A 230686-nucleotide genomic window follows, 5' to 3' on the forward strand; every position below is an offset into this window, starting at 1 on the left:
ATTGTTTCCGCGATAGTTTCTGAAGCGATAGCAGTCGATATGAAATGTTCCCAGAGCTTTTCGCGATCGATGCCGGAAGAATCGTTTTTGAAAACCATATCGTAAGTGAAAACACTGAGGGCGAGATTCCTCACCGTTTTAAAACCAAGGATCATCACTGCTTCGCTCAACGTGGTTATCTTTCTTGGAACACCATAATAAGCTGAGTTGGCTAGTTTCAACACTCTGGCACTCAAGCTTGCGTCCATCATGAGAGTGTTCGCTACTTCAGTCGAAGACGCATCCGGCTTCGAACAAACAGCGATTATCCTTTGAACAACAACATTTGGAGAGGGTAACTTGTCTATCTCTTCAATTATCTTGTCTATTATCTTCGCCGGCACGGTCTTTTGGGATCCACACAAAGAATCTGGATCCCTTCCCCACCTCACTTTCCACCCATATCCTGCCACTGTGAAGCTCCACGATCTCTTTTGTTATGGCAAGGCCGAGTCCCGTTCCAGGCACTTCGTAGGTCAACGAAGAATCCACCCTGTAAAACCGTTCAAATATCCTATTCTTTGCGTGATCCGGTATTCCTATACCGTTGTCCTCTACGATTATGAGAACACCGCCATCTTTCTCATTCAAGATCACCTTCACATACCTATCAGGTGCATCTTTCTTTGAGTACTTCACCCCGTTGTTGAGAAGATTCAAAAGCACCTGCTTGATCCTTGTCGGATCGACGTAAGCTTCCGCAGGACAAGGAACATTACTCTCAAAGGAAACCTTCACATTGTGAGATGAAGCGAATTCTTTAATCGCGTTCACCGCACTTTCTACGAGACAACAGAGATCAACTTTTTCCCTGTTTATTTGAAGGGATTTTCTTTCAAGCCTGGAGAAGTCCAGTAACTCGTTCAGGAGATTTTCAAGGTGGTTGCTTTGATCCATTATCACTTCGAGGAATTCCTTGAGGGTGCTGAAATCCAGTTCCTCCAGACTGTTGTAAATTGTCTCTGCATAGGCTTTTATGGCCGTTAAAGGTGTTCTGAGCTCGTGCGAGATGTTCGCTATGAATTCTGTTTTCATCCTGTCTATACGCTTCAGTCTCTCGAGTTCTTTTGACTCTGTCACGTTCTCAACAATCGTCAGCGCCTGGACTTCGCTGCCGAGGGTAAGAGGTATCGAGGTGATGGAAAAGAACTCTTCCTCCAATATTACTTCACCATCTCTTTGTGTTCGCAAAGATATTGCCTCTTCTGACAGAGAAACGGCCTTCTTCAGAACTTCGTCTGGAAAATTCTCCTCTTTGAACTTTTCATTCTGAAATTTTATTTCTCCATTCGAATAAACAAAGATCCCTTCTGGAAGACCATTGAGAATAACGTTCACGTAGTTGTAAGTTTCTTCTAATTCTCTGTACAGCTTTATATTTTCCAGAACGATCGCTGAAAGAAACGAAAGAACTTTGAAAATCTCCGTTTCTTCCATCGATGGCTGGTGGTTAAGGAGTACGATTAAACTCCCAAACATCCTGTCTTGTTTCACAACAGGAACTATTCCAACATAACCGTACCCATCTTCCACAAAGACAGGATTGGATTGTCTGATGGACCAGTCAATGAACTCTTCGAATCTTTTTATATCGACATCTCTTCCCCAGATTTTTCTCTTGTTTTCATCGACGAGGATCACTTCTTTAATATCAACCACTTTCTTTACAAGGTCCAAAAGACCCTGAAGAATATCATTTTCTGTTTTCGCGTTGGAAAACTCCATTATCATTATCGAAAGTAGTAAAAACAGACGGTTGTTTTGCTCTTTTATCTTTTCTTTTGTTTCCTCCAAAGAGAAGTCACCTCACGATTTCTGTTGCTGCTTTTCTCAATCGATTCATCACCGCAAACAAAATTCCTCGTTCTTCAAATCCCTCAACAATTATATACTCTTTTCCCTTTTTTTCGGCCTCACGCAGAGCAGAAAAAATGTTTTGGGCGATACTATAGAGGTTTTTCAAAGATCCTACAACGACTCTATCGTTGTACAGTTCCTTTCTCTCTTCAACACAGATGACCACGTGATCCGGATACTTTTTCAATACCTCCTCCATCTTTGTCAAATCCTCCACGAGTATCAGAGGCTTTAAAGGAGCGTAGTGCCGATATTTCATTCCCGGCGCAAGAGGTCTTCCCTTAAAATCCCCTTTTCGTACGAAATCAGGCACAACGAGTTCCGGGAAGAGCTCTTTCAATCGTTCAACTTCTACTGGCCCCGGCCTCAGAAGAACAGGCCTTTCTTTTGTGAGGTCCACAATGGTAGACTCCAGACCGAACGGGGTATCCCCTGCGTCGATTATCAGTTTAACTTTGCCCATGAAATCTTCTATGACGTGTTTCACGTTCGTGGCGCTGGGTCTCCCCGAAAGATTTGCGCTTGGAGCGGCTATAGGATTTTCAAAGAGTTCTATCAACTTCAGGGCCACTGGATGTGCCGGCATCCTCACAGCCACCGTTGAAAGACCAGCGGTCACCACGGGAGGTATCTTTTCGGATTTCTTTTGAAAAATAACTGTCAACGGCCCCGGCCAGAACTTTTTCAAAAAATCCAGATAAGGTTCATAACCCTCCGCGATTTCTTCCAGCTGTTCAAAGGAATGTATATGAACAATGAGAGGATTGTCAGCGGGTCTTCCCTTCAGCTTGAATATCTTTTTGCAGGCTTTTTCGTTGTACGCGTCCGCTCCTATTCCGTAAACGGTTTCAGTGGGAAAAATGATCACTTCTCCGTTTTGAAGAAGTTCGACTGCTTCTTTTAGAGCTTTCTTGTCGGGAAAGAGGGGATCCACCTTTAATACTCTGGTCACAGGTTTTCCCTCCTGATGTTATACAAAATAAAGGGGCTCTTCGGAGCCCCTTGTGGTGCCGAGGGCGGGACTTGAACCCGCACGGGGTCAACCCCCAGCTGATTTTGAGTCAGCCGCGTCTGCCATTCCGCCACCTCGGCTCTCTAGTATATATAGTACCAGTTTCTTCTTTCTAAAGTCAAGATCAGGGGATTTCACTTTCTTCTTGAATTCCTTTAAAATGTGTGCTAAACTATTATTAGCACTCAAAAGAAGGGAGTGCTAAATTGTGAGAAGACTCAACAGGAAGAACAGTGAAGCTTCGAAAAAATTGAACGATCGTCAGAGAAAAGTGCTTTACTGCATTGTGAGAGAGTACATAGAAAATAGAAAACCTGTGAGTTCACAGAGAGTTCTGGAAGTGAGCAATATAGATTTCAGCAGTGCCACTATAAGAAATGATATGAAAAAACTGGAGTACCTTGGATACATATACCAGCCCCACACATCGGCTGGAAGGATTCCAACCGACAAGGGGCTGAGATTTTACTACGAAGAGATGCTGAAGATCTCAAAAGAGACATCAGAAGCGGATCTCGCCGTGGAGACTTTCAAATCGATACCTCTCGCCGATCCAGAAAAAGTTCTCTTCCTCGCAGGAAGTCTCTTAGCTCGATTGACGGAGGGTTACGTCCTCATAGAAAGACCAAACACCAGAGATTTGAAAATACTCAGGGTGATACTTATCCCTGTTTCGGAGGACTACCTCATCTTTTCTATACTGACGGAGTTCGGGGTCTCCAGAGTTACCCCCATCAAAACTCAGGAACGACTGAACTGGGAAGAAATCGAAAGACAGATCAACTTCCTCCTCAGGGGCAGAACAATAGGAGAAGTGTTGATGGGTAGGATAGAAAGTCTGAAAGGAAGTGGATTTCTCAGGTTGATAGAATCCTTTATAGGCGAGACCATAGAAAGATATCTGGATGCGGGGCTTGAAAATCTTCTAAGGGATGAGACACTTACTCTGGAGGACATCAGAAACCTTCTCGAAGAAATCAAAGATCAGAAATTTCTTGAGAGCTTAGCTGAAGAAGGCATAACTGTCAGGATAGGAAGGGAAATCGGCAGAAAAAAGCTGGAAAAATTCGCTGTTTTTTCAGGAAAATACTTCAAAGGAGAATCTCCTATCGGCAGTGTGTACCTCTTCACGTCGAAGGTTACAAAGTACGATAGAAATCACAGGGTGTTTGAATACATTCTGAACCGTCTTTCAGAGTACTTTACTTCAACTTCCCGGAGGTGAAAAGATGAGTGAAAAAGACAAAAAGGAACTCACACAGGAATGTGAAGAACTGAAAGAAAAATACAAAGAACTGGAAGAATACGCAAAAAGACTGAAGGCTGAATACGAAAACTACCGTGAGGAAGTCGCCCGTGAAAAAAGAGAACTGATAAAGAACGCGAATGAATACCTCATATCAAAACTCATTCCCGTTCTCGATGATTTCGAAAGGGCTTTGAATCAGGGAGAAAAGAGGAACGCTTTCTACGAAGGTGTGAAGATGATATACAAAAAACTTCTGAACGTCTTGGAAAAAGAAGGACTTGCAAAGATCCACGTGGGAGAGAAATTCGATCCTTTTGAACACGAAGCAGTTGAAAGAGTAGAAACGGAAGACGTGGAAGAGTACACTATTCTTGAGGTAGTGGAGAGTGGCTACAAATTCCACGGTAAAGTCCTGAAACCCGCAAAAGTGAAGGTTGCAGTGAAACCACGAAAGAAGGAAGAAAGGAATGTTGAAGAACCTTCTGACAAGAAGGAGTGATGCATCATGAAACGTGAAAAAAAAGACTACTACGAAATTCTCGGTGTTCCAAGAAACGCCACACAGGAAGAAATAAAAAGGGCTTACAAAAGACTGGTGAAAGAGTGGCACCCGGATCGGCATCCGGAAAACAGAAAAGAAGCCGAACAGCGTTTTAAGGAAATTCAGGAGGCCTACGAGGTTCTCAGCGATCCACAGAAGAGGGCCATGTATGATCGTTTCGGGTACGTGGGAGAACAGCCTGTGTATCAGGAAACAGAATCCGGTGGCTTCTTCGACGATATATTCAGAGAGTTTGAAAACATCTTCAACAGGGACATATTCGACGTTTTCTTTGGCGAAAGACCTCACCAGGAAGAAAGAAGAGAATACACTCGAAGAGGCGAAGATATAAGGTACGAAATAGAAGTAACTCTCTCCGATTTGATCAACGGAGCGGAGATGCCCGTGGAATACGAAAGGTACGAAACCTGTCCAAGGTGTGGCGGAACCGGCGTGGAACCCGATACTGGGTACGTAAACTGTCTAAGTTGCGGTGGAACGGGAAGGATCAGAGAAGAACGAAGATCGTTCTTTGGATACTTCGTTAGTGAGAGAACCTGTGAGAGATGCGGTGGCACAGGGAAGATTCCACGGGAGTACTGCCACGAGTGCGGTGGAAGCGGCAGAGTTCTCAGAAAGGTCAGGAGAACGGTGAAAATACCGCCAAATGCGGAAGATGGAACCCAGCTTAGAATCACTGGCAGTGGAAATGCGGGATATTACGGTGGACCTTATGGTGATCTGATAATCATCGTTCGTGTGAAACCGGATCCCAGATTCAAAAAATCTGGTTCTGATCTCGTGTACGACGTCACAATAGACTACCTCCAGGCTATTTTGGGAGCAACCGTTGAAGTTCCTCTTCCAGAAGGCGGCACGACGATGTTGAAGATTCCTCCAGGAACTCAGCCAGAGACTGTCTTCAGGTTGAAGGGAAAAGGCCTTCCAAACAGATATGGAAGGCGCGGAGATCTCATCGTGAACTTGCACGTTGAGATACCAAAGAGTCTTTCCAGAGAGGAAAGAAAAGTCCTCGAAGAACTGGCGAAAAAACGCGGAGTCACGATCGGTTAGCGTTTGGGATTGACGAGTGCTTCTCTTATAACAAGCTTCACGTTATCAGGAACCGTGACTTCGACGGTGAAAGGACCTCTTCGGACACTCATCCATCCCAGTCCCGTCACTGCCAGTTCTTCACCTTCTTTCAGCGTGAAACTTTCTCTCTTCCAATTGAAGTTTTCAAATTCTGCTTTAGAACACGGAGGAATCAGCAGATCTCCCAGTCTGTTTCTCATAAGTTCATCTGCTCTTTCCCTCTTCGTTTCATGGAAGGTTACCTCTTTAGAGGCGAAAAGCAGAAAGATCGGTTTCTTCTCTGTTTCATAATGGATATCGAATCGGCACAGCCCTCCCATGAAGATGGTTCTTCCATTATCCGGTTTGAAGGTTTTCCTGGAGAGTTCTTCCCTTGGTAGAACTCTCTTTTGACACTCAGGATCCAGAAGATCGAGAATTCTATCGTTTGTCATGATACCTGGGGTATCGTAGAGATACAAATTCGCTTCCCTTACTTTTCTTCTGAGGATGCCCAGAGTTGTCCCTGGAAAAGGACTTATGGTGTCCTCATGGGTGCAGATTTTGTTCAGTAGTGAAGACTTTCCAACGTTCGTTACCCCCACCACCAGCGCCTTGTCGGTCAACCGCGAAAGATACTTCACAAGCGAAGTCAGGCCGAAATTCTTTTCAGCACTGACGATCCTTATATCATCTGCGTTCTTCACTTTTATCCTCTTCTTCACCCATTCTTTGATTTCCCTCACCGTAACTGCCTTTGGCAGAAGATCGATCTTGTTTATGGCGTAGACAACCTTCTTTCCTTCCAAAATTTCTGCTATATCCTCCCTGTAGGTTCCTTCAAAATCGAAAATATCGATCACCCAGACTACAACATCGAATCCTCCAAGGTACGATTTCAACTGATTTTTGAAATCCCAATCGAATTCAACTGGTTCCAATTTGCCGTAATGTTTCATTCGAAAGCATCTTTGACAGAGTATCTCTTTTCCTTCTTCGAGTCTTCTTTCGAAGACCTCGCGCGGGATGTACCCTGGTTTTTTCGGGTCATCGAATTGAATGGTCGCTCCGCATCCGGGACACCTCATCGAGTCTCACCTCATTTTATGTCGTCTTTCAAGCCTATTTCCTGAAGTATGATGAAGTCTTTTTCTCTCCACTTTTCTTTCACTTTGACATTCAGATCTAGATACACCTTTCTTCCCACGAGAAACTCCAGTTCTTCACGGGCAAGTGTCCCGATTTTCTTTATCATGCTACCGTTCTTTCCTATGATAATCCCCTTCTGAGAATCACGTTCCACGTATATGTTCGCACGTATGTAGAGAACACCGTTTGGTCTATCCTTTATTTCCTCAATCACCACGGCCGTGGAGTGAGGTACCTCCTGCCTTGTGAGATGAAAGATCTTCTCCCTTATGATTTCAGCGGCCATGAAGGAAAGAGGACGATCCGTTACCATGTCCTCGGGATAATACTGGGGCCCCTCCGGTAGTTCTTCCTTTATCTTCTCCAGAACTTCGAAGACACCTTCACCTTTCAGAGCGGATATGTAGTGAACAGACACGACGTTCTCTACCATACTTTTTGCAAGTTCTCCCACCGCTTTTGCCTTATCTTCGCCCGCCACATCGATCTTGTTCACAGCGATGATGGTCTTGATTCCGGATTCGTTCACGATCTCTGCAACGTGTTCGTCCATCTTTGTAAAACCATCCGCCGCGTCCAGTATGAAGAGTATGAGATCCACCCCTTTGAGAGCCTGAACAGCAGCCTTCACCATGTACTCTCCCAGTCTGTGAAGAGGCTTGTGGATACCGGGAGTATCCACAAATATGATCTGACTATCTTTGTCCGTGTAGATACAATTTACCCTGTTCCTGGTAGTTTGTGGTTTGTCTGAGACGATCACTACTTTTCTTCCCATAACAGTATTTATGAAAGTCGATTTCCCCACATTCGGTTTTCCTGCCAGAGCGACAAAACCCGATTTAATGTTCACCACCTCCCAGCCTGAACCCTCTTGGTAGAAGATCTTTCAATTTCACAACTTCGAAGTTTCCATCTTTATCTGCCATTATCACATCCAGATCATCGGAAAATTCGTAGAGAACCTGTCTGCAAGCACCGCAGGGAGTAGTCTTATCTGGAGAATCCGACGCTATCGCTATTGCCATGAACTCTCTTTCTCCTTCAGAAACGGCCTTAAAAACAGCTACTCTTTCAGCGCAGACTGTCAAGCCGTAAGAAGAATTCTCCACATTCACCCCCGTGTATATCTTTCCACCCTTTGTGAGCAAAGCGGCACCGACTCTGAAGCCTGAGTACTTAGCGTACGCCTTTTTCCTGGCTTCCAGAGCCATTTTCACCAGTTTCTCCGGATCCACCATTGATCTCTTCCCTCCCAAGTATCTTTATCATGACTTTCTCTATTCTGTTTTTCCCGACAGCGAGTATTTTGAAATACAGATTTCCGATCACCGCTTCTTCTCCAACGTTTGGGATTCTCTTGAAATGCTCGAGCAGATATCCTGCTATCGTTTCGTACTCCGTTTCTGGAAATTGAACACGCAACTCCATCTCGATGTCGTTTATCGGTGTGGTGCCATCTACCACAAAAGTCCTTTCATCGATTTTTCTTATACCGGAGATCTCATCGTAGTCGTACTCGTCCATTATGTTTCCAAAGAGTTCTTCTATGATGTCTTCGAGCGTTACGATACCGGCTGTTCCTCCATACTCATCCACAACGATCGCTATATGAATCTTCCTGGCTTTGAGGATCTTAAGGAGTTCATCTATGTTCATCGTCTCGGGAACGTACAGGGCTTCTCTCATGATATCTTTAACTTTCATACTTTTCACTTCTTCGCAATCTTTTGCCGCCAGAATCGAAAGTACATCCTTAGCGTAGCAGATACCCACGATGTTGTCTATGGTTTCTTTATAGACGGGTATTCTGGAGTATCCTTCGTCTTCAACCAGTTCGATGAGGTCTTTCACCGTTTGATTCTCCTCTATTGCCACTATGTCAACCCGCGGTGTCATGATTTCTTTCACGGCTATCTGCTTCATCTCGAAAGCGCGCTTTATGATCCTTTCTTCTTCTTCCTCTATGACACCCATTTCTCCTCCGACCTGAACAATGGAAACGATATCCTCTTCGGTTATGAACAGATCTTCGGAGACCTTTTTTCCATGCCTCAGAGAAATGATGCCATCTGCTATTTTCACGAGTAACCTTCCTATGGGATCCAGAACTCGGGTGAGAAATCTTATAGTTCCTATCGATCTGCGGAACACACGTTCTGGATCTGATCGGGCCAGGACCTTCGGTGTGATCTCACCGAAGATGAGAAGGATGGTGGTAATGAAGAGAGTAGATACGATTGCCACGAACTCTTCGCTCACGTTTCTGAGCAGATTCAAGAAGATGAGAGTGGAAATAGAAGATGCGAGGAGATTGACGAGATTGTTACTTATGAGAATCGTAGTGAGATACTTGTTGAACAGGTGTATGTAACTTGCTTTTTCAGAACTTTCCTCCTTTTCTTCCAGAAACTCTTTGATCTTGACCTTACTCATGAGGGTGAGTGCGGTCTCCGAAGAAGAGAAAAAGTTCGACAGATAGATCAGGATGACCAGCAACAGCGACTCCAGTCCAAGAGTCAAAGCATTACTGACAGGATCTTCCACTTCTGTTCCACCTCCATCAATAGTGATAGTTTTCACCATGGATTATTTTAAACGCTCTGAATATCTGCTCCAGTACTATCAAAACGGTCATTCCATGTGTAAAGGTCATCTTCGATAATGAAAAAACACGGTGGGCCTTCGCGAAAATTTCCTCACTCAACCCGTAAGGCCCACCTATCAGGATAGTTATATCCTTTCCTCTCATTTCCAAATCTTTGAGAAAATCAGAGAACTCTTCTGAAGAGACTTCTTCACCTTTCCTGTCCATGACCACTACAGAACTTCCAGGAAGAATCCTGTTTGCCAGATCTTCCGTTTCTTTCCTGACGATTTCTTCGATGCTTCCTCTGTGGATTCGCTTTATTTCGAGAACTTCCAGCCTGCAAAATCGTCTCAAGAACTTTTCGTAGTGCCCTATCCCTTCTCTGATAAAACCGTCCAGCTTTCCGATCACTGCTATTCTTACTCTCATTTCTCACTCTCTCTAACGAGTATTTCCAGAAGACTGGATTCTATGACCTTTTTAGCGTTGAGGTCCGTTCTCAGGTAGTAAGAAACCGTCTTCAACAAAGATTCGAGCGGGAAAAGTCCTACTATCTCCGATCCCAGAACCGGTACTCCGTATCTTTCGGCTTCCATCTTTATGAGTTCGAAAACTCGATAGAGAGGTGTTTTTTTGTGATCTGTTATGTTAATAGAGACCTGGACAACTCCCTTTCCTTTCAAATCAACGCCTATCGCTTTGACGTATCTAAGTCCTCCGCTGGAGAACCTGATTGCCCTGGCTATTTTTTCGGCTATTTTCACATCTCGTGTTCCGAGGTTCACGTTAAAAGCTATGAGAAACTCTCGTGCACCAACTGCTGTTACGCCCGCTGTGGGATGTACGCGGTCGGGACCAAAATCTGGCTTCCATAGAGGATCTTTTATCTTCTCGAAAAAACCTTCAAACTCTCCCCTTCTGATATCTGCAAGATTTTGTCTTTCAGGTCGTGTGGCAGATTTCTCGTAGAGATACACGGGGATTCCCAGTTCTTCTCCTATCCTGCGCCCGAGTATTTTCGAATACTCCACACACTCTTCCATGGTCATGTTGTAGAGGGGTACAAGAGGAATGACATCCGCTGCACCCATTCTGGGATGTTGACCCGTGTGATTTCTCAGATCGATGAGTTCGGCTGCCTTTTTCGTCATATCGAAGAGAGCGTTTATGAGGTTCTCCGGTTCTCCCACGAGTGTGACCACCGATCTGTTGTGGTCCGCATCCATTGACCAGTCGAGAACCCATACCCTGTCGTATTTTTTCGCCTCCGCGACAATCTTTTCAACTACTTCCTTTCTTCTCCCTTCGCTGAAGTTTGGCACCGATTCTATCAGTTTCAATTCTCATTCCCCCTCGGTTTCACCATTCTATCTTTCAGAGTTAAAATGATTTCCTCATAGGTTTTACCATCGTCCGGGTAACATACGTACGCGTAGCTGAAACGTTCGGAAAGTTTCTCTTTCATTCTCTTTGTAACGGCCTCTATTCCGTGTTTCCCCGTCAGGGTCAGTACAAACAGGTATTCGCTGGCAGAGATGGGAAATATGTAATCCGTTTCTCTGAAAAACTTCCCAATAGCCTCATAATCTCTCATGATATCTTCGAACTTAACGTACATGACGCAGAAGCGAGAACCCGTCCTGTTGGAACGTTTTATTTCTTTTCTCACAATATCTTCGAATTTAAAAGTGATCTCAAGATCCTCGATGTTTTTTCTGAGAGAAACAGTAAGTCTAGGTGCGGAAGAAATGATTTTTTTGACTCTTTCCAAGAGATAATCAAGCTTGAAGGGTTTGAGAATGTAGTCAACCGCACCCGCTCTCACCGAATTAATAATGAGATCTTTGTCAACGTATGCACTCAGAACCGCAATCTTTGTGTTGGGAAATTCCTCACGTATTCTTCTTATCAGGTTCAGGCTCTCTTCACCTTCGAACATATCTACAAATACGAGATCGATCTTTTCACGACGAAGGAGCGTGAACGCTTCCTGCTCATTCCTTGCCCAGATCACATTGAAACCGTCTTTTTCAAGGGCATTTTTGACAGCAAGAAAGGTGATTCTGGATTCATCCACTACCATAACCGTTGGAGTCACCGTGAACTCCTCCTTATTATCACTAATTTTAACATCGATCACTCTATTTTGTTCATGATGAATTTGAAGTATTCCTCTTCATCATCAAAAGTGATGGTTTTTACGATCGTCCTGTAGCCGGGTTTCACGATCGTGATCTCGTAGGTTCCTACCTGGACATATAGAGTGATGGGGGTTTCACCGTGGTAGTACCCGTTCAGGTATATTGCGGCTCTAGATGGATCAGTCTCTATTCTAACCTCTGAGAAGATTACTCTCTTCTCCAGTCTTCTGAAAATCTCTTTTTCTTCTCCTGGAGCAAGATTCACCGTGAAGCGATCTGTTTCGTATCCTTCTTTTTCCAGTTTTATCTCGTACGTTTCAGGATCGAGGATGAGATTCAAACCGTTCTGATCGGTCGTTCCCACGTATCTTCCGTTGATATAGACGTCGACCCCAGAAGGATCTGTTCTCAGTTTCAAAGAAGACTGCGATGGTTTCAGTGCGACGTACACGGATCTGGTTTCTCCCGCACTGAGCGTTATGTTCCGGGTTTCTTCGCGGTATCCCTCTTTTCTGAACGTGACAGTGTAATTTCCGGGAGAAAGGTTCAGCGTCAGAGGAGTCTTTCCCTGATAGACTCCGTTCAGATAGACACTCGCACCGCTCGGGCTTGAACTGAGAGAGAGCTGGGCGAGAGGCAGGGTGGCTGTCACCTTTACCGTCTTGTCTCTTTCCACATAGACTTCCTTGTAGAACGTATAGTTCTCGAAATACACCGTCACGTAGTGTGTTCCTTCGTCCACCGACACCGTGACCGGTGTCTTCCCCTTGTAAGAACCGTCGATATAGACTGTCATTCCAGGAGGGGTCGAGTCAACGATCAGCGTTCCAAAAGCGGGAGCCCTTCCCACATAGAAATAAGTGAGATCGGAGGCCCACTCACCACTGAGGAGAGGTTTCAACTTGTTTTGAACGTACTCTTCAACATTGTTAGATAGCGTCGGGAAGGTATGGACAGTTCCGAGCTCTTTCAGCTGGTTGAAAATCGGTATCGGCCGTGCGCTCGCGATCACCTGAATGTACTCTTTTCCATACGGCGGTGAAACTCTGAGAGAGTAGGTTGATTTCGAAGGGATCTTTTTTATCTCATTCGCCCTGACGAAGTTGTCGCTTTCATATTTGTTCGGGAAGATGAGAGTCACTTTACCCTGTGCGTTGATGTCGTAGACGAGTATGTAGGCATCTTTGGAAGATTTGACGAAGATCTCCATCCTCTCTCCAACTTCATAAACGGAGCCTTCCGGTTTGTTGAGCCACACATCCACCGTGAAGTAAGGTTTTTCGGGTACTATGATGATACTCTTTGCCTCGAAGGAGAAAGCTATCATTGAGACAAAAATCAGAAGAAGAAATACCCATTTCCTCATGAGTTACACCTCCTCATTATTTTATCCATCTGACTTCCGCACCGAGGATCTCTGTGTTTGATTCTAAGGTTAATCTGCTCGGATTTTCCTGAACAAAAGCGGCAAAACCGTCAACACCACTCATAGGTCCAAGGTGATAAACTCCACTGTTATCGAGGTATATTTCGTTCTCATCTTTTATATTCACAGTGATTATCACGTTTGTTGAAGGTTACCACAAAAAATTTCGTGATTTTAACATCCTTCGTCAAATCTTTGACCTTCGCCTGCCACTCTCCCTGATCTGCCTGCCACCAAACATCCACGTCGTAAATTGGATAGTAACTGCTCCAGATCGAATCCAAATCGCTCTTAAGATTTTCCACATTAACGATCTCACCGGCTGCGGCAACGAAGTCGTTGTTGTTTTGATAAAATGCTGCTCTTTCATTGCGAGCATTACTTTTAGCTGGATAGTGGAGTACAATCACAGGGTGTTCCTGAACAAGATAATCACCGTAGGATGGTTGATACCAATCCCTCACATTTCCAAGGTAATTATCTCCAACCACCTCGACTATGAACTCGTGTCTTTCTTCAAATGGAGGCAGACAGGCTGTCAAAATCAGAAAAATCAACCCCAGAAAAGGAAAAAATCTCTTCATTTTCTTCATTTTCCTCACCCCCTCGAATCTTAGACCTTCAAGTAAAGAAGAGAGTTCTCAGAGTTTCTTTTCCACTCTTGCCAGTGCAATTCCCTTGAGAATGAGTCCTATGAAAATGGAAAACACAAGTGTGGAGGTTCCTCCATAGCTGATAAAGGGAAGAGGAACACCTGTGACTGGAAGGAGTCCAAAGTTCATTGAGACGTTTTCGAAGACGTGAAACCATATCAATCCACACGCAGAAACCATCAGTATCTCCCAGTATTCATCCTTCACATTCAGGATCCATCGAGAAACCTCGAAGAACAGAAGACCAAAGAGTGAAAGCAAAAAGACTATCCCGATGAATCCAAACTCCTCACCGATCACTGATACGATGAAATCCGTGTACGAAACGGGAACGTACCCCATGAGGTTCGCCTTCCCTTTCATGTATCCCGTTCCAAAGAGTCCACCGGCTCCAATCGCGTGAATCGACTGCAGGACGTTGTAAGAGTAACTCTCACCGTACTCTTCCGGGTTGAGAAAAGAGAGTATCCTTGCTCTTTGATAGTCCTTCAACCCAAAGAAAAAGAAAACAGGGATAAACACAAGGACAAATATCAACAGAATCACAAGGGGCTTCTTATTCACATTCGAGGCCAGAACCGCAAACAACCAGATCAATCCCACGGAAAGCGTGGTGCCAAGATCAGGTTCAAGAAATATGAGAACAGCGGGGACAACCGTGAGGAAAAGACTTCTCCAGAACCACTTCTTCTCCAGAAGGTAAGGGAGCAGAACGATGAGAGAAAGCTTTGCAAAATCTGAAGGCTGGAAACTGAATCCCATGATTCTGAACCATCTCTTTGAACCACCGATGGGTGTCCCCTTTACAAGGAGAACTACCAGTAAAACGATGGAGAAAACGTAGAGAATGATCGAAAAATTTCTAATCGTTCTGTCTTTGATGAACAAAATCAGAAACATCAACGAGAAACCGGCTACATCCCACACAATCTGCCTTGTGAAGAGTTGCTCGTTTTCCCCATAAGTTGCGCTTCTCAAAGTGGTAAGCCCGAACAACATTAAGACAGCCACAAGAACAACTACGATCCAATCTATTCTTTTGTTTTCGTGTGGTATGGTCTCACCTCACTCTGAAACGACTATCTCCATTTCCTTCATCAGCCTGTCTTCTTCACTTTCTATCACAACGATGAGTTTGTAAGTTCCGGGAGTTTCGAGTTTTATGATATCGTAACTGGTCGTTTTAAAAATCTCTCTCGAAGAGTATCCATCTATCGTCATCCTGTATTCTTCGGGATAGGCATACGAAAACACAGGTTCTTTGTGTGTCAAAACGATCATGATGTTTCTCAAAATTATATACTTCCGTTTCCTTTCTTCATTCAGAAGTTTCACAGAGAAATCGTATCTTTCACCCGATCCCGTGAACCTTTTCCCTTCGATGACGAGAGTGAGTCCCTCCAAATTTTTCTGATCCTCCTGCGTCACGAAAAGAGGTATCGAGCTTTCTATCAAACCATCTTTTGTCTTCAATTTCAATTCAACGATGTAATCTCCAGATTCTTTTGGGACGGAAAAGCTCACTTCGTGGATCTGCTCGACCATCATTGGATTTACCATGAAGTCTTTTTCTATTGGAATATCTCTTTCAAAGACAGTCTCGTTCCCCTTAAGGATAATAAGGCTGATCGACTCCACGTGAATTTTTCGACTCTTCGAACTTATGTTTTCCAAATAGACGGAAAAATGCGCATCTTCGTAAGGGAAATAAAAATCCTTCAGGCCTTCAACCTCGATTTGCCATTTTTCAATCACCGAAACACTCTTACTGATAACCACCCTCTGGCCATTCAACTTGACAGAAACTGTGATCGTGTAATTTCCTCCAGGCAGATTTGACAGCTCTTCCTCCCTCAGGAGATCAAAGACCAGTACACTTTCAAAAGCTTCCATCTCTTTTTCCACACGCTGTGGAAAATGAAATCCGTACACTGTGTCATTTCCTCTTTTGATGGAAAATACGAAGTCTTCCAGCACAAGATTCTCTTTTTTTCTCTCTCTGTTGAACACTTTCACCCGCACATCGAGAAGATCACTTGGAAGGTAGGACTCCTCTGTTTCTATCACCAGCTGGAAGGGACCGATCACACCTTCCGGTTTGTTAGAAAAAAACGCTTTTGTGAAAAACATCAGGAAAACTACTATCACAAGATTCACAACAAGAATAAAATTCGCCCTGCGGCGAATTCTGTCTTTTCTGTTTCTGAACTCTCTTTCTCTTTCTTCGTCTCTTTTTTGCCACTCTTCAGGGCTCTTAGAAAAATACCTCATAGTGGTGTGGTCACCCTGAAAACTTCTTCGATACTCGTCTGCCCGAGAAGGACTTTCTCGAGGGCATCCTGGAACATAGTGCGCATACCTTTTTTCACAGCGAGCTTTGCAATCTCTGTTTCACTCACTCTGGAAGAGATCAGTTCTCTCAACTCTTCGTCCACAATTAAAACTTCTCCTATAGCCATTCTTCCTCTGTATCTCATTCCCCTACAGGCAGGACATCCCTCTTCTGAAGGATAGTAAATTTGATCCGGAACCTTTCCAAAGAATCGTTCGAAATGGGCTTTCATCTGTTCATCCCGGATTTCCCCGGGCACTTTACACTCATTACAGAGTTTTCTAACCAGCCTTTGACCTATGACTCCGATGAGAGAGGCTCCAAGAAGGTGAGGGTCTATTCCCATTTCTATGAGCCTTGAAACAGCACCGGCGGCGGTGTTGGTGTGAAGTGTACTCAAAACCAGGTGACCTGTAAGAGAGGCTTCCACCGCAAGTTGTGCGGTCTCTCTGTCTCGAATTTCTCCCACCATGATGATGTCGGGGTCCTGTCTGAGGAAAGCTCTCAAGTACCGAGCAAACGTGAGACCTATTTCCGGGAAAACCTGACACTGAGTAACCCCTTCGATGGTGTATTCCACCGGATCCTCAGCTGTTACTATGTTTACACTCTCATTCCTCAAATAATTTATCATGGCAACAAGTGTGGTAGATTTTCCACTTCCTGTTGGTCCGGTGACCAGGATGATACCGTATGGTTTTTCAAGTAATGATAGTATTCGTTTCAAGTTGTATTCACTGTACCCGAGTTCCTCAAGACGTCTGTTCGCATCGGATACCTTCAATATTCTCAGCACGACTTTCTCTCCGAAGGTGGAAGGCATGGTTGATACACGAAAGTCGTACTGCTCTCCACCTTTTATCGTGTAAAACTTTCCGTCCTGCGGGAGCCTTCTTTCCGACACATCAAGGCTGCTCATAATCTTGATGCGTGCCACAACGGAGTTGTGTTGAAGTTTTTGATACTCAAGAACCTTTCTCAAAACGCCATCTACTCTGAATCTCACTCTCACGGTTCTCTTCATCGGTTCTATGTGGATATCACTCGCTCCCATCTCTATGGCACGGTTTATGATGTTGTTGACGAGTCGGACGATGGGAGCTTCTTCTATTTCTCTTTCTTCTCCTGTCTCTTCCTCTTCTTCAACCTGATCCGCTGTTTCTTCTATGGCAACGTAGGGTTCTTCGAAAAGTTCGAGTGGTACACCGAGCACGTAGGTTTGGTATAGAACTGAAAAATCTCTACTCGTTACAAGATAAATCTCCGGATTTTTTCCCGTGAGAAAACGAATTTCCTGTTTGATCCTCGGAATGTTCGTCCCGTTATCCGTCACCACCACGAGAGTTCCGTCTTCCTTCTTTTCTATAGGAATGATGTGCAAAGATTCGATAATGTTCTTTGGAATAGAACCCACCACGTTGAGTGGTATGTTTTTTGGCAATTCTTTCAAGATTGGAACCCCGTACTGCTCACTCAAAGCCTCCAGCAGTTGATCTTCCGTGATGTACCCAGTCTCAATTAAAACTTCCCCGAGTGGCTTCTTTTCCTCTTTTTGAATTTCAAGAGCCCTCTCTAACTCTTCTCTGGTTATGAACCCTTTCTCCACAAGAATTTCTCCCAGCTTTCTGTATCTTCTCAGCATCAGAGAAGCCCCTCCAGGCCGTATCTGTAAATGGCCGGTATGTCGCCCTCTGGGAAGAGGATCTTTTCTTCATCTGGAAATCTCGTAGCTATGAAGATTACACGTATTTCGTCATCGGGTATCTCATCGTCGAAGATGAGGCCGAATTTAACATCCGCATCCTCACTGCTGTTCTGCCTTATGATCATGGCTGCCTCGTGTACTTCCTCCATTCTGATGTTACTGGGCGCAGTTATATTGAACACGATAGAACTCGCGTTTTCCACAGGATGCTCTATCAACTTGCTCTCCATGGCTTTCTTTGCGGCTTCTCTTGCTCTGTGTTCACCCTTTCCGACACCTATACCAAGGATCGCCGCACCGGCATCTTTCATCACCGATTCTATGTCTGCAAAGTCGAGATTTATGTAACCCCTCTTCGTTATCAGTTCCGAGATTCCCTTTACTCCTTGATGAAGAGTCTCGTCGGCCTTCAGAAAAGCATCTTTTATCTTGACATCCCTCGGCAGTTCTTCCATGAGTTTGTTGTTGGATATCTTTATGAGAGTATCCACATGTTTTCGAAGTTTTTTGAGCCCCTCTATCGCTTTTCTGAGCCTTTCCGGGCCTTCGAAATAGAAGGGAGTTGTCACTATGGCCACTGTCAAAATTCCCATTTCCTTGGCAATCCTTGCTATGACGGGAGAAGCTCCTGTTCCTGTTCCCCCACCAAACCCTGCAGTTATAAAGACCATGTGGGTGTCTTGGAGCACTTCTTTGATTTTTTCCTCGCTCTCGAGAGCGGCCTGCTCTCCTATATCGGGGCGTCCTCCCGCACCAAGGCCCCGTGTGATGTTCTCACCGATCTGAATCTTCACATCAGCATTGGAAGCTTCCAGTACCTGAAGATCGGTGTTCACCGCAACAAATTCGACACCGTGTATCCCAATCTCTATCATCCTGTTTATGGCATTGTTTCCGGCACCGCCGACTCCTATGACTTTTATTTTCAAATTGTTCGCCTGGGGGATGTTTCTATTTTCCCTTTTTTTCTCAACATCAAGGTCAAATCCCATACTTTTAACCTCCCGTTCACTCCATCAATTCTTTGAAGAGCCTGAAGATTCTCTTCAACGGATTTTCGTTTTTTACTGGAGTTTCCTCGTAAGGATTCTCTGAGACGGCAAAAACATTTCCAAACGCCGCAGCAAAGGAAGGATCACTGGCAACTTCATCCGCGTTGATAATGGACGGTCTGTCGGAATTTGCGTAACAACCTGTTCTCACCGGAGATTTAAACACCTCTGTGGCCAGTTCGTTTATTCGTGGAATTTTGGCCCCTCCCCCAGTGAGAACCACACCACCAGGTATCCCTATTTCCCCTTCCTCTATTATCTTCGCTTCAACTTCCCTGAAAAATTTCTTGGATTTGCTCATTATCTCTCTGAGACGTGCGTGTATAATGACAGAAAGTTTTTTCGCAGTGGTCGTTTTTATGGTGTTTCCGTCGAGTCCTCTGTACTGGATTTCCTCCTCTTTCAAATCGCTGTAAACAGCATTTCCATGTGTTATAATGAGTCTTTCCGACTCTTCAAAAGAGGTGTCAAGGACAGCGGAAACATCTTTTATAACATGTTTCATCCCCACGGGGACGTAGGATATCTTTATGGGAACACCGTTTTTGTACGCTATCAACCCGGTGAAGTTGTAACCCAGATTCACGACCACTACACCCCGATCTTTCTCGGGCGTGGTGAGAACTCCTTCGGCAGTTGAAACAAGAGAAGACTTCAACTGAAATGGGCTTTTAACGGTATCCTGCAAGAAATTGTAGAACATCTCATAAACTTTCAAAGGTACGACAATGGAGGTGTACTCGATGGTTATTTTTGAAGCCTTCATATCGAGGGGGTTGAAAACGATCCTTTCACCATCCAAGAGATATCTTTTCGAAAATATGTGGAGAGGAGTCTTCCCATTTTCTTTCAACCTTTCAAGGGCTTCCGATTGCATCTCACTTAAGATATCCAGAGTGATGGATCGTTTCTCCTCACCAAAGTCTCTTTCAATCACGGTATCTTCTCGTTCAAAGCTCACACTACTGAAAGATATTACAAAATCACTTCTCAGAGATTTTTGCAGCTGCTCTTCGAGCTCCTTGAGCAAGGTGTTCACAGATTCTTTGAAAGCGATAGCGTCTTTTATTTCACCCTCATCCAGCCCTCTCGATTTCACACTCGAAAAGGCAAGTGTCTCCCATTCCTGATCGCGTTTTCCAAGAACGAGTCCCTTTATGTATCTTGAACCTATATCGATCGAGGTATAATAGACGGTGCGTGACAAGTCAATCACCCCTTATCCACATCAATCTTCCATCTTCTGTCAGAAAATACTTTTCCTTTGCCTTCAATTTCTCAAATTGCTCCATTATTATTTGGAAATTTTCAACAAGATCCTTCCACTCTTCAAAAACAATTATGGCCCCCTTCAACAAAACGATCTCTTTTGACTCAAAAAAAACAGCAGATACCATAGAACTTCTCAGAACAGGAATCAATATATCCAGAATCTCACTGTCTCTCTTTGAAAGTCGAAGCCCTTCAAGCCTGACTTCTAAAAATAGTGGATAGAATTTAAACAACTCCTTCTTCGACAGTGAAACCACCAAACTTCCATCTTCAGCACACAGATAGTAATTCCCTTCATAGAAAACTATTCCTACGGTCTTTTTCGAATCTATTATAATACTTTTTGGAGAAATGTTAAAATTTTCTATCAAATATGAATACACTCTTTCCGGGACCCTCACGCGTTCTCTGCGATTCTGAAAAGTGAAATCCACAAAGAACAGAGTGTAAAGAACAATCATCGTGATGAGGAGAACTCTCAAGGATCTCATGGTCAGATATCCAGTTCTTTCACTTTCAGAGCGTGCCTTTCTATGAACTCCCTTCTGCTGGATGGATCGTTACCCATGAGGATTTCAAAGAGTCTATCCGCTTCTTCGGCATCTTCTATAGTTACCCTTATGATTTTCCTTGTTTCTGGATTCATCGTTGTTTCCCAGAGCTGCTCAGGATTCATCTCACCGAGTCCTTTGTATCGCTGAATTTCGATTTTCTTTCCCTGGAGTTTTTCCTTGTATTCCATCAGCTCAAGATCACTGTAAACGTAGAACTCTTCTTTTCCGGCTTTGATCCTGTAGAGAGGTGGAAGCGCTATGTATACCCTGCCCTGTTCGATGAGGGGTCTCATGTACCTGTAGAAGAGTGTCAGAAGGAGAGTTCTTATGTGTGCACCGTCTATATCGGCATCGGTCATAATGATGATTCTACCGTACCTGAGTTTACTCTCGTCGAAATCGTCTCCTATACTTGTTCCTACTGCTACTATTATGTCACTGATCTGCTCGTTTTTAAGCAATTTGTCGAGGGATGATTTTTCCACGTTCAAAATCTTTCCTCTTATGGGAAGAACCGCTTGAAATTCTCTGTCTCTGGCCTGTTTTGCAGATCCACCAGCAGAGTCACCTTCTACAATGAAGAGTTCCGTTTTCTCTCTATCTGTGGAACTGCAGTCCGCCAGTTTCCCCGGAAGTGCTGTGTTTTGAAGAACGTTTTTCCTCCTCACCATCTCTCGAGCTCTTTTTGCCGCTTCTCTTGCTTGTTTGGTACTCATGATCTTTGAAAGAATAGCTTTCACAAGATCGGAATTTGCGTCGAATATCTTTTTCAGTTCATCTCTCATAACTCTATTTATTGCTTCTTTAACCTCTTCGTTACCAAGTTTTGATTTCGTTTGGCCTTCAAATTCGGGGTTTTTCACGTAAACGCTCACAACCGCAGTGAGACCTTCTCTCACATCTTCACCCTGGAAGGAATCGTCTCCTTTGAGAAAGCCATGTTTTTTTCCGTACTCATTCATGAGTCTTGTGAGTGTGCTTTTAAAGGCTGTAACATGAGTTCCACCATCTACGGTTTTTATAGTGTTCGCAAAAGACATGATCTCTTCGGAATACGAATCAGTGTACTGAAAGGCAATTTCCACTATCACTTCATCTTCTCCGTTTTTCGTTTGCACTTTTTCGGTTCTTTTCATATATATCACATCGTGAAAAACCTTTTTTCCACGGTTCAGATACTTCACATACTCTACTATACCTCCATCAAATTTGAAGGTCTTCTTCTCTCCATTTATTCTGTCTTCGAACTCTATTTTGAGCCCCGGTACCAAAAAAGCTATCTCTCTCAACCTGTGTTCCAGTACGTCAGGATCGAATTCCGTTTCTGAGAATATGAGAGGGTCGGGTTTGAATCGAACGATCGTGCCGTGCTTATCGGTCTCTCCTATTACTTCCACAGGTGTGACCGGTTTACCTCTTTCATATCGCTGCCGGTAAATCTTCCCATCACGATGCACCCGCACCTCCAACCACTCTGAAAGAGCGTTCACCACCGATACACCAACACCATGCAAACCGCCACTTATCTTGTAAGAGTCTTTGGAGAACTTCCCTCCTGCATGAAGAACCGTGAAAACCACTTCCAGAGCACTTCTTCCTTCTTCGGGATGTATATCAACGGGTATTCCTCTCCCGTTATCCTCAACTTCTACACTTCCATCTTCATGAAGAGTCACTCGTATCCAGTCACAGTATCCTGCCAGTGCCTCGTCAACACTGTTGTCCACCACTTCGTACACGAGGTGATGCAATCCACGCTTTCCTGTGGATCCTACGTACATTCCGGGTCGCATTCGGACAGGTTCCAGCCCCTTCAAAACCTTTATACTTTCAGCGGAGTACTTTTCCATCTACTTTTCCCCTCCTGAATCTTATATCTTTGAACAGTTCTTTACCTGATTTTTCATTCAGAATTCTGAGCAAACGATCTTTCTGCATGGAAAGTTCGGTCATCCACAATGAATCATCGCAAACAACGTAAACTGTTCCGTTTTCCACTTTTTCCACCTTCGTGTGCTTTGCTATCACAGGTCCAACTATCTTGTCCCATTCAGAAAGGAGCATCTTTATCTTCAATTCAAAAAAAAGAGGTTGTCTAATGGAAAGTTCTTCGAACAGTTGTCTGAGAAGGATCATATTCCCACCCAGTTTTCTTCAAGGTTTAAGATAAAAGGCTCAAAGTTTTCCATCAAAGTCGCTGTCACAGGTCCTGGTTCTTCTTCGAAAAACAAGTGTTCGTTCAACCTTCTAACAGGAACCACTCCCACACTCGTGTGTGTGAGAAACATTTCATCCGCTTCGAACAGTTCCCAAACCCAAACCACTCTTTCTTCAATGGGTATCTCAAGATTTTTTGCAAGCTTTATAACATTTTCCCGCGTGATGCCATCCAGAATACCGCTGTCGAGCGAAGGTGTAACCAATTTGCCTTCTTTCACCAGAAACACGTTGCTGAAGCTTCCTTCACAAACCTGCCCGTTCAAACCAAGCAGAATTACATCGTAGCAGTCCACTATTTCCATTCTGGCGAGCACTATGTCGGTACGTCCAGTTATTTTGAGAGCCGGTGGGGTGGAGAGATCAGGTATTCTTCGAATACTCGAGATTTTCACGTCAACCCCTGACTCTACATCTGGCACATTGAGTGGTGAAAACACAAAGAGGGTCTCCCCGGAATCAGGAAAAAGATAGACTTTGATTCTCACTTCCTGTTTGAATTCCTGAGCACCTGTCTTCAGCACTTCTGAAAACTCATCAAAACCCAAAGAAAAGGGGATTTTGAAGAAATCGACAGATCTCTTCAATCTGGAATAATGTTTGTAAGCTGCAAACGGGATTCCATTGTAAGTTCTCAAGGTTTCGTACACTGCTCCCTGGAGTGATTTTTCAAACAGGGAGAAATCCAGCGAAATTTCATCCGCGCGCTGAAACTTTCCCCTCCACCATATCAACACGACAGGAAATCACTCCCTCTTCCGAAAGGGATTTCACTCTTACGCTATGAAATTCACCCACACTGTCCCCCACGAACTCGTGCTTCACGTAATACTCGTCATAACCAGAGAGAACACCCTTCATGACGTACCATTCGGCGAGAACTTTTCTTTCTTTCCCAATGATTCTCTTCCTGTATCTGATAGAAACATCTTTCGCTTTCTTCTTCAAAACTTCCAGACGTTCTTTCTTCTTCGATTCGGGAACGCTTCCAACGATTCTACTCGCTGGAGTTCCGGGGCGCGGTGAAAATCTGAAGATATGTATCCTGCTGAACTCCACTTTTTCAACCAGATCCAGAGTCCTCTGAAAATCGTCATCCGTCTCTCCAGGAAAACCGACGATTATATCCGTTGTTATCGAAAAATCTGGATCGATGCTTTTCAATTTTTCAACAACACGCATGAAATCAGAGATTCTGTATTTTCTTCCCATCTTTTTCAACACATCATCGGATCCATTCTGAACTGAAATATGAAGATGCGGACACAGTCTGGGATTTCTCTTGAAGGCCTCCACAATTTCGTCGTTTATGTCTTCCACATTTATAGAGCTGAGACGCACTCGATAATCCCCAGGAATCTTCTCGATACTTTTCAGAAGTTCGGCAAGTGAAGAACCCATGTCTTTACCGTACTTTCCAAGGTTGACCCCGGTTATCACGATCTCTTTGTAACCCTTTGCCACCATCTCGACAAATTCATCTTTGAATATTTCGAGCGGTTTGCTTCTGATTCTTGTGCCACGGGCCAATCTGATGGCACAGTAGGTACAGGTGTTATCACACCCGTCTTCAACCTTTATGTAAGAACGAGTTCTGTCTTCGAAACTTCCCTTCACTTTTTCATAAACGGGCCTGCCGGGTTCAGACACAACAACCTGTTGTTTTCCATTCAGGGAGTTAATATGATCCACTATGTGTTTTTTCTCATCGACTCCAAGAACCATGTTCACTGGAAGATTCTTTGCCTCGTCCGGAGAAAGCTGAGCAAAACAACCAGTAAGGATGATTTTTGCGTCCTTGTTCTTGTTTCTGATGCTCTTTATCAATCTCTTCACTTTCTTCTCGACTTCCTTGGTGACGGCACACGAGTTCACTATGTAGTAAGAGGCATCCCCATCGGGTAAAACCACATACCCGGCTTTTTCTAATTGCTCAGCCATGTATTCACTTTCGTACTGATTTACTTTACAACCAAAGGTCTCTATCCTCACAGTTTTCATATCTCCAGCTTTCCCTCCGAAACCACCCTCAGAATATCTATTCTTCTCACTATACCAACGAGTTGCATGTCTTCATCGACAACAGGGAGAGATTTAAACCCGTGTCTTATGAGATAATCCGCCGCTACGATCAGAGGATCGTCTTCTTTGACAACAACAGGAGGCTTGTTCATGAAATCAGATATAGGTCTGTCCTTTATTTTGACCACGTTCCTGATCAGTTGGTTGGTATCTGGAATGAAAGAAGCGGATCTCAAAAGCGAGAAATAACTGGGCACAAGGGCCTTTATGAGATCGCTCTCACTGACAAAACCAACCACTCTCATATCGTGGTCGACAACGGGAATTCCTGAGAGGTTCTGCCTGGAAAGAAGTTTTATCACTGTTTCAACCGTTTCATCCTCGAAAACAGCGGAAATATCATAGATGACGGCTTCCTTTACCCTCATTTACTTCACCCTCTCTACGGTGAAGTGATCGTACTCTTTCTTTATAACCTCGAGGTCGGGCATGTACTTCTCTTTTCTTCGAGTGGCAGCCAGTGCGGAGGCAAAACCAAACTTTGCCATTTCGAGGAAGTTGGCTCCGTGTTTGATAAAGTAATAGACCATACCAGCTACATATGCGTCTCCTGCACCCAGGAGATGTGATGTGTCTATTTCTTCTTTGGATTTTATAAGCCAGATCCCTTCTCTTGTCGCGACAATATCGTTCTTCACTTCATAAGACACCACGGAAACTTGTGATTTTTCGGCGAGTTTTTCGGCGAGTTTCACATAATCATCAAAGGTTTTCAATTCAACACCAAGAAAAGAAGCATGATTACCTCTCAAATCTGGTTTCACAACGTTGGGATACTCCGGTCCTTCATAGATTCTCTCAAGCAATCTGGGAGTCTGTTCGACGAAGACGAAGATTCCCTTTTCACGTGCGAGCCTCACCAGTTCATTGCATATTCCCTCGTTCACTCCCGGCGGAATACTTCCTGATATGACAACGCAATCGACTTTTGAAAGCGTCATCTTGTATCTTCTCAGAAAGTGTTTCACATCCATCTCTGTAACATTCGGACCGGGAAAATTTATAGCAGTTATCGTTTTATTCTTTTCGTCGATTATCTCTATGTTTTCCCTCGTTTCTCCTTCTACATAAACAAAATTCGTTGTGATCAGCTTTGAAATTTTTCTCAATTCCTCCACAAGAATCTTTCCCATGTATCCTCCCACGAATCCGGTGGCGACTGACGGTACCCCCAGTTTGGAAAGGGCTATAGAAACGTTTATCCCCTTTCCACCTGGAGACATTTGAGTTTTAGAAAGATCTCTTATTCTGTACAACCGGTTCACCCGAAAATCTTCTATAAAAATTTCCCTGTCTAAAGCAGGATTAAGGGTCACCGTCAGGACCATACAATCACCTCGAAATCAAAAGTGGGGAATCACATTTTTAAAACAAAATCCTTGGGACTCCCAACATAATTGATTTTACCATTATTCAGTATCACCAACAAATCGGCGATGTAGAGAAACCTCTGGAGGATACGAGTGGATATGATAAATGTTCGTTCCTCCTTTATTTTGAGGAACATGTCCATTATCTTCTCCAGATTTTCATCGTCAAGGTGATCCAGCAGACAATCCATCAAAATGATACGGGGTTTTTTCTGTTCGAGAATGAAAAGAAGGAGGGAAATCTTTTCGGCAGGTGAAAACATGGAAAGGGGTGTTTTTCGACCACGGACAAGCATTCTCAGTATTCCAAGATCATCGAGTTTCTCGGAAAAATCCTCCAGAGAAATTTTCCTTTTCAGGGTAAGCTTAAGAAACTCATCAAATGTGTAGTGATTCATCGTATCGATGAAACTGGTATCAAGGTACAGAGCGCTTTTCCTGAGATAGATGTCGTCAAGATCCCGCACGTTTTGATCGAACAAATAGACAGAACCGCCTCTGGAAATCTTGTTGAATATTTCAACGTTCAATTTGACAATAGATCTGAGGAGAAAAGATTTTCCGGATCCTCTTGGGCCGTAAAGGACGTTCATTCCTTCAACAAAGGAAACAGTTATATTCTCAAGTACGCTTTTACCATCCACAGATATGGAAAAATTTTCAAACCTTATCGGAAACTTTTCGCTTTTCATCGTTATCTCTTTCTTTCTTCTCGTCGAGCCCCAAACGTCTTTTTATCTCCCTGAGAGCACTTTCATCCCCATCAGTCATCATTTTGAGCAAATCTATTTGCGATAGAACACGAGGATTTTTGGATATTTTTTTCTCCAAGGGGCATCACCTCGTTTTTGATTCTAACCCCAAACCTTTAATTGGACTTGTATGGATCATTACAATTAGAACCAGGAAAATGTAATAAAACGTCTCCAGGGTTAAAATCTATCCTGGAGGTGATCGAATGCGAAATCCACCTTTCATCGTGGAATACGAACTGACACTGCGATGCAACTTCATATGTAGACACTGCTACTGCGAGGCTGGAAAACCCCATCCCGAAGAGTTGAGTTTTGAAGAAATAAAAGAACTGATACTCGACATGAAGGAACTGGGCACCTGGGCTCTCGATATTGTAGGTGGCGAACCTCTCCTCCATCCTCAAATACTGGATATTCTTGCCTTTGGAAAAGAGGTCGGACAGCGTCTTATGATCAACACCAACGGTTCGCTTGCCACCAGGGAAATGGTATGGAAAATAAAAAAAGCCAATCCCGATGTGCTCATTGGAGTTTCCCTCGAAGGACCAGATCCTGAGACAAACGATTTCGTGAGAGGAGTCGGAAACTTCGAAAGAGTAGTTCAAGGTATCAAAAACTTCGTAAGTGAAGGGCTTCAAATCACCATTTTAAATGTGATAAACAGGAGAAATTGGAGGAAATTCGAAAACATGGTAAAACTCGCACTGGAACTGGGAGTTAATGCTCTGTACGTAGATAGGTTCATACCAGTCGGAAGGGGCATGATCCATGCAAGAGAACTGGATATGAATCCAGAGGAATGGAAAGTAGCTATAAAACACGTTCTTGGAGTGATAGAAAACTACAAAGACTGCTTGACATTTTACGTGGAAGAATCCATATCGGGAAGGCCGTGTTCCGCAGGAATCACGCACGCGTCGGTTCTGGTCGATGGCACAGTTGTTCCCTGTGGTCACTTCAGATATAGAAAGGAATTCTACATGGGGAACGTGAAAGAAAAGAAATTCTCGGAAATCTGGAACGAGTACACTCCTATTCCTTCCCCAACTTCCTGTCAGCAGTGTCCTATCCTGAACGAATGTGGTGGTGGTTGCAAAGCTTACTATCTGCTGAGAGGACACGAAAAAGACGAAGCCCTCTGTTCTCTGAACAAAGATCGATACAACATAAAGTAACTTAAATGAAATCTGATTGTCACTCTGTGTGCATAGAATATTTTTACCGACCGGTAAGTAAAAAAATATGGAGGTGATTCAATGGCAGTAGGTGGAATCAAAGGAATGATCTATCACCAGGCGGGAAAACTCGTCGGTTCATTTGTCAGAAACGCCGAAGTGGAAACTCTCGAAAAGATTTTCGGTACTCTGAGTATGTTCACGAAAGAACCCGCGAAAAGCGGTCTCAGAAAGCTGGCTGATCTTGCCAAAGAAAGACATCCCATGGTGATGTCATGGGTGAACGTTTTCAAAAAAGCGAGCCCAAAATGTGTTGAAGGGGTTATAAACAACCTGATCATCAACGAATTCGCCCTTGGAGAACCCATCAGGCAGGAAAAGATGCACGAGTACAAAACGGTACTCCCAAAACTCCTCGTTCTGAGCCCCACATACGCCTGTAATCTGAACTGTGTTGGATGTTACGCGGGACTTTACGGTAGAAAATACGAACTCTCTCACGACGAAGTCAGAGACATCTTGAAACAGGCCAACGATCTGGGAATTTACTTCTTCATCATCACCGGTGGTGAACCCTTCTTCTGGCCTCACCTGATGGACATATTCGAAGAATTCAAGGACAGTTACTTCTTGGTCTACAGCAACGGAACTCTGATAAAAGAAGAAACCGCTAAGAAACTCTCAGAACTCGGAAATGTGACGGTTTCGATATCTGTGGAGGGTTTCGAAACTGACACAGACTGGAGAAGAGGAAGGGGAATATTCAAAAGAATCCTCGAAGCTTGGGAAAGACTCAGAAGACACGGTGTGATCTTTGGAGCTTCAGTGACAGCAACACGAATGAACCACGATACCATCATGAAGGATGATTTCTGGGATTTCCTCCAAGAACAGGGAGTCTCTTACGTGTGGATTTACCAGTTCATGCCCGTGGGAATGAATCCAACGATGGATCTTGTTCCCACACCGCAACAGAGATACGAAAGATTCCACAAACTTGAACAGCTCAGGCTCAGCGGAAGATTCGCCTTCGTTGCCGATTTCTGGAACCACGGATTCCTCACTAACGGCTGTCTCGCAGCGGGTGCCAAGTACCTCCACATAAACGCAAAGGGTTACGTGGAACCTTGCGTCTTCCAGCAGTTCGCGGTGGACAGCATCCGCGAGAAAAAACTCATCGACATTCTGAGATCACCGTTCTTCGAAGCTTACAAGAGGATGATCCCCTACAGTGACAATCTCTTCAGACCGTGTCCAATAATCGACAATCCGAAAGTCTTCAGAGCCATGGTGAGGGCGTTCAACGCAAAACCACAGCACGAGGGATCCGAAAGGGTCATCACAGATCTTGCACCCGAGTTGGACAAACTCGCGGCCGAATGGAAGAAATACGCCGACAAACTCTGGTACGAAGAAGGGTACTCTGAGATCTATCCAGCCAACAGGGGAGTTTACAGTTACGAAGTGAGAATGAGAAAGTACGCGGACAAAGAAAAGCTTCTCGCGGTGGACAAACGCTACAGGGACTGATGTGGAGGGATCGAATTGAGCTTCGAAACAAGAAAAAAAATCCTCGAAGCGGCGAGGAAAGCATTCTCAAAATACGGTTACGATGGAGTCAGCATGGAAGAAATCGCACGTGAAGCTGGTGTGAAAAAGGCTCTCATCTACTACTATTTTCCAAGCAAGGACAAACTTTTCGAAGAGATCTGGAGAGAAGCACTCGAGGAACTGGAGAGTCATCTTTTTTCCGTCACTGAAGAGACGAACTCCTACTTTGCGAAAATAAAAAAGTTTCTGAAGTCCTACGTCGACTTTGTTCTGAATAAGACCATTTTGAACGAAATCATCGAAAAAGAAAAATCGACCGTCAGATTCGAAAGAGAAAAGTGGTCGAAACTCAGAGAGCGTTATGAGAACTTCATAAAGCGAGTCGAAGAACTAATAGAAGAAGGGAAGAAGCAAAACTACGTTTACAAAGATCTCGATTCCCGGGCTGCCGCGGAGCTGATAGTCAACTCGTTCGGAGACGTTCCAAAGGATAAAAGACTGCTTCAGAACATCCAGGAAATGATACTCAGAGGATTGCTCAATGTGAAAACAGAAGAGGGGCGTTAGCCCCTCTTCATCTTAATCTCAGAATCTTCTTCTTATTCCAAACTCCTCTTCCGCTTTCTGTACCATCTCTTCGAAAATTCTGTTCACTTCTTCGTCGGTCAGAGTTCTTTCCGGGTGCCTGAACACCACATAGAATGTAACACTCACCATATCCTCCGGGATTCCTCTTCCTTCATAGACATCAAACACTCCCACTTCCTCCACCAGATCTCCTCCACTCTCTCTGAAAAGCTCGATGATCTTCACAGACTCGAATCCCTTCGGAAGCAGGAAGGAGATATCTCTTCTCACAGCAGGAAATTTTGGTGTGGGCCTGTAAGCAGGTCTCTTCGATGCACATTCTCTCAGAAGTTCCATGTCTATCTCGAAGAAGTAGGTGTCTTCTTTCACATCGTACTCATCGAGGAGCTTTGGATCAACCATTCCAATGAAACCGATCTCCCTGTTTTCCACGTAGATGCGAGCGGATCTGGTCGGGAACAATCCAGGTATCTCCGCGACTCTGTATTCGACGTTCACTCCGAGTCTGAAGAAGAGTTCATCGAGAATTCCTTTGGTCGTGTAGAAGGACACGTTTCTTTTATCGGTGTAGTCTCCCGGATTTTCCAAACCACAGCTCATCGCAGAGAGCGTCTCTATCTCCATGAAGTTTCCGTTCTCCTTGAAGTAAACCTTTCCAATTTCGAAGAGTTTCAGATCCCTGTTCTGCCTCTTGAAATTCTCAGCGAGCACCTGTATCAGGCTGTAAAATTGTGACGTTCTCATCACGTCCATATCTGAAACGATAGGATTGGAGAGAGTTATGGGTTCTCTACCCACCAGAGGCCATCTTTTAACCTTCTGGGAATCCACAAAAGAGAAAGTCACCACTTCATCGAAACCCATTCCTTTCATGAATTGAGAAATTTCCCTTCTGAAGAGCTGTTTCTCATCCCAGCCACGGTTTATTGCAGGAACGCTTATCACCTTCGATTCGACTTTCTCGTACCCGTAAATCCTTCCTATCTCTTCTATGAGGTCTATCTCCCTTTCAACGTCCGGTCTGAAGGTGGGAACAAGAACTTCGTAACTGTCTCCTCTGTCCTCCACCTGGAATTCAAGGCGTTTGAGAATATTGCCCGGCTCTTCAACTTTCGTTCCCAGTATCTTTTCGATTCTGGCTTTTCTGAGCATCACCTTTTTGGATTCTATCTTTCGAGGATAAACATCCCAGAATTTCCCAAGAACATGACCGCCGGCCAGCTTTTGAATCAATTCTGCAAGCCTCAAAGACACAAGTTCCACATCGTTCGGATCCACACCTCGTTCGAACCTGTAAGAAGACTCAGAACTGATTCCAAGCGCTTTGGATGCCTTTCTTATCCTCACAGGATCGAAGTAAGCCACTTCCAGCACCAGGTCTCTGGTGTCATCGTACACACCAGATTCCATTCCCCCCATGATTCCGCCAAGTGCGAGGACGTTCTCACCGTCCGTTATCAGGACTTCTCCGCCCTTCAGCTCGTACTCCCTTTCGTCGAGCAGCAGGACTCTTTCTCCACCCTTTGCAGCCTTCACGATAATTCTTTTGTTTTTTAGCCTGTTCAGGTCGAACGCGTGAACGGGATGCCCCAGTTCGAGCATCACGTAGTTCGTGGCATCGACCACGTTGTTCAAAGAACGAACCCCTGCCGCTACAAGCCTTGCTTTCATCCAGAGTGGCGAATCTTTCACGGTGACGCCTTTCATTATTCGAGCGGAGTATCTCGGGCAACCCTCCACGTCTTCTATCTCCACATCGAACTGAACATCTTCATCCACAAAAGAAACATCGGGTTGAGGCTTTTTCAAAGGCCTTCCGCTGAGGGCAGAGAGTTCTCTTGCAACACCAATGATCGAAAGACAATCGGGTCTGTTCGGAGTTATCTCTATGTCCAAGACCCTTTCGTTGAGTCCGTATTTCTCTATCACGTTCACACCGAGTTCCACGGGTTCAGGGAAACGATAAACCCGGTCGGATTTTTCCTCAAGACCCAGTTCTTCAAGTGAGCAAAGCATGCCCTCCGAGACGACTCCTTTGAATTCACGAGGCTCTATTTTGAGGCCGTTGTTCAGAGTGGCTCCTTCGAGAGCCAGTATGACGTAATCCCCCTCGTTCACAGTCTTATCGGCTGTGATGACCGTGTAGATCCTTTTTCCGGTGTCCACCTTGCACACGATGATCTTTTCTGAGGCGGGATGATCAAGCCGTTCTATCACCTTCGCTGTGATTATCTCTCCGGAGACACTGAACGGTCTCAGAATATCTTCCACACTCGTTCCAGAAAAAGTGAGTCTTTCCGCTATCTGCTCAATGTCCCAATCGAGATCTATGAATTCTCTGAGCCAGGATTCGGGAACTCTCACCTCATCACACCCCCATCAATAGCTGCTGAGAAATCTCACGTCGTTTCTGACGAACTCTCTTATGTCCGTTATGCCGTACTTCAACATGGCGATCCTTTCCACTCCCATTCCGAACGCGTAACCCGTCCATTCTTCCGGATCGTATCCTACGTTCAAAAAGACGTTTGGATCCACCATCCCCGCTCCCAAAATCTCCAACCATCCGTAACCAGAAAGATAGACATCCACTTCGAAACTCGGCTCTGTGAATGGGAAAAAGCTCGGTCTCAAACGAACTCTCGCGTTCTTGCCGAACATTCTTCGCGCGAACTCTTCGAGTGTGAATTTCAAATGAGCCACGCTGAGATCTCTATCCACATGCAATCCTTCCACCTGATGGAACATGGGAAGGTGCGTCGCATCGTAGTCTCTTCTGTAAACTTTTCCGGGCGATATGATAGCGATGGGGGGGTTTCTCTCGAGCATCGTTCTGATCTGGACAGGAGAAGTGTGGGTTCTGAGAAGGAGATCATCCGTTATGTAGAAAGAATCGTGTTCGTCCCTGGCTGGATGCCATTCCGGTGTGTTCAGCGCGTCGAAGTTGTGCCAGGTTGTTTCGATTTCCGGCCCCTCTACCACATCGAATCCCATCGATACAAAGATCCTCTCTATCTCTTCCATAACCTTCAAGACAGGGTGAGAATGTCCCAGTTTCCTCCTTGCTCCCGGTATCGTGACGTCTATTCTCATTTTTTCCATCTTTTCCTGTTCGAGAAGCTTTTGAATTTGCTGTTTCTTTTCCTCGAAGAGTTTTTCTATCTTCTCACGGAGTTCGTTCACTCTTTTACCGTAGGCGGGTCTTTCTTCAGGAGGGAGATTCTTGAGATTTTTCATCAATTCTGTGATCTTGCCCTTCTTTCCGAGAAATTCTATCCTGAAACTTTCCAGCTCCTGAACATTCGATATCTTTGATAATTTCTCGAGGGCTTCCTTCTCGACGACTTCTATCTCCATCTCTCATACCCCCTGTTATACAAAAAAATGGCGGAGGCGGTGGGACTCGAACCCACAAGGGCCTCACGGCCCACCGGTTTTCGAGACCGGCTCCTTAGCCAGTTCGGACACGCCTCCGCGTCCTTCCATCTTCATATTTTATTTCATTTCGCCGCTAATTTCAATATTTCACGAACGTCTTCTCTTTCGAGCACCATTATTCTTCCCAAACTCGCTCCCTTGGGTTTCAGATTCTTTTCCACAAGGAGCATGACGTTGTCCACGATCTTGTCTATATCTTCCTCTGGAATTCCCGCATCCCTGAGGGATACAGGAGCTCCCACCTTCTTCAGCCAGTTTTTGAAAGCCTCGATCCCTTTCAGAATCAGTTCCTCACCTTCACCTTCAAGTCCAAAGATCTTCCTTGCAAACCTTTCGAACTGCGCAGGATTCTCTCTGTACACGTACTTCATCCATGCCGGAAACACAATGGCGAGACCCGCTCCGTGTGCGATGTCGTAGAGAGCGCTGAGAGAGTGCTCGATCCTGTGGCAAGCCCACTCTCCGCCCCTTCTTCCAACCGCCATCGTTCCATTGAGAGCGATCGTTGCAGACCACGCGAGATTTGCCCTTGCTTCGTAGTCGTCTGGTTTCTCTATCAACCTTTCTGTCATTTTCATGATCGTTCTGATAGTACCTTCCGCTATTTCGTTGGAGATCTCAGGACTGCTCCCATCGAAATAGTACTCGAGAATGTGTGAGATCGCATCCACAGCACCATAAACTGTTTGTTCTTTTGGAAGAGTGAATTGAACAGATGGATCGATTATGGATACTTTTGGATAGAGAGCCTTTGAACTCACTCCATATTTTTCTTTCGTTTTCTCGTTCGTTATCACGGCGTTACCGTTCATCTCCGTTCCTGTTGCCGAAATTGTGAGTACATCGAAAACAGGAAGAGCTCTCTCGATCTGGTATTCACCAATGAAAGCATCCCATATGTCACCCTCGTAGAGAGCACCGGCTGCTACCGCTTTTGCAGAATCCACAACGCTTCCCCCACCGACTCCAAGAACGGCCTCCACCTTTTCTCTCTTTGCCACCTCAACAGCTTCATAGACCTTGGAGAGAACTGGATTCGGCTTGACACCAGATACTTCTATCCATTCTATTCCGTGCTTTTTCAGTGAATCGACAACCTGATCATAGACACCGTTTCTCTTTATCGATCCACCACCGTAGAGGAAAAGAATCTTTCTGATTCCTGCGCTTTTTATTTCTTCTCCTATTTTTGGAATCGTTCCTCTTCCAAAGACGATCTTCGTGGGATTGTGGAAGACGAAGTTCTCCATCGATTACCACCTCCTCATTTCGATTGTATCACGATAACTCAATCCCTATCTGGAAGGATCAGGTTCAGGAAGATGCCTACGAGGGCAGCAAGTCCTATTCCCTTCAATTCAACTCTACCTACCTTCAAAACCGCACCACCGATACCCACAGTGAGCATCAGGGCAGTGATCATGAGGTTTCTCGGTTTGGAAAAATCCACTTCCGCGTTCACCATGGTTCTCACACCAATAGAGGTGATCATACCGAAGAGAATGAGGCTCACTCCACCCATCACCGCCTGAGGAATCGTCTGGAGGATCGCGCCGAACTTCGACACAAAGGCAGCGAATATGGCCACAAGAGCGGCTCCTCTGAGAACGGAAGGATCGTACACTCTCGTGAGGGCCAGCACTCCCGTGTTTTCACTGTAAGTGGTGTTCGCAGGACCTCCAAGAAGACCGGCCACAGCCGTTGCAAGTCCATCACCGAGGAGTGTTCTATGAAGACCAGGTTTGTCGAAGAAATTCTTTCCGACAACCGCTCCGTTGGTAGTGATGTCTCCAAGATGTTCCATGAAGGTGGCAAGGGTCACCGGAACGACCATGAATATCGCTCCGTAATCGAACTTTGGGAGCATCACTTTCGGTACGCTGAAGAGAGGGGTGTTCAATATCGCACTGGTGTCGATCTTTCCCATGAAAAGCCCCGCGATGTATCCAACAACGACTCCTGTGATCACCGGAACCATGCTGAAGAATCCCCTCGTCATGGTTGAGACGAAAACGACAGTGGCTATGACGATGAGGGCGAGTGGCCAGTCACTCGATGCCATCTGGATGGCAACGGGGCTGAGTGTGAGTCCTATCACCATGATCATACTTCCGGTGACAACAGGAGGGAGAATCTTTTTCACCTTTTCTGGGCCAACTGCCTTCACTATAAGAGCGTACAGAGCATAGAACAGACCTGCCACGAAGATTCCGCCCGTCGCGTAGGCGAGATCTCCATAGATCTCTTTCACTGCCAATATTGGAGCGATGAAGGCAAAGCTCGACCCAAGAAAGACGGGCACAATTCCACCGGTCACAAAATGGAAGATGAGCGTGCCGACTCCCGCGGTGAGGAGCGCCACAAGAGGATCGAGCCCCGTGATGAGAGGAACCAACACAGTGGCACCGAACATGGCCACGAAGTGCTGAAGTGCCAGCAGGAACCATCTCCATCCACTGACCTTGGTAACCGCTCCTTCGAACTCCATGAGAACACCTCCTGACATTTAAAAATAAAGGCTCTTTGAAAAGAGCCTTCAGTTTCTGTTTTTCAATTTTTCTCTCAAAACGAAGAAGACGAACTTTGAAACCTGAACGGGAACTTTTCTTTTACTCAAAGGAGACTGGAAAAACCTGTAAAGCCACTCCAGGTTCATCCTCTGAACCCACTCCGGTGCGCGTTTCTTTTTGCCCGATACGACGTCTATGGATCCTCCAACTCCCATGGCGAGCTTCACGTTCAGCTGTGGAAAGTTCCTGTATATCCACTCTTCCTGACGGGGAACACCCATTCCGACGAAGAGAAGATCGGTCGAGTTTCTGTTTATGTCTTCAACGATCTTCGGTGATTCTTTTTCGAAGAAGAAGCCATCGTGACAGCCCACAACCTTCACTCCCGATTTCTCCAGCACTTCTTTTGCCTTTTCAACGATTTCCTTTTTCGTTCCAAGAAGATACACCTTCCAACCTTTTTCCTTTGATCTTTCACAGAGGTGCTTCATGATCTCTATTCCAGGCAGTCTCTCGGTCATCTCTCCCGTGAGGGTTTTCATGGCCCAGACAACACCAAAACCATCAGGTACAACGAGGTCTGCAGAGTTCACGATAGCCCTATATCCTGCATCTTCTATGGCCTGCAATAGAATCGAAGCGTTCATGGTAACAACAAAGGTTTTGATGTTCTTCTCTATTCTCTCTTCGATTGTGTTCAGAAATTCCCGTCTTGTCCCAGATAAAACCTTCGTTCCGAAAAGTTCGATCTCTTTCACCCCGTTTTCCTCCAAAAAAAAGCGGAGGGAAGACCTCCGCTTTCTGCTGGTGCCGAGGGCGGGACTTGAACCCGCACGGGGAAACCCCCACATGATCCTGAGTCATGCGCGTCTGCCAGTTCCGCCACCTCGGCACTCCTCTCCGTTCAGATAGTTTAGCACCTTCTTCCGCGAGCGTCAAGAGTTTTCCCTCTTTTCCAGTATCATAGGCTGGACGATCAGCGTGAAAACAGCCCCAACCCCTATCCCAAGCATCATGAGTAGAGATATGTTTTTAAAGAGTGCGAGTTCAGAGAAGAGAAGAACGGCGAATCCCGAGATCAATCCCAGCGCGTTTGTGAGAACAGATGGTCCCACGTTCTTGACCACAAGGTACGGATCTCTCAGCCTCTTCTCTTCCGAAGCAATGTGAATGGAATAATCTATCACAAGACCCATGAGAATACCGGAGGTGATCGATGTTGACACATCCAGACTGATCCCAAAGAGGGCCATGAACAGGAAGTTGAACACCGTCGTGAAAGCGATTGGAACCATCACACTGAGTGTGGTGAGCGGTCTTCGGAATATGATGAAGACCATGGCAAAGATCAGAACTGAAGCAATGACGATGCTCTGTATCTGTGATTTCATGATGCTTTCGTTGATATCGTCCCAGATCAGAACGGATCCCGCCACATAGTGTGACCAGCCCGTTTCGCTCATCACTTTGTTGATCAGATCTACCACTTTTTTCACATGTTCGTATCCTTCCGGTGTGAGATTGACGATCAACCTTATCCTGTTTCTATCTCCGATGAAGGTCTTGAGAAACGGGTTCGTTCTGGAGAGCGCGTACATTATCGGAACGGGAATATCCACAGGAAACACCACACTGGAGACGTACTCGCTCTTTTCTATCTTTTCGATTAGCTCTTTCAAGGTCTTGGAATCCGTCCCAACGAATGGAACAGTTTTCTCCAGCACCAGATAGATCGGCTCTCTCGTGTTGAACTTTTCCACGATGAGGTCGTAAGCTTTTCTGAGTTCGGAATCCCTGTCGAAATAAGACACCATATCCGAACCCACCTGTACTCTTTTGAGCAGAAACGGTGAAAGAACCGCTATCACCAGGAAGACAACGAGGACGATCAGAGCGATCTTTCTTCCCACGTACTTCATACCAAAGTTCCTCGGAGTTCTCTTTGGAGTGTAGTTTCTGAAGATCTCCACACCGGATGTGAATATCACAAGAACCACAACAGCGAGTCCGGAAGAAACCAGAATTCCGAGTTCTCTGAACGCCCTTATATCGATGAAGACGAAAGACATGAATCCCGCTGCGGTGGTGAGCATCGAAAAAAGTATGGGTTTGAAGATGTGTTTTACCGCCTCTTTTTTTTCACTGAACCTGAACAGCGCGTTGTAGAAGTGAAGCCCGTACGCAGAGCCGATGATGAGGAGAAAGGTGATGGTCATCACGGTCATGGTGTTGAGGCTCTTTCCCATAGCGAAAAACACAGCGAACACAAAAAACGTGGACAGCACAGGAACCATCAAAGAAAAGAGTGCTGCTCTGAAGGATCTCAGCTGGTAGTAGAAGAGAAGAAAGATCACAAGAAACATGAAAATAGGATAAACGAAAGTCTGCCTCACCAGCTCTTTGAAAAGAGCGCTGTCTATCACTGGTTCACCAAACAGGTAATTTTTCTCGAAGTAGCCGGACACGAGACTTTTTATCTCGGGTATTTTGTCCCTTGCGTTGACACCTTCTTTGAATATCACGTTCAAAAGCGCGTACTTCCCATCTTCTGTGATGAAACTCTTCGCGTTCGGGTCATTCAAAACGTCGTTTGAAATTTTCCCATCTTTGAAGTAATAGTCCATTCTGAAACCAGAAAACCTTGGAAGGTTCACGGGACTCATAACACTCGAGATGTCTTCTCTTTTTTCCAGAGCCTCGTGGAGTTCGTACAGAGCCCTTGCGTCTTCGAAGAAGTTCTTATCACCTTCGACAACGATCACAATCGAGGAACTTCCGCCGAACTCCCTGTTCACACGAAAGAGGTTCTTCACGTTTTCGTTCGTGGTCTTTTCAGGATCTCCATTGTAACCTGGAAGGAACACCTCAGGACCGGTCTCTATCTTTCCAAGAGAAAAAACAACAAGGAACGAAAGGAAAACCAGCACCACGTATATTGTGGTGAAGAAGTACCTTCTCATGCTACCTTCCCTCCCTCGACAAGGCTTCCACCATTCGATTGAATCCTTCGCTCACCACTTTGAGATCTTCCTCGGAAAATTTCTCAAGAACACTTTTCAAAAGACTTTCGAAGTTCGAAAGAATCTCTTCGAAGATTTTCTTTCCCTTTTCGGTCAAGACCACCCGGTACGTTCTTCTATCAACAGGGTCCATCTCTCTGACGACCAAGCCTCTTTTCTCCAGAGAATCCACCACGTTCGTTACGTTGCTCTTCGTTGTGGAAAGAAACTCCGCTATCTCCTTCATCTTTTTTGGACCGAAGAGAGCCACGTAGAGGAACGCGTAGAGCTCCGTTGTTTTCATGTCAGAGACCTCCTCGTTCGATGGAAGATAACTGGAAAACCTCATCACGAGCGAAAAGAGTGTTCTGAATATCTCCAGAGCATCCATATCTTCACCCCCCATTTTTTGACAGTTCAATTATAGAACAGTTCAATTATTTTACCAAATGGTTCACCATCCGAACTATTTGTTGTAGAATAAGAACCGGTGATGAGAATGAGATATTCACTCTTTAAGAATTACCTTCCAAAGGAAGAAGTACCGGAGATCAGAAAGGAACTCATAAAATTGGCACTTCCTGCCATGGGAGAAAACGTGCTTCAGATGCTCTTTGGAATGGCAGACACCGCCTTTTTGGGACATTACTCCTGGAAAGCGATGAGCGGTGTGGGGCTCTCCAACCAGATATTCTGGGTGGTTCAGGTCGTCCTGATAGCCGCCAGTATGGGAGCCACCGTAACGATAGCGAACGCCATCGGAGCGGGCAACAGGAAAGCTGTGAGATCCCTTGCCTGGAACAGTGTCTTTCTTGCCATATTCACGGGTGTTATTCTCACCGTTCTCACACCGCTCTCCGATGTGTTGATAAACATCTTTCCGAATCTGGAAGGAGAAATAGAAGCATCCGCGAAGGAGTATCTGAAAATCATCCTTTCCGGCTCCATGGGATTTTCCATCATGGCCGTGTTCTCCGCGATGCTCAGAGGTGCCGGTGACACAAGAACGCCGATGATCGTCACCGGCCTCACAAACTTTTTGAACATCTTCCTCGATTACGCCATGATCTTTGGAAAGTTCGGATTCCCGGAGATGGGAGTCGGAGGAGCAGCTCTCGCAACGATCCTCTCAAGATTCGTGGGAGCAGCGATTCTCACGTACGTGATATTCAAAAGAGAGGAGTTTCAGCTCAGAAAAGGATTCGTTCCTCCCAGATGGTCCAGCCAGAGGGAAATTCTCCGTGTTGGATTTCCAACTGCCATAGAGAACTTCGTCTTTTCCACAGGTGTTCTGATGTTCGCGAACATCCTGCTCATCGCAGGAGCGGAAGCGTACGCCGGACACAGAATAGGTATAAACGTCGAGTCTCTCTCCTTCATGCCCGCGTTTGGAATCTCGGTTGCCATCACCACACTGGTTGGAAGATACAACGGGATGGGAAACAGGGAACACGTCCTTGGAGTCATCCGGCAGGGCTGGATCCTGAGTCTTCTGTTTCAGGTGACGGTTGGTATCATTATCTTTCTTTTTCCAGAGCCACTGATTCGCATCTTCACCAGCGATCCACAGATAATAGAGATCGCAAAGCTCCCTGTCAAGATAATCGGGCTATTCCAGTTTTTCCTCGCAATAGACTCAACCATGAACGGTGCCCTCAGGGGGACGGGAAACACCCTTCCACCGATGATCATCACCTTCATATCCATCTGGACCGCGAGGCTCCCCGTCGCCTTCGTGATGGTGAAGTACTTCCAGCTCGGACTTTTCGGTGCCTGGATCGGTATGATCGCAGACATCATCTTTCGAAGCACACTGAAGCTCCTCTTCTTCCTCTCCGGCAAGTGGGAAAAGAGAGCCGCCCTCACACGGGAGAGAGTGAAGGAACTGGGATAATTCATTCATCTGGATCGAAAAACAACCTCACCCTCTTTGATCGTCATCACAACGTTCAAACCTTCGTCGAGAAGAACAAGATCTGCCCTCGCTCCTTCGGCTATTCTTCCTCTATCAGCCAGCCCCAGTTCAACACAGCTGTTGTACGAGGAAACCTTCGCAAGTTCTGTAAGAGAACACCCCGTAAACTTTCTGAAGTTCTTCACGGCCTGTGAGAAAAGGAGCGTGCTTCCCGCGAGTGTACCATCTTCCAACCTCGGAACACCGCCTTCCACCTTCACCACGAGATCTCCCAGGGTGGTCGTTCCATCTTTGAGACCCGCCGCAGATATAGAATCTGTGACCAGAACGATTCCATCCGCTTTTTTCACTTTGTAGACGAGTTTCACCATCTCCTTAGAAAGATGTACCCCGTCGCAGATGAGCTCCAGCTTCACATCGTCCAACAAAAGTCCCGCCCCCGTGATTCCTATCTCTCTGTGATGAAGTGGCTTCAATCCGTTCGGAAAGTGTGTGATTCTTTTTACATTCTCTTCGTAGAATTTCATGAACTCCTCAAAAGTAGCGATGGAATGTCCTGCTGAAAGAACGATGCCTTTTTCCACGAGTCTCAAAAGAAGTTCGGAGCTTTCTATTTCAGGTGCGAAGGTGAGCATCTTCACCGGAGAATCGATTTCCCTCAGTTCTTCTTCTGAAGGTGGTCTTATGTGTCCTTCTGAGTGCGCCCCTTTCTTTTCTTTGGAGATGTACGGTCCTTCCAGATGAATGCCAAGTAGCGATGTTGACGGGTTTTCAAGGATGTATTCCTTCGCTTTTCTCAAAATTTCTTTCATACTTCCAAATGAAGTGGAAACAGTTGTGGCAAGAAACGTGGTGATTCCTTGTGAGTAGAGAAATTCTTCCATTTCAGAAAAGTCGCAGTTCATGGTGTCTGCACCCATCACACCGTGGATGTGCGGATCGACAAACCCGGGCATGAGAACACCCCGTGGAATGCATTCTCTCTTTTCAACTTTCACGACCTTTCCCTCTTCTATCTCCACGTCCCCAGTGAACTCTCCATCAACGGGATCAACGATCAGAACTTTCTCAACAACCATAGAACACACCTCACAGAACAACGGTCTTTTCCAGATGGGGAGGATTGTCTGGTGAGATACCCTTGGAAATCGCCTTCTGATACCCAAGAATCTGAGCGGGAACAGTCCTCAAAAAGGCAGATCTCCAGTCGTTGCTCACCGGGATATCTCCACCTTCTCCCACTTCCAGAACGGTGGCACCGAGTGATTCGAGTTCTTTTTTCAAGCGCTTCTCCTGTTCATCCATTCCCGACACTTTTTGCATGAAGACGAGAGCGCCTTTTTTCACCAGTGCCTTTGGACCGTGCCTGTACTCGAGCGTCGAATACGCTTCCGAGAAAGTGAGAGACATCTCAATACATTTTAAAGCCGATTCAAGGCTGATTCCAAAAAACTCTGACATGCCAAGGAACACGAAGTGATCGTGTTCTTTCAGATCGATCTTTTCAATCACCTTCCAAGAGATATCGAAGAACTCGGACGAATACCCGACGAGCTCTGAGAACCGCTCCGTTGAATTTCCGGCTATTCTGTCTGCCAGAAACATCAAAGAGAGCAGGATCATGTTGAAAGACTTCGTCATCACGATCGCTTCTTCTCGTATGGGAAACACGAGTGGAAGATCACTCTCTTTTGCGAGTCTCGATTCTTCTTCTATAGTGATCCCTACTGTTCTGTAGTTTCGTTTCCTCAGAACATCGTTTGCGAGAAGTACCTCCGTTGTGTTCCCGGTTCTCGAGAAAAGAAAGGCCAGTCCTTCCTCCTTGAGATCTGGAACCTTCTGGAAAGCCACCTCACCCGCCGGGATTGCTCTTGTTCTTATCTTTAAAACTCTCTCGAAATAATTGGAGATGGTGAGGGCGAGGTTGTACGAACTCCCACATCCCACAAAGAACACTTCATCAGCCATGTTCTTCTGTATTTCACTGAAGATTTTTGTTTTCTCCAAATTCAGAACAAAGTTCTCGAAGAACTCCTTCAACTCGTTTTTCTGGTCTGTGATCTCTTTCAGCGTTTTGCTCACAATCTTCCCTCCTTCAGTATTTCACGCCACCGGCAATAGCGTTTATTATGTACCTCTGAGCGAAGATGAACAGTAATACAACAGGAAGTATCGCCAGAACGATTCCAGCTGCGGTGTATCTGAAATTCACTTGGAAAGTGCTGTTCAGATAAACGAGTGCCACAGAGAGAGGATACTTGTTGGAATCGGACAGAACTATGAGAGGCCACAGGAAATTGTCCCACCAGGTGATCACCTGGAACACAACGAGAGTGGCGATGTCCGGCTTTATTAGAGGTGTGATTATCCTCCACCATATGTAGAGTTCTCCGGCACCATCTATCCTCGCAGCGTCTTCGAAGCTCTTCGGAACACTCAAATAAGCCTGTCTCATCATGAAGATACCGAAGATCGTAACAGCCTGGGGGAGAATCACCCCGGTGTAGGTGTTCAGAAGACTGAGCTTTCTGAGGGTGAGGTAGTTGACTATCAGGGTGTTCTGAACTGGAATCATCATTGGAAGAAGAATCAGAAAGAGCACCAGCTGTTTCCCTTTGAAGTCTATTCTGGCGAGAGGATAGGCCACCATCAGCGAGAAAAGCACGTTCAAAAGTGTGCCAAAACCCGCTATTATAATCGTGTTCAGATAGTAATTTCCAAGCTTCACCGTTTTCCATGCCCCAACGTAGTTTGAAAAGGTTGCCGGGTACGGAATGAGACTCGGTGGATACTTGTACACGTTACCTCCTGCCTCGAAAGAGGTCTTTGCAATCCAGTAAAACGGCCACACTGAAAGAATCGAAAAAAGAACAAGGACCACATAAGTCAAGATCTTTCTGATCTTAGGCATAATAGCTCTTCAAACCTCCTTCCCTGAACAGATAGAAGTTCAAAAGCGAAAATGCAATCACAACGAAGCTGAACAGAACAGCGGCAGCGTTCGAATATCCGAACTGGAGATATTCAAAAGCTCGATTGTATATGAAAATTCCCATTGTTTCCGTTGCGTGAACTGGTCCACCCTTTGTCATAGCGTAAATCTCTCCGAAGACGTTCAAAGCCGCTATGGACGACATGGTTGAGCAAAACAAGATGTACGGTTTCAGAAGGGGAATCGTCACCTTGAAAAAGACTTGAGAAGGTTTCGCACCGTCAACCCTGGCAGCCTCTATCAATTCCCTGGGGATGCTCTGGAGTCCTGCCAGATATATAACCATGTAGTAACCGAATCCTTTCCACATGGTGACGAACATGATAGCGAAGAGAGCCACCTTGGGATCCGAAAGGAAAGCAATCGGCTCGTCTATAATATGAAGTGAATGCAGAAGAAAGTTGATGAATCCTTTTTCTCTGTACATCCACTGCCACGTGATCGCGGCAATGGTGATGGGAGTAACCACCGGAAGAAAAATGAAAGTCCTGAAAAGATTTCTGCCCTTTATGGCTCTATCGAGCAGGACCGCAAGCAGTATAGAAACGAGCTGGAGTGGAGGTACAACGAGTAGGTACAAAAGACTGTTCTTGAAGGCGTTCCAGAATAAAGGATCATGAAACAGATCGATGTAGTTCTTCAGTCCTATGTAAAGGGATTCCCCCACTATGTCGTACTGGTAAAAAGATATCTTGATACCGAACACGAGAGGATAATATATGAAAAGCACCATGAGGAGAGTGGGGGTCGTTATGAAGAAGAATGCAAGGAGAAGCTGTTTTTTTCTCAGACTTTTGTAGTACCTTCCTGGCATTTTCTCTCTCCTTTCGAAAGGGAGGGGCACTCCCCTCCCCATCTTTTTTATTTCGATTGCTGAGTTTGAATGAGATATCTCCAGTACTTCGCGGTCTCTTCGAGCGCTGTTTCGGGATCTTTCTGTCCAAGGAACACCTGAACAATGGCATCCTTCAGTCTGTCGAACGCTTCTTTTCTGAATGGTATGTCATCGTTGTAGAACGTGATGTTCTCAAGATACTTGGCTCCCATGATCCTGGCTTTGGCAGCGAGCGTTCCATCGTCTTTTGAGAACCACGGGTCATTCACCGCTGCTTTGAGAGTTGGGAATATGGTAACGAGCTTACAGAATGCGATCTGGTTCTCGAGGTTTGCAACGAACGCTGCGAATTTAGCGGCTTCCTCAGGATTCTTGGATCCTCTGACCACGTTCAGCGTTGAGTACCATCCACTCATTCTCACACCCGGTTTTGGAGCTGGAATAGGAGCAACTTCGGATTTTTCATATATTTCTGGGGCGTTCCATTTCACTCTGTCCGCAAACTGAACACCAGTGATCAACATGGCGAGTTCCCCAGCCTGGTAGAGCTCTGTGGCTCTCGTCCATTCTCCACCCTGGACGATTTCGCTCGGGATGTACTTCTGTTTGTAGAGAGTGGCCCATTTGTTGAGAGTGTGAGCGTATTCCGGCCTGTCAAAGAGTACTTCTTTTATTCTGTTGTTTTCATCCACCGTGTAGAGATTCAACCCGTCCCAGTTGAAGATCGCAGAAGGATCTTGGAAGATCGTGGGAAGGGCACCGTATTTTCCCGTTTTTTCCTTGATCAAAACAGAGTAGAGGAGTATTTCATCCCAGGTTCGAGGCGGATACTTCGGATCCAGCCCGGCTTTTTCGAAGATCTCTTTGTTGTAGAATATCACGTCCACAGCTGTGTACCAGGGAATCCCGTAAATTTCACCTTTCCAGGTGAGTCCCTTGATCATGTTGTCAAAGTACTGATTGATAACTTCTTCGGGTAGCAAATCGTTCAGCGGGAACAGAACTCTCTTCTGAGCGAATTCGATGGTCCACTGGGCGTTCAGGTTCACGACATCGGGTGGGTTTCCAGAAGAGAAGGCTGCAAGAAGCTTCTGCTGGAGGACATCCCACGGAACATCTTCCCAAACGATTTCAACATCCGGGTTCAACTCTTCGTATCTGTCGATGATCCCCTGAATGAAATCTGTGAAGGTCGGTTTCAGCGACATGGTCCAGAAGACTATCTTGGTTTTGGACAGTGCCAGAACTGCGAGAAGAACTACCAAAAGAATGACCACGAACTTCCTCATGAATCACACCTCCCCGAAAGATGTTCTAAGGATTTATAGATAGAAATAGGTTTCGTCGATCTTGTGATGACAATCTTTCTTCCTTCGAAATACCTGGCATCGAACGGATTTCTCAGAATGAAGTAAACAGTCTTTTCTGCCGGCAAGCTCAGATGGGCTTTCAGAGCCTTTTCGTTCGATATGTCGGCTACAAAATCGAAGATCAAATCACCTTCAACTGGATCGGGACCGTCTTCTACGGTGTATCGAACAACATTCTCGACCTTGAAAAATCTGGAAACGATCTCTGGAATCTGGTCGTAATCGCCCCCCGTGGTGTCCGCTGGACTCAAATTCTCACTGGATGGAACGAGAAGAGTCACTTCACTGGTACGATCTATCTTTTCAAAGCCGAGGAATTCCACGGCGTTCATTGAAACATCGGCAAGAAAACCAACACCGTTGTTTTTCTTCACAAGAGCCAGGTATTTTTCCACCGTTCTTATGGAGCGTTCCACTTTGTCCTTCTGGACCTTTCCATCTTTGAGGAGTTTTACCAGCGTTTCATAGTAAACTGGAAGGTTTCTGTAATCACCGAGAAGGATCATGTTTCCTCCCGCATTCAGAAAGAGGCTCACAATCTCTTCAACGGAGAAATTATTCGATACAGCGCTCATCTCCACAGCGTCGCTGATCACAAGACCGTCGAAACCGATCTTCTCTCTGAGAACGTCCGTTATGATCTTCTCCGAAAGAGTGGCTGGGAGGTCGTCGATGGCAGAATATTCAACGTGGGCCGTCATGACCGTGACCTTTTTCTTTTTTTCCAGCACCTTTCTGAACGGCAGAAGATCTTCTTCCCAGAGTTTTTCAAAGGATGCATCGACCACAGGAAGGGTGAGGTGGGAGTCTTCCCTTGCTTTTCCGTGACCTGGAAAGTGTTTGATGCAGGGAACAACTCCACTTTCCAGATAGCCCTCACAGGCCTTTACTCCGTGCTCGGCTACGATTTTGGGATCTGAGCTGTAGCTTCTCATGTCGATCACCGATGAACTCTCTTCAGAAAGAAGATCAAGAACAGGAGCAAAAACCATGTTGAACCCCACAATTTCCATGATCTTTCCTGCAATCTTGGAATATCTGTAGGTTACATCCGGTGAGTTTTTTCCAAAGGCAAGATTTCCCGGAGACGAGGGAACATATCTCAACACTTCAAGTTGACCACCTTCGTGATCGGAACTGATGAGAAAATTTCCCTCTTTCGATAGAAAACTCATGAAATCCATCAGAAGATATTCTTTCGAAAGAACTCCAGGATAGATCAGAATACCAGCCGGTCTGTATTTTCTGATTATTTCCTTGACTTCTTCGTTGAAGTCGTTGAAACCGCAGAAGAACAGCTTTCCAAGATCCACGTTCATCACTCCTTCATTTCAGAATCCTGCTGGCGAATTCGTAGTCTTCGAGGATCCTCTTCCAGAAAGCCTTTGCTGCACCGAAGGCGACCGTCCAGAGTCCCCTTTCATCGAAGAGAATCTCAACGTCAGAGATGTGTCTTTTTTCAAGGCGATCCTGAACGTTCTTTGCCAGCTCACTATGAAACTCATGGGAAAACAACGTTATGTCTCCACCAAAAATCACGGTTTCTGGATCTAAAAGATAGCTAACGAAAGAAGCAACCTCTGAAAGCTTCGAAAGAAGTTTCAAGAGCGAACCAGAAGACAGGTTTTTCAAATCTACTTCATCGAGCGTGGCTGGCTCGGACAGAATGGCCGGCAGGATGTCAATTTCGAATTCACCCGCAGCGCCGTTGGAACCCTGATACAGGTTCCCTTCCAGCCAGAGTCCTGCTCCAACACCCACCGGCTGGTTCAGATAGTAAGGAACAGAGAGCAGAAAATATACCACATTTTTCTTTTGAAAGCCGTATCCCACAACTGCCGCGTTGGCGTCGTTCAGAACGAAAACCTCTGTCCCAAATTCCCTGGAGAGAATTTCTCCGAGATCGAGATCTTCAATATCGAGTGCCGAAGAAAAGATCACCTTGTTTTCCTTTATGATTCCAGGCATACCGATGGAAATTCCCACTGTACTCGGATAGCTTTCTTTAAAAGCCATAACACAATCAACAAGAGCGCTTACGATCTCTTCTCCACGAAAATTTCTGTGTATTTCATTTTTTTCAACCGCACTTCCCTTCGCATCGATCACCACGCCGATCAACCTGTTCTGTTCTACACCGATTCCCAGAACGAAGAATTTATTCGGGTTTGCCGTATAAAGAGCGGTTTTTCTACCCCCCGACGAACCGGGAGACGCTTCTTCGACCTTCAAAACAAAACCCGATTCCTGCAGAGATCGAAAATTTCTGGATACGGTGGACATGTTCACAGAAAGCTTCTCGCTGATTTCTCTCATCGATATCTTTTCGTTTTCTACGAGAAGTTTGAGAATCTTGTGTTGAGTGGGTGAAATGTTCAAGAGAGGTCCCTCCCATCAGTTAGTTGCATGCCGCAAACAACTTCATAAATTATTGTCAACCAACGAGTCACACTTTGTCAAGTTACAGTTTCATTTCGTTAACTGTTGGAAGAATTTAGGGAGGGAAAAATGAAAAGGTGGCTCCTTCTGGAGCCACCTTGCTTTCTTGTTCTTATCTTCTGTTATACCTTCCTGTAGCAGAACCACCAGTCGTAGCACTCAAATTCTTTTGATTCCAGCCTTTTTCTTGCTTCCTCCACATTGCTTGCCGGAGGAACAATCACAGCATCGTTTATGAGTTCGTTGTTCGGCCAGTTGGCGGGAATCGCTACTCTTTTTTCATCGGATGTCTGAAGGGCTTTCACTGCTCTGAGAATCTCATCGATGTTTCTTCCGACTTCCTGCGGATAGTAGATGATGGCCCTTATGATTCCATTCGGATCGACTATGAAAACAGCTCTCACCGTGTTTGTTCCCTTGTTGGGATGTATCAATCCAAGTCTTTTTGAAAGTTCCCCAAGGTCATCCGCTATGATCGGAAATTCGATTTCAACTCCCAGTTTTTCTTTTATCCATTCAACCCACTTGATGTGTGAGAACACCTGGTCGATGCTGAGACCTATGAGTTCTGTGTTGAGCTTTCTGAATTCATCGTATCTCTTCTGGAACGCAACGAACTCGGTGGTACACACCGGAGTGAAATCGGCCGGGTGGCTGAAGAGAACGAACCACTTTCCCCTGTAATCATCCGGAAGAACTTTCTTTCCATGAGTGGTTCTCACTTCCACCCTTGGAAACTCTTCACCTATGAGGGGAATTCTTCCTTCCATACACAACACCTCCTCGTAACTTTTTGAAATTATTTTAAATTGATATCCGTTCTCAATAATACACACATTGTGTTTCATAAATTTTTCTGTTCTGTATCGATTTTGAATCATTAAAAGTTGTGCACAGAGAACAAAAAAACGGGGAGAACATCTCCCCGTCCCTACAAACTTTCTTCTATCGATCTCAGAAATTCCTCCGATTTCTTCAATCGTTCCAGCACCTGCTCCTTCGTTTCGAACTTCTCATCGTCCCAGAGGTTCACACCCCAGTCTTCCAGTATCATCTTCCATTCCTCGTCCGAAGCCACACCGTAGGCTTTTTCCAGAGTGTTCAGGTAATTCTTCGCATCGTTCAGGATGAGTCTGTAGTGTTCGAGGAATCTTATGTACCTTTCGAAAACAAGAACATCTCTGAGCCCGTACAGATCGTTGTAGATCTTGGAGAGTACTTCATTGATTCTGGAAGCTTCAATGTTCCTTTGTTTCATATAGTTTTCGAAATCTCTCATTCCTTCTACAAGAAGTTCCTCCCACGGATTCAGCTTGTACACGTATTTCTTCTCTGATATGAATTTGTTCATCTCCTGAGAGTCGATGGACAGCCAGTTCAGATTCCTGAAACTTTCAAAGAGATCTTTGAAGAACCCTTCGAATTGATTCGCGTATTCTCTTCCCAGGTTACTTTCAATGTATTCCTTAAGTCTTTCCAAAGTGCTTTCAAATGTCTTTTTTGCTTTGCTTTCATACAGCGATATGGATTCTTTTGCGTTCTTGTAGCTCTCATTGTAAATCGTCAGAACATCTTCAAACGTGAACAAAGCTTCCTGACTATTTTTTGAGGAGATGTATTCGAAGGGCATCGCGTGCAGAAAATCGAGAACACCATCTGGAACTCCCCAAACGCCCGCTCTGTTCATGTTTTCAACTGCCCAGATTTCTCTTTTAGCAAGATAGAATAGGAACTCTCTGTTCTTTTGAACAGTGAGTGGTTGAGCTTCCGCAGCTCTCGTGGCGAAATATCTGTAGATATCCTGTCCCGCAACGGCTTTTCTGAGATCGTAGTGTTTCCAGTCGGGAAATCTGTTCCACGCACCCGGAAGGATCTTCACTGTGAGATTCGCGTAATTCGTGAAACTATCGAAATACTTTGATGCTAACTCAGCGAAAGCTTTCTGAGTCAGATCATCCTGGACTTTCGAGAACAAAATCTTCATGATCTGGTGAAGTCCCACGTATCTTATTGCAAGACCTCTGTACGTGTTTCTCTCGTTGAAGGACTTCAAAGAGGAAAGGTACAGAGAAACGGAATCGAGGAAGACCTGAACGGTGATGAGATTGTCCACCCCCAGATCGTTGATCGTGGAAAGACTCGCGTTTTCAAGAAACGTCAGGTCAGTCTTTTTCACGTCTGGAAAGATTACTTTCTGATACTCATCGAAGTTCTGTTCAAAAAACGCACTGTAATCCTCTTTTGTCTTCAGTTTCGCTTTCAATTCATCGATTCGAAACTCACTTGCTGCAAGCGACGCGAGGTAGAAATAAGATCTCCCATACGTTTTGTTCACCTGAACGGATCTCAGGAAGTACTCCTTCGCTTTCCTGTAGAGTTCTACCCTTTGGTTTGTGAGCTGATTTCTATAAGATACTACCTGCTGGAGAGCGTTCTGCAATTTCTGCCTTTCTTTTTGAATGGTCTCGAGCCTCAATCTTTCTATCTCCAGGTTAGAAGGTTTCACAGGGAGGTTTTGCCTTTCAACGAACTTCTTGAATTCGTCGGGTTTCAGGTAACTGTACCGCCCACTCAGAGAGTCCAGTTCTTCCATAGCTGTCTTTACCTGTTGTTCATAACTGTCCAGTTTGGCCATGTCTTCTTCTACTTTCCTTATGGAAAGATAGGCAGAATTTCCCCACTTGAAATAAACTTCAGAGATGAAGTAGTTCCATTTCAAGTAAGCAGAAACAATACCCACCAGAAGAACGATCGTTCCAATCGCAACGGCCTTTTTTCGCTCGATCTCCGCTTTCTTTCCGTCGTAGAAGTACCCACCAACCGCTATGGAAGCGACGGTCATCACAAGGAATCCATTCGGAAGAAGATGCGCTGGAAAGCTGAACGCGCTGTGCATCATGAACGTGATGAAAGAACTGGCAAGTGCCAGAAAGAGCAAAAGATCATCTCGCACCGTGATCCTTTGAATTATTCTGAAAAACAGAATTCCAAGTGACAGAGCGAGAAAGATGACGGAAACAAATCCAATTACTCCCATTTCCCCAAGGACCTGAAGGTAATCGTTGTGCGTTCTCTTGAAGTTGTTCCAGCCGTACATCAAAATCGGGTGGTCTTCTATAACATCTCCCATGTAGTTTATCGTGAGAATCTGATACGTTCCGATTCCGGTACCGAGTATCTTGTGTGTCCTCCACTGGTATATCGATGAAAGCCAGGACAGAAGCCTCTCGTGCCAGGACCCCACCTCGGCAACCGCCTGAATCCTCCCAGCAGGAGACACCTTCCCGTAACCGTTCAGAGGAGTGGGAAGATTGTAGAGAACAACGAGAGCGATCGAAGCGATCAGCACGAAAGTCGTGAGAGTTTTACTCATACTCAGGACTTCTCTGTCTGTCTCCTTCGAAACCTTCTTTTTTCTGAAAATCATATAGAACGCAGCGAAAACACAAAGAGAAATGATGTTCGCAACGTACAAAGATCTCGTCTGAGATACCAGTATTCCCGAAACCATGAGGAGCGCAGAAACTGAGGCTATCACTTTGGTTATGGACGCTTCTTTTCTTTTGAAATCGGTCGACGCTATGAGATAGATAGCGAGCGGAAGGTTCAGAGAGAGAAAGTTCGAGACGAAGTTCACATTTCCTATGGTCGCTTTCACGGTTGCCCTCGAAAAGGGACTCCCCACATCCCCAAGGAAAACATCGACACCGCCGTAGAAGTTCAAAAGCGCATCGAAAGCTATGAATCCCGCAAGAGCCACACTGACTGTGAGGAATCTCCTTATTCTCTCCTTTGTAACAAAGAAGTTCGAGATGAAGATCGATGTGAAGAACATGAGAAGAACGTAGATCGCTATGTCAAAGGAATACCTGAAATAGACAGGATTATCACGATAGACGTTTATCGTAGATAGAAGGGCAGAAACAGCGAAGGCAAAGAAACCTACATGGGCCATGTTGAATCTGATTTCCAGTTTCTCTTTCCTGAGAATCTTCATCAGGATCATGAAGAACATAACGCTCAGGAACACCGTGATCAGAGCGTACTTTGGAACGCTGAACTCGTACGTGAGTTTTCTGGACGAGAAAAGGGCAACGACGATGTACATGATGTAAAACAGTATCTCCATAAATTTTCCCTCCCACTCAATCGTAATGGAGAAGCCCGAGGCTTTTTATGAGAACAAAAGAAAACACAGCAGCCAAGACGAGCGTTACCACACTCATCACTATGTTTCCCAGAGCCCCAAAGCTGAACCCACAGAAAACAGCGTGCGTTGCGATCATTATGAAGAGCGCTCTTCTCGTTCCAGATCTTCGAGAGAGCTTATCGTACATGTGGTCCCTGTCTCCTTTGAAGATCGACCTTCTATTCCTGTACCTCCTCACAACACTCGCCAGAAAATCCAGAAAGAAGATCCAGAGAGGAAAAACCATTGTGAGAAATGTATTGAAAGAGAAGAAACGATTTTGAGAAAGAACGATCGTAGATAGAAGAACGGCCAACAGGTAACTCCCTGCATCGCCCATGAAAATCTTCGCAGGCGGGAAGTTGAAAACAAGATAGCCGAGAGAAGCGCCGAGAAGGGAGAGAGATAGGTTTTCGAAGAACACGCCTCTCACCAGAAAGAAATAAGAAAGCGAAGACAGGGCCACGAGACTTCCACAGAGCCCATCCATACCATCCATCATGTTCACAGAATTTACGAGAACGGCAATGAAGAACAACCAGAGAGTGGAAACCAGTAAATTTTCGAGACCGATGAATCTCCACACGAGCAAGAGTGAAATGCCGAACTCTGCAACCAATCTTAAAAAGGGAGAAATGGAGAACAGATCATCCATCAATCCAAGTGTGAGAGCGATCGATGCTGAAAGTAGAACCACCGTGTCGTTCCACAAAAACGGAAGAACCCCTACAAATATTCCCAGTCCACCCAGGTAAGGTGTTTCTCTTCCGTGGGGCTTCAGCACACCATCCGGTCTGTCCACTATGTTCAGTCTTTTCGCAACTCTTCCGAAGAACCAGACACCGAACAGACTCAAAAGAAAACTCAAAAGGAAAGCCATTCCTTCACCTCGGTTTCACGGTGGTGAGTTTCTTCCCATCGACGACGAGGTATTCAAAATCGAACCTTTTGAGTTCCTTCATGACCTCTTCTATCCCTCGACCTATATGTTGTGATTCGTGCGCGTCCGAACCAATCGTCACGATTTTCCCCCCAATATCGTAGTACATCTCAACTATCCAGTAGTCCGGGTTGGGTTTTCCGTGTTTGAAAAGACCAGCGGTGTTGACTTCAAGGGCCTTCTCGTTTTTCACGAGAAACACCAAGATCTTCTCTATCAAATCTCTATTCGCTTTGAAATCTGCTTTCGCGTATCTTGCCGGATAATCCAAGTGTGCGAGTGTGTGGAATTCCACCCTTTCTATTACAAAGAGAGTTCGCTCCAGATAGTCCCTCGCAAGCTCATCCGGTGGAAGATTCTCATCGTATCGATGTATCCCAAGAAGAAGGTAGTCGAAACCCTCGGGGAAAACCGCCTCTTCCACACCATCCCAGCTGATCTCCGCTCCCTTTGGAAGATCGTATTTCTCCATGGTGAGAAAGTACTCTTCCACGTTGAAATCGTGAACGAGTTCACCGTTTTCGTACTCGTAGTGATCCGTGATACAGAAATGTTCGATACCGAGCTTCTGCATTTGGGAGATTATATCGTCTATTTCCGCCTTTCCATCGTAGGAGAACGTGGAGTGAAGGTGCATGTCTATCATTGCGATCCCTCCAGAACTTTCCTCAAATAGACAAAAATCGGGTGAGGTGCTCCTACTTTGCTCTTGTATTCGGGATGAAACTGGACACCCACAAAAAACGGATGATCTTCGAGTTCAACGGCCTCTATGAAATCAGATTTCGCGGATACGACAAGCTTGTACCCTTCTTCTCCCGGTTTCTTAAACAGCTCCGGAAACGCTTCTTCGTTGGCTTCGTATCTGTGCCTGTGTCTTTCGTAAACTTCTTCAACCCTACCGTAAACTTCGTAGAGCTTCGTATTCTGGAATATCTTTACCTTTTGAGCTCCAAGCCTCATCGTACCACCGAGCTTCAATATTCTCTTCTGCTCTTCCATGAGATCCACAACAGGGTAAGGTGTGTTCGGATCGAACTCGGTGGAATTGGCTTCTTTGTAGCCGAACACGTTGCGCGCGAACTCTATGACCATGAGCTGCATGCCGAGACATATTCCGAGTATGGGCTTTTTGTTCTCCCGTGCGTACTTTATAGCCTTTATTTTTCCTTCCACACCCCTTCTTCCGAATCCACCGGGTATGATGAGGGCATCGTATTCGTCGAGCACTCTCTTCACTTCTTCGTCGTTCATATCTTCGAGCATCTGACTGTCCACCACGGTGGGTTTCTCTATCCCTGTCAAAAAGACTGACTCTATGATGCTTTTGTACGCGTCATCCGTGCCCAGATATTTTCCAACGAGTGCTACTCTGTAGGGTTTGAAAGCCTTGGGATAGGACCAGTTGAACGTAGATTTTTTCAGTTCAACGTTTAATTTGGAGGCGATCTTCTCGTGCAAACCCATATCTCTCAATATTTCAGGAACTTCATACACGTTCTTTGTGTCAGGTAGGTTTATCACAAAATCGCGTGGAACACCGGAGAAAAGGGCCACCTTGTTCATGCTGGGAACATCGAGAGGAAATTCGCTCCTCACAATGACCATATCCGGTGTGATCCCTATTCTTCTCAGGAGTTGAACGGACTGTTGAGTGGGTTTCGTCTTGAACTCGTTGGTCGTTCGAAGGTAAGGAACGTACGTGACGTGGGCGAAAAGAAAGTTTTCCTTTCCTTCTTCCATCTGGAGTTCCCTCACAGCCTCCAGAAAGACTTCCCCTTCGATGTCTCCAACGGTACCTCCTATTTCGATCACGAGGAGTTCTGCTTCGAGTGCCCTTATTCTGTCTTTTATTTCCTCGGTGAGATGCGGCACGATCTGAACGGTGTTCCCGAGGTATTTTCCCTGTCTTTCCTTCTCTATGACACGGAGATACACCTGTCCTGCTGTCATGTTGTTCTGCCTCGTCATGTCCCTTCCAAGAAACCTCTCGTAGTGACCAAGATCCAGGTCTGCTTCGTAACCATCCTCTGTGACGAAGACCTCTCCGTGCTGGTTGGGATTCATGGTTCCCGCGTCCACGTTGAGGTAGGGATCGATTTTCAGCACGTTCACATCGACACCGTATTCTTTCATTAATCTCGCCAAGGAAGCCGAAAATATTCCCTTTCCAATGCCGCTGAGGACTCCTCCCGTCACAATCACGTACTTTTTCATCTTATTCCCTCCTTCTCCTCAATATGTTATCACCTGGAGAGTAAATTTCTCATTTCCTTAACATGAGAGAACACCGGGATTGTAAGCAAATATGGAATTATGGTATAATCATGCCAGATTTTTTTGTCAGGAGGTGGTATTTTGAGGCGAGTGGTTATCACGGGTATGGGAATCGTGAGTCCCTTTGGTGTTGGAAAAGAGAAAAATTTAGAAGGACTTAGAGAAACTAAAGTAACGATAGATCGGATATCTTCTTTTGACGCTTCTAACCTTCCCGTCCAGATCGCAGCAGAGGTGAGAGATTTCAAACCAGAAGAGTACATAAATCCGAAATTAGTCAAAAGAACAGACCGTTTCGTTCATTTCGCATTGGCCAGCACGAAAGAAGCTGTGGAAGACGCCAGTATAAATTTCGAGCCGTACGCCGACAGGACGGCCACCATCATAGGATCAGGTATGGGAGGATTTCTGACGCTCGACAGCGAGAACAACAAATTCCTGAGTCAGGGCCCAGGTAGGGTCAGTCCGTTCCTGATCCCGATGATACTCATCGACATGGCTTCCGGTGTTGTTGCAATGGAATACGGGCTGAAAGGTCCCAATTTCTCTTCCGTGAGCGCCTGCGCTTCTTCTCTCCACGCGGTGGCTCTCGGTACTCTCCTCATAAGACACGGATACGCGGATGTGGCTGCCGTTGGTGGAACCGAAGCAACGATTGCTCCACTTCCCATCACCGGATTCGCCAACATGAGAGCTCTCTCACGAAGGAACGACGATCCAAAGCGTGCTTCCCGCCCGTTCGATGAAGACAGAGACGGCTTTGTTATGGGTGAAGGCGGTGCGGTTCTCATACTCGAAGCCGAGGAAGTGGCAAAATCGAGAGGAGCGAAAATTCTCGCGGAAGTCAAAGGAGTGGGTATGACGGACGACGCGTATCACTTCAGCGCCCCAGATCCAGAGGGCAGAGGAGCGGCAGAGGCCATGAAACTCGCCCTGAAAGAATCCGGTCTTTCCGTTGAAGACATCGACTACGTGAGCTGCCACGCCACGAGCACACCGGCGGGTGATGAAGCAGAACTCAAAGCGATAAAGAAAGTACTCGGTGAACACGTGCGGAACGTCGCCATAAACTCCTCGAAAGCCTTGATAGGTCATCTCCTTGGTGCTGCTGGTGCTGCAGAACTCGTTCTTGCCATCCTTCAAATGCAGAACTCTTTCGTCCACGGCATGCCGAACCTCGACAATCCGATCGATGAAGCGAAGGGGACCGGTCTTGTTGGTAAAGAGCCTGTTCAGATGGAGATCAAAAACTTCATAAAGAACTCCTTCGGTTTTGGTGGACACAACGTGTCCATCGTGGTGGGGAGGTATGAATCATGAACATAGATTACGTGAAATCTATCCTCCCACATAGATATCCATTTCTCCTCGTCGACGGTGTGATAGAAGAATCGGAGGACAGGATCGTCGCCTTCAAAAACATCAGCATCTCCGATCCCGTCTTCCAGGGACATTTCCCAGAGTATCCGATATACCCGGGTGTTCTCATCATAGAGGGTCTCGCACAGACCGCTGGGATCCTCCTTTTAAAGAGCGTAGAAGGAATCCCTCTGTTTCTCGGAATAGACGAAGCACGTTTCAAGAAAGAAGTGCGTCCGGGCGACAGGCTGATCTACGAAGTGAAAAAACTCGGAGAAAAACTCGGCACGGTTCAGGTGGAAGGAATTGCAAAGGTCGATGACAAAATCGTGGCGAAAGCCAGACTTTTGCTGGGGGTGAAAAAGAAATGACCGTGAGAACGAGAGTGACAGAGCTTCTGGGAATAGAGTATCCAATCCTCATGGGTGGAATGGCTTGGGCAGGGACTCCCACCCTCGCAGCGGCGGTATCGGAAGCGGGCGGACTTGGGATTATCGGATCTGGTGCCATGAAGCCTGATGATCTGAGAAAAGCGATCTCTGAACTCAGACAGAAGACGAACAAACCCTTCGGTGTGAACATAATCCTCGTGTCTCCGTGGGCAGACGATCTCGTCAAGGTGTGCATAGAAGAGAAAGTACCTGTCATCACGTTCGGTGCAGGAAACCCAACGAAGTACATAAGAGAACTCAAGGAAAACGGAGCAAAAGTGATACCAGTTGTCGCTTCCGACTCTCTGGCAAGGATGGTGGAAAGGGCGGGAGCGGACGCGGTGATAGCGGAAGGAATGGAATCCGGTGGACACATAGGTGAGGTCACAACCTTCGTTCTCGTAAACAAAGTCTCCAGGAGTGTGAACATCCCCGTGATCGCGGCGGGAGGTATCGCGGATGGAAGAGGAATGGCCGCCGCTTTTGCGCTGGGGGCGGAGGCAATACAGATGGGAACCAGGTTCGTAGCGAGTGTTGAAAGCGATGTTCATCCTGTTTACAAAGAAAAGATCGTCAAGGCCTCCATAAGGGACACCGTTGTGACGGGTGCCAAACTCGGACATCCCGCGCGCGTTCTCAGAACTCCCTTTTCAAGAAAGATCCAAGAGATGGAGTTCGAAAACCCAATTCAAGCAGAAGAGATGTTAGTAGGAAGCCTCAGAAGGGCGGTTGTTGAAGGAGATCTGGAGAGAGGATCTTTCATGGTAGGACAGAGCGCCGGCTTGATCGATGAGATAAAACCGGTGAAGCAGATCATAGAGGATATCTTGAAGGAGTTCAAAGAAACGGTGGAGAAACTGAGGGGGTACATCGAAGGATGAGACAGCTCATAAAAGCAGGGGTTTTCACGGCTCTTATCGTGGTGGGGGCGTGGATCTCGATCCCCCTGGGACCCGTTCCTTTTACCCTTCAGGTGTTCTTTGTCTTTCTTTCAGCGTACGTTCTGGGAAAGAAATACGGAACACTCGCGGTAGCTACTTACGTTCTGCTCGGAGCAATAGGGCTTCCTGTCTTTGCGAATTTCAAAGGTGGTGCGCAGGTTCTTGTGGGGCCAACCGGTGGGTATCTCTTCGGATTCATACTCGGAGCGTTTGTGATCGGTCTCCTGGCTGAGAGGAAAGAGAGTCTCATCTGGTATCTCGCTTCCGGAATAGTGGGACTCAGTATCATCTATACACTCGGTGTTTTCGTCTTGAATTTCTACGTTCACGACATCAGGAAGTCAATTTCCGTGGGATTTGTTCCTTTCGTCTGGTTCGATCTGATAAAACTGGTCGTTGCCGCTCTGATAGCGCTGAGACTCAGAAAAATGGGGGTGAAACGGTGAGGGCGTTCGTCTTCCCCGGACAGGGGTCACAGTACTCCGGAATGGCCAATGATTTTTCCGTTTATGAGTCCTCGAGAGAAATCTTCGAGAGAGCAAAGAGGGTGCTGGGCTTTGACATCACAGAGATCATGAACGGTGACGAAGAGACTCTGAAACTCACGGAGAACGCCCAGCCTTCCATCTACATAACGAGTTACATCGCTTTTCTCGAATTGGAAAAGAGAGGTATCCTGCCCGATGTTGTGGCAGGGCACAGCCTCGGAGAGTACACCGCCCTGGCAGTGGCAGGGGTCTACGATTTCGAGACGGGGCTTCACCTTGTGAGAAAAAGGGGAGAGTACATGTCGAAGGCACTGGAACCGGGGAAAGGTACGATGGCTGCCGTCGTAGGTCTCGACATTGAAACCATAGAAGAAGTGGTGAACTCTATCGAAGGAGTTTACATAGCAAACTACAACTCTCACGATCAGGTGGTGATCAGTGGGTTGAAAGAGTCAGTGGAAAAGACCATGGAGATCCTCAAAGAAAAGGGAGCTCGCCGTGTCGTGGAACTCATGGTTTCAAGCCCGTTCCATACACCGTTTCTGGAGTATGCCAGAGAGAAAATGAAGGAAGAAGTGGAAAAAGTAGACTTCAAAAAGCCGAGATGGCCCATCGTTATGAACTCGACAGCAAAACCAACGGAAAACCCTGAAGAGATAAAGAGAAACATAATCGAACAGATCACAGGACCGGTTCTGTGGAAACAGTCGGTTGACACCATGAAGAAAATGGGAGTAACCGAATTCATTGAAGTTGGCCCAAAGACCGTTTTGAAAAACCTGTGTAGAAGAATGGAGACGAACGCGAAGCATTTCACAGAGATTCTTTCGGAATGAACACACCGTTCACAAGGACAGGTACTGTTTTGAAAAGATCCTCGGTTGTGCAGAATTCGACGTCATCCTCGAATCCAAGGGAAATCAGTCTTTTTGCGTGGGAGGAGTGTCTCTTGACCTCCTCCTTTTTGTTTTTCACAGACTCAAAATATCTCTTCGCCACCTGAGCACCGTCTTCAAGATCGTCTCTCTTTAGCCTTTTCACTATCGCACCGGCAAGTAGAAAGTCCTCTAAGGAGAATCTGCCGTTCGTTCCAGCGCACACAAGTACGATACTTTCTTTGTTCTTCAAATACTCAACGACCGCTGATAAGTTCAGAAAAGAAGCCGCCACTGTCTCTTCACTTCTGATCTTCTCGATAACCTGAGTGCCGTTTGTGGTTGTGAGAACGATGGTTTTTCCAGATATCTTTTCCTTTCTGTACTCCAGAGGAGAATTTCCAAGGTCGAATCCTTCCGGTCTTTGCGCGTTCCTCTCTCCACAGATCAGAACACCTTCTTTTCTCTTTTCCAGTGCTTCTTCGATGGTTTTCACGGGAATCACACCGGAAGCACCGTTCGACAGGGCGGTCACTATGGTGCTCGTTGCCCTCAAAACATCTATCACAACCGCCGTTTCACACTCCACAGGTGAGCATGGTGCCATCACAACTTCTACCATTCCATCACCCTCTCAAGCATCTCGTCGAGGTCATCTGTGTTGAACGGATCGTACACAGGAAGATCCGTCTCGAAGCTTCCGTTGAGAGAAACTCCGCCTATCACCTTCGCGCTAGAGAGAGTCTCTATCAATCTTCTCTCTTCTTCAAAATCTGGTTTTTTTGGAATCTCCGGGAAAGATTCGAAATGGTCTCTGCTCGGATCGTGGACCAGAAAAACCACGTCAGGATTGGAACCGTACAGAAGACCGAGGGTTACCTGACCGTAAGCGGGATGCCTCAGAGCTCCCTGCCCTTCCACGAAGACGATTTCCTTTCTCACTTTTTCGAGCTTCAGAATGGCCTTCTCCACCACACCGGGAACGAAATCCGCGGGAACAGCGTCGATCACGTATCCTGCATCCGCTCCTATGAGGATACCCGTCTGTCCTGTTGCAAGAAAACCCGCTTTGATCCCTTTCTCCAGTGCTCTCTCCCAGAGCTGAACAGCGGTGGTCCTTTTACCTACCACGCAGTCGGTTCCGAAGACACCGACAACTTTTATCTTCTTTCGGTATATACCTCCCCTGAGAACGTCGAGCTCAATAGGTGGAATTCGAACGTCTATTATCCTCGCACCATTTTCCTGGGCAATCTTCAAAAATTCTGTTTGCTGCGAGATCTTGAAATGAAGACCAGAAACGACGTCCATACCGAGTGAAAGGGCTTTTTTCACAAGTGTTGCGATCTGCTCTTCCAGATATCCACCAGGATTCGACACTCCAACTATCAGAACTTCCGCACCCATTTCTCTCGCCTTTTCAACAGAAGAGACCACAGGCACGTCGTATCGAATGGGCTTCACAAAGTCACCCGCCATTTTCCCTTCGTACTCAGCGACAACACAAACGGGTTTGAAGAGTCTGCTGTGCCTTAAAAGTCCGTAGGTGGTTTTGGCATGAGGTGTTCCCAGTTGCCCCCACGCCACGATCGCTGCCGGTGTACCAGGCTGGTATAATTTCCAGAGATCCATCCTTTTTCCCCCCATTTTTTTAAAGATTCTACCATGGGAGGTTTCCGCTTTGAAGATAGCCGTTGTAGGTGGTACTTTCTGGGACATCTTCGTCTTTGGTGAAAAGCCCCACTCTTCGATAATAAAGGAATCACCGGGAGGATCCGGGCTCAACGTGGCTTATGGCTTATTCCTTTTGGGTCACACCGTGGATTTCTACTCGAACATTGGAGATGACTGGAGAGGAAAACAAATAATAGAAATCCTGGAAAGGGCAAGTTTCGACATCTCACACATGTTCACCATCCAAGGTGGAAAAACGGGGATTTTCATCGCCCAAGACGACAGACCCATCGCCGTCGACCCGGGTGTGAACAGAAGAGAAATGAAACTGTCCTCTTTGAGCGAATACGACATTGTTTTTGTAACTGGTGAGGTTTCAGAAAAAACGATAAGAAAGATCTGTGAAAACGCCAGAAACGTGATCCTGGATGTAGGACCAGGTGCAAGATTCGACACTACCAATCTGAACGCACTCGTGATAGGAAACGAACACGAGTGTTCTTTCAGAAGGTGCGACGTTGTGAAGATGGATTCGAAAGGTGCAAGATGGGGAGAAGTGTACGTTCCAGGAAACGGCATTCCATATACTCACTCGATCGGACTGGGTGATCTGTTCGACATCGTCTTCGTGCACAATCTTCTCCTTGGAAAGTCAAAGAAAGAGATTCTCGAAGAAGCCGTGAAGTGCTCTCAGACCCTCGGCCAAAAAGAAAACGTGACACCCTTTGAGAGAATTTCACTCCTCGAGTCGCTCAGTGCGAAAGACGATACGCTTAAAAGCCCAGGTGAATCCAAAGACGCTTCCCACCACGGTGACTAACAGGATCGAGAAGAACATCAGGTGAGAGCCCGTTGAAAGAGCGTACCCGAGCACACCGACAGCACCTATGGCCACAAGCTGTAGAAGGAGTGTTTCAGGACCAGAAAAGACCTTCGCCGGATTCGCGAGGCTTCCTGTTTTTTCCCATTTGGAAAGAAGGAGCCCAAGAGCCGAAACAAAAAGAAACAGACTCAAACTCGCCGGTATGAAGAAAATGTAGAACAATTGCTTTTGATAAATCGCCAGAAAGATCACAAAAGCAGAAACGACAGCCGAGTTCAGCAGAGATGAGACAAGTATCTTCGAAATCATCACATCACTCATTTTGACGGGTAAAACCTTCGGGAGCGGCCACACTTCCATTTCTTTTTTCCACAGCATAGCGCTCATTGTAGCGTTGTAGAGCACTGCGATACCGATCGCAAAAATCAATCCAAAATCGGGACTTCCAACGAACGTCATGAGAACACCAAAACCAATTGGGTACAAAAGAAGGTAAAGCGATCTTTCTTCGCGAAAGAGCGTGATGAGATCTTTCTTGAAAAATCCCTTACCTGGAAACCTCGTGGGTTTTTCAGCAGACGTTCTTTCTTTGCGCAGAACAGGTTCGAACATGACGGTTTTGGAGATCATCCGAAAGACGAGGAAAGTTCCAAAACATATCAGAATTTCATAAAGAAGAAAGATCGGATTTTCTCTTGAAAAAACAGCGTACGCAAAAACGTTCCATTTCGAGAGGAACCATTTTCCAAATGATACGGAGAAACCAGGGAGATTGACGAGGATCAGGAACAGAAACACAGCGAGAAGTTGAATCAATGAGTAAAGCTTCCGCGACAGCGATGTTCTCAAGAGCCTTCCAAACAGAACTGAAAAAATGGCTCCCCCGAGGAGCAGAAAAACGGTGTGAAACACTCCAGTGACGAAGGGTACCCAGTTGTTCATCAAAAGCGAGTACATGAAGAGATTAAGAACCATCATTATGAGAATGAAAGACTGATAGAAGAGGGATATCAACAGCTGATAGATCACTATCGTGCTCCTCTCAATGGGAAGGGTGAGCAGAAACTCGATCTCTCCTTCCAGAACGAACGAATTGGAAAGATAAAAAGACACACCGAGAAGAAACATCACAGAAAACATGGTGGTCGAAAAGGAAAGCGAAGCAGAGAAGGCTTCTTTCCCGAATTCTTCGAGTATCGCTTTGAAATTGTTCCCCATGAGCGAGTAAAACAGAAAACCTGTTATCAAAACAGAGATAAGAACAGAGTAGAGTCCTTTCCTCCCACGAGCCGGAGCGTATCTGAGCAAAACGGAAAGCTTCCTCATTTTCACAGCTCCCTTATGATCTCTTCTATCTCTTCTCCCTCTGCGGTGAGCTGAAGGAACAGATCCTCCAGACTGGCCTCTTTCTGACCGGCGAGCTTTCTGAGCTCTTCCATGGTACCCTCCGCTATCAGTCTGCCTTTGTTTATAATGCCTATTCTGTCGCACATCTTTTCTGCGATCTCCAATATGTGGGTGGTGAGAAATATCGTGGCTTCCTCGTCAGCGTACTTTCTCAAAAGGAGTTTCAATATCTTGGCACTCTTCGCGTCGAGCCCCACCGTGGGTTCATCGAGAAATATCACCTTCGGCTTTCTCATGAAAACACTGACCAGCATGAGTTTCTGTTTCATACCGTGGGACATCTCGCCTACTCTCTTTCCAAGGTAATCCACTTTGAAGGCTTCGCAGAGTTCCGCTATCCTTTTATCGATCTCTTCTTCTTTCAGATCGTAAATCTCGATGATGAAATCCAAAAACTCTTTTCCCGTCAGATGTGAATAGATCTTTGGCTCGTCCGGTATCACGCCGATACTCTTCTTTATCTCGATCTCGTGGGTGCTCATTTTCATGCCGAGAATTTCCACTTCTCCTTCCGTTGGTTTCAAAACACCGGTGAGCATCTTTATCGTGGTGGTTTTCCCCGCACCGTTCGGCCCCAAAAAACCGTATATCTCCCCCGGCCTCACCGAAAGATCGATGTGATCGACCGCGGTGAAATCTCCGAACTTCCTGGTTAGTCCTCTTGCGACTATCAATGAAATCAGCTCCCTTCTTTCACTGTCCACTGGCCGCTGATCAGTTTCACACCAAGATACACGAAGGGGGTGTCGATCAGTGCCATGATCAGTTTCACCACGTACTGGGAAAAGATCATCTGAACAAGAACGTTCCCCGGGATCGTTCCAACGAACGCCAATGTGATGAAGGTGAGCGTGTCTATGAACTGAGAGACCATCGTGGACAGGTTGTTTCTGAGCCACAGGTGTGATCCTTTGGTAAGCTTTTTCCAGAAGTGGAATGCCCAGACGTCGTGAGTCTGTGAAAGAATGTAAGCCAGAATGCTCGCGATCACGATCCTCGGAGTTGATCCAAAAACCTTCACGAAGGCATCATTGTTCGCAAATATGGGAGCGGGAGGATAGAAGACGGCTATTTGGGAATAGATCACCAGAATCAGAGACGTGAAGAAACCCGTCCAGACCACCTTCTGGGCTGTTCTTTTCCCGTAGACTTCCGATACGATATCCGTTACAGCAAACGTGATAGGGTAACACAAAACCGCCACCGGGACAAGGAAAGGCCCTAAGTTCACCAGCTTCCCCGCGATCACGTTGGATATGATCAAAGCAGAGACGAATATTCCCGTCAGGAGAATGAGTTTTTCATTCGACTTTTCCACTCTCTTTCCCCTCCAGTGAACCTATCTGAGTGGTTGTCTTTATGCCACCCCTTATGTTGTAGATCACTGTAACTCTGATTCGGTCGGTTTTGAGAAGATTCTTCAAATCTTCGTAGATTCTCTTCGTCGCTTCTTCCTGGTATATACCAACGTTTCTGAAGCTGACGAAGTAGTACTTCAACGATTTGAGTTCGACGATTTTCCCGCCGTCCGGGTAGTACTCTATGATCACTCTTCCGATGTCTGGAAGACCGGAGAAGGGACAGACTGCGGAGAACTCGTCGGTCTCTATCTTTATGTACTCGTCTTTCCCATCGAAATCGATCGCCTCGAGAAAATCCGTCCTTATCGCGTCGTGTCCTTTGAAGTCGAAGATCCTTCCCTCTGCCTTCGGCATAGGATCACTCCTCCACCATGAGTTTTATTTTCTCAAGAACCTCTTCGGGATTTCTTCCGAACACCCTTATCATCGCTTCTTTTCCCCACCAACCTTCATCATATATCACATCTGGAGGTGATTTCAACTCCGCTATCGCCTGCTCGATCATCCACACCATAGACTGCCCCTCTTTCTCCTGAATCTCCTTCGGTTCTTTTGACCGGTCGTAGTGGAAAACCTTCAATCCCCGCTTCTTCGCTCTCTCAACGTACTCTTTCTCATATCGAACGTTCACCACGCACCTCATGTGAGGATGATACCTCATCATCGTGACAACCATACGTGTCGTGTGGGATCTATCCTTGAAAGAAGCACAGGACACCACCACCGCTTTTCCTTCTTTGAGTCTTATCCTTCCGGGAAACTTTCCCACCTCGAATTCGTTCTTCGCCCACGGGAGAGCATAGGAAACGTTCTGTCCCACCTCCGGCACCGTGAGATGGCCGATCTCGAGGAACTCCGGAAGAATCTCGTCGAGTGTGCTCAGGGTGTCGTACCTGTACCAGTCCCGAAGGAGTTTTTCCGTCTCCACCACACCCGAGGATCTTTCAAGAATTTTTTTCAAAAGCTCCATGGCGGATCTGATGGCCTCTTCCACCGGGTAGTTCATCGCTAAAAACCCTGAAACGGCACTGGAAAAGGCACAACCTGTTCCATGGAACTCTCCAGGAACCCTGGGAACTTCAAAAACGAAATCCTTGTACCTCACCTTCACCGTGTCACCTTTTTCGTGCCCGCCGGTGACGATGAAGTTATTGTATTCACCGAGTTTTTTCGCCTCTTCACTGTTCAGGATCACATAATCAGCGTATCCCACGAATTTCTTCACTTCCTCCGGATCCTGAAACCTGAAACCTGAAGACGATTCGAGAACCACGTTCCAGACGATCGTTGAATCCGGGAACATTTCCCTCAGTTTTTTCACCGTCTCCGGTGCAGAGAGTCCTACCTTTATCACCTGCGGGGGTGTCAGGACTTCTATCTCTCTTCTCATTTCTTCCCAGTCTCTGAAGTTCACTGAAAACACCCTGTTTTCATTCTGCACGGTCAGAGCAGAGATCACCGCGTGAGTTTTCACACCGAGAGCCGAGAGGATCTTCACATCCTGAATTATCCCCGCACCTCCAGAAGGATCAAAGCCCGCAACTACAAGAACCATCAGAGATCCCTCCAGCATTCGAAGAGTTTTTCCAGACCTTCTTCGCATTCCGGTGTTGGTTCCAGAACGAAATCCACGTCGAAACCCTTTATGAACTCCAGCACTTCAAAAAATTCTTTCGACTCACCCCAGGGAGCGTGGTGACACCTTCTGTAGGTTTCGAGATCCGCGTAGTAAATGTGGAATTCTTCTACAAAATCAGTGAGTCTTTCTATGAATTCGACGGGAGAAAAGCCGTAGATTTCGGCATCCAGAAGGAGGTGGCCGATGTCAACACACATCTTACATCCCGTGTTTTCAAGAAAGACTCTGTAGTCTTCAGCGGAGTGAAAATGATCGTTTCCATAAACGTTCTCCACTCGAACGTTGATGACGCCTGCGAGTTCAGAAAACTCTCTCTCTACTTCTCTGTAGATGGAAAGCCAGTTTTCTTTCTGAAGGGTGTTCGGGAAGTGAGCTATCATGTATTCTGCACCAATCTTCCTGGCAAACTCAGCACATTTTCTGTTCACAGAAAAGGTGTCTTCTCTTTTTTCCTCGTTCAGAGAGGTCGGATTCGGGTGGTGGTATCTGTACCTGTAGATGAAGGGAGCGTGAATTCCAAAATTTTTGTCGCGAAAAAAGTGGAGGACCCTCTCGAGGTCTTCCACTTTGAAAAAGCCCAGTTCGTAAAGTTCCGCTTCTGGGAGTGTTTCAAGCAGATCGGGATCACTTCTTATGATGCTCGTGGATACACCCTTTCTCAAGAGAACTCCTCCGCTATCTTTATCGCGCAGAACGGTCCACACATGGAACAACCCTTGTCGGGATACGGTCTTTCTTCGTACTTCCTTTTCGCGATGTCCTTTCCCAGCGAAAGGCTGAACATCGTCTCCCAGTCAAAATTCTTTCTTGCGAGGGCCATCTTTTTCTCGAGTTCCCAGGCTTTTTTGTTTCCGCGCGCCACATCCGCAACCACAGCCGCTATCTTAGAGGCTATCACACCTTCTCTCACATCTTCAACATCCGGAAGTGAGATGTGTTCTGAAGGGGTCACGTAACAAAGAAAGTCAGCTCCGTAGTAACCCGCCAGCGCACCACCTATCGCGCAGGCTATGTGATCATATCCCGTGGCTCTATCTGTTGGAAGCGGGCCGAGAAGAAAGATGGGGGCTCCCTTTCCGATCTTTTTCATGAGCCTCACGTTCATCTCCACCTCATTCAGCGGAACGTGCCCCGGCCCTTCCAGCATCACTTGAACTCCCTTTTCTCTCGCTCTCTCAACGAGTTCCCCCATCACGAATAGCTCCTCGAACTGCTGGGCATCACTCGCGTCCACCACAGCTCCGGGTCTCATGCCATCACCAAGACTCAGAGTGATGTCGTAATCTTTTGCGATGTCTAAGAGTTCATCGAAGTGTTCATAGAACGGATTTTCCCTGTTGTTTTTTATCATCCATCCTGCAATGATCGCTCCTCCTCTGCTCACGATCTTCAAAACCCGTTTTGAACTTTTTATTCTTTCAAGCACCTTTCTTGTCACACCAACGTGGATCGTCATGAAGTCTATCCCGTCCTCCGCATGCGCTATGACCATATCGAAAAAGTCCTTCTCTGAAAAATCCACCACGTTCTTCTTCATCTGATAGCTCTTCACGGCGGAATCGTATATGGGCACCGAACCAACTGGAACGGGAGACATTTCCACGATGGCCCTTCTGATCTCCCTCAGGTCCCCCCACGTGGAGAGGACCATGAGGGAGTCAGCACCGTATTCTATCGCTACTCTTGCCTTCTCTTTTTCCTCTTCGAGTGAAGAAAATCCTTGGGAGGTTCCTATGTTCGCGTTCACCTTTACACTGAAACCTTCTCCAACGATCATTGGCCTTTCTATCCTGTGAAGTCTGTTCTTTGGAAGAACCGCTCTGCCTTCCGCAAGCTTTTGTCTGACGATCTCGACATCCACACCTTCGTACTCCGCTACCTTCTTCATCTCATCGGAAACAACACCCTTTCTGGCCATTTCCATTTGGGTCATGATCTCACCTCAGCCTTTCGCTCACAATTTTCGCCACTTTCTGACCGGACAGAATCATTCCGCCGAAGATGGGGCCCATCCTTGGTCCACCGTAAACAGCGCAAACTGCCATCCCTGAAACGAGAAGCCCCGGGAAGATCTCACCGGTGTTATCCACCACGAATTTTTCCGCTTCATCGGCATCCATAGGAAACTCTGTTTTCATCTCTACGAGACCTCTCTTTGCAAGAAGCGAAACCACGTTCGCGGGATGGCCGGTACCATCCACAACGAAAGAAGCTTTTATCGTGATGGGATCAACATGAAGCCCCAGCCTCACTGTTGGACCCCAGTTCACCACCACACCACAGACCTTACCGTTTTGAACCGCCACATCTTCAACCGAAACGTTGTTGAAGACAATGGCACCTGCCTTCGTTGCTCTGTAGAGAAGTCCCGAAGCAAAATGCACGGAATCCACCACTACGTGGTCTTCTTTCACTTCGTATTCGATTTCTACTTCCTTCAGAAAATTCTCGAGTTCTCTCTCCAGCACGATCTCGTTGAACATCATTCCTCCACCCCAGATACCGCCTCCCGGGGTGTTTCTTTCTTCGAACACAGCCACTTTAAAACCGTTCTTTGCTAGCTCGTACGCTGCCGTGAGACCACTCGGTCCTGCTCCTACGATCGCAACATCCAGTTCCAGGCTGTTTCTGAGTTTCTCAAAGTACCTTTCAACGATGAGTTTGGAGATCAACACATCTCTCATAAACACACCTCCTTATGTAAAAATAAAAACCTCCGCCGAGCGGAGGTTTTTTATTCCCACCTTCCCCGATCCCTCCGCCGGCATTACCCGGATCAGGTTCTAGGGGTCGAGGACTTCCGTCCTCCTCTCAGCCCCGGAATAGGAGCTCCCCCTGGGGAAGGTTTTCGATATTCATTTCTCTCGACATCTATTTTAAAGGATTTTTTGTGTGATATAATTTAAATGGAGGTTTCATTTTTGAAAGTGTTCAATGGAGGTGAGAGAAAATGGCGGATCAGTACCACGAACCAGTTTCTGAACTCACTGGGAAGGACAGGGATTTCGTGAGAGCTCTGAACAGTCTGAAAGAAGAGATAGAGGCGGTTGCCTGGTACCATCAGAGGGTTGTTACCACAGAGGATGAAACCGTGAGAAAAATACTCGAACACAACAGAGACGAGGAGATGGAGCACGCAGCAATGCTCCTCGAGTGGCTGAGAAGGAACATGCCCGGCTGGGATGAAGCACTCAGAACCTACTTGTTCACGGACAAACCGATCACAGAAATCGAAGAAGAGGAAACATCCGGTAGATCAGAAAATACGGGTGGAGACCTCGGCATAAGGAAACTCTGAAAGGGGTGGTGAACATGGAATTTCTGAAAAGATCCTTTGCTCCACTGACAGAAAAACAGTGGCAGGAGATAGACAAGAGGGCAAGGGAAATCTTCAAAACGCAGCTTTACGGAAGAAGATTCGTCGATGTGGAAGGACCGTACGGCTGGGAGTACGCTGCACATCCGTTGGGAGAAGTTGAAGTGCTTTCAGACGAGAACGAAGCGGTGAAGTGGGGATTGAGGAAGTCTCTGCCGCTCATCGAATTAAGGGCAACGTTCACCCTCGGTCTGTGGGAACTCGACAATCTCGAGAGAGGAAAACCGAACGTGGATCTTTCCAGCCTGGAAGAAGCGGCGAGAAAAGTGGCGGAATTTGAAGACGAAGTGATATTCGAAGGATGTGAAAAATCCGGTGTTAAAGGCCTTCTTTCCTTCGAAGAGAGGAAAATCAAGTGTGGAAACACACCGAAAGACCTCCTCGAAGCCATAGTGAGAGCTCTTTCGATCTTCTCAAAAGATGGTATAGATGGTCCTTACACACTCGTCGTAAACACCGACAGGTGGATCAACTTCCTGAAAGAAGAGGCAGGGCATTACCCCCTCGAGAAGAGAGTGGAAGAATGTCTCAGGGGTGGTAAGATCATAACCACACCGAGGATCGAGGATGCCCTCATTGTTTCAGAGCGTGGAGGAGATTTCAAGCTGATCCTCGGACAGGATCTTTCGATAGGGTACGAAGACAGAGAAAAAGACGCGGTGAGACTTTTCATAACGGAGACGTTCACCTTCCAGGTTGTCAACCCGGAGGCTTTGATTCTTCTAACGTTCTGATCTGGTCCGCTCTTCGGAGCGGACCTTTCGATTAAAGAACGTCCAGTTTTCCCTTCGCCCACGTTCCCACTACTTTCCCCGCAATCGCGACTATTCCTGAGATTCCCTGATGTTCTCTGATTTCTCTCAAGAATTTTGGAATGTCATAGGAGTTCCTCACAGAATTTTCGAACAAAGCTATCGCCCTGTTACATATCGATTCCTCTTTTCCAAGAACGAGAATTCCTTTCTCACCAGCGAATACTCCGGCGACGCACACAGACGGTGTGAGTTCAGGAAAGATCTTAACACTCATGCCTTCAAAGAAATGAATCACGATCGGCTGTGAGATCTTCAGGAAGAACCTCCCATCTCTTTCCAGAACGAAATCACTCTCTTTTAGAATATCCACAAGGATCGCCCCGTTCTTTTCGAGGGAATATCCGTTCAATGAAAGTTTTTCCGGAAGAATAGCAGATCTATCCACTAAAAGTGTGTATCCGTTCTTCAATTCCACTCTTTTGAACCTACCCAACGCAAGAACAGGAGCTCCTGTAGCAATCCTCATCTCCTCACCTCCCCATAAAAGAAAAGGGGCCGACCATTCGGCCGGCCCCTCGATTTTGGTCTCACCGCTCACACGAAAACCCTCGGTCCTTCGAGGGGCCGGCTTTTGATCGTAGTGCACATTATCATATCGCTGAGAATTCCCTGCTCAAAGAGTACAAAACTACCCATAGTCTCACCTCACAGAGATACGATACCACCGCACTGTTAAAATCATGTTGCCTCTTTCATTAAATTCATGATATCCCTTTCACTCGCCTCAAAAACACCTATCGCCCAGTCGGAAACACCACCTATCCATATCACTCTTCTTTCATAGACTACAAGCCCACACCCGAATATCACCCTTATTCTGTCTCCGTACTCCTCAATCACACCTTTTGGTGAGAGAACGTAATTCGTGGTGCCGAGGAGTCTTCCCCTGCCATCCACGAGTGCCAGGCCGTTTTTGTAGGTGAGATCTTTGAGAACAGCGTGCCATCCCACCAGATACCCTTCCTTCACTTTAACCGCGTTCGTTGACCATCCAACTTTAGTTTCCCACTCTTCCGGGAAAAAGACGGGATCGAGCGAATACAGATCTATGTAACTTCCTTCGAGCCTTCCTCTCCAGCAGACCTTGGCATCACCAACCGTCAATCTCGTCAGGATAACGTTCGACTCCACAAAAGAACTGTCTTTCATGGAAACCGGCACATACTCACCCAGCGTACTCTTTATCGATATGTATCTCTTCTCAATCAGGTTCAGATCCTCGTCGAGAACAGCGTACGCAAGAAAATCGGTGTGGGGTTTTCCTTCCTGTGACCAGTCTTTGTATCCTTTTGCTGTGTAGAGAAGCTCGAAACGGGAATTTTTGAAAAACACCCTCGGATCTTCGCACCCCAGAAACTCCTGAATATCCCTCGGCCAGAATACGACTTCCATTTCCAGTGGTTTTTTAACTTCTCCACTCAACAGATCGTCGATGTTCACTGTGAAGTGACCAATAGACGAAACGTACTTGTAGTAATCGAAAATCAAACGAGGGAAAACGTGAAGCGTTTTACCGACGAGAACCGCTCCAGGATTGAACACAGCCACTGGATTTCTGGGATAGTTTGTGATGACAAAATCTTTGGGGAAAAAGTAAATCACCCGATTGAACACATCGATCGTCTCATCTTTTCTCAGGGATTTTCTTCGTGCCAGCGCTTTTCCGAGGATCTCTTCCACCATCTCCTATTTCCCCTTTGAAACCTGAAGGGGAGATCCCCTTCAGGCCAGCTGGTCCATCATCTTTCCGTAGAGTTCTCCTGCGATTCTCACGAGCTTCACGTTCAAACCCGTTTGCTGATAGAGGGAGAAAAAGAGTATCTGTTCCATCTGCTCCTTTGTCATGACAGGAGAACCACCAGCTGTTGAGACAGGGGTGGTGCGCTGCTGGGCATAACTTTGATAAAAGGGGTTGTAGCCGATTCCTTCCACTCTCATGGTATCACCCCTATTTCCTTATCGGAAAAATCATCGAGATGTTTACTTTGAAAGACGTTCGAGCGTTTCTTCTATTTCTTCGTAGGGTGGTTCCTTTCCTGGATCTTCGGAAACCCAGGAGTAAACTATTGTTCCACTTCCATCTACCACGTAAACAGCCCTCTTCGCAACGGTGTAGCCGGGAATGTTCAAAAAGTTCTCGTGGACACCACCGTACTGTGAAGCCACTTTCCCACCAAAGTCGGAGAGCAGTTCGAACGTGATGTGGTTTTTCTCAGCGAAGGCCTTGTTCGCGAACGGACTGTCCACGCTGATTCCAAGAACCACCGCGTTGAGTCTGTTAAACTTGGAGAGAGAATCTCTGAACGTGCAGAGTTCTTTCTCACAAACGCTCGTGAACGCTCCTGGATAGAAAGCAAGCACGACGTTCTTTCCAGAAAAATCGGAGAGTTTCACCATTTTCAGATTGGTGTTTACCAGCTCAAAATTGATCGCCTTATCACCTGACTTCAACATGAAAACCACCTCCAGTTAGGTTGAACTCACCCAATAGAATTCTACCACGAAAGGGGATCATCTATGAAATACGAAAAAATAGCCTTCTTCAGGTTTTTCGGTAGATTGAACGATTTTTTCAGAGATGGTGAAAGAATAAAAGTTCATCGCTTTACGGGTTTTCAGACGGTGAAGGACAGAATAGAAGCCCTTGGAGTTCCGCATGTGGAAGTGAGCCTCATCACGCTGAACGGAAAACCGGTCGGCTTCGATCATATGGTGGAAGATGGGGAACTCTTCTTTGTATATCCGGAGTTCCAGAACATAGAAATCCCTGAAGACTGGCTCGTCACCCCCAGATACAGAGGTGAACCCCGCTTCGTGCTCGATATACACCTCGGAAAACTGGCACGACTTCTCAGAATGCTGGGTTTTGAATCGATTTTTGGTGAAGAAAGTGACGAAAAACTCTGCGAGATGGCGGTGAAGAAGAAAGCCATTCTTCTGTCCAGAGACACGGGTCTTCTGAAAAGAAAAGAGATCGTTTTCGGTTACTACGTGAGAAACACGGATCCGAAGAGACAACTGGTGGAGGTGGTGGAAAGGTACGATCTGAAGAAGTGGATGAAACCCTTCACCCGATGCATCGAATGTGGTGTGGAACTCGAAGAAGTGCAAAAAGAGGCTGTGAAAAACAGAGTCCCTCCGAAAGTCTATGAACTCTTCAACGAGTTCGCTCGCTGTCCGGTGTGTGGAAGAATCTATTGGAAAGGGTCACACTACGATCACATGGTGGAGTTCATGAAATCAAACATAAATATGGTATAATTTCAACATACAATTTTTCTGTAAGGGGTGATTAACATGAAAAGACTTCTCTTACTTTTTCTGGTGACTGTTTCCCTGCTTCTCATGATGGGAACCAGCTGTGAATCGAGGGTTCAGGTGCCGGTACCTCTTCCCAAAGTAGACGTTGAAATGCCGAAAGTGGACCTCGGTTTCAAAGTAGTGGAACCAACGGGAACGGAGGACTTCTTTGAAGATTTTGAAGCCTACGGTCAAGGTCAGGTTGCCCCGTTTGGCCCCTGGAAAGTGCTTGGAAAGGCTCCGCATGCTGAGGAAGGAGTCCAGGCAGATAAAACCATAGGCAAGGTTCTCAAAGTGATCATAGACCGTGGAGTTTTCACTCCGGGAGAGTGGACAAACTTTATCCTCGAGTGTAATCTGAAGAGAGAAGGATCTGCAGCGGGAAGAGTGTACTTCAGACTGTCCGAAGATGGAAAGAAAGGCTTCTACGTGGCTTTCTCAGAGTACGGTATATCTCTTCATAAGTTCGCAGGAAGTATAGACATGAAGATAGCGGAAAACAGTAGTTTCAAACTGAGTGACGACTGGTTGTATTTGAAGGTTCTTGCGGAAGGAGAAAAGATAGAAGTCTTTTTGAATGGAAAGAGAGCGATCAGCATCACCGATTCTGATGTCTTCTCAGGAGGAATAGGTCTCGCTACCACCTTCCAGACAGTATTCTTTGACAACGTGAGAGTAGAAACGATCGAATAAAGAAGAAGGGGCTTCCGCCCCTTCATTTCTGTTCCTGATCTGCCTGCTCTTCCACGAAAGTCGGCTTTCTCTTCACCTTTCTTATCACGTAGAACTCCAACTCATCTCCTTCCTGTATATCGTCGAATCCCGCGAACTTTATTCCACACTCCTGCGGTGCTTCAACTACGTTGACATCCTCTTTGTAGTGTTTCAAACTCTCTATTTTTCCTTCGAAAACGAGCTGACCATTTCTGTAGATCCTCACAAAACCGTTCCTGTCGGCTTTACCGTCGAGCATTTGAACTCCCGCCACTTTTCCTACTTTGGATATCTTGAAGATCTTTCTTATCTCGCCATGACCGATGACCTCTTCTACTTCTTCTGGCTCCAGCATACCCTCGAGTGCGAGCTTCAAATCCTCAACGAGTTTGTATATGATGGAGTAAGTTCTGACATCGACTCCTTCCTGCTCCGCAAGTCTTCGCGCCTGGTTGTTCACCTTCACCCTGAAACCGAGGATGACTCCATCCACGGCAGCGGCGAGCATCACGTCGCTTGTGCTGATTTCACCCACCCCAGCGTGAACTATGTTCAATTCAATCTCTTTAGACTGGAGCTTGTTTATCGCATTTTTCAAAGCGGCCACAGAACCGTACGTATCCGCTTTCAGAATGAGATTGAGCACCTTCTTTTCCTTCTCCTGCATCATCTTCATGAGATCCTCGAGGTTTATGTGCTTCCTCGATTGTTTCTGGGCTTCGAGCTTTTGGAATCTCTTTTCCACGATCTCTTTGGCCTTTTCTGCGCTTTCAACCACGTAGACGTTGGAGTGTACGTCGGGAACATCTTCGAAGCCGAGAATCATAACGGGCTGAGATGGGTAGGCTTCTTTGATTGGTCTCATGTTGTCGTCGAAGAGATTTCTGACCTTTCCGTACGTGTTCGAGGCAACAACCGCGTCTCCAACCTTGAGAACACCATCTTTCACGATCACACTCGCAATGGGTCCCATTTTCTTGTCCAATTTAGACTCTATGATCACAGCCCTCGCAGGACCTTCGGGGTAGCACTTTATCTCGTTCATCTCCGCGACGAGAAGAATCATCTCCAGCAGTTCATCGACTCCCTGACCGGTTCTTGCCGATATAGGTACCACTATCGTGTCTCCACCCCATTCTTCAGGAATGAGCCCCAGCTTTTCTACGAGCTCTTGCTTAGTCTTTTCTACGTTGGCATTTGGCTTGTCGATCTTGTTTATCGCCACGATGATCGGCACGTTGGCAGCCTTAGCGTGGTTGTAGGCCTCTATCGTTTGTGGCATCACTCCATCATCTGCTGCCACGACGAGAACCACTATATCCGTCGCCTGAGCTCCCCTTGCACGCATCTCAGTGAAGAGTTCGTGCCCGGGTGTGTCTATGAAAGTGATCTTTTTTCCGTTGACTTCCACCTGATATGCTCCTATGGACTGCGTTATTCCTCCTTCTTCCCTCTCGGCGACTCTCGTGGATCTGATCCTGTCGAGTAGTGTAGTTTTTCCGTGATCGACGTGTCCCATGACCGTTACGACGGGAGGCCTCGGAACGAGTTTGTCCTTCTCCTTTTCGTAAAGCTCCTGGTATCTCTTTTCTAGAAGCTCAAACTCGTCAATTTCTTCCGCTGGAATTTGCTGTTCTTCCTCTATCTCTATCTCGATCTTGTACTCTTTGAGGATCTGCTCTACTTCCTCAAGCTTTAGGATCTGGCCGGGTCTCAACGCGATTCCTCTCTTGATGAACATGTCTTGGATGATCTTGTTTTGTGGAACACCTATTTTCTCGGCTATGATGTCGAGTTTGAGTTCGTCTGGTTTCAGAGTGATCTTTTTCCGCTTTTTCTTTTCGACGATCTCTTTTTCTATCTCCTCTTCTCCCTTTTCTTTCTTCGGCTTGGAAGGCTGCTTGACCTTCCGGTTATCTTCTTCCAGAAGATCTATGATGATATTCGCCATTTCTTCATCCACATAGCTCATATGGCTTTTCACGTTCACGCCAAGCTCTTCCAGCTCCTGAAGAAGTTCTTTCGGTGACATGTTCAGTTTTCTGGCTAACTCGTAAACTCTCAGTTTGGCCATTTCTATCACCTCGCCCTGTCTATTTTACCATCTCCAAAATGGCATCTATCAGATTGTCCTCTTCAAGACCTATCACCGAAACAGCAGGCTTGTCGAGTAACCTCCCCAGTTCCTCTTTGCTGAACATGATAACATAAGGGACTTTTTTGTTCTCGCACCTCATGATCGTGTCTTCTTTCGTCCTTTCACTGGCATCTTCCGCTACGATTATGAGTTTTTTCGCCCTTGATGACCTTATGTAAGCCCTTATTCGTTCCTTACCGAAGACGATCTTTCTGGCTCTCACGGCGAAACCTATGTAGCTGTAAACTTTTTTTCTGACCTGGTCCTCCATCCTATCACCTCATACGTGAGATCAGATACAGAATGAGGGAAACCACAAGACTGATGATCAGACTGGTCATCAGCGGGAAATAAAAGACGAAATTCTTCCTTCTTATCACTATGTCACCGGGAAGCTTTCCCAGGAACGGGATCTTTTCAAACAAAATCAGAAGGATTCCAAAGGTCACAAGAATCAATCCCATGAGGATCAGAAATTTTCCGATCCCCTGGAACACCGTTCATTCCCCCTTCCTGAAATAATCGAAAGGTACCTTGATCATTTCCCCTTCCTGATCCGAGAAAAGAGTCACCGTTCTGAGAAACACGTTCACGTTCACGACCTTGTAACGCTTCCCTTCGTAGGTGATCGTGCTCCCTTCGTCTGGTATTCCTTCCAGCTCCTTTTCGTAGAAATCGTACTCGTAAGTGAGACAGCACAGAAGTCTTCTGCATGGTCCGGATATCTTCGCGGGGTTGATCATCATCTGCTGCTTTTTTGCGTGTTTCAATGTAACACTGGAGAAATCTCTGAGAAACGTGGAACAGCAGGTCGGAAGTCCGCACAGTCCAAGACCACCGAAGAATTTCATCTCATCTCTCACACCAACCTGTCTCAGCTCTATCCTCGTCTTGAAGATCTTTGCGAGGTCTCTCACGAGCTCTCTGAAATCAACCCTTCCCTCTGCGCTGAAGAAAAAGATGAGTCTCGTCCTATCGAAGGTGTACTTAGCATAGAGGAGCTTCATAGGAAGACCGTGTTCTTTTATTTTCTGCCTGCATATCTGGAAAGCGTTCCATGCATCTTCTACATTCTTTCTGTGTTGTTCCAGATCTTCGTCCATCAACTTTCTGATCACGGCCTTGAGTTCGTACCCTACTTCGTCTATGACCACCTCTCTGGGAGGTATCAGAACCCTCCCCACTTCAAGACCGAAGTCTCCCAAAACCAGAACGAGGTCTCCTCTCTCGTATTCATCACCGTTGGGTACGGAGTAGTAAACTATCTTACCCTTTGGTATTATTTCCACTCCCACTGCCTGTGCCTTCAGCTCCAAGCGTTGACACCTCTCTTTCTCTCCCTGTTTATCGCTAGGATATTCATCAGAGTGAGTTTGTTGTTCAGATTCGCGATTTTCACCCTGAGAATTGAATCGAGGAAAGACACGCTTTTTTGATCTTCGACGCTTTCCCAAGTGTTTTCGTGGAGGATGATTCTTGTCAGTCTCTGGATCAAAAGAAACGCGTCTTTTCCAGTTACCGTGTTTGTTACTTGGTCAAAAAGCACAAAAAATTCTTTTGAATCAACCTTTGAAAATCTCTCCAGAAGCTCTCTGCACGCGAGATAACCTTCGAGTCCTTTTGAAAGGACTTTCTTTAAGAGCTTTTCCGTCTCCAAAATTTTGAGACTTTCCATCAACCCAGAAAGTTTTTCCGCGCCGAGTTTGTAGGCTTCGAGAGCAGTTCCAAAGTCTCTTTCAAGAAGTGGAAGTTCCTCCCAGAGATCGCCTATTTTCTCTTTCACAAGATCTCTGAACTCCTTTGGAACGTTCACAACCACCCTGAACACCCTGCTCTTTATCGTCGGCAGTAGATAATGCCAGTGACGGGTGTTCAGAACTATCACAGCGTATTCTGGTGGTTCTTCAAGGGTTTTCAGAAACGCGTTCGCCGCCTGCTGGGTCATCCTCTCACAGTCGTGGACTATCACGTACTTCCTCGTGTAGAGCTCGGGACTGTAGTTCAGAAAATCCTTTATCATTCTGATTTCGTCTATACCTATGTTCTCCCCCTCTGGATCTATCTCCAGAACATCCGAGGCCTTCGGGGGAAACTTCTCCACGTACTCAGGAAGTTCAAGGGATATTTCCCTCGGATACGAAAGATCCTCTCCGTTTATGAGAACGGATATTCCTTCAGACTTTTCTATGATCCTTTTCAAAGTTTCCAGTTGGTCCTCGGCGTACTTTCTGATCAAATCATTCATGCTCTCACCTCGCCGTCATTCAATTATAACAACCAATGATAAAATCAAAACTGAGGTGAAAGAATGATTCTAAAATTTTTGAACGAAACACTTCCCTGGGTCAGAAAACCGAGTAGGTACATAGGAAGAGAAATCAACAGCGTAGTGAAAGATCCAGAGGAGGTCTCCCTCCGGGTAGCCCTCGTTTTCCCTGACACTTACGAGGTGGGCACCTCAAATCATGGCCTTGAGATACTGTATCACATTCTGAACGAACAACCAGATGTGTGGGCGGAACGGAGTTATCTTCCCTGGATCGACATGATAGAGCGCATGAAAGAAAAGGACATCCCCCTTTACACCATGGAGTCCTACACACCACTCTACCAGATGGATGCCGTTGGAATCTCTCTGGAGTACGAACTCTCGTACACCAACGTTGTAGAAGTTTTGAAACTCTCCAGAATATCCCTCTTCTTCTGGGAGAGAAAGAAGAAAGATCCCATAGTTCTCGGTGGAGGCCCGTGCTCTTCGAATCCCGAGCCGATCTACGGATTTTTCGACGCGATTCTCATCGGTGACGGTGAGGAAGCGATCCTCGAAATTGCCCGGGTGTTGAAAGAAACGAAGGGAGAAGAAAGAGAAACGATCTGGAAAGAACTCTCCAAAATCGAGGGAGTTTACGTTCCAGCGCTCTACGAGCAGAAGGGAAGAAAGATCGTTCCAGTTTCACCGGAATATCCACGGACCATAAAGAGAAGAATCGTGAAGGATTTGAACTCCCAGCCTGTTCCGGTGAAGAAGATCGTACCGAACGTCGAATCAGTCCACGACAGAGCTGTCATAGAGGTCGCAAGAGGATGTACAAGGGGATGCAGATTCTGTCACGCGAGCGTTTATTACAGGCCCGTGAGAGAAAGATCCCTCGAGAACATCCTCGAAAACGTCGAAAAAATGCTGAAGAACACCGGATATGAAGAGGTATCCCTCCTTTCTCTCTCGACGATGGATCACACTCAAATAGAAGAGATAGTCTCCGAGCTTTTGAAAAGATACTCAGAAAAGAAGATCGCCGTCTCCATACCATCCACGAGGATGGATAGGTTCGGGGTTGAGATTGCCGGGAGAATTGCCTCCGTGAGAAAAACAGGCCTCACCTTCGCACCAGAAGCGGCTACTCAGCGACTGAGAAACATCGTCAACAAGAACATAAACGAGGAAGATATTTTCACAACACTCGAGGCTGCAAAAAAAGCCGGCTGGAGACGTGTGAAACTCTATTTCATGATGGGACTTCCCGGAGAGACGAACGAAGATCTTGAAGAGATGGTCAAACTCTTAGAGAGAGTGAAGAGACTCGGTTTCAAAGAAGTTTCCGCTTCCGTCTCCGTGTTCGTTCCAAAGCCGCACACACCCTTTCAGTTTGCAAGACAGATTTCCCCTGAGGAGGCGTACGAAAAGATCAAAACACTGAAAAGAGCAAAAAGATCCGCTAGAATCTCCTATCACGATCCAAGAATGAGTCTTCTTGAAGGAGTTTTCTCAAGGGGTGACAGAAAACTTCTGGATCTCATAGTGAAGGCACACGAACTGGGAGCACTCTTCGACGAGTGGAGTGAGATGTTCAGATTCGATCTGTGGGAAAAAGCCTTCGATGAAACGGGAATAGATCCCAATGACTATCTCCGAGAGATCGATCCTTCTGAAGACTTTCCATGGGACCACATAGATATGGGAGTGACAAAGGAGTTTCTGAAAGAAGAGTACAGAAAAGCGCTCAAAGGAGAGACCACGGACGACTGTAGATGGAACAGGTGCTACCTGTGTGGTGTGTGCTTTAGATTCGGAGTTAAAAACGTTCTCTTTGGAGGTGAGAGAGGATGATTCTGTTTGGAACGGGTGGAATTCGAGGTGTGATGAGAAGGGGAGAATTCGATGAAGAAACGGTGAAAAGAGCCTCTCTGAGCACCGCCCTCTGGCTGAAAGAGAAAGGTCAGAAAAGCGTGGTGATCGCTTACGACACGAGAAAGAACTCCAAGGAGTTCGCAGAGCTCGCTGGCAGAGTTTTCGCCGGTGAAGGTATAGAAGCCTACGTTTTTCCTGAACCTACCCCGACACCGGTTCTTTCCTTCGCTGTAAGATACATGAAAACGGGTGGAGGTGTGGTCATCACCGCGAGCCACAATCCCCCGGAATACAACGGCTACAAGGTCTACACCTGGGATGGTGTACAAGCGATACCCGAATACACCAATGAGATCACCGAGATATACAAAAAAGTCGATCTTTCCCATGTGAAAGAGGGAGAAATCAAGTTTGTACCCCCTGAAGTGAAAGAGAGCTACATAAAAGCTGTACTCGAAATCGTCTCAAATCTCCCGATGAAGACCGATCTCGATATCGCCTACTCTCCGCTTCACGGAACAGGAGCAAACTACGTGCCTGAGGTCCTGAAAAGACTCGGATTCAAAGTCAGACTCGTAGAAGAACAGATGAAACCTGATCCAAACTTCTCAACCGTTCCCACACCGAATCCCGAGGAAGACGAAGCACTCGTTCTCCTGAATAAAAAAGGAGCTACTCTGGGACTCGCCACAGACCCGGACTGCGATAGAGTGGGAGTGGTCTTCAAAGGGCGAAGACTCACAGGAAACCAGGTAGGTGTCCTTCTCACAGACTTTCTCCTGGATCATGTGAAAGTGGAAAATCCCCTCGTGATAAAGACGATCGTTACAACGGACATGGTGAGACCGATCTGCGAAGAGAAAGGTGCCTTCCTGGAAGAAACGCCGACTGGATTCAAGTTCATAGGACACCTGATAGAGGAACACACCAAAAAAGGTGACAGGAACTTCGTCTTCGGTTTCGAAGAAAGCTGTGGGTACCTTGCGGGAAACCACGCGAGGGACAAAGACGGTGTGGTGGGCAGTGTGCTCTCCGCTGTTGCCTTCAGCAACTACGATCCTTACGAGAAGCTCGAAGAACTCTACCAGAAGTACGGGTACTACATGGAAAAGCTCATCAATTTCAAATTTGAAGATGTTGACAGAGCGGTTGAAATATACAGATCCCTGAAGAACTACGATGGTATCATAGATTATTCAAAGGGTTACGGAAACGTTATTCCGAACGAGACCATAGCCTTCGTCTTTGAAAAATCAAGGATCTTCGTGAGACCTTCGGGAACAGAACCGAAACTCAAGGTTTACATCCACGTGAGAGGAGACACGAGAGAAGAAGCGGAGGAATTGATGAAAGAAAGCGAAAGCAAGATAAAGGAGATCCTGAAGCTGTGAGCTGGTACCCCGGTCATATAGAGAAAGCGAAACGGCAAATAAAGGATCTTCTGAGGCTTGTAAACACAGTGGTGGAGGTCCGCGACGCGCGGGCCCCCTTTGCCACATCAGCGTACGGTGTGGACTTCTCTAGAAAAGAAACGATCATCCTTCTGAACAAAGTGGACATAGCGGACGAGAAAACAACGAAGAAGTGGGTGGAGTTCTTCAAAAAGCAGGGAAAAAGAGTGATCACCACTCACAAAGGTGAACCAAGGAAGGTCCTCCTGAAAAAGCTCTCCTTCGACAGGCTTGCCCGCGTTCTGATCGTTGGTGTTCCAAACACGGGAAAATCAACGATCATAAACAAGCTGAAGGGAAAAAGAGCGAGCTCCGTTGGAGCACAGCCCGGCATCACAAAGGGCATTCAGTGGTTCTCCCTGGAGAACGGTGTGAAGATTCTGGACACACCCGGTATTCTCTACAAGAACATCTTCAGTGAGGACCTCGCAGCGAAGCTCCTTCTTGTGGGAAGCCTACCGGTAGAGAGAATAGAAGACCAGAGAATCTTCGAAAGAGCTTTTGAGATATTCGCTCGAAGCATTGGAATAGAATCATCGTTCAGCGAATTCTTCGAAGACTTCGCGAGAAAAAGAGGACTCCTCAAAAAAGGAGGAGTCCCCGATATAGAAAGAGCCTTGATGCTTTTTTTCACAGAAGTGGCTCAGGGAAAAGCAGGGCGCGTTTCCTTCGAACGCCCTGAAGATATTACTCCTGTACAACAAGAGCAAACTCGAGGGGTTTGAGGACTACCTTCTCTTCATCACTCCACTTTCCGTTCCAGACCCTTCCGCCGGTGATCTCTTTTGGCTCTTTTCCAACATTCGCGGCGATGACGATCTTTTGGCCGTTTTTTTCGTAAGAGTACATGACGAGATCTTTCGTTGTGAGATTTTCAAACTTTCCGTTGAGGACAAAATCGAGGAACTGCTGGCGCACCTTTATCAGTTTTTTGATGAAGTTCAAGACTCCCCTGTCCGGGCTGTCCCAGTGAAGAACGTAGTGGTCGAAAAACGCGAGTTTCCCGAAAAACTCGTCGGTTGGGGAGAGGACTTTTCTCAGGTTTGGATCCGTGTCCAGCCCCAGGTTCATGGGCTGTTTTTCTCCAATCTCCTGCCCCGTGTTCACATAGGGAATAGAGTTCGGCAGAAAGTAAGTCACAAACGGTGCCAGTTTTTTCATCTTAGAAGCGTACTTTCTTGTGGCAATGCGCGGTGTGTCGGGAGTTTCAACGGAGGCGAGGAAGGGAAGAACAAGCTCTTCAGCGATATCAGGAAGTTTTCCTATTTCCTCTACTCTTCCCGCAAAGTACCAGCTACTTCCCAGGATCACATCGTATCCCGCTTCCTTCGATGCTTTGTCTTTTTCCATGTCCAGCTCCTCTGCGATCATCACAAATGCGGGATCGTACTCCTTCACGTTCTTTATTATGAGGTCAAGAAGTTCTTTGGGAAGCGCGTGCCCCATATCGAGTCTTGCACCGTCTATTCCGTATTTTTTCTGGTAATGTGGTATCACGCCCGCGAGGTACTCCCAGAGCTCTCTGTTCGGCTCTTTTCCAGGAAATTTGCTCGCCTTTATTACGTCGTAGAGAACGTAGGGAGGCTGGTTGGGATCGAGAAATCTCTTCGAAGCCTCCGGGTGATCCAGGTACAACCTCAAGAACGTGACATCGTCCCACGTGGGCTGTGGATCGTTGATCAAATCGGAAAATCCTGGAGGAGTGATTATTCCAAATTCTTTCACAATCAACTCCAGAATGTTCCCCTCTTCTCTTTTTATCTTCTCCCACTTTTGAGGGTCGATCAAATTCGGAGGAAGTGTGAACTTTTTGAGATGTCTTTTCACATTTTCTTTGTTGTATATGATCTCGAGTTCGTCCTCGTCTGGTACCTTGAACGGAAGTTCCTCGGCCCTTGGAGGAGTGTAATCCGCGAGTTCCTCCACTTTTATCCAGTAGAACCAGTCCGGATGTTCTCTTATGAGATCAGAGTCTCTGGCGGCCGTTCTCGGAATGAAATCGAGAATCACCCTGATTCCAAGGATGTGACACGCTTCCACAAAGGCTTTGAATTCTTCATCCACCTTGAAAGGTTCGAGGAGAGGATCGTGGTACCTCTCATCGAGTTCCATTGGATTCTTCACGGAGTACGGTGAAGGAGCGTCTCCCTTCTTGAAGAGATCGCTCATTCTACTCACAGGAAGCAAATAGATAGCGTCCGCACCGAGACTTTTGACGAACGGAAGAAGCAGCATCATCTTGAAGAACGTTCCCGCCTCTCTGAAATCAAGAACGTCGTTCTCTTCGTAGTATCCAGAACCCTTGTGATTGTACGCCGCGGTGGTCCTGGGGAGGGATCCATAAACAACGGAACGCTTAATCCAGTCCGGTGTTTTCTCACCCTTCAGAAATGAAAGAGGTTGGGAATAATCCCACTCTCTGGACTGATTCAAAATCCAGTCGGTGATCTCGGCTCCGAGTTCGTAAGGATCGACGAAGCACCTGCCGGATTTTTCGTCGAACTTTTTGAAGAAACCCGGTATCCACAGCTTTGGAACCGCGTAGATTCTCTTTCCTGTGGCTTTTTCTTTGCAGTATCGGTTTATCTCTCTCAAAAGCACGATCATCCCTCCTGATTTAATTGATTTCATCATCTATTTTAACAAAACGCAACAAAACACGCAAGACAGAACTTGATTCTGAGAGTAGTGTAATAGTATAATATTACAGCGAGGTGATAGATCTTGTGGTTCAGGATCGATTTTCACTCCTCAAAACCCATCTACGAGCAGATAAAGGAAAGGATAAAACTCCTGATCCTGTCGGGAAAACTGAAAGAAGGTGAGTTTGTGCCCTCCATAAGATCTCTCGCAGAAGACCTCGGTGTAAATCTGAACACCGTCGCCCGCGCCTACAGGGAACTCGTCCAAGAAGGAGTCTTAGAAGTGAGAAGGGGAGAGGGCTACGTCGTCTCAAAAGTAAACGTGGAAAAGATCCGAACACAGCTTGAAACAGAACTCAGGAAGAAGATCGAAGACTGCAAAAAAGCGGGTATCCCACTGGAGAGGATTCTGAAAATAGCAGAAGAAATCTACAGAGGTGATGAATGATGATCCTCAGGGTGAAAGATCTCAAAAAGTTCTACGGAGAAAAAGCGGCTGTGGATGGCATCAGTTTCGAAGTGGAAAAAGGAGAGATCTTTGCCATACTCGGTCCAAACGGTGCCGGTAAAACAACCACTCTGAAGTGCATCACAGGTTTGAGAAAGAAAGACTCTGGAGAGATCGAACTGAACGGCACGTTCACCTATCTGCCGGAGGAGAAGAAGCTCTATCCGTACCTCAGAGTGAAAGAGATCATCGATCTCTTCAAGAAGATAGGGAAGAACTTCAACGAGAAAAACTGTCTCGAACTTCTCGAAAGGTTCAGAATAGACCTGAACGAGAAAGTGACCAATCTCTCGCACGGCATGAGAACGATCCTTTACCTTTCACTCGTTCTTTCTGAGAACGTGGATCTCTACATACTGGACGAACCCACCTGGGGACTCGATCCCATCGTGCGAAACGAGATACTCGATCGTATAAGATCCCTCACCTTCGAAGGCAAATCCGTTCTCTACACCAGCCATGTGCTCGCAGAAGTGGAAAAAATCGCAGACAGAGTTGCCATCATGAAGGAAGGAAAGATCATCTTGACAGGAAACCTCGACGATATAAAGTCCTCTTACGGTCTTGTGGTTTCCAGAGAGAATCTGAACGGCTATCTTTTGAAAACTCTCAAAAGTGGAGAAAAAGTTTACCTTGTGAAAAAGGAAGAAGCCCCTGAAGGTGTGAAGATCGAAGATGCAGCTTTTGAAGATATATTCGAAGCGATTGTAAGGGGTGAGATAAATGATCGTTAAGGAGTTAAAAGACATGAAGGTGAGATTTCTTGTGATGTTCTTCCTCCTTCTTGGAACGTTCGTGCTCCTGGTAGTGATGAAAGATTACACGCCGGCCCTCACCGAAATGCTGAAGAACGTTCCTGAAGGATTTCTTGAAAAATTCGGTGTCACTGAAGATTTCATAAATAAGCTTTCGGAGTGGAACTTTTACATCATTACACAGTGGTACGGAAAGAACCTGGGGCAGTTTGTACCGATACTTGCGATCATAATAGCTTTCCCCATATTTGCGAGAGAAATAGAGAACGAAACGATCGAACTTTTGCTCGTGAGGATGTCCAGAGAGAAGCTCTTCAACGTGAAGTTCTTCGCACCTCTTGTTTTCACTTTTGCAGCGCTTGCTGTGCTCGCACTCGTTCCAATACCTGTGAGCTGGATCATTGGAGAAAAGCTCGATACAGGACTGGTGTTCAAGTACCTTCTTGTGGAAATGATAACAACCTACCTGTGGTTTTCCATCACGGTATTCTTCTCTGTGATCTCTTCAGATCAGGTGAAGCCTCTCATCGCTTCGATCGCTCTTCTTGCTGGGACAACCGTTTTGGGTGGGTTCGTGAGAGTACTCTCTGCTCTGAACACCTACTCCTACGTTCTGAAAGGTGAATTCACTCTCTGGCCGTCGCTGATCTACACCTTAAGCGGAGTGGTTTTCACTTATCTTTCCCGGAGGAGTTTCAAAACAAGAGACTTCTGAGGAGGTGTGAAGAATGATAATCACCACCACGGAACAGGTACCGGGATACAGGGTGAAGGAGATCCTCGGTGTGGTCTGCGGAAACGTGGTGATGTCGAAGCACCTGGGAAGAGACATAGCCGCTGCTCTCAAAACCCTCGCGGGTGGTGAGATCAAAGGTTACACGGAGATGCTCACGGAGGCGAGAAACATAGCACTGGAGAGAATGATAAAAGAGGCTGAAAAACTCGGGGCTGACGCGGTGATATGTTTCAGATTTTCTTCATCCACGATCATGAGCGGAGCTGCGGAGATTCTCGCCTACGGAACCGCGGTGAAACTGGAGAAAATCTAAAGGGGCGGAAACGCCCCTTGATCACACTTCCTCTTCCTCTTCGAATTCTTCCAGATCAATGTCTTCCACCATTTCTTCGGTTATTTCTTCCGAACTTTCCACTTCTTCCTCTGTGGTGAGAGGAGCTCCTTCTCTTCCCTCAAGATACGCGTTAGCAATGACAGAAGTGATGAGTTTTATGGACCTGATGGCGTCGTCGTTTCCAGGGATCACGTAGTCGATGGGATCGGGATCACAGTTCGTATCGACAATGGCTACAATGGGAATGCCCAGTTTGTTCGCTTCTGCCACAGCGATCTTTTCTTTTCTCGGGTCAACGATGTAGATGATGTCCGGGATCTTTCTCATCTCTTTGAGACCACCGAGATTCTTTCTGAGCTTTTCGAGAACTCTTCTGATCCTGCTCTGCTCTTTCTTTGGAAGTTCGTCGAGCTTGCCACTCTGCTCCATTTCTTCGAGTTCGATGAGTTTGTCTATCCTCGACCTGATCGTTTTGAAGTTCGTCAAGAGTCCTCCAAGCCATCTGTTGTTCACGTAGAAGGCTCCGCATCTCTCTGCTTCAGCCTTTATGACTCCCTGGGCCTGCTTTTTCGTTCCCACAAAGAGGATCGTCGCACCTTCGCTGGCTTTCTCCCTTACAAAGTAGTAAGCCTCTTCGAGCAGCTGCTGAGTCTTCTGAAGGTCGATGATGTAGATGCCTTTCCTCTCCGTGTAGATGTAGGGAGCCATCTTCGGGTTCCATCTTCTCGTTCTGTGTCCAAAGTGAACTCCCGCTTCCAGAAGCTGTTTCATCGTAACAACCGCCACAAAAAACACCTCCACTCTTTTGGTTTTGATCCTCCGCTCCCTTCACACCCACACCGGCCTTTTCACAGGCACCGAGGTTGGGATCCAGGAGCGTGCGTGATATACACCCTGAGAATTCTACCATCGAAGAAGAGAAATTTCAATTGTTTCTACTTGAAACTCTTGGGTCCACGACAAATTTCACGACATAGAAACTTCCGAATATACCGATCAACCCCGTGAGAGCCATGAGAGCACCGTATCCGGAAAGGTCGGCTATTTTACCTCCAATGAGTGGAGCAACGAAGGAAAAAGGAGCGATCGAGAAGTACAGAGAACCCATGTAGAGCTCTTTTCTCTTTCCAGAGACGAAATCCAGCGTGATCGCCATGTTACCCACGTTGTTGGTCGTGTTGACAAGTCCCATCAGAGCGAAGACGAAATAAGCATGAAACGGATCCGTTGAGAAGAAGGCGATCAAAACGGCAAGGGAGTAGAAGATCTTGCTGAAAAGAAGATTCAACTTGTGTCCTTTCTTATCGCCCAGCGGTCCGAACACAAACGATGAAACACCCTGGGATGTGAGAACTATCGCCGTGAACACCGCAGCGGCATCGTCTGGAAGAGAAAACTTTTCCAGAAGATAGACCGTGATGAAACCACTGGAGGCGAACATGAAACTGGTGATGATTCTCTCTATCAAAAAGTTTCTGAAGTTTCCGTCCAGAAACACGTGTTTCATGTTTTTTATGTAGTTCCATATGGGTTCATTATCCGGAGTGACCTGATCGGGCACCTCCCTGGTGAGTGCAAGAAAGACAAAAGACACCATGAAAAAGACAAACGCGGTGAGAAAAACATAACCGAAGTTCTCAGGAAACGGGTATTCTGAAAGAAGTCTTTTTGCGATGATCGATCCTCCCACACCGAGGATCGCTCCCAGGCCGTTTCCCATGGCAAAGAAAGTGCCTCTTCTTTTCGGGTCGATCACCTTCTCTATCATGCTCATCCACGGTGGCCCCAGAAACCCCATGGAGAACGTGGCGATTCCCATCATCAGAATGGAAAGGTACAGAGCCAGTTTGGGAGAAGGCACGGCAAGATAGAAACTGATCAGGGCCATGAAGAGATAAGGAAGCCTCTCTCCGAGTGTCACTTCCAGGACCAGTTTCAGTTTCCTGGGGGACCTTTCGGCGTATTTTGCGCCCCATATTGCCGGAATACCCCAGCCGAGGTTCGCAATGGCCGGGATGAGACCGAGTTCCACGTTCGACGCCCCAAGATTTTTCGCAAAAACGGGAAAGAGCGTGAAAATGGAACCGAGTGTCATTCCAAGACTGAAAAAGGCATAATCCATGGAGTTGACGAAAAAGTTCCAGCGGTAGTCTTTCTCGGTCAGCTGTCTCATAGTTCACTCTCCTGATCTAAAAATATGCAGCATAAGATATTCTATCCTAACCTTTTGTTTCAGGAGAAGATGAACTCTTTTAACTTTTCGTAAAGACGGCTCCAGTCTCTTTCACGCTCAACGTACTCTCGGTTTTTCAGCCCAAGATGTGAATAATCTTTTTTGAGAAGATCCTCCAGAACTTCTTCGAGGTTTCTTTCGTTGAAGAAAATCGCACCGTTTGTTTCTTTGAACAAAATTCCCTCAACGTCGATGCACAGAACGGGTTTTCCAGACGCCATGTAGTCAAGCACCTTGTAGGAACTCACCGCGGGATGGGCCATCTTGGTGGGAGAAAGGGTGAAGAGAAGAAAATCCACTTTCTGAAAGAGAGATGGAACACACTTTTTGGGAACAGGATCGAAGAAAAAGACGTTCCTGAGATTTCTGAAGGTCTTCTTCAACTCCTCAAGATAGTCTGGCTGGGAAGGCCCCACAAAGATGAAGACAAATTTCTCTCTTGTATCTTCTTTCACACCTGAGAGCATCTCAAGGAACTCTTTCACTCCGTTGTGCGGAACGATCGATCCTGCATAGAGAACCTTCATTTTGTTCTGCGGCACTCTGGAGAGAATTTCTTCTACCCTGGGACAGTGTTCATAATTTTCGAATCGGCTCAGATCCACGCCGTTTGGCACAAAGACGAACCTTTCAGGATGAACCCTCAGTCTCTCAAAGTGCCTTGAAAGATCCGGAACAAGAGAGATAATCCCATCGGCCTTCGGATAGTACTTTTTGCACATAAATTCGAAGACCTTTGAGACAGGGTGAGAGTAAGAGATGATGCCAAGCTCTACAAGGTCGTCTGGCCAGACGTCTCTGATCTCAAGAAAGAGTTTTCCTTTCTTCTTTTTCACGTAGTACCAGCCAAGACTCCAGGAGAAAGGATGCGGTGAGGAAGCAATGACCACATCGTAGTTTCCTTGAACGACCAATTTTTTCCCGTTTTTGTAGTAATCATAAGAGGAGAGAAGCCTGGAGAGTAAGTTTCCAGAGTACTCTCTTGTTTTCACAACTATGAAATTCACTCCCTCTTTTGAAAAGCGCCATCCGAACGTTTCACTCCACCTTTTTCCTGAAAGGTGCGAAAAGTCCCCGACGTAGATGTCCACGCTGTGGCCGTCCTTCACAAACCTTTTTGCAAGTTCAAAATGTCTTGTTTCCGAACTTCCCATCTCCGGAATACTGGCGTAGTGGTTGAGTATGGCGATGTTCAAGGTTATTCCTCCTTCTTTTACAGTCCTCCCTCGTTATTATAGAATGAGATTGAAAAGAAGGAGGTGGAGATGGTGAAAATTCTAATAGGTTCATGCGGTGGTCTTACAGGTCTTTATTTAGCGAAAGTTCTGCGAAAAATGGATATTGGAGAGAGGTTCGAGATATATGGTTTCGATATAACAACGAAGGTTCCTACAAAATTCTTTCTGGATAAATTGTTTGTAATAAGCAGATCCAGTGAAGAGAAGGAGTTTATCGATCAACTCATTGAAATCCTGAACAAAGAAAGGATAGATATCTATATCCCGGTGCACTCTGAAGAATGCAGAGTTGTTTCAAAATACCAGACTGAAATACTCAAACGAAGTCGTTCGAAATTCATGATATCACCTTATGAAACATTCAAAATGCTGGATAATAAAGCAAATGCTTATAAAATTCTGAAGGGGATAGGACTTAAAACGCCAAAAATATACACCTCTTACCACGACGTAGATGAATTTCCCGTGGTTGTCAAACCAGCAGTGGGAAGCGGCAGCAGAGGATTTTTCATTTGTAGAAACAGGGAGGAATTAGAACTTGCAACAACGATTTATAGAGACGCTCTAATAATGGAATATATCGATGGAAAAGAATACACAGTCGATGCTTTCTTCAACAAAAAAGGTGAGCTGGTCACATACAATCAGAGAATCAGAATCAAAACGTTGGGAGGCGCTGCTGTTATCTCAGAAAACGACTTTTCGATTGATGTTCGTGATCAAATTGAAAAAATTGCGGCGAAGTGTAAAATATTTGGGCCTGCAAATTTTCAGTTTTTTCTGACTCCAGAAAATGAAGTAATATTTACAGATATAAATCTGAGATTCGCTTCCGGAGGGCTTCCTTTGAGCGTAGAATCAGGTTCCAACATTGTAAAATTGTTAATACTGGAACTTCTGGGAAAACCTTACAATCCATCTGAGTTTCAGAGTGATAGGAAAAAGCGAATTATGTACAGATATTTTGAGGAGATGTTCGAGGTGACCGAGGGGTGATAATTTTTGACCTCGATGGAACGTTGTTAGATGTTTGGGAAAGATATTTCTTTGTGTTCAATTCATGGTGGAAAATTGAAAACCTCGATCTTGAAACGTTCAAAACACTGAAGAGAAGGTTCGAACAGGATTCGATGATAGTCAACCTTTTCCGCAATGTCTCCGAACAGGAATACGAGTCATACAGAGAATACAAAAGAGAAAAACTGGAAGATCCATCTGTTTTAGAACTTGATAGAGACATTGTTGATTGGAGTTTATTAGACAGGTTGAAGGAAAAATACATCATACTGACATTGAGGCGAAATCACAAAGCCCTCCTTGAAGATCTGAAAAAGAGAAACGAAAGTATAGTAGACAATGTTGTGGCTTTGAAACCAAACGGAGATCTGTTGATTAAGTACAACTGGGTAAAAAACAATGTACCATCAGACGAAGAGATTACAGTTGTTGGAGATTCAGAAACAGATCTTCTCATAGGGAAACAGAAACAAGTACATGTTTTTCTTGTAAAAACCGGCCTGAGGGATCCAGATATGCTGATAAAAAAATTCTCTGAGCAATTATTCGGGAAAGTGTTCATCGTGAATTCTGTAAACGATTTCTTGTACCTGTACCTTCAAAATCCATATTGAAATCTTCAGAAGAACATTTCGTTACAAACATTTAACATTAAAATCCCCTGAAGGGCTTCCGATTAAAAATAATGGAAAACCCGGCGCCGGGTACAGGGAAGTAAAGACTTTCACACGGAGGTGAGTGGTTCATGAGGATCAATCACAACATCAGTGCGTTGAACGCCTGGAGGAACATCAGTCAGACACAGTACAGCATGAGCAAAACCCTTGAAAGACTCTCCTCTGGTTTGAGGATCAACAGAGCCGGTGACGATGCAGCAGGTCTTGCCATCAGCGAAAAGATGAGAGGCCAGATCAAGGGTCTGAACATGGCAATCAAAAACGCCCAGGATGCCATCTCCCTGATCCAGACAGCGGAAGGAGCCCTCACAGAAGTACACTCCATCCTTCAGAGAATGAGAGAACTCGCAGTCCAGGCAGCATCCGATACCAACACCGACGTTGATAGAGAACAGATCCAGAAGGAAATCGATCAGCTCAGAGAAGAGATCGATAGAATAGCAAGAACAACCGAGTTCAACACAAAGAAACTCCTCGATGGAAAGCTGGAAAGTTTCAGAAGTGAAGTCGATGCAAAAGTCGTGACGGGTGGAAACATAAACGTTCAGCTGGGAACTGTGTCCTCGGCTGCCAAGGAAGGAACATACGTTATCGAAGTCGGACAATTCCAGGGAGCAGTCACATCCGAACTTGATGTCAAGATCACCCTGTTCACTGCTGGAGGTTATACTTCTACCATTGCCAACATAACAGCAGGTGCAGCTGCACTTGGAAATATCACCTTTACATGGGATACAAACGTTCTCAGCATAAGTGATTTTGGAGGAGCCCTGCCATCCAACGAAGTGGTCGACAGTGCCGTTGTGAGGGTGGAAGCTGTTTACACAGCGGCATCTCAGCTCATCTTCCAGATCGGAGCCAACGAAGGTCACAACATGGTTGCCGGTATCGATGACATGAGTGCAGCAGCACTTGGATTGACAACAGCTTCTCTCAAGGTCACCGATCAGGACAGTGCAGAAAGGACAATCATGGTCATAGACGCAGCGATTCACAGGGTGAGCACGGCAAGGGCAGCACTCGGTGCTATCCAGAACAGGCTCGAACACACCATCTCCAACCTCGGTGTTGCCGCAGAAAACCTCACAGCCGCAGAATCCAGAATCAGAGATGCAGACATGGCAAAAGAGATGATGGAGTTCACCAAGCAGCAGATCCTGCTCCAGTCCAGTATGGCGATGCTTGCCCAGGCCAACACACTCCCGCAGAACGTCCTCCAGTTGATGAGATAAAGTCTGGAACTCTGACAAAAAGGGGGGCGCACGCCCCCTTTTGTTTTTGTTCAAGGACAAAACGTCGGATGTGTAGAAATATTCCGTTGAGGTGAGAGTGTGAGAAGATGCCTTCTTTCCGTTGCGATGATAGTGAAAGATGAAGAGCACAACATAAGAAGAGCTCTCGAGAGTGTCAAAGGTGTTGCAGACGAGATCGTGGTGGTCGACACTGGCTCCACAGACAGAACGCCCAAGATCGTAAAAGAGTACACCGACAGACTCTACTTCCACGAGTGGAAAAACGACTTTTCTGAAGCAAGGAACTTCTCTTTGAAATTTCCCACCTGTGAGTGGGTTCTCATACTGGACGCAGACGAAGAGGTCTCTGAAGAGTTCAGAAAGAACATAAGGGACTTTCTGAAAAATCTTCCAGACGATGTGAACACCATCTATCTTCCAACGGTGAGTTATCTGGACTGGGATTTCAAAAAAACAGAAGTGGCCTCCACTCCGAGGATATTCAGAAACGGGACGGTGTACTACAAAAACATCGTTCACAACCAGGCTGTCTACAAGCCGAAAGTGGTTCATGCCCCGTTCAAGGTGTACCACTACGGCTACATCTGGACCAGGAAACTGAAGAAGAAAAAATACGAGCGAACTGCAACGCTCATAAGAAAACATCTCGAAACGGTGAAAGATCCTGTGGAAAAGATATACTATTTGATACAGCTTTATAAGACAGAAAAGGTAGGTGGTAAAAAGCACGAAGAAAACAAAATCGCCTGGCAGATTTTACAGGAAATAAAAAAAATTGGAAAAGTACCGGCAATAGGTTTGGAATTTCTCTATATTTTTGGAATGGAACTGATAACAAGAGGATTTCTCGAAAAAGGTGAAGAATTGATAGATACCGCACTGAAGGCCTTCCCAGAAAACCCGGATCCTTACTTTGCAAAACTTGCCATCTACGAGAAGAAAAAAGACTGGGAGAACCTTTACCAATGGGGAAGCAGATTCTTTGAAGTTCTGAACAGGGCAATGTCACAGGTAGAAAAGTACGAGTTCACCATCATGAGTATAAGAGAGATCGGAACAGCACATCTTCTCACATGCCATGCGTGTCTGAAACTGAAGAAATGGGAAGAAACCGATCTTCATCTTTCAAAAGCGATAGAAAGCGATGTTGATAGATCAAAACTTGCAGTCACACTCCGTCACATCCTGGAAATAGAAGACAGAGAAGACTTTCAAAAAGCACTCGACCTCGTGGAAAAAATAGCGGAACATTCTGAAAATCTCTTCTTCGACGACGTGGTGGAAAAGATAGCAGAATTTGAGATCGATGTTTCCGAAGATCTTCTGAAAAAACTTCCCGTCTCAAGGAAGATTTCCAGATTCATCGTGAAAAGACTGATTGAGAAAAAAGATTTCCTCTTCGAATACCTCACAGACGAAGACACAAACTCCTTTGTGGAGAAAACAGGCATCCCCGGTCTTCTTTTCATTTTCGATCTTCTGAAACAGAGAGAAACAGAAGGAAAACTCATCAGAATACTCTCAAAGATCGAAGGAGATGAAAAACTTAACGGCGTCATCCAGGCACTCATAGGAGATCTCTATCTGAAACTTGGAAACTTCTCCGAAGCCGTTTCAAGATACAGAAAAGCACTGGAATTGACACCAGAGATAGCAAACTTCATAAAGCCTGTGATCGAAGACCTGAAAACACGCCTTGATCCGGACACAGAAGGTGTCTACGAAGAACTCTACAGGTACTTCTCAGGCTACAGAGAGTTCCCGTTTGATCTTCTTGGCTTTGTAAAAGAAGACGCAGAAAAACTGTACCTCATCTCCGACCACCCGGTGGCACTCTATGCTTCTGCTGTGGCTACCAGAGACAGGGAAAAATCGAAGAAGTTGCTGATGAAGATAACAGACACCACAAAACTTCCGTTCTACTACTACCGGCTTGCAAAGATCCACGAAGAAGAAGACCCAAAAAGGGCCTTCGAACTTCACATGAAGGCAGTGGAGGAAAACGAAAACCTGGGAGACATTGCACTGGGAAGGTATAAATACGACGCTCTCTATCCGAACCAAGTCCTTCCTTTCATGAGAAAAGAAGACGAAATTATCTGGGTTGGAAACATCACAGAAAAGTTCTCGGGTCTTGGTGTGATCCATCCCGTCAGATCATGGAAGAAAAAAGAAAACTTCTTTTACTCGCTCCCATTCCCATCAGATGAGGCTTTGAAGATTTACAGAGAAAGAGAAAAGGAGATCTACAAAGATCCTCCATTCAAGATCAAAAAAGAGTACATTGTTGAAGCACTATCAGAGACCGACCTGGCGGATTTGAAAGTCAAAGGAGATCTTCCCGGACTGGAATCTGTTCTGGAAGAACTCGGAATAGAGTTGAAAGAGAACTCGAAAAACCTCCTTGTTGTTTCTGGTGTAGAAGAGACTCTAGACCTTGAAAAACTCGTTGAAGATGCTGAAAGAGTCCTTCTTTTCTTCTTCGTTCCGGATTTGAGTGATAGAAACGATCTTGTATGGTACTATCCTCCTTTCAGGGTGCTCAGGACAACGTCTCAGATGAAAAACATCCTGGAGAAGGCAGGATTTTCCACTTTGAAAGTGAAAGCATTTGAGAAGAATTTGAGGTTCATAGAGTCCGCGAGGAGGTAAAGTATGGAAATTTTTGAAAAAATTCAAAAGGCGATAGAACAAAAAGATTTTTCAAAGGCAAAAGAAATGGCAGAAAAAATCGACGATGAAACAGAAAGATACAACACACTGGGGATGGTGCACTACTACGAAGGCAGAAAAGAAGAGGCTCAGGCCTTCTTTGAAAAAGCCTTGAAGATAAACCCTGTTCACGATGACGTACTGTTCAACTATTCGAAGGTTCTACTTGAAAAAAGAGAGTACTTCGAAGCCTGGAGGTATCTGACGAGGATCAATGAGAAAACGTGGGAAGTGTACGACATGCTCGGTGACACTCAACTGCAACAGAACAATCCCGCAATGGCCCTTCATTACTACAAAAAGGCAGTGGAACTTTCCAACATACCGGAAATGAAAGAAAAATACCAGATTTTGAAAGACCAGTTCAAAAAAGACGTAAAGCTTGCCATATTCTGCCTTCCCGGTTTGGACAACTTCATAAAGGATATAGCTCAGATTTTGTCGAATATCTACGATGTGAAACTTGTAGTTACAACGGATGGCAAGCAGATCCAGGAAGCTTACAGCTGGGCGGACATCGTCTGGCTCGAATGGGCGAACGAAATGGCAGTGGAGATAACGAATAAACTGCCGAAGGATGAGAAACAAATTCTTTGCCGACTTCACAGCTATGAGGCGTTGGCCAATTATCCCGAAAAAATAAATTGGAAAAACGTCGATAAATTGATTCTTGTTGCAGAGCATATAGAACATATCCTTCGAGATTACCATTCTGAAGTTTACAAGCAAGTAAAAGACAAGATAGTAATTGTTCCAAACGGTCTTGATCTGAACAGATTTAAGTTCAAACTTAGACAACCCGGATTCAATATAGCAGTTGTGGCTCACATCAATTACAAGAAAGATCCTGCCATGTGGCTTCAAATCATAGGTATGTTGAGGAAAATTGATGAAAGATACACTTTACACATAGCTGGAGACTTTCAGGAAATAAGGTACGCTAATTATTTCAAACACTTCATAAAGGACGTAGGCCTTGAAAAGAACGTAAAACTCTACGGCTGGGTTGATGACGTGAACGCTTTTCTTGAAGATAAAAATTATCTACTTTCAACCAGCATTCATGAGGGGCATCCTTACAATATAGCAGAAGCCATGGCGAGGGGCATAAAACCCGTTATACATAACTACGCTGGGGCAAAAACGCAGTGGCCAGATAATCTTGTATTTAACTTTATCGACGAAGCAATTCGAATTTTAACCAGCAATGATTACAATTCAGAAAAATATAGATCGTTTGTCGAAAAGAATTGTTCTCTTGAGAAGCAAATTACATCAATATTGAACATTGTCCAAATTCAAGATAACAATAGAACAAAAAATAAATCAACCCATAAGAAATCAAACACAGACACAGAGAATAGTTTCGCGAAAATATGGAAAGAATACAATAAACTTGATTCTTTCACTATCATGAACGATCTTCCAGGAAAAAGTCTTAGATCAGAATTTGTAAGTTTATTAGAGCGCTTTTTTATTCTCAACAAAGCACGGATTTTAGAAGTCGGAACTGGAACAGGAGCGTTCTCAATTGAACTTGCACTCAGAGAAGCAGATGTCACTGGTATAGACATCGATCCTGCTTCTGTCGAACTAGCAACCAGGATAAGCAAGGATTATAATATTGAAAACGCTGAATTCGAAGTAGGTGATGGTTTAAAACTTACAGAATCGTTCAAGCCACAGGAGTTTGATATTGCTTTCAACATGGGAGTGGTTGAACACTTTAAAGATGACGACATAATCAAAATGTTAAAGCAAATGGGTGAAGTTGCGAAATTCGTTGTAGTAGGCGTTCCATACAGTGGTTCATTTGTTTACAAAACAGCAAAAGAAACCGCTCAAAAACTTGGTGCCTGGGAATATGGTTTTGAAAGAGACTTTTTAACCTTGGAACCTCTTATCAAACGAGCAGGTTTAATCCCTCTTCATGAAGAAGTAATAGGAGTTCTGGCAGAACCGTTTTACCTGAGAAGGATAAATCCAGAGTGGGTACCTTTAAAAATAGCTGAGAATTTGCAAAAATATTTTCAAGGTGAAAAAGTTGGTTCCTGGTTGATTTGTTTTGCAACAAAATGGCCAGGTTACGCAGATGAATTTCTGAAATTAGATGATCACAAGAAAATAAAGTTTGAAGGCAAACAAATAAGCTTATTAACTGTCCCCAAACCGCTGGTTTCTATTGTTATACCTGTTTTGAACGGAGCAAATTATGTAAAAAGACTCGTGGATAATCTTAAACAAATCGATCATGAAAATTTAGAGATTGTATTGGTTGACGATGGTTCAACTGATGGAACAGCTGATTTATTTGAAAGCCTCACAAAAGGAGAACCTAAGTTACGAGAGAAGGTTTTGATAATTAGAAATAAAGAAAACGTTGGAACCTTTCACTCAAGATTGATGGGCGTTAAACACAGTCAAGGATCATTTGTTTTCTTTCATGACATTGACGATCTTGCTTACCCCAAAGGAGTCAAAAAACTTTTGGATGATTTGCTGAATTTTCCGAACAAAAAACCATTACTCACCGTGGCAAATGCTTTGATGTCAGGAGAACAGTTCAATGGAGAAATTTGGTGCAGTGATTTTTACAAAAACATAGAAGAATTGTTTGTTTCAGAAATCACTTCTCTTTCAGGGAAAATTCCGATAATAGACACCCTTATAGAACGTATCCCTCTTCAAAAAGCTTATGAAGAACTTGCTAAAGTTCTTAGTAAAGTAGGAATAATAAAAATGACGATTGCCGAGGATACAATTCTTGCCAATTATCTTTTATTGGAGCATTTTGTGGAAAAAATGATTCCTACTTTCTACATTTTCCGGGGCTATGAGGTCGGTAACTTACAATCGAGCTCAAAAAAACTTTTGGAAAGGATCAAACAAATTCCCATACACATTGCCTTCCTCATGGTAATGTCACAAAAAGAAAAATTATTCGATAAGGCAACTCTCAATCAGCTTGAAAACACTGTGAAGCAGAGTGCTGTTAGAATCTACGGTCAAGAATTGGGACTGAAATTCTTTGAAAACTATCTAGAATTCAAACGTCGCTTTTCCAGTATACTTCTATAAATTACAATATACGAAAAAATTCACATAGTTGTTCCAGTTTTTGAAACCGCTTTCTTTACATTTTTTTGCTATAATCACTTTGGAATCCCTAATTCAATGGAGGTGTCCTGCATGCCCAAAATCTGGACTGAAAAGATCTTCGACGATCCGGAAATCTACATTTTGAGAATAGACGACGATCAGATAAAGTACTTCGAGGCGGTTTGGGAAATACCCGAAGGGATCAGCTACAACGCGTACCTTGTGAAGCTGAATGATGCAAACGTTCTGATAGACGGCTGGAAGAAGAACTACACGAAAGAGTTCATCGAGACTCTGTCCAGGATCGTTGATCCTAAGGAGATCACGCACATCATCGTGAACCACACCGAGCCGGACCACAGCGGATCTCTCCCTGCAACGCTCGAAGCGATTGGTCACGATGTGGAAATAATCGCTTCGAACTTCGGAAAAAGACTCCTCGAAGGATTCTACGGCATAAAAGACGTGACTGTCGTGAAGGATGGAGAAGAGAAAGAAATCGGAGGGAAAAAATTCAAATTCGTCATGACTCCCTGGCTTCACTGGCCCGACACGATGGTGACGTATCTTGATGGAATTCTCTTCGGCTGTGATGTGGGCGGTGGATACCTGCTCCCAGAGACTCTGGACGACTCAAACGAGAGCGTTGTGGAAAGATACCTTCCCCACGTCACAAAGTACATTGTCACGGTGATAGGACATTACAAGAATTACATCCTCGAAGGTGCGGAAAAGCTCTCCAGTCTGAAGATAAAGGCGCTCCTTCCAGGGCACGGACTGATCTGGAAGAAAGATCCTCAGAGACTTTTGAATCATTACGTGAGTGTCGCGAAGGGTGAACCGAAAAAAGGAAAAGTCACGGTGATCTACGATTCCATGTACGGCTTCGTCGAGAACGTGATGAAGAAGGCGATCGACTCTCTCAAGGAGAAAGGTTTCACACCGGTTGTGTACAAATTCTCCGACGAAGAGAGACCCGCGATCAGCGAGATCTTGAAAGACATCCCGGACAGTGAAGCACTGATCTTCGGTGTTTCTACCTACGAAGCAGAGATACATCCACTCATGAGATTCACCCTTCTCGAGATAATAGATAAAGTGAACTACGAAAAATCCGTCCTCGTCTTTGGAGTGCACGGCTGGGCTCCATCCGTAAAAAGAACAGCGGGAGAGCTTCTGAAAGAAACGAAGTTCAGAATTCTCTCCTTCACGGAGATAAAAGGTTCAAACATGGATGAGAAGAAGATCGAAGAGGCGATATCTCTTCTCAAAAAAGAACAGGAGTGATGAACGGTGAAAATAGTGATCGTTGGAAACGGCCCCGGCGGGGTTGAACTCGCAAAACAGCTTTCAGAAGAACACAAGGTCACCATCGTGGAAAGAGAAACGGTGCCCTACTACACAAAACCCATGCTCAGCCATTACGTCGCGGGACTGGCAGAGGAAAAAAGTCTCTTTCCCTATCCGATCGACTGGTACGAAAAGAAGGGAATAAAACTTCTTCTTGGAACAACCGCAAAGAGAATAGACGCAGAAAAGAAAGTTCTCGAAACAGACAGAGGAACCCTCGAATACGACGTCCTCGTTCTCGCAACGGGTGCAAAGCCGAGAGCACTCAAGATACCCGGCTGGGAGCGAATGTACACTTTGAGGACGATAGAAGATGCGAAGAGATTGAAAAAGGCAGTGGAAAGAGAGAAAGATCTTCTCATCATCGGCGGAGGGTTCATCGGTCTTGAAATCGCAGGAAATCTGTCGAAGCAGGGTATCAAAGTGAAAGTGGTTGAGAAGATGACCCGTCTCATGGGGTTGGACGAAGAACTGACAGAGAGAATAAAAGGAGAGCTCGAAAAACACGGAGTGGAGTTTTACCTCGGCAGGGACGTGGAGAGAATAGAAAACGATGTTCTCGTCACAGACAAAGAAGAGATACCGGCGAGGGTGATTCTCTGCTCCATAGGAATTGTCCCGGAGGTGTCGCTTGCAGAAGAGAGCGGACTCGATGTGAACAGGGGCATCTTGGTGGACAAAACGTTCAGAACCTCAAAACCTGACGTATACGCCATCGGTGACTGCGCAGAGCACGAAGGCATCATCTGTGGAACAGCGAAAGCCGCTATGGCACACGCGAAAGTTTTGGCAAACACGTTGAAGGGTATACCCGATGAGTACGACTTTCGCTTCAAATCTTCTTACTTCAAGTTCGGAGACTTTCCTATAGCCATAGTTGGAGAACTCACAGACAGAGGAGAGTGGATCGACAGCGAAACAAAGGCTTTCTACAGAGACGAAAAAATCGTCGGTGTGGTCGTTCTATCCGACGTGAGAAAAGCCAGGGAGTGGGAGGAAAGACTAAGAAGCACGCGATGAAACTTTTCGACAGAATAGCGGAAAGGTACGATCTTTTGAACAGGATCATCTCTTTTGGTATGGATACAAAATGGAGAAAACGGGTAGTGGAACTCATCCTTGAGGTGAATCCAGAAAAGGTCCTCGATCTTGCCACAGGAACCGGAGATGTAGCCAGACTCCTGAAAAGAAAAGCACCGCATCTTAAAATCACAGGCCTGGATTCTTCATCGAAGATGCTGGAAACAGCAAAAAAGAGATTGAAAGATGGAGAGTTCATCGTAGGAGACGCTCACAATCTTCCTTTCGACGATAGAAGTTTCGACGCCATCACCGTGGCTTTCGGCTTCAGAAATTTCTCAGACAGAAGAAGAGTCCTGAGAGAGTGCAGAAGAGTTCTCAAAAGAAAGGGAAGATTGGTGATCCTTGAACTCCTTCCACCTAACACCAAAAGATTCACGGGAAAGATCTACTCTTTTTATTTGAAGACCTGGGTTCCATTCGTTGGGGGTCTTTTCAGTGGGGATTTCCACGCCTACAGGTATCTCTCCACCTCAGTTCTCAACTTCCTGACACCGGATCAAATAGTGGAGATGATGAAAGAAGAAGGCTTCGAGATGAGTTTTGAACCTCTTTTCTTCTCTGTAGCGGGAATTTTCATTGGCGATTTGATCTTGTGAGACGTTTGGGATCACCTGCAAAAGCTGATAGAATTTTCTCAGGTAATTAATTCGTCTCAGAAACGAATTTAACATGAGGGGGCAGGATCATGAAGATCTCCATCATCGGAGCGGGGAGTGTGAGGTTCGCACTTCAGCTTGTAGGGGACATCGCTCAGACGGAGGAACTTTCAAGGGAAGATACACACATCTACATGATGGACGTTCATGAAAGAAGACTGAACGCATCTTACATCCTCGCAAAAAAGTACGTGGAAGAGCTGAACTCTCCTGTAAAGATCGTAAAAACATCCAGTCTGGATGAAGCCATAGATGGAGCAGACTTCATCATAAACACCGCCTATCCTTACGATCCGAGGTACCACGACAGCGGCTCTCAAAGATGGGACGAGGTCACAAAAGTCGGTGAAAAACACGGCTACTACAGAGGAATAGACAGTCAGGAGTTGAACATGGTTTCCACTTACACCTACGTTCTTTCTTCTTATCCCGACATGAAGCTCGCCCTCGAGATAGCGGAGAAGATGAAAAAGATGGCACCCAGAGCGTACCTGATGCAAACGGCAAATCCCGTCTTCGAGATCACGCAGGCGGTGAGAAGGTGGACCGGTGCGAACATAGTGGGGTTCTGCCACGGTGTTGCCGGGGTTTATGAAGTCTTCGAAAAACTCGACCTCGATCCAGAAGAAGTGGACTGGCAGGTCGCTGGAGTGAACCACGGTATCTGGCTGAACAGGTTCAGGTACAGAGGAGAAGATGCATACCCGCTTCTCGACGAGTGGATAGAGAAGAAGCTACCAGAGTGGGAGCCGAAGAACCCATGGGACACACAGATGTCTCCTGCCGCGATGGATATGTACAAATTTTACGGTATGCTTCCAATAGGTGACACCGTGAGGAACGGCAGCTGGAAGTACCACTACAACCTGGAGACGAAGAAGAAGTGGTTTGGAAAGTTCGGCGGCATAGACAACGAAGTGGAAAGACCGAAATTCCATGAGCAACTCAGAAGAGCAAGAGAGTGCCTCATAAAACTTGCAGAAGAGGTTCAGCAAAGACCAGGTATGAAACTCACGGAGGAACATCCTGACATCTTCCCGAAAGGAAAACTCAGCGGAGAACAGCACATTCCTTTCATCAACGCGGTAGCGAACAACAAACGTGTGAGACTCTTTCTGAACGTGGAAAACCGGGGAGTGCTCAAAGACTTTCCCGATGATCTTGTGATGGAACTTCCCGTCTGGGTGGACGGCAGTGGAATCCACAGAGAGAAAGTGGAACCCGATCTCACCCACCGGATAAAGATCTTCTATCTGTGGCCCAGGATTCTGAGAATGGAGTGGAACTTAGAAGCATACATCTCGAGGGACAGAAAGGTGCTCGAAGAAATCCTCCTCAGAGATCCAAGGACAAAATCCTACGAGCAGATCGTGCAAGTGCTCGATGAGATCTTCAACCTGCCGTTCAACGAAGAGTTGAGGAGATACTACGAAAAGAAATTCTGAAAGAACAAAGCCCCCTGATCGGGGGCTTTTCTTTTGGCTGGGGCGGGTGGATTCGAACCACCGATCGCGGATCCAAAGTCCGCCGCCTTACCGCTTGGCCACGCCCCAACCCTTTCCATGCTATAATTTTACCACTGTAGGAAAGCTCCTTCAAGGGAGGAAGACAGCATGCGAAAGATCACACTTCATTCAAAACTGGACGGAAGGGAGATTGTTCTCGAGGAAAATCAGAATCTTTTCGATATAGCCAGAGAGTACCAGAAGTACTACAGGTACAAAATACTGGCTGCGAGGGTGAATAACAGGATAATAGAACTCTTCAGAACACCCGATAGAAGCGGAGAACTCGAATTTTTAGACCTCACAGATCCTGACGGACTCAGAATATACCAGAGGGGACTCGTCTTCCTCGCAAGTCTCGCCGTGAGAAAACTGAATTCGGAATGGCGATTGAAGGTCCTTCACTCACTCGGGAAGGGGATATACTGCGAAATCTATAAGGGAAATGAATTAATCGTTCCCGATCAGAATCAGGTGCTCGCCATAAAAAACAAGATGAGAGAACTCGTCGAGAAAGATCTGCCTATTGAGAAGAGAACGTTCTACAAAGACGAAGCAAGGGAGATATTAATGAAGGAAGGACTTGTGAAAACGGTCAATCTCTTCAAGTACAGAAAGAAAAGAACCGTGAAGCTTTACCACTGCGATGGTTTCTGGGCGTACTTCTACGGGTATCTTCCACCGAGCACCGGCAGGATCGACGTTTTCGATGTTCAGCCCTACAATCAGGGGCTTGTTCTTGTCCATCCGGATCCAAAAACAGGAGAGCTTCCCGTCATCCACATGCCCAAACTCTCCCAGGTGTTCCTCGAATACGCCCGATGGCTGAACGTTCTGGAACTCGAGTACGTATCCGATCTCAACGATATCATAGCCCGTGGGGAAAGACACGTGGCCGACCTGATGCTTCTTTCCGAAGCACTTCATGAAAAGAAGATCTCAGACATAGCAGATGAAATCGCAAAAGACAAAAGAAAACGGCTCATTCTGATTGCGGGTCCTTCCTCTTCGGGAAAGACCACCTTCGCCAAGAGACTCTCACTCCAGCTCAGAGTGAACGGTCTAAAACCGGTTGCCATTTCTCTCGACGACTACTTCGTGGACAGAGAGAAAACACCGCGTGACGAAAACGGAAACTACGATTTCGACTCGATAGAGGCTCTCGACATAGAACTCTTCAACAGGAACCTTCAGGATCTTTTGGCTGGAAAAGAGGTGGTCCTGCCGAAGTTCAACTTCAAGACCGGAAAGAGGATGAGAGGTCCCACCCTCAAGTTGGAGAAGGACAATATCATCATCGTCGAAGGAATACACGGTCTGAACGAACGCCTGACGGCCTCTATACCGAAAGAGCAGAAGTTCAAGATATACGTGAGCGCACTGACTCAGCTGAACATAGACGATCACAACAGAGTCACAACAACGGACACGCGGCTCATCAGAAGAATCGTGAGGGACTACAAGTTCCGGGGACACACCGCATACGACACGTTGAAGATGTGGCCAAACGTCAGAAAGGGTGAAGAAAGAAACATCTTCCCGTTCCAGGAAGAAGCTGATGTGATGTTCAACTCGGCCCTGGTTTACGAAATACCAGTGCTTAGGATATTCGCCGAACCGCTTCTCGTTCAGGTTCCGGAAGATACACCAGAGTACTCAGAAGCGCTGAGACTTCTGAAACTTTTGGACTTCTTCCTTCCGATCACGAACATAGAAGATATTCCCGATAAATCGATCCTCAGAGAGTTCATAGGAAGGAGTATCTTCAAATATTGATGAGAAGGTTGATACTGCTCTTTGCTATCTTTTCTGTGACTTTGCTTGCGGAGACAATCACACTCGATGCGACTCTTTTGAATTTCGACGATCTGCTGAAGCTTCTGGAGACTCACTCCAGGGTGTTTGATGTCACCCCACCTTCTACAGGAACCGTGGGAAGTATGAGGTACCTCGAGTACAACGGCCACGTTCTTGCAAACGTTGAAGACCTCTACATACTCGACAACAACAAACTGCCGTCTTCTGGGGTCCCGGTGGAAACCTTGAAACTCTTCGGAGTGGATTACGTTCAAACCAGTGAAGGTGTGAAGATCATAACGTGCCGTGTGAACTCGATCGAAGAGATAGGAAGAACCGTCGTTGTGAACTTCGAGGGTGAGAAGAACTTCGACGTTGAACAAACTCAGGACTCTGTGAGAATCATTGCAAAAGATTGGCTCTTGTTCAGAGGAGTCGTTAAGATGCCCGAGGAGGTTCTCTACGAGAAAGAGAACGTCAGAATCGAAAGAACGGCTGAGAGTGATGGCCAGTTCAGAATTCTGTTGTCCGCCGAGTCGTTGGGAAAGTACGTTGTGAAACCCTTCGGTGAAAGGGTCGATCCGTACGAGAAAGATGTCGTTTTTCTCGTGGGTTACGGTGATGGAAGAATAATCGTGAGGAGCTTTTCGAAAGACCTGAACGGGCTGGATCTGCCTGCATATTCAGAATCTTTGAAGCTCGCAAGAAAGATAGCAAATGAGTTGGGCTACAAACTCGAAGAATGCCCCGTGTACGATATACCCGTTGGTGTTGTTGGGATGATCGTTCTCTTGAAAGAAAAAGATGAAATGCCCGCTTTTCTGGGTACCGTTGAGAGGCTGATGACAGAATGAAAAAGAGCATCTTTGTTGTTCTTCTAACGGCATCCGTTCTTTTCTCCGTTGAACTGAAGATCTGTTATCTGAACGAGAACCTTCTTCCGATCGTTAAAGTTGCGGAGGGAAGGGACAATCCTGTTCTTGAAATTTTCGAAGCGCTTTCTTCTCCACCCGAGGGATTGAAAACCTTCGTTCCAAAAGGCGTTCTGAGAGCGTATTTCTTCGTGGGAGATTTCCTCATTCTCGATCTCTATGGAGAAAAATTGAAAGGAATGGACTTCGACTCGGAGAGGTACTTCATCCACCAGGTACTCTACACGATCTTTCTGAACGTGAAGGGTGTGAACAACGTGTACCTCATAGTAGATGGAAAGAAACGGGACGTTCTTGTGAAGCACGTGGATATCAGATTCAGCTTTCCAAGAGAGGTGTGGGAAAAGTGGCCGATACGCTGAAACCTGGAGACAGAGTATTGCTTTCTTTCGAAGATGAAAGCGAGTTTCTGGTCGATCTCGAAAGGGACAAAAGTCTTCACACCCATCTCGGTATCATCGATTTGAACGAAGTGTTCAAGAAAGGTCCTGGAGAGATCATACGAACGTCCGCCGGGAAGAAAGGTTACATCCTGAAACCCAGCCTGATCGACGAGATCATGAGCATGAAAAGAAGGACCCAGATAGTCTACCCAAAAGATTCCTCATTCATCGCGATGATGCTCGACGTGAAAGAGGGTGACAGGGTCATCGACACAGGGGTGGGAAGCGGGGCCATGTGCGCTGTGCTCGCACGGGCCGTCGGAAGTTCGGGAAAGGTCTTCGCTTATGAGAAAAGAGAAGATTTTGCAAAACTCGCCGAAAGTAATCTAACGAAATGGGGCTTGATAGAAAGAGTTACAATAAAGGTGAGGGACATCTCCGAAGGTTTCGACGAAAGAGATGTGGATGCTCTCTTCTTGGATGTTCCTGATCCGTGGAACTACATCGATAAATGCTGGGAAGCCCTGAAAGGTGGTGGTAGATTCGCAACCGTGTGTCCAACGACGAACCAGGTTCAGGAAACCTTGAAAAAACTCCAGGAGCTTCCGTTTATAAGAATAGAAGTATGGGAAAGTCTTTTCAGACCGTACAAACCAGTTCCAGAGAGACTGAGACCGGTGGATAGAATGGTTGCCCATACCGCGTACATGATATTCGCCATCAAAGTGTGTAGAAGGGAGGAAACAGAATGAAACTGAACCAAATTTCAAGGTTTGTCGTCGTCAGTGTAGTGGTACTCGTTCTTGCACTTCTTCTCGGAGGTTCCGCTAAAACGAATCTCACCGTCGAAGAAGTGAACAAAGCATTGGAGCCGTTCTTCGATTCACTCACTTACATTCTGAAATACTACTACGAAGCGGACAAGTTGGACATCAACAAACTCATAGACCATGCGATAGACGGTCTTGTGAAAGGGACGGGAGATGATTTTTCCTATTATCAGGACCCGGAAACCTACCGTGAAAATCAGATAGAAATGAAGGGAGAATACGGTGGACTTGGAATAGAAGTGACCTACGATACAGAACACAGCGCCATAAAGGTAGTGGCTCCTATGTACGGCACTCCCGCATGGAGGGCTGGGCTCAAAGCGGGTGATCTCATCATAACCATAGACGGTACACCTGTGTCCAAGATGACCTACATGGAAGCCGTGAACAACCTGAGAGGAGAGCCCGGAACCCCCGTCACGATCGAAGTTCTCAGAGACGGTGAAAAACTCACCTTCACCATTGTGAGAGAAAAGATCGAGATAAAGATGGTGCTCTACTCCTTCGTAGAAACGGAAAAGGGAAGAGTCGGGTACGTCAGGATCACGCGCTTCGGAGAAAAAGCGGATTCCGACATGAAAAACGCCTTAGACAAGATCTTCGAAAAAGGTGTGAAGGGACTGATAATCGACGTGAGGGACAACCCCGGTGGATACCTCGATGTCGCTCTCAAAATCGTCAGCATGTTCGTCGATAAAGGTGTGATTTTGAAGGTCAGAAACGGCTTTGGAGAAGAAGATGTCTACGAATCCTATGGAAACAACTATCCCAACGTGCCAATAGTAGTTCTGGTGAACGAAGGATCAGCCTCGGCATCCGAGATACTGACGGGAGCGCTCAAAGACCTCGGCATAGCAACCGCTGTTGGAAGAAAAACCTTTGGTAAAGGATCAGTCCAGACTGGTTTCCCGCTGAGCAACGGTGGAGTTCTCTTTCTCACAACGGCTCACTACCTGACACCATCTGGAAAGGACATTCACAAGATCGGAATAGAGCCCGATGTCTTGGTAGAAGAGGACGTTGAAGAAGAACTCCACGCAGAGACCAGAGAACAAATAGAAGTAGATCCAGAAAAGGATCCATTCGTGAAAAAAGGTCTTGAAGTGCTGCTTGAGAAGATAAAATGACGAAGAACGGTTTTCTCTTCATCCTACTTGTGGTGACACTGGTTTTATTGATTGTAGATGTGTCTTTCAAAAACGAAAGGAAGAGGATCGAGAGGCTTCCTTCCTTTGATGTCGTCATTGAAACACCGTTCAAAGAGGTTGTTGAAGGGATGAAAACGGAACTCAACCGATCGATCCTGGTGAGCGAAGTTTTGAAGGAAGTGGAAAAAGTCGAATACTACCCGGAATGGAAGGCTTTTGTTTTCAGAGACAGAGCAAACTTTGAAAAGGCGATCAATGTGGTGAAAAGAGAGACGGGTGAAAGATTATCCATCAAAACTACAGAAGATGGTGTGGAGTACTTCTTTTCCAGTGGAATGTACTTCATTTTGAAGGTGAAATGATGCTGAACCTGATAAAGCTGGACGACTCAGGGAAAAAGTACTCTTTTCTGGTACCAATTCTGGTGTTCTTCGTGAACACCGTTGCTTTCTGGGATGATATAGCAATAGTGTACAACTCACTCAGAATTTTTCTGAAAGTTCTCGAGGACTTCTTTCTGTTTTTTCTTTATTCTCTCTCGATATCCGGGTTTTACAAGACGATGACAGGCAGAGCACCAGCAGAGATGATGTGGGCGTTTTCTCCATACGTTTTCTTGCCCTTTCTTTCTGCGTTTCTGGACGTTCGGATTTCTCTTCTGATTCTCTTTTTCATTTCTTTACTCCTTTTAAGGAAACTGGAACTGAAAAATCTGATTTTTATTTCACTTGCGAGAGCATCTGCGCTTTGCTTTTTCATATGGAAGATCTCCTCATGGATGAGGTGAAAGAAGATGAACATAGCGATGTTCAGTGATACCTACGCTCCTCAAATAAACGGTGTGGCAACATCAATAAGGGTGTACAAAAGGAAACTGATGGAACGGGGCCACAAGGTTGTGGTGGTTGCTCCTTCCGCCCCTGAAGATGAAAGAGATGTATTCGTCGTGAGGAGCATTCCCTTCCCCTTCGAGTCACAACACAGAATCTCCATCGCCTCCACAAAAAACATTCTGGAGTTCATGAGGAAAAACAATGTTCAGATAATACACAGTCACTCTCCCTTTTTCATAGGTTTTAAAGCGTTGAGAGTTCAAGAAGAGATGAGGATACCACACGTTCACACGTATCACACACTGCTGCCCGAGTACAGACACTACATTCCAAAACCTTTCACTCCTCCCAAAAGACTGGTGGAACACTTCAGCGCGTGGTTCTGCAACATGACAAACGTGGTGATCGCTCCAACCGAAGACATAAAAAGAGAACTCGAAAGTTACGGCGTGAAAAGACCCATCGAAGTGTTACCCACCGGTATAGAAGTGGAAAAATTCGAAGTAGAAGCACCTGAAGAATTGAAAAGAAAATGGAATCCCGAGGGAAAAAAAGTGGTTCTCTACGCTGGAAGAATAGCCAAAGAAAAGAATCTGGATTTTCTGCTGAAAGTTTTCGAAAGGTTGAGCGCCCCAGACATCGCCTTCATTATGATAGGAGATGGCCCCGAAAGAGAGGACGTGGAAGAATTCGCAAAAGAAAAAGGACTCGACCTGAAGATCACAGGATTCGTACCTCACGATGAAATCCCTCTCTATTACAAACTCGGAGACGTCTTCGTGTTCGCTTCAAAAACGGAAACACAGGGGTTGGTTCTCCTGGAAGCCTTGGCCTCTGGTCTTCCCGTGGTGGCTCTGAAGTGGAAGGGAGTTAAAGATGTTTTGAAAAACTGCGAAGCAGCGATTCTCATAGAAGAAGAAAATGAAAAATTCTTCGCCGAAAAGATAAAACGCATTCTGGAAAACGATCCACTCAGAGAAGAACTCTCAACAAAGGGAAGAGATTTCGTTAAAAGGGAATGGTCGGTCGATCGATTTGTTCAAAGGCTTGAAGAGATATACATGAGGGCGGTAGAAGAAGGGCCTGTTGAAATAAACACATCTCTCATGATAAAGGAATTCGTCAAGTTCGAAAAGTTGAAAGGATTCTTCTCAAAAATCGAAGACAGGATCTGGAGGTGATCTTCTTGTTTCCGTTTCATCTGTTCCTTGGGCACGTCGTAGCGGACCACGGTTTCACGAACAACGCGAAGATAAGAGAGTACAAGGGCTGGAAATTAATCGGACACATGATCTGGTCGGTCTTTGCTATTCTTGCCTTCACGTTCGACGTTATCTTTCAGTCCACCACGGGTGTGGTTGTCTTCGTGGTCTCTGTAGTGGTGCACCTCACGGGAGATCTCCTGAGGGTTTATCTTCACCGGAAGGAAAAGAAACGTTTGATAGATCTTCTGGAAGTAGCTCTTCTTGTGATTTTTCTGGTACTGAACGCCACAGTGAAAGATTTCTTCAAAGGATCGTATCTGACCTCAGAGTTCGTTTTCTATCTGCTGGGAATGAACGCGGTATCCGTTACCGTGACGTATGTGTTCAGGAATTTCGTTCCGGGAGACCCAAAGATATCCGATATCGAAGGAATTTCTGAAAGACTGGCTTTCTTTGTGTTTCTTCTCGCCGAGAAGGAACTTTTCGCTTTCCTTTCTCTCGCCCTTGGTTTTCTGTACCGTCTCTGGAAGTTCAAAAAGCCCGACGTGAGGTGGTGGATGAGTCCAGTTCTTGGAGTTCTGATCTCCGCTCTCTGGAACTGGATGATGTACGGGAGGATCCTCTGATGACTTACGCGGTGGGAGATATTCATGGGTGTTTTCTCGCTCTGAAGAGTCTCCTGGAAAAACTCCCACTCTCTGAAGAAGATGAACTGATCTTCGTGGGAGATTACGTTGACAGGGGCCCAAATTCTCGTGAAGTAATTGAATTTTTGATAGAACTTTCGAAACACCACAGATGTGTTTTCTTGAGAGGAAATCACGAAGAAATGCTTCTGAACTGTGTGAAAAATGGCTCTGATTGTGATCTGTGGTTCTTCAATGGTGCAAGAAGCACGGTGGAAAGTTTCGGTGGAGTCGAAGAGATCAGGAAATTTCTTACTTTTTTCGAAAACACCATCTACTACTACGAGAAGGAAAACTACGTTTTCGTTCATGGAGGGGTGAAACCGGGTGTTTCTCTCGAAGATCAGGATCCTTTCGATCTTGTCTGGATAAGAGACGAATTCATCTACAGTGAAAATCCTCTTCCAGGAAAGATTGTGGTGTTTGGACACACTCCTTTTGAAGAACCGTTTGTTTCTTACGATAAAATTGGAATCGATACGGGATGCGTCTACAGAGGAAAACTCACCGCTCTTAGGGTTGAAGACAGAAAATTCTTTCAGGTAGAATGTGCGAACAGGAGATGGTAGGGTGAAGGCGGTCTATCCTGGATCTTTCGATCCCATCACTCTCGGACATGTGGACATCATCAAAAGGGCGCTTTCTATTTTCGATGAGCTTGTGATCCTCGTCACAGAGAATCCGAGAAAAAAGTGCATGTTCACTCTGGAGGAAAGAAAGAAACTGATAGAAGAGGTTCTCAGTGACCTGAGTGGAGTGAAGGTGGATGTTCATCATGGCTTACTCGTGGATTATTTGAAAAAACATGGTATAAAAGTCCTGGTGAGGGGACTCAGGGCCGTGACCGACTACGAGTACGAGTTGCAGATGGCGCTCGCGAACAAAAAATTGTACAGCGATCTGGAAACGGTGTTTCTGATCGCAAGCGAAAAATTCTCCTTCATATCTTCCAGTCTTGTGAAAGAGGTGGCCCTGTACGGCGGTGATGTGACCGAATGGGTACCACCCGAGGTGGTCAGAGCCCTGAACGAAAAGTTGAAGGAGGGAAAGTGATGAAGATAAAGGTGAAGCTTCCAGATGGGAAAGAAAAAGAGTACGACAGAGGCATCACACCGGCAGAGATCGCAAAGGAACTGGATATAAAAAAGGCGATCGGAGCAGTCGTCAACGGCGAACTCTGGGACCTGAAAAGACCCATCGAAAAGGACTGTGATCTCCGAATTGTTACACTGGAAGATCCTGAGTCACCCGAGTTCTACAGACACACCATGGCACACATCCTCGCGCAGGCTGTGATGAGACTCTATGGGAAAGAAAACGTGAAACTGGGAATCGGTCCCACCATAGAGAACGGTTTTTACTACGACTTCGACATAAAAAACGGGAAACTCACAGAGGAAGATCTCCCAAAGATAGAACAGGAGATGAAGAAAATAATTAAGGAAGATCTTCCTATAGAAAGAAAAGAGATCAGCAAAGAAGAAGCAAAAGAGCTTTTCAGCGATCAGCCTTACAAACTCGAACTCATAGAGGAGATCGAAGGTGACAGAGTAACGATCTACCGTCAGGGAGAGTTCGTGGATCTCTGCAGAGGCCCTCATCTTCCTTCGACTGGAGTAGTGAAGCACTTCAAACTCCTTTCCGTTTCAGGTGCGTACTGGCGAGGCAGTGAGAAGAATCCCATGCTCACAAGAGTCTACGGAACGGCCTTCGCTAAAAAGGAAGATCTCGAGAATTACCTGAAGTTCCTTGAAGAAGCCCAGCGAAGGGATCATAGAAAATTGGGGCCACAGCTTGAACTCTTCATGCTGAACACCGAATACGCCCCCGGTATGCCGTTCTTCCTTCCAAAAGGAGTCGTCGTGCTCAACGAATTGATGAGATTCTCCAGAGAACTCCATCGTGAGAGGGGATATCAGGAGATCTTCACGCCACTCATAATGAACGAGCAGCTCTGGAAGATCTCCGGCCACTGGGACCACTACGCCGAGAATATGTACTTCATAGAAAAAGACGAGGAAAAGTACGCGGTGAAACCCATGAACTGTCCCGGTCACATTCTTGTGTACAAGAGCAGGACGGTTTCCTACAGGGACCTTCCGTTGAGATTCTTCGAGTTCGGCCGGGTTCACAGATACGAGAGAAGTGGAGTTCTCCACGGTCTCATGAGGGTGAGATCCTTCACACAAGATGACGCACATATATTCTGCACTCCCGATCAGATCGAAGAAGAAATACTCGGTGTTCTTGATCTCATAAACACCATCTACGGTCAGTTCGGTTTCACTTACAGAGTGGAACTCAGCACGATGCCCGAAGACCACATGGGCGACGAAGCGATTTGGGATAAGGCAACAACCGCTTTGAAGAATGCCCTGGAGAGGGCCGGACTTTCGTACAAAGTGAACGAGGGCGAAGGGGCATTTTATGGTCCAAAGATAGACTTTCACATAAGAGATTCGATAGGAAGGGAATGGCAATGCGCTACGATTCAGCTGGACTTCATGATGCCCGAAAAGTTCAACGTCACCTACATAGGTCCGGACAACAAAGAACACAAAGCCGTGATGATACACAGGGCGATATACGGCTCGCTCGAAAGGTTCTTCGGTATCCTGATAGAACACTTCGCCGGAGCATTTCCAACCTGGCTTGCACCGATCCAGGTGGCAGTTATTCCCATATCAGAAAAACACAACGACGGTGCTGAAAAGGTTGCGAAGAGAATCTCCCAGGAAGGAATCAGGATCTTCTTCGACAACCGCCGTGAGACTCTTGGATACCGCATCAGACAGGCTCAGACCCAGAAAATACCGTACATGGTAATAGTAGGCGACAAAGAACTGGAGAGCGGAAAGATCTCCGTGAGAACAAGAACGGGGAGAGAGATAAAAGACGTGGATCTGGAACGCTTCGTTGAAACTTTAAAAAACGAAGTCCTTAGTAGAAAACTCGAACTTTCGTTGGAGGGATAGGTATGAAATGCTTCTTCGATAGCGAGGAATTCGAGAAAGCTGTGGAAAAAATAGATCGCCTCTACGAAAAAGTCGATTCAATGGAAGAGGCTGAAATAGCTTTTTTGAAAGAGAAGAAGCCCTTTCAGGGAGTGGCTGTGGTGAAAGAAGAAACGTACACCGTTCACAAGGCTGGAAAAAAACTCATAGAACTCGAAGATCCGGAAAAAGCCGCATCGATAGCGTACGTCCTGGCGGGGGAAAAGTTACTCTCTGAGAGCTGGGTGAGAAGAATGGTCAGCGGACTCCTTCAGGCGATGGTTGTTCTCATGGAGATAGAAGATGAAAACGGCTGGAGTCACTCTCAGAGAGTTGCTAGACTCGCAGAACGTGTGGGAAAGAAACTGGGCTTATCGGAAGAAAAGCTCTCTCTGTTGAGAGAATACGCCATGTTACACGATGTGGGAAAGATCGGAATAGAGCAACTCATGCTTTACACTCCAACCCGGATCAGAATTTTCGAGCAGTACCCCCAAGATCACACCATCATGGGATCTGTTTTTCTCGCGTCTTTAGAGGTGCTGTGGGATGCCGTTCCAATCGTGAGACATCACCACGAAAACTGGGACGGCACAGGGTACCCCGATGGTCTAAGGGGTGAAGAGATCCCACTTGAAGCGCGAATAATAAGTGTGTGTGACTACTACGATCTTCTCACCAATTTTGTCTCATCGGAATGGGAAGGGAGAACTAAAACACACGAAGAGGCACTGGAAATCGTAAAGAAAGAGGCAGGGAGAAAATTCGATCCGAAAGTGGTGGAAGCTTTTCTTGGAATCTTCTCAGACGAGGCTATCGAGTAAGACACCAACGAGAAGTTCAGGGGCTCTGAGACTCGCTTTGAGGATGTTGAGGGCGAGTTTCAATCTTTCCAGATCTTCTTTAAGTCTTTCTCTTTCGAGGGGATCTGTTTCTGTTTTCAGCCGTCTTTCAAGCTCGAGTATCTTCCTTTCAATCTCCTGCTGCTTGTTTTGAAGTTCCGATCCGAGGGAGTGAGTTCTTTCACTGCTTTTAGTTTCTGGTGTATAGATGAATACCTGGGTTCTTCCCGCAACGGCCGCAAGGAACGAACCTCTCTTTCTGAGATCGAGTGCTATGTTGCTGTAGATGATCATTCCGCCCTTTCTGAGGGCTTCTTTTTTGAAGTAGATCAAGTTGGATATTTCCTGAGATAGGACCCTCATTATACTGCGGCTCGCAGGTGCAAAATGTGGAATACCAGGTTCTCCAGGATCAAGTTTGTACCCAAGAACGGGGTTTGAGATCATAAATCTCCCCCTAAATTTTCCCGAGGACATTCGTGATAGATGCCTTCACTTCAACGTTCTTCCCCGAGAAATCCATTATGATCTTTGGAAGCTCCGCCTTTCTGTGGAAACCGTGCTTCTTTCTGATACCGATCTTCTCGAGAACGGGTCTCCAGCTACCGCAGTTCACGTACAGTTTTTTATCCTGAGCCGTTGGAACTATTCGGTAAGTGAAGTGATGAACATGTCCCATCACAAGTATATCAACTTCGTCCACTTCATGTAAATCTCCAGGGTAACCCGTCATGAACTCTTTCCAGCGAAAGTTCCCCTTCAAAATGGATTTCGCCCATTTCTGAAGATAGTCAACCCTTCTCAATTTTCTGAGTGTGTATATGCTCCTTACGAGTACTTTACCCAGTTCCACACCGCCGAACCTGTTCACAAACACCTTGGAAAGCCAGTGCGTTCTCGGGAAATTGTTCTTCATCCATTTTTTGGCTTCTTTCGTTTTCAACATACTGAGGAAACTTTTCAGCCACAGCTCAACCAGATCGACACTGAGATCGTAGATTTCTGTCATGTAATCGAACCAGTGAAAGACGTCAAGCAGAGGTCTCACGTTGTCGTAATCCCGTATGACATCCTCAGGAGCGAAGTTAACCACCTGACTGTCAAAATTTATCATCATGTATCTGGCTATGTAGTCTCCAAGAGGTGGTATTACCTTTTTGGTTTTCCTGTCCACGGTGAAACGGTTTATAACATCGAACTGGTTTCCGTGGAGAACGAGGAGTTTACTGTGAGGATCGTAGTAGTATGGAAGTATCTCGAACTTTTCAAAGCGATTCTTCAAGGCATTCTGGAGTTTTTTGTTTTTGAGAATATGATAGTCGTGATTTCCCACCACGTAATACACGTTGTGTCGTCTGGAAAACTTCTTGAGAGTCTCGAAGACTTCAGAGTGCTTTTTCTCGATTTCGTCGATCACCGTCTCATCGAGTTTTTCCACAACCTCATCGAAAGAGACGAGTCCAATTTCCCTCACCGCGTGACTTTCGAGTATTTCAAATCCATCGCCAACGATGAAGAGTTCAACGTCTTCAGTTTGAGATATGTCTTCGATGAAATTCACAAGCTCTTTATCGAAGAAAAAATCGTCTTTCGCTGAACCATCTCCTATGTGAAGATCGCTGATGAACACCCTCTTTATTTTTTATCACCCCACTGTTCAAAAAACTTTCCGATTCTCATAACCAGAGCCGGTGCCTGAAGTTTCGCTTTCTCACCTTTTGGTACGATGAACGTTTCAAATGGTAAAACTCGTCTGTTGTCCAGTACGCCGTTTTCGAGAATCACAATCGCGCAGAATCCTTTCAATTCTCCCTCTCTCAGTTTCTCTATCTTGAAGTATTCGCACTCAAAGTCTTTAAAGTTCTTCTCTATCAAATCTTCGACTTTCCTTTTTTTCATCACTTTGAAAGCCTTCTCTATGTGGAGCTCCCTGCCACGTCCCCAGTCGTAAACCCTGTAGGTGAGGTCGGACGCCTGCTGCACCTCCACGAGAAGCCCACCGGGTCCAAGGGCGTGAACCGTTCCAGCGGGTAAAAAAACGAAATTTCCAGGTTCTATCTCCACCTTCTTCAACGCTTCATTCCAACTGTTGTCTTCAAGTGCCTTCCTGATCTTCTCCGGATCTTCTCCTATGGCGATCTGACCTTTTTCTACGAAATACCACGCTTCTGTTTTACCCCAGGGTTCACTCTCCAGTTCCCGAGCCTCCTCATCGTTTGGATGAACCTGAACAGAAAGCCAGTCCTCAGCAGAAATGAGTTTCACGAGGAGTGGAAAGCGTGGCAATTTCTTTCCAATGAGCTTCTCCATATCCTCGTTGAGATCGAGGCCATTTTCCGCCTCCGTAATGAAAAGTGGATGCCCGGACAAAAGCCATACTTCTCCTATTCTCTCATCTGAACCGAATATCTTGCCAAGACGATAACTACCCCATATCTGCTCTCGCAACTTTGGAAAGACCTTTATCGTCATTCTGAATACCCTCCTACTCTTATTTCACCGTCTCTGTAGTAAAAAACCGCTTTTGTGAGTTCCTTTTCCACACGAAACACCCTCTCGAACATGACGATTTCAACACCGGGATAAACAACCTCCTTTACAACAACGGAGGCGTTTTTAGCCATTTCTTCAGCTACTGTCTTAAGTTTTCTCAATTCCTCTTCATTCTTCTGTATTGAATCTTTGAGATTTATCAAAGTGTTGTTCACCTTCTTCAGAAGCGCTTCTTTGTCAGGTGGGAATTTGTCTTTCAACATTCCCTGAAGTTTTCTGAGTTCAACGAGTAATTTCGTCAACTTTTGAACGTTCTCTCTGTCGAGAGAGATCTGAGCGAAAAGGAGTTTTATTTTCTCGTTGATCTCAGGGTCGACTCCAACTTCTATCCTTGTCTTAACACCTATGGGAGAACCCAAAAAACAGGTTTCCACCTTCACCCGAGCTATGGTTATACCACCTCTTATACTTCCTCCTTTACCGGAAACAACGACATTGATGGCCTTAACTGTGGAGTTCTCTATGTTCTTTTCCACCTGAACTTCTTCGGCTTCCACTTCTGCGTTCTCTACAAAAACGGCTTTGACGGTTTTCTTCGCCTTTACGAACGCCTTCCCTCTTCCCTTTATTCCTCCAGCTGTGATACTTCCATTGAAGGAAATCACCGTTGCTGCTTCTATTACACCTTTCACTGTGATGTCTTCCTGAGCCTTTACGACGAAATCTGGTTTCACATCACCTTTCACAACCACCTTGCCGGGAAAATCTATATTTCCGGTGGAATAGTCCACGTTGTCAACTTCCAGAGTGTCATACACGTGTATCGTACCGTTTGTTTCTATGACCAGAATCCCGCTCTTCGTTGCGATAATCTCGTTATCCTTCATCGTCACGTTGTATCCCAAATGATACTCCGGCACTCTTCCAGGTCTTGGTTTCACGGGGTTTCCAAAAACATCTATTCCTTCCTTTCCAGGAGTCGGTGGTATAATGCGGGCAATTGTTTCTCCTTTCCGCACGATCACTCTCTGCTTGGCAGGAATTTCTCTCAGATCTATCTTTTCTCCTTCTTGAGAAGTAAATTCTATCCTCTTCAAAAGTTCAACTCTTCCATCATCTCCATCTACCGGTGGAGTGCCCTCCGCTACAAGAACAGGTGTGTTGTACACAGGTGATCTTGCCAGGTCTTCTATGATTTCTTCCTTTATACCGTGATTTATTCCGGCGGAGCGTAGTGCATTCAAAAGCTCTTCCTTTGTGAGAGGAAGTTCGCTGGATCCCTCTTTTCGCAGAGTCACATAAGCCTGCATTCTGTCTTCAGAAACTGTGATCTCCACCTTCACCCCTATCCCTCCGTATCACCAGGGATTCTCTTCCAGGAACTTTTTCATTGTTTCAATGGCCCTTTCGGCGAGTTTTTTTCTCTTTTCGAACTTATCCTTCACACGGCCCTTCAGCGGAGGAAGGAGTCCAAAGTTTGCGTACATTGGCTTCAGATCTCCTTCAACCTTCTCTATTATATAACTGAAGAGCGATCCCATCATGGTCTCCTCGGGAAGTTTTAACGGAGAGAGTCCCTTCAGGATACGATGAACGTTGTAGGCCACGTAGATTCCCGACGCAGCAGATTCCATGTATCCCTCCACACCTGTGATCTGACCAGCGAAGAAGATGTTAGGGTGCTTTTTCAGACGGAAAAAGATATCGAGCAATTCTGGAGAGTTTATGTAAACATTCCTGTGCATAACTCCATACCTTACGATCTCGGCGTTCCTGAGACAGGGGATCTTTCTCAGAACTCTCTTCTGTTCACCCCATTTCAGTCTGGTCTGAAATCCAACGAGACTGTAGAATCTGCCCTCTTTGTCCTCTCTTCTAAGCTGAACGACAGCATAGGGTTCTTTACCCGTTCTTGGGTCCACCAGACCTGTTGGTCTCAAAGGACCGTATCTCAGTGCGTCTTTCCCGCTTCTGGCTATTTCCTCTATGGGCTGGCAGCGTTCGAAGAGAAGCTTCCGATCGAAATCCTCCATTTCTATCACTTCAGCTTCGACAAGCGCCTTCCAGAATTCCTCATACTCTTCCTTGGTGAGAGGACAGTTTATGTAATCCTTTCCCTTCCCAAATCGGTCTCCCCAGAAAGCGCGCTCCATGTCTATAGACTCGAAGGTCACGATCGAAGAGACGGCATCGAAGAAGAAAAGAAAATCGTCACCGAGAAGGTTTCTCAAAAAAGAGAATAAACCATTCGATGTGGCTGGCCCCGTCGCTACAACCCATATTCCTTCTTCTGGATCGAACTCGGTTACTTCCTCTCTGATGATCTCCACACTCTCAAGCCTTTCTATGGCCTCTGTCACTTCCTTCGCGAAGATGTTACGGTCCACCGCGAGGGCCTTTCCAGATGGAACACGTGCTTTCTCCGCGGCTTCGAGTGTTATGGAACCCATCAGCCTCATCTCAGCTTTCAGGAGTCCTTCGGCGTTTGTTATGTCTTCCGATTTGAGAGAGTTGCTGCAAACAAGTTCCGCGAAATATCCTGTTTTGTGCACTTCCGTCATCTTCTTCGGTCTCATTTCAAAAAGACGAACCCTTATTCCCCTTTTTCCAAGGTTGTAAGCCACCTCTGAACCCGCGAGTCCTGCTCCGATGACATTCACGATCATTCTTTCACCTCAATTTTTTCTTGACAACGGTGAGGTTTCCATTTCTAAGAGGACGAACCCTGAATTCGTCGGTGACGCGAGAAATTATGTAGAGGCCATACCCACCCTCTCGCGGATTCTCCAAATCGGGCGGTGTAGGCTTCAGTCTGGTGGGATCTACGGGAGGACCGAAGTCTCTCACCAACACGTGAAAGACCTCGTCCTTTAACGTGTAACTCACAACGATTCGCTTTGTTTCATCGTTCTTGTAAGTGTGTTTGATCACGTTCGCGAGGATTTCTCCCAAAACTATCTCCATGTCAACGATCAAACTGTCTGATGATTCATGCATTTGAAGAAAATCTCGCAGGACAGAACGAGCGATCTTTATATGAGACTTTTTGGAGAACAGCGCAACGCTCACGGTGTCGATCAATCCAGGCCCCCCTTTAAAATCAAAAACGCTTCAACGGGTACTCTTGGTGACAAAAGGGTCTTCTTCTCGAACTCCAGAATCTCCTTGAAAACAACTTCCACACTCTTTTCAGTCAATTCTGCCATCTTCTGGGTATCACCCGTTCTCAGGAAAGTCTTCACCGATTCAGGAATCTGTATGTTCAAAGAAAAGTTGTACGCGGGCAGTTTTTCGTAGAAAGAAAAAGGTTCGTTCACATATCTGTCCATCAACAGAGCCTTCCTCACGGCTTCTTTGATATCCCTCTCTGGATCGGAAAAAGAGACCTTCTCTTCGTTGATCTGCAGCGATATTCCAGCAGGTGCAATACCCACGTCTATTTCTCCGGCGTTGTAAATCACGTCCGCAAAACTTGAGAGTTTCTCCCTCAGAGAAAGTCTGGTTTCAAAGTTCTCAGATCGAACGATGAAGACCCTCTTTCCGGGTCGCCAGTCGTTGAACAGAACTTCCACGAGGTTTTCCACTTCTTCGCTGTACAGCCTCATTCGAAGAAGTTCGTGATTCAAAAGTTCAACGAGAACGTCGCGTCCTTGTGTCTTCTCGTCGGTGAAAATCGCCATCTTTCCGAGGACGGTCTGCGCCGGGAAACAGAAAATTTTTCCCTTCAGCGGAACATTCGACTCCAGAACAGTTCTGGCCATTTCGAAAACTAAGTTCTCCGGTAAACCCAGTCCGTTCCAGAGTATTCTCTTTCCGTCACATATGACCACGTTTTCTGGAAATCTCAGCATGTTTCTCCCTTCTTTCCAGAAGGCTGAAAACACAACCGCAGTAGTTTTGTCTGTATATCCCGAGTTCCTTTGAGAGTCTCACGCCCTCCTGGTAGGCTCCTCCCTTTCTGAAGTTCTTGAAGAAGAATTTCACCCCGTATTTTTTCTCGATGGTTTTTCCAATATTTTCTATCATCGAAAGATTTTTCCTGGGACTTGCAAGAAGGGTCGTGGAAAAAGACTCATGGCCTCTCCTCGTCGCTTCTTGCGCTGTTCTCTCAAGAAGAAAACCGATGCACCTCTCACATCTTTCGCTGCCCTCACCGAGATCTTTGTAGTCTTTGACCGATGCGTACCACTTTCTTATTTCTTCTGTTGAATACTCACCGTAATGAACACTCAGCGAAAAATGATGAGCAACTTTCTCCACAGCCTCCCTTCTTTTCTCGTAATCTGAAGGAGGCTGGATGTTTGGATTGTAAAAGAAGAACTCGGCATCCCTCAAATGGAATATTGTCGTGAGAAGATCCGGTGCACAGCAAACGTGAATCAGCACAACCCCCACCTCAGAAGAGTTTACTGGAATCGAGAAGGATAGTCACAGGACCATCGTTCACCAGATGAACGTGCATATGAGCTCTGAACTTCCCCGTTTCCACTTTCAAACCCTTTTCTCTGAGAAGTTCCACAAACCTCTCGTAAAGCGCTTTCCCTTTATCTGGAGGTGCGGCTTCTGTGAAAGAAGGCCGCTTTCCTCTTCTGCAATCTCCATAGAGGGTGAACTGTGAAACAACAAGGACTTCCCCGTTTATGTCTTTAACGGAGAGGTTCATCTTTCCATCTTCATCCTCGAAGATTCTAAGTCCAGAAACCTTGTCGGCCAGCCATTCGCAGTCCTCTTCTGTATCATCTTTTCCCACTCCAACAAAGACAAGAAGCCCTCTTTTTATGGCTCCCACCGTTTTTTCTTCGACAATCACCTTTGCCTCGCTGACTCTCTGCACAACTGCCCTCATTGCACCACCCTTTCCGCGTCCAGAACGTATCTGTAGGATCTGAGCCTATCGAGAAGACCGGAGAGCTCGGTGGTGTTGGATATTTTTATATGAATTTGCACAACAGGTGGTTCTTCTGATTTCAGAGTCTTCATGGCCACAAATTCCGCACCGAGGTTCGTTATTCGATCTATCAAACTCGGAAGGTTTTTTTCCGAGTCAAGGACCACCCTTATGTGTGCATCGAACATTTCTGAAGTTTCAAGGTTCCATTCAGCTGAGAATATTCGGTCCTGTGACATGTTCTTCAGGTTTCTACAATCCCTTCTGTGTATGGTCATGCCTCTTTTACTGACAACGGCCACTATGGGATCGCCCATGATCGGATGACAACATTTCGCAATGTGGAACTCTATACTGTCTATTCCATCTACCTTCACAAGATTCTGCATCTTCACCTTTTTCTTTGTGGAACGCTTTTTCACAACGATCTTTTTTCCCAGAATCGCTTCTATGAGATCTTGTGTGGTAATACTACCTTCTCCGATTCTCATGAAGAAATCCTTTTCCTGGTACGTGTTCAAATACTTTTTGATTCCTTCCGTTTGCATCACTTCTTCGAAGGATTTTCCGAGCTTTCGGCAGATCTTTCTGAGAACTTCTTTTCCTCTTTCTACGAGTTCGGGCGCGAGTTTTTCCTTCAGAAACCTTCTGATTTTTGCTCGCGCGCTGTGGGTTTTGGCGTACTTCAACCAGTCAACACTTGGACCTGGAGAGTTCTTGTTGACGATTATTTCAACAACATCTCCGTTTCTCAGCTGATAGTCGATAGGAACGATCTTTCCGTTCACCTTTGCTCCACTGTAGTGATGCCCTATCTCTGTATGTATCGCGTACGCGAAGTCAATTGGTGTGGAACCCTTGGGAAGGTGGATGATATCTCCTTTCGGGGTGAAAACAAAAACTTCATCCATCTGGAGCTCTTTCTTGATATCCTCAAATTCGGTGAATCCCTGGGCAAGTTCTTTTCTCCAATCGAGGAGTCTTTCTATCCATTCTTTCGCTGTTTTCAGGTCAGGTTTTTCCTTGTATATCCAGTGAGCAATCAAACCGTACTCTGCTTCTCTGTGCATCTCCTCGTCTCTTATCTGTATCTCAAGAGGCTCACCGTAACCCGTTATCACAGCTGTGTGGAGTGAACGATAGCCGTTCGATTTCGGTGCAGCGATGTAGTCTTTGAACCTTCCCGGAAGTGGTTTCCAGATGTTGTGAACGATCCCCAGGACGGTGTAGCAGGTGGTCACGTCTTTCACTATCACTCTCAGAGCGATCAAATCGTAGATTTCTTCGAATTTTTTTTCTTTTTCCTTCATTTTCTTCCATATGCTGTAATAGTGTTTGTACCTTCCCTCCACAATTGCTTTTATCTTGTGCTCTTCCAAAGCACTTTTGAGAAGGGAGATGTATTCATTGGTTCTCTTTTCTCTCTCTTTTCTCTTCTCAGCGACGAGTTCCTTTATCTTGTAGTACTCCTCCGGGTACAGCACCTTGAAAGCCAGGTCTTCGAGTTCAGACTTTATCGAGTAGATTCCGAGCTTATGAGCCAGAGGTGCGTAGATCTCGAGGGTTTCGTAGGCTTTGTACCTCTTCTTTTCCTGATCCTGAACATAGTGAATGGTGCGCATGTTGTGAAGACGATCGGCGAGTTTTACAAATATAACTCTCATGTCCTCCGCCATTGCAAGAAACATTTTCTGTATGGTTTCTATCTTTTTTCGAGAGTCTTGATCGCTCCCGATCGGTGCGTTTATATTGCTGACTTTTGTGACACCATCCACGATCCTGGCCACTTCAGGCCCAAACTCTTTTTTTATTTGATCAAGGCTGACATTTTCACCGTCTTCAACAACATCGTGCAGAAGAGCCGCAACCAGAGTCGTCACATCGACTCCCAGAGCCGCAAGGATTTTTGCGACCTCAACGGGATGGGTTATGAAGGGTTCTCCAGAAAATCTCTTCTGACCTTCATGAACGATTCGAGCAAACTCATAAGCCTTTGTGAGGAGTTTTTTCTCCTCTCTTGTGAAGCTCTTTTTTCTGAGACTTTCCAGGTCTCTAATTACTTCTCTCGCTTCTGTCTCAATCTCTGTTCGATTGATCACAATTTCACCACCGAATTCACTCTCTGTGAAGAAAATTATAACATGGGAGAGGAGCGTAAGCCGGATTCTGTCGTGGGCGGTCATCAATCTGGGGTGTGCGTTACCACACACCTCGAGCGGCCAACCCGGGGGAATAGGGGGAGCGACCCAACCCCCTGCTCGGCCTTGCTCCAGGTGGGGGTTGCCAAGCCGCCGGGTTGCCCCGACGCTGGTGGGCTCTTACCCCACCGTTCCACCCTTGCCCTAAGCGGGCGGTTTTCTTCTCTATGGCCCTGTCCGAGGGTCACCCCTCCCGGGCGTTACCCGGCACCCTGCTCCAGAGTCCGGACTTTCCTCGGGAAGCGCGAGTGTGCGCCCCCGCGACCGCCTGCTCCTCTCCCTGTTCAATTAGACTTTCCCGGTTTCATCACCGTTCCGGTAAAAAGCGCTACCAGAACGAGTATTCCTCCTAAAAGCTGAAGGAAAGACATACGCTCTCCAAGGAGGAGAAATGAAAGCACAAGAGAAACAAAGGGTTGAGTCATGTAAACGAGTGCTGTCGTGTTGTTTCCCACTTCCTTTTGATACCTCATCTGCCAGAGGATTCCAAGTGTTGTAGCGAATACTCCGCTGTAGATTCCTACAGAAATCGTTCCAAGATTGAAATGCCACCTTTCGTTCAATCCAAAGAGAAAATTGACGACCCCAACGGTCACAAACTGCCAGAAAAGCATGTTCTTTTCTTCTTCGAATCTGGAAAATCTGGTTATGAGAACCACGTGCAGCGCAAACAGAACCGCACAGAAGAACTGAAAGAGATCTCCCGGCGTGATTCCCGATACACCACCCGTGAGCAAATAGAGCCCCAGAAATCCTGAAATAAAAGAGAGAAAATGAGTTTTCTTCAACTTCTCCTTTTCAAGAAGAAACGCGAACAAAGGCACAAGAAACACAAAACTCGAAACGATGAAACCGCTTTTTGCGGCGCTTGTGAATTTCAATCCCCAGAGTTGAAACATGTACGCTCCACAGAGAACCAGCCCCAGCAGGAAACTCTTCACGAACCTGCCGGGCCCGAACACAAAAAGCGAAAGTAAAGCAGAGCTTCCAAATCTCACGGTGTTATAAACAAAAGGAGAAACACCTCCAAGAACGAGTTTCTGAAGCGGAAAAGTTGAACCCTGAAGAATTGCCGTTAGAATGAGAAACGCAAGGGCTTTATTTTCCCGCCACATCCAGAACCTCCACCAGAACGCTCGGTGTTATCGTGTGTTGAGACACTTTCACATCGTTTCCAACAAGAGAAATCCTCTTCAAGAGATCGAGGAAGTTACCCGATATGGTGATGTCTTCCACACCGTGTGCGATCTCTCCGTTCTCCACCCAGTATCCCTTCGCAAACAGTGAAAATTCCCCAGATATAGAATTCGCTCCCGCGTGCATTCCCTCAACTTCCGTGATAGCGACTCCTCTGTTCATCTCCTTCAAAAGTTCTTCAAAAGACATCTCGCCCGGAATCAGCATGAGATTGACTGGATTTATTCCTCCTGTGAATCCATTTCCCGTTGGTTTCACTCCCTCTTTTCTGGCCGTTTTCAAGTTGTGAAGGAATGTTTTCAACACGCCGTTCTCCAACACGAACTTCTCAGTTGTGGGAACTCCTTCATCGTCGAAGGGAGTGCTGGAAAGTCCCTTGGGATGGTAAGGCAGATCCTTTATTGAAACAACAGGATTTCCCACCTGCTCTCCAAGTTTTCCTTTGAGTGGCGAGAGGTTTTTCTGTACGTTCTCAGCCGAGATCATGGGTATGAACATCTCCATGAGATCGAGCAGCGCTGTGTTTCTCATCAACACAGGATACTTCCCGGATGGTATCGTTTTTGAACCGATGAGAGAAATCGCCTCTTCTGCGGCTCTTTTCCCTATTTCCTCTGGATCCAGATCCTCCGGTGTCCTCGCCAGTTCGTACCAGGAACCAGATCGTGGATTGGTGTCTCTTGCAATTGCCATGACGAAAAGAAAACCTCCATCCATCTGACTTTCAGCGTTCAAGCCCAGTGTGTTGGTGATGATCTTCTTCATTAACATATCCCTGTACATGACTATCGGTACCATAACGACGTGTTCGTTTTTCGCAGCACTCTCGTGAGCCCTCTTGGCCATACCCATTTTCTCTTTGACGGAGAGTTTTTCGAATTTCCCAACGTACGTTTCCATTTCTCTGTACTCTTCCCCACCCTCAAAGAAGTATTCTTTCTCTTCACTGTCTTTGATCTGCAGATTGCTCAGTGCTTCTTCGAAACACTTTTCTGGATCTTTCAGAACCTGTGTTCTGAACGCTCCTGTTTTTCCATCCTTCAGCACTTTTATCTCCACGTTGAATTTTCCCGCGTCCGTGTACTGATCGAGGTCACCGTTTGCGAGACGGAGAGAAAATTCCTTAGTTTCCAGAAAGCTTATCTGAGCCTCAACTCCATTTTTCTTTGCAAGAGAGAACAATCTATCTTTGAATTCTTCGAAAGTCATTTGTTTCGCCCCCCTACTACGATCTCCTTAACTCTTATCGTGGGCTGTCCCACATCCGCCGGAACGGATCCAGAGAACGAACCACACATTCCCTGATCGCGCGCCAAATCGTTCCCTACCATGTCGATCTTCTGAATGATCTCGTGTCCCTTGCCTATCAATGTGGCACCCCTCACCGGCTTCGTAATCCTTCCTTTCTCTATGAGATACGCTTCAGAAACCGCGAAGTTGAACTCCCCGGTGGCCGGATTGACCGATCCACCTCCCATGGTTTTCGCGTAGAGGCCGTACTCGGTAGCCGAAATGATTTCTTCCGGGTGGTAGTCGCCAGGGAGAATGAACGTGTTGCTCATCCTTGAAGTGGGTGGGAAGGTGTAATCCTGTCTTCTACCACTTCCCGTACTCTTCATCCCCATTCTCCTCGCACCGAGCCTGTCCACAAGGTAGCCAACGAGAATTCCTTTGTCTATGAGCAGTGTTCTCTGTGTGGGAGTTCCCTCGTCGTCCACGTTAGCGGAACCCCAGCCGTTTGGAATGGTGGCGTCGTCCACCGCGGAAACACATTCCGCAGCCACCTTTTGTCCGAGCTTTCCTGCGAAAACGGAAGCCCCCTTCGCCACAGACGTCGCTTCAAGACCATGTCCAACCGCTTCGTGGAAAATGACTCCTCCGAAACCGTTGGCTATCACAACCGTCATCTTTCCAGCTGGAGCGGGCTCTGCCTCAACCATCCTCGCTGCTATCCTCGCCGCCTTCTTTGCCGCTTCTTCCACATCTATTCTGTCGAAGAATTCGAAACCCATTCCTGCCCCGGGGCCGTAGAAACCCCTTTCGAGCACTCCGTCCTTTTCCGCCACTGCGTTTATCATCAAACGGGTCCTCACACGTCTGTCCTCAGCCCAAATTCCTTCTGAATTTGCAACCAGAATCTCCTGATCGTAGTCCCAGTACCAGACCACCACCTGTTTTATGAGTTCGGAGTAATTCTTCGCCGCGTGGTAAGCCCTTTTCATGACAGACACTCTGTCCGTTTTTTCCACCTGAGTCGGTGAGATGAGTACCACGTGTCTTTCACTTTTCTTCGTTCTGTTGAAATTGAACGTGAGATCTTCGATTTTTGTCTCCTCGAGTGCTTCTCCCACCTTCTTTGCAACGTTTATCAGGTTCTCTCTCGAAAGATCGTTCGTGTAGGCATAAACGGCTTTTGTTCCGAGAAAACCTCTTATTCCCACTCCAACGATCTCGCCACTCGTTGCCTGCTCGATTTTTCCATCTTTCAGCTCGTATCGATTCTCGTATTTTCTCTCAAAGAACAGCTCAGCAAAGTCTCCTCCGTTCTTCAAAACAGCTGCAATAACGTCCCTGATAACGCTTTCGTTGAGCACCTTGATCCCTCCTTTCTTTACTAACCATTATACTACTTTCCAAATTCGGAGTGCTAACTACTTCAACGCCTTCAACCGGTGTAAAATAAGATCGATGGGAGGTGGATAACATGAGAAGATTTTTACCGGTTCTTTTTCTGCTGATTACAGGCATCGTATTGGCGGACAATTACGTCCTGATCGTTTATTCGGAACCACTTTCTCAGGTTTTCATAAACGGAAACTACGTGGGAACGGTCGACGTGACCGGTCAGATGATACTCACATTGAATTCTTCCGGAAAATTCACCATAACGGTGAGAAAAAGCTGGTACATCCCGTTTGAAAGTGAAATCATCGTCTCATCTCCGGGAGAATTCGTTATATTCGCGAATCTGAAAGAAGCGGGAGCTCTGAGAGTCTTCTCGAACGTGTACCCTGTTGAGGTCTTCGCTGAAGGTATGTACCTGGGAAATATTCGCAGTGTCAAAGATACACTCTACGTACCGGTCGGTACAGTGACGCTCACATTCAAAGCACCGGGATACAAGGAAGAAACGGTGACCGTCCAGGTAAAACCAAGGAGTGAGAATACAATCAACATATATCTGGAAGAGAAGGCGCTCGCACTCGACTTGAAAGTGGAACCTGAGAGATTCTCACCGAACGGTGACTGGTACAACGATAAAACCACGTTCTATGTTTACCTCTCCAAACCCGCAGACCTGAGTGTGGAGGTCCTGAACAACAGAGGAGAAACCATCTGGTTCAAGCAACTGAAAGGCTCTGAGGGAACGAACAGGTTGATCTGGGACGGAAAAGGTGCACCAGACGGCAGATACAGGGTGAGAGCAACTGCCTCGACTGACGATGAGATACAATCCGTAGAAAAAGAAGTGATCGTGGACAGAAGCGAATACACCTACTTCAAAGAACTGTTTATCGGTTCGATCCTCGCACTGATGGTTCTTCTGATCCTCGTTCATTAACCTCTGAGTACTACAAAGTAAACGTACACAGAGTAGACAATGAGGAAAATTGCCCCTTCGAAGCGTGAAATTCTCCTTCTGGAAACAGCAAAAATGAGGAGAAGAGTCGACGTTATGAAAAGAAACCAGAGATCCACAGAGTAGTCGACATCCACGGTCAATCTTCCGAAGAACGAGCTCACTCCCAGTATGAAAAGAATGTTGAAGACGTTGCTTCCTACGATGTTTCCAACGAGGATGTCACTCTCCTTTTTCGCCGCCGAGACGATACTTACCATAAGTTCCGGTAGAGAAGTTCCAACAGCTATCACAGTCAGACCTATAAACGCCTGAGAGAGACCGAAAGTCTCGGCTATTTTCACCGCGTTCTCTATGGTAAGGTCTCCGCCGAGCCAGAGAGCGAGAACTCCACCTGCGATCATTAAAAGACTGGTCGCAACACTCTTCTGTGGTTTTATCTCTTCCAGTTCCTCTTCCACCACTTCCTTCGCTGAAGTGATCAGGTAATACATGAAGATTACCATGAAAGAAAGAAATACAACTCCATCGTGCCAGGAAAGATAGTGATTTTTCAGAAACAAACTGATTAAAGAGATGGTAACCAGAATCATGAACGGAATCTCAGATCTCACAGTGCTTCTCTTCACCGGTACGGATTGAAGAATGGCAGCAAGCCCAAGGCAGAGACCAATATTTGCTATGTTGCTCCCAACCACGTTGGAAATCGCTATACTGGAATATCCCTTACTGGCGGAAACAAGAGAAGAAACAAGTTCGGGAAGAGATGTTCCAAAAGCGACAACTGAAAGCCCCACGATCAACTTTGAAATTCCCAGTGTCAGTGCCAGCGACGACGCTCCCGTAACGAGCCAGTTCGCGCCGATCACAAGAATCGCTATTCCTAGAGCTGTCAGAAGAAAAGACACAGCCTCATCACTCCCCTATGATCTTGACGAGGACTCTCTTTGGCCTCATGCCATCGAACTCACCGTAGAAAACCTGCTCCCACGGTCCCAGATCCATCTTTCCATCGGTGATGGCTATGACCACCTCTCTTCCCATGATTGTACGCTTGAGATGAGCGTCCGCGTTGTCTTCTCCAGTGTCGTTGTGTCTGTACTGAGAGTACGGTTTCTCCGGGGCGAGTTTTTCGAGCCACACCTCGAAATCGTGGTGAAGACCTGGTTCATCGTCGTTTATAAAGACACTCGCGGTTATGTGCATGGCGTTGCAGAGAAGGAGGCCTTCTTTTATGCCGCTTTCTCTAACACACTCCTCCAGAAGTGGTGTTATGTTGATGAACTCTCTTCTCCTCTTCGTGTGGAACCAGAGTTCTTTTCTGTAACTCTTCATTCCTCATCCTCCTCCACCAACACAAAGTCTATCTCACCCCTGATCTTGTCCGCTCTCATCACTTTTACCCTGAGAACATCTCCCAGCCTGAAGACCCTTCCCTTTCGCTTTCCGATGAGCATGTTTCTTGTTTCGTCGTAGTAGTAGTAGTCGTCCAGTGTCGATATGTGAACAAGGCCGGAGATGCTCTTTTCAGGGATCTCCACAAACAGTCCAAATTTGGTGATGTTCGTCACAACAACGTTGAATATCTCTCCTATGTGGTGAGCTATGTATTCCACCTTCTTCATAGCCACAAGGTCCCACTCTGCTTCGTCCGCGACTCTTTCTCTTCGACTACAGTGTCTCGCGATCTTTGGAAGCACTTTGGAGAATTTTTCGATCTGCTCGGGAGTGAAATACCCGTTCTGTTCAAGGTAGAGTTTCAAAAGTCTGTGAACGACCAGATCAGGATACCTTCTTATGGGTGAGGTGAAATGCGTATAGGCGTAAGAAGCGAGCCCAAAATGACCAATGTTCACGGCCGAGTACATCGCTCTCTTCATGGATCTGACGAGGAGTCTCTCCACACTACTTCTCAAAGGATGATCTTTAACCTTCTCCAGAAGCTTCTGGAGCATTCCCGGATGTATATTCTGTGGGAAATTCGTTCTTATTCCCATCGCTTCAAGATAGTTCCTCAACTGGAAAATGGTCTCGGGATCGGGCTCCTCGTGTACACGATACATGAAAGGAAGTCCAGCGTGATCGAATATCTCGGCCACCGTCTCGTTCGCTCTGATCATGAATTCCTCTATCAATTTCTCCGCCACACCTCTTTTTCTTGGAACGATATCCATCACCTGACCGTTCTCATCCAGTATGACTTTCACCTCGTCACTTTCTATATCCAGAATGGCTCCACGCTTTCTTCGTGCTTCTCTCAATATCTCCGCAAGTTCCACCGCGTTGTATATGAGCTCTTTGAACGGTTCGTACTCCTTCATCGAAGAGGGATCCTCCAGAAATTCGTTCACCCTCTCGTAGATCATCCTCTTTTTGCTCTTTATCACACTCGGATAGACATCGTATCTCACGACCCGTCCATCTCTGTCTATCTCCATCTCCACACTCATGGTGAGTCTGTCTTTTCCTTCCACGAGACTGCAGATACCGTTGGACAGTCTGAAGGGAAGCATTGGAATCACGGTATCTATGAGATACACACTCGTTCCCCTCTTGAAGGCTTCCTGATCCAGTGCGGAACCTTCTTTCACGTAATGTGAAACGTCCGCTATGTGAACTCCAAGGAGGTAATTTCCGTTCGGAAGTTTTTCCACAGAGATGGCATCGTCGAAGTCCTTCGCATCTTCACCATCTATAGTGACGATGACCTTGTCTCTCAAGTCTTTCCTGCCGGCAAGATCTTTCTTTCTCACCCTGGCCGGTATCGCGTTTGCCTCTCTTATGACCTCTTCCGGGAATTCACCCGGTTCTGGAAGATCGTGTTTCACTATGACACTTGGAAGGTCGATGGAAGGATCGTCGAGATCACCGAGCACTTTCACAACCTTCGCCTCTGGGTTCTTTCCGGGAGAAGGATATTTCAGGATCTCTGCTATCACTTTCTGGTTGGGTTTCGCACCGTCGATGTTCTCGGGTGCCACGTAGAAATCGTACGATATCTTCGGGTCATCCGGCACAACAAATCCAAAGGTTCCTTTGTGATCAAAAACACCGACAACCCTCGTGAGACCACGTTCGAGAACTTTTACAACCCTACCTCTTGGAAGGCCCCTCCAGGTCCCTGATATCTCAACAACTACCCTGTCTTTATGCATGGCGTACTTCGTGTCTTCAATGGGAACGGCGATTTCTTCAAACTCGTCCGTTATGACAAAGGCTACGTAGCCGCTTCGCGTGAATTCGATCGTTCCTACTTTGAGATCTTCACCGAGTTTTCTGTATCTTCCCCTGCTGTCTCTGAAGATCCTTCCTTCTTTTTCCAGTTTTTTCACAACTTCTCTCACTTTTCTTCTCTCTTCTCTTGTCTTTGCCCTGAACTTTTTGTAGAGTTCTTTCAACACCATGGGTTTGTAATCATCTGAAAGTATGAATCTTTCAACATCTCCCTTTTTTATTGAACTCATGCACTCACCTTCTCTTATTTTGTCCTGAAGAGTCTGTCGCCCGCATCTCCAAGACCAGGAATGATGTAACCGTGATCGTTGAGGCGCTCGTCTAATGCCGCAACGTAGATTTTAACATCTTTGTATTTTCTTTCCACCGCTTCCACTCCCTCTGGAGCCGCGATCAGAGCCACCAGTGTGATCTTCTTCGCCCCGTTCTCTTTCAAAATCTCAATGGCCTTTACTGAAGAAACACCCGTTGCCAGCATGGGATCCAATAGGAACACTTCTTTATCATCGTTGAGAGAAGGCAGTTTGGCATAGTATTCCACTGCCTGAAGTGTTTCTGGATCTCTGTATATTCCTATGTGTCCCACAGACGCGTTTGGAAGTAATTCAAGAATACCATCCGCCATCACAAGACCGGCTCTGAGAATAGGAACCACCACGATATCCTTATCGTTTATACGGTATCCGATCGTTTTCGTTATGGGAGTTTCCACCTCTACTTCCTCGCACTTCAAATGTCTCGTGGCTTCGTACGCGAGGAGGAGGGTTATCTCTCTGAGCAGTTCTCTGAACTCCTTCGGACCGGTGTTCTTGTCTCTCATGATCGTGAGTTTGTGCTTTATGAGGGGATGGTCAACTACAACGAGATTCTTCATATTTCCACCCCTTCGATCTTGTCTCGGTACAGAGGGAATCTCTCACAGAGTTCCATTACCCTCTTTGAAACCTCTTCCCTCACCTCTGGTTTCACCGTTCCGTTTTCATCGGTCACGTTCGAAAGAACCAGGTCTATCATCTCGGCGATCTCTTCCATCTCTTCTTCCTTCATCCCGCGGGTTGTAACAGCGGGTGTTCCTATTCTGATACCGCTCGCCACAAACGGCGATCTCTTTTCGTTGGGAATGGTGTTTTTGTTCACCGTGATTCCGCAGCTTTCCAGAGCCTTCTCTGCGGCTTTACCAGTTATGTCTTTTGGTGTGAGATCCACCAGGAACAGGTGTGTATCGGTTCCTCCAGAAACGATTCTGTAACCTCGTTTCTGGAACTCTTCAGCCATCTTTTTAGCATTTTTGACTACCTGTTTCTGATATTCTTTGAACTCCTCCGTCATGGCTTCCTTGAAACAGACGGCTTTCGCCGCTATGACGTGCATGAGAGGCCCGCCCTGAATACCGGGGAATATGGTTTTATCCACGGCTTTGGCGATCTCTGGATCGTTCGTGAGGATCAAGCCACCCCTGGGACCCCTGAGAGTCTTGTGAGTGGTGGAAGTCACCACATGGGCGTACTCCAAAGGATTCGGATGAATTCCCGCCGCGACGAGTCCGGCGAAGTGAGCCATATCCACCATCAGGTACGCTCCAACCTCATCGGCGATCTCTCTGAATCTCTTGAAGTCGATGATTCTGGCGTAAGCGCTTCCACCCGCAACGATTATCTTCGGCTTGTGTTCCAGAGCGAGTCTTCTGACTTCGTCGTAATCTATCGTTTCCGTTTCCAGATTGACTCCGTAGGGTACCACCTTGAAGATCTTCCCTGAGAAATTCACCGGTGCTCCATGGGTGAGATGGCCCCCGTGTGACAGGGACATTCCCATGATCGTGTCTCCGGGTTGGGCGAGTGCCAGATAAACCGCCATGTTCGCCTGAGATCCGGAGTGTGGCTGAACGTTTGCAAATTTAGCACCAAACAACTTCTTTGCCCTCTCTATGGCGAGTTCTTCTGCTCGATCCACCCACTCGCAACCACCGTAGTACCTCTTCTTCGGGTATCCTTCTGCGTACTTGTTGGTGAGCATGCTTCCCATGGTCTCTATGACAGCGAGTGACGCGAAGTTCTCAGAGGCGATCAGCTCCAGACCGTACTCTTGGCGCTTCAACTCGCCCACAAGAACCTCGTATATCTCGGGATCAACCTGTTTTACATGTTTCCACACGAAAAATCACCTCACTTGACAGTGTATTCTGTCCCCGAAGGGGTATCCTTCAAAACGATTCCAATCTCTCTGAGGTGATCTCTTATTCGATCAGAAAGATCGTATCTTTTCTCCTTCCTCAGGACATCTCTCACTTCTATCAGCAGTTTGAGTAGTTCTTCTGAGGAAACTTCTTTTTTCTCTTCGTTGAGATCGAAAAGTCCCAGAACGGGTCCAAACTCTCTTCTGATCAGGTGATAGTACAGAAGGGCATTTTCACGGTCGTTGTCATCCATCGCCTTGCTGAGGTTTCTTGCAAGTTCAAAAATCAACGACACCGCCACCGGTGTGTTGAAATCGTCGTCAAGGGCTTCCACAAAACGACTCACGTACTCCTCATAGATGGTGTTTCTCTTGGGTATTCCGGTTTCTCCAGATTTTTCATATCGCCCAAGAATCTCCCAGACGCGTCTGACCGCCCTTGAGTAATCCTGAAGAAGATCTTCAGAGAAGTCCATCGGTGACCTGTAGTGTTTCGAGAGAATCATGTATCTCAAACCGTCTCTACCGTACTTTTTCACGGCTTCACGGACGGTGAAGATGTTTCCTGTCGATTTGCTCATCTTATCACCAAGGAACCTGACCATGCCGTTGTGCATCCAGTATCTCGCGAAAACTTTACCGGTCAGGGCTTCGGTCTGGGCTTTCTCGTTCTCGTGGTGCGGAAACACGAGATCTTCCCCACCCGCGTGTATATCGAAACTCTCTCCCAGGATTTTCACGGACATAACCGTACACTCTATGTGCCATCCTGGTCTTCCTTCTCCCCAGGGGGACTTCCAGCAAGGTTCACCAGGTTTGGCTTTTTTCCAGAGCGAGAAATCGAGAGGAAACTTCTTCGTTTCGTCTACCTCGACTCTGGCACCCGCGATGAGATCATCTATTTTCTTTTTAGAGAGTTCACCGTATTTTTCAAACTTTCTCACATCGAAATAGACACCCGTTTCCGTTTGATACGCAAAACCTTTTTCTACGAGTCTCTCTATTATCTCAACAATATCATCAACGAAATCGGTGGTCCTGGGGTGAAAATTCGCCGGTCTTATACCGAGGGCATGAGCATCTCTCCAGTACTCGGCTATGAAGGTATCCGCCACGGTTTGGTAGTCGACACCGAGCTGATTCGCCTTGTTTATGATCTTGTCGTCTATATCCGTAAAATTTTGAACCATTATGACCCTGTATCCCCTGTATTCGAGATACCTTCTGAACACATCGAATACCACTGCGGGTCTCGCGTTTCCCACGTGGATGAGGTCGTACACGGTGGGTCCACACACGTACATCCTCACAACACCAGGTTGAATAGGCACAAATTCTTCTTTTTTTCCTGTCATGGTGTTGGTTATTCTCATCGATGCACCTCCAGCTTTCATATGTTTATATTGCTGATCTCCACCAGTTCCTCCGAAGTGAGAACCTCTTCTATGTTCAAAATGATCACGATATCGTCACGGACCTTTGCAAACCCGAGAATGTAGCTCTTCCCTTTTCCTGCGAGATTCTGAGGAGGTTGTTCGATATCGCTCTCTGTAAGCGTCAGAACCTCGCTCACGTCGTCCACCAAGAAACCGATCAGCGTGTCTTTCACCATCGAAACAATGATCTTCGCCTTCTTCTTGTCATCTATATCTGGCATCTTGAACTTCTTTCTGAGATTCACCACCGGAATGATTCTCCCTCTGAGGTTCATGACTCCCTCTATGTACTCCGCCGTCTCTGGAACGGGAACGATCCTTTCCACTTCGACTATGCTCTCCACTTTCATGATGTCCACGCCGAACACTTGGTTTCCCAGCTTGAACGTCACCACCTTCAGTTCCATCTCCATCCCCCCTCACACGATTTTCATGAGTATCTGACCCGTTTCTATGTTGTCTCCCTCTTTCACAAGGATCTCTTTTACTGTCCCAGAAAACTCGGACTGAAGCTCGTTTTCCATCTTCATAGCTTCAAAAACGAGTAGTTTATCTCCCACGCTCACTTTTTGACCCTCTTTTACGAGTACCTTCAGAACGATCCCGGCCATAGGGGCCTTAACCAGTTTTTCTTCCTCCGAAGATTCTTCTCTTTCTACCACAACCGGTTTTGGTTCTTCCTTAGGAATTTCCTGAACAACCCTCTGAGATACTTCTTTCAATGGTTTTGTCGATTCTTTTTTGCTAACGTTTCCTATCTCCTCTACTTCCACAATGTACTCCTTTCCGTTCACTACCACTCTGAACTTTCTGACCATCTTCTCCTCCTCCAGCCAGTTTTTCTCCATGCCTCGTATCCTCGTTTTTCTCTGCTTTTTTTCACAGAAACTATTCTGTAGTCACCTTCGATTATTTGTGAAAGCACCGCCGAGATAACCGCTATTATTTCTTCGTTCTCCCTTGAATACCTGATTTTCTTCTCTTCAACAACAGCGGGTCTCTCTTTTCCTGAGAAAAACTTCAAGACAATAGAGAATAAGTACAGAATAAGAAATACAAAAAATACCGTCACTATTCCGAACAGAAAGATGGTGATCATTACCTCACCTCACAGAGGGATGTTTCCATGCTTCTTCTTCGGTCTGTACTCAACTTTCGTCTCACAAACCTCAAGGGCTCTCATTATGTACTTCCTTGTCTCTCTCGGATCTATCACCATGTCCACGTATCCTCTACTCGCCGCTATATAAGGATTCGCGAACTGCTGTTTGTATTCTTCAATGAGCTTTCTTCTCGTTTCTTCGGGGTTGGAAGAAGCCTCTATTTCCTTCTTGAAGATAATATTCGCCGCTCCTTCAGGCCCCATGACCGCAATCTCGGCGGACGGCCAGGCAAGAACCATATCCGCTCCCAGGTGTTTGCTACCCATGGCGATGTACGCTCCTCCATAGGCCTTTCGAAGAATAACCGTAATCTTTGGAACCGTTGCCTCGCTGTACGCGTAGAGCATCTTCGCTCCGTGTCTTATGATGCCACCGTGCTCTTGAGCAACACCTGGGAGATAACCAGGGGTATCCACGAAGGTCAGAATAGGAATGTTGAAGGCGTCGAGGAATCTGATGAAACGTGCCGCCTTGTCTGAGGAATCGATATCCAGAACACCGGCGAACACGGAAGGCTGATTCGCCACTATTCCCACTGTTTTTCCCTGAATCCTGGCAAAGCCTATGACGATGTTCTTCGCAAAGTACGGCTGAACTTCGAAGAACTCTCCGTGATCCACGACCCTTTTGATGACTTCCCTCACATCGTACCCTTTGTTCGGATTGTCCGGAAGGATATCGAGAATGTCCTCTGGAGTTTCCAGACTGGTATCGGGATCTTCAACGGGTGGTTCTTCGGCGTTGTTGGAGGGAAGGTACGAGAGGAGTGTCCTCACCAGAGACATAGCCTTTTCGTCGTTGTCTGCCAGAAAGTGAGCGTTCCCACTCTTTTGATTGTGAACCATGGCCCCTCCCAGATCCTCCTGGGAGATCTCTTCACCCGTTACCGCTTTTATCACGTTCGGCCCCGTTATGAACATCCTGGCGGTCTGGTCTACCATCACGATGAAATCGGTGAGTGCGGGCGAATAAACAGCGCCACCAGCACAAGGACCGGCTATCACGGTGATCTGTGGTACCACACCGGAAGCGAGGGTGTTTCTTAGAAATATCTCGCCGTAACCGGCGAGTGCATCCACACCTTCCTGAATTCGTGCGCCTCCAGAATCGTTTATGCCAATCACTGGTATTCCCATCTTGAGGGCCAGATCGAGGAGTTTTACGATCTTTTTCGCGTGCATTTCTCCCAGTGAGCCGCCCATCACCGTGAAATCCTGAGAAAAAACGGCGACTTTTCTTCCGTTTATCTCACCAACACCCGTAATGACTCCGTCCCTTGGAAGTTTCACCTTGTCGAGTCCAAAGTACGTGTTTCTGTGTTCCACAAATTTGTCGATTTCCACGAACGTTCCAGGATCGAGGAGCAGTTCTAATCTTTCCCAGGCAGTGAGTTTTCCAGACTCATGCTGTTTTTCTACTTTCTCAGGACCGCCACCTTGTTCAATCTCCTTCTCGATTTTCTTCAATTCTTCGATCTTATCCCTCAGACTCATCTTATCCCTCCGTTTCTAATGATGCCAGGACTTCCTTCAGTATCTCCTCTTCATCTCTTGTATCTCCATCGAGTTTTCTCATGAGAATCTTCTCGAGAACCTCTCCAATTATTTTACCGGATGTTATCCCTTTTCTGATGAGATACTCCCCGTTTATCTTTTCGAGCTTCGTGTTCTTTATCTTCAGAAGATAGGATTTGAACAACTCTTCTTTCTCACCGCTGAGATACGCCAGGAAGTGACAGATCGTCTCGCTCGAGACTCCCTTCACAAGAGGATAAACAAAAGAAACAGGAACCCTTTCCGAAAGCATCTCCAGAAGAGCGGGTGCACTCTTTTCCACGTGTCTGATTTCGTTTATCAGGTTTCGGCGAAGAGAATATCTATCTCTCACTTCTTTCCAGCTCTCATCGTCGTAGAACTCGAGAAACACGTGGAGCGCTGCGTAGAATTTGTCAACTTCTCCGAAGTTCTCCTCCACCCACGGAATGTTTCTGAAGAGATTTTCCATCTTTCCGTCCATGGAAGGGGTGTAATAGGTTTTTGGGAACAGATGTTTTATCACATCGAATTGCGCCATCCTCCTGATTGACTTCAGAGGGTTTTTCTCTTCGAGTATTTTCTCCAATTCCTGTCTGAGGCGTGGACCAGTTGTTCGCTCAAGGTATCCTTCTTCAACAGCCTGTTTCAGGAGCCTCTCTGTTGTTTCTTCGATTCTGAAGTCAAAACGTTGTTCAAAACGAACGGCACGCAGAATCCTTGTGGGATCGTCTACAAAACTCAGGGTGTGAAGGACCCGTATTACTCCTTCTTTCAGATCCCTGTATCCCCCAAAGAAATCGATCAGCAGTCCGAAATCTTTCGAGTTAAGCTTTATAGCCATCGCGTTTATCGTGAAATCTCTCCTGTAGAGATCTTTCTTTATCGTACTCATCTCCACATCGGGGAGCTTAGCGGGTGATTCGTAGTACTCCAACCTCGCCGTTGCGATGTCTATTCTGAGACCTCCCTTCAAAAAAAGAGAAGCGGTCATGAATTTATCGTGTTTCACCATCTTTCCGGGCAAAAAACGACCGGCGTATTCGGCAAATTCCAGAGCGTTTCCCTCAACAACGATGTCTATATCGAGATTCTCTATGCCGAGGAGAAGATCACGAACGAAGCCCCCCACGACATAAACGGGCATGTTCACCTCATCACCGAACTTCCCGAGAAGTCTGAAAAGATTCAAGATCTTCGGATCTACCCGTTCTACGAGGAGCTTTGAAACATCTCTGAATATCTGTCCGTTCGCCTGAAACACCGGCATCACGTATTTTTTGAAGGGTTTCCCGAATATCGCCCTCAGAACGTCACTTCTCGTTACGATGCCCACGAGAATGCCGTTCTCCAGTATAGGAATTCGTCCGATGGCGTGTTCCACCATGAGTTCTCTCAACCTGGTCACAGGAGTATCAGGAGTCGCCACCACCAGGTTCGTCGACATGATGGACTTCACAGGCCTGTCACCCAGACCATGGTTCATCGCCTTCTCAACTGCTTTCTTCGTAACAATACCTACCAGCCTGTTCCCCTCAACAACTGGAAATCCACTGTGTCCGGTTTGCTTCATCAATCTATCCACTTCTCCTATCGTCATGTCAGAGAGGACCACCTTCACGGGAGAGGACATGATATCTCTTGCGCGAAGGAGAGGAACCACATGATCGTGGAGTTTATTCAAAACCTCTTTCAGAACCTCGTCGATCTCTTTTCCGGTGATAGTTGCGGAGGCTGCCCTCGTGTGCCCGCCTCCTCCGAGGTCTCTCATGAAAGAGCCGAGATCCACGTCGGGTGAACCGGTTCTTCCAATAACGTAGATCTTTTTCCCCATCTTCACAATCGCTATGAAGGTTTCCTTTCCCAGCATCTCCCAGACCTTACTCACAATCAGCCCCAATCCTCCCACAAAGTCCTCGCACTCCATCACTGAAATGGTTATCGGGACACCGTTCACTTCATAGTCACGAGCGTTCTCTATCAGTTCGTCCAGCAGTTCCATCTGCTTAGGAGTGAGCTCTTCTCTTGTGTAAAGTGCCACTTCATCGAGATTTGCACCGTTTTCCAGAAGAAACTTCGCTATCTCCAGATCCCGCGGTGTGGTTGAAGAAAAGAGTAGATTTCCCGTGTCGTCGTAGAGAGCGATCATGAAGAGAGTGGTTTCGGTGGGATCCAGTGGTATATTTTTATCTCGAATGAGCTCAACGAGTATCGTTATCGTGGCTCCCACCTTCGATACTATTCCATCGTATGGACTTTCATCCACATGGTGATCGTAAACTGTTATCTTCGCTCCTTGACTTTTCTCTCTGATATTCTCTGGAATCCGATCCGGAGAAGGTGTGTCGACGATCACGAGTTCTGTGACCTCGCCTTCAAACTCGTGATCCCAGATGAATTCAAAGTGATCCAAATAGACTTTGAGGAAATCGGAGAGATTCCTCGCCGGATTGGAAGGCAGAACTATGATGTGGTCATCAAACAGCTTCTTCGCCGCGACACAGGAAGCGAAGGCATCGAAATCGGGTGATCTGTGTGTGGTGATGACTCTCATTCACTCCACCTCTAAGGTTACAGTCACAGAACTCGCTTCCATTGTATCTTCTTCAAGATCCATTGTCACTTTCTCTGCCTCCATCTCCAGATCTTTTTCTTTATCCTTCAACCTCACACTGTGGAGGAGCTCTATGATACCGTCTTTTCTTCTGTAAACCACCTCTTCGGAACTTACCTCAACTGAACCTTTCAGAATCCTCACCTCTCCAACTCCATGAAAAACGTCTTTTTCAAGATCGAAGGTGATTTGTTCGCACTCTATATAGATCGTTTCCGTGCTGGTCTTATCGATGAACTCACCTTCCACACTCCCTGTGATGGTTCCCACTCTGGTCTCCACATCGTAAATGAGACTGTCTCCTTTCAGTTTCCCGTCTTCAAGGGTCACAGTCACAGATGAACTCGCTTCTGTTATTCTCCACTTTCCACTCAGTTTTTTCACGATCAAACTCTCGGCAGTTAGAGTGAATTTCTCTTCTTCGATCTTGAGAACAACGTTTCCGGAATACTCTATCCTTTCATCGGAAGGTTTCACAAAATCCGCCTTTATGTGAATCGTTTTCGAAAATGCGAGAAGACTCACAAGGATGAAGAATGTGATCAACGATTTTTTCACACAAACACCTCCTCGAAGAATCTGGGAAACTCTTCGTAAGCGCGTCTCGTTGTAGAAACCGGCGAAAGGGAAGAGCACGATATCCTCAAACACTTAGCTTTTTTTGTTCTTTCTCTCTCCAGATGCTTTGTTCTTGCTGTTGTCGATAAAAACAGGTACTCGAGTGCGTTTCTTGGAGAATGCGTTTCTTTTTCTATATCGAACAGGACCATAAGTTCTCCTTCGGGAACTCCCGTGATCCAAGTGATGGGGACGTACCTGTCTTCGTACGGACGGTAGAGTATCGGAAAGGAAAGAGAAATCTTGAGCGCTTTTCTCAGATCGTCACCCTCTTTGAAGACCACTTCCTTTCCTTCGAAAAGATCGAAAGCCCAGATTTCAAGACCTCCTGGGATTTTCTGCGCAGGGAACAGCGAATCTATGTACCTGTACAGGCGCTCGTGATTTCGAACACCGTTCAACGTGTCACCGATTCTCATCAGTATCCGAAGAGCATCGAGCATAGAAATCTGGTCTATACCATTCGTGAAGAATGGATCGAGAAGTTTCTCAATGTTCTTCCATTCCTTCACCAAGATGGAGTATGTCCTGTTAGCAGATCTTGTGAGGAAAAAAAGAGCGCAGGGAATAGAAGAAATCCCACAGCACCTCGCTGTGAAATCGACTTTCGAATCTTTTAAAAATTTCAGCACTCCTGTAACTCCCAGATAAGCACCGCTGTCCCCACCGAACGCGATTACCAGGGTAAAATCACTCCCTTCAAATTTCTAAGTGCTTTTCTGTAGATTTCTTCGTACTTATCGAAAGCGTTCCAGGACTCGTTCACATCGTGTATCACCACAAAATCCGCCTTTGAAAGCTCTTCCCTCTCCAGGAGTATCTCCTTCCATCTGTCCATTGCAAAGAACATTTCGAAATGGTTTTTAAATCCTTCTTTTTTCTCTCTGTTGAAAGCGGAAGCCACAACGAAATCCGCTCCGAGTTCTCGTGCCTGAGAAACCGGTGTGGGTGCAAGAACCCCACCGTCCAGACAGGGAGTACCTCCTATCCAGATCGGCTCGAAATATCCCGGTACAGAACTGCTCGCCACGATGGCATCTATCAGAAAGCCTTCTGTCACAAGGAGAGAATCCAAGTTTTCTGTATCGAAAATCACAACACCGAGTGTTTTCTTGCAGTCAGAGAATTTCTTTCTACCAAAAACCTCCTTGAGAACAGAAAACAGAAGATCTGCTTTAAAAAGAGAACGTTGAAACAACCCTCTCCAGGTGTTCTCCGATTCCATCTTTTCCAGATCCTCAAAGTGTTTCTTCATGAGAGAAAAGGTGACATCCTTCACCAGAGCGGGATCTCCGTAGAGTGCGTACAGTCCCCCTACGATGGCTCCTATCGATGATCCAGTGACCACATCGAACACGTCCCCAGATCTTTCCAGGAAAGCAATGTGAGCCGCTCCTTTGACTCCTCCCGCCGCGAACGCTACTCCTTTCACCACATTCATCGCCCCGCAAGAAGAAGGATTCCCAGAAGAAGAGCAAGCGCTCCTGCACCGATCATCATCAACGTGCCGGTGTCCATCTGGAGCGAAGATTTCTCTTTTTCTTCCACTTTCTGAGAGAGTACTGTCAGGTCCGAAGAGAGTCTTTCGATCCTCTTTGAAAGATCGATCACCTGCTTTTTGAGATCCTGGATTTCACTCTCCATCGTCGTTCTGTTTTGTTGATCTTCAGCAACGGATTCTTCCAATCCGGAGAAACGTTTATTCAGGTTTTCCAGATCACTTTTCAGGTTTTCCACGCTGGACTCCAGTGTTTGAAATTTTGTTGTCATTTGAGAGATACTCTTTTCCAGATCAGAAACTCTCTCCTCCTGAGTGGAGATTTTGCTGGAAACAGCAGAAACTTTCTGATTCACTTCGTTCTTCAGATTCACCACATCCGAGGAAAGTGAGTCCAATTCTTTGCGAAGTTGATCCAGTTGTTCTGAAAGGCTTCCTGTTCGTCCTTTCAACATGAGGATGTCTTCGCCTGCGTTCTGTTTCCAGGTGAGAAGATTGCGCGTATCTGAACTGAGCTGAGTGATTGCTTCTTCAAGAGAAGCTATCTCTCTTGACACGTTCTCCAGATTCTTTTCCAAAAGAGTCAGCCTTGAGGAATTCTGTTGTGCACTCTCTTCAAGCTTCTTAAGGTTTTTTTCGACAACGTCTATTCTCCTCAGTATCTCCGAATCTATCCCGGCTGTTTCCTGCTTGAAGCTGGTGAAAGCCAGCGAGAGATTGTTGAACGCTTCTTCCAGAGAATCAGCTTTTGTCTTCAACTCTAAAACTTCACTCGCCGTGGAGGTAATTTCGAGTACAGCAGAATCAACTCGAGAGTTCAAAGAATTGTAGTTCTTTTCCAGATTAGAGGTTCGTTCATCGAGAGCGATCGTGGCCGTCTTTACAATATCGAGCTCATCGAGTAGCGGGAGTTTTTCCTTGAATTTTTCAAGTTCGAATCTCATGACCAATCTGTAGATGTACTGCGCTATGTCGTAGCGAGTCACAAGAAGCGCTCCCCTGAAATTCCCCTTGTCATCAAGTTCCATGATGCTCGCTTTCACCACGTAATTCACAGCGTCGAAAAACGGAGATCCTGGCTCTAAATCCTTTATGTTCTGTGAAAGCAGGAGAACGCTCATCACTGTCAACCCAAAAACAAGTATCTTTTTCAAAGACTTCACCTCCCTCTTCAACCTTAAAACATCCTTGAAAACACCCCGTGAACAACCGGTTTATTGTTTGGAAAAATTTTTCTCCATAGCGCTTTTCAGCTCTTTCAGATAGTCGAGTATCTTTGAGGATTTTTCCCTACCAAGATCACTCGTGATCTTCTCGATGAAATTTTCTCTTCGTTCGATGACCTTCTCTATAACCTCTTCCCCTTTTCTTGTTATAACCAAAAAATAGGCTCTTCGGTCCGCAGTGTCTGGAGTGCGTGTCAGATAACCGTCTGCCTCGAGTCTTTTCACCAGACCGGTCACCGTGCTCTTCGCTACTCCCAGCAAAGCGCTGAGTTCTCCTGGACGTTTGGGACCTTCGAAATAGATCTTCTGAAGAATGTCAAATTGAGCCGGTGTTATACCGAAATCTCTCAACACCTTCCTGCCTTCCACCTTCACCATGAAACAGATCTCTCTGAGAATTCTTTCAAAGGGTTGTTTCACATTCTCACTCCTTTCCCGATAATACCACTGTAATCTCACCGAGAGGTTTTTTCTTTTCAAAGTACGAAATAGCCTCACTCACCTTTCCTCTGAAGAACTCCTGATGAAGCTTTGTCATCTCCCTTGCGATGAACACCTCCCGATCCCCAATTATCTCCAGAATGTCCCTCAGAGTTGAGAGTAACCTTTCCGGTGACTCGAAAAACACAATTACTCTGTTTTCCTTTTTCAAAGATTTGAGAAGTCTCCTTCTGTTCTTTCCACGTGGCAGAAAGCCTTCAAAGATGAATTTCGAACCTGGGAATCCACTTGCCGCGACGGCACTCGTCAGGGCACTCGGTCCCGGAACGATATCCACCTCTATACCTTCCCTCCAGCATTCCTCTATGAGGTTGTATCCTGGATCGGAGATCACCGGCATCCCCGCATCGCTGACAAGGGCTACTTTCTTTCCCTCTCTGAGAAGCGGCAGAATTTCTTTTATTCTTTTCTTCGAGTTCCTCTCGTTGAACGAAAGAAGCGGTTTTTTTATTCTGTATTTGTTTAGAAGGATCACAACTCTCCTGGTGTCCTCCGCGAGTATCAGATCGACTTCTCTGAGCGTCTTCAAAGCCCTGATGGTGATATCCTCGAGGTTTCCTATAGGTGTTCCCACTATGATCAGTTTCCCCAAACTATCTCCTCCTTACCTCAAAAAGAGACGATCTTTTCCTCGATTCTTTCAACATACTACTGTCCAGCTGTATCTTCTTCGAAGGACCGAAAACCTTCTCAAATTGCGCCAAGATACTTTCTTCCAGAGTCTTCACATCCACATCGTAAAGATCCAGGATACCTTTCAAAGGAGGAATACCATCCCCAAAAATGGTTTTCAGAAGCTCAACATCCTGTTTCAGAACTATGGATCCATGTTCAACGATGGACTCAGCCGTTCTGAACTGCGCACTCCCTACCACCTTGACACCGTTGAGCACGATCTCGTACCTCGACGGTGCATCAAAACAAAGCATCGTGTTTCCCCGTCTTTCGCTTGACAACTCAGCGGGCACCCCGGCTTTTACCAGAGCGTCCCTTATCAAACTGTGTACCAGCCTGTGAAATTCCAGAACGGAAAGCTTCCCGGCGTCTACTTTTCTGGGAACTGCAAGACAATAGGTGATCTCCCGGTGATGAAGCAGCGCTCTGCCTCCAGAAGGTCTTCTCACAACATCTATCCAATCAGGAACGTTTATCCCACCCTTTTTTTGAAAACGTCCCAGGGAAACGGTAGGTCTTTCCCAACCATAAAACCTGAACAACACCGCGTTCATCTTCACAGCCCACTCCGCCATCAAGCTATCGACGGCCATGTTCAACGCCCCAGGGAAAACACCTTTTTCAATCACAACAAAGGTCTCTTGAATGGCACACCCACCCTCCTTGGATATTTCTCAGGAGAGTTCTCGTGTTTTCTGAATATCAGCAGCGCCCTTCTCTCGCCGGTTTTTAGAGAATACTCCCGCACCTCTTCGAGTTCCACCTTCAGTTCTTTTATGGCTTTTTGCGCCTCTTTCAATTCCTCTCTGTACGAAGGCCCCTTGTAGAAAAGAAGTTTCCCACCGATTTTCGATGCTGGTGCACAGATCTCCACCAGTACATTCAACCGCGCCACAGCTCTGGCTGTGACATAGTCAAACTCTTCTCGCCTTTCTCTGGAGAAATTCTCTGCTCTCTCTTTGACAGCTGAAACATTTTCCAGATCCAGCTTTTCTATTACTCCTCTGAGAAAATTCACCGACTTTTCTCTGGAATCCAGAAGTACCACCTTGAGTTTCGGAAAAAAGATAGCTAAAATAAGCCCTGGGACACCATTACCTGAACCAACATCCAGGAGTGTCCCTTCCAGTTCTTCTTTTAAGGGAAGTAGAATTTCTACAACATTTTTATGGACAGCAGAGTCTAAATCCCTGTGAGCGGTGAGGTTGTAAGGGGTTCTCAGGAGTTCCTCGATGTATTTATCTACCTTTTCTATCTGCGGTTCTTGAAATCTAAGCCCGTACTCGAGAAGAATGTTCTTTACTGAATCCAAAGGCGACACCTCCGAAGAAAATTCTAACATTTGTGGAGGGAACATCTGTGATTCTGAAAATCGCTCTGAGAAACTTCACAAAAAATTTGAAAATCTCCCTCGTTGTCATCTTAGGATTGGCCATCAGCCTGTCGCTGGTAACGGGAGCGCTGTCTCTTTCGGATTCGATAAACGTGTGGAAATGGGAAAGGATAGAAGAAAACTTCGGTAACGCGGATGCCGTGGCTGAGCCAAAGAGCCCTTCCTTTCTCTTTTTCTCATTTGCAACCTCAAAAATCGATGATTCTGAAATAGAAAACCTGAAAAAACAGGTGAAAGGTGTCCTCCCAGTCTCAGAAGACAGCGCCAGGTTGAACAACTCTCTGGACGTTCTCGTGATAGCTACAGAACCGGAATCCCTCTCAGACTTCGTCGGCGAGTCACTGACTTTGAATCCGGGAGAGGCCATAGTTGGAAAGTCTGTTGCAAGACTGATGAACCTGAAGGTGGGAGACAGAATCACCCTGCTCTTCTCATCAGGAAGTAGGGAATTTACCATTGTAAAAATCGGTGAGGAAGGTTTTTTGAACTTCAAAGGTGAATCGGCGAGTCTGCCTGGAACTGTTTTCATCAACGCGGAAGATTTTCCCAGTGGAGTTTTCCCCACAAAGTGTTACCTTTACTACAGCCTTCCAATCGAAAAACATGAAGAAACGAACATAGAGACGAATCTCAGGGTGAGGAATATAAAGTACAGCTTTCTCAAATCTCCGATCAACAGGTCCCTCGCTTACGTGACACTGGCTTTCTCTGGCATTTCAATCTTCGTTGGTTTCTTAGTTTTTTACATGTTCTGTGAGGACGTGATGAGAGACAGGAGCTCCACACTCGTGACTCTGAGAAAGATAGGGCTCAGAAAGATGGAAGAGTGGGGAATACTGCTTCTGGAAGGTTTCATGTACTCTCTGATATCGGCAGCAGCAGGTGTGTTGATTGGGATTTTCGTCGGAAAGTTTCTTCTGAGTCGTTTTCAGGAAGTCGTTGATGTGATCTCATCTTCGTTTTTCCACGTTGATAAGATAGTATTTCACCTTTCGATCAGAACACTCTTTCTTTCCCTTGGACTCGGGGTTCTTTTCCCAATGATCCTTTTCCTTCTGAAAGCGAGAGAAATAACTGGGAAACCGCCCGTTTACAGAGAAATGGGAGAACAGCTGGATGTCTCCTGGAAACTCTTGATCTTCGTTGTGTTTCTGGGTTTAGTTCTTTTCTTCTCCGAACTTCGTGTGTTTTCCGTGGTTTTGCTGTCACTGGTCATCGCTATCAAACTGAAGAATCCATTCATAATGATGGCTCTTGGCACTTTGAACCTTGGTATGGGATTCTTTTCCGATTTGAACCTTCAAAGTGAAAGGGATTTCATTCTATCATCACTGAACAAAGGATCCGCTATTTTCTTTGGTGTGACTCTTTTGGTTTTTTCGGTGGTTCTTCTTTCAAAGAACGTCTTCAACAACCTCATGTCTAAGGGCAATCTTTCCCTACTGATAGGACTTTCCTACGTCCAGCGCTTTCCAAAGAAAGGTATCACAGTTTCCCTGACCTTCGCCTTTCTGATCTTCTCTGTCACAGTCTTCAACATACTTTCTGCCAGCGCGGACCGATTTGTTCAGGAAAAGGTGAGAGGAGGGCTCTTTGGATACAATTTTCTGGTTCTGGAAAATCCATTCAGGTCTTTATTGGCGAAAACATCTCTCCCCCTTCATGAAGAGTTGAAAGATCCTTGCAGAGTTTACCTTTATACCTTGAAAACAGAAAAGGGAGAAAAAATGATCGCTTTTGTTGATGAATCGTTTTTTAGAAACTCAACGCTGAAGCTTCTTCGGGGATCCGTGAAATCTCTGGAGGCCTCTGATACTGTTCTGATAGGAGATCCTGTTGATTTTGAAGAAATAACAGGAACTCTGAAGTCCATCCTCCCACTCGGTGGAAGAGAAGATGTTAAGTTTAAAATCGCTGGCGTTTACAACAAGAACGATTATCTGGTCCCGATCGACATGATCGCACCTATCTCAAACGCCGCCAGCGACGTAAAACCCTTATCTCTGCTTCTTGGAAAAGTTGAAAAAAGCAGTGCTTCCAATGTGAAACAGTTCTACCTCTCAAAATTTGCCTATCCTTTTTTCTTGGATGAGGAATTCAAAAAACTCTACAGCGGAATAGAGGGGCTCGTCAGCGTAATAAGGTTCATTTTCCTGTTTGGATTCTTATCTGCCTCCTCCGGACTTCTACTTTTTGTTCTGAAATCGTACTTTTCCAGAGTAAAGATAATGGGAACACTCCGCGCCGTGGGGATGAAAATAAACCAGTTGGTAACCTCCTTCCTGATAGAACATCTTTTCTTCCTCTTCGGAGGAATACTCATAGGTACCGTCTCAGGTGTTCTCGTGGGGTATTTCGTTTCAGAAGCAATGTCTGAAAGCCTCGGAACTTTCATGGTTTCCGTACCGGTAGCTTCTATACTTCTGTCGCTTCTCACAGTGGTTGCTCTTGCTTCAGCCGTTATGGTGATACCGAGTTTTATGATGTCAAAACTCTCACCACTTGAAGCCATGAGGGAAGGAGAGTGAAGGCTTTGATCGAAGTCCACAACCTGTGGAAGGAGTACAATGGGAAAGAGAAAGTAACGGCCTTGAAGGGTATAAATCTAAGAATAAACACTGGAGAATTTGTTGTGATCCTGGGTCCATCAGGTTCTGGAAAGACGACTCTTCTGAACTGTCTTTCTGGTGTGGATCGTCCCACAAGGGGAACTGTAGTAATTCACGGGACAGACCTGTACAGACTCTCAGAAGAGGAAAGAACGAGGTTCAGAGCGGAAAACATGGGGTTCGTGTTTCAATTCTTCAATCTCGTTCCCGTTCTTACCGCTATTGAAAATGTGGAACTACCTCTGCTCATACTGGGTGTGAACAGAAAAGAAGCAAGAGAGCGAGCCTTCGAAATTCTGAGGAAAGTGGGATTGGCTCACAAGTGTGATAGATTTCCTGAGGAACTCTCCGGAGGGGAAAAACAGCGCGTTGCCATCGCGAGGGCCATCGTCCACAACCCAAAAGTCATATGGGCGGATGAACCCACCGGTGCCCTGGACAACGAGACAGGAAGAATGATCATAGACCTTCTGATGGAAATGAAGAGAAATTCCACACTGGTAATCGTGACTCATGACGAAAGAATAGCAGAGAAAGCGGACCGGGTTATAAAGATAAGAGATGGTCAAATAGAACAGGATATACGTGAAAATGTGTTGTAACCCACATGAAGTGTGAGATACTCAAAGCTTCTGTAACCGCAGTTTCCCCACTGAGTTAAAAGGTCCTCTATCTCTGTAGTGTCTCCGTATATCCTCATCCTGTCATCGAGAAACTCTACCACGCCGTTTGGCCCAGCGTAGTAGAACTTTCCACCAATCTCTGCGAGTCTCCTGGTGAGGAGATCCACCAATTCCACAAAGGTATGAGAACGTGGTATTAAGATCTCTTTGCTGAATGGAAATTCTCTCAAAAGCTCCCTGTTCCTCTCAAGGAGATTTCCAAGGTTGCCCCCTGCCGTTATGAATCTGGTTTCCAATTTGTAGCTTCCCACAAGATGCGGATCCTTTTTTGTGAACAGAAAAGCGGGCTGTCTTCTTGAGAGTTTCAAATTGATAGGTACTATCACCCTCCCACTTTCCTTGAGTTGAGAGAACCACGTCTCCGGTACCTCATCTACACCGACTGTCACGAAGATAACATCGTACGGGGAAAACTCCTGGACACCGTAGTATCCGTCTCTGCAGACAAAAATAACGTTCTCTATTCCAAGGCGCTCCACGTTTCTTTTCGCGATCTCACAGATCTTTCTCGAATATTCCACGGAGACCACAAGGCCTTTCTCACCCACAACTCTGCTCATCACGACAGCGTTGTAACCCGTTCCTCCACCTATCTCGAGGACTTTCATCCCCTCATCCAAGCCTACCCATTCCATGAACAATGCCATCAAAGAAGGTTGACTTGAAGTGCTGTATTCTTCACCGTCATCATAAGAGACCAGAACGATATCCTCGTAAACGTAAGAAGGAGGATAAAACTTCGTCAGAAACTCCTCTCGGGGTATTTCCAGAAAAGCCTTCGCAATGTGATCACTCACACCGTACTTTTTAAGAATCCAAAAGAGCTTTTCTCTCATAACATCCCCCTGTGTGTTATCATATCACCAGGGAGGGGTCGTATGAAGAAAGCGGCGATCATCACTATCGGAAGCGAACTACTGGAAGGTTTGATACTCAACAAGAATGCGCAGTTCCTCTGTCAGGAATTGAAGAATCTTGGATATAGAGTTGTCAAGGTATCGACGGTAGGAGATGATTTGGACACCATCTCAGAAGAGGTGAAAACTCTCATTCCTCAGGTCGACCTCCTTGTTCTCACAGGAGGGCTCGGTCCCACACAGGATGATCTCACCCGAGATGCCGTCGCGAAATCGCTGAACAGGAGTCTCAAACTCGATGAGGCGCTTCTCTCGGAGATAAAAGCGAAGATAAAGAAATACCATTCCGAAGTACCACAGAACATTGAAAGACAAGCTTTAGTAATAGATGGTGCCGAAGTTCTGGACAATCCCGTGGGCAGTGCTCCAGGGCAGATTCTTACAGTAGATGGAAAAACCATAATTCTCCTACCAGGACCTCCCAGAGAATTGATCCCCATGTTCAATGCCCTTAAAGATCGGCTAAGAACGACGGATGTCCTGTATCAGATTGTGTTGAAATACTACAGTATTCCTGAAGCCGTTCTCGAAGATCTTTTGAAGGATATTCTTTATTCTCAAAACATAGTGGAAGTGGCCACCATGGCCGATCATGTAGAAGGAGTACGGCTCAGGTTGACCACCCACATGAAGAACAAGGAGTATCTGGATGAGATGGTGAAAAAGATACTCGAAAAAACTGGCGAACACCTCTACGGTATGAACGACGAAAAAATGGAAGAAGTCGTGGTTAGACTCCTGAAAGACAGGAAAAAAACGCTCGCTGTGGCAGAATCCTGCACGGGTGGCATGTTATCTTCTTTAGTGGTGAACGTCCCTGGGGCCTCAGAGGTTTTTGCCGGTGGTGTGGTGGCGTACAGTAACGATCTGAAAAAACACATCCTCGGTGTTAGAGAAGACACTCTCAGAAAACACGGTGCAGTGAGCAAAGAATGTGTGCAGGAGATGACGGAGGGTCTTAAAAAACTCACCGGAGCGGATATCTGTGTCTCCATCTCCGGAATAGCGGGCCCATTAGGTGGTACTCCGGAGAAACCTGTGGGGACGGTTTTCATAGATATCTTCGAACATGAACACATCACTATGAGGTATAATTTTACAGGCGATCGTAACACGATAAGAACCAGATCCGCCATGATGGCCCTGGAAAACCTCAGAAAATACTTGAAGGGGCGTGAAAAAGTATGATGGAAGAATATCTCGGAGTGTTTGTCGATGAGACAAAAGAATACCTTCAGAATCTGAACGATACCCTCCTCGAACTGGAGAAAAACCCCGAGGATATGGAGCTCATAAACGAAGCGTTCAGGGCTCTTCATACCCTGAAGGGAATGGCAGGTACAATGGGGTTTTCCAGTATGGCGAAGCTCTGCCATACCTTAGAAAACATCCTCGATAAAGCCAGAAACGGCGATATAAAGATAACTTCTGATCTCCTCGACAAGATTTTCGCGGGGGTCGACATGATAACCAGAATGGTTGATAAGATCGTCTCCGAGGGAAGTGACGACATCGGAGAAAACATAGATGTGTTTTCGGACACCATAAAAAGCTTTGTTTCATCGGGAAAAAAGGAAGCCTCAGAGATCGAAAGTGAAACGGAAACAAAGGGTGAGGAAGAACACAAAGGAGAATCAACAAGCAATGAAGAAGCCATGGTTCTTCCTGAAGAAGTCGTCCACGTTCTTCAAGAAGCGAGAAACAAGGGCTTCAAAACGTTCTATATTAAAGTAATTCTCAAAGAAGGAACGCAACTGAAATCCGCCAGGATTTACCTCGTTTTCCACAAGCTTGAAGAACTGAAGTGTGAAGTTGTAAGAACGGTTCCTTCGGTTGAAGAGATAGAAGAAGAGAAATTCGAAAACGAAGTGGAACTCTTCGTCATCTCTCCTGTAGATCTGGAGAAACTTTCTGAAGCTCTGTCGAGCATCGCCGACATAGAGAAGGTAATAATCAAAGAATTAACCGCTGTCGTCGAAGAATCGAAGGCTGAAAAAAGAACCGAGAAAGAAGAGAAAACTGAAAAAGCTGAGGAAAAGATTGAAAGAAAAAAGGTTATTTCGCAAACAGTCAGGGTAGATATAGAGAAACTGGACAATTTGATGGACTTGATGGGAGAACTGGTCATCGCAAGAAGCAGAATACTGGAAACCCTCAAGAAATACAACATAAAAGAACTGGATGAGAGTCTGTCTCAGCTCAGCAGAATCACCTTGGACCTTCAAAACGTCGTGATGAAGATCAGAATGGTTCCCATTTCCTTCGTTTTCAACAGATTCCCTCGAATGGTGAGAGACCTCGCCAAGAAGATGAACAAAGAAGTGAATTTCATCATGAGAGGAGAAGACACAGAGCTCGACAGAACGTTCGTTGAAGAGATAGGCGAACCGCTGCTCCATCTCTTGAGAAACGCCATCGACCACGGTATAGAGCCCAAGGAAGAGCGAATAGCCAAAGGAAAACCCCCCGTTGGAACTCTCATTCTCTCGGCGCGTCACGAGGGAAACAACGTGGTAATAGAGGTCGAAGACGACGGAAGGGGTATAGACAAAGAAAAGATCATCAGAAAAGCCATAGAAAAGGGACTCATAGATGAATCAAAGGCCGCTACCCTTTCTGATCAGGAGATTCTGAACTTCTTGTTCGTCCCGGGATTCTCCACAAAAGAGAAAGTCTCAGAAGTGTCCGGAAGAGGAGTGGGAATGGACGTTGTAAAGAATGTTGTGGAATCTTTGAATGGAAGCATAAGCATAGAAAGCGAGAAAGACAAAGGAACAAAAGTCACGATAAGATTACCGCTCACTCTGGCCATCATTCAGGCGCTCCTCGTCAAAGTCAACAATCTCGTCTACGCGATTCCGATAGCGAACATAGACACGATACTCAGTATTTCGAAGAAAGATATCCAGAGAATCCAGGACAGAGATGTGATCGTTATAAGAGGAGAAGTAGTCCCTGTTTACCGCCTGTGGGAAGTGCTTCAAATAGAGCACAAAGAAGAACTGAAAGAAATGGAAGCGGTTATTGTGAGGGTAGGAAACAGAAAATACGGTATTGTTGTGGATGAACTTCTCGGTCAAGACGATATCGTGATAAAATCTCTTGGAAAGGTGTTCTCCGATGTGAAAGAATTCAGCGGAGCAGCCATCCTCGGTGATGGTAGTATAGCGCTGATAATCAACGTCTCCGGCATTGTATAACGGGGGTGAAAACATTGGCGGATGCTTTGAAAGAATTCGAAGTTTTATCTTTCGAAATAGATGAACAGACACTGGCTTTTGATGTTGACAACATAGAGATGGTGATTGAAAAATCCGATATAACACCTGTGCCAAAATCACGACACTTCGTGGAGGGTGTGATCAATCTAAGGGGAAGAATCATTCCTGTAGTGAACCTCGCAAAGATTTTGGGCATTTCGTTTGATGAACAGAGGATGAGGAGTATAATTGTCGCCAGAACGAAGGATGTGGAAGTGGGATTCCTTGTCGATAGGGTCCTTGGAGTTCTGAGAATAACCGAGAATCAACTCGATCTGACGAACGTGTCCGATAAATTCGGTAAAAAATCAAAGGGTCTCATAAAAACCGACGGAAAGCTCATCATCTATTTGGACATCGACAAGATAATCGAAGAAATAACCGTTAAGGAGGGTGTGTAAAAGATGGGAAAGAGAGTTTTGATAGTCGATGATGCAGCGTTCATGAGGATGATGTTGAAAGATATCATCACAAAAGCGGGATACGAAGTTGCAGGGGAAGCAACGAACGGTCGTGAAGCCGTTGAAAAGTACAAAGAACTCAAACCGGACATCGTCACGATGGATATCACCATGCCGGAGATGAACGGTATCGATGCGATCAAAGAGATCATGAAGATCGATCCCAACGCAAAGATCATCGTCTGCAGTGCTATGGGACAGCAGGCAATGGTCATAGAAGCCATAAAAGCTGGAGCGAAAGACTTCATCGTAAAACCTTTCCAGCCTTCCAGGGTGGTAGAGGCTCTCAACAAGGTTTCGAAGTGAAATTCCATGAGCGGGATTTTACAGTTTCTTCTGGCGTTTGGGATAGTTCTCTTCTTTCTCCTTCTGGTTTACTATTTTGTGAAGAGGGGAATCTTCATTCAAAAGGGATCCAGTATTTCTGTTCTGGAAAGGCACTATTTGGATAGAAAGACTTTCATAGCCATTGTTAGAGTGATCGATGAATATTTTGTCATTTTAGTAACAGATTCTGGTGCTACCGTCATAAAGAAACTTGAAGACTACGAAGAGAAATCTTTCTCCAGCATGTTCTTCAAGAAATTGGGGAGAAAAATTAAATGAGAAAGTTTCTCCTGATTCTTTTAATCCTTTTTCCCCTTTTGTATTTTTCTCAGGAGATACCTTTTCCATCAATATCCATAGGTGTAAGACCCGCTGAAGAACCAGAGGACCTCGTCGTTACTCTCGAGATCCTTCTTGTACTGACCGTACTGGCACTCGCACCCTCCATTCTCGTTCTCTTCACCTCGTTCACGCGCATAATCGTTGTCTTTTCATTTTTCAGAAACGCCCTTGGAACGCGTCAAACTCCACCAAACCAGGTCATGATAGGTCTTGCCCTTTTTCTCACATTTCTCATCATGCAACCCGTCTGGAACGATATCTACAACAACGCCATAACACCGTATTTGAACAAAGAGATGGGCTATCAGGAGATGTTTCAACGGGTAAACACCCGTATAAGAGAGTTCATGATCACCGAACTGAAGAATCATCACAACGAGGATAACGTCTTCATGCTGGCGAAAAACTCAAACATTGAAATCGCAAAAATCGAAGAGGCACCGAATGCCGTTCTGATACCAGCCTTCGTTCTGGGGGAATTGGAAGTTGCCTTCAAAATGGGAGTTGTTCTTTATGTACCTTTCATAGTGATAGACATGATAGTGGCCAGTATACTATTGGCGATGGGAATGATCATGATACCTCCGGTTTTTGTCTCTCTGCCGTTCAAAATTCTCATTTTCGTCATGGCAAACGGTTGGGATTTGCTTGTAGAAGGGTTGATAAAGAGTTTTGTGAGGTGATTCACCGTGACCGTAGAGGTCTTTCTGGATATAATGAAAAGTGGAATAGGACTTCTACTGGAAATCATCGTACCACCCCTCGTTGTGAGTCTCATCGTGGGACTTGTGATCAGCATCTTCCAGGCTGTTACGCAAATTCATGAACAGACGCTGATGTTCGCCCCCAGGATAATCGTGTTGTTTCTCACAATCCTGTTTTTGAGCGGTTGGATGACACAGAAAATCCTCGATTTCTTCATCGAGTTGCTTCAGAAATATTTTCAGATGATCTGAGGAGGTGATGAGGTGAAACGATTCCTCGTTGCTTTAACGATCCTCACATCTTCGCTGTTTTCTTTCGCAAGTGCGTTTGATATAATCGATGAATCGTTCCTCGCACTGAAAGAGTTCCTCGATCAACCAGATAGCGGTGCGTTCCTATCTCTCCTCGAGAGGGCCAGAGGTATACTCATTGTGCCCAAATATCTGAAACTCGGCTGGGTACTGGGAGGACAGTACGGTCAGGGAGTGCTTTTGAAAAGAGATCCAGAAACGAACACCTGGTACGGTCCTCTGTTCGTGAAGATGTACGGATTGAGTTTCGGTCCACAGATAGGATTTCAATCCGTTTCTCTCATAGCCGTCATCATGGAAAATGTCGATGCCTTCGCCGAGGGAAACATCACCCTCGGAGGATCACTGAGTGTCGCGGCGGGACCCCTTGGGAGAAGACTCAGTGCCGATTACAATCTCGACGCTTCTGTCTACTCGTATTCAATCGCACGTGGATTCTACGCGGGTTTCTCTCTGGAAGGAGCAAAGGTAGATATTGACTTAGACCTCACAAGGGAGTACTACAACGTGTACAGAATCGATTCCAAAGAAGTATTAGAAAAAAAGGTTTCGGGAAGAGCAGAAAAGATCGTAAACCTCCTGAACGAAAAGTTGACAGAAAAATAGGGGCACCGAAAGGTGCCCTCACTCTCTTGTGCTGACAACTTTGTCAACTATCCCGTACTCTTTCGCTTCTTCTGCACTCATGAAGAAGTCCCTGTCTGTATCCCTCTCTATCTTCTCTATCGGCTGTCCTGTGTGCTTGCTCAGAATCCTGTTGAGGAGGTCCTTTATTCTCAGAAGTTCCCTCGTTATGATCTCCACATCCTTGGCAGGTCCTTCAGCACCACCGAGTGGCTGATGTATCATTATTCGAGCGTTCGGAAGCGCGTATCTTTTCCCCTTTGCGCCAGCTGCAAGGAGTACAGCCGCCATGGAAGCCGCCTGTCCCACACATATGGTTGAGACATCGCACTTTATGTACTGCATCGTATCGTAGATGGCGAGTCCCGCCGTCACAGAGCCTCCGGGAGAGTTTATATAGAGGTAGACGTCTTTATCTGGGTCTTCCGCTTCCAGAAACAGAAGTTGAGCTATTACCAGGTTTGCCACGTAATCGTCTATGGGAGACCCGAGGAAAACGATTCTGTCCTTTAGAAGCCTCGAGAAAATGTCGTAGGCTCTCTCGTACCTTCCCGTGGATTCAACGACTATGGGAACGTATTGATCAATTATCTTCTTTTCCTTCACTGTCATCACCCTCTCCTTTTGGTTCAACCACCTTCACTTTGACTTCCTGAAGTAACAGATCGAGCACCTTTCTTTTCAGAATGGCCCATCTCAATTCCTCTCTGAGGTCCTGACGTGCTTTGACAAGGCTCTTAGCACGCTCAGGAGAGATTCCCCAGAAGGGAGCGAGTTCCTCCGCTTCTTTTTCGAGTTCCTCATCGCTTACACTGATTCCCTTCTCCTGTGCAAGGACTTCTATTACCCTGTCTCTCTTCATATCATCCAGAATTCTTTTCTTCAATTCTTCTCTGAATTTCTCTTCACTCTCATATGAATTCACAATCTGTTCATATCTTCCTTCTTTCTTCAACCTGTTGACCGCTTCGTTTGCGAGAATTTCAAGTGTTCTATCGGAAATTTCGATCTCCACAACTTCGGGGAGTTTCTCAAGAAGCTGTTCTCTCATGCTCTCTTTCATTTCCACATCGTAGATCTCTTTTCCCTCTTTCTTCAAAGATTCTTTCAGCTGTTCCAGTGTCTCGAATTCGTTGTTCACTGACTTTGCAAATTCATCGCCGATCTCCGGAAGAGTACGTTTGTACACTTCCATCACTTCGAGCCTGTATGTGTACTTCTTTCCCTCGTACTCTCTTTCAATCTCCACAATGTCGCCTTTCTTTTTTTCCACAAGGTCTTTCACAAAAGGTCTGTCTTCGTCCTCACTTATCACGTACTCATATTCACGAGAGGTGAGTTTTTTCCCTTCCTCGTTGTACACTTCCATGTTCACTCTCACGAGATCTCCCGCTTCGGCATGTCCTTCTTTGGGCTCGAGGAGTGCGTGACTCTCCCTGAGATCTTCTATCCTCCTCTCCACGTATTTCTCCAGAACCTTTTCTTCGTCCACTTTTTCCACTTCTATCTTTGAGATATCACCTATTTTCACTTCCGGTTCTTCATGAACCTCCACCACCACTCTGGCGGTGCCGTCTTTAAGTTCTCTTTCAGTAACTATAGGAGACAAAATGAGCTTCCTGTCTTTGAGCGTATCAGGTATGAGGTCCATGAGAAAGTCGAGCGTGTACTCCTGAAAATCTTCACCGAGTTTCATCTTCAGGGCATTCTTTGGAATTCGTCCCTTTCTGAAGCCGGGGATCTCTACCCTCTGGTTCAGATACCTGACCGCTTTGTCCTCGGCCTGTGCGATCTCTTCTGCTTCAAAGACGTACTCCAGCACAACACGGTTTCTGTCTCTTTCAAGCTCTTTCACTTCCATTACTGTTCATCCCTCCTGTCGTGTTTTTATCCTCTTCCTAAGGTATCTCCTCTGGTCCATATATTCTTTTGAAGAGACGATCTGGCTTCCCTGATAACATTGATCTCCCGAAAAAGCACTGTTTTTCTCTTTTCGATGATTTCCAATCTTTTTCTGTCTCTTTCAAGGATCTCAGACAGTTTGTCCTTTGGGAGACTTTCCATCAACTCTTTCCTTTTATCCAGAAGAGAACGAAGCGTTTCATAGTCTTCCCTTTCAATCGCTTCGTCTATTTTTCTTTCTATTTCATCGATGTCCATTTCTCTCACTCTCCGATGAGGATGTTACCATACCTCACAAGCCTGCAATTTGAGTTTTCCAGAAGTTTTTTCAAAGCAAACGGCGGGAGAGAAGTTTCTATCTCCCACCCCTCGGTTGACCTTCCAAGGATTTCGAACCTTTCCTTCAAAAAGTCTTCGTCACCTTCTACAATGATATCACCTTTTCTTTTTTCGAGAACAACAAGAGCCACAACGAATCTATCGTGAGAAAGTGAAACATGAACGTAGTTGAAAAAACCAAAATCCTTATGAACACATACAACCGGTCTTCCACCGCTTTCCAGAAATTCCACATCCGTGAAACTGTGTCCATTCAAGCCCGTTCCCAGAGCCTTGAAAAAAGCCTCTTTTAGAGCGAACCTTCCAGCGATGAACTCTTTCCTTCGATTTCTCGCCAAGAACAGTCTCTTTTCCGCTTTACCGAGGATCCTTTCTGCGAATTTTTCTGGTACTCTATCTATCTCCAGAATGTCAACACCCACACCAATTATCATGAAAGGACCACCGGAGGATCTACAATCAATCCCCTTTTTCCGTTTTTCCTCAATCTTAAAAGAACGAGGGTTGCAGCCTTCTCAATTTTACCATGGACAAAACACATTCTCTTGGGCTCCAATCTGAAAGACAAAAACATTTCCAGCCACTCCACAAGGTTCTCCGGCGAAAGAACGTAAACGGCTGTTCCCCCGTTCTTCAAAAAACGAAACGTTGCCTGTACAAACTTTTCTATGTCTCTCTTTTCAATGCTCCGGGTGGAGGCTCTCAAGTGGTTGGGGCTTTTAACCTTTGTGTGATGAGGGGGATTCGAAACGACCATATCGAAAGATTCCCATGGAAAGGGAAGTTCTTCCACCGAGGAATTCACAAAAGAGACCTTTCCCTCAAGTTTGTTCAACGAGATACCTTCGAGAGCCTTCTCGTACAATTCCTTTTCTTTTTCCACTCCAACCACTTGCACGTTGTAGAGCTTTGCGAGGGCAAAACTCACCGTTCCCACACCGCTACCAAGTTCCAGAACGTTTCTGACGTCCTTGGATGGTTTCGCATACCATACGAGAAGCGATGAGGCGTGGGTTGGTTTTTGCTGAGGACCCGCGTCCACTATCTCAACACATCTGATGATATCGGGGTCGAACTTCATAACGATTCCAGGATCTCTCTGACCATCTTGTTCACAAGTTTCCCGTCCGCTCTTCCCTTCATCCTTGGCATCACTACTTTCATAACCTTTCCCAGATCCTTTGGAGAAGAAGCACCCACCTCGTTTATCGCTTCCATGACGATCTTTCTTATCTCGTCCTCCGAAAGCTGCTTCGGAAGGTACGACTCTATTATTTCCAGTTCTTTCCTTTCCTTCTCTGCGAGTTCTTCTCTTCCGTGTTTTTCGTACTCCTCTATTGCCTCTCTTCTCTTCTTGGCTTCTCTCATCAACGCTTCCATTACTTCTTCATCCGTGGCTTCCTTCATCTTTTCCACTTCCAGATTCCTCAGGGTTGTGAGTATCATGCGAAGGGTATTCATCTTTATCGTGTCTTTGTTTTTCATAGCCTCTTTCAGATCCGACATTAGTTTCTCCTTCAGAGACATGTTGAATACCTCCTCCCAAAAATCGAGACCCCGCGGGGCGGGGCCTCAGGAAATCACACCTCTCATTATTCGTGCAAGCTCTATGAAAGACTCTTTGAGACTCGCTCCTCCAACGAGACCACCATCTATATCCTTCTGAACGATGAGACCGAGGAAATTGTCCGGTTTTATGCTTCCACCGTAGAGAATCCTCACCGCTTCAGCTGTTTCTTCATCGTACATCTCCGAGAGCAGCTTTCTTATGAACGCGTGTGCCTCCTGAGCTTGCTGTGGTGTCGCCACTCTTCCCGTTCCAATTGCCCAAACCGGCTCGTAAGCTATTACCACTTTCCGTGCTTCTTCTTTGCTGAGACCATAGAAACCTTCTCTCACCTGTTTTTCCACAACACAGAAAGTGAGTCCTTTCTCTCTTTCCTCGAGTGTTTCCCCAACGCAGAGAATAGGAGTCATACCTTTTTCAAGCACCGCTTTCACTTTTCTGTTTATGAGTTCGTCGTCTTCTTTGAAGATGTGTCTTCTCTCGGAATGTCCGACGATCACGTATTCAACGCCGATCTCTTTCAACATGAGAGGAGAAACTTCTCCGGTGAACGCTCCCTGGTCTTCGTAGAAAACGTTCTGAGCTCCCAATTTGATGTTTCTACCCGAAAGTATTTCCCCTACTTCGGATAGAGCTGTGAACGGAGGACAGACCACTATTTCGAACTCTTTCACATCGTGGAGCTCGTTTACGAGCAATGACACAAACTTTTTCGCTTCTGCGACCGTTTTGTGCATCTTCCAGTTTCCAGCAAGGATCAGCTTACGTGTTATTTTTTTTTATCTGCGATGCTGGCAATACCAGGAAGTTCTTTTCCTTCAAGGAATTCGAGAGAAGCTCCTCCACCCGTTGAAACATGGGAGAATTTGTCTTCCAGGCCGAATTTGTTCACCGCTGCCGCGCTGTCTCCTCCACCCACAACGGTGATCGCTCCCTTTTCCGTGAGTGCCGCGATCGCAAGTGCGACCTGTTTTGTACCTTCAGCGAAATCGTCGATTTCAAAGACTCCCATAGGACCATTCCAGACAACAGTTTTTGCATCGGAGAGCTTCTGCTTGAAGAGTTCTATTGTCTCAGGTCCTATGTCGAGACCCATCCATCCTTCAGGTATCCCGTCGTCGATTCTGACAACCTTCTTTTCCACACCGGCTTCGATCTTCTGAGCGATGACGGTATCGACGGGAAGAACGATCTCAACACCTTTTTCTTTCGCTTTTTCGAGGAGCTCTTTCGCGAGATCGATCTTGTCTTCCTCAACCCTGGACGATCCAACCTCTTTGCCAAGAGCCTTCAGAAAGGTGAACATCATGGCTCCACCTATGAGAATTCTGTCGGCTTTTTCCATGAGGTTCGTGATGACACCGATCTTGTCAGATACTTTTGCTCCGCCAAGGACCACAACGTACGGCTTTTCTGGATTGTAAGTCACCTTGGAAAGGAATCTTATCTCTTTTTCCATGAGGAATCCTGCCACACTGGGAATGAACTGTGCAATTCCAACGTTGGAAGCATGTGCTCTGTGGGCCGTTCCAAAGGCATCGTTCACGTGAATGTCGGCAAGGCTGGCCCAGAACTTCGAGAGTTCAGGATCGTTCTTGGTCTCTCCCGGATGAAATCTGGTGTTTTCAAGGAGGAGAACCTCTCCTTCTTTGAGTTCCTCAACGGCCTTTTTCACCTCGTCACCGACAACAGCGGGAACAAACTTCACTTCTTTTCCAAGAAGCTCAGAGAGCTTTTTGGCGACCGGTGCGAGACTGAATTCCGGTGAAGGCTCCCCCTTGGGCCTTCCAAGATGGGACAGGAGTATCACCTTCGCTCCCTGCTCGAGAGCGTACTTTATCGTTGGAAGGGCGGCTCTTATTCTCGTGTCGTCCTGAACGACCCCATCCTTCACTGGAACGTTGAAGTCCACTCTCATTATGACTCTCTTGCCTTTCAGATCAACATCCCTTATGGTCATTTTTTCCATGTTCGCACCCCCTTTTTGAGTCTGAGAAGGGCGGGAAAACCCGCCCGTTTTTCACATCTTGAGGAGCAGTTCGAGTGTGTCAACAACTCTGTTGCTGTATCCGTACTCGTTGTCGTACCAGGAAGCCACTTTCACGAGCTTTCCACCGATAACGTTGGTGAGTGTGGCGTCGAAGATACCGGAGAACGTAGTTCCAACGATGTCGCTGCTCACAATTGGTTCATCGTTGTAGCCGATGATTCCCTTGAGTCTTCCCTCTGTGGCTTCTTTCATGACGGCGTTGACTTCCTCGATCGTGGTTTCTTTTTCGACCAGTACTGTGAGATCGGTGATGGATCCATCGGGAGTTGGTACTCTGAGAGCGACTCCATCGAGTTTGCCCTTCACTTCAGGAACAACGAGTGCGACTGCTTTTGCGGCGCCTGTGGTTGTCGGGATGATGTTCACCGCGGCCGCCCTCGCCCTTCTCAGGTCTCTGTGAGGCAGATCGAGCACTCTCTGGTCGTTCGTGTAGGAGTGAACGGTTGTGAGCATTCCACTGACGATTCCGAACTTCTCATGGAGTACCTTCACAATGGGTGCTATGGAGTTGGTTGTACAGGACGCGCAGGATATGATGGTGTGTTCGGGTTTCAACTGGTCTTCGTTACAACCGATAACAACGGTGATGTCTTCTCCCTTGGCGGGCGCCGTGATGATGACTTTCTTCGCCCCAGCCTGCAGGTGAAGTTCTGCCTTTTCTCTTTTTGTGAAGACGCCGGTAGATTCGATCACGAAGTCAACACCGAGGTCTTTCCAAGGAAGTTTCGAAGGATCGGGCTCCGCGAAAACCTTGATCTCTTTTCCATCGACGATCAGAGAGTTCTCAGTGTACTCGACTTTGCCGGGGAACTTCTTGTGAACGGAGTCGTACTTCAGAAGGTGTGCGAGGGTCTTGGTGTCTGTCAAATCGTTGATGGCCACTACTTCGATGTCGGGGTTCTTTCTTTCGTAGATGATCCTGTAGACAAGCCTTCCTATCCTACCGAAACCGTTAATAGCCACTCTTACCATGCTCTTTCCCTCCTTCTCACATCAATCCTGGTATTCCAAATTGATGAGTTATTTTGCTCATCTCTTCTTCACGACGTTTCTCGATCTTTTCCATGACTTCGTTCACTCCCGCTATCAGAAGATCCTTTAGTGTATCGATGTCTTCTTTCAAATCCTCGTCTATCTCTATGTCCTTGACTCTCCTATCACAGGTTGCAACGATTCTGACGGCTCCTCCACCAACGGAAGCTTCTACCTCTATTTGTGAAAAGCCCTCCTCGAGCTCCTGGATTTTCTTCTGGAGCTCCTCCTGCATCCTGGTGAAGTCCTTCAAAAATTTTTCCTGCTTTCCCCCGCCCAGACTCTTTCCACCGAAACTCTTGATCTTTTTCAAACTATCCCTCCTGTTCAAACAATCTCAAGATCTTCTGAGAAACTTTCTCTATTGTTTCTTCCTTTCCCATCAGTCGAAGCTCAACTTCTACCCTTTTCCCGAGCTTTCTGGAAAAGATGTTTTCCAGTTCAGGCAGTTTCTTCTTCATCAACTCGTAATGCATGGACTTCGATGAATCGAAGGAAATGATTACTTTTTCCCCGTCAAACTGGACTTCTGAGAGACTGAGAGCAACAAAGATGGAAAGATCACCTTTTTCTTTCAGTTCTTCCATGAGTTCTTTGAAGCGTTTCTCAAACTCGTTATCTTCTTTTTTTTCTTCCCTTGCTTTCACCGCTTCTTTTTTCTCTTCTTTTTGCTGAACGTTTGAATTATCTTTTTCTTTGACATCGTTTTCCTGAACGTTCGTGGCGGAGAATCTCGTTGCTATGTAGGCCGAGCCTACTTTACAAACGAGCCGTTTTTCTTCGGCGAATTTTATTTCTCTCAGAAGATTCAGAAGTTGTCTCGAAACCTGAACTATATCGTTCGCCGGAGCCTGGTAAACACCTTTCTCCCTTTCCAAGTCTTCGACCAGATCCTCGACCGCTTCCTGGATGAGCACCTCGTAGTCCTTTCCGCTGTAATAAACGTCGTCGAGAACGGTGAAAACCCTTTTCACATCACCTGAAAAAATGGCGTTCACGTAATCGCGAACAACCTGTATCGGTATCAATCCGAGCGCCCTGTGTACCGTTTCGAGATCTATCTTTCCTTCCGAGAACTTCCACACCTGTTCAAGCATGGTGAGCGCGTCTCTCAAGCCTCCAGAGGCCCTTTTTGCAATGAAGCTTAGGGCTTCCCTGTCTATCTCTATTCCTTCCAATTCCGCAACTTCCTGGAGCCTCTTTTCGATGAGCTCGTCGGGAATGTTTCTGAACTCGAAAACCTGACATCTTGAGATGATCGTGGGAGGAACCTTCTCAAGGTTTGTCGTTGCCAGCACGAACACAACGTGGGAGGGAGGTTCTTCAAGCGTTTTGAGGAGTGCGTTGAAAGCTTCTTTCGTGAGCATGTGAACTTCGTCTATTATGTAAACTTTGTATTTGCCTTCCATCGGCCTGTATCCAACAGCGTCTCTAATTCTTCTGATCTCATCTATTCCTCTGTTGGAAGCTGCGTCGAGTTCTATCACGTCCATGAAGGTTCCCTCATCTATCTCTCTACAGGCCTTGCAAGAATTACAGGGTTCAACTCCTTTTCTGTTTTCACAGTTCAGTGATTTTGCGAGAATCCTGGCAAGAGTTGTCTTCCCCGTTCCCCTCGGACCGGCGAATATGTATCCATGGGCCACGCTGTCTTTTTGAATCGCACCGATTATTGCCTTTTTCACATGATCCTGATTGACAACCTCAGAAAAAGCCTTTGGTCTGTACTTCCTGTAAAGAACTTCCACAGAATCCCCCCGTGTTATAATCGAATTGCATCCCGCTTTTATTATACCAGAGGAGACATTAAGAATGATTGAACAGAGGAGGAAAATCGTGAAAAAAATAACTATCCTGATCCTGGTGCTCGTGGTGGTCCCTGTTTTTCTGAGCACCATTCCTTCTGAGAACAATACTTCCTTTCGCGAGATCAACTCCATCGCGGTGAAGGAATGGTTCAAAGAGCTGGTCAGATCAAGAAGAACCTCCTACAAACTGAAAAGCGATGAAGAATTCCTCGAAGACCTGTGGAAAACAATAAACAACGTGGCGAAAGAGACGAATTTCGATCCTATTCTCATAATATCTGTCATAGATGTGGAAAGCGACTTCAGAAATGTTGTGGGTTTGTACGGAGAACTCGGCATGATGCAGATAAAGAAAGAGACGGCGGAGATGGTGGCGAACCTGTACGGTTTGGAAATCCCAGAGTCAGGTTGGACAGAACTCGTGTGGAACTACCGGTTGAACATAAAGTACGGGGCCCATTATTTGAAGTATCTCTTCGACAAGTTCAACAGTTTGAGGCTAGCACTCGAGTACTACAACGGTGGAAACAGCAGAAAGTCCTACGCACGAAAGATACTGGAAACGTACGAAGAGTTCAAGAAAGAACTGGGGATTTAAACCTTCGAGCATACCTTGCCAGAAGAGTCCTGCATCACACGGAGAACCAGTCTCTCCACTTCCAGTTCTTCGAGTATCTTGTTGTCCGGAGTTTTATAGATCACTCTCCTCGTCCCCCTGACTTTCTCGAGAGGCTCGAATAACACCCTGGAAAACCTCTTCGTGGCAGAAAAAGGATGCGCTTTCTCCAGAATCACACCGTTTACTCCCAGAAGAAAGAGTTTTTCCAGGAGCTCTTCACTCATCTCTTGAAACTGAAGCTGGTTCTTCCTGAACGTTCCTAGCACTATTATTTCTCCCGTCAGATCGTAGAGCTTTGTTCCTTCGTACCTTTTGTATTTTTCAAGAACGTCCACAACACTTCTGTCCATAACAACGATCTTTCCTGTGTAGTAAACCACATCCCCTGTCTTCAACTTTCTTATAATGTTCAGAGACACGGGATATCTGAGTACGATCAAAAGAATCACCTCACGATCATCCAAACAAAACCATCAATGAACCTCACGAAGGGATTCATGACGAGCGGTATTATCCAGAGCACGAGCAGAGCGATCATGAAAAGAACCCCGTACACCTCGTATTTTACCAGCCACTCCATGTATCTGTCAGGAAGAAGAGAAGCAAGAATCTTGCTTCCATCGAGAGGGGGTATTGGAAAAAGAGAAAAGAGCGCATACGTGAGGTTGTATTTGGCGGCCTTCACCATGAGAAACCACCAGAAATCCTCTTCGGGAAGATGCGAAGCGATCAATCCACAAAGAAAGAAGAGGACGAAGCTAACGGCAGGACCGAGCAGCGAGATCTTCAAAAGATCCTTCTTCTTGTTTTTGAGCTTCCAGTAACGAATGGGCACGGACCTCGTCCACCCGAACTCGAAGAGTATGAAAGAGATCGTTCCCAGTGGATCGAGATGAACGAAAGGGTTCAGAGAAAGCCTTCCTGCTTGCTTCGGTGTGGTATCGCCGAGTTTGTAGGCTGCAAACCCCTTGATGTACTCTCTGGGAGTAGCAACTATGAGCACTGCGAGAAACCCCGTGAGTATGTTACCCAGTGTGGGAACGATTATCCTCATGTTCACCATCCCTTCAAAATTTCCTTCAGCATCTCTTTCATTTCGATAGCGTCGTTTCTCATTTTCTCTTTCAGTTGTAATTTCTTTTTCAACACAACGGGAACCTTCAAAGAGATTTCCATAGGGTCTCTCTTTGAAAAGAAATGATCCTCTTTCGTGTATCTTGCGAAGAATCTTCTCGCTTTCTGACAATCGATGATAATGAACGGTACTTCGAAATACGATGCTACAAGCGCCGGGTGGAACCTCTCCGTTATCACAATAGACGAGCTCACTATCTCTTCGAGTAAGTTCTCTCCATTTCTGAGAGGTGGAAGATAGGAGTGATCCCCTGGAAAAGCCGTCGATATGACAAAATCGTTTATTCCCTGACCTCTGAGGCTCTTCAATATATATGATACATCCATCGGAGATTTCAGGAAAAACACCGCTTTCTTTTCGGCATTCTTTTCCATATCAAACTCTATGAGGTGGATTATGGCCGGGTCTGTTCCAAGCATCGCGTTTCCGCCAACCATTCTGACGTACCTGTAAGAAGCGGGATCGCGTGCTATGAAAACAGTTCTTTTATCTTTGAAAACGTCCCACACGAGTTTTTTTGAAAGCTTTCTTCTCAACGGCCCCACGCTGTTTCCAAAGAATATGAGGGGTTTGTCCATGAGAAGCGAAGCTTTCGAGAGTGAATAGTAGTAGAGAAGACTCCGGAGACTGGTCACGTCCTGAAACAATCCTCCTCCACCCGCTATGGAAACCTGAGATTTTTTCAAAAGAGAGAGTATCTTGAATGAATATCTATTGACAGAGGTTACCCCCATAGATTTTTTTCCCTTCGGCAGAGGTGTGTATATAGTCCCGAATCCCAGCTCTTTCAGAAGATTCACACACGCTTTGAACATCAGTTCATCCCCGAAGTTGTCGAAACCGTAGTATCCCCAGAGAAAGGCCGTTGCCAAGGAAAATCACCTCATTGTGTAGAAGAATACTCTTGGAGAATTATACTACACGAGGTGAAAAGATGATCACGAATCTTTCCGACAGAGTGTTCGTGATAGGAACAGGAACATCGGCAAACAGTGTGCTTGTCTGTGGAAAAAAATTTTGTGTGCTCTTCGATTCAACGCTTTTTCCTGAAAAGGCAAGGAAGATAAAAGAGTTCGCTACAGAAATTCTGGGCAAAGACATCGTTGTCGTTTTCAACACGCATTACCATCCCGACCACACCTTCGGAAACACGGTTTTTGACAGGATCATATCCCACAGTTTAACCAGAAAAGCTCTGGAAGAAATGGATGAAGAGTATATAAAAAAGATCGGCGTGGAGGTTTCTCTTAAGTTTCCAGATAAGACCTTCACCGAGAGAGAAAATTACAGATTTGGGGACATTGTGGTGGAGGCAGTTCACTTAGGAGGACACACCCCGGATTCTTCGATCTTCGTTTTGAAGAACGAAAAAATCGCCATCTGTGGGGATCTTCTGACAACCGGCATCCATGCCGAAATAGTCACGGACAGTGACCTCTCTGAATGGATAAGAGCTCTCAGCGAGATCGAAAAAGTACAGGCGGATTACTTCGTACCGGGCCACGGAAAAGTTGGAACCATCGAAGATGTCAGAAACATGAAAGACTACATCTCAAAAGTCCTGCGTTTCAGAGAAGGAAGTGTGAGACACTCAGAACTCCTGGAAGACCCGAATTTCATTAACAGGGAACACCCAGAACTCCTGACCTGGGGATTGGAAAACATCATTCGTTGAGAAGTTCGAGCCTCTCTTTTGGACTCACGATTTCTGTTATCCTCACCCCAAAGTTCTCATCTATCACGACAACTTCTCCGCGGGCGATGAGCTTTCCGTTCACAAGAATGTCCACAGGCTCTCCCGTGAGTTTGTCCAGCTCTATTATGGAGCCGGGGATCATTTCCAGAACCCGTTTCAGAGTCATTCGAGTTCTTCCAAGTTCCACTGTGACTCTGAGAGGTATATCGAGAAGCAGTTCCAGCTTTTCATTTGGCACTTCCGTTTTTCTGGTTTCAGAAGGTTTCAGCTCGGCGAATTCTACCGGTTCAACCTTCACTTTTTTCTCCTCTTTCTTTTCTTCTTTTTTCTCACCGCCTTTAATTTCGGATTGTTTCTTTGTGAAGTACTCGTACATCTTCTTCACCAAATCGGCGCTTATCACTTGATAGAACTTCGACTTCGGAAGTCCCTCTATCTCCATTTCAAATTCGACAACGGCGACATCCTTCTCTGGATTGTTGGTCACCGGTGGAAACTGAGTGCTTGGATCATCGAAATTCAACATCTCCACCTTTGGCGGAGAGATATTGATGGTTATTCCCAGAAGTTCAGAAAGCGACGTTGAAGCGCTTCCCATCATTTGGTTCATCGCTTCTCCAACCGCGCTGAGTTTGATTTCGTCCAGTTCCTCGGTTTCCACCTCTCCACTTCCCCCCATCATGAGGTCAGCTATCACCGCCACGAGCTTTTTATCGAGGACAAGGACGTTCAAACCTTCAAGCCCCTCCGTGTATTCCACACTCACCACTACCTGTTCACCGCTGAAATCGCTCTTGACATTCTTCATTTTCTCTTCTCGAACAGTTGGAACGGTGATATTGATGTCCCTTCCGAGTATCATCGAGAGAGTCGTGGCAGCACTCCCCATCGCGATGTTTCCTATCTCGCCTATCATGTCTTTCTCTTCGGGAGTGAGGACACCACCGGTATCAGAACCACTTAGGAGTTTGTCTATCTCTTCCTGAGAAAGGAATTCATTTTCCGTCATTCGTATTCACCTCCGTTGGTGAATTCACCGGTCACCTTCACCGCGTACTTTCCCTTGTACGTTCCGGGAATCCCCCTGAACTTGGGCCTCCCCTCAACGTCTATTCTTATCTCATCTTTGTAGTGAGTGCCGAGCCTTATGACGTCTCCCACTTCCAGATCCAGAATTTCTTTCAATCTCAACTCGGTCTCTCCAATCACCGCTTGGACGGTCACAGGTACTTTTTGAGAAACTTTTTTGAGCTCTTCCATTCGCTCTTCGACTCTTTCGGGTTTTCTTCCCATCATCCAGAAGCGATCCGAAAGCTTCACGAGCAAGGGTTCGAGAAGCGAAAACGGCCAGCACACGTTGATGAAGCTCGTGAACTCGCCCCAGGAGACGGAAGCAGTTACGAGAAGAACGATCTCATTGGGCGGAACGATCTGGACGAATTGAGGATTCGTCTCCACGTTCTCTATCGAAGGAATGAAGTACTGAAAATCACTCCAGGCTTGAGCAAGAAGGGTTAACATGTTGGTCACTTCTTTTCTCATTATGGAGGTTTCTATCTCCGTGGGAGGTCTGTTTGGAGGATTGTCACCGGGACCTCCCATTATGATGTCGAGCATGGTATAGAAGAGATCCAGCCTCATCTCGAAGATGGCGCTTCCCTCAAAAACGTCTCCGGTGAAGATAACTATGAACGATGGGATCATCACGGATCTTATGAATTCCTCATAAGTAAGCTGATCTATGCTGATTTCAACATCCACAAAAGTTCTCAGCCTTCCTGAGAAATACGTAGAAAGGGCCCTCCCGAAGTTTTCGTGTATCATCTGAAAGGTTCGAAGCTGTTCTTTGGAAAACTTGCTCGGTCTCTTGAAATCGTAAGGCTTAACTTTTTTCTCCTCTTTTTCCTTCAGGAGGTCCTCTTCCTTCAATTCACCTTTCATCAATGCCTCGATCAACTGATTTATTTCTTCCTGGCTGAGAACATCAGACACGTTACCACCTCACTCGGTGGTCGCGAACGCTTTGATGTACAGGTACACATCCAGAACTCCGTATTTCTCTTTATCACCAACGAATCCAGTGATCGTGTTCACCGCGTCTCTTATTTGACGTTTCAACAGTTCCAGACCCGGAACGGTACTCAGTTCACTCTTATCTTTGCTAAGAAAGATCATCATGAGCGCATCCATGATCTCGTCTTTCCTCTCGGCTACAGCTGCCCTGCAGGCATCGCTCCCCACACTGAAAGAAAGAGAATCTATCACAACCACGTCCCTTCCACCTTTGAGGAGAAAGGTTTGGTTTTCTCCCTGCTGAATGAGAACCGCCTTTATCCTGACGGGGGTCGAAGGTACGTTTTCACTTTGTCCTCCTTGATTTGAACCAAGGAACATGGGCAGCAAAAAATACACTGCCACGGAAACCACAAGCGGAACAACGATGCTCATGATCAAAGACGCACCCATTCGACGTTTCGGTTGTTCTTCTTCTCTTCTTTCTTCTTCTGCCATCTTCTCACCTCACAGCTTCTCTCGTTTTATGAGGATATCTATTCTTCTGAACTCTTTTCTCAATCTATCTAATTCCTGCTGATACTTTTCTTCCAATTTTTTCAGTTCCGATTCGTATTCCGTTTGAGAAATCTCCCCGTTTCTGAATTTCTCATTGAGAAGGGCTTTCTCGACGTTGGTCCGGTTTTCGAAATCTTGGATCTTTTTCTTTATCTCCCTGTCTCCAAGTCCTATTGGGTAGAATCTGTCGGGATTGTAGAAAAGCTCGATGTTGAAACGCCCAAGCTTTATGTCCGCAACCCTTTCGATCATTCTCTTTTCTTTCAACTCGGTGAGGAAAAAATTCACAACACTCGCCGCTCGAGCACTTGAAAGATGCCAGTTTGAGACATAAATCGAATTTGGAAGAGGCAATCTGTCGTCCGCATAACCGTAGATCTCGAGTACGTTCGTGGTGTGCTCTATGACTATCTGTCCCACCTTGGCCAGCAGTTCTTTGGCTTCCGCTGTGAGCTTAGCACTTCCTGCCTCAAAAAATACCATGTCTTTCAACACTATCAGCGTTCCTTCGTCTCTCTCTTCAACCGTGATCTTTCCCTTATATTCTTCGGACAATCTCATAAGTTCTTGATATATTCCTCTCTTTGATGTGATCAGAGGTTCCTCGTTTATGCTCTTCCCCCCTATGAGAACACTTGGCGGATTTCCACTCAATGCGATTCTGAGTCCCACCGCTACCTGCTGGAACTTTCCGGGACTGATAGTGGACATCGAGATCAAAGCCACAAAGAACGTGAGAAGCAGTGTCACCATATCTGAATAGGTCGTCATCCATTGAGGACTGCCTTTTTGTTCTTCTTTTTTCTTAGCCATCACGCAGTTGCCTCCTGAGAAGCGGTCTCGTAGGCCTGTCTTTCTTTCTCAGGGAGGAACGATTTGAGCTTTTCTTCGAGGATCCTTGGGTTCTCTCCCGCCTGTATAGAAAGAACGGCCTCCAGTATCATCCTTTTTTCTAAAACCAGAATATCCCTTCTCTTTTTGATTTTTTCAGCCATGGGAAGAAAGACACCGTTGGCCAGAACAGCACCGTAGAGTGTTGTTATCAGCGCAACCGCCATAGAGGGACCGAGGGTTTCTGGATCGTTCAAAGATTTGAGCATTTGAATGAGCCCAATCAACGTTCCAATCATACCAAACGCAGGAGCGTACGCCCCTGCAGATTCCAGAACCGCCCTTTCTCCGTCGAGTTCCTCTTCGAAGAGTTCCATTTCCGTTTCCATCATGTTCCTCAGAAGATCCGGATCCGTTCCGTCAACCACGAGCTGGAGCGCTTTTTTCATGAATGGATCTTCTATACTCTCCAGATTCTCTTCCAGAGAAAGCAAACCTTCCCTTCGTGCCTTTTCGGAAAAAGAGACCATTGTTTGAATCAGGGAAACGTGATCAAGCTTTGGCTCTTTCAGAGTTGAAAGCATGATGTTCACGATCCTGAAGGCTTTATCCTTCGGATGAGCTACCATGGTTGCTGCAATGGAACCAACGACGGTTATGAAGAGTGAAGGGATGTTTATGAACGCCGCGAAATCTCCTCCACCTGTCAGGATTCCTATGAAAAGAGCCGCTATCACAAGAACAAGACCCATCAGGGTCGCAAGGTCCATAAAATCACCTTCCTTGTTCTTTCCACCAGTTGAAGATCTTTCTCTTGTATTCTATCACCCTTTGAACGACCTCCTCTGCGGATTCTTTCACGATGTATTTTTTACCGTTTATGAGGGTGATCGTTGTGTCGGGCAGTGCTTCTACGGCTTCTATCAAATCGGCGTTCAGAAAGAACCATCTACCATCTATTTTGGTCAGCCTGATCATCTTTCATCATCTCTTGATGTTCACAAGCTCGTTCAGAATCTGATCGGCTGTCGTGATGACACGAGCGTTCGCCTGGAAACCTCTCTGTGCGACGATCATCTTGGTGAACTCTTCTGCAAGATCCACGTTGGACATCTCAAGGGCACCGGGAATCAAGACACCCCTTCCACCATTGCCGGGAGCTCCTATCTTTGGAACACCGCTGTTGGCAGACATAGCGTAGAGCGAATTACCAACCTCTGAAAGTCCCGAAGGATTGTTGAACACCGCGAGGGCGATCTGCCCAAGAACATCTGTGAGCCCGTTGCTGAAGGTTCCTATGATCTCTCCCTGCTCGTTTATGGCGAAGGATTCCAGAACACCCATCGGATTTCCATCCTGCCATGGGATGTTCAGAGTGCTGTCACCGGAGAACTGGGTGATGTTGGAAAAATCAGCCGTTATTGTTACCTTCCCGTCCCCTTTCTGACCTGTGTCAAACTGGATTGTTCTCATCTCTTTGGAACTAAGGTTATATGAAGAGTCCAGTCCTCTGTATTGAACAGGTCTTCCTGATTCATCGAAATCTATCAGCCCCGCCACATAACCACCGTTGCTGTCTTCATCGATCAGTGAGACCGGTTCTCCACTATCAGTGTACGCTCTCCAAATCCAGGCGTTCTTGAAACTTTCCGAACCAATCGTGGTGTTTCCAAGCCTGATGAATTCATAGTAAACGGTGTACGCGTTTCCAAGAGAATCGTACACCTGAACAGCGGTGGTGTACCTCGGAGAGGAGTAGTCGACTTGAACGAAATTCGTTGGATTGTCCGATTCGTAGAACCTGGGCTCACCGGAGGTGGGAACTACAAGCTCAGCACCATTTGCTATAGGAAGGGACGTTATAGTAGAAGAAGTAGGAGTCGGTGGAAATAGCATCACAGTGTAGTCATTTCCAGCAGTGATGTCAGAATCGTTAATTGTAAAACTACCACCAGAAACGTTCGTGGTATCGTTGTATATCACATTTCCGGAAGAATCCATGACAATGGCTTGGTAAGAACCGTCTGGCAGAGACGTGCTTCCAGAAACACTTCCATCGGTGGTTGCTGTTACGACCTGAGACTCAGCATATATTCCCGCTTCTTCCACTCTTCCAAATTCGTTGAACACCATGTAACCATTCACATCGGCTGTTCCATCGTTGTCGATGTCGATCTTCATTGTGTACCTCTGAGAAGAGCCGAACGGATCTGTTCCCAGATCGTTTTGTGTTTTTTCAAACCACACTCTCACATCGTGATCGATGCCGTTTTCATCCGTTAATGTGATAACGAATGAACCAGGTCCTACTTTGGAGTTTAAATTCCCCTCAAAACGAACGTTTGAGGTTTTCTTCGCCGGCATCGTCATACCTGCGCTGATAACCAGATCCCCTATGGGTTTGTTGGTGTCGATGTACCTCTCACCGGTATCCGGATCCTGAACGGCTGTCCATCCCTGAACTTTGTAACCCGTAGAAGTCTGAATCAAGTTTCCATTGCTGTCCAGAGTGAACGCACCGGCTCTTGTGTAATAATAAGAATTGCCATCTGAAACGATGAAGAACCCATCTCCCTGAATGGCAAGGTCGGTTTTCACACCCGTGTTCTGGAACGAGCCCTGCGTCATGATCTTGTCGATACTCGACACCTGAGAACCAAGACCTATCTGCATGGGATTTGTACCGCCCACATTTTCCTGAGGAGATCTTCCCGCCTTGATCGTCTGTGCGAGCATCGTCTCGAAGTTCACCCTCGATGCCTTGAACCCCACCGTGTTCACGTTGGAGATGTTGTTTCCAACAACATCCATCGCCACCTGGAAGTTTTTAAGACCCGTTATGCCGCTGTAGAGTGATCTCATCATCACGCATCACCCTCCTGAGAGATCTCCAGGATGGAATCGACAGGATAGAGCGAACCGTTCACTAAAACGTATCCCTCTCCATTCTTTATCTGAACGGCCTCCACTACTCCGCCTTCCATTCCCCCTATTTCTTCCAACCCGTCTGAAGTGAGTTTGTAAACGTGGTAAGTGTAACTGCCATCCTCAACACTGATCCCGTTGTCATCCCTTCCATCCCACTGCCAGGCGTGAACTCCCGCCTGGACAGTTCCAAGATCCTCCGTTCTCACCACTTTTCCGTTTTCATCGAGTATTTGAAGCACGATATGCGCATCTTCATCCACGTTGAATATGATGCTGTCCGCTTGGCCATCTACAAGATTCACCGTGTTGTTTCTCACCACGACGTACTTTCCTATCAGAGAAGCGAGCTGGGCTGGACTCACACTCGTCTGGGCTTCGACGAAATCCTTCACCGCGCTGGTGAGGTTCGTGATCTGTTCAAGGCTTGTGAGCTGAGAGAGTTGAGATATCATGTCCTTCGTTTCCATGGGCTCCAGTGGATCCTGCATTTCCAGTTCTTGAAGAAGGAGTCTGAGAAAAGCCTCTTTGTCGAGAGAGTTATTCGAAGAGCTGGAATTGTTTCTGATTCCTGTGAGAGAGGAGAGGTATATACCGCTCATATCGTAGATCACGTTTTCACCTCCTGGATGAACTCCTCAAATAGACTGCCCAGAGTTTCACGTTTGTGATCCTTCTGGTTTTCTCTTTGTTGTCTTTGATTTTCCTCCTTGTTCTGATTCTCCTGATACAAGTAGTCTTCCTCCTGTTTTTCAACGTAGATCTGCACATCGAATCCCTTTTCGTTGAATCTTCCAATCAGTCGCGGTATATCGTGCTCTAAAACGTGCTTGGCTTCTTCTGTCTGAACTTTGAAGACTATCTTCAACTGGTTCTCTTCCTTTGTTATGGTTATCTCCAGTTTTCCCAACTCCGGTGGCTCAAGGTCTATGACGGCCCTTTCTGTTTTGTGAAAATACATCTGTTCCACAAACCTTGGCAGATGAACAGTCTCTGCTCTTTTCAATTCGGGGAGCGAATAAACCTGCTTCGCCCTCTCCTGAGACAGAAACTCCAGCGCCTCCCTGTTTGTTACTTCTCTGTAACTCTCGATTTTTCCTTTTTCTTCGTATCTCATTTCCATCTCCATTGGCTGATTCTTCTCTCGGTTTTGTGAAAGAGATTTCTCGAAAGTTTTTTCCTGAGATATACGTATTTCGTTTTCAACAGCCTTCTGACCATAGAACTTGTTCACGGGTGTTGCCCTCTTTATCGAAGGCTCTTCACCATAGCCGTTCAAAACGTTTCTGGTGTTCTTTTCTAAAGAAGAACCATCATTTCTCAATGGCAACCCGGTTTCTTTCACTTTCTCTGATTGTTTTTCTGTGTGAGTATCTTCCTTCCTTGTGTGAGAGTAGACTTTCGGATTTTCTTTGAGATTTATAGAACCTTCATTCACAAAAAGCGATTCATTCAAACCATAGTTTTCAAAGTTTTTCTGTGAAATTCTTTGAACGCTGACTTCCCAAACCCTTTCACCATCACCGTTCACTGATCGCTGTTCTCCATTTGTCAGGAGAAGTGGAACAACATTGAGATTGGATATTTTTATTTCATTCCCGGTATCTTTCGTAATTCCTTCTTCGGAGAGTCTGTTTTCGATAACTACCGTCTTTCCAAGGTCTCTTGATAATTTCTCCGTATCGGTATTTTGAGGAAGAAATCTTGTCTCGACGAAGATCGGCTGTTTTGCTGTGTGCTCTTTATCCTGAGCAGAAGTGGGAGGTTCCTTGAAAACCTTCGTAGATTCCGATTTCAAAGAAGACTCAGAACCTGTTCGAAGAACTTCAACAGGTGTTTTAAAAGAACTCGAAAGCTTTTTGTTCGATTCACTCCGCGAAATCTCTGATTCCGAATGCAAAACAGAACGATGTTTCTTTTCGAACGAAATCTGTTCTGCACTCTCTTTATTCTCTAGACCATTTTCTTTCACTTTTTCACGTCCAATGAAAAACCACAGTTTTTCAGTTGAAACATCATGTGTTTTGGATTTGAAAATTCCTCCCTCATTTTCTCCTTGCTCATCACCGTGATTTTCATCAATATTTTCAAAAAGGTGTTCTGGTTTTTCATTTCTTTTAGATATTTCTCGCAAAACATGCTTCTCGCTGGACTCATCATGAGTTTCTTTAATCTCCTTGTCCAACGTACTCAAAGATGAACGCACAGCTTCTTCTATCAGTCCTTTTTGATCCTCAGAATCGTTTTGAAATCTTTTCAAAAGTTGTTTGTCCAGTGTCTCTTCCAGTCTACCGTTTTTCCCAACCGGCAACGAAAGATGCTGGGCGCTGGTACCATCGAGATCGTCTAACACGTTTCTTTTTGTCTTTTTGAGGGCTTCAGCATGATTTTCAGATGACCCCGACTTTGCCTTTTCCTGAACATTCAGAAAGTTACCATCAGCATTGTTCAGGTATCCAATTTTCTTTTCAATGATCTCTTTTTTCTTCCCAGATGTAGAATCGATTATTTTTTCTTTGCCCTTTAAAGATTTCATCAGGTCCTTCACGGATTGAGAAAACAGACCCGCCGCTGATTTCTTTTTTAATTCACCTTTTTCCTCTGCCGTCTTGATCATCGCAAAAAGAGAAAATTGTCCTACCTTCACTTTCTCTCCTCCAGAAGATCCGGAGCGTTCTGAACTATGTACTGAACCAGAACAGAAGCGTGTTCCCTATCCATCATGGAAAGAACCGTTCTCAAAGTTTCTGGATCCACATTCTCCCTTCTCAGGAAATCGACGGCTACCTCTGGTGTGATGTTGTTCAAAGCGTCCGCCACCGATTTCAAATAGGCTTCTTTCTGGAAAAGCTGAGATTCTTTTTCTGTCATCTGTTTCACCACTTCCTGAGCTTGTTTAACCAGCATTTCGAGCCTTTCAATGGTGCTTTCCACACCCACCATGAGTTCCATCACCCGTGCGGTTTTCTGTGGGTTGACACCGGAGAGCGCCTCGAGAAACTCTCCAGCGTACTCTGGATCGGTTCTTTTAAAGATCACAGCGAGCGTCTCATCGTCCACCTCATTGAGTGCGCTCGCAAGATTTCTCGGATCAGCGTTCAAAAGCACGTTGATAAGCTCGTCTACCTGCTTCTTGTAGGATTCCAGCCTGTTTTTCTCCTCGAACAATTGATTCTTGAGGGATTGAATATCTTCGATCATTTTCTCAACAACGTTTCTTTGCGCTTCCAGCACCTTCGCCTGCTCTTCGAGTTCTTTTTCTTTGCTGATCAATTCGTCTATCTTCTGGTTGTATATCTCTATGTATTTCTGATAAATTCTAGAGTAGTACTCAGCGGGACTTTCCGCTTTGAGAGGCTGATAGTTGATTCTGTCTTTCAAAAACGGAACCTTGGAAGCAAGAAAAGCGATATAACTCCTCCAGTCTTCAAAAGGAGAAACTCTTCCACCGTACAGCCTGTTTATTTCAAAGGAGATGTAGCCGTACATGAACAGAATCAAGAGTATCAGAAACGTTATTAAAAAAACAACGAAAAAACCTCTTCGTTTTCCAGGCAAGGTCCATCTACCTCCCTCGGTTTCATACTTCTACGGGAGATCTATCTTTTCCTAAAGGATGGTAAAGTATGGTAAAACAAAAGAGGGAAACAAATATGGGCAGAATACTCGTGATAAAACGAAGCAGGGAAGTATTTTATATCGATAGAAAATCGATCAAATCCTATTTGAAAATCTCCTCTTCCGGAAAGAAATACCGTGTGAAGATCGTTCTGAGAGATCCTCGTGGTAAGATCTTTTCTGATGAGAGTGAAGGGCCCAGAACATCCCGGAACCTTCTCAAACTCATCGGAGAAGCGGTAACAGAAGCTTTCATTAGACGACATCAAAGAAGTCGCTCTCGCAGAAAGAAGGTTCGTTTTTGCTCATCTCACACTCTCGAAGAATGGAAAAGAAAACTGGCGAATCGGTGCGGCTCCTCTGGAAAAAGATCTTCTCCAGAGCGTTGTTTTCGTGGTAATAGATGCTCTGGTAAAATAGTAAAAAACAGTGCGTGGGGGGTATTTGGATGAGCAGCGCAAAGACACTGGAAGAAGTCATATCGAAGATATCCGGGGTCATCTCCGCCAAGGTGATAGAGGAAGACGGTCAACCCAGAGAAATCCACGTCATAGCAGATCCTTCCAGGAATCCAAAACAGATCGTTCGCGATATCGAAACTGTTGCCCTCGCGTCTCTTGGAATGAAGATAGACAGAAGGATCATCAGCATTGCCCAACTGAGTCAGGGAAGGTTCTCTCCTTCGCAGACTTATGAGATCACCTCCATAGAGGTAAAAAACCTCGACAGGAAAAAGCAGGTGAAAGTCACAATACGCAACCCTCTCGAAGACGAAGACATGGTGGGTGAAAGTGCGGGGCCTGGAACATCCACGAACCTTCCAAGGCTCGTTGGAGAAGCGGTGATAGAGGCTTTCAATCCTGAATATTCCGTCTCGGTGGACGACGTTCAGAAGGTCTTTCTGGCTGGAAGAGAGTTCGTGCTCGTCCACCTCACGATCCAGGACGAAGATCGAGAAAGAACGGAAGTTGGGGTTGCACCCCTCGAAGGAGACTTTTTGAAATCAGTGGCCACGGCCACGCTCAAGGTGGTAAAAGATCTCACCTAAAAAAAGAGCGCTATCGTGTCAACGACTTCTTTTATTTCGTCGTCCCTCAGTTCTGGAAACATGGGAAGCGCAAGACTTCTTTTTGAAAGTGATTCGGCCACTGGGAAATCCCCTTCTCGATATCCCAGATCTTTGAAGCACTTTTGAAGGTGGAGAGGTAGGGGGTAATAAACCGCCGTCTGAATACCTCTCTCTTTCAATCCTTCTCTGACTCTCTCCCTCACCTCTTCACTTTCGAAGATCACCACATATTGATGGAAAACGTGGTACCTGAAGCCTTTCTCCTCCACACGGGGAAAGACCATCGGCAGTTTTTTCTCCTCGAACAGCTCCTGGTACGTCCTTGCCACCCGTATTCTCTCTTCTGTCCACCTTTCCAGATACCTGAGTTTCACCCTCAAAATCGCGGCGTGTATCTCGTCGAGTCTCGAGTTGTATCCCACCTCTTCGTGGAAGTATTTCTTTCTTGCACCGTGAACTCTCAAGATCCTGCTTTCTTCCGCTATCTCATCGCTGTTCGTCACGATCATTCCGCCGTCGCCGTAAGTCCCCAGATTCTTCGTGGGAAAGAAAGAGAAAATCGCCGCATCCCCTACAGACCCACTTTTTCTGATCTCACCACTCGAGAACTTCCACTCCGATCCCATCGACTGAGCACAGTCTTCGAGGAGCATCACTCCGTATTTCTCCCTCAAAAAGCTCAGCGCCTCAAGATCCACGGTTCTACCGAAGAGGTGAACGGGAATGACAGCCTTCACTTTCTCTTTTTTCAGAACGTGTTCGAGCTGGTTCAGATCTATGTTGAAGGTGTTCTCGTCCACGTCGACGAAGATCACCCTGGCACCGAGTCTGTAGGGTGCGCTCGCCGTGGCAAAGAAGGTGTAGGGTGTTGTGACCACCGTATCTCCCTTTTCCACTCCCATCGCCCTCAGTGCTATGAGAAGCGCATCGCTTCCGCTCGCAACGCCAACACCGTGCTTCACGCCGATAAAACTGGCGATTTCTTCCTCGAGTCTTCTCACGTTCTCTCCGAGAATCACCCTTCCCGAAGAGATCACCTTGTCTATCGCGTTCAAGATTTCTCCCCTGATTCTCTCGTACTGCCTTGTGAGATCAAAAAGGTGGATCATTCCTTCACCTCCAGAAAGATCCTTCTGGCGTTCTCTGTGGTCACTTCATCCACTTTCGCTTCAGGCACATCCAGCACCTGCGAGATCGTTTCCACGACGTACTTCAGGTACTTCGGCTCGTTCCTTTTTCCCCTGAACGGCTGTGGTGGAAGAAAAGGACAGTCCGTCTCCAGAACGATGTGTTCAAGGCCCACTCTTTTAACCACTTCTCTCAGAGCCTCGCTCTTCGGATACGTCACAGGGCCTCCTATTCCAAGCATAAAGCCGAGGTCTATAAACTTCTTCGCCCACTCGTAGTTCGAAGAAAAAGCGTGAATCACACCCCGCTTCTCTGGAAGCGGTTCTGATCTGAGTATCTCGTACGCCTCGCTGTACGCGTCTCTGATGTGAACAACGAGGGGAAGGTTCAACTTTCTTGCGAGTTCGATCTGTTCAACGAAGACCTTTTTTTGGACTTCGGCTGGAGAGATGTTCCTGAAGAAATCGAGTCCGGTCTCACCTATAGCGACCACCTTTTCATCTTTCGCGAGTTTTTCGAGCTGTTCTATGAAATCTTCGGGAACTTCCTTCGCGTCGTGTGGATGCACACCTAAAGAACAGAAGATGCGATCACTTGTCTTTGAAAGATCGAGTGATTTCTTCGAATCTTCGAGGTTCACACCCACGTTCACCACAAATTCAATGCTGTTCTCTTCAAAGCTGTAGATGATAGCGTTTCTGTCGTTGTTGAACTGGTGAAAATGAAGATGTGTGTGCGTGTCCACCATTGAAATATCCCTCCTCCTGTGTTAATATACTACACAAAGATCTTTGTGAAAAAAGTGAAGAGGTTCACCTTTCTGTGATGAAGAGGTTTCTTTGGTTTTAACAATTAGGCTGATATAATTCTAATGAACCAAACGATTTGGAGGTGGTGGATATGGTATCGGGATGCGGTTGTTGTTCAGAAAGGTTGGTGAGTTCTTCAGGGATTTCGTGAGTATTTTCAAGCACATATCAGAGGATCTTGAGATGTACCTCAAGCTCGATCCCGCCGCAGAGAGTAAGCTTCAGGTGTTTTTCTTCTACGCTTCCTTCCAGGGTCTTATGTGGTACAGATTCGCTCATTTCTTCTACAAGTGGAAATTGAAAGTCCTCGCCTACCTCATTTATTACTTTGTGCGTGTTGTGTTCTCCATGGACATCCATCCAGCGGCAAGAATCGCTCCGGGAGTGGTGATAGACCACGGTATCGGTGTGGTCATCGGAAGCACCGCCTCGGTGGGAAGGGGAACGCTCATCTACCACGGAGTCACTCTCGGGACGAGAAAGCCGTGCTCCGGAAAAAGACACCCTGACGTGGGTGAGAACGTGATGATTGGAACGGGAGCGAAGATCCTCGGCCCGATAAGAGTTGGAAACAACGCCGTTGTGGGTGCGAACGCGGTCGTCCTCGAAGACGTTCCAGACGGAGCCGTTGTCGTAGGTGTTCCTGCAAGAATAGTCAAGTGGAGGAGGGATTTCTGCGATGATGGAAAGACTGATAGGGAGCACTCCTATAGTGAGGCTCGATTCGATAGACTCGAGAATATTCTTGAAACTGGAAAAGAATAATCCCGGTGGCAGTGTAAAGGACAGGCCCGCCCTCTTCATGATTCTCGATGCGGAAAGAAGAGACCTTCTCAGGAACGGCATCGTGGAGCCAACGAGCGGCAACATGGGAATCGCCATAGCGATGATTGGAGCAAAGAGAGGACACAGAGTGATCCTCACGATGCCCGAGACCATGAGTGTTGAGAGAAGAAAGGTCCTGAAAATGCTCGGGGCGGAACTCGTTCTCACACCAGGGGAACTGGGAATGAAGGGTGCCGTGGAAAAAGCGATAGAGATATCCAAAGAAACCGGTGCACACATGCTCAACCAGTTCGAAAACCCCTACAACGTCTACTCTCACCAGTTCACCACAGGTCCGGAGATCCTCAAACAGATGGACTATCGGATAGACGCCTTCGTTGCGGGAGTGGGAACGGGAGGTACGATCAGCGGAGTGGGAAGGGTTTTGAAAGGCTTTTTTGGAAACGAAGTGAAGATAGTAGCGGTGGAACCAGCGAAATCTCCCGTTCTCTCTGGAGGCCAGCCGGGAAAACACGCCATCCAGGGCATAGGAGCGGGCTTTGTTCCGAAGATCCTGGACAGATCCGTGATTGACGAAGTGATCACCGTGGAGGACGAAGAGGCCTACGAGATGGCAAAGTACCTCGCAAAGAAAGAGGGAATCCTTGTGGGAATCTCCTCCGGTGCCAACGTCGCAGCCGCTCTGAAGGTAGCCCAGAAACTCGGGCCAGACGCGAGGGTCGTGACCGTTGCACCGGACCACGCGGAAAGATACCTGAGTATCCTATGAAGGGAACTTACATTCTGCTTTTGAAACTCGAAGAGAGTGTTGCTTTGAGGTATGGAAAGAAAACATCTCATCTGGAACCAGGTTACTACGCCTACGTAGGATCCGCGATGGGGGGATTCTTCAAGAGGATCCCCCGTTATTTTCTCGGTCCTAAAAAGAAACACTGGCACATCGACTACCTGCTGGATCACGCACAGATCGCCGGGTTGATAATGTTCAGCGGAAGAAATATCGAAGAGGAGATCTCGAATGTGTTATCATATCATTTTGAAGGAATAGAGAGCTTCGGTGCGAGTGACCTCAGGGTGAAAACCAACCTCTACCGCGTTGATCCCGACAAACTCTTTTCTCTTCTGGGGGGGTTCCGTGAGAATAGAGATACTCGACGGGCACAGAAACATAGGGGGAAACAAGATCAGAGTGGTTGATTCTGAAAACGACGGTTTTCTGCTGGACTTCGGGTTGAACTTTTCCAGATGGGGAGAGTTCTTCGAGGAGTTTTTGAACCCCAGAACAGGTAAGATCCTTCATGACCTGCTGAAGCTCGAAATGGTTCCCCGGCTCAACATTTACAGGGACGACCTCTTCGATGGAAAGTTCGAAGATCCTGTGAACCACGCCTTTCTTTTTTTGAGCCATGCGCACGCGGATCACACCGGAATGGTGGGCCTCATAGACGAAAAGATCCCCCTCCTCATGACCGGCGAAACCTTCGCTGTGATGAGAGCCAGTGTGTACACGAGCAACTCAAACGTTCTGACTCAGCTCGGTGGAAAGAAAAGAAGAAGGGTCTCAGATAAAGATCTGGAAAACGGAATCCGCGAAGACCTCACGGTGAGCCCGGGAAATTCGAAGAGCGCGGAAAGATTGACAAGACGCGTTTCTTTTCCTAAAGAGGTCGAACTCAACGACGATTCAACTGTTGTCGATATGAACTCCCTGTGGAAGAACGAGCTGTTCGTTGAACCTGTGTACCACTCCGTCATAGGAGCCGCGGGCCTTGCGGCAAGGGTGGACGATCTCTGGCTCGCTTACACCGGAGACTTCAGAACGGGTCCCGAGACAGCAGAAGAAGAGCGCTACTGGCTGGACACTCTCGGTGAAAAGAGACTCGCGCTTTCTCTCAGGACCTCGAGATTTTTTGAGAATCTGAAAGACAAGCGCCCGCTCGTTCTCATCGTTGAGGGAACCAGAGTCACGAGGGAAGAGAACGTGGAGAACACGGAAAAGGACGTCTTCGAAAACGCGATGAGAGTTTTCAGGGGGACGAAGAATCTGATACTCGTAGATTTTCCCATCAGACACCTGGAGAGGCTCTTCACCTTCCTTAAGGTCTGCATGGAAAACGACAGAAGACTCGTTCTCATGCCAAAAGACTACGCCTATCTTCTCGAGATGGAACGAGTGGAACCACTCTGGAAGCTGACGGATGAGGAAAGGTCCTTCGTTCGTGTGTACCACCCCGGGAAGGTCACCTACATAAACCTCGAAAAAGACGCACTGCTTCGAGCCAAAGAGGAAGGGATCCTTCTCTCACCAGAGGAGATAAACCTGCATCCAGAAAAACACACCATGGTTGCGGGATACTGGGACTTCCCGCACATCCTCGATCTCGACGAAAGAGTTCTGAACGGCGCCGTCTATATCCACTCAACGAGCGAAGCCTACACGGAAGAGCAGGAGATCGACGCAAGGCGCTTCATGAACTGGCTCAGGTACTTCAACATAGTTCCTTTCGGTATAAGAGAAGTGAACGGAAACATCGTCTTCACGAAAGAGTTCCACGCCTCGGGCCACGTTTCTCCTCAGGGCCTGGAAAAGATTTTGAACGAACTGAACCCGGATTACATAGTGCCCGTTCACACCCTGAATCCGGGCTGGTTCGTCGAGCGCTGGGATGAAAGGGTCTTACTTGAGAATGTGATTGTGTTATAATTTTTTTCGACACTTCTAAGAGGAGGTGGAAAAGTGGCGAGCAGAGAGGAGATCTTTTCAAAGGTGAAGAGCATAATCTCTGAAAAACTCGGAGTGGATGAGTCACAGGTCACAGAGGAGGCAAAACTCATAGACGATCTCGGTGCGGATTCCCTCGACCTTGTCGATCTCGTGATGGATTTTGAAAGCGAGTTCGGTGTAAAGGTGGATGACGCCGATCTTGAAAAGATCTCAACGGTCGGCGACATCGTCAGCTACATTGAAAAGAAATTGGGGTGAGCTCGCTCACCCCTTTTCTATCTCCTCCGGTGTTAGGACCCTAACCCTCCTGGGAAGACCGTGATCTCTGAACCTGTCACCGCTCAGAACCACCGCGTCCATGGTGTTTGCAAGGGAGATGATGAGGCCATCCGCTGGAGATTCGAAGAGAACGTTCGGAGAGTTTTTCCACCTTTCGAATCCCTTCCTCTCGTGAACTGGCAGCACGAACTCCGCGTTCCTGTCGAAAACGATCCTGTAGGGAAAGAAGAACTCCCGGAAAACAGCGAGCCTCTCAAACACCTCGTAGATGTAAGAGACAGAGAGCCCTCCACGCCAGAGCAGGTTGCTTCCATCGATGACGATCGGTGCAGAAGGGTTTCTGATGATGGCAGAAAGAATGTACGGATGAATGTTCAGCGTTCTCACGGATTCCTTTCCTCGAAGATCGAGCAAGGAGTAGAAGTATCTCAACTCCTCAATCTCACTCTCTGATAGTTTCTCAATCGAAAGGTTTCGAACTCTCTCCAGAAGATCCGTGTTCTCTCTTTTTTCTTCCTCTTCTTCCGCTTCTTCGAGATGAAGGTAGAGCTCCATGAAATCCTTCTTTCCAAGTTTCACCCTAAGTCTGTTGGCTTCTTCGATGAACTCTTTCACGCTTCTGGCTTTCAGCCTCTTTTTGAGCCTCTCTGAAGGAAGGGGATACTTCTTCGGCAGGTACCAGAAGAGGATCTCAAGAGTGTCTATCTCACTCACTCCAAGGAGTTTCGAAGAAAGCTTCAAGTTCCCCTTCACGGCCTCCTTGATAGCAAGCTCAAAGATGTCAGCCGGCACGTCCACCCTGGAAAGCTCTCCAAGGAAGATTCCTCTCAGTATATTCAGGTCTTTCTCCTTCCAGCCTCTTCTTTTGAGAAGACTCAGAAAATCCTGCCTTGCCTCAAGAAGAACCTGTTTCATCTGCATATCTCGATCTCGTCTCCTTCTTTAACCGAAAGCACCTGACTCGCGTCTCCCAGATTCACGGCGATTTCGAGGAAACCTGCGCTGTCTGGATGAACGAGCAGTTCTCCCGTGTCCACATCTCCGAAGGCCTTCGCGACAGCCGCTTTGAACTCTTTTCTTCCCACTCTCACTCTCACCACGTCGTCGAAATCCACACTGAGCTTCAAAAAGAGATCGAAGGGAATGTTCGTCGACACGTTTCCGAAGGTGTCAACTATCGCCACTTCTCCGATGACTTTCTCGTTCTCGACAACAGGCTTTCTCATCTTGAGAACCTCGTACGAGAGCAGTCTGTCTCCCACTCTCTCCAGCGGAAGTCCCATGTCGAGGTGGGCGGCAACCGGTGCGAAGATGTCCCTTCCGTGGAAAGTGAAGGAAGGATTCTTCTTGTAGAAGAGCTCTCTGTTCTCTATCTCTCTGATCTCGGCAACTCCGTATTCTTCAGCTACAACCGTGAGAACTCCGTTGTCGGGTGCCACGAAGTACTGGTCGTTCTTGGTCTTCATCACGATCGCCTTTCTTGAAGTTCCAACGCCGTAGTCGACAACCACAAGAAAGACGGTGGAAGGAGGAAAATCGAGGGAGGCTCTGTAGAGAACGTGACTCGCCTTTCTCACGTTGAAAGGTTCTACTTCGTGCGTGATGTCGATGATCTCCGCGGAGGGGTTTATCCTCTTGATCACCGCCTTCGCGACTCCCACGTAGTGACTCTTCAAGCCCCAGTCTGTGAGAAATCCGATCATCTTTCTCCCCCCAGATTTTTTGTTTGTTTATCTACTTTATGGTATTATTATAACGAGAGTTATCATTTTCTTTTCGGATCCCGCCCGAGCCCGCCGGGTCGTGGGGAAAGAGAAAGGGGAGGGCCAGCCTCCCCTTTCTCTGACGGTAAGACTTCCAGATCACTCAACCGGTTCAAAATCCTCCTTCGAAGCTCCACAGAGCGGACAGACCCAGTCGTCTGGAAGATCCTCGAAGGGTGTCCCCGGTTCGATTCCGCTGTCGGGATCTCCTTGTTCAGGATCGTAGATGTAACCACAGAGTTTGCACCTGTACTTCTTCACAGAACTCACCTCACTCTTCAACAGTGATCTTTTGACTGCTTTCCCAGAGGCCGTGTATGTTGCAGTAGGAGAGGGCTATGATCGTTCCCGATCTGTTCAATTTTACCACGGTTGTGACAGTAGGCTCTGTGTAAACAGCGCCGATGTTCGGCCCCTGAACGGACTCTCCGTGCGCGTTGAACTCGTACCTTCCCACCTCGTAAACGTATGGATCACCATCAGGTTGGAAGAAAACTTTGATCCACCTGATGTGGTGTTCTGTTGTGTTCGGGTGCGGGATCTCCTTTCCCACGGTAACCACGATTTGAACTTTTTCGTCTTTTTTCACCTTCTCGGGTGCTTCTATGACCGGAACGTGCTTTTCCTTCTTGAAATCTTCCGTCTTGATGAAATCAGAAAGTTTCATGCTATCCCTCCTTTAAATTGAAAATTCCCTGTAAGCGCTCTTCGGTGCTCCGCAAACCGGACACTTCTCTGGTGGCTCTCCTTCAACGGTGTGACCACAGACGGGACAGATGTAGATCTTCTCCGCTGTGTAGTCTTCTCCCTTTTCCACGAGTTCTTTGGCCTTTTTGTACATCTCCGCGTGGATCTTTTCGGCTTCCCAGGCGAACTTGGTGCTTCTTTCCGCTCCTTTTTCTTCCTGGAACTGTGCGACGGTGTTGTAAACCGGGTACATCTCATCGATTTCGAAGGTTTCACCGTCGATGCACTGCTGGACGTTTTCGGCCATCTCTTTGTAGATCTTTCCGAGTTCTCTGTAGTGGTTCCTCGCGTGGACGTACTCCGCGTACGCGATCGCCCTGAAGAGATTCGCGAGTTTCTTCAGTCCCCTCTGCTCTGCTTCATCCGCGAAGATCAGATACTTCATGTGCGCCATGCTCTCCCCTGCGAAAGCGTCCTCAAGGAACTTCTTCGTCATCTCTCTCATACTCTGCACCTCCCTATTTCCATGGTATTTCCTGGATTTATTTTACCACATAATTATAAACTGTAATGATTTTGAATAGTTACATTAAACGATGAGGCTGTTCTAATTGAACTGAGAAAAGATTGCGATCTGCTTTTAGATCATTCCTCCAAGATAAGTTACCTTAATGTAACTTAAGTAACACAAAATTAACCTTGACAACGAAAGGGGGGTGGGTATAATAATGTCTGTGATACTGAACAAGTTTGTCAACTATAGTGGACAAAGGAGTTGGGAACTTTGTGAGGATCGGAGAAAAACTCAGGAAATTAAGGCTCTCAAAAGGGCTCACACAAGAAGAACTCGCGGAGCGTACTGACCTTTCAAGAAGTTTCATTTCACAGCTCGAATCGGATAAGACATCTCCATCCATAGATACTCTTGAAAGGATCTTAGAAGCACTGGGTACAGATTTGAAGCACTTTTTCTCCGACGTGGAAGAAGAGAGGGTTGTGTTCAAAAAAGAAGAGAGGGTTCCGGTCTACGACGAGCCAGAGGGTGTGAAGAGTGAGATTCTGATGAGCGGTGTGGAAGACAAAGAGATCGATCCGATTCTTGTGACACTGGAACCCGGTGCGCAGACAGAAGAAGAATCGTACCACGAAGGTTCAGAGTTCGGTTTCGTGATTCAGGGAAAGATAGATCTTTACCTTGACGACAAACGTTACAGATTGAAAGAGGGAGACTGTTTCTACTACAGAGCGGATAAGAAACATTACGTGAAGAATCCGGGAAAGAAGAAGGCGGTGTTACTCTGGATCATGATTGACTAAAAATTTCAGAGGGGAGGGATTAACATGAAGAGTCTGGGAAGACACCTGGTGGCGGAATTTTACGAATGTGACAAAGAGGTTCTCGACAACGTGCAGTTGATAGAACAGGAAATGAAACAGGCAGCCTATGAAAGTGGAGCAACAATAGTCACGTCAACGTTTCACAGGTTCCTCCCCTATGGGGTGAGTGGTGTGGTGGTGATATCCGAATCCCACCTAACCATTCACACCTGGCCAGAGTACGGGTACGCTGCTATCGATCTCTTCACCTGCGGAGAGGATGTCGATCCCTGGAAAGCCTTCGAACATCTGAAAAAAGCGCTGAAGGCAAAGAGAGTTCACGTGGTGGAGCATGAAAGAGGCAGGTACGACGAGATAGGAATACCCGAGGACTCGCCACACAAAGTCACCGTTTGAGGAGGTGTGAAAGTTGAAAGAATTCGAAAGAGAACTCCAGCCGAGACAGCACCTGTGGTACTTCGAGTACTACACGGGAAACAACGTGGGGCTCTTCATGAGAATAAACCGCATGATTTACTCCGGACAGAGCGACATTCAGAGGATAGATATCTTCGAGAATCCCGATCTTGGCGTGGTTTTTTCGCTCGACGGCATCACGATGACCACGGAAAAGGACGAGTTCATGTACCACGAAATGCTCGCACACGTTCCCATGTTCCTCCATCCGAACCCGAAGAAGGTGCTCATCATCGGCGGTGGAGACGGCGGAACGCTCAGAGAAGTCCTGAAACACGACAGCGTGGAGAAGGCGGTTCTCTGCGAAGTGGACGGACTCGTCATAGAAGCCGCAAGGAAGTATTTGAAGCAGACTTCGTGCGGTTTCGACGATCCAAGGACAGAGATCGTGATCGCAAACGGTGCCGAATACGTGAGGAAGTTCAAGAACGAGTTCGACGTCATCATCATAGACTCCACGGACCCGACGGCGGGCCAGGGTGGGCACCTCTTCACCGAAGAGTTCTACCAGGCCTGTTACGATGCCCTCAAGGAAGACGGAGTCTTCTCCGCCGAGACGGAAGACCCGTTCTACGACATCGGATGGTTCAAGCTCGCTTACAAGAGGATCAGCAAGGTCTTTCCAATAGCCAAGGTTTACCTTGGATTCATGACCACCTATCCCTCCGGCATGTGGTCCTACACCTTCGCCTCCAAGGGAATAGACCCGATAAAAGACTTCAACCCCGAAAAGGTGAAAAACTTCAACAAAGAGCTGAAGTACTACAACGAAGAAGTTCACGTCGCGTCCTTCGCCCTTCCGAACTTCGTGAAGAAAGAACTCGGACTGATGTGAATCGACCCCGCTCCGGCGGGGTTTTTCCTTTCTGGTATAATCTAATTAGCCTGAACGAACTGGGAGGTCGAACATGAGATTTTACATCAAGACCTTCGGCTGTCAGATGAACGAGAACGACTCGGAAACGATGGCCGGTCTTCTAATGAAGGAAGGGTTCACCCCCGCCTCGGCTCCCGAAGAGGCGGATGTGGTCATCATAAACACCTGTGCAGTGAGAAGAAAGTCTGAGGAGAAGGCCTACAGCGAGCTCGGTCAGATGCTGAAGATCAAAAGGAAAAGAAAGCTCGTTGTGGGAGTTGCGGGTTGTGTCGCCGAAAAGGAAAGAGAAAAACTCCTGGATAGAGGAGCAGATTTTGTTCTTGGAACCCGTGCGGTTCCGAAGGTGACAGAAGCAGTGAAAAGGGCGCTTCAGGGGGAGAAGGTGGCGCTCTTCGAAGACCATCTCGACGAGTACACACATGAGCTTCCACGTATCAGATCCAGCAAGCATCACGCCTGGGTCACGATCATATTCGGCTGTGACAGATTCTGCACCTACTGTATCGTTCCGTACACGCGCGGCAGGGAAAAGAGCAGACCGATGGAGGATATTCTGGAAGAGGTGAGAGAGCTCGCGAAACAGGGCTACCGCGAGGTGACCTTCCTCGGTCAGAACGTAGACGCCTACGGAAAAGACCTGAAGGACGGCTCTTCCCTCGCCAAACTCCTCGAAGAGGCCTCAAAGATAGAGGGAATTGAAAGAATCTGGTTTCTCACTTCCTATCCGACGGACTTCTCCGACGAACTCATAGAGGTGATCGCCAGAAATCCGAAGGTGGCAAAGTCCGTCCACCTCCCCGTGCAGTCCGGAAGCAACAGGATACTGAAGCTCATGAACAGAAGTTACACGAAGGAAGAGTACCTCGCCCTTCTTGAGAGGATCAGATCGAAGGTGCCGGACGTTGCCATAAGCAGCGACATCATCGTCGGTTTTCCAACGGAGACGGAAGAAGACTTCATGGAGACGATCGATCTTGTGGAGAAGGCGCAGTTCGAACGCCTCAACCTCGCAATCTATTCTCCACGCGAAGGCACGATGGCCTGGAAGTACTACAAAGACGACGTGCCCTACGAAGAGAAAGTGAGGCGCATGCAGTTTCTCATGAACCTCCAAAAGAGGATCAACAGGAAACTGAACGAGCGCTACAAGGGAAAGACGGTGCGCGTCATCGTGGAGGCTCAGGCAAAGAACGGCCTCTTCTACGGCAGGGACATCAGAAACAAGATCATCGCCTTCGAGGGTGAGGAGTGGATGATCGGCCGATTCGCCGACGTGAAGATCGAAAAGATCACGGCCGGTCCGCTCTACGGAAAGGTGGTATGGGTTGAAGAAACTCCTTCTCCTGTTTCTACTGATAAATGAGATAATTTTCTCGCGGGTCTATTTCAGCACGTTGAACGATCTTTCACAGCTGGTTCTCTCACACCTGAACTCTGCAAGCGACATCACGATCGTTGCCTACTCGATCGACCCGGAGTATCTCGGATTGAAAACTGCGAAAATGGCTTCCGAGGTGCCCGTTCAGGGTGCTTTCGTTCACGTTTCAGAGGGTCTTCTTCACTCGAAATTCATCGTTCTCGACCACGAAACGGTGATCTTCGGTTCTGCGAACTTCAACCGCTCCAGCTTAGAAGAACATCTGAACAACCTCATCGTCTTTCACTCCAGAGAGATAGCGGACTTTTTCGAGGGAATTTACGACTGGCTCGTTCACGGGAAAAGGCCACAGGTTCGGCTCAAGACCGAAGAAGGTGAGTTCTTTTTGATTCCCGCGGTGGATGTCGAAGAGATCGTCTTGGATTCGCTCTGGAAAGCGAAAAGGTACGTTCTTCTCTGCAGCTACGCTTTCACAGATGAAGACGTCTTTGCCACGCTGAAATTCCTCTCATCTCAGGGTGTGGAGGTGTACATCATCACGGACGAATGGTTCGAGTCTTCAAGGCTCAGAGAACTTCCACTTGGAACCTTTCACGTTCTCGAGGTGAGAGAACCCTTGATGCACCACAAGTTTCTTGTCGTCGATGGAAAAACTCTGATCACGGGCTCTGCAAACTTCACGGAGAGTGGTTTTCACAAAAACGTGGAGGTTGTGTTCAAAACGAGTAACAGAGAGTACGTAGAATCTTTCGTAGAAGAGTTCAACAGGATCTGGAGGGGATACTTTGTACAGGGTGTTCGTTTTTGACCTGGACGGAACGCTCCTCAACGACAACCTGGAGATATCAGAAAAGGACAGAAAAGTGATCGAAAGGCTCTCGAGAAAGTGCCACGTCGTTTTTGCAAGCGGCAGGATGCTCGTCTCGACGTTGAACGTGGAGAAAAAGTACTTCGGCAGGACTTTTCCCACAATCGCATACAACGGCGCGATGGTGTACATTCCAGAAGAAGGTGTGATTTTGAACGAAAAAATTTCACCCGAAGTCGCAAAAGACATCGTGGAATACATAAAACCTTTCAACGTTCACTGGCAGGCATACATCGACGATGTGTTGTATTCCGAGAGAGACAACGAAGAGATAAGGGGCTACGCGAAACACTCGAGTGTGGAATACCGCGTTGAACCGAACCTTCTGGAACTCGTCTCGAAGGTAGGAACGACCAAGATCCTTCTCATTGATACCCCAGAAAGGCTCGACGAACTGAAGAAGATCCTTTCAGAGAAGTTCAACGATGTGGTGAAAGTCTTCAAGTCATTTCCGACGTACTTAGAGATTGTTCCAGAGAACGTGGACAAGGGAAAGGCACTGAGATTTCTCAGAGAGAGAATGGGCTGGAAGAAAGAAGAGATCGTCGTCTTTGGTGACAACGAGAACGACCTGTTCATGTTCGAGGAAGCGGGTCTGCGCGTGGCTATGGGTAACGCCATCGACAAAGTGAAGGAGGCGGCGGACGTTGTCACGCTCACTAACAACGATTCTGGTGTGTCTTACGTTCTTGAGCTCATTTCCACAGATTGTCTTGATGGATGAAATTCCAGAAAGCGCCAGCGGTTCTGTGGCGTTGAACGTTCCCCTTCAAAACGTTCTGAAGGACGTCTCCCTTCTTTGTCTTGGAAGTTCCGGGAACCTGAACTTCTCAAAGGACGTAGGAATCGCCGTGGGGAAGATCCTAAAAGAAAAGGGGGGTTCTTACTACATCTTTGGAAGTTTCGACGTTCTGAGAAGAACGGACCCTGACCCCCTCTCGAAAGTTTCCACCTCCCCATACATTACCGCTCAGGTTCTTTCTCTTCTTGCAGAGGGACTCTCAATAGCAGGAGTTGTGCCCGTGTTCAATGCGACAGGAGAAGTGAACGATCAGGTGATCGCTGCTCTTATAACAAGAAAGGCCACCTATCCTGTGATGGTGGAAAGCGCGGAAAAGTACGAACAACTGAAAAGACTCGGCTACACAACGACACTCGTTATCGACACGAAGGGGAACGTTCTTGTTGGAAAACCCTTGAAATTCTCCTGGAGCTATGAAAAGGAGATAGACTACGAATCTCTCAGAAGAGAAGTGCTGGAAAATTCCATCGTTCTTCTGGACAGAAATATCAGAAAAATCAGTGTGAACGATCCGTGGAGCGGTGGGGTGCTTGTTTTCTCGAATGAGGAGTGGCTTCTGAAAATCGCTCAGGACGTGCTCAATGGGAGAAGATCTCCCACAGGAAGGGCACCTTGATTCACATTTTTTCTGCAAGCTCTTTAAGAAAATCTTTGAATTTCCCTATCTCCTTTCTGAAACGTTCATAAACAGTCCACGCTCTTTCCAAAAGGGGTTTCATTCTCGTCCATTCTAGAAGATAACCGTACACGTCCCTGAAAACATGTTTGAATCTCAGATATTCATCAAGAGTTTCCCTGAGTTCTTTTGAAATCACAGCGGGACGAACTTCCGGGATCTCAATTCAGCAGTCTCTTGTACCAGTCGTAACTGTCCTACCTCACTCCGTTCATCTCATAAGATATCAGTTCGAAAATATCTTCTATGATCGTGTAAAAATCGTGAAAAAGGCTGTCGAGCGCTCTCAAAATGAACAGGTCCGGCTCTTTATCAGACTCTTCTCTTCTATTTCTTTCACAACCACATCAAGGTATCTCCGTTATCAGTGAGAGGATCTGTTCTTTCTTCAATCTCTATCCCCTCTCTTTCAATCAATCTTTTGAGAAATTCAGGACATCCTTCAAGATCGCTCAGATCTATCTCGAACTCGGAAAGCCTGTTGATCTCAGAGAGCACTTTGAAGTACTTCTCTTTCAGAAGCCCTTCCACCGCAAGATCGATGTCGGCCCTTTCTGTGAACTTACCTGTTCTTCTCAGGTACTTTGCGAGTGAATCAAAAAGAACTACTCTCCTCACACCGTACCTTTCCCTCAACACTTCTGCGACCCTTTTTGCCTCTTTGAGAATCTTCTGAGCTAGTAATTTCATCTTTTCTTCTTCATTTCTTTTTTCTCTCTACCCAGGCCCTTATGTACTCTTCGTACATTTTTTCTTCTCCACAAGACACACCGCATAAGCTGAAATGCCTCTACCCTCCCCTTCGAACCCCAACGTGTTTCCGCTCTTGAACTTCACGTTCACACGGGATGTTTTAAGTGCACTCTTGAGATTTTCCACGATCCTTTCCCTGTAGGGGAAAAGTTTCACAATGGAGGTCACAACCGTTGCATCCACATTGACCACACTGAATCCCTTTTCCTCCAACATCTTCACCGTTTCTTTCAGAAGCTCAAGACTGTTCGCGTTTCTGTACTCTTCTGTCTCCGGGAACCACGTTCCTATGTCGCTAAGACCAACGGCTCCAAGCAGGGCGTCTATGATCGCGTGTGAGAGAACATCTCCGTCGGAATGCCCAAGACTTCCCACAGAAGACTCTATCTCCACCCCGACAAAGACCAGCTTTCTTCCCTCAACGAGCGGATGTCTGTCGTATCCAAAGCCGATGAACATGGGATCATTCCCCTTTCCTCTCCACCATATCTCTCACCTGTCTTTCTCTGGTGGTTAGATTCCCTGTTTTTCCCGTTTTAACTTCCACGAACACTATCTTCTTAACGTTTCCTTCACTCAGACCACCGAAGACCACAAAATCTTCTGGGGTTCCTATAAATCTTGTAAATCTTGTATCTTTTGGATTGTATCTGAATTCCGGGAAGAAAGGTATCAGGTGCTCTGGGATCGGACCCATTATCACACTTTTACTTTTGTCAATGGCATCCTTTCTAATCCTTTTCTCCTCTTTCATCTTCCACTCCTGAGACTTCACTTCGTATTCTCTTTTCAAATCTGCTTCAAGAACTCTTCTCTGGTGTTTTCTCTTGCTCTTCTTCCATTTTTTGAACATTTTTATAGCATTGCTCTCAATTTTTCCCATGAGTTCCTGGATCTCGTGTGACATTTTCAGAAGGTTCCTTGATAAAAACAATTTATGATAATCAAAACTGCCATGTAAATCCTCTTCCCTACATAATTCTATATAATTCTACATGTTAAAATCCCATAGGGTGACCACAATGAAAGAAAGTCTCATCAGTTTCATAAAAGAAAAGATAGAAGAGTACAACTACAAAGGAGCGGTCATCGGTGTGAGCGGTGGAATCGATTCCGCCGTTGTTCTCTCGTTGTGTGTTCAGGCACTCAGAAAAGACAATGTCTTTGCACTTATCCTACCCGAGCGCGACTCTTCGAAAGACTCGGTGAAAGACGCCATTGAACTCTGCGAAAGCCTGAATGTGGAGTACAGAGTGAGATCCATCACTCCCATCTTGAGAAAAATCGGTGTTTACAGACTCTTTCCTCCAAGACTTTTCCTCCCAGACTCGATCGTGAAAAGATACGTCCTCAACAAGTGGAACTCTCTTTCAAAGGATCCTTTCCTGGACGATCTTAGAAACTCCGGCCCCGACGAATTTCTGAAGGGACTTGTCTACTACAGAGTAAAGCATAGAGTTAGAATGTGCCTTCTCTACTTCGAGGCAGAAAAAAGAGGATACGCCGTTATAGGAACAACAAACAGAACGGAGTATCTGACAGGACTTTACGTGAAGTGGGGTGACGAGGCGGTCGACATAGAGCCCATCATTCACTTGTACAAGACACAGGTTTTTGAACTCGCAAAAGAGCTGAACGTTCCGGAGAAGATTCAGAGGAAGCCGCCATCTCCAGATCTCATTCCCGGTGTCACAGACGAGATGGCCTTCGGCATGAGCTACATGGAACTCGACCGCATATTAATGAAGATTGACAGAGGAGAGAGCCTGAAAGGTGAGAACCCAGAAAAAGTAGAGAGAGTGAAGAAGATCCTCGAGCTTGCAGAAAAGCACCGCCGTGGAACTCCCATCACCTTTGATAGAATATAAACAGAACAAACCAAGGAGGGAAAGACGTGGAAGAAAGAGAACTAACACTCGGTGACATCTTTTTGATGTTCAAGAGAAGGTCCAAACTTTTCTGGCTCGTTCTTGTTCTGACGGTCTTTGTGACAGGGATCTATCTTTTCCTTGCGACACCCCAGTACGAAGCCTCCGCGAAAGTGAAGGTCCCTACACAGAAGGGTATGAGCCTTGGACTTTCCATTGAAAGTCTTCTTGGTGGTCTATCCAGTTTTCTCGAAGGTGGAGGAAGTCTCGAAGACGAGGTACAGATCATACTCTCTCGAAGAAACATCATAGCTGTGATAGACGATCTCGATCTCGTTCACAAACTCCTCGACGAGAAAGATATAAAAAAAGCTATGGAAAACGGTCTCACAGAAAACGATTTGAAACTCTCTCTCTACAGCTACATGGTGAAAAAGCTCATAACCGTCGAATCTGTGAAAAATTCAAACATACTGGAAGTTAAATTCACCTGGCAGGATCCAAAACTCGCCGCCGAGGTGGTGAACAAGATCGTAGAAAACTACGTCAAGATCAGCGAGAGCATCGCCAAAACCCAGTTCAGAGCGAAAAAAGAATTTCTCGAAGAACAGATCCCGAAGGTGGAGCAGGAACTCAAAGAAGCGGAGAATAGACTCAAGGTCTTCAAAGAACAGAACAAAATCTATTCTGTTGAAGTCCAATATCAAACGCTTATAGAACATTATGCTTCTCTTCTTCAAAAAATGGAAGAATCTCAAATCGCCATGGAAGCAGCTCAGAAACAGGCTGAATTCTTCTCAAATGAACTCAAAGACCTCGATATTGAGATAGAACAGCTCAGAGACAGCATCACGTTCGACCCGATCATTTCCCAGCTCAAAAACAGGCTGATCAACATTCAAATAGAACTCGCTGGGCTCATGGAGCGCTATACTGAATCAAACCCTGCAGTGGTACAGAAAAAAGCGGAATTCGAAGAAACCCAGAAACAGCTCAAAGTGGAACTCGAAAGACTCCTCACATCCCAGGTAAAGAAAACAGGCTACACCATCTACGGAGAAGCACTCAGCAGTCTCATAAAGGCAGAATCCGAAAAAATCCTCTACCAGACACAGTACGAAGCTTTCAAAAAGCTTTACGGAGACCTCGAAAAAGAACTCTCAAAACTTCCCGAACTCGAACAGAAACTGATAGAACTTGAAAGAGACTACAAAGTGAAAGAAACGATCTATACCACATTGCTTCAGGCAAAGTACGAGTCTCTCATCTCTGAAGCGGCGATCACGGCCAACGTTAACGTCATAGACTGGGCTGTTCCTCCTCTTTCACCCTCGAAGCCGAACAAAAAACTCACCCTTGCAATTGGAGGTGTTCTGGGGATATTCCTTGGTATCCTCGCTGTTTTCTTCGCAGAGTTCTCCGACAGAAGGATCAAGTCTGAAAGCGAAGCAGAGTATCTCCTTGGCCTGGAAAAAATCATCGCAAGAGTTCCACTAACACAGAGTGAACAGGTGATAGAAAAAGCCCTGGGAATTCCCGCCGTGAAATCAGGAAAAGTTACCTTCATCACTTCACTTGAAGACGGAGCGGGAGTGAGCACAATCGCAAAACACATGGCAAATCTTGCTTCGAAGAAAGAGAGAGTGCTTCTCTTCACCGAGGAAAATGTGGAAGGCTCTTTCGACAAAAGAGACGTGTTCGAACTTTTGAAAGATCCAGAGATCTTAGAGAATCTCAAACATAGCTACGACAGAATCATCATCGATGCGCCCTCGCTGAAGAGAACACCAGAGTTCCTTCCGGTAGCTGAAAAAAGCGATACTGTCTACATCGTGATCAGGCTCGAACACACCTACTCGGAGGATTTGAAGATGCTTCACTCTCTGAAGAAGATAGACGGCTTCATTCTGAACGGTCTGACGAAGAGAAACTCAGCGTACGTGGAAGAAAAATGAGGAGGGGAATCCCCTCCTTTTGTTTTTCTCACAGTTGCGATAGCCAGTATTCTAAAAACTCATCCCACAGTGTGTCGCTGGGGAAGGAGAGAGTCATGTAGTCATTCTTATAAGTTTGATAAATATCTAGATTCTCAGGCATAAAGATACTGACAGGAGTGGAGAGTTCTTGATCACCTTTTTTACCGTAGGAATAAACAACAAACGAGGATAGATCAGGAACTATAGAGAGTTTTGTCCCCCACTTATCTATAAGATCCCCAAGATCAACAAGAACAGTTTTTTTACCATTGTAATAATCAACAACGTAACTCTTCACGACGTCGATGTAGATCGAATTAACTTTGTTTAGGTCTGCTTTCAGATCATAAGTGAATGAATCTAAATCATAAACAAACTTCTCCACTTGTGAAGTGTCGTACACCGCAAGACTCAGTCCATCTTGACGGTAAGAATCGTAAGCGGGAGAAGAATAGTAATCCCTGTAACTGTCAACAATCATCTCTGCCACACTGAACTGTGTACTATCGGGAGTTATCTCATCCAAGAAACTGTAATTCCATCCATCCGCTGGTTCGTTGAAACTGGAAGCCACAATGTAATGAGCCGTGTTTCTGAGTTCGTATATCACCTCCAGAGAACCCATAAGGCACGCATCGAACCCGAGAATGTCGAGCTTCTGTCCGTCAAGAGCGCCGTTGATCACGTTTTCAAGCGCCACTCTCAGATCTCTCACCGCTATTGCGCTCTCAGAAGTCTCATCAAAACTGATCGCTTTCGAAGAAGCATATATCGAATCGTATATCCACGCGCTTCCGTGATCCCACATGATCAGAGCTCTGTAGGTTGAAGAGAAGTTTTCAAAGACATATTTCAACCAGTACTCGAGATCTTCGTAAGAACCGCTGTTGAAGTCTACCCCCGTTATTCCCATGATCGCCTTCCAGTTACCATCATCGTCGAGAACCAGAATTCCATCGCTCGTACCTCCTCCATCGTAAAACACCACCACAGAGACGCTTTTGTTGGTGTTCTCCATCTCTTCAAGGTCTTGATCACCGTATCCCCACAGATTGTTGTCTCCGCACATCCACACCACAAAGAGCCATTCAGGAGAGGTGAAATCGAGGGAAAAGCTCTCCATGATGAAAGGATTTCCCTTCACCTGAACGTAAAGATCGTACTTACCTTCTTTCGGAGAAAAGAACGAAAGTTCAGCCCATCCGGAGGAATTCGTTTCCGCTTCATCTTCTTTCACGTAGTAATAACCATTGGAATCTTTAATCTTCCTGTAGAGTTCCACCGTCACGTCAGAAACAGGATTTCCACTCTTATCGAGCACCTGAACATCGATCAGCGCGTACCTTCCCGCAACGTGTTTTCCTCCCGTGTTCACCACAAGAGAAGCGGGGGTCTGCAGACCGCCCGTCAAATCAGGCAGCGTACATCCAGCAGCAAGAATTACCACACCTGCTACAAGAAGAAACCACCTCATCTCTTCGCCTCCCTCAGAATTCCCATTTCATGCCGAGTCCCACACTCGCGCTTCCTTCAAACAGCTCTAAAGAAAAGAGAAAATTCTTCACACTCCCTCTTATTCTCAAACCGGGTACTTTTTTTGTTTCTCCCTCCTCTTCCTTCGGATACTCCGACTGCAGCGTGTTCGGACCTTTCACCAGGTAGAAAGCGTCCACTCCAAGGTTCAGATCTTTTCCGAACAGATCGAGCGAGGCGTTGAAGATCCTCGCGTCCGGCCCGAATGCAAACCCCACCGGATAGTCAACGATCGTTCTGGAGGAAGGAAAGTTCGTGAGATAGAGAAATCTGTTGTTGAACTTCAAGTAAGGAAGGAACGTGTTGTAGACGAACTTCGTCGCCAGAGCGTACTCGACACCCAGAACACCCCTCAAGTCTCCCACAGAAAACACCTTTCTTGCTCCCACGTTGAAGGCGTAGGCCGTTGGTTTCGACTCGTTCTCAGTTGTTCCCACAAGATCGTCGAGAGCGAACTCTCCGTGGATCTCCCAGCCCTTCGCAGGAACGTAAGAAAAGTCGAGCACTGCCATAGAATTCGTGTAGCCCTCGTTGTAGTTGTTGTGCCAGATCGCGAAGGGGCTCGCGGAGAAAAGATCGGGGTACTTTCCACCGATCATCGTGAGCTCTCCCACACCGAACCTGAAGTTCTCAAAGGGGTGAAAGTCGAGCCTGTGGGCCACCAGGGTTTTCACCTTCTCGGTATACGGAGAGAGGGGATCGGCGTTCACAGGCCTGAGAGTGCTCTGTTTTTCCCACTCTTCAGTCGTCAAAACGGGATTTATCGAAATCAGGTGGAACGTGTACCGTATCTGCGCCTTCGTCGAGAACGTGAAATGGCTGAAATAAGGGCTCACATCCGAGATCACAACGGGAAACTCGGAGCTTCCCCATCTGATCTTCGATCTTCCAACGGCTACGTAAAAATTCTCACCATCGTAAACACCGTAAGCGGTGTACGGAAAAGTCGAATCGGCGCTCGAAAGCTCTTTCCAAATTGGCGGAACGTTGCTGTGAAGGTCCAGATAAAAGTCGCTGTAGTTGTTTGTGAAGGGGATCTCTGTGTAAAACGAAATCTCTCCCACGAAGCCTTCGAAAGAAACGTTCAAAAAGTAAGGAGTGTTCTCGTACAGGTAGAAGTTCTCCCAGGGAGGATCAGAGAGGACGAACCATCCCGTTTTTGTCTTTCCCTGAAAATTCCCGAAATAAAAAAACGGTGAGACTTCAAGAGAAACTCTATTTTCTCTCTCACCAGAAGGCATGGGAAGAACACCGGGAAGCGCTTTTCCTTCGAGAACGTACTCGTAAACCATCTGAGGTGCGAGCTCTGTGATCAACGGCTCTGAAAACAAAACAGAAGAGACAATCACAGCAAAGAAAACCCACCACTTTCTCACGATCATCCCCTCACAATTCGATGTTCAGCTCTCTGATCAGAATCTCTTTCAATCTCGACGGCTCTTCGAGACGAACAGCCCGAAAGCCAATCTCTCTTGCGGCCTCGACGTTTTCCGGTGTGTCGTCTATGAAGAGGCTCTCTTCAGGCACGATCTTGTATCTTCTGATCAGCTCGAGGTATATCTCTTTCTCAGGTTTCAGGTAGCCCACGTGAGAGGAAATCACCATGCCGTCGAAGAATTCAAAGAAATCGTACCTTTCTCTCACCATCTCGAAGTAGATCCTCCCGTAGTTGGAAAGAGCGTAGAGTTTGAAGGTCCTTTTCAGCGCTGGAAGAAATTTCACGTTCTCTTCGATGGGTCTCAAAAGTTCTGGAACTTCCCTTTCGAGTCTTTCCACGTACTCTCTGAGTTCTGGAAGCTCCTTTTTTTTCTTTTCCCACAACTTGTTCTCAGGCAGAACGCCTCTGTCCATCAACTTCCAGTCCTCGTGCTTGAAGATCTCTTTCTCGAGAACCCTCGCCACCTCTTTTGGGAAAGACTCGATCAGGTACTCACACGGTCTCCAGTCGATCAGGACCCCTCCAAGATCGAAGACGATGTTCTTCACTTCAGAAGCCAACTTCGAACTTCACCTCCAGACCGAGCCCATCGAGACTGTTCCACCAGACATCCACGTTTCCTCCGTACTCTCCAAAGAAGGTGTTCAGAGACACCTTCACCGTGTGCTCTTTTGTGAGGTCGCCGATGAGCCACTTCGTGTCCGGCGGTATCTCCTCACCGTGCCAGGGCTCCTCCGGTGTTCTGTCTCCATAGACGAGGTAGTGGTACATAACACCGAGAGAACACCAGCCAAGGAAGCGTTCGGCACCGAGCTTCAAAGAGAAGGAATTTTCGCCGTATTTGTATCCGATCATCCTGTCTTCGATAGCTCCTTCGGAAAAGTACGTGTACTCGTAGGGAAAGTTTGAATTTGTCCTCTCGAAGGTGTACGCGCTCGCACCGGAGACCTCCCCGTAGAACTTCCAGGGACCCGTTCTGTACTCACCGCCAAGGAGAAGCGCTATCTTGTCCGGGTTCAGGTATCCTCCCGTCCCAAGGAGTCTGTTCAGGCTCATGTCGTCTATCAGCGCCTCGAAATAGACCCTTCCCGCACCGAAGTTCCACTCGACCCATCCACCCATGAGGGCGTTCGCGTTCTCTGAAGGATCCCTCCAGGGAGCCCCCTCTTGGTACTGCCAGATCTCCTGTACAGCGATCGTTGGAATGGGAACAAAGAAGTAGTAAGGATTGAACACCTCGTTCAGATAAACCACGGCGTCCTCGTAGGCGATCTTCAAGAGCCCGAGGTCGAACACCACCGTTCTGTAGTTGAAGCTCTTTTCGTCGTTTATACGAAGCCAGAGAGATTCAACGTGCCAGTTGTTTTGGGTGTACTTCAGAGAAAACCCGGGAAAGCCGTAAAAACGGGAGTTGTTGTCCAGAAAGAGTTTGTCGATCCCGGGTCCCCTCTCCTCGTTCAGAATCCCCGCTTTCAGCTCGAAAGGGCCTACCTTACCAGAAAGGTTCGCCTCCGGGATGTAGTAGAACTCAACAAACTTTTTGAGTTCATCGATGATACCGGTGTGAACTATCCCAAAGCCCTTGCCCACACCGGCTCTGCAGTTGAACTGCCAGTCCTCGTCGAGCCACACACTCCCGGACAGCTCTCCTGTCCATTTGAAGCCGTTCTCATAAGACAGATCCAGAGAAACGTTCGTGCCCGCGAAGATTAGAACCGGCAGAGCTATCAAAATTGAAACCAATTTCCTCACATTACCACCCCATGAAGTCTCTGACGTTGCTGATCGTGTTTATCACGGTGTTCACTATGGAGAGCGCTTCTGTAACCTGTATGAGAGGATTGTCGGGAACGAAGACCACATCACCCGGTGCGACGTTCGGATTTACACCTCCACCCTTTCCAGAAAGAACTCCTGAGAGATCGCAGACGGTGACCTCTCCCTGAGGTCCTCCTTTGAAGAGGAATATCCTGCTTGTGGCGGCTCTGTCCGTGAACCCACCGGCCCTCATCACCACATCGAACACCGTAGAGTACCTGTCCACCTTCACGATACCCGGTGTCCTCACGTTACCGAGCACGTACACGTAGTTCGTCTCAACGGGTGGTACGTACACCACGTCTCCCGGCTCTATCTTCACCTTCTGCACCTCGTCTATGTTCGTGAAGTCGTAGGTTGTCTCATTCTCCCCTCTTCTCAGGATCACCTTCGTCTTCAGGGCCCAGTTGCTCAGACCACCGGCCTGTGTTATGAGCTTCAGAAGTGTCACGTCTCCTTTGAGCTCGTACGCTCCCGGTCGAGCGACTTCTCCCACAACGTAGGCGAAGTTCTCCGTCTCAAGAGGCACGAAGACCACGCTTCCGCTCTCAAGAACAGGCCCACCCGTGTTGATCACGTCTTCATAATCCACTTCTTTCTTTTCTCCGTCTGGACTCACAACAACGATTCTGCTCGATCCCGTGCTCTTTATACCGCCCACCTTGCCCAGGACGTTCCTGAGCGTTGGTGTTTCCTCGTCTTTGAAGGTCACGAGCGTGTTCGTGATGCCTTCTCCGAAGACGTAAACGTGAGGTCTTTCGGTGTATTTCACGTACACAAGGTCGCCGTCCTTCAGCTCGAAAAAGCTGAGCTGGTTTTGAGAAACGGTGATCTCACTGCCGTTTCTCAGAACGACCACATTGCCCGCTTCGAAGAGAGCGTCTTCTTTGTACCCTCCCGCCTTCACAATGGCTCTGTCTAAGAGAGCCGACTCATCGGGCTCGAAGACAACCATCTGAGGTACTTTCACAAAGCCGTCCACGTACACTCTGACGGCTTCTTTCACATCCACCTCGACAACTGCGCCGTCTTCGAGTGGAAGATCGGTAATTTCCGCCAGCTCCTGCACCTTTCCGTTTGAGTGAACTTTCAATCCCGCTATGTACTTCTTCTGTATTTTTCCGAACCTCGCGAGGGCTTTCTCGAGTGTGATGTCTTCGTCTTTCGCAAAATCGACGTATCCGTACACGTCTCCGGTGAAATAGACCCTCTTCGTCTGTATCGTCTTCACAAGAATCGTGTCACCGGTCCTGAGAGGAACATCCTCCGTCAATATCTTCTCTGGATCGAAGCTCTTTTCTTCACCGTCTCTCAAGAGTGAAAGGCTTTTCACAAGAGAGAAATCCTCGACCCCGTACTTCTTCAGTGCCGTCGAGAGTGTGAACGGTTCGTCCTTAGCAAAGCTCATCCTTCCGTTCCTGACAGCGTTGTCTCCCACTATGTAAACGAACCTGTCCGTGTACTTCTCCACGTAGACAAACACACCGTCTTCGAGGGGAATGTCTTTTTCCACTATCTCCTCCGGGGAGTATTCCTTTCCAGACAGTTTCACGGAGACAACCTGGCTTTCATCGATGAACCCACCGGCCTTCGCTATGAGGTTTCTCAGCGTGAACGCTTCGCTCTTTCCAAAGGCGTAGAGCCCGGGACTTCTCACGTACCCGAGGATGTAAGCCTTCTTCGGGATGAACTCCTTCACGTTCACTATGTCGCCGGGTTTCACAGGAAAGTCCAGCTTGTCTGGTGAGATCTCCACAACGCTTCCGTCTCTTGTGATGACGATCGAATCGATTTCTTCAACACTTCCTCTGAACCCTCCTGCCATCGAGAGGAGCTTTTCCAGGGTCACCGATTCCTTCGGGGAGATCTCGTAAACACCGGGTCGTGTCACGTATCCTGATACATATACTCTTGTCTCTTCGTACTTCTTTATCTCAACGACATCTCCGACATTCAGCTGAACGTTCTCGTCCAGCACTTCCGGTGTGTACTCTGTGGTCTTTCCATCTCTTGTGATCAGAACCTTCTCTACATATCTGTTCTCAACAGAGATCCCGCCGGCCTTCGCCACGAGGTTCTTGAGCGTGAGAGACTCTTCTCTGGAGAAGGTGTACATTCCGGGTCTTGCCACCGCTCCCACAACGTAGGCGAACCTTTCGTCGATTTTTTGAACGTGGACCGTGTCTCCTGGTTTCAAAAGGAGGTTCTTTTGATAGAGATCCTTCTCTGATATCTCAACCGTTTTGTCTTTCGAGAGGACGATTATCTTTCCTGAGCTCTCCTGCGTGGTGCCGCCCGCTTCCGCGATGGCGTCGAGCAGAGTCATCTCCTTTCTGTAGGGATAGATGCCCGGCTTTGCCACGGCTCCAACGACCTTCACGAACTCCGTGTAGCTCTTTTCCGGGAGTATCACCTGATCGTTTTCCTGGAGCACCACGTCTTTCTCGGGAGCCTCACCCCAGAGAAGCGAAGAGAGATCCAGTTCAAAGACCCTTCCATCTCTCAAAACCTTCACCTTCGAAAGATCAACGGAGGAAAGATCCACAGAAAGAAGAGAGAGAAGCTCGGAAACGCTGAGATCTTCTATTCCCATGTTCACCACTCTGTTCACAACACCGGAGACGTAGACGTTCCTTGGAGCAATCTGCTGAAGAGACACGATCACCTCAGGTTCAGAAAAACTCTTGGAGAGCCTCTCTTTGAGAAACTCTGTCACCTGGTCCACACTGAGGCCTTCCACCTTCACACGTCCCACGTACGGAAAAGTGATCGCTCCTTCTATGTCCACCGCGCAATTTCTCGTCAGGTCCGGGTATCCCACCACTTCTACTCTCAGAACGTCTCCCTTTCTTATGGTGTAAGATAGAGAAAACACCGCAGCTAAGAGAAACAGAAAGATCAGCACTCTTTTCATGCCGAACCCTCCTCTTCGTTTTTTCTGTTGAAGATTATACCTTACGTCTGAAAAAAGACCGAACCAGAAATAATTCGCTTAGCGATTTTTATTCACTAATATGTTGAATATACAAAATTTTATATGTGATTTAACATCCCTGTCAGGACTTATTTATTGGAGGGGCTGCGCAGCCCACCAAAAAATTCACAGGAGGTGTTATCATGGAAAAGGCCCTCAGGATCGTGTGGGCAACAGGTGAAGTGGACGAAAACGGAAACCCTGTGACGAGAAGACAGACCATCTCCGTCAGTCCAAATGCGACAGCACAGGATCTTGCGAACGCGGTGAACGCCCTCGATTCTCTCTCGAGCTACACCTACGTTTCCGCCCAGCTCGTCACGTACGAAACCATATGAGGAGGTGAAGCGGCATGAAGAGATTGTACATGGATTTCTACAACGAGGCAGAGGGAAAGAGAAGGAGAATCATAGTGAACAGTCCAGCTGACGGTCTCACAGCTGATCAGGTTCAGGCAGCCATGCAGACGCTTCTGGACTCAAAAGTCCTGGAAGGCTACACGATCGACAGAGCAGTGATAGTTGAAACCAACTCCAACGAATTCTTCGATCTCATCCAGTGACGAAGGGAGGGCGTCTGTATGATGACAATACTTCCATTTCTCAAGGACGTCCTCCCGCTCGCCGTCTCCCTGGTCGAAAGGCCGGGGGACGGTGAGTCCAAGAAGGAGGAAGTGAAAGAGATCGTCTTCGGCCTTTTCGACAGCTTCGGAATCGACCTTCCCTTCGACGACGATATCCTGGATCACATCTTAGACTACGCCATAGACTTCGTGGTGGACTTCTTCAACGATCGGGTGTGGAACAATGCCTAAGAGAAATACGAAGAAACTGAAAGACGAAGAACTCACCATCGATGAACTCTACGAAAGATACCAGAACGAGATAAGAAAGAAAGCAGGATTCTTTTTCGAAAAGTTCAGGGAAAAGATTTCTTCCTTCGAAGATCTCTACCAGGCGATATGCTCTATCTTCTGCTATGCTCGTAAAACATGGAACAAGGACAAAGGAAGCTTCTCCGCTCATTTGAAATCCACCATAAACAGAAAAGTGATCGACCTCATTCAGGGGATCCCTCTCCCGGGATGCAGCGACGCTCCGTTCGACATTCTGAAAACAGAGTACAAATCTCGATGCAGGCTGGAAGACTTCGAAGAGAAAGATCGTTGAACAAAAGCGGGGTCATCCCCGCTTTCTCTCTTCTGGAGGTGATAAAATGAAGAAAGAGTTTCTCGAAAGATTCGGCGAGACGGCCTTTCTTCTCGGAAAGCTCACCGGGATGGATCCGAAGATACTCCTTGCCCAGTCCGCCCTCGAAACTGGCTGGGGAAGACACACGGTGGGAAACAACCTTTTTGGTATAAAGAAATTTTCCTGGCTCGAAGGAGGAATCGAAGCAGAAACAAAAGAATTCGATGGAGTGAAAACGATCGATATGTTTCAAACTTTTGTCAGTCCAGAAAACAGTATGATCGCCTACCTGATTCTTATAAAAGAGTGTTATAATAAGGCCTGGGAGTGTAGAAAAGAGCCAGAGAAATACTTCAGGCTTCTTCAAAGACATGGGTACGCGACAGATCCATCGTACGCGGAAAAGTGCATAGGAGTGTACAGGTGTTTCTAAAAACAGTGTTGAGGAGGAGGCAGATTGAACGGATTAATCCTCATAGATTTCCTGATGGTTTTCTCATTCAACCTCCTCTTTTTTAACTGGCTCTCAGCGCTTCTGTTCGCCACAAGTTTGACCCTCTCTTTTTTTGCCTTCAGGCTATACGACGCGGAAAGCCTTCAAAGTTACAACGAACAGCTGATAAGAACCGTAGTGGGAACGATAGCTGGTTTTATCATCGTTTTGATGTTCTACCCCTTGTTTGAAAACAAAATAAACAGATACCATTTCTTCGAGAACTTCCTGTTCTCCTCGGCAGGGGTTCCCGTTTTAAACGTTCTGGTGCACAGACTTATCAAAGAGAAACTGCCCGTGAAGAGATATCTCGTTCTGGGAAGAAGAGAAGAGATAGAACCCGTTCTGAAAGAGATCGAGGAAAAATCCCTTGGAAGATACAGATTCATTGAGTACATCAATCCTTCCGTCGAGACGGTGAAAGCAAAGCAAAAACTCTACGACGCCGTTCTCCTCGCAGATCCCCAGTTCGAACATATATTAGAGAAAGTCCACGTCGAGAATCTGGAATACCTTCCAAACCTGGTGGAAAAGACCCTCAAGAGAATTCCCCTCGTGGTCATGGAAAAGTTCAGAGAGTACTACGAAGTCGCGTTCAGCAACGTGAAAGGCGACTCACCCGCAAAGAGAATTCTCGATGTTGTTGTCTCGCTTGTCGCACTCGCCGTCTTCTCGCCGATCATGCTGATAGTTGCTATAATAATATGCCTGGAAGATGGACTGCCGGTGGTCTTCAAGCAAGAGAGGGTGGGGAAAGACGGGAAGATCTTCACGATGATAAAATTTCGAAGCATGAGAAAAGAGAAAAAAGGCTCACCAAAATTCGCTGATCAGGAAAAAGACAGAATACTGAAGGTTGGAAAATTCATCAGACCCTTCAGAGTTGATGAAGTGCTCCAATTTGTGAATGTCCTCAAAGGTGATATGAGTGTGGTGGGTCCGAGACCGGAGCAAGTGGAATTTGTTAAAATATTCGAAAAACAGATTCCTTTTTACCAGTTGAGACATAAAGTGAAACCCGGTATCACCGGCTGGGCACAACTCATGTACAAGTACTCTTCCAATTTGGATGAAGTCAAAAAGAAACTCAGCTACGACCTCTGGTACGTGAAGAACAGAAACATCTTTCTGGATATGAGAATAATTCTTCAAACACTGGAGGCTGTGCTATGGAGGAGAGGGGCGAAGTGAGAGATAAAACAAAAATCTTGCACTTGATCACACGCTCAGACTGGGCAGGAGGTCAAAAGGTTCTCTACACCATTGTCTATGGTCTTAAAGAGAACTACTCAACTCAGTTCGAAATTGAAGTTGCCTGTGGCCCAGAGAGCGGTCAATTGATAGAAGAATTGAAAAAAATAAATGTGAAAGTACATGTCATTCCTGATCTTGTAAGAGAGATTTCTCCAGTTAAGGATCTGAGGGCTTATTTTCAAATAAAAAAACTCATAAAAGATGGAAAATACGATGTTGTTCACTGTCACTCTTCGAAAGCCGGTTTTTTGGGAAGAATAGCCGCAAAAAGAACCGGAGTTAAAAATGTGATTTACACGGTTCACGGATGGTGGGGGATAGAGCAGTATAAAGGTTTAAAAAGAAAACTCCTTATCCTTGCTGAAAGGTTCGCCGCAAAGTTTTGTGATAAGATCGTTTTGTTGTGTCATAGAGATCTTTTAAAAGCAAAGAAGTGGAAGATAGGAAAAGATTCACAGTACGTTGTAATTCCAAACGCTTTGATCCCTCAACCACCTGCAGCTAGAGGAAAACTGAGAAAAGAACTCGGCATACTAGAAAACATAAAAATAGTAGGAAACGTGGCAAGACTCGATCCCCAAAAAAATCCTCTCAGGTTTCTCGAAATAGCCAAACTGGTCCTTGAAGAAAGAGACGACGTTGTCTTCGTATGGATCGGCGGAAGCATTGTTGATGATAGTTATGGAAAACTCGTCCAAAAATGGCTCGACGAACACCCAGATGTAGCAAAGAAAGTGCACTTTCTTCCATTCAGAAAGGATGCTGTGGAACTCATGGCTGATTTTGATGTGTTCCTGCTTACTTCTGATTCTGAAGGAATGCCACTTGTGGTACTTGAAGCATTAAACCAGGGTGTTCCCGTTGTGAGTACGGATGTGGGATGTGTGAACGAGATGATAGACACTGTTTATTCAAAAAAGGAAGATCTTGCATTAAATCTCCTCAAGATACTGAATGGAAACGACTATACGAGTCATGGGTATAAAGAACTATATGACAGGTTTATAGAAAATCATATATCGATCTATAGGAAGTGATCGATTAATGGAGGGTTTATCAATCAAGAGAAGATGCCTATCTCTATCAGTTGCTTGAACGACATTTTTGAAACAGGATTGGCTAAGGATGCCTCGGAGGTTATAAAATCATGCTAAATGTTCTACATGTACTATGGCCTGATAAGACAGTAAGCATGCATAGAGGGAGGAACTATAAAAAATGTTCTGGTACATTTTTATTTTTCTTGTCATAGCTTCAACATTATTCCTGAGCTATCAATATAAGTTTGATAGAAAAACGAGCGTAACTGTAAGATCGCTTCTCTTTATTCTTCTGGTTCTCTTTATAGGTTTGAGACATGAGGTTGGAGGTGACTGGTTTGGTTATTTAGATTGGTTCCGAAGGGTTTCTTCTGGTGGTTTGACATTGTCTTTTGAAGATATATTCCTCAAGGATTTTGGTTATAACCTTTTCAACTGGCTATCATCAAAAATTGGATGGGGAATCTACGGGGTTAATCTGCTCTGTGCTTCTATTTTCTTGATAGGTTTGTTTGCCTTCCTTGATTATCTGGGAAACGACCGAGGATTCTATCTGGGCCTTCTGGTTTCTTATCCATATCTGATAATGGTTGTGGCAAACGGGTACACAAGACAATCGGTGGCGCTTGGATTGATCATGCTGTCATATTCACTGTTTTTGAAAGAAAGGTATATGTCCTCCTTCCTCTGCCAAATGTTGGCTTTTTTCTTTCATAAGACATCTGCGATTGGCTTCATAATTTTTCTATTTCATAGAAAAACACTAAAATGGATTCTGCCACTAATTCTGGCGATTCTTGCAATTGCCTTCAGTTTTTTCGGGCAACTTTTCGTCAGGTACTATGCATTATATGTGGAAAATCCCATGTACTCAGAGGGCGGTACAATAAGGGCTGTAATGAACCTGGTACCGGCTTTGATTTTTATAGTCCTGTTTAGATACTTTGAAAGAAGATATCCCGACAGCAAGTTCTGGCTGATAATATCTGTTATAGTGTTGATACTATCCATACCAAGTATCCTGAAATTTACATTTGCCGATAGACTTTTACTGTATTTCTCCATGATACAGCCCCTTGTTTTTGTACGTCTAGAATACGTTTTAAAAGAGATTGAGGTTAAGGCTATGTTGTTTATCAGTATTATCTTTGTATACTGCCTGGCAATGACTGTATGGTTACTATTTGCTAAGCACGCTCCGTACTGGATACCTTATAAAAATCTTATTTTAAAGCTATTAGAATAAACCCAGAACCATTAAGGCAAGAGAGCATCTTGAAATACCGAATAGTTAAAATAGACATAACCTTGCGACAGATAAGAAGATGGGAGAGAACTTTATCAGTAAATAAAAAGCTACACTATAAAAGAACAGCATCTCAAGGAGGAAAAGATAGAAAGTCTGCTGAGTAATATTTACTTTACCATATTATACGACTGAGGTGAAATAAACTTATGATCTATATTTCCACATTCGAAGATCTGGAATTTACACCGGGAGTTCGAAAGAAAATTTACTCACAATCACGATGGTTTGCCCATTACACTGGCGAAAACACGCATATCATTCTCACGAAGAATCGAGCCACGTTCTGGCAGGTGCTGACGGCCGGTAAAGATATTCTGTTTTCAGAAAAGCTTTTCGATGTCAACGGCATCTTCGAAAAGAGCCGTTATTACAGAAAACTCCTCGGTGTTCTTCCGAGGTTAACCGCTGACAGTTCTTTGCGGTTCAAGGTTGCTTACACAAGGACAGTGGTTTACGATAAACACCTTCTCAATCTTCTGACAGCTTTGAAGAAGGAAGGCTTTAAGATCGTTCTGGAAATACCGACGCCAGCATTTGTAAAAGAGTACATCAACAGCTTTCCAAAAGGCTGGTACAAACTCTTCAATTTCCTGCTCTACCACAAAAAGATATACAGGCTTGCCGATTTAATAGTTTCAATAGGTGAAATGTCTCCCGTTTTGAAGGGATTAGAAGATAAGGTACTTGTGATAGGAAACGGTATTGATCTTAACGAAATTCCCGTGATCGATCCTCCAAAGTTTGAGAAAGAATTACATCTAATAGGTGTTGCCAACGTTGCATATTGGCACGGCTACGATCGAGTGATAAAAGGGCTTTGGGAGTATTACAGGAAAACCCCTGGAAAGAAGGTGTACTTTCACATCGTAGGTGACGGACCGGAACTTCCCAGGCTGAGAAAACTCACCAAAAAACTGGAACTGGAAGAGTACGTTGTTTTCCATGGACCAAAGCACGGTGAAGAATTAGATAAGATGTTCGAGAAAATGCATGTTGGTATTGGTGCTCTGGGAAACCATAGAAAAAAACTATTGACAACTTCAGAACTGAAAATTAGAGAATACTGTGCGAGAGGCATTCCATTCGTCTCTGCAAGTTACGATCCTGATTTTCCCGAAGATTTTCCATTCTTGCTGAGAATTCCTTCGGATGAGTCACCCGTTGATATCCAGAAAGTGATATCCTTCTACAAAGAGTTGAAAAAGACACATCCTGACTATCCTCTTTTGATGAGAAAATACGCGGAAGAGCACCTCAGTTGGGAAATCAAAATGAAACCACTTGTTGAAAGGATCATGGAGATGAGGTGATCGAATGAAAGTACTCTCACTGGTTGGTGCAAGGCCTCAGATCATAAAAGAGGCGGTGCTTCACAGAAGGTTCAAAGAAAAGGGGATCAAAGAAGTTCTTGTTCACTCCGGACAGCACTACGACTACAACATGTCTGACGTGTTCTTTGAGATCCTTCAAATCAGAAAGCCAGACTACAACCTCAACGTGGGATCCGGAACCCACGGTGAAATGACCGGAAAGATCATGATAGAGTTCGAAAAGGTCCTTTTGAAGGAAAGGCCAGATCTTGTTCTCGTGTACGGTGACACGAACACAACACTTGCTAGGGCTCTTGTTTCTGCAAAACTGAAGATACCCGTTGCCCACGTTGAGGCAGGTATCAGACAGAAACCAAAGGACATGCCAGAAGAGATCAACAGGGTGGTCACAGACCATGTCTCTCAGATCCTTTTCTGTCCCAGTGAACTTGCCGTGGAGAACCTGAGAAAAGAAGGCATTACAGAAGGTGTTTATTTCACCGGTGATGTGATGTATGACTTATTTTTGAAAATGAAGCCGCTGTTTAGATATGATTTGTTCAGAACGCTGGGTTTAAAAGAAAACGGGTACATTGTATGTACGATACATAGGGATTTCAACACAGATGTTCCAGAAAGATTGAGAGAAATACTTGAGCAGCTCAGAAGATTATCGAAGAGATATGAGGTAGTATTTCCAGTGCATCCTCGAACTGCAAAAAGAATAAGAGAATTTGGACTGGCTGAATTGCTAAATGAAATCCTTGTGATAGAACCTGCCGACTATCTCAACATGATGGGCCTGATAGAGAAAAGCAGATTTGTGATAACAGACTCTGGAGGACTGCAGAAAGAAGCCTACTGGTGTGGGAAAAGAGCGATAGTGGTGATGCCAGACACAGGCTGGAGAGAACTCGTCGAGGCAGGCTGGAACGTTTTGAGTGAACCAGATGAGATCACAGAAAAATCAGAGTATATTGACAATCATGTCAGTCTTCCAGAGAATGTCTATGGTGAGGGCAATGCCAGTGAAAAGCTCGCAGAAGTGATCCTTCAACTCTAGCCAGGGAGGATAGGAAGTTGATGGTTCTCATCCTGACAAATCTCTTCCCAACAAAAGACAACCCAAACTCAGGTATCTTCATAACAAAAAGGCTGAAGGAGCACGAAAAACTCGGCGTTGATTTTACGGCCGTTTCGCTGGCGTTCAGGGATAAGGGAAGACTTCTAAGTCTTCTAAGAAGCCTTCTACGCAAACCTTCTGAAGTTCCTCTTAAAGAACTGGAAGGAGTGTCTTTCAAGCCTGTTTTTGTTGAAAGAGGGCTTTTTGATGTAGTTGTTCAGAAGTTCTGGACAATGAAAAGAGCACTTGAAAACCTCACGGATCGATTTGCTGAACAGGTCGTTCAAAACTTTCCAAAACACACTGTCATCCACGCACACGGGATGTATCTTCCCGCACCAGCAGGTGTTGTTGCAAGGAAGGTCTCTGAGATCTGGAACGTTCCTTACGTTGTGACGCTTCATGGAAGCGATGTGAACCTGAACATGGCAAGACGTGATGTGAGAGATATATACCTGGAAACTCTAGAAAACGCCGCAAGATGTATCTTTGTAAGCAGAGCACTCCTTGAAAAGGCAAAATCTTTTGGATACTCTGGACAGAACGCAGTTGTGATACCAAATGGGTACGATCCAGATGTGTTCAAACCCATGGACAAAAATGCCGTGAGAAAAGAACTTGGAATATACAAAGAAAACACACACTACGTGGGCTTTGTTGGAAATCTTATCCCCATAAAAAGGGCAGATAAACTTCCTGAGATATTTGGGAAAATAGCGAAGGAACTTCCCAACACCAGATTTTTGATCGTTGGAGATGGAGTGTTGAAAGATAAAATACTAAAAGAGATGAAAGGACTCGATGTTGTCTTTACTGGAAGGGTGGTGCAGACAAAGGTTGCAAAATATATGAACGCAATGGACGTGATGGTGCTTCCAAGCAGAAATGAAGGCTGGCCCTGTGTCGTTCTTGAAGCCCAGGCCTGTGGTACATGTGTGATTGGAAGCAGTAACGGAGGGATACCAGAAGCGATAGGATTTCCAGAGTACGTTATTGAAGAAGGAGATCAATTCGAAGAGAGATTCGCAAAAAGAGTGATTGAGGTTTTAAAAGAAGGATACGATGTAAACAGACTTCTGGAAAGAGCGAAAGGATTCACATGGAGGAATATAGTAGAAAAGGAGATAGGTGTATACAAGCGAGTGGTGCAGAAACCATGAAGCAGTATTTGAGAGGCTTTCTATCTTTTTCGTTAGGTACCTGGTTTCGTGCGATAATTGGTTTCATTTCCACTCCCGTCATCAGCTACTTGATCGTGCCCGAAGAGTTCGGCCGTGCTTCGATGTTCACGTTAGTGTACAATGTAGCTCTGCTGTTTTCCCTTCTTGGACTTGATCAGAGTTTTGTAAGGTATTACTACGAAAAACAGGACAAGAGTGAAACCTTTTGGAACTGTCTAATACCCTCCGTTGTTTTCGGAATGGGAATTTCAGTAATTTTCATATTGTTTGAAAGACCCTTGAGTGTGCTTTTGTATGGAAAACATTACCGCTGGATCGGTTTACTTTTTGCCTTATCACTGCTCACTGGAATTCTACAGAGATACAATCAACTCTCCATTAGAATGCAAAAGAAAGGGATTTTATTTTCTACGCTGGATATCATTTCTTCTCTGGGTAATTTTGGAGGAACAGTATTGTTTGTGTTGATCGTTTCGGGAAGTTTCTATGCAATCGTATTTGGTCAAATGGTTGGAAATATCTCTGCCTTAATAGCTGGATTTCTTGCCGATAGATCCTCCCGCAAATTCGCAAGGTTGAATTTAAACCTTCTGAGAATTTTCCTGAAGTACGGCCTTCCTTTTGTACCTTCTTCTCTCCTGTACTGGCTTTTCTCGTCGATAGATAGAATCTCTCTGCGACAATATTCCACCTTTACAGAAATAGGTCTCTACAGCGCTGCGTTCAAGATTGTCTCGGTAATTCAGTTATTACAGAGTGGCTTCACTACCTTCTGGATACCCGTTGCCTATGAAAAATATGAGTTGAACAACGATTCGAAAGAGTTTTTCAAAAAGGCGAACACGATAGTCAGTGCTGTTTTGTTTGTAGCCGGCATTTTTGTTCTTGGATTCAAAGATCTCATATTTCTGCTGTTCGCCAAAAGCTACAGAGAAGCATCGTACATCGCACCGTTTTTGATACTCTATCCGATTATGTACACGATCTCTGAAACCACTGTTTTAGGCATCAACTTCTCCAAGAAGACCTACTGGCATATTGTCATCACAGGTCTTTCTGCCATTGCGAATTTCCTAGGCAATACGTTACTTGTTCCCATACTTGGTGCAAGAGGAGCTGCTGTATCAACAGGACTTTCCTACATTCTCTTTTTTACACTGAGAACAGTCATTGCGAAGAAGTATTATCCCGTTGATTTTGACCTTGGGAGAATCTATTTGTGCACCCTTTTGACAATCACTGTTGCTGCAGCCGGCACATTTGTGAAAAACTATGCGTTCTACGGCATCCTCTGCGTTCTAGTGATGCTTGCTATCTTACTGATTTACAAAGATGCGTTTTCCTACATAAAGAATCAACTCAGAAAAAAGTGATTTGAAAGCAACAAACAGGGCACAAAAGGACTGTTTACATATATTTAGAGGAAAAGAATTCTCCATCCCAGTTCCCGCTTTTACAAATCAGAGTCGCATTAGACACCAAAGTAATCTATCGAATACACCACCGTACATCACCATACTGTCAAATATGATCTTTTCGGAAAAGCGTTTCAACTGCCATACTTGTGAAAATCCCAGTGGGAGAGATGAAGAATTACGAAGACACGGTAGAAACCAGAGGAAGACAGTCTACCTTCCACAGTTCCATCAGATAGCAGAGTCTTTCTTCAATTTTTGTTGTATTATCATCCACTCCCATTCTGATGTATCATATATCAATACAGAACTTAAAATTCTGGAAATCATTAGTAGAACTTCATCGGAGAAACTATAGTTCAATTTGACCTATCCACAGGTTAAAATTTGGAAAATTTGACCTTTCTGTAGGTCAGTCTCTTTCGAACACAGCAAAGAAAAGCCACGCGGGGATGACTACGATATCTTCATCTTTGAAAATTGTCTCCTGGGTAACGAGAATTCCTTTTTTGAAGACTCTTTTCATTCCAAAGTAGTCAGATCTATGTATCTTGTTCTGGTATTTAACCTCCACCGGTATCAAGGAACCTTTGTGTTCGAAAACGAAATCTATTTCATTTCCACGATCTGAGTACCAGAAAAACGGTCCGCTGTAGAGATTTGTTCCATTTTGCAAGGTCTTGCCGTCTCCAAGAAGATGTCTGAGAGTTATCATTTCTATGATTTGAGGAAACTTGATCTGCTTTCCGCTGATCTCTTCAATGATATCGACCACAACTCTATCGATGGGATACGTCTTCTTCTGTTTCTTCAATCTGACAGTTTTTCTGGAAATATCCACGAAAAACACGTTCATCAGAATGAAGCTGTAACCAAGATACTCGAAATATTTCTGAATCGTGTCAACACTTTCTATAGCGCCACTGAATATGTCAACAAGGGAGTTCCATGTAAAACGCTGCCCCACTATATCTGGAAGTTTTTTGAAGATCTCTATGATCTTAATCCTCGATCCCAGGTATTTCTCCGCGTCTCCCAGGATGAAATCTCGAAAAACTCCTTTCGTGATCTCGTCGATCTTGCCTTCTTTCAGGAAAACATCTATCACTTTTGGAAATCCACCTGTGTTCAGGTATTTCACGAAGTACTCCTTCAGAAAAGAGTTCTTGAGATACAGAATTCGAAGTTCTTCCTCGCTTTTCGAGAAGATATCATCCACCGACATTCTTTCCACCGAAACTCCAAGGCTTTTTAGAAATTCTCTGAAGGTGAGAGGAAGATACACCAGGTCTTCACCGTAACCCTTTCTTCCTGGAAGTCTTTCACTCGATCTCTTCAGATCGAAAGCGGAGGAACCTGTGAGTATGAGCAGGAAATTTTCAAGCAAACCGATGTCTACCAGATATTTGATGGATTTCTGCCAGTCTTCCACCGCGGTTATCTCATCTATGAATAGGTATCTTGTTTCACTGGCTTTCCTTTCGAAAATCTGAAAATAGATCTTCATCGTTTCTATCAATTCGAATCTATCTTTCACAGCGTCGCATGTGAAAAAGAAAATGTTCGATGGTTTCACACCGTCTCTTAAAAGCTTCCTTATGTAGAGTTTTAAGAACGTAGTTTTTCCTACCTGGCGAGGCCCTCTTATTGTGTATATCCCGGGTTTGTTCGGCGGAATCTTCTTGAAGAGATTTTCTGGAAAGTATTTGAATGTGCTGTTTTCGAACATCGATATGTGTCGATCAATGTTTATGACCTCTGGGTCTCGCCACCACGGATTCATAATGTAAAGCTCGTCCATCCTCACTGCGAACCACTCCCTGGAGAGATTTCATCTTATTTTACCATACTCGTTCGAATTTATCTATCTCATTCGATAAAAACGTACGAATTTATCGAATTGGTTCGATAAATATCGACGTGTTTGATTTTCAAGTCACGTCCGCCTGAGAAAGCTGTCGAACCTGTCCGGTGTCTGTCGAGTTTGTCGACGATGTCGAGCTGGTAATAGGAATTTGTAGTATAATCTAAACAAAACAGAAAAGCAGAACAGGGGTGGTTTTTATGAAACGAACAGTGGCTGATCTTTTGAGTGTTCTGGTAGACAGACCAGAGAGAGAAGGTGAACATAATCTCTGGATTCAATATCAGATATTTCAACACTCTCAAGCACAAAAATTCTCATCTATAGAACCTCTTCAAATATCTTCTTTCCTGTAAACAACCACTCCGTTTTCGATCATCTTTTCGACGGTCTTTTCTATCTGCTTGTACTCACTCAGGGAATAGACGTGAGGTTCGAGACCTCTCAATTTGATGGTCCTTTTCACTATTTTGTAGGCGTCTTCTTTGATTGGATCATCATACACCACGAGGAGATCGATATCACTGAAGGCGGTGAAATTCCCCTTTGCATAAGAGCCAAAAAGCACAACAAGCTTTACAGGAAGTACCTTCAAAAGCTGTGGGAGGGAGTTTCTGATTATCTCCAGGACCTTTTCCCGATCATATTCTGGATAGAAGATCTTCGCAGAACCTGACGATCTTTTCGGCATAGTCCACCAGCCTTTCGGCTTCGGTTCTGGAGTACCTGTTTCTGGGAGATCCGGAAGGAAGGGCATCCGGGTACCTGGTGGGGATATAGGCTTTGTCCAGTTCGAGGGCGAAATCCATGAGTTCTTCAGGAATTTCAAAACGGCTGGAGAGTTCCCCGAGCAAATCCGCTACAGAATGTCCCCATACCTGTGCACCCATTCTCTGGAACACAGCTCTCACAGCTTTTTCTGCTGCCTGCTGAGAAGAAAAGCATGCCCAGTTGTAGAAGCCGTGCTCCAAATCGTGTTTTGCATGCTCCAGATCATCTTTTGCCGCATCCAACCAGTCTTTGCTTCTCTCCAGATCAATACCACCCTTCACTGAGAGTTTTTCCAATTATTTATTATACTCTGCCGGTTTGAAAAACTGTTGCCCCTTTCGATACCTGCCGCGTCTTTGATAATACCGGGATAGATAAATTCAAATTCATTATTCAGAAGAATACTTTCGTTTTTCTTCTCTAACTATTTTTTCAATTTCATCATCCGAGAGATTGTTCAATCCTTTTTCCAGAGAAAACATCCGTAATTTCTCAACAGCTATTTGAACTCTCATCTTTTCTATGAAATCCAGAATTTCTTTTGGATCTCCATCGATTCTCATGACAACAGCCTTCGGCTTTCCATTCACTGTGATGACCGCTTCACTGTCTTTCCAGAGCACTGCTGGATTGTTCCTGATATCTCTAATCGAGACAAAGCGCACATTATCACCTCCATTGATATCACCATCGTCACATTCGAAGAGAAGCACGTTATTCTCTTCTCTCGACTTTCGAATGAACTCTTTTGTGAATCCGTTGAGGGAGAAGAAAACATACAATGGTCTTTCAACCACGTTCAATTTTTTAGATCTTTCAACCAGTTTGTAGTAGAGATCCACATCGACCTGTGAGTTTGTGTACTTGCATTCCCCAAGAAGAACCACCCTGTCTTCGCTGTCGACTCCAACGATATCTATTTCATCTTCTCCATCCCACCACTTTCCCACTCTTGAAGCCAGAACTGGAAGTTCTCCCTTCAGGCTCATTCGTGTAACTTTTTCCCTGCAGATGTCTTCGTAAACAAAACTCACGTGTTTTTCCTTGAAAGTCTTCTTTATCACATCAATGACAAAACTCGTCTGGCCAATTTCTACGTAACTCCTGTAAGGATAGATGTACTTGAACCAGAAATCCAGAAAATAATCCTTTATCCTGTACAATCCCCGCTTGCTTTTCTCCGAGGAACGTTCTGTTACTGGTACTTCCCTTTCCAGAAGGCCAATATCTACTAATCTGCTCAGATAGTAGCTGAGTTTGTGCTGTGCCACTCCCATGACACTGGCGATTTTTCCGAGTTTTTTGTTTCACATAGCAATTGTTTTCATGAGGGAAAAGTAGGTTCCTATCTCTTTCACTTCCTGGCCGAGTAAAAAGTATGGTTCTTCGAAGAAAACTGTGCTAATATCTTTCACTATTTTCTGACCTTTAAGGCTGATGGCCTAAAAAACAGAAAAATTCTCTTTCAGAATCATAAGTTTGACTTCACCACTTGAGACAAAATTCTTAAAGAGACTCAATGAATTCCTCGAACGCCTTCACCTGGTGTTCGATGGTCCAGCCTTTTTTGATCACGTAGTCTCTGTACCTCTTCGAATCGTAGTCTTCTTCGACGATCTTTTGAACCGCTTCATCAACACTGTTGAAGAGAAACTCATCATCGTAGAACTCACGTGCACCAGGGAAGTTGTGAATCACTGGTTTTATTCCTTTCGCCATCGCTTCCATTATATTGTAAGGGTGTCCCTCATGAAAACTTGTTGATAGAATGTAGTTCTTATCTTTCCACCACGCATCTATATCGTCGACCCATCCGTAGAAGATCACATTGTTCTCGAGCTTCATTTCTTTAACCAGGTGCTTTATGTAGATTTCGTACAGCTCATCTTTGAACTCTCCCGCCACGTGCAGTGTGTACCTGGTATCGATCTGAACAAGACGTCCCATGATCTCGAGTGCCAGATGAAGATTTTTACGAGGGATGATACCTGCCACCCAGCCAATGTCGAAACCTTTTGACTTTTCTTCAAAAGATACCTTCTCCAAGTTCAAACCATTGTGGATCACAACCGTTTTTTCGGGGAGCTTTGTTCCTCTTTCTTCGACAATCTTTTTCACCGATTCGGAAACGAATATGACTCCATCAAGATTCTGCCAGTTTATCAGAGAACTGTTTTCCTTCAGAAAACTGTAAGTTCTGAACGCCTCATACCTGTGGAGTCTGACGAATGTTTTCTTTTTTCTCTTCAAAAGGCTCGCCACCACTGCCACCGGAGAGGCCCACTCTATCCAGACAACGTCGGCCCATCTCAGTGCTCTTTTCAAAGTGTTTGGAAAAATAGAGAAAAGGAATCTTACAACCAATGGTTTCAGCATGTTCCTGCCGTAAAGCACCGCAAGAGCGCTGAAAAAGAAATAATATTCCTTCTTCGGAACAGAAAATTTCCTCACCCAATATTTCTCCGAAAGTCTTTCTATCAGATCATCGGTGAACGCGTCTGCACCTTCTGCCACGACAACGGCTATTTTTTTCTTGTCCAAGCTTTCCTCAAGTTTTTTCTGTGCTTCTTTTAGCTTATTTCGAACACGATCACTTCCCTCATGAGAGTGTTTGAGAGATTTTTTGTACCATTTCACAGCTGTTTTGAAATCACCTTCAAAGGATAGAACATCTCCGAGAATCTCCTCCATCGATGGGTCCGAACCAAAGAGTCTCAGATATTGAAGAGCGAATCTTTTCGCAGTTCTCCACCTTTCAAGCCGATGAAAAATAACAGCAGAGTAGTAGATCGCTTCTTTGTCTTCTGGATTTTCTGAGAGAATTCTTCTGAAAAAGCCGTACGCTTTTTTTAATTCGCCTCTCCTGAAACTTTCGATCGCTTCTTTCTTCAACTCCGAAACCATTCCTCTATCACCTCAACGATCTTTCCAGCGGCGTTTCCGTCACCGTACAGTCCTGATGGATATTCCGAACGGTCTTCTTCCATGGTCACGTCGAAGAGATTCTCTTCACTGGCTAACTTGTTCCATCCCGCTTCGACGAGTTCTCTCCAGCCCGTATCCGGCATCACGACTATCGCTCTTTTCCCTGCAAAGTACGCTTCTTTCTGAAGACCCCCACTGTCCGTCACCACTTTCCAGCACCTTTTTACAAGTCCCATGAGGTTCAGATAATCCACCGGGTCTATCACAACCATACCTTCCAGGAGGTTTTCAAGACCGAATTCCTTCACTCTATTTTTCGTCCTGGGATGGATGGGAAAGACTACTTTCTTCTCTCTGGAGATTCTTTTGAGTTGCTCTAAAATCTTTCTCAGTTTTACTGGATCGTCCACGTTGAAATCCCTGTGAAGGGTGACAAGAACGAATTCATTTTCTTTCAGCCCCAGCTTTTCGAACACATCGTATCTGAATCTATCCTCCATTTTGAGGAAAAGATCGTACATCACATCCCCCACAAAGTAAACTCCTTCTGTGATTCCTTCTCTCTCGAGATTCTTCACCGCGAGTTTGCTTGGACAGAAAAGAATCTGAGAGACGCGATCTGTGACGATCCTGTTTATCTCCTCTGGCATGTCTTTGGGATGCTGCCTCAAACCCGCTTCAACGTGGGCGACAGGTATTTTGAGTTTTGCAGCCACGAGCGCACCAGCAAGGGTTGTGTTGGTGTCGCCGTAAACCAGAACAAGATCAGGTTTTTCCCTGAGGAGAACCTTTTCAAACTCGATCATGATCTTTCCCGTCATTTCTCCATGGGTTCCAGATCCCACGTTGAGATTGTAGTGAGGTTGTCTGATCTCAAGAATTTCAAAGAACACATCTGACATGTTGTAGTCGTAGTGCTGTCCGGAGTGAACGAGGATCTCCTCTATCCCCTTCTCTTTGAATTCCCTGTGAAGCACCGCCTCTTTTATGATCTGAGGCCTTGCACCGACCAGCGAGAGTACTCTCATGCGATCACCTCATATTCAGGATTTTTTCTATGAGAGGTTTCATCTTCGCTTCCCAGCTGAGTTTCTCTTCGGCATATTTTCGCATTTTTAAGGAGTAATTTTCGTTCTTTATATTTTCATAAAAAGTCACTATAGCATCAATATTCACGGGAGACTCATCCGCTGGTACTCTGAATACGTATTTAAAACTCTGAGGAAAATCCGGATCGTTGGATGAGATTACAAAAGGAATTCCTCTTGCACAGTACTCTCTATTCTTAAGGGCGCTTTCTACAAATATTCTTTTCCGATGATTTCCCAGACTTCCCAGAGCAACATGTGCAATGTCGAATATCCTGTTCAGTTCCTCACCGTATTTCAATCCGTGAAAGATAACGTGCTCTTCCATTCTCAGTTCTTCTGTGAGCTTTTTCAACTTCGGAAGTTCAGGTCCATCTCCCACAATGTGAAAGTAAACTTTCTTCTCTGGGTTGTCTCTGTAATATCTCTCGAGTCCTTTTATAACTCTATCATAACCGTGCCAGTACCTGAGGCGCGCAACACCTATGAGGTTCAGGACATCATCGTCAGGGGCAGGCTTTTTAAGGGGAATATCAGAAAAGTCCACTCCATTGGATAGCGTGATGAATTTTCCGCTGTCGGCCCCTTTCTTTTCTCCAAAAGTCACAATAAGATCGACCAGATTGTTTACCCTTTTGTATCGAGGATAATACATCAAAAAGAATACAGGGCCGTAAGTCTTGAAAAATTCGTGACCGAAAGGGTATGTTGGGTATTCAAATATGATTTTCGTATTTTTCTTTTTTAAATCTTTCAAAAGACCAATCGCTTCCTTTACGGGCAAAAACGCTCTAATGTACGTGATATCGAAATCCTTAAGTTCTCTATTCACGGTTTCAAAGAACCACTTTGTTCTTTCAAGCACCTTGAACACTTTTACTAAGAAACTGTCATTCTCGCTGAACAGGTACTCTTCTGGGATAGAAATACGTCTCTCCACTTGCCAGTCACCGTTGTAAACGATGAGTTCGTTCTTTTCAAGCGTGAAAAGATACGAATCAAAATACTTTGAGAAAATCTTCATTTGAGATATCAGTTTCTTTCTCACACCGAGGTTCTTGTCAAAGAAAATGTAAGCTACATAAGCGAGTCTCACGATCGTTCCTCCCTGTAAAAAAGTTTCTCAGGATTCTGATCCAGCAACCACCCCACACCCTTCACTACAACCCACGTGTCAAAGTAGTCGAAGAGCCACTCAAAGAGTGTGGTCCAGATCAGAAAGACCGTGATCGTTCTCAAGGAAAAGTACCCGGTGAGGGCTCCGTAGAAGAAGATCACGTTGTCCACAAGCTGGGCCAGTTTCGTTGCGGCGTTGTCGCGGAGCCACAGGTGTTTTCCGAAAAGGCCCTTCGTTCGCTTCAAAAAATCCTGAAACCTTGCCTTGAATATACCAGACGCGACGAACGCAAGCCAGCTAAAGAGCGTGGTTCTCCAGACGGGAAGAAAAAGAGCCTTCATGTGTTCGTGTGCCCAGTCTTCACTGGAAGGGATGTAACCGAGTGCGATCAACATCCCCATCAGAAATACAACCTGGGCAAAGAAACCCACCGCCACCAGCTTCTGCGCCTCTCTGTACCCGTATACTTCGGTTACGATGGCGATCAACGTGACAAAGAAAGGTCCAAGGAAAACCCCGGCATACAGTTGGACACCCGGAAGCAATTCGTAAGCCTTCAAAACGGCGACGTTCATGTAGAGAACAAGAATCGCCCCAAGGGCGTACATTCCTTTCAGATCGAAAAAACGTATCGCAAAGAAAACAAGGAGAACTCCCACGAGATACTCGAGTCCAAGAAATACCCAGTTCACCAGCATCAGCACCGCCTCCACACAAGAACGTTGTCTCTGAATTCTCTTTCAATCTCTTTCCTATCCAGGAGAAAGCTGAGGTACGCGTGAACGGTGGATCTGTAGAGTACGTACTGAGTAAGGTTTTCCAGAGTGATTTCGAATCTGTCGAAGAGATGTTTCATCAGTTCGTCTGTGCTCACGGGACTTGCTGTGATTTCCAGAACGGCGCTGATAATGTTCTCGACTGCCTTTCTGTTTTTCTCCACAAGTTCACCGATATCTCGAGTCACCTCTCCATGAGACGGAACGTAGCAGCTGTAGTTTGTCTTTTCAAGAAAGTCGAGCGTTTCAAGGAACTTCTCCACGTTGTAGATGACGAATATTCTGTGTTTTCTCAGTGTTTCTTCAGAAAACACGGCGTCTGCGCAGAAAAGGACACCATCCACAGCCACTCCGATCTGGTTCGGTGAGTGTCCAGAAAGAGGTACTATCTCAAGATCCACGCTCTCAATCGTGATGGTTCCCTCTTCGATCGCCTCATCGACAGCGGAGGGGTCTGCCATGAGAAACTTGTTTCTGAGTTCACCTGGAGGATGAGCACCGTACAGGTAGAAAGGCTCAAAGACGGTGTTTTCTATGATCTCTTTTTCCATCTTTGGGGCGAACACGCGGGTGGAGAAGCGCTTTTTCAGAAAGGCGTTCCCACCGCAGTGGTCGGCGTGAGAGTGGGTGTTTATGAGATACAAAGGAGGCTTTTCCAGAAGTCGAGAAATCTTTCTTGGCACGCTCTCATCGAGCCCGCTGTCCACGAGAACGGCGGTGCTTTCTGTGTACACAACACCTATGTTCACCGGATTTGGAACGTAGGCCACTCTCTCTGTGAGACGCTTTATTTCCACGGTTTCAGGACCTCCCGAAGATCGAGTCTTTGGAAGACCATACCGGCTACTTGATTTTATCCTCCACAAATGGTAGTATTTCTCAGAGCCCAGTTTTTTGTCAAGGAGGTTTTTATTATGAGTATGCACGAACATGAGCATGAACATGAACACGAACACACAACGGAAGTTTTCAGCCTGATCGATCAGGATGGAAACGAAGTCTTCTTCCACAAGCTGGGAGAAGTGGAGGACGAAGGAAATCTCTTCTGGGTCTGCGAAGAGGTCTTTCTGAACGACGCAAGAGACATGATCGAAGACCTCGGTGAAGTCTACATCTTCAAAGCGGAAGAAACCCCCGAGGGTGTTATGCTTGAAGGAGTAGAATACGCAACGGCTCAGAAAGTCTTCGAAAAGTGGCAGAACAGCATACCCGATATCGAAGAGATCTTCTTCGAAGAAGACACTGAAGAGGACGGAGAATGAAGAAGGGCGCTTCAGCGCCCTTCTTTCATATCTTCAGGTATGGAAGGAGTCCCATCTGTCTTGCCCTCTTGATAGCTACCTTCACCATTCTCTGGTGCTTTGAACAGTTTCCGGTGAGCCTCTTTGGTATGATCTTTCCCTTGTCGGTGAGAAATTCACTGAGAAGCCTTGTGTCTTTATAATCAACGTAGTCCAATTCCATTTCACAGAGTCTGCACTTCTTGACCTTCTTTCTTTTTCTCTTGTAAGCCATCAAACACACCTCCCTCAAAATGGTGGTTCATCTTCACTGAAAGTATCGCTGGAAAAGTCTTCCTCCGGTATCTCCAGTTCCTCTTCAGTCTCGTTGACCGTTTCAGCAGGTTTTCTGTCCATGAATCTAACAACGTTTGCGACAACCTCCGGAGATACCCTTTTTTCTCCAGACGGTGTTTCCCATCTTCTCATTCTCATTTCACCTTCGATGAGAACAAGCCTTCCCTTGGTGAGATAGGTTCCCGTGAATTCTGCGAGTCTTCCAAAGGTAACAACATTGAAGAAATCCGTTGTCTGAGCATCGTCCGGCGCGTTCTTTCTGGGAACCCTGTCCACCGCTATCGTGAAGGTGGTGACGGGAGTTCCGCTGAGCGTGTATCTCTTTTCAGGATCTCTCACGAGTCTTCCTATGAGTATGATCTTGTTGAAGAAAGACATTAAGCTTCGGATCCTCCTTCACCTGTCTCGACAGCTTCAGCAGCTGCCTTTTCTCTCTGCGCCTTTCTCTCTTTCTTTTCCAGATCGAACCTTCTGAAGGTCTGCCATCTGATGATTTCGGGTGTCACTCTGTAGAAATTCTCCAGCTCCTGAAGGTTCTGACCATCGCACCTGAAGTAAATCACCGTGTAATCTCCTTCGCTGAACTTCTTGATCTCGTAGGCGAACTTTCTCATACCCATCCTTTCCACTTTTTCGATCTTTCCCTTGACTCTTTCTTCGATGATCTTCTTGACTCTTTCGACGAGATTTTCTCTCTCTTCCTCTGGAACGTTCGGTGCGATGATGAACATGCTCTCATAGATCCTCTCTTTCACGTAAGCCACAGAAACCCACCTCCCTCGGACGTTCGGCCCCACCTCCGGATGGGTGGAGCGGGATTTCACTTTCACGATTATACCATCAT

At 46.1% G+C, this 230686-nt stretch carries 243 protein-coding genes, 4 tRNA genes, 1 other RNA gene and 1 riboswitch (2 of these 249 running past the window's edge); of the genes, 87 read left to right on the plus strand and 161 right to left on the minus strand.

Translation table 11 applies throughout. The features are described 5' to 3' along the window. The 4 genes from AS158_RS04305 to AS158_RS04320 all read right to left on the minus strand — a co-directional run. Positions 1-383: the beginning of an HDOD domain-containing protein gene (locus tag AS158_RS04305; RefSeq protein ID WP_165304554.1), read on the minus strand. 475 nt of this gene lie to the left of the window's left edge; only the first 383 of its 858 coding nucleotides appear in the window; it begins with the start codon at positions 381-383; the stop codon falls past the left edge of the window. After that, complete coding sequence (locus tag AS158_RS04310) at positions 352-1833, minus strand: GAF domain-containing sensor histidine kinase (RefSeq protein ID WP_165304555.1); 1482 nt, start codon at positions 1831-1833, stop codon at positions 352-354. The genes AS158_RS04305 and AS158_RS04310 overlap by 32 nt, the downstream gene beginning before the upstream one ends. Positions 1834-1840: 7 nt before the next feature. Next, positions 1841-2848, minus strand: a complete 1008-nt coding sequence (locus AS158_RS04315; protein WP_165304556.1) for an L-threonylcarbamoyladenylate synthase — start codon at positions 2846-2848, stop codon at positions 1841-1843. A gap of 53 nt (positions 2849-2901) precedes the next feature. Continuing rightward, positions 2902-2988 (minus strand) — tRNA-Leu (locus AS158_RS04320). 128 nt (positions 2989-3116) lie between these two features. Between AS158_RS04320 and hrcA the strand changes: the two genes are divergently transcribed. Genes hrcA through dnaJ form a run of 3 tightly spaced genes read left to right on the plus strand, consistent with a single transcriptional unit; the run spans position 3117 to position 5772 of the window. Continuing rightward, on the plus strand, positions 3117-4133 hold the full coding sequence (gene hrcA, locus AS158_RS04325) for a heat-inducible transcriptional repressor HrcA (protein WP_165304557.1): 1017 nt from the start codon (positions 3117-3119) through the stop codon (positions 4131-4133). A 4-nt stretch (positions 4134-4137) separates the two neighbouring features. Next, a complete protein-coding gene (locus AS158_RS04330) occupies positions 4138-4656 on the plus strand; it encodes a nucleotide exchange factor GrpE (protein WP_165304558.1) in 519 nt (172 codons plus the stop codon). Between the two features lie 6 nt (positions 4657-4662). Then, on the plus strand, positions 4663-5772 hold the full coding sequence (gene dnaJ / locus AS158_RS04335) for a molecular chaperone DnaJ (RefSeq protein WP_165304559.1): 1110 nt from the start codon (positions 4663-4665) through the stop codon (positions 5770-5772). Here the strand turns inward: dnaJ and yqeH are convergent. Genes yqeH through AS158_RS04450 form a run of 24 tightly spaced genes read right to left on the minus strand, consistent with a single transcriptional unit; the run spans position 5769 to position 27146 of the window. Beyond that, positions 5769-6860, minus strand: coding sequence for a ribosome biogenesis GTPase YqeH (yqeH, locus tag AS158_RS04340; protein ID WP_165304560.1), 1092 nt, complete (start codon positions 6858-6860; stop codon positions 5769-5771). The two genes, dnaJ and yqeH, sit on opposite strands and share 4 nt — an antisense overlap. 11 nt (positions 6861-6871) lie before the next feature. Continuing rightward, complete coding sequence (gene era, locus AS158_RS04345) at positions 6872-7768, minus strand: GTPase Era (protein WP_206516525.1); 897 nt, start codon at positions 7766-7768, stop codon at positions 6872-6874. Continuing rightward, positions 7764-8162: a cytidine deaminase gene (gene cdd, locus AS158_RS04350; RefSeq protein ID WP_165304562.1), complete on the minus strand. Its 399-nt coding sequence runs from the start codon at positions 8160-8162 to the stop codon at positions 7764-7766. The genes era and cdd overlap by 5 nt, the downstream gene beginning before the upstream one ends. Beyond that, positions 8101-9468 (minus strand): hemolysin family protein, encoded by a 1368-nt coding sequence (locus tag AS158_RS04355; protein ID WP_038054008.1) that lies wholly within the window; start codon positions 9466-9468, stop codon positions 8101-8103. Before AS158_RS04355 ends, cdd begins: the two co-directional genes overlap by 62 nt. Before the next feature lie 16 nt (positions 9469-9484). Beyond that, a complete protein-coding gene (locus AS158_RS04360) occupies positions 9485-9940 on the minus strand; it encodes a 23S rRNA (pseudouridine(1915)-N(3))-methyltransferase RlmH (protein WP_165304563.1) in 456 nt (151 codons plus the stop codon). Continuing rightward, positions 9937-10851: a glutamate formimidoyltransferase gene (gene ftcD / locus AS158_RS04365; protein ID WP_165304564.1), complete on the minus strand. Its 915-nt coding sequence runs from the start codon at positions 10849-10851 to the stop codon at positions 9937-9939. Before ftcD ends, AS158_RS04360 begins: the two co-directional genes overlap by 4 nt. Beyond that, the gene (locus AS158_RS04370) at positions 10848-11609 is read right to left on the minus strand and encodes a response regulator (RefSeq protein ID WP_038054016.1); all 762 of its coding nucleotides are present in this window, start codon (positions 11607-11609) and stop codon (positions 10848-10850) included. Before AS158_RS04370 ends, ftcD begins: the two co-directional genes overlap by 4 nt. Before the next feature lie 38 nt (positions 11610-11647). Next, on the minus strand, positions 11648-13018 hold the full coding sequence (locus AS158_RS04375; RefSeq protein WP_165304565.1) for a PEGA domain-containing protein: 1371 nt from the start codon (positions 13016-13018) through the stop codon (positions 11648-11650). 16 nt (positions 13019-13034) lie between these two features. Continuing rightward, complete coding sequence (locus AS158_RS09305; RefSeq protein ID WP_241241248.1) at positions 13035-13205, minus strand: hypothetical protein; 171 nt, start codon at positions 13203-13205, stop codon at positions 13035-13037. Beyond that, positions 13189-13671 (minus strand): hypothetical protein, encoded by a 483-nt coding sequence (locus AS158_RS04380; protein WP_241241249.1) that lies wholly within the window; start codon positions 13669-13671, stop codon positions 13189-13191. Before AS158_RS04380 ends, AS158_RS09305 begins: the two co-directional genes overlap by 17 nt. Positions 13672-13719: 48 nt before the next feature. Beyond that, a complete protein-coding gene (locus AS158_RS04385; protein WP_277601179.1) occupies positions 13720-14757 on the minus strand; it encodes an FtsW/RodA/SpoVE family cell cycle protein in 1038 nt (345 codons plus the stop codon). A gap of 39 nt (positions 14758-14796) precedes the next feature. After that, entirely contained in the window at positions 14797-16002 is a 1206-nt protein-coding gene (locus tag AS158_RS04390) for a COG1361 S-layer family protein (protein ID WP_038054024.1), read from the minus strand. Beyond that, entirely contained in the window at positions 15999-17705 is a 1707-nt protein-coding gene (locus tag AS158_RS04395) for a GspE/PulE family protein (protein WP_038054025.1), read from the minus strand. The genes AS158_RS04390 and AS158_RS04395 overlap by 4 nt, the downstream gene beginning before the upstream one ends. After that, entirely contained in the window at positions 17705-18760 is a 1056-nt protein-coding gene (gene ftsZ / locus AS158_RS04400) for a cell division protein FtsZ (protein ID WP_038054032.1), read from the minus strand. The genes AS158_RS04395 and ftsZ overlap by 1 nt, the downstream gene beginning before the upstream one ends. A gap of 16 nt (positions 18761-18776) precedes the next feature. Next, positions 18777-20027 carry a cell division protein FtsA gene (locus AS158_RS04405; RefSeq protein ID WP_038054034.1) on the minus strand — a complete coding sequence of 417 codons (1251 nt, stop codon included), beginning with the start codon at positions 20025-20027 and terminating at the stop codon, positions 18777-18779. 1 nt (position 20028) lies between these two features. Beyond that, positions 20029-20583, minus strand: a complete 555-nt coding sequence (locus AS158_RS04410; protein ID WP_038054035.1) for a DUF4894 domain-containing protein — start codon at positions 20581-20583, stop codon at positions 20029-20031. 2 nt (positions 20584-20585) lie between these two features. Continuing rightward, positions 20586-22496, minus strand: a complete 1911-nt coding sequence (gyrB, locus tag AS158_RS04415) for a DNA topoisomerase (ATP-hydrolyzing) subunit B (RefSeq protein ID WP_038054037.1) — start codon at positions 22494-22496, stop codon at positions 20586-20588. After that, positions 22477-22782: a DciA family protein gene (locus tag AS158_RS04420; protein ID WP_038054040.1), complete on the minus strand. Its 306-nt coding sequence runs from the start codon at positions 22780-22782 to the stop codon at positions 22477-22479. The genes gyrB and AS158_RS04420 overlap by 20 nt, the downstream gene beginning before the upstream one ends. Then, positions 22779-23600 carry an aminotransferase class IV gene (locus tag AS158_RS04425; RefSeq protein ID WP_038054042.1) on the minus strand — a complete coding sequence of 274 codons (822 nt, stop codon included), beginning with the start codon at positions 23598-23600 and terminating at the stop codon, positions 22779-22781. The genes AS158_RS04420 and AS158_RS04425 overlap by 4 nt, the downstream gene beginning before the upstream one ends. Further along, a complete protein-coding gene (gene mtaB, locus AS158_RS04430) occupies positions 23560-24864 on the minus strand; it encodes a tRNA (N(6)-L-threonylcarbamoyladenosine(37)-C(2))-methylthiotransferase MtaB (RefSeq protein WP_165304567.1) in 1305 nt (434 codons plus the stop codon). The genes AS158_RS04425 and mtaB overlap by 41 nt, the downstream gene beginning before the upstream one ends. Continuing rightward, positions 24861-25313, minus strand: coding sequence for a CBS domain-containing protein (locus AS158_RS04435; protein WP_165304568.1), 453 nt, complete (start codon positions 25311-25313; stop codon positions 24861-24863). The genes mtaB and AS158_RS04435 overlap by 4 nt, the downstream gene beginning before the upstream one ends. Next, positions 25314-26273 (minus strand): 1-phosphofructokinase family hexose kinase, encoded by a 960-nt coding sequence (locus AS158_RS04440; protein ID WP_165304569.1) that lies wholly within the window; start codon positions 26271-26273, stop codon positions 25314-25316. 29 nt (positions 26274-26302) lie between these two features. Beyond that, positions 26303-27007, minus strand: a complete 705-nt coding sequence (locus AS158_RS04445; RefSeq protein WP_165304570.1) for an ABC transporter ATP-binding protein — start codon at positions 27005-27007, stop codon at positions 26303-26305. Next, complete coding sequence (locus AS158_RS04450; protein WP_156105098.1) at positions 26976-27146, minus strand: hypothetical protein; 171 nt, start codon at positions 27144-27146, stop codon at positions 26976-26978. The genes AS158_RS04445 and AS158_RS04450 overlap by 32 nt, the downstream gene beginning before the upstream one ends. A 127-nt stretch (positions 27147-27273) precedes the next feature. Between AS158_RS04450 and AS158_RS04455 the strand changes: the two genes are divergently transcribed. The 3 genes from AS158_RS04455 to AS158_RS04465 all read left to right on the plus strand — a co-directional run bounded on the left by AS158_RS04455 (position 27274) and on the right by AS158_RS04465 (position 30363). After that, entirely contained in the window at positions 27274-28245 is a 972-nt protein-coding gene (locus AS158_RS04455) for a radical SAM protein (RefSeq protein WP_165304571.1), read from the plus strand. An 81-nt stretch (positions 28246-28326) separates the two neighbouring features. Next, a complete protein-coding gene (locus AS158_RS04460) occupies positions 28327-29775 on the plus strand; it encodes a radical SAM protein (RefSeq protein WP_165304572.1) in 1449 nt (482 codons plus the stop codon). Positions 29776-29790: 15 nt separating this feature from the next. Then, positions 29791-30363, plus strand: coding sequence for a TetR/AcrR family transcriptional regulator (locus AS158_RS04465; protein ID WP_011942807.1), 573 nt, complete (start codon positions 29791-29793; stop codon positions 30361-30363). 18 nt (positions 30364-30381) lie between these two features. Here AS158_RS04465 and pheT read toward each other — a convergent pair whose 3' ends face one another. From pheT to AS158_RS04510, 9 genes are all read right to left on the minus strand, one after another. Beyond that, on the minus strand, positions 30382-32748 hold the full coding sequence (gene pheT / locus AS158_RS04470; RefSeq protein ID WP_165304573.1) for a phenylalanine--tRNA ligase subunit beta: 2367 nt from the start codon (positions 32746-32748) through the stop codon (positions 30382-30384). A gap of 15 nt (positions 32749-32763) precedes the next feature. Further along, complete coding sequence (gene pheS / locus AS158_RS04475; RefSeq protein WP_165304574.1) at positions 32764-33741, minus strand: phenylalanine--tRNA ligase subunit alpha; 978 nt, start codon at positions 33739-33741, stop codon at positions 32764-32766. Positions 33742-33769: 28 nt separating this feature from the next. Beyond that, positions 33770-33858, minus strand: a tRNA-Ser gene (locus AS158_RS04480). A 26-nt stretch (positions 33859-33884) separates the two neighbouring features. After that, positions 33885-35072: an iron-containing alcohol dehydrogenase gene (locus AS158_RS04485; RefSeq protein WP_038054075.1), complete on the minus strand. Its 1188-nt coding sequence runs from the start codon at positions 35070-35072 to the stop codon at positions 33885-33887. Between the two features lie 38 nt (positions 35073-35110). Further along, positions 35111-36310, minus strand: coding sequence for a solute carrier family 23 protein (locus AS158_RS04490; RefSeq protein ID WP_038054078.1), 1200 nt, complete (start codon positions 36308-36310; stop codon positions 35111-35113). A 48-nt stretch (positions 36311-36358) separates the two neighbouring features. Beyond that, positions 36359-37090 carry a WecB/TagA/CpsF family glycosyltransferase gene (locus AS158_RS04495; RefSeq protein WP_038054225.1) on the minus strand — a complete coding sequence of 244 codons (732 nt, stop codon included), beginning with the start codon at positions 37088-37090 and terminating at the stop codon, positions 36359-36361. A 47-nt stretch (positions 37091-37137) separates the two neighbouring features. Continuing rightward, a tRNA-Leu gene (locus AS158_RS04500) sits at positions 37138-37224 on the minus strand. Positions 37225-37267: 43 nt separating this feature from the next. Then, complete coding sequence (locus AS158_RS04505; protein WP_165304575.1) at positions 37268-39292, minus strand: RND family transporter; 2025 nt, start codon at positions 39290-39292, stop codon at positions 37268-37270. 1 nt (position 39293) lies between these two features. Further along, the gene (locus tag AS158_RS04510) at positions 39294-39722 is read right to left on the minus strand and encodes a MarR family transcriptional regulator (protein WP_038054080.1); all 429 of its coding nucleotides are present in this window, start codon (positions 39720-39722) and stop codon (positions 39294-39296) included. 108 nt (positions 39723-39830) lie between these two features. On the opposite strand from AS158_RS04510, the gene AS158_RS04515 reads away from it, so the two are divergent. Further along, positions 39831-41225 (plus strand): MATE family efflux transporter, encoded by a 1395-nt coding sequence (locus AS158_RS04515; RefSeq protein WP_038054083.1) that lies wholly within the window; start codon positions 39831-39833, stop codon positions 41223-41225. A 5-nt stretch (positions 41226-41230) separates the two neighbouring features. Here AS158_RS04515 and nagA (AS158_RS04520) read toward each other — a convergent pair whose 3' ends face one another. From nagA (AS158_RS04520) to AS158_RS04575, 12 genes are all read right to left on the minus strand, one after another. Beyond that, positions 41231-42325: an N-acetylglucosamine-6-phosphate deacetylase gene (nagA, locus tag AS158_RS04520; protein WP_165304576.1), complete on the minus strand. Its 1095-nt coding sequence runs from the start codon at positions 42323-42325 to the stop codon at positions 41231-41233. 10 nt (positions 42326-42335) lie between these two features. Beyond that, positions 42336-43328 (minus strand): SIS domain-containing protein, encoded by a 993-nt coding sequence (locus AS158_RS04525; RefSeq protein WP_165304577.1) that lies wholly within the window; start codon positions 43326-43328, stop codon positions 42336-42338. Positions 43329-43341: 13 nt separating this feature from the next. Then, entirely contained in the window at positions 43342-44157 is an 816-nt protein-coding gene (locus AS158_RS04530) for a carbohydrate ABC transporter permease (protein ID WP_165304578.1), read from the minus strand. Continuing rightward, on the minus strand, positions 44150-45052 hold the full coding sequence (locus tag AS158_RS04535; protein ID WP_165304579.1) for a sugar ABC transporter permease: 903 nt from the start codon (positions 45050-45052) through the stop codon (positions 44150-44152). The genes AS158_RS04530 and AS158_RS04535 overlap by 8 nt, the downstream gene beginning before the upstream one ends. A gap of 47 nt (positions 45053-45099) precedes the next feature. After that, positions 45100-46362, minus strand: coding sequence for a sugar ABC transporter substrate-binding protein (locus AS158_RS04540; RefSeq protein ID WP_165304580.1), 1263 nt, complete (start codon positions 46360-46362; stop codon positions 45100-45102). Next, positions 46359-47762, minus strand: coding sequence for a glycoside hydrolase family 3 protein (gene nagA / locus AS158_RS04545; RefSeq protein WP_241241250.1), 1404 nt, complete (start codon positions 47760-47762; stop codon positions 46359-46361). The genes AS158_RS04540 and nagA (AS158_RS04545) overlap by 4 nt, the downstream gene beginning before the upstream one ends. A 7-nt stretch (positions 47763-47769) precedes the next feature. Next, positions 47770-48822: an ROK family transcriptional regulator gene (locus AS158_RS04550; RefSeq protein WP_165304581.1), complete on the minus strand. Its 1053-nt coding sequence runs from the start codon at positions 48820-48822 to the stop codon at positions 47770-47772. Positions 48823-49004: 182 nt separating this feature from the next. Beyond that, positions 49005-49652, minus strand: coding sequence for a peroxiredoxin (locus AS158_RS04555; protein ID WP_165304582.1), 648 nt, complete (start codon positions 49650-49652; stop codon positions 49005-49007). Positions 49653-49813: 161 nt separating this feature from the next. Continuing rightward, complete coding sequence (locus AS158_RS04560; RefSeq protein WP_165304583.1) at positions 49814-53011, minus strand: O-antigen ligase; 3198 nt, start codon at positions 53009-53011, stop codon at positions 49814-49816. A 16-nt stretch (positions 53012-53027) separates the two neighbouring features. Continuing rightward, positions 53028-53951 (minus strand): MraY family glycosyltransferase, encoded by a 924-nt coding sequence (locus AS158_RS04565; RefSeq protein WP_165304584.1) that lies wholly within the window; start codon positions 53949-53951, stop codon positions 53028-53030. A gap of 4 nt (positions 53952-53955) precedes the next feature. Further along, a complete protein-coding gene (locus AS158_RS04570) occupies positions 53956-54657 on the minus strand; it encodes a PHP domain-containing protein (RefSeq protein ID WP_165304585.1) in 702 nt (233 codons plus the stop codon). Beyond that, complete coding sequence (locus AS158_RS04575; protein WP_165304586.1) at positions 54654-56228, minus strand: CTP synthase; 1575 nt, start codon at positions 56226-56228, stop codon at positions 54654-54656. Before AS158_RS04575 ends, AS158_RS04570 begins: the two co-directional genes overlap by 4 nt. A 141-nt stretch (positions 56229-56369) precedes the next feature. Between AS158_RS04575 and fabF the strand changes: the two genes are divergently transcribed. The 5 genes from fabF to fabD are packed head-to-tail and all read left to right on the plus strand — an operon-like array spanning position 56370 to position 60343. Beyond that, positions 56370-57608, plus strand: a complete 1239-nt coding sequence (fabF, locus tag AS158_RS04580; RefSeq protein WP_165304587.1) for a beta-ketoacyl-ACP synthase II — start codon at positions 56370-56372, stop codon at positions 57606-57608. Then, positions 57605-58018 carry a 3-hydroxyacyl-ACP dehydratase FabZ gene (gene fabZ / locus AS158_RS04585; protein WP_165304588.1) on the plus strand — a complete coding sequence of 138 codons (414 nt, stop codon included), beginning with the start codon at positions 57605-57607 and terminating at the stop codon, positions 58016-58018. The genes fabF and fabZ overlap by 4 nt, the downstream gene beginning before the upstream one ends. Beyond that, positions 58015-58959: an enoyl-[acyl-carrier-protein] reductase FabK gene (gene fabK / locus AS158_RS04590; protein WP_165304589.1), complete on the plus strand. Its 945-nt coding sequence runs from the start codon at positions 58015-58017 to the stop codon at positions 58957-58959. Before fabZ ends, fabK begins: the two co-directional genes overlap by 4 nt. Next, positions 58956-59465, plus strand: a complete 510-nt coding sequence (locus tag AS158_RS04595; protein WP_165304590.1) for a biotin transporter BioY — start codon at positions 58956-58958, stop codon at positions 59463-59465. Before fabK ends, AS158_RS04595 begins: the two co-directional genes overlap by 4 nt. Then, a complete protein-coding gene (fabD, locus tag AS158_RS04600) occupies positions 59462-60343 on the plus strand; it encodes an ACP S-malonyltransferase (protein WP_165304591.1) in 882 nt (293 codons plus the stop codon). The genes AS158_RS04595 and fabD overlap by 4 nt, the downstream gene beginning before the upstream one ends. Here fabD and AS158_RS04605 read toward each other — a convergent pair. Next, positions 60321-61004, minus strand: a complete 684-nt coding sequence (locus tag AS158_RS04605) for a 2-phosphosulfolactate phosphatase family protein (protein WP_165304592.1) — start codon at positions 61002-61004, stop codon at positions 60321-60323. The genes fabD and AS158_RS04605 overlap by 23 nt on opposite strands. Further along, a complete protein-coding gene (locus AS158_RS04610) occupies positions 60998-62014 on the minus strand; it encodes a DUF1611 domain-containing protein (protein WP_165304593.1) in 1017 nt (338 codons plus the stop codon). Before AS158_RS04610 ends, AS158_RS04605 begins: the two co-directional genes overlap by 7 nt. A gap of 49 nt (positions 62015-62063) precedes the next feature. Between AS158_RS04610 and AS158_RS04615 the strand changes: the two genes are divergently transcribed. After that, on the plus strand, positions 62064-62876 hold the full coding sequence (locus tag AS158_RS04615; RefSeq protein ID WP_165304594.1) for a PfkB family carbohydrate kinase: 813 nt from the start codon (positions 62064-62066) through the stop codon (positions 62874-62876). Here AS158_RS04615 and AS158_RS04620 read toward each other — a convergent pair. From AS158_RS04620 to AS158_RS04655, 8 genes are read right to left on the minus strand one after another with little or no spacing between them, the layout of a single operon-like run. Continuing rightward, complete coding sequence (locus AS158_RS04620; protein WP_165304595.1) at positions 62793-64205, minus strand: hypothetical protein; 1413 nt, start codon at positions 64203-64205, stop codon at positions 62793-62795. The two genes, AS158_RS04615 and AS158_RS04620, sit on opposite strands and share 84 nt — an antisense overlap. A 2-nt stretch (positions 64206-64207) precedes the next feature. Continuing rightward, the gene (locus AS158_RS04625) at positions 64208-64960 is read right to left on the minus strand and encodes an ABC transporter ATP-binding protein (protein ID WP_038054133.1); all 753 of its coding nucleotides are present in this window, start codon (positions 64958-64960) and stop codon (positions 64208-64210) included. A gap of 5 nt (positions 64961-64965) precedes the next feature. Continuing rightward, positions 64966-65604, minus strand: a complete 639-nt coding sequence (locus AS158_RS04630; protein ID WP_038054134.1) for a queuosine precursor transporter — start codon at positions 65602-65604, stop codon at positions 64966-64968. Then, a complete protein-coding gene (gene queF, locus AS158_RS04635; protein WP_038054135.1) occupies positions 65588-66001 on the minus strand; it encodes a preQ(1) synthase in 414 nt (137 codons plus the stop codon). Before queF ends, AS158_RS04630 begins: the two co-directional genes overlap by 17 nt. Before the next feature lie 4 nt (positions 66002-66005). Next, on the minus strand, positions 66006-67202 hold the full coding sequence (locus AS158_RS04640; protein ID WP_038054141.1) for a thiamine-phosphate synthase family protein: 1197 nt from the start codon (positions 67200-67202) through the stop codon (positions 66006-66008). Further along, positions 67202-67948, minus strand: coding sequence for a sugar phosphate isomerase/epimerase (locus tag AS158_RS04645; RefSeq protein WP_038054143.1), 747 nt, complete (start codon positions 67946-67948; stop codon positions 67202-67204). The genes AS158_RS04640 and AS158_RS04645 overlap by 1 nt, the downstream gene beginning before the upstream one ends. Next, on the minus strand, positions 67945-69219 hold the full coding sequence (gene thiC, locus AS158_RS04650) for a phosphomethylpyrimidine synthase ThiC (RefSeq protein WP_038054150.1): 1275 nt from the start codon (positions 69217-69219) through the stop codon (positions 67945-67947). The genes AS158_RS04645 and thiC overlap by 4 nt, the downstream gene beginning before the upstream one ends. Positions 69220-69223: 4 nt before the next feature. Next, positions 69224-69970 carry a sulfide-dependent adenosine diphosphate thiazole synthase gene (locus tag AS158_RS04655; RefSeq protein WP_038054151.1) on the minus strand — a complete coding sequence of 249 codons (747 nt, stop codon included), beginning with the start codon at positions 69968-69970 and terminating at the stop codon, positions 69224-69226. A gap of 52 nt (positions 69971-70022) precedes the next feature. Next, positions 70023-70132, minus strand: a riboswitch (TPP riboswitch). Between the two features lie 104 nt (positions 70133-70236). Here AS158_RS04655 and AS158_RS04660 point away from each other — a divergent pair. Further along, positions 70237-70584 carry a ferritin-like domain-containing protein gene (locus tag AS158_RS04660; RefSeq protein ID WP_165304596.1) on the plus strand — a complete coding sequence of 116 codons (348 nt, stop codon included), beginning with the start codon at positions 70237-70239 and terminating at the stop codon, positions 70582-70584. 14 nt (positions 70585-70598) lie between these two features. Next, the gene (locus AS158_RS04665) at positions 70599-71396 is read left to right on the plus strand and encodes a family 1 encapsulin nanocompartment shell protein (protein WP_165304597.1); all 798 of its coding nucleotides are present in this window, start codon (positions 70599-70601) and stop codon (positions 71394-71396) included. 31 nt (positions 71397-71427) lie between these two features. Here AS158_RS04665 and AS158_RS04670 read toward each other — a convergent pair whose 3' ends face one another. The 4 genes from AS158_RS04670 to AS158_RS04685 all read right to left on the minus strand — a co-directional run bounded on the left by AS158_RS04670 (position 71428) and on the right by AS158_RS04685 (position 73931). Continuing rightward, positions 71428-71943, minus strand: coding sequence for a hypothetical protein (locus AS158_RS04670; protein WP_038054157.1), 516 nt, complete (start codon positions 71941-71943; stop codon positions 71428-71430). A gap of 212 nt (positions 71944-72155) precedes the next feature. After that, on the minus strand, positions 72156-73160 hold the full coding sequence (locus tag AS158_RS04675; protein ID WP_038054159.1) for a glycosidase: 1005 nt from the start codon (positions 73158-73160) through the stop codon (positions 72156-72158). A 39-nt stretch (positions 73161-73199) separates the two neighbouring features. Next, on the minus strand, positions 73200-73415 hold the full coding sequence (locus AS158_RS04680; protein WP_038054163.1) for a hypothetical protein: 216 nt from the start codon (positions 73413-73415) through the stop codon (positions 73200-73202). Between the two features lie 42 nt (positions 73416-73457). Continuing rightward, positions 73458-73931: a peroxiredoxin gene (locus AS158_RS04685; RefSeq protein ID WP_038054166.1), complete on the minus strand. Its 474-nt coding sequence runs from the start codon at positions 73929-73931 to the stop codon at positions 73458-73460. Between the two features lie 63 nt (positions 73932-73994). On the opposite strand from AS158_RS04685, the gene AS158_RS04690 reads away from it, so the two are divergent. Beyond that, positions 73995-74738 carry a Mut7-C RNAse domain-containing protein gene (locus tag AS158_RS04690; RefSeq protein ID WP_038054169.1) on the plus strand — a complete coding sequence of 248 codons (744 nt, stop codon included), beginning with the start codon at positions 73995-73997 and terminating at the stop codon, positions 74736-74738. 36 nt (positions 74739-74774) lie between these two features. Next, the gene (locus AS158_RS04695; RefSeq protein WP_038054171.1) at positions 74775-75470 is read left to right on the plus strand and encodes a family 16 glycoside hydrolase; all 696 of its coding nucleotides are present in this window, start codon (positions 74775-74777) and stop codon (positions 75468-75470) included. Between the two features lie 22 nt (positions 75471-75492). Here the strand turns inward: AS158_RS04695 and infB are convergent, their stop codons facing one another. From infB to AS158_RS04720, 5 genes are read right to left on the minus strand one after another with little or no spacing between them, the layout of a single operon-like run. After that, complete coding sequence (infB, locus tag AS158_RS04700; protein WP_038054173.1) at positions 75493-77565, minus strand: translation initiation factor IF-2; 2073 nt, start codon at positions 77563-77565, stop codon at positions 75493-75495. Between the two features lie 19 nt (positions 77566-77584). Continuing rightward, positions 77585-77899, minus strand: a complete 315-nt coding sequence (locus tag AS158_RS04705) for a L7Ae/L30e/S12e/Gadd45 family ribosomal protein (protein ID WP_038054175.1) — start codon at positions 77897-77899, stop codon at positions 77585-77587. Between the two features lie 4 nt (positions 77900-77903). After that, positions 77904-78125, minus strand: coding sequence for a DUF2905 domain-containing protein (locus AS158_RS04710; RefSeq protein WP_038054179.1), 222 nt, complete (start codon positions 78123-78125; stop codon positions 77904-77906). Positions 78126-78128: 3 nt separating this feature from the next. Further along, positions 78129-78944, minus strand: a complete 816-nt coding sequence (locus AS158_RS04715; RefSeq protein WP_038054182.1) for a stage 0 sporulation family protein — start codon at positions 78942-78944, stop codon at positions 78129-78131. Further along, a complete protein-coding gene (locus AS158_RS04720) occupies positions 78935-79873 on the minus strand; it encodes a DNA polymerase III subunit delta' (protein ID WP_038054185.1) in 939 nt (312 codons plus the stop codon). Before AS158_RS04720 ends, AS158_RS04715 begins: the two co-directional genes overlap by 10 nt. A 63-nt stretch (positions 79874-79936) precedes the next feature. On the opposite strand from AS158_RS04720, the gene AS158_RS04725 reads away from it, so the two are divergent. From AS158_RS04725 to ylqF, 3 genes are read left to right on the plus strand one after another with little or no spacing between them, the layout of a single operon-like run. After that, the gene (locus tag AS158_RS04725; protein ID WP_165304598.1) at positions 79937-81736 is read left to right on the plus strand and encodes a TIGR03960 family B12-binding radical SAM protein; all 1800 of its coding nucleotides are present in this window, start codon (positions 79937-79939) and stop codon (positions 81734-81736) included. Then, positions 81733-83148: a phospho-sugar mutase gene (locus tag AS158_RS04730; RefSeq protein WP_165304599.1), complete on the plus strand. Its 1416-nt coding sequence runs from the start codon at positions 81733-81735 to the stop codon at positions 83146-83148. The genes AS158_RS04725 and AS158_RS04730 overlap by 4 nt, the downstream gene beginning before the upstream one ends. Next, entirely contained in the window at positions 83145-83933 is a 789-nt protein-coding gene (gene ylqF / locus AS158_RS04735) for a ribosome biogenesis GTPase YlqF (protein WP_004080928.1), read from the plus strand. Before AS158_RS04730 ends, ylqF begins: the two co-directional genes overlap by 4 nt. On the opposite strand, the gene AS158_RS04740 is transcribed toward ylqF, so the two are convergent. Next, positions 83896-85809 (minus strand): DUF1923 family maltosyltransferase, encoded by a 1914-nt coding sequence (locus tag AS158_RS04740; RefSeq protein WP_165304747.1) that lies wholly within the window; start codon positions 85807-85809, stop codon positions 83896-83898. The two genes, ylqF and AS158_RS04740, sit on opposite strands and share 38 nt — an antisense overlap. Positions 85810-85932: 123 nt before the next feature. Between AS158_RS04740 and AS158_RS04745 the strand changes: the two genes are divergently transcribed. From AS158_RS04745 to AS158_RS04760, 4 genes are read left to right on the plus strand one after another with little or no spacing between them, the layout of a single operon-like run. Continuing rightward, entirely contained in the window at positions 85933-86298 is a 366-nt protein-coding gene (locus tag AS158_RS04745) for a GntR family transcriptional regulator (protein ID WP_004080932.1), read from the plus strand. Continuing rightward, complete coding sequence (locus tag AS158_RS04750; RefSeq protein ID WP_024103714.1) at positions 86298-87092, plus strand: ABC transporter ATP-binding protein; 795 nt, start codon at positions 86298-86300, stop codon at positions 87090-87092. The genes AS158_RS04745 and AS158_RS04750 overlap by 1 nt, the downstream gene beginning before the upstream one ends. Beyond that, on the plus strand, positions 87082-87828 hold the full coding sequence (locus tag AS158_RS04755) for an ABC transporter permease subunit (protein ID WP_165304600.1): 747 nt from the start codon (positions 87082-87084) through the stop codon (positions 87826-87828). The genes AS158_RS04750 and AS158_RS04755 overlap by 11 nt, the downstream gene beginning before the upstream one ends. Before the next feature lie 13 nt (positions 87829-87841). After that, entirely contained in the window at positions 87842-88162 is a 321-nt protein-coding gene (locus tag AS158_RS04760; RefSeq protein WP_038054205.1) for a YbjQ family protein, read from the plus strand. 21 nt (positions 88163-88183) lie between these two features. On the opposite strand, the gene rpsB is transcribed toward AS158_RS04760, so the two are convergent. From rpsB to AS158_RS04775, 3 genes are all read right to left on the minus strand, one after another. Next, complete coding sequence (gene rpsB, locus AS158_RS04765; RefSeq protein ID WP_038054206.1) at positions 88184-88969, minus strand: 30S ribosomal protein S2; 786 nt, start codon at positions 88967-88969, stop codon at positions 88184-88186. A 139-nt stretch (positions 88970-89108) separates the two neighbouring features. After that, positions 89109-90356, minus strand: a complete 1248-nt coding sequence (locus AS158_RS04770; protein WP_165304601.1) for an MFS transporter — start codon at positions 90354-90356, stop codon at positions 89109-89111. Between the two features lie 59 nt (positions 90357-90415). After that, positions 90416-91612 carry a glycosyltransferase family 4 protein gene (locus AS158_RS04775; protein WP_165304602.1) on the minus strand — a complete coding sequence of 399 codons (1197 nt, stop codon included), beginning with the start codon at positions 91610-91612 and terminating at the stop codon, positions 90416-90418. A 72-nt stretch (positions 91613-91684) separates the two neighbouring features. Between AS158_RS04775 and AS158_RS04780 the strand changes: the two genes are divergently transcribed. The 9 genes from AS158_RS04780 (at position 91685) to aglA (ending at position 104946) form a co-directional block, all read left to right on the plus strand. After that, positions 91685-92650 (plus strand): ATP-grasp domain-containing protein, encoded by a 966-nt coding sequence (locus AS158_RS04780; RefSeq protein WP_008192844.1) that lies wholly within the window; start codon positions 91685-91687, stop codon positions 92648-92650. Further along, positions 92647-93285: an HAD hydrolase-like protein gene (locus tag AS158_RS04785; protein WP_008192840.1), complete on the plus strand. Its 639-nt coding sequence runs from the start codon at positions 92647-92649 to the stop codon at positions 93283-93285. The genes AS158_RS04780 and AS158_RS04785 overlap by 4 nt, the downstream gene beginning before the upstream one ends. A gap of 131 nt (positions 93286-93416) precedes the next feature. After that, the gene (gene flgL, locus AS158_RS04790) at positions 93417-94580 is read left to right on the plus strand and encodes a flagellar hook-associated protein FlgL (protein ID WP_165304603.1); all 1164 of its coding nucleotides are present in this window, start codon (positions 93417-93419) and stop codon (positions 94578-94580) included. Between the two features lie 99 nt (positions 94581-94679). After that, the gene (locus AS158_RS04795; protein ID WP_165304604.1) at positions 94680-97253 is read left to right on the plus strand and encodes a glycosyltransferase; all 2574 of its coding nucleotides are present in this window, start codon (positions 94680-94682) and stop codon (positions 97251-97253) included. Between the two features lie 3 nt (positions 97254-97256). Continuing rightward, a complete protein-coding gene (locus AS158_RS04800) occupies positions 97257-100391 on the plus strand; it encodes a glycosyltransferase (RefSeq protein ID WP_165304605.1) in 3135 nt (1044 codons plus the stop codon). Positions 100392-100502: 111 nt separating this feature from the next. Then, positions 100503-101699: an FprA family A-type flavoprotein gene (locus tag AS158_RS04805; protein WP_029683497.1), complete on the plus strand. Its 1197-nt coding sequence runs from the start codon at positions 100503-100505 to the stop codon at positions 101697-101699. A gap of 6 nt (positions 101700-101705) precedes the next feature. Continuing rightward, positions 101706-102782, plus strand: a complete 1077-nt coding sequence (locus tag AS158_RS04810) for an FAD/NAD(P)-binding oxidoreductase (protein ID WP_029683496.1) — start codon at positions 101706-101708, stop codon at positions 102780-102782. Beyond that, positions 102779-103441 (plus strand): bifunctional demethylmenaquinone methyltransferase/2-methoxy-6-polyprenyl-1,4-benzoquinol methylase UbiE, encoded by a 663-nt coding sequence (gene ubiE, locus AS158_RS04815; protein ID WP_029683495.1) that lies wholly within the window; start codon positions 102779-102781, stop codon positions 103439-103441. Before AS158_RS04810 ends, ubiE begins: the two co-directional genes overlap by 4 nt. 89 nt (positions 103442-103530) lie before the next feature. Continuing rightward, positions 103531-104946 (plus strand): alpha-glucosidase AglA, encoded by a 1416-nt coding sequence (aglA, locus tag AS158_RS04820; RefSeq protein ID WP_029683494.1) that lies wholly within the window; start codon positions 103531-103533, stop codon positions 104944-104946. Between the two features lie 34 nt (positions 104947-104980). Here aglA and AS158_RS04825 read toward each other — a convergent pair. After that, positions 104981-105054: transfer RNA gene (locus AS158_RS04825), tRNA-Gln, on the minus strand. A gap of 60 nt (positions 105055-105114) precedes the next feature. On the opposite strand from AS158_RS04825, the gene AS158_RS04830 reads away from it, so the two are divergent. The 13 genes from AS158_RS04830 to AS158_RS04890 are packed head-to-tail and all read left to right on the plus strand — an operon-like array spanning position 105115 to position 116637. After that, complete coding sequence (locus AS158_RS04830) at positions 105115-106782, plus strand: nucleoside kinase (RefSeq protein ID WP_029683493.1); 1668 nt, start codon at positions 105115-105117, stop codon at positions 106780-106782. Then, a complete protein-coding gene (locus AS158_RS04835; protein ID WP_165304606.1) occupies positions 106779-107657 on the plus strand; it encodes a DUF4941 domain-containing protein in 879 nt (292 codons plus the stop codon). Before AS158_RS04830 ends, AS158_RS04835 begins: the two co-directional genes overlap by 4 nt. Further along, positions 107654-108097: a GerMN domain-containing protein gene (locus AS158_RS04840; RefSeq protein ID WP_165304607.1), complete on the plus strand. Its 444-nt coding sequence runs from the start codon at positions 107654-107656 to the stop codon at positions 108095-108097. Before AS158_RS04835 ends, AS158_RS04840 begins: the two co-directional genes overlap by 4 nt. Next, on the plus strand, positions 108082-108870 hold the full coding sequence (locus tag AS158_RS04845; protein WP_165304748.1) for a tRNA (adenine-N1)-methyltransferase: 789 nt from the start codon (positions 108082-108084) through the stop codon (positions 108868-108870). Before AS158_RS04840 ends, AS158_RS04845 begins: the two co-directional genes overlap by 16 nt. Continuing rightward, on the plus strand, positions 108867-110075 hold the full coding sequence (locus AS158_RS04850; protein ID WP_165304608.1) for a S41 family peptidase: 1209 nt from the start codon (positions 108867-108869) through the stop codon (positions 110073-110075). Before AS158_RS04845 ends, AS158_RS04850 begins: the two co-directional genes overlap by 4 nt. Then, a complete protein-coding gene (locus AS158_RS04855) occupies positions 110072-110458 on the plus strand; it encodes a hypothetical protein (RefSeq protein WP_165304609.1) in 387 nt (128 codons plus the stop codon). The genes AS158_RS04850 and AS158_RS04855 overlap by 4 nt, the downstream gene beginning before the upstream one ends. Continuing rightward, positions 110458-110883, plus strand: a complete 426-nt coding sequence (locus AS158_RS04860; protein WP_165304610.1) for a hypothetical protein — start codon at positions 110458-110460, stop codon at positions 110881-110883. The genes AS158_RS04855 and AS158_RS04860 overlap by 1 nt, the downstream gene beginning before the upstream one ends. Before the next feature lie 6 nt (positions 110884-110889). Beyond that, complete coding sequence (locus AS158_RS04865) at positions 110890-112110, plus strand: glycosyltransferase family 4 protein (RefSeq protein ID WP_165304611.1); 1221 nt, start codon at positions 110890-110892, stop codon at positions 112108-112110. Between the two features lie 5 nt (positions 112111-112115). Next, positions 112116-112760, plus strand: a complete 645-nt coding sequence (locus AS158_RS04870) for a hypothetical protein (RefSeq protein WP_165304612.1) — start codon at positions 112116-112118, stop codon at positions 112758-112760. Further along, positions 112760-113389 carry a metallophosphoesterase family protein gene (locus tag AS158_RS04875; protein WP_165304613.1) on the plus strand — a complete coding sequence of 210 codons (630 nt, stop codon included), beginning with the start codon at positions 112760-112762 and terminating at the stop codon, positions 113387-113389. Before AS158_RS04870 ends, AS158_RS04875 begins: the two co-directional genes overlap by 1 nt. A gap of 1 nt (position 113390) precedes the next feature. After that, positions 113391-113873 carry a pantetheine-phosphate adenylyltransferase gene (gene coaD / locus AS158_RS04880; RefSeq protein WP_165304614.1) on the plus strand — a complete coding sequence of 161 codons (483 nt, stop codon included), beginning with the start codon at positions 113391-113393 and terminating at the stop codon, positions 113871-113873. Next, positions 113873-115795, plus strand: a complete 1923-nt coding sequence (gene thrS, locus AS158_RS04885; protein WP_008192764.1) for a threonine--tRNA ligase — start codon at positions 113873-113875, stop codon at positions 115793-115795. Before coaD ends, thrS begins: the two co-directional genes overlap by 1 nt. A gap of 2 nt (positions 115796-115797) precedes the next feature. After that, complete coding sequence (locus AS158_RS04890; RefSeq protein ID WP_165304615.1) at positions 115798-116637, plus strand: HD-GYP domain-containing protein; 840 nt, start codon at positions 115798-115800, stop codon at positions 116635-116637. On the opposite strand, the gene AS158_RS04895 is transcribed toward AS158_RS04890, so the two are convergent. The 14 genes from AS158_RS04895 to AS158_RS04960 all read right to left on the minus strand — a co-directional run bounded on the left by AS158_RS04895 (position 116617) and on the right by AS158_RS04960 (position 130025). Further along, positions 116617-117102, minus strand: coding sequence for a hypothetical protein (locus AS158_RS04895; RefSeq protein WP_165304616.1), 486 nt, complete (start codon positions 117100-117102; stop codon positions 116617-116619). The genes AS158_RS04890 and AS158_RS04895 overlap by 21 nt on opposite strands. A 10-nt stretch (positions 117103-117112) precedes the next feature. After that, entirely contained in the window at positions 117113-118285 is a 1173-nt protein-coding gene (locus tag AS158_RS04900) for a metallophosphoesterase (RefSeq protein WP_165304617.1), read from the minus strand. 5 nt (positions 118286-118290) lie between these two features. Continuing rightward, positions 118291-119127 carry a type I phosphomannose isomerase catalytic subunit gene (locus tag AS158_RS04905; protein ID WP_011942876.1) on the minus strand — a complete coding sequence of 279 codons (837 nt, stop codon included), beginning with the start codon at positions 119125-119127 and terminating at the stop codon, positions 118291-118293. Further along, positions 119124-120491 (minus strand): FapA family protein, encoded by a 1368-nt coding sequence (locus AS158_RS04910; RefSeq protein WP_165304618.1) that lies wholly within the window; start codon positions 120489-120491, stop codon positions 119124-119126. The genes AS158_RS04905 and AS158_RS04910 overlap by 4 nt, the downstream gene beginning before the upstream one ends. A gap of 15 nt (positions 120492-120506) precedes the next feature. Beyond that, positions 120507-121814 (minus strand): methylenetetrahydrofolate--tRNA-(uracil(54)-C(5))-methyltransferase (FADH(2)-oxidizing) TrmFO, encoded by a 1308-nt coding sequence (trmFO, locus tag AS158_RS04915; protein ID WP_038054267.1) that lies wholly within the window; start codon positions 121812-121814, stop codon positions 120507-120509. Positions 121815-121818: 4 nt separating this feature from the next. After that, complete coding sequence (locus AS158_RS04920) at positions 121819-122229, minus strand: anti-sigma regulatory factor (protein WP_038054269.1); 411 nt, start codon at positions 122227-122229, stop codon at positions 121819-121821. Then, positions 122226-122999, minus strand: coding sequence for a DUF4940 domain-containing protein (locus AS158_RS04925; protein WP_038054271.1), 774 nt, complete (start codon positions 122997-122999; stop codon positions 122226-122228). Before AS158_RS04925 ends, AS158_RS04920 begins: the two co-directional genes overlap by 4 nt. Then, positions 122965-123534 (minus strand): epoxyqueuosine reductase QueH, encoded by a 570-nt coding sequence (locus AS158_RS04930; protein ID WP_038054273.1) that lies wholly within the window; start codon positions 123532-123534, stop codon positions 122965-122967. The genes AS158_RS04925 and AS158_RS04930 overlap by 35 nt, the downstream gene beginning before the upstream one ends. Positions 123535-123544: 10 nt before the next feature. Next, complete coding sequence (dtd, locus tag AS158_RS04935; protein ID WP_011942882.1) at positions 123545-123994, minus strand: D-aminoacyl-tRNA deacylase; 450 nt, start codon at positions 123992-123994, stop codon at positions 123545-123547. After that, positions 123991-126135 carry a bifunctional (p)ppGpp synthetase/guanosine-3',5'-bis(diphosphate) 3'-pyrophosphohydrolase gene (locus AS158_RS04940; RefSeq protein ID WP_038054752.1) on the minus strand — a complete coding sequence of 715 codons (2145 nt, stop codon included), beginning with the start codon at positions 126133-126135 and terminating at the stop codon, positions 123991-123993. Before AS158_RS04940 ends, dtd begins: the two co-directional genes overlap by 4 nt. 41 nt (positions 126136-126176) lie before the next feature. Continuing rightward, positions 126177-126514: RNase P RNA component class A (rnpB, locus tag AS158_RS04945), an RNA gene on the minus strand. Positions 126515-126518: 4 nt separating this feature from the next. Then, the gene (locus AS158_RS04950) at positions 126519-127349 is read right to left on the minus strand and encodes a DMT family transporter (protein WP_038054276.1); all 831 of its coding nucleotides are present in this window, start codon (positions 127347-127349) and stop codon (positions 126519-126521) included. Then, the gene (locus AS158_RS04955; RefSeq protein ID WP_038054278.1) at positions 127333-128640 is read right to left on the minus strand and encodes a TldD/PmbA family protein; all 1308 of its coding nucleotides are present in this window, start codon (positions 128638-128640) and stop codon (positions 127333-127335) included. The genes AS158_RS04950 and AS158_RS04955 overlap by 17 nt, the downstream gene beginning before the upstream one ends. Next, positions 128637-130025, minus strand: coding sequence for a TldD/PmbA family protein (locus tag AS158_RS04960; RefSeq protein WP_165304619.1), 1389 nt, complete (start codon positions 130023-130025; stop codon positions 128637-128639). Before AS158_RS04960 ends, AS158_RS04955 begins: the two co-directional genes overlap by 4 nt. A 110-nt stretch (positions 130026-130135) precedes the next feature. On the opposite strand from AS158_RS04960, the gene AS158_RS04965 reads away from it, so the two are divergent. Then, on the plus strand, positions 130136-130993 hold the full coding sequence (locus AS158_RS04965) for a FlgD immunoglobulin-like domain containing protein (RefSeq protein ID WP_038054283.1): 858 nt from the start codon (positions 130136-130138) through the stop codon (positions 130991-130993). On the opposite strand, the gene AS158_RS04970 is transcribed toward AS158_RS04965, so the two are convergent. The 19 genes from AS158_RS04970 to rsmG are packed head-to-tail and all read right to left on the minus strand — an operon-like array spanning position 130990 to position 148995. Then, on the minus strand, positions 130990-131919 hold the full coding sequence (locus AS158_RS04970; protein ID WP_038054285.1) for a calcium/sodium antiporter: 930 nt from the start codon (positions 131917-131919) through the stop codon (positions 130990-130992). The genes AS158_RS04965 and AS158_RS04970 overlap by 4 nt on opposite strands. Positions 131920-131926: 7 nt before the next feature. After that, positions 131927-132346, minus strand: coding sequence for a secondary thiamine-phosphate synthase enzyme YjbQ (locus tag AS158_RS04975; protein WP_012310389.1), 420 nt, complete (start codon positions 132344-132346; stop codon positions 131927-131929). Beyond that, the gene (gene rnr / locus AS158_RS04980) at positions 132343-134475 is read right to left on the minus strand and encodes a ribonuclease R (protein ID WP_038054288.1); all 2133 of its coding nucleotides are present in this window, start codon (positions 134473-134475) and stop codon (positions 132343-132345) included. The genes AS158_RS04975 and rnr overlap by 4 nt, the downstream gene beginning before the upstream one ends. 14 nt (positions 134476-134489) lie before the next feature. Beyond that, positions 134490-135119 carry a uracil phosphoribosyltransferase gene (gene upp, locus AS158_RS04985; RefSeq protein ID WP_038054291.1) on the minus strand — a complete coding sequence of 210 codons (630 nt, stop codon included), beginning with the start codon at positions 135117-135119 and terminating at the stop codon, positions 134490-134492. Beyond that, positions 135116-136399, minus strand: a complete 1284-nt coding sequence (gene glyA / locus AS158_RS04990) for a serine hydroxymethyltransferase (protein ID WP_038054293.1) — start codon at positions 136397-136399, stop codon at positions 135116-135118. Before glyA ends, upp begins: the two co-directional genes overlap by 4 nt. Positions 136400-136410: 11 nt before the next feature. After that, a complete protein-coding gene (cysS, locus tag AS158_RS04995; RefSeq protein WP_038054295.1) occupies positions 136411-137793 on the minus strand; it encodes a cysteine--tRNA ligase in 1383 nt (460 codons plus the stop codon). 17 nt (positions 137794-137810) lie between these two features. Next, the gene (locus tag AS158_RS05000) at positions 137811-138263 is read right to left on the minus strand and encodes a chemotaxis protein CheW (RefSeq protein WP_038054297.1); all 453 of its coding nucleotides are present in this window, start codon (positions 138261-138263) and stop codon (positions 137811-137813) included. A 12-nt stretch (positions 138264-138275) separates the two neighbouring features. Continuing rightward, positions 138276-138674 carry a biotin/lipoyl-containing protein gene (locus AS158_RS05005; RefSeq protein ID WP_011942895.1) on the minus strand — a complete coding sequence of 133 codons (399 nt, stop codon included), beginning with the start codon at positions 138672-138674 and terminating at the stop codon, positions 138276-138278. Next, the gene (locus tag AS158_RS05010) at positions 138650-138955 is read right to left on the minus strand and encodes an OadG family protein (protein ID WP_038054300.1); all 306 of its coding nucleotides are present in this window, start codon (positions 138953-138955) and stop codon (positions 138650-138652) included. The genes AS158_RS05005 and AS158_RS05010 overlap by 25 nt, the downstream gene beginning before the upstream one ends. Positions 138956-138964: 9 nt before the next feature. Next, positions 138965-140512 carry an acyl-CoA carboxylase subunit beta gene (locus AS158_RS05015; protein WP_038054303.1) on the minus strand — a complete coding sequence of 516 codons (1548 nt, stop codon included), beginning with the start codon at positions 140510-140512 and terminating at the stop codon, positions 138965-138967. A 1-nt stretch (position 140513) separates the two neighbouring features. Continuing rightward, entirely contained in the window at positions 140514-143105 is a 2592-nt protein-coding gene (locus AS158_RS05020; protein WP_165304620.1) for a CBS domain-containing protein, read from the minus strand. Beyond that, entirely contained in the window at positions 143106-143723 is a 618-nt protein-coding gene (locus tag AS158_RS05025) for a hypothetical protein (protein ID WP_038054308.1), read from the minus strand. Further along, positions 143720-144415: a hypothetical protein gene (locus AS158_RS05030; RefSeq protein ID WP_038054311.1), complete on the minus strand. Its 696-nt coding sequence runs from the start codon at positions 144413-144415 to the stop codon at positions 143720-143722. Before AS158_RS05030 ends, AS158_RS05025 begins: the two co-directional genes overlap by 4 nt. Before the next feature lie 44 nt (positions 144416-144459). Continuing rightward, on the minus strand, positions 144460-145224 hold the full coding sequence (locus AS158_RS05035) for a patatin-like phospholipase family protein (RefSeq protein ID WP_038054313.1): 765 nt from the start codon (positions 145222-145224) through the stop codon (positions 144460-144462). Then, complete coding sequence (locus AS158_RS05040) at positions 145221-146435, minus strand: S-layer homology domain-containing protein (RefSeq protein ID WP_165304621.1); 1215 nt, start codon at positions 146433-146435, stop codon at positions 145221-145223. The genes AS158_RS05035 and AS158_RS05040 overlap by 4 nt, the downstream gene beginning before the upstream one ends. Positions 146436-146495: 60 nt before the next feature. Next, positions 146496-146927: a MarR family transcriptional regulator gene (locus AS158_RS05045; protein ID WP_038054317.1), complete on the minus strand. Its 432-nt coding sequence runs from the start codon at positions 146925-146927 to the stop codon at positions 146496-146498. A 4-nt stretch (positions 146928-146931) separates the two neighbouring features. Then, positions 146932-147600 carry a 16S rRNA (cytidine(1402)-2'-O)-methyltransferase gene (gene rsmI / locus AS158_RS05050; RefSeq protein ID WP_038054319.1) on the minus strand — a complete coding sequence of 223 codons (669 nt, stop codon included), beginning with the start codon at positions 147598-147600 and terminating at the stop codon, positions 146932-146934. A gap of 1 nt (position 147601) precedes the next feature. Beyond that, complete coding sequence (locus AS158_RS05055; RefSeq protein ID WP_165304622.1) at positions 147602-148312, minus strand: biotin/lipoate A/B protein ligase family protein; 711 nt, start codon at positions 148310-148312, stop codon at positions 147602-147604. After that, positions 148309-148995, minus strand: a complete 687-nt coding sequence (rsmG, locus tag AS158_RS05060) for a 16S rRNA (guanine(527)-N(7))-methyltransferase RsmG (RefSeq protein ID WP_038054324.1) — start codon at positions 148993-148995, stop codon at positions 148309-148311. Before rsmG ends, AS158_RS05055 begins: the two co-directional genes overlap by 4 nt. Before the next feature lie 47 nt (positions 148996-149042). Here rsmG and AS158_RS05065 point away from each other — a divergent pair, with 47 nt between their 5' ends. Together AS158_RS05065 and AS158_RS05070 are read left to right on the plus strand one after the other, a co-directional pair. Next, positions 149043-151604, plus strand: coding sequence for an ABC transporter permease (locus AS158_RS05065; protein WP_038054326.1), 2562 nt, complete (start codon positions 149043-149045; stop codon positions 151602-151604). Positions 151605-151609: 5 nt separating this feature from the next. Then, positions 151610-152287 (plus strand): ABC transporter ATP-binding protein, encoded by a 678-nt coding sequence (locus AS158_RS05070; RefSeq protein ID WP_038054759.1) that lies wholly within the window; start codon positions 151610-151612, stop codon positions 152285-152287. Here the strand turns inward: AS158_RS05070 and AS158_RS05075 are convergent. Further along, positions 152251-153204, minus strand: coding sequence for a protein-L-isoaspartate O-methyltransferase (locus AS158_RS05075; RefSeq protein WP_038054329.1), 954 nt, complete (start codon positions 153202-153204; stop codon positions 152251-152253). The two genes, AS158_RS05070 and AS158_RS05075, sit on opposite strands and share 37 nt — an antisense overlap. Positions 153205-153246: 42 nt before the next feature. On the opposite strand from AS158_RS05075, the gene AS158_RS05080 reads away from it, so the two are divergent. Genes AS158_RS05080 through AS158_RS05115 form a run of 8 tightly spaced genes read left to right on the plus strand, consistent with a single transcriptional unit; the run spans position 153247 to position 159297 of the window. Continuing rightward, the gene (locus AS158_RS05080) at positions 153247-154473 is read left to right on the plus strand and encodes a competence/damage-inducible protein A (RefSeq protein ID WP_038054332.1); all 1227 of its coding nucleotides are present in this window, start codon (positions 153247-153249) and stop codon (positions 154471-154473) included. Beyond that, on the plus strand, positions 154470-156485 hold the full coding sequence (gene cheA, locus AS158_RS05085; protein ID WP_038054335.1) for a chemotaxis protein CheA: 2016 nt from the start codon (positions 154470-154472) through the stop codon (positions 156483-156485). The genes AS158_RS05080 and cheA overlap by 4 nt, the downstream gene beginning before the upstream one ends. 5 nt (positions 156486-156490) lie before the next feature. Beyond that, positions 156491-156946, plus strand: a complete 456-nt coding sequence (gene cheW / locus AS158_RS05090; RefSeq protein WP_156105118.1) for a chemotaxis protein CheW — start codon at positions 156491-156493, stop codon at positions 156944-156946. Positions 156947-156949: 3 nt separating this feature from the next. Then, positions 156950-157312: a chemotaxis protein CheY gene (cheY, locus tag AS158_RS05095; protein ID WP_004081049.1), complete on the plus strand. Its 363-nt coding sequence runs from the start codon at positions 156950-156952 to the stop codon at positions 157310-157312. A gap of 6 nt (positions 157313-157318) precedes the next feature. After that, the gene (locus AS158_RS05100) at positions 157319-157612 is read left to right on the plus strand and encodes a flagellar biosynthetic protein FliO (RefSeq protein ID WP_038054341.1); all 294 of its coding nucleotides are present in this window, start codon (positions 157319-157321) and stop codon (positions 157610-157612) included. Further along, positions 157609-158358 carry a flagellar type III secretion system pore protein FliP gene (fliP, locus tag AS158_RS05105; RefSeq protein ID WP_038054344.1) on the plus strand — a complete coding sequence of 250 codons (750 nt, stop codon included), beginning with the start codon at positions 157609-157611 and terminating at the stop codon, positions 158356-158358. Before AS158_RS05100 ends, fliP begins: the two co-directional genes overlap by 4 nt. 6 nt (positions 158359-158364) lie before the next feature. After that, positions 158365-158631: a flagellar biosynthesis protein FliQ gene (fliQ, locus tag AS158_RS05110; protein WP_038054346.1), complete on the plus strand. Its 267-nt coding sequence runs from the start codon at positions 158365-158367 to the stop codon at positions 158629-158631. Positions 158632-158643: 12 nt separating this feature from the next. Next, positions 158644-159297: a YSC84-related protein gene (locus AS158_RS05115; protein ID WP_038054349.1), complete on the plus strand. Its 654-nt coding sequence runs from the start codon at positions 158644-158646 to the stop codon at positions 159295-159297. 18 nt (positions 159298-159315) lie between these two features. On the opposite strand, the gene clpP is transcribed toward AS158_RS05115, so the two are convergent. The 11 genes from clpP to dnaX are packed head-to-tail and all read right to left on the minus strand — an operon-like array spanning position 159316 to position 167953. Then, complete coding sequence (clpP, locus tag AS158_RS05120; protein WP_038054352.1) at positions 159316-159927, minus strand: ATP-dependent Clp endopeptidase proteolytic subunit ClpP; 612 nt, start codon at positions 159925-159927, stop codon at positions 159316-159318. Then, complete coding sequence (gene tig, locus AS158_RS05125) at positions 159899-161176, minus strand: trigger factor (protein WP_038054355.1); 1278 nt, start codon at positions 161174-161176, stop codon at positions 159899-159901. The genes clpP and tig overlap by 29 nt, the downstream gene beginning before the upstream one ends. Before the next feature lie 26 nt (positions 161177-161202). Next, positions 161203-161475 carry a flagellar protein FliT gene (locus AS158_RS05130; protein ID WP_038054358.1) on the minus strand — a complete coding sequence of 91 codons (273 nt, stop codon included), beginning with the start codon at positions 161473-161475 and terminating at the stop codon, positions 161203-161205. Positions 161476-161480: 5 nt separating this feature from the next. After that, complete coding sequence (locus AS158_RS05135) at positions 161481-161990, minus strand: holo-[acyl-carrier-protein] synthase (protein ID WP_011942910.1); 510 nt, start codon at positions 161988-161990, stop codon at positions 161481-161483. Then, positions 161987-162637, minus strand: coding sequence for a methyltransferase domain-containing protein (locus AS158_RS05140; protein ID WP_038054361.1), 651 nt, complete (start codon positions 162635-162637; stop codon positions 161987-161989). The genes AS158_RS05135 and AS158_RS05140 overlap by 4 nt, the downstream gene beginning before the upstream one ends. Then, a complete protein-coding gene (locus AS158_RS05145) occupies positions 162634-163083 on the minus strand; it encodes a GatB/YqeY domain-containing protein (protein ID WP_165304623.1) in 450 nt (149 codons plus the stop codon). The genes AS158_RS05140 and AS158_RS05145 overlap by 4 nt, the downstream gene beginning before the upstream one ends. 45 nt (positions 163084-163128) lie before the next feature. Then, positions 163129-163860 (minus strand): triose-phosphate isomerase, encoded by a 732-nt coding sequence (gene tpiA, locus AS158_RS05150; RefSeq protein WP_038054368.1) that lies wholly within the window; start codon positions 163858-163860, stop codon positions 163129-163131. 32 nt (positions 163861-163892) lie between these two features. Then, the gene (pgk, locus tag AS158_RS05155; protein WP_038054371.1) at positions 163893-165092 is read right to left on the minus strand and encodes a phosphoglycerate kinase; all 1200 of its coding nucleotides are present in this window, start codon (positions 165090-165092) and stop codon (positions 163893-163895) included. Between the two features lie 51 nt (positions 165093-165143). Next, positions 165144-166145, minus strand: coding sequence for a type I glyceraldehyde-3-phosphate dehydrogenase (gene gap, locus AS158_RS05160; RefSeq protein ID WP_038054373.1), 1002 nt, complete (start codon positions 166143-166145; stop codon positions 165144-165146). 16 nt (positions 166146-166161) lie between these two features. Next, complete coding sequence (locus AS158_RS05165; protein WP_038054376.1) at positions 166162-166518, minus strand: YbaB/EbfC family nucleoid-associated protein; 357 nt, start codon at positions 166516-166518, stop codon at positions 166162-166164. 1 nt (position 166519) lies between these two features. Further along, positions 166520-167953, minus strand: coding sequence for a DNA polymerase III subunit gamma/tau (gene dnaX, locus AS158_RS05170; protein WP_165304624.1), 1434 nt, complete (start codon positions 167951-167953; stop codon positions 166520-166522). 88 nt (positions 167954-168041) lie between these two features. Here dnaX and AS158_RS05175 point away from each other — a divergent pair, with 88 nt between their 5' ends. After that, positions 168042-168611, plus strand: coding sequence for a transglycosylase SLT domain-containing protein (locus tag AS158_RS05175; protein WP_241241253.1), 570 nt, complete (start codon positions 168042-168044; stop codon positions 168609-168611). On the opposite strand, the gene AS158_RS05180 is transcribed toward AS158_RS05175, so the two are convergent. From AS158_RS05180 to csaB, 3 genes are read right to left on the minus strand one after another with little or no spacing between them, the layout of a single operon-like run. Beyond that, positions 168608-169081: a tartrate dehydratase gene (locus AS158_RS05180; protein WP_165304749.1), complete on the minus strand. Its 474-nt coding sequence runs from the start codon at positions 169079-169081 to the stop codon at positions 168608-168610. The genes AS158_RS05175 and AS158_RS05180 overlap by 4 nt on opposite strands. Continuing rightward, positions 169078-169695, minus strand: a complete 618-nt coding sequence (locus AS158_RS05185; protein WP_165304626.1) for a site-2 protease family protein — start codon at positions 169693-169695, stop codon at positions 169078-169080. Before AS158_RS05185 ends, AS158_RS05180 begins: the two co-directional genes overlap by 4 nt. Further along, positions 169689-170639 (minus strand): polysaccharide pyruvyl transferase CsaB, encoded by a 951-nt coding sequence (gene csaB, locus AS158_RS05190; protein WP_165304627.1) that lies wholly within the window; start codon positions 170637-170639, stop codon positions 169689-169691. Before csaB ends, AS158_RS05185 begins: the two co-directional genes overlap by 7 nt. Positions 170640-170701: 62 nt before the next feature. Here csaB and AS158_RS05195 point away from each other — a divergent pair, with 62 nt between their 5' ends. Next, positions 170702-171442 carry an MBL fold metallo-hydrolase gene (locus AS158_RS05195; RefSeq protein WP_165304628.1) on the plus strand — a complete coding sequence of 247 codons (741 nt, stop codon included), beginning with the start codon at positions 170702-170704 and terminating at the stop codon, positions 171440-171442. Here AS158_RS05195 and fliY read toward each other — a convergent pair. The 10 genes from fliY to AS158_RS05245 are packed head-to-tail and all read right to left on the minus strand — an operon-like array spanning position 171432 to position 181348. Further along, positions 171432-172472, minus strand: coding sequence for a flagellar motor switch phosphatase FliY (gene fliY, locus AS158_RS05200; RefSeq protein WP_165304629.1), 1041 nt, complete (start codon positions 172470-172472; stop codon positions 171432-171434). The two genes, AS158_RS05195 and fliY, sit on opposite strands and share 11 nt — an antisense overlap. Further along, the gene (gene fliM, locus AS158_RS05205; RefSeq protein WP_165304630.1) at positions 172469-173455 is read right to left on the minus strand and encodes a flagellar motor switch protein FliM; all 987 of its coding nucleotides are present in this window, start codon (positions 173453-173455) and stop codon (positions 172469-172471) included. The genes fliY and fliM overlap by 4 nt, the downstream gene beginning before the upstream one ends. A gap of 9 nt (positions 173456-173464) precedes the next feature. Continuing rightward, positions 173465-173974 carry a flagellar basal body-associated protein FliL gene (locus tag AS158_RS05210; protein WP_165304631.1) on the minus strand — a complete coding sequence of 170 codons (510 nt, stop codon included), beginning with the start codon at positions 173972-173974 and terminating at the stop codon, positions 173465-173467. A 9-nt stretch (positions 173975-173983) separates the two neighbouring features. Continuing rightward, on the minus strand, positions 173984-174847 hold the full coding sequence (locus tag AS158_RS05215; protein WP_165304632.1) for a flagellar motor protein MotB: 864 nt from the start codon (positions 174845-174847) through the stop codon (positions 173984-173986). After that, positions 174847-175635: a motility protein A gene (locus AS158_RS05220; RefSeq protein WP_165304633.1), complete on the minus strand. Its 789-nt coding sequence runs from the start codon at positions 175633-175635 to the stop codon at positions 174847-174849. The genes AS158_RS05215 and AS158_RS05220 overlap by 1 nt, the downstream gene beginning before the upstream one ends. A 4-nt stretch (positions 175636-175639) precedes the next feature. Next, complete coding sequence (locus AS158_RS05225; protein ID WP_165304634.1) at positions 175640-175843, minus strand: flagellar FlbD family protein; 204 nt, start codon at positions 175841-175843, stop codon at positions 175640-175642. Positions 175844-175849: 6 nt separating this feature from the next. Next, positions 175850-177730 carry a flagellar hook-basal body complex protein gene (locus AS158_RS05230; RefSeq protein WP_165304750.1) on the minus strand — a complete coding sequence of 627 codons (1881 nt, stop codon included), beginning with the start codon at positions 177728-177730 and terminating at the stop codon, positions 175850-175852. Further along, positions 177730-178404, minus strand: coding sequence for a flagellar hook assembly protein FlgD (locus AS158_RS05235; RefSeq protein WP_038054415.1), 675 nt, complete (start codon positions 178402-178404; stop codon positions 177730-177732). The genes AS158_RS05230 and AS158_RS05235 overlap by 1 nt, the downstream gene beginning before the upstream one ends. Further along, positions 178401-180437 (minus strand): flagellar hook-length control protein FliK, encoded by a 2037-nt coding sequence (locus tag AS158_RS05240; protein ID WP_038054418.1) that lies wholly within the window; start codon positions 180435-180437, stop codon positions 178401-178403. The genes AS158_RS05235 and AS158_RS05240 overlap by 4 nt, the downstream gene beginning before the upstream one ends. After that, complete coding sequence (locus AS158_RS05245) at positions 180434-181348, minus strand: hypothetical protein (RefSeq protein WP_165304635.1); 915 nt, start codon at positions 181346-181348, stop codon at positions 180434-180436. Before AS158_RS05245 ends, AS158_RS05240 begins: the two co-directional genes overlap by 4 nt. 508 nt (positions 181349-181856) lie before the next feature. On the opposite strand from AS158_RS05245, the gene AS158_RS05255 reads away from it, so the two are divergent. Beyond that, the gene (locus AS158_RS05255) at positions 181857-182456 is read left to right on the plus strand and encodes a hypothetical protein (RefSeq protein ID WP_012310422.1); all 600 of its coding nucleotides are present in this window, start codon (positions 181857-181859) and stop codon (positions 182454-182456) included. Here the strand turns inward: AS158_RS05255 and AS158_RS05260 are convergent. Together AS158_RS05260 and AS158_RS05265 are read right to left on the minus strand one after the other, a co-directional pair. After that, positions 182453-183586, minus strand: coding sequence for a DegT/DnrJ/EryC1/StrS family aminotransferase (locus tag AS158_RS05260; protein WP_038033800.1), 1134 nt, complete (start codon positions 183584-183586; stop codon positions 182453-182455). The two genes, AS158_RS05255 and AS158_RS05260, sit on opposite strands and share 4 nt — an antisense overlap. After that, positions 183583-184353, minus strand: a complete 771-nt coding sequence (locus AS158_RS05265; protein ID WP_038054424.1) for a TatD family hydrolase — start codon at positions 184351-184353, stop codon at positions 183583-183585. The genes AS158_RS05260 and AS158_RS05265 overlap by 4 nt, the downstream gene beginning before the upstream one ends. Before the next feature lie 163 nt (positions 184354-184516). Between AS158_RS05265 and cysE the strand changes: the two genes are divergently transcribed. The 5 genes from cysE to AS158_RS05290 are packed head-to-tail and all read left to right on the plus strand — an operon-like array spanning position 184517 to position 188183. Beyond that, a complete protein-coding gene (cysE, locus tag AS158_RS05270; RefSeq protein WP_012895999.1) occupies positions 184517-185179 on the plus strand; it encodes a serine O-acetyltransferase in 663 nt (220 codons plus the stop codon). Continuing rightward, positions 185094-185969, plus strand: coding sequence for a cysteine synthase A (gene cysK, locus AS158_RS05275; RefSeq protein WP_041434266.1), 876 nt, complete (start codon positions 185094-185096; stop codon positions 185967-185969). The genes cysE and cysK overlap by 86 nt, the downstream gene beginning before the upstream one ends. Continuing rightward, the gene (locus AS158_RS05280) at positions 185966-186397 is read left to right on the plus strand and encodes a DUF123 domain-containing protein (protein WP_012895997.1); all 432 of its coding nucleotides are present in this window, start codon (positions 185966-185968) and stop codon (positions 186395-186397) included. Before cysK ends, AS158_RS05280 begins: the two co-directional genes overlap by 4 nt. Further along, entirely contained in the window at positions 186336-187904 is a 1569-nt protein-coding gene (locus AS158_RS05285) for a ribonuclease J (RefSeq protein WP_012895996.1), read from the plus strand. The genes AS158_RS05280 and AS158_RS05285 overlap by 62 nt, the downstream gene beginning before the upstream one ends. Positions 187905-187937: 33 nt before the next feature. Further along, positions 187938-188183, plus strand: a complete 246-nt coding sequence (locus AS158_RS05290; RefSeq protein ID WP_004081111.1) for an acyl carrier protein — start codon at positions 187938-187940, stop codon at positions 188181-188183. Positions 188184-188189: 6 nt separating this feature from the next. On the opposite strand, the gene AS158_RS05295 is transcribed toward AS158_RS05290, so the two are convergent. The 5 genes from AS158_RS05295 to AS158_RS05315 form a co-directional block, all read right to left on the minus strand. Further along, on the minus strand, positions 188190-189125 hold the full coding sequence (locus AS158_RS05295; protein WP_011942941.1) for a hypothetical protein: 936 nt from the start codon (positions 189123-189125) through the stop codon (positions 188190-188192). Continuing rightward, the gene (locus tag AS158_RS05300; RefSeq protein WP_004081113.1) at positions 189116-189907 is read right to left on the minus strand and encodes an S-adenosyl-l-methionine hydroxide adenosyltransferase family protein; all 792 of its coding nucleotides are present in this window, start codon (positions 189905-189907) and stop codon (positions 189116-189118) included. Before AS158_RS05300 ends, AS158_RS05295 begins: the two co-directional genes overlap by 10 nt. 159 nt (positions 189908-190066) lie before the next feature. Continuing rightward, positions 190067-190228, minus strand: coding sequence for a rubredoxin (gene rd, locus AS158_RS05305; protein WP_004081114.1), 162 nt, complete (start codon positions 190226-190228; stop codon positions 190067-190069). Positions 190229-190238: 10 nt separating this feature from the next. Beyond that, positions 190239-190634 (minus strand): class II SORL domain-containing protein, encoded by a 396-nt coding sequence (locus AS158_RS05310; protein WP_004081116.1) that lies wholly within the window; start codon positions 190632-190634, stop codon positions 190239-190241. Positions 190635-190646: 12 nt separating this feature from the next. Continuing rightward, entirely contained in the window at positions 190647-191159 is a 513-nt protein-coding gene (locus AS158_RS05315) for a rubrerythrin family protein (protein WP_004081119.1), read from the minus strand. Positions 191160-191440: 281 nt separating this feature from the next. On the opposite strand from AS158_RS05315, the gene AS158_RS05320 reads away from it, so the two are divergent. From AS158_RS05320 to AS158_RS05350, 7 genes are all read left to right on the plus strand, one after another. After that, entirely contained in the window at positions 191441-191971 is a 531-nt protein-coding gene (locus tag AS158_RS05320) for a cupin domain-containing protein (protein WP_206516524.1), read from the plus strand. A 24-nt stretch (positions 191972-191995) separates the two neighbouring features. Further along, a complete protein-coding gene (gene speD / locus AS158_RS05325; protein ID WP_011942943.1) occupies positions 191996-192388 on the plus strand; it encodes an adenosylmethionine decarboxylase in 393 nt (130 codons plus the stop codon). A 13-nt stretch (positions 192389-192401) separates the two neighbouring features. After that, positions 192402-193283, plus strand: coding sequence for a polyamine aminopropyltransferase (gene speE, locus AS158_RS05330; protein WP_165304637.1), 882 nt, complete (start codon positions 192402-192404; stop codon positions 193281-193283). A 73-nt stretch (positions 193284-193356) separates the two neighbouring features. Next, on the plus strand, positions 193357-194688 hold the full coding sequence (gene miaB / locus AS158_RS05335; RefSeq protein WP_165304638.1) for a tRNA (N6-isopentenyl adenosine(37)-C2)-methylthiotransferase MiaB: 1332 nt from the start codon (positions 193357-193359) through the stop codon (positions 194686-194688). After that, positions 194651-195511: a phospholipase D-like domain-containing protein gene (locus AS158_RS05340; RefSeq protein ID WP_165304639.1), complete on the plus strand. Its 861-nt coding sequence runs from the start codon at positions 194651-194653 to the stop codon at positions 195509-195511. Before miaB ends, AS158_RS05340 begins: the two co-directional genes overlap by 38 nt. Further along, positions 195489-196295: a Cof-type HAD-IIB family hydrolase gene (locus AS158_RS05345; RefSeq protein WP_165304640.1), complete on the plus strand. Its 807-nt coding sequence runs from the start codon at positions 195489-195491 to the stop codon at positions 196293-196295. The genes AS158_RS05340 and AS158_RS05345 overlap by 23 nt, the downstream gene beginning before the upstream one ends. Beyond that, positions 196288-196989 carry a hypothetical protein gene (locus tag AS158_RS05350; protein ID WP_200883243.1) on the plus strand — a complete coding sequence of 234 codons (702 nt, stop codon included), beginning with the start codon at positions 196288-196290 and terminating at the stop codon, positions 196987-196989. Before AS158_RS05345 ends, AS158_RS05350 begins: the two co-directional genes overlap by 8 nt. Position 196990: 1 nt before the next feature. Here AS158_RS05350 and AS158_RS09310 read toward each other — a convergent pair whose 3' ends face one another. From AS158_RS09310 to AS158_RS05370, 4 genes are all read right to left on the minus strand, one after another. Beyond that, complete coding sequence (locus AS158_RS09310; RefSeq protein ID WP_241241254.1) at positions 196991-197188, minus strand: hypothetical protein; 198 nt, start codon at positions 197186-197188, stop codon at positions 196991-196993. Between the two features lie 197 nt (positions 197189-197385). Continuing rightward, entirely contained in the window at positions 197386-197739 is a 354-nt protein-coding gene (locus AS158_RS05360) for a DNA polymerase subunit beta (protein ID WP_241241255.1), read from the minus strand. Positions 197740-197778: 39 nt separating this feature from the next. After that, complete coding sequence (gene ispF / locus AS158_RS05365) at positions 197779-198261, minus strand: 2-C-methyl-D-erythritol 2,4-cyclodiphosphate synthase (protein ID WP_165304641.1); 483 nt, start codon at positions 198259-198261, stop codon at positions 197779-197781. 4 nt (positions 198262-198265) lie between these two features. Then, the gene (locus AS158_RS05370; RefSeq protein ID WP_241241256.1) at positions 198266-198685 is read right to left on the minus strand and encodes a Holliday junction resolvase-like protein; all 420 of its coding nucleotides are present in this window, start codon (positions 198683-198685) and stop codon (positions 198266-198268) included. 139 nt (positions 198686-198824) lie between these two features. Between AS158_RS05370 and nadE the strand changes: the two genes are divergently transcribed. Continuing rightward, positions 198825-199670 (plus strand): NAD(+) synthase, encoded by an 846-nt coding sequence (gene nadE, locus AS158_RS05375; RefSeq protein ID WP_165304642.1) that lies wholly within the window; start codon positions 198825-198827, stop codon positions 199668-199670. Positions 199671-199696: 26 nt separating this feature from the next. Beyond that, complete coding sequence (locus AS158_RS05380) at positions 199697-201625, plus strand: exopolysaccharide transport family protein (RefSeq protein WP_165304643.1); 1929 nt, start codon at positions 199697-199699, stop codon at positions 201623-201625. Between the two features lie 28 nt (positions 201626-201653). Here the strand turns inward: AS158_RS05380 and AS158_RS05385 are convergent, their stop codons facing one another. Genes AS158_RS05385 through AS158_RS05405 form a run of 5 tightly spaced genes read right to left on the minus strand, consistent with a single transcriptional unit; the run spans position 201654 to position 209349 of the window. Then, a complete protein-coding gene (locus AS158_RS05385) occupies positions 201654-203120 on the minus strand; it encodes a clostripain-related cysteine peptidase (protein ID WP_165304644.1) in 1467 nt (488 codons plus the stop codon). Positions 203121-203133: 13 nt separating this feature from the next. Continuing rightward, positions 203134-204561, minus strand: coding sequence for a capsule assembly Wzi family protein (locus AS158_RS05390; protein WP_165304645.1), 1428 nt, complete (start codon positions 204559-204561; stop codon positions 203134-203136). Between the two features lie 4 nt (positions 204562-204565). Further along, positions 204566-205177, minus strand: coding sequence for an HAD family phosphatase (locus AS158_RS05395; protein ID WP_165304646.1), 612 nt, complete (start codon positions 205175-205177; stop codon positions 204566-204568). Beyond that, complete coding sequence (locus AS158_RS05400; RefSeq protein WP_165304647.1) at positions 205167-206369, minus strand: hypothetical protein; 1203 nt, start codon at positions 206367-206369, stop codon at positions 205167-205169. Before AS158_RS05400 ends, AS158_RS05395 begins: the two co-directional genes overlap by 11 nt. 1 nt (position 206370) lies before the next feature. Then, positions 206371-209349 (minus strand): SLBB domain-containing protein, encoded by a 2979-nt coding sequence (locus AS158_RS05405; protein WP_165304648.1) that lies wholly within the window; start codon positions 209347-209349, stop codon positions 206371-206373. A gap of 203 nt (positions 209350-209552) precedes the next feature. Here AS158_RS05405 and AS158_RS05410 point away from each other — a divergent pair, with 203 nt between their 5' ends. The 12 genes from AS158_RS05410 to AS158_RS05465 all read left to right on the plus strand — a co-directional run bounded on the left by AS158_RS05410 (position 209553) and on the right by AS158_RS05465 (position 219682). After that, complete coding sequence (locus tag AS158_RS05410) at positions 209553-209747, plus strand: DUF1659 domain-containing protein (RefSeq protein ID WP_165304649.1); 195 nt, start codon at positions 209553-209555, stop codon at positions 209745-209747. 14 nt (positions 209748-209761) lie between these two features. Next, a complete protein-coding gene (locus AS158_RS05415) occupies positions 209762-209971 on the plus strand; it encodes a DUF2922 domain-containing protein (protein WP_011942959.1) in 210 nt (69 codons plus the stop codon). 21 nt (positions 209972-209992) lie between these two features. Then, complete coding sequence (locus tag AS158_RS05420) at positions 209993-210223, plus strand: hypothetical protein (protein ID WP_241241257.1); 231 nt, start codon at positions 209993-209995, stop codon at positions 210221-210223. Next, the gene (locus AS158_RS05425; RefSeq protein ID WP_012895983.1) at positions 210216-210578 is read left to right on the plus strand and encodes a sigma factor; all 363 of its coding nucleotides are present in this window, start codon (positions 210216-210218) and stop codon (positions 210576-210578) included. Before AS158_RS05420 ends, AS158_RS05425 begins: the two co-directional genes overlap by 8 nt. 46 nt (positions 210579-210624) lie before the next feature. After that, positions 210625-211032, plus strand: coding sequence for a glucosaminidase domain-containing protein (locus tag AS158_RS05430; RefSeq protein WP_165304650.1), 408 nt, complete (start codon positions 210625-210627; stop codon positions 211030-211032). 24 nt (positions 211033-211056) lie between these two features. After that, entirely contained in the window at positions 211057-212283 is a 1227-nt protein-coding gene (locus tag AS158_RS05435) for a sugar transferase (protein WP_165304651.1), read from the plus strand. Next, positions 212262-213383, plus strand: a complete 1122-nt coding sequence (locus AS158_RS05440; RefSeq protein WP_165304652.1) for a glycosyltransferase — start codon at positions 212262-212264, stop codon at positions 213381-213383. Before AS158_RS05435 ends, AS158_RS05440 begins: the two co-directional genes overlap by 22 nt. Positions 213384-213564: 181 nt before the next feature. Further along, positions 213565-214632, plus strand: a complete 1068-nt coding sequence (locus tag AS158_RS05445) for an EpsG family protein (protein ID WP_011942965.1) — start codon at positions 213565-213567, stop codon at positions 214630-214632. Positions 214633-214841: 209 nt separating this feature from the next. After that, entirely contained in the window at positions 214842-216005 is a 1164-nt protein-coding gene (locus AS158_RS05450) for a glycosyltransferase (protein ID WP_165304653.1), read from the plus strand. A gap of 4 nt (positions 216006-216009) precedes the next feature. Then, positions 216010-217068 (plus strand): UDP-N-acetylglucosamine 2-epimerase (non-hydrolyzing), encoded by a 1059-nt coding sequence (gene wecB, locus AS158_RS05455; RefSeq protein WP_165304654.1) that lies wholly within the window; start codon positions 216010-216012, stop codon positions 217066-217068. Between the two features lie 17 nt (positions 217069-217085). Further along, on the plus strand, positions 217086-218288 hold the full coding sequence (locus AS158_RS05460; protein WP_165304655.1) for a glycosyltransferase family 4 protein: 1203 nt from the start codon (positions 217086-217088) through the stop codon (positions 218286-218288). Further along, positions 218285-219682: an oligosaccharide flippase family protein gene (locus tag AS158_RS05465; RefSeq protein WP_165304656.1), complete on the plus strand. Its 1398-nt coding sequence runs from the start codon at positions 218285-218287 to the stop codon at positions 219680-219682. The genes AS158_RS05460 and AS158_RS05465 overlap by 4 nt, the downstream gene beginning before the upstream one ends. Positions 219683-220136: 454 nt before the next feature. On the opposite strand, the gene AS158_RS05470 is transcribed toward AS158_RS05465, so the two are convergent. The 10 genes from AS158_RS05470 to AS158_RS05510 form a co-directional block, all read right to left on the minus strand. Further along, positions 220137-221531 (minus strand): ATP-binding protein, encoded by a 1395-nt coding sequence (locus AS158_RS05470; protein ID WP_165304657.1) that lies wholly within the window; start codon positions 221529-221531, stop codon positions 220137-220139. A 255-nt stretch (positions 221532-221786) separates the two neighbouring features. Further along, positions 221787-221909 carry a hypothetical protein gene (locus tag AS158_RS09350; protein ID WP_277601178.1) on the minus strand — a complete coding sequence of 41 codons (123 nt, stop codon included), beginning with the start codon at positions 221907-221909 and terminating at the stop codon, positions 221787-221789. 13 nt (positions 221910-221922) lie between these two features. After that, the gene (locus tag AS158_RS05475; protein ID WP_165304658.1) at positions 221923-222279 is read right to left on the minus strand and encodes a nucleotidyltransferase domain-containing protein; all 357 of its coding nucleotides are present in this window, start codon (positions 222277-222279) and stop codon (positions 221923-221925) included. Then, positions 222230-222640: a HEPN domain-containing protein gene (locus AS158_RS05480; RefSeq protein ID WP_165304751.1), complete on the minus strand. Its 411-nt coding sequence runs from the start codon at positions 222638-222640 to the stop codon at positions 222230-222232. Before AS158_RS05480 ends, AS158_RS05475 begins: the two co-directional genes overlap by 50 nt. 108 nt (positions 222641-222748) lie before the next feature. Continuing rightward, entirely contained in the window at positions 222749-223636 is an 888-nt protein-coding gene (locus tag AS158_RS05485; RefSeq protein WP_165304659.1) for a DUF234 domain-containing protein, read from the minus strand. 229 nt (positions 223637-223865) lie between these two features. Then, a complete protein-coding gene (locus tag AS158_RS05490; protein ID WP_165304660.1) occupies positions 223866-225263 on the minus strand; it encodes a glycosyltransferase in 1398 nt (465 codons plus the stop codon). Further along, on the minus strand, positions 225248-226312 hold the full coding sequence (gene wecB / locus AS158_RS05495) for a UDP-N-acetylglucosamine 2-epimerase (non-hydrolyzing) (RefSeq protein WP_165304661.1): 1065 nt from the start codon (positions 226310-226312) through the stop codon (positions 225248-225250). The genes AS158_RS05490 and wecB (AS158_RS05495) overlap by 16 nt, the downstream gene beginning before the upstream one ends. A 4-nt stretch (positions 226313-226316) precedes the next feature. Continuing rightward, positions 226317-227468, minus strand: a complete 1152-nt coding sequence (locus AS158_RS05500; protein WP_165304662.1) for a glycosyltransferase — start codon at positions 227466-227468, stop codon at positions 226317-226319. Continuing rightward, entirely contained in the window at positions 227465-228187 is a 723-nt protein-coding gene (locus tag AS158_RS05505) for a queuosine precursor transporter (protein ID WP_165304663.1), read from the minus strand. Before AS158_RS05505 ends, AS158_RS05500 begins: the two co-directional genes overlap by 4 nt. Further along, positions 228187-229062, minus strand: a complete 876-nt coding sequence (locus tag AS158_RS05510) for an MBL fold metallo-hydrolase (RefSeq protein WP_165304664.1) — start codon at positions 229060-229062, stop codon at positions 228187-228189. Before AS158_RS05510 ends, AS158_RS05505 begins: the two co-directional genes overlap by 1 nt. A gap of 117 nt (positions 229063-229179) precedes the next feature. Here AS158_RS05510 and AS158_RS05515 point away from each other — a divergent pair, with 117 nt between their 5' ends. After that, positions 229180-229527 (plus strand): hypothetical protein, encoded by a 348-nt coding sequence (locus AS158_RS05515; RefSeq protein WP_011942977.1) that lies wholly within the window; start codon positions 229180-229182, stop codon positions 229525-229527. A gap of 25 nt (positions 229528-229552) precedes the next feature. Here AS158_RS05515 and rpsR read toward each other — a convergent pair whose 3' ends face one another. The 4 genes from rpsR to AS158_RS05535 form a co-directional block, all read right to left on the minus strand. Beyond that, a complete protein-coding gene (gene rpsR, locus AS158_RS05520) occupies positions 229553-229780 on the minus strand; it encodes a 30S ribosomal protein S18 (protein ID WP_011942978.1) in 228 nt (75 codons plus the stop codon). Positions 229781-229794: 14 nt separating this feature from the next. After that, positions 229795-230220, minus strand: coding sequence for a single-stranded DNA-binding protein (locus AS158_RS05525; protein WP_011942979.1), 426 nt, complete (start codon positions 230218-230220; stop codon positions 229795-229797). After that, positions 230220-230606, minus strand: a complete 387-nt coding sequence (rpsF, locus tag AS158_RS05530) for a 30S ribosomal protein S6 (protein ID WP_011942980.1) — start codon at positions 230604-230606, stop codon at positions 230220-230222. Before rpsF ends, AS158_RS05525 begins: the two co-directional genes overlap by 1 nt. 76 nt (positions 230607-230682) lie before the next feature. Beyond that, positions 230683-230686: the end of a metal-dependent transcriptional regulator gene (locus tag AS158_RS05535; protein ID WP_038054500.1), read on the minus strand. The gene runs 452 nt beyond the window's last position; 4 of the gene's 456 nt are visible here — the last part of the coding sequence; the start codon falls outside the window, past its right edge; it ends in the stop codon at positions 230683-230685.

It is taken from the genome of Thermotoga sp. 38H-to (genome assembly GCF_011057665.1).
Classification (GTDB): domain Bacteria; phylum Thermotogota; class Thermotogae; order Thermotogales; family Thermotogaceae; genus Thermotoga.

Excerpts from the sequence above, each read along its gene's own strand:
- AS158_RS04330 (WP_165304558.1), top strand. The coding sequence starts at position 4,138 with ATGAGTGAAAAAGACAAAAAGGAACTCACACAGGAATGTGAAGAACTG.
- dnaJ (WP_165304559.1), top strand. The coding sequence starts at position 4,663 with ATGAAACGTGAAAAAAAAGACTACTACGAAATTCTCGGTGTTCCAAGA.
- yqeH (WP_165304560.1), bottom strand. The coding sequence starts at position 6,860 with ATGAGGTGTCCCGGATGCGGAGCGACCATTCAATTCGATGACCCGAAA.
- cdd (WP_165304562.1), bottom strand. The coding sequence starts at position 8,162 with ATGGTGGATCCGGAGAAACTGGTGAAAATGGCTCTGGAAGCCAGGAAA.
- AS158_RS04360 (WP_165304563.1), bottom strand. The coding sequence starts at position 9,940 with ATGAGAGTAAGAATAGCAGTGATCGGAAAGCTGGACGGTTTTATCAGA.
- AS158_RS04375 (WP_165304565.1), bottom strand. The coding sequence starts at position 13,018 with ATGAGGAAATGGGTATTTCTTCTTCTGATTTTTGTCTCAATGATAGCT.
- AS158_RS04380 (WP_241241249.1), bottom strand. The coding sequence starts at position 13,671 with ATGAAGAAAATGAAGAGATTTTTTCCTTTTCTGGGGTTGATTTTTCTG.
- AS158_RS04390 (WP_038054024.1), bottom strand. The coding sequence starts at position 16,002 with ATGAGGTATTTTTCTAAGAGCCCTGAAGAGTGGCAAAAAAGAGACGAA.
- AS158_RS04395 (WP_038054025.1), bottom strand. The coding sequence starts at position 17,705 with ATGCTGAGAAGATACAGAAAGCTGGGAGAAATTCTTGTGGAGAAAGGG.
- ftsZ (WP_038054032.1), bottom strand. The coding sequence starts at position 18,760 with ATGGGATTTGACCTTGATGTTGAGAAAAAAAGGGAAAATAGAAACATC.
- AS158_RS04410 (WP_038054035.1), bottom strand. The coding sequence starts at position 20,583 with ATGAGATCCTTGAGAGTTCTCCTCATCACGATGATTGTTCTTTACACT.
- gyrB (WP_038054037.1), bottom strand. The coding sequence starts at position 22,496 with ATGGAAAAGTACTCCGCTGAAAGTATAAAGGTTTTGAAGGGGCTGGAA.
- AS158_RS04420 (WP_038054040.1), bottom strand. The coding sequence starts at position 22,782 with ATGATCCTTCTCAGACAACTGTTCGAAGAACTTTCCATTAGACAACCT.
- mtaB (WP_165304567.1), bottom strand. The coding sequence starts at position 24,864 with ATGAAAACTGTGAGGATAGAGACCTTTGGTTGTAAAGTAAATCAGTAC.
- AS158_RS04435 (WP_165304568.1), bottom strand. The coding sequence starts at position 25,313 with ATGAGGGTAAAGGAAGCCGTCATCTATGATATTTCCGCTGTTTTCGAG.
- AS158_RS04440 (WP_165304569.1), bottom strand. The coding sequence starts at position 26,273 with ATGGTCCTGACGGTGACCCTTAATCCTGCTTTAGACAGGGAAATTTTT.
- AS158_RS04445 (WP_165304570.1), bottom strand. The coding sequence starts at position 27,007 with ATGAAAAGCGAAAAGTTTCCGATAAGGTTTGAAAATTTTTCCATATCT.
- AS158_RS04455 (WP_165304571.1), top strand. The coding sequence starts at position 27,274 with ATGCGAAATCCACCTTTCATCGTGGAATACGAACTGACACTGCGATGC.
- AS158_RS04460 (WP_165304572.1), top strand. The coding sequence starts at position 28,327 with ATGGCAGTAGGTGGAATCAAAGGAATGATCTATCACCAGGCGGGAAAA.
- pheS (WP_165304574.1), bottom strand. The coding sequence starts at position 33,741 with ATGGAGATAGAAGTCGTCGAGAAGGAAGCCCTCGAGAAATTATCAAAG.
- AS158_RS04485 (WP_038054075.1), bottom strand. The coding sequence starts at position 35,072 with ATGGAGAACTTCGTCTTCCACAATCCCACGAAGATCGTCTTTGGAAGA.
- AS158_RS04490 (WP_038054078.1), bottom strand. The coding sequence starts at position 36,310 with ATGGAGTTCGAAGGAGCGGTTACCAAGGTCAGTGGATGGAGATGGTTC.
- AS158_RS04505 (WP_165304575.1), bottom strand. The coding sequence starts at position 39,292 with ATGAGAAGGTACTTCTTCACCACAATATACGTGGTGCTGGTTTTCCTT.
- AS158_RS04510 (WP_038054080.1), bottom strand. The coding sequence starts at position 39,722 with ATGGATGCTCTGGAGATATTCAGAACACTCTTTTCGCTCGTGATGAGG.
- AS158_RS04515 (WP_038054083.1), top strand. The coding sequence starts at position 39,831 with ATGAGATATTCACTCTTTAAGAATTACCTTCCAAAGGAAGAAGTACCG.
- nagA (WP_165304576.1), bottom strand. The coding sequence starts at position 42,325 with ATGGTTGTTGAGAAAGTTCTGATCGTTGATCCCGTTGATGGAGAGTTC.
- AS158_RS04530 (WP_165304578.1), bottom strand. The coding sequence starts at position 44,157 with ATGCCTAAGATCAGAAAGATCTTGACTTATGTGGTCCTTGTTCTTTTT.
- AS158_RS04535 (WP_165304579.1), bottom strand. The coding sequence starts at position 45,052 with ATGCCAGGAAGGTACTACAAAAGTCTGAGAAAAAAACAGCTTCTCCTT.
- AS158_RS04540 (WP_165304580.1), bottom strand. The coding sequence starts at position 46,362 with ATGAGGAAGTTCGTGGTCATTCTTTTGGTAGTTCTTCTCGCAGTTCTG.
- nagA (WP_241241250.1), bottom strand. The coding sequence starts at position 47,762 with ATGAACGTGGATCTTGGAAAGCTGTTCTTCTGCGGTTTCAACGACTTC.
- AS158_RS04555 (WP_165304582.1), bottom strand. The coding sequence starts at position 49,652 with ATGGAAGGAAGAATTCCCCTCATAGGTGAAGAGTTTCCAAGGGTGGAA.
- AS158_RS04560 (WP_165304583.1), bottom strand. The coding sequence starts at position 53,011 with ATGGAGATACTGTTTTACATCATGTACATCGTCGTTGCCCTTTTCTCG.
- AS158_RS04565 (WP_165304584.1), bottom strand. The coding sequence starts at position 53,951 with ATGGCTTTCCTTTTGAGTTTTCTTTTGAGTCTGTTCGGTGTCTGGTTC.
- AS158_RS04570 (WP_165304585.1), bottom strand. The coding sequence starts at position 54,657 with ATGATAGACATGCACCTTCACTCCACGTTCTCCTACGATGGAAAGGCG.
- AS158_RS04575 (WP_165304586.1), bottom strand. The coding sequence starts at position 56,228 with ATGAAAAAGTACGTGATTGTGACGGGAGGAGTCCTCAGCGGCATTGGA.
- fabZ (WP_165304588.1), top strand. The coding sequence starts at position 57,605 with ATGAACATAGATTACGTGAAATCTATCCTCCCACATAGATATCCATTT.
- fabK (WP_165304589.1), top strand. The coding sequence starts at position 58,015 with ATGACCGTGAGAACGAGAGTGACAGAGCTTCTGGGAATAGAGTATCCA.
- AS158_RS04595 (WP_165304590.1), top strand. The coding sequence starts at position 58,956 with ATGAGACAGCTCATAAAAGCAGGGGTTTTCACGGCTCTTATCGTGGTG.
- AS158_RS04605 (WP_165304592.1), bottom strand. The coding sequence starts at position 61,004 with ATGGTAGAAGTTGTGATGGCACCATGCTCACCTGTGGAGTGTGAAACG.
- AS158_RS04610 (WP_165304593.1), bottom strand. The coding sequence starts at position 62,014 with ATGGATCTCTGGAAATTATACCAGCCTGGTACACCGGCAGCGATCGTG.
- AS158_RS04620 (WP_165304595.1), bottom strand. The coding sequence starts at position 64,205 with ATGAGGAAGCTTTCCGTTTTGCTCAGATACGCTCCGGCTCGTGGGAGG.
- queF (WP_038054135.1), bottom strand. The coding sequence starts at position 66,001 with ATGCCGAAGGCAGAGGGAAGGATCTTCGACTTCAAAGGACACGACGCG.
- AS158_RS04640 (WP_038054141.1), bottom strand. The coding sequence starts at position 67,202 with ATGGTTCTTGTAGTTGCGGGCTTTGATCCTTCTGGAGGTGCGGGGATA.
- thiC (WP_038054150.1), bottom strand. The coding sequence starts at position 69,219 with ATGACCCAAATGGAAATGGCCAGAAAGGGTGTTGTTTCCGATGAGATG.
- AS158_RS04655 (WP_038054151.1), bottom strand. The coding sequence starts at position 69,970 with ATGAGAGATGTGTTGATCTCCAAACTCATCGTTGAAAGGTACTTTGAG.
- AS158_RS04660 (WP_165304596.1), top strand. The coding sequence starts at position 70,237 with ATGGCGGATCAGTACCACGAACCAGTTTCTGAACTCACTGGGAAGGAC.
- AS158_RS04665 (WP_165304597.1), top strand. The coding sequence starts at position 70,599 with ATGGAATTTCTGAAAAGATCCTTTGCTCCACTGACAGAAAAACAGTGG.
- AS158_RS04670 (WP_038054157.1), bottom strand. The coding sequence starts at position 71,943 with ATGAGGATTGCTACAGGAGCTCCTGTTCTTGCGTTGGGTAGGTTCAAA.
- AS158_RS04675 (WP_038054159.1), bottom strand. The coding sequence starts at position 73,160 with ATGGTGGAAGAGATCCTCGGAAAAGCGCTGGCACGAAGAAAATCCCTG.
- AS158_RS04680 (WP_038054163.1), bottom strand. The coding sequence starts at position 73,415 with ATGAGAGTGGAAGGAATCGGCTACAACCCCTTTTATCAAAGTTATGCC.
- AS158_RS04685 (WP_038054166.1), bottom strand. The coding sequence starts at position 73,931 with ATGTTGAAGTCAGGTGATAAGGCGATCAATTTTGAGCTGGTAAACACC.
- AS158_RS04690 (WP_038054169.1), top strand. The coding sequence starts at position 73,995 with ATGAAATACGAAAAAATAGCCTTCTTCAGGTTTTTCGGTAGATTGAAC.
- AS158_RS04695 (WP_038054171.1), top strand. The coding sequence starts at position 74,775 with ATGAAAAGACTTCTCTTACTTTTTCTGGTGACTGTTTCCCTGCTTCTC.
- infB (WP_038054173.1), bottom strand. The coding sequence starts at position 77,565 with ATGGCCAAACTGAGAGTTTACGAGTTAGCCAGAAAACTGAACATGTCA.
- AS158_RS04705 (WP_038054175.1), bottom strand. The coding sequence starts at position 77,899 with ATGGAGGACCAGGTCAGAAAAAAAGTTTACAGCTACATAGGTTTCGCC.
- AS158_RS04720 (WP_038054185.1), bottom strand. The coding sequence starts at position 79,873 with ATGAATGATTTGATCAGAAAGTACGCCGAGGACCAACTGGAAACTTTG.
- AS158_RS04725 (WP_165304598.1), top strand. The coding sequence starts at position 79,937 with ATGATTCTAAAATTTTTGAACGAAACACTTCCCTGGGTCAGAAAACCG.
- AS158_RS04730 (WP_165304599.1), top strand. The coding sequence starts at position 81,733 with ATGATTCTGTTTGGAACGGGTGGAATTCGAGGTGTGATGAGAAGGGGA.
- AS158_RS04750 (WP_024103714.1), top strand. The coding sequence starts at position 86,298 with ATGATCCTCAGGGTGAAAGATCTCAAAAAGTTCTACGGAGAAAAAGCG.
- AS158_RS04755 (WP_165304600.1), top strand. The coding sequence starts at position 87,082 with ATGATCGTTAAGGAGTTAAAAGACATGAAGGTGAGATTTCTTGTGATG.
- AS158_RS04760 (WP_038054205.1), top strand. The coding sequence starts at position 87,842 with ATGATAATCACCACCACGGAACAGGTACCGGGATACAGGGTGAAGGAG.
- AS158_RS04770 (WP_165304601.1), bottom strand. The coding sequence starts at position 90,356 with ATGAGACAGCTGACCGAGAAAGACTACCGCTGGAACTTTTTCGTCAAC.
- flgL (WP_165304603.1), top strand. The coding sequence starts at position 93,417 with ATGAGGATCAATCACAACATCAGTGCGTTGAACGCCTGGAGGAACATC.
- AS158_RS04800 (WP_165304605.1), top strand. The coding sequence starts at position 97,257 with ATGGAAATTTTTGAAAAAATTCAAAAGGCGATAGAACAAAAAGATTTT.
- AS158_RS04805 (WP_029683497.1), top strand. The coding sequence starts at position 100,503 with ATGCCCAAAATCTGGACTGAAAAGATCTTCGACGATCCGGAAATCTAC.
- ubiE (WP_029683495.1), top strand. The coding sequence starts at position 102,779 with ATGAAACTTTTCGACAGAATAGCGGAAAGGTACGATCTTTTGAACAGG.
- aglA (WP_029683494.1), top strand. The coding sequence starts at position 103,531 with ATGAAGATCTCCATCATCGGAGCGGGGAGTGTGAGGTTCGCACTTCAG.
- AS158_RS04830 (WP_029683493.1), top strand. The coding sequence starts at position 105,115 with ATGCGAAAGATCACACTTCATTCAAAACTGGACGGAAGGGAGATTGTT.
- AS158_RS04840 (WP_165304607.1), top strand. The coding sequence starts at position 107,654 with ATGAAAAAGAGCATCTTTGTTGTTCTTCTAACGGCATCCGTTCTTTTC.
- AS158_RS04850 (WP_165304608.1), top strand. The coding sequence starts at position 108,867 with ATGAAACTGAACCAAATTTCAAGGTTTGTCGTCGTCAGTGTAGTGGTA.
- AS158_RS04855 (WP_165304609.1), top strand. The coding sequence starts at position 110,072 with ATGACGAAGAACGGTTTTCTCTTCATCCTACTTGTGGTGACACTGGTT.
- AS158_RS04860 (WP_165304610.1), top strand. The coding sequence starts at position 110,458 with ATGCTGAACCTGATAAAGCTGGACGACTCAGGGAAAAAGTACTCTTTT.
- AS158_RS04865 (WP_165304611.1), top strand. The coding sequence starts at position 110,890 with ATGAACATAGCGATGTTCAGTGATACCTACGCTCCTCAAATAAACGGT.
- AS158_RS04875 (WP_165304613.1), top strand. The coding sequence starts at position 112,760 with ATGACTTACGCGGTGGGAGATATTCATGGGTGTTTTCTCGCTCTGAAG.
- thrS (WP_008192764.1), top strand. The coding sequence starts at position 113,873 with ATGAAGATAAAGGTGAAGCTTCCAGATGGGAAAGAAAAAGAGTACGAC.
- AS158_RS04890 (WP_165304615.1), top strand. The coding sequence starts at position 115,798 with ATGAAATGCTTCTTCGATAGCGAGGAATTCGAGAAAGCTGTGGAAAAA.
- AS158_RS04895 (WP_165304616.1), bottom strand. The coding sequence starts at position 117,102 with ATGATCTCAAACCCCGTTCTTGGGTACAAACTTGATCCTGGAGAACCT.
- AS158_RS04905 (WP_011942876.1), bottom strand. The coding sequence starts at position 119,127 with ATGACGATAAAGGTCTTTCCAAAGTTGCGAGAGCAGATATGGGGTAGT.
- trmFO (WP_038054267.1), bottom strand. The coding sequence starts at position 121,814 with ATGATCGTGAATGTCATCGGAGCAGGACTCGCGGGTTCAGAGGTGGCT.
- AS158_RS04925 (WP_038054271.1), bottom strand. The coding sequence starts at position 122,999 with ATGCTGAGATTTCCAGAAAACGTGGTCATATGTGACGGAAAGAGAATA.
- dtd (WP_011942882.1), bottom strand. The coding sequence starts at position 123,994 with ATGAGGGCAGTTGTGCAGAGAGTCAGCGAGGCAAAGGTGATTGTCGAA.
- AS158_RS04950 (WP_038054276.1), bottom strand. The coding sequence starts at position 127,349 with ATGTGGCGGGAAAATAAAGCCCTTGCGTTTCTCATTCTAACGGCAATT.
- AS158_RS04955 (WP_038054278.1), bottom strand. The coding sequence starts at position 128,640 with ATGACTTTCGAAGAATTCAAAGATAGATTGTTCTCTCTTGCAAAGAAA.
- AS158_RS04965 (WP_038054283.1), top strand. The coding sequence starts at position 130,136 with ATGAGAAGATTTTTACCGGTTCTTTTTCTGCTGATTACAGGCATCGTA.
- AS158_RS04975 (WP_012310389.1), bottom strand. The coding sequence starts at position 132,346 with ATGAAGAGTTACAGAAAAGAACTCTGGTTCCACACGAAGAGGAGAAGA.
- rnr (WP_038054288.1), bottom strand. The coding sequence starts at position 134,475 with ATGAGTTCAATAAAAAAGGGAGATGTTGAAAGATTCATACTTTCAGAT.
- upp (WP_038054291.1), bottom strand. The coding sequence starts at position 135,119 with ATGAAGAATCTCGTTGTAGTTGACCATCCCCTCATAAAGCACAAACTC.
- cysS (WP_038054295.1), bottom strand. The coding sequence starts at position 137,793 with ATGAGAATAACCAACACCATGACAGGAAAAAAAGAAGAATTTGTGCCT.
- AS158_RS05000 (WP_038054297.1), bottom strand. The coding sequence starts at position 138,263 with ATGGAACTGAAGGTGGTGACGTTCAAGCTGGGAAACCAAGTGTTCGGC.
- AS158_RS05005 (WP_011942895.1), bottom strand. The coding sequence starts at position 138,674 with ATGGTCAGAAAGTTCAGAGTGGTAGTGAACGGAAAGGAGTACATTGTG.
- AS158_RS05010 (WP_038054300.1), bottom strand. The coding sequence starts at position 138,955 with ATGATCACCATCTTTCTGTTCGGAATAGTGACGGTATTTTTTGTATTT.
- AS158_RS05015 (WP_038054303.1), bottom strand. The coding sequence starts at position 140,512 with ATGAGTCTGAGGGATAAGATCGAAGAATTGAAGAAAATCGAGAAGGAG.
- AS158_RS05020 (WP_165304620.1), bottom strand. The coding sequence starts at position 143,105 with ATGAGAGTCATCACCACACACAGATCACCCGATTTCGATGCCTTCGCT.
- AS158_RS05035 (WP_038054313.1), bottom strand. The coding sequence starts at position 145,224 with ATGAATGTGGTGAAAGGAGTAGCGTTCGCGGCGGGAGGAGTCAAAGGA.
- AS158_RS05075 (WP_038054329.1), bottom strand. The coding sequence starts at position 153,204 with ATGAGAGAAAAGCTCTTTTGGATTCTTAAAAAGTACGGTGTGAGTGAT.
- AS158_RS05080 (WP_038054332.1), top strand. The coding sequence starts at position 153,247 with ATGAAGAAAGCGGCGATCATCACTATCGGAAGCGAACTACTGGAAGGT.
- cheA (WP_038054335.1), top strand. The coding sequence starts at position 154,470 with ATGATGGAAGAATATCTCGGAGTGTTTGTCGATGAGACAAAAGAATAC.
- cheY (WP_004081049.1), top strand. The coding sequence starts at position 156,950 with ATGGGAAAGAGAGTTTTGATAGTCGATGATGCAGCGTTCATGAGGATG.
- AS158_RS05100 (WP_038054341.1), top strand. The coding sequence starts at position 157,319 with ATGAGCGGGATTTTACAGTTTCTTCTGGCGTTTGGGATAGTTCTCTTC.
- fliP (WP_038054344.1), top strand. The coding sequence starts at position 157,609 with ATGAGAAAGTTTCTCCTGATTCTTTTAATCCTTTTTCCCCTTTTGTAT.
- clpP (WP_038054352.1), bottom strand. The coding sequence starts at position 159,927 with ATGACAGTGAAGGAAAAGAAGATAATTGATCAATACGTTCCCATAGTC.
- tig (WP_038054355.1), bottom strand. The coding sequence starts at position 161,176 with ATGGAAGTGAAAGAGCTTGAAAGAGACAGAAACCGTGTTGTGCTGGAG.
- AS158_RS05130 (WP_038054358.1), bottom strand. The coding sequence starts at position 161,475 with ATGGACATCGATGAAATAGAAAGAAAAATAGACGAAGCGATTGAAAGG.
- AS158_RS05135 (WP_011942910.1), bottom strand. The coding sequence starts at position 161,990 with ATGATAATTGGTGTGGGTGTTGACATTCTGGAGATAGATAGAGTACCA.
- AS158_RS05140 (WP_038054361.1), bottom strand. The coding sequence starts at position 162,637 with ATGAAGTTCGACCCCGATATCATCAGATGTGTTGAGATAGTGGACGCG.
- AS158_RS05145 (WP_165304623.1), bottom strand. The coding sequence starts at position 163,083 with ATGTCTCTGAAGGAGAAACTAATGTCGGATCTGAAAGAGGCTATGAAA.
- tpiA (WP_038054368.1), bottom strand. The coding sequence starts at position 163,860 with ATGCACAAAACGGTCGCAGAAGCGAAAAAGTTTGTGTCATTGCTCGTA.
- pgk (WP_038054371.1), bottom strand. The coding sequence starts at position 165,092 with ATGGAAAAAATGACCATAAGGGATGTTGATCTGAAAGGCAAGAGAGTC.
- gap (WP_038054373.1), bottom strand. The coding sequence starts at position 166,145 with ATGGTAAGAGTGGCTATTAACGGTTTCGGTAGGATAGGAAGGCTTGTC.
- AS158_RS05185 (WP_165304626.1), bottom strand. The coding sequence starts at position 169,695 with ATGGTGAACATGAGGATAATCGTTCCCACACTGGGTAACATACTCACG.
- AS158_RS05195 (WP_165304628.1), top strand. The coding sequence starts at position 170,702 with ATGATCACGAATCTTTCCGACAGAGTGTTCGTGATAGGAACAGGAACA.
- fliY (WP_165304629.1), bottom strand. The coding sequence starts at position 172,472 with ATGACGGAAAATGAATTCCTTTCTCAGGAAGAGATAGACAAACTCCTA.
- AS158_RS05210 (WP_165304631.1), bottom strand. The coding sequence starts at position 173,974 with ATGGCAGAAGAAGAAAGAAGAGAAGAAGAACAACCGAAACGTCGAATG.
- AS158_RS05215 (WP_165304632.1), bottom strand. The coding sequence starts at position 174,847 with ATGGCTAAGAAAAAAGAAGAACAAAAAGGCAGTCCTCAATGGATGACG.
- AS158_RS05220 (WP_165304633.1), bottom strand. The coding sequence starts at position 175,635 with ATGGACCTTGCGACCCTGATGGGTCTTGTTCTTGTGATAGCGGCTCTT.
- AS158_RS05225 (WP_165304634.1), bottom strand. The coding sequence starts at position 175,843 with ATGATCAGGCTGACCAAAATAGATGGTAGATGGTTCTTTCTGAACGCC.
- AS158_RS05230 (WP_165304750.1), bottom strand. The coding sequence starts at position 177,730 with ATGATGAGATCACTCTACAGCGGCATAACGGGTCTTAAAAACTTCCAG.
- AS158_RS05255 (WP_012310422.1), top strand. The coding sequence starts at position 181,857 with ATGAGCAGCGCAAAGACACTGGAAGAAGTCATATCGAAGATATCCGGG.
- AS158_RS05260 (WP_038033800.1), bottom strand. The coding sequence starts at position 183,586 with ATGATCCACCTTTTTGATCTCACAAGGCAGTACGAGAGAATCAGGGGA.
- AS158_RS05265 (WP_038054424.1), bottom strand. The coding sequence starts at position 184,353 with ATGGTGGACACGCACACACATCTTCATTTTCACCAGTTCAACAACGAC.
- cysE (WP_012895999.1), top strand. The coding sequence starts at position 184,517 with ATGCGGTTGTTGTTCAGAAAGGTTGGTGAGTTCTTCAGGGATTTCGTG.
- cysK (WP_041434266.1), top strand. The coding sequence starts at position 185,094 with ATGATGGAAAGACTGATAGGGAGCACTCCTATAGTGAGGCTCGATTCG.
- AS158_RS05280 (WP_012895997.1), top strand. The coding sequence starts at position 185,966 with ATGAAGGGAACTTACATTCTGCTTTTGAAACTCGAAGAGAGTGTTGCT.
- AS158_RS05295 (WP_011942941.1), bottom strand. The coding sequence starts at position 189,125 with ATGCAGATGAAACAGGTTCTTCTTGAGGCAAGGCAGGATTTTCTGAGT.
- AS158_RS05300 (WP_004081113.1), bottom strand. The coding sequence starts at position 189,907 with ATGATCGGATTTCTCACAGACTGGGGCTTGAAGAGTCACTACGTGGGA.
- AS158_RS05310 (WP_004081116.1), bottom strand. The coding sequence starts at position 190,634 with ATGAAACTTTCTGATTTCATCAAGACGGAAGATTTCAAGAAGGAAAAG.
- AS158_RS05315 (WP_004081119.1), bottom strand. The coding sequence starts at position 191,159 with ATGAGAGAGATGACGAAGAAGTTCCTTGAGGACGCTTTCGCAGGGGAG.
- speD (WP_011942943.1), top strand. The coding sequence starts at position 191,996 with ATGAAGAGTCTGGGAAGACACCTGGTGGCGGAATTTTACGAATGTGAC.
- miaB (WP_165304638.1), top strand. The coding sequence starts at position 193,357 with ATGAGATTTTACATCAAGACCTTCGGCTGTCAGATGAACGAGAACGAC.
- AS158_RS05350 (WP_200883243.1), top strand. The coding sequence starts at position 196,288 with ATGGATGAAATTCCAGAAAGCGCCAGCGGTTCTGTGGCGTTGAACGTT.
- AS158_RS05360 (WP_241241255.1), bottom strand. The coding sequence starts at position 197,739 with ATGAAATTACTAGCTCAGAAGATTCTCAAAGAGGCAAAAAGGGTCGCA.
- ispF (WP_165304641.1), bottom strand. The coding sequence starts at position 198,261 with ATGTTCATCGGCTTTGGATACGACAGACATCCGCTCGTTGAGGGAAGA.
- AS158_RS05370 (WP_241241256.1), bottom strand. The coding sequence starts at position 198,685 with ATGGGAAAAATTGAGAGCAATGCTATAAAAATGTTCAAAAAATGGAAG.
- nadE (WP_165304642.1), top strand. The coding sequence starts at position 198,825 with ATGAAAGAAAGTCTCATCAGTTTCATAAAAGAAAAGATAGAAGAGTAC.
- AS158_RS05385 (WP_165304644.1), bottom strand. The coding sequence starts at position 203,120 with ATGAGGTGGTTTCTTCTTGTAGCAGGTGTGGTAATTCTTGCTGCTGGA.
- AS158_RS05390 (WP_165304645.1), bottom strand. The coding sequence starts at position 204,561 with ATGATCGTGAGAAAGTGGTGGGTTTTCTTTGCTGTGATTGTCTCTTCT.
- AS158_RS05405 (WP_165304648.1), bottom strand. The coding sequence starts at position 209,349 with ATGAAAAGAGTGCTGATCTTTCTGTTTCTCTTAGCTGCGGTGTTTTCT.
- AS158_RS05410 (WP_165304649.1), top strand. The coding sequence starts at position 209,553 with ATGGAAAAGGCCCTCAGGATCGTGTGGGCAACAGGTGAAGTGGACGAA.
- AS158_RS05415 (WP_011942959.1), top strand. The coding sequence starts at position 209,762 with ATGAAGAGATTGTACATGGATTTCTACAACGAGGCAGAGGGAAAGAGA.
- AS158_RS05420 (WP_241241257.1), top strand. The coding sequence starts at position 209,993 with ATGACAATACTTCCATTTCTCAAGGACGTCCTCCCGCTCGCCGTCTCC.
- AS158_RS05425 (WP_012895983.1), top strand. The coding sequence starts at position 210,216 with ATGCCTAAGAGAAATACGAAGAAACTGAAAGACGAAGAACTCACCATC.
- AS158_RS05430 (WP_165304650.1), top strand. The coding sequence starts at position 210,625 with ATGAAGAAAGAGTTTCTCGAAAGATTCGGCGAGACGGCCTTTCTTCTC.
- AS158_RS05440 (WP_165304652.1), top strand. The coding sequence starts at position 212,262 with ATGGAGGAGAGGGGCGAAGTGAGAGATAAAACAAAAATCTTGCACTTG.
- AS158_RS05445 (WP_011942965.1), top strand. The coding sequence starts at position 213,565 with ATGTTCTGGTACATTTTTATTTTTCTTGTCATAGCTTCAACATTATTC.
- AS158_RS05450 (WP_165304653.1), top strand. The coding sequence starts at position 214,842 with ATGATCTATATTTCCACATTCGAAGATCTGGAATTTACACCGGGAGTT.
- wecB (WP_165304654.1), top strand. The coding sequence starts at position 216,010 with ATGAAAGTACTCTCACTGGTTGGTGCAAGGCCTCAGATCATAAAAGAG.
- AS158_RS05465 (WP_165304656.1), top strand. The coding sequence starts at position 218,285 with ATGAAGCAGTATTTGAGAGGCTTTCTATCTTTTTCGTTAGGTACCTGG.
- AS158_RS09350 (WP_277601178.1), bottom strand. The coding sequence starts at position 221,909 with ATGAGAATTTTTGTGCTTGAGAGTGTTGAAATATCTGATATTGAATCC.
- AS158_RS05475 (WP_165304658.1), bottom strand. The coding sequence starts at position 222,279 with ATGCCGAAAAGATCGTCAGGTTCTGCGAAGATCTTCTATCCAGAATAT.
- AS158_RS05485 (WP_165304659.1), bottom strand. The coding sequence starts at position 223,636 with ATGGGAGTGGCACAGCACAAACTCAGCTACTATCTGAGCAGATTAGTA.
- AS158_RS05490 (WP_165304660.1), bottom strand. The coding sequence starts at position 225,263 with ATGGTTTCGGAGTTGAAGAAAGAAGCGATCGAAAGTTTCAGGAGAGGC.
- wecB (WP_165304661.1), bottom strand. The coding sequence starts at position 226,312 with ATGAGAGTACTCTCGCTGGTCGGTGCAAGGCCTCAGATCATAAAAGAG.
- AS158_RS05505 (WP_165304663.1), bottom strand. The coding sequence starts at position 228,187 with ATGCTGGTGAACTGGGTATTTCTTGGACTCGAGTATCTCGTGGGAGTT.
- AS158_RS05515 (WP_011942977.1), top strand. The coding sequence starts at position 229,180 with ATGAGTATGCACGAACATGAGCATGAACATGAACACGAACACACAACG.
- rpsR (WP_011942978.1), bottom strand. The coding sequence starts at position 229,780 with ATGGCTTACAAGAGAAAAAGAAAGAAGGTCAAGAAGTGCAGACTCTGT.
- AS158_RS05525 (WP_011942979.1), bottom strand. The coding sequence starts at position 230,220 with ATGTCTTTCTTCAACAAGATCATACTCATAGGAAGACTCGTGAGAGAT.